Source organism: Burkholderia sp. CCA53, from assembly GCF_001685525.1.
Classification (GTDB): Bacteria; Pseudomonadota; Gammaproteobacteria; order Burkholderiales; family Burkholderiaceae; genus Burkholderia; species Burkholderia multivorans.
In genome coordinates, this window is record NZ_BDDJ01000001.1 from 2,941,626 (window position 1) to 3,166,318 (window position 224,693).

Consider the following 224,693-nt stretch of genomic DNA (forward strand, 5'->3'; position numbering starts at 1 on the left):
TCGAAGAGGGCGACGCATCGATGACCGATGACGGCATTCCAATCGCGCGTCACGGCCATCGCGCCACGTGTGGCTGTCAGCTGATATCGAGTCTCGTATGATCGGATCAAGACACTGTATTTGCTCGCATGTGGCTGGCACCGATTCCTCAACAACGGAAATCAGACGAAAGGGACGTAGCGTAGAGTAAAAGGCGTTTCGCGATTGTCATCTGCAATGTGGTAGGAATGAAAGTGCTGCAGTAGCGAAGTTGTGTCCCTTCGCGGTCGTCAGCATCAATGGGAGTAGGCGACCGATGTGGTGTGATACGCGACCGTACTCTTAATCCATGCGTTGTCGGCGCTGATGGGCAGTTAGGTCAGGAGATTCGGGTACGAATTCGATGACGCTCCCGTGTTCCACGTGATATACACGATCTGCGACATGCAATAGCGCCTCGCGGTGCGTGACTGCGATGATTGTACGTACGCGTCGACGTATTTGTTCGAACACTCTGATTTCACGAAGGGGATCAAGCGATGACGTGGGCTCATCAAGAACAATGATGGGGGTCCTGCGTGCAAGTGCGCGACCAAGTGCAACCCGCTGTTTTTCTCCCCCCGAAAGTTCTCTGCCTTGAACGCCGAGCGTGGCATCTAGTATGTTGCCCGTGCTGCTTTTGGTTAAGCTTCGCAGTTCAAGTGCGTCGACTAGGTCGAGCAACTGATCATCGCTCGGTGGTTCTTCGCAACCGAAGGCGAGATTATCCCTTAGCGTACCACTGACAATTAACGGGTTCTGCGGCGCCACAGCCACAATCTTAGATATTGCGGTGGGGGAGAGCGTAGAGATATCTACTCCATTCAGCCGGACATGTCCCTCGGACGGACGCAATAGTCCTAGCATCAAATTGATGACGGTCGACTTGCCATTTCCTGACGGGCCTATTAGGACTGTCACTTCACCGTTGTAAGCGTGGAGATTAACTTTGTGCAGAATCTCGCGACCTTCTATTGCCATGGTTACATCGCGGAACTCAAAAACAGGGCCTTTCCCCGTGCTTTCTGCTATTTCGGAGAGATCTGACTCTCGAGGAAGAGCGAGAATGTCGAAACCTTCGCAAAGGGCGAGATGATTCCGACGGAGATCGGAGAGTGAGGCGGCAAGATTGGTGAATGGTGCTGTCAGTGCAACAATATATCCGGTAACCATTACGAAATCACCGACGCTAAATTTGCCTCGAGTCACTGCTGCTGCTGCGATCACGGTAAAGACCGTGAGAGCGATACCGGTGAGTAGCGCTTGTAGAGCTAGCAACAACGAGAGCCGTGCGTTACCTTGCGACACCTGGTTAACATATCTCCCTAGGATGCGATCTAATGAACGCTCTTCACGGCCGTATGCGTCATTCACCTTAATATCCGTCATGAAGCCGAGTTTTTCGATCAAGTGACTGGACAGAAGATTGGACGCACCAAATATTTCGGCGTGAGCGCTTTTGGTTCTCGCGGCCAAGGTCCATGTGGCTACGAAGAGCACAAGCATTGAAATTACAAAAGCGAGTGCGAAGGACAGGCTTGTTAGTCGCCAAAGTACAGTCGTGGTAAGTACGAGCTGAAAAATGGTCGGTGCAATGATCCAAAACAGCGTGAAAGTGAGCGCGCTGAAGGCTGCGCGACTTCGAGATATTATTGACGCTATCGTGCCGGGGTCTAATTTTGATAATTGGGAATAATCTACGCGAATCAGGTGTGAGTAGTAAGACTTCTGAAATGCTACGTCACATCTGGCGAGCATGGCTGCCGAGAAAGCTGTTTTGATCCATTCAGCGATTCGTGCGACTGTCCAAGAAACTCCGTATGCGGCAGCGAAAATTAAGGCTGATTGTTCGGAAAGACCATAATCTTGATGAGATAGAGCATTGGTGCTCTCTCTCATGAAATATGGTATCGCAGTCCCGAGCGCGGAAATCGCTAGCATTCCGATTGTTGCAAAAATGAAGTGGATCGGCAGGGTCTTGTAACTGGAAGTTGCCACACGGTATGCCGAAATGTAATCTTTAGTTATTTCTCGCGCAAACGACATTTTGCCCTCTTGGGAAACGGTGATTCACTGATGCTCGCTTGTATCTCTACTGGAAGGACTGAGCGGTACGCGCTGTACTTCTGTGTGCAGCGTGGGTCAACTTCTGCCGACTAAACATTCCTCCGACAAACGTTTCTGTCGCGTAGATGCGCGTGATTTCGGCAAGACCGACGGGAAACCCATCGGCGGCACGTTTAAGTAGCTTCTCTAGACCATCGCGACGCAATATTCGTTCCGCTACACAAAATCCGTCCAGACAAACTTCTCGCACGTGGTCATAGTGCACGTAAAGACCTTGTAAGGCTGAGTGTGTTGTATCGCCTTTGTCGGTTCGCCATAGATTGGGCAAATTCGACGAATCGAAGGCCGCTTGTCGGACGGTTAGGCGGTTGTGATAACCCGTGAACAAGTCTTCCAAACTAGCGCCGAGGGCGAGTTCAACCATTGGCTGCGCGAGAAACGGCAAGATGGGGCGGCGTATGGTGGGGCGGACCTGGACCACAGTTTCGTCCAGGGTCGCCGCCAGTGCAGCCATTTGATATCTTCTTCCTGGTTGTACCAACAATCTCCAATTGTTTAGCAAATCGTCGTATAGACCCGCAGGCATCGCCCTCGGGCATCCATGCACGACACTCGGATCAGCGCTTTGTCCAAGCCCGCCGCGAAAATACTGTCGCGCGTCGTGCATTGACCGTTTGAGCGCGGTCCAAATCGGTATCCGATAGTAAATCGCGAGGTCCCGCAAGGCGGTGAACGCTCGTACAAATCGAAGTTTGGCCATAGCATCGACAGGTATTCCGAAGGGCGGGGGTGCCAAGAAGAGTGCATCTCCGCCGTGCCCGTTTATGAGTGTGTCGTTCCGCCCTGGAACACCAGCCTGAGCCAAATTTGCGGTCTGGGCGAGGAAGCATAGTTGTGTCGATGGTCGCGCAGTCAAGGGCACTTCGTGGACCGGTGCGAATGGTAGTTGGCTTAGTAGTGGGTAAGTTTCGTGTCGCAGCCGACATTTTTCTGCGACGGCGCGAGCAACCGACACTTCGTTTGATGAAGCCCGATCAGGATCGAAGTGGGTTACAGCTGTAATTTGCTCGGACAGTCCTGCGCGGTGTGCGGCGATCGCGAGGGCAGTCGACTCTAGACCGCCCGACAACTCGAGAACTGCAGGTCTGCTGGGCTCTATAAGCGAGCGCAGGACTGTCGACAATATCTCAATCGGATTACGATCGACTGATCGTCTCGGCCGTACATTTGGAGACCACATCCGGGAGAGGGAAATCTTTCCCTGTTGATAGGTAAGGAACATTCCCGGAGGTAAAAGGCAGACGTCCTCGATTCCCGTCTCGCCTACATTGCCATACCCGTGTGCGAGGTAACGGTGAAGGTACGAATTATTCGGCTTCGCGTGACCTCGTTCGATTGGAGGGAGGTCGTTTACGTCTGAAGCGATATGAAGATCACCAGATCGATCGAGTGAATAATAAATTGGAAATTGACCGCAAGAATCGCAAAGAACAATAGACGCCGAATTTCTCCGATCAAATACAACTGCAGCAAAAGGGCCCCAGAATTGGGCCGCTACCTCACTAACATCTCGTAGAAATGTCGCAATGAAATCGCCTTGCGGCGCTTCCTTGCCGCTGTCGCGAGACAATACGCGACCTGCGATACACCAGAGCGCAATGCTATTCTCGCCAAATATAAGGGCGGGATTGGTGGCTTGGGAGGAAAGCTTGAACCTTGCGAGATAGCGAGAGTCGGCTCGCCAAAATCTTTCCCGAGCGAGTTCGTTGGAATCGCATTGACTTGACTGATTGAAGATCGTCGCGTTAACCATTTTTCGGAAACTCGTAAATTACAGCGAGTTGTGTACGGCGATCGGGATGATCGCCAACGACAGATCCATCGGATTCAACCCATGCGTGTGCAAAGAAAGGACGGTTTTGAACTCCAATAACGAGACTGAAATCGAATCCGTAGCGATACCCGGCAATAATGAGGGTTGCCGCCCATTCCAGACATTTTGTCTTTCGGATATATGCCATGCAGGCTAGGTTGAGCGACCTGATAAGATCTTCTTTGCTCACACGTGTCTGGGACGGCCTGATTTTGGTTCTTTCGTTATTGATCGCTTCTATAAGACCTAACATCCGGTCTTCTCTTGAGATGCGGTGAACCCGGTGGAGTGTGGCGAGCAATTTTATCCAGTCAAAGGCCGGTATGCCTAGTCGCAACTGGCCCGGTGTGAGTTTCCAGCAGTTAACTGGAACGCCGGTGTGCTTAGGGGCTAGTTGGCTGCACCCGTTGTTTTTTAGATTGTATTTTGAAACTGTTTCTAGTTTTTTGGATTGTGCCGGCGATAGTACGGTATAGCGATCTGATTTGAGGTCGAGCGCGATTACCTGATCGTCAAACCACGTTATGTGAACCCGATTGTCTCGTGCATGCATGGTCGTTCCGCCCCGTTTTTTGCGGGGCGGTCATAAAGCTATCGATCGAGTCGCTTATTCCATGTAGACCCACGAAATTCCTTCGAGGATCGCGCCCCCGGCGGCGCCCATTGTGCTGTCGGTCGCATTCACCGACTCAGCGTCCGCAATTTCCAGAATGTCAGTCAGTTTGATTTCGAAACTCATCGGAATCTCCTTGATGTGCAGCGGAATTGCTGCCTGGTAAGGCTAGTAATTAAGGATTTAAAAATCAATATATTTAAATGAAACGAAATGTAAAAAAGGGGGTCGTTAGTAATATCGATAATTGTTTATTTGAATGAAATTATCGATTTATTGCTTCGCTGGATAATTGGGTGCGAGTCAATGGCGGCGAACTCTTTCTTGCTGGTTGGAATCAAGCAGTTACATGAGTCGGGATGGTGCTGGGGCGGCGCAATCAGGCTTACTCCGATGCTGATGACTGTGGTGCAGCAAGCTTTTATCGACTGGTGCATCGCATATAGCAAGTTCCAGATCGTCGACGACATGTCGATCGTGGTGGTAGCACACGACGTGAACAGCTACGACACCCTTGGCAAAGGCGTCGAGCTTGGCAGGTATGGGTATCTTGAGCCCCGGATGGTGGAAATTGGGCGGCACCACTTTCCCGATGCTCCCGGCCAACCTGAAAGTGCAGCGTTCGATGAAGTGTATGACGACATCATTTGCACTGCGCTGGACGAATGGCTGAGTGGGTCTATCCCGATCGAGCAGGTTTCGTTTCCCCCGCACGCGGAGCCGCCGGAAAATCCTGACGCGGTCTACTCGGATCGGTGATCCAGTCTTTTCGAGGCCTACGCAATGTGCAGAAACTACATAGCGCCGGGCGAGGATCCGGGCCTAAGCGAGCTGAAGATCAACAGCTTCATCGACCTGTACCGCTGGACGCCATGGAAGCCGGAGATCTATCAGGACTACGCCGCCCCGATCGTCGCGAGCGTCGAGGGAGAGTTCCGACCGGTGATCGCGAACTTCGGCTTCTGGCCCCGTGCGCTGCAGAAGGCGAACGTCGAAAAGGCAAAGGCGGCGGGGCGCAAGCCGCCGATCATGCGCAGCACGATGAACGTGCGCGACGACAACATCGGCAAGTCGCCACTGTACGCGCCGGCGTGGCGAGCCGGGCGGCGCTGCTTGATCCCGGCGAACTGGATCTATGAGCCGAATTGGGAGACGGGCAAGCACGTACGCTATCGGATCGGACTCGCCGGCTGGCGGCCGCTCTGCGTCGCCGGCATCTGGCGCACGCTGGTGTACGAGGACGGCACCGAGCAGCACGCGATGGCGATGATCACCGTGAACGCCGGCGAGCATCCAATTATGCGGCACATGCACCGGCCGGGTGAGGAAAAGCGCTCAGTCGTAATCCTCCGGCCGGATGACTGGGAGGAATGGCTGACAACGCCGAACATCGAGGCCGCGCGCGCGATGCTGCAGCTCTATCCGGCAGACGAAATGGTCGCGGAACCAAAGTAACTTGCTAGAGCGGAGCCGCTAGAGATTGTGACGGCCGACGAAGCTGACATATTCCCAAACCGGGCGATGATAGATCACGACCGGCGGCTGCCGGCCATCTACGGCCATCCGCTCGAAATTCGTGAGGGTCCGCTCGTACGCAGCAACGAGTCATAATCAGCTTCGCGTAAATCCCAGATCGAAACTTTGGGACTTATCTTTCCGATGCCAGTTTTTCGGATGTAAGCTCGGTATGGGCAACGTGCGGTTCTCGAATTCCGTACGCGCACATCACACTGCCGAGCAGCAGTAGCGCCGTCGCGCATGCAATGGATAGGTGCATACCCTGCATAAACGCGTCGGGGCTGGTATCCCGCACGAAGAACCCAAACACCGCCACCCCGAGCATTCCTCCGACCTGCCTTGCGGAGTTCAGCACGCCCGATGCAATACCGGACCGAGACGCGTCGACGGAAGACAGTGCGATGTTTGTCATGGTGGGAACCATCAAGGCAATGCCGCTTGCGGCAATGAGCATCGGCACGACCAGTAACCAGTACGAGCCAGCGATACGGACTGGAAACAGGAGCAGATAACCCGACGCGGCAATCACCATTCCACCGGTCATCAGTTTTCTTGCGCCGACCCGATTGAGCAGGCGGCCCGCCAGGATGTTCACCGCCATCAGTACGACGGTCATGGGCAGGAATGCAAGACCCGTTTGCTGGGGAGAAAATTTCTGTTCTATCTGGAAAAACAGGCTGAAAACAAAAATCAAACCGTAGTAGGCGAAGTTCACGACGACACCGGCCGTTGCTGCGGTGGAAAATGCGGCAGTCTGAAACAACGCCAGTGGAAGCATGGGTTCCGCACTGCGTGACTCCAGTGAGACAAATATCAATGTGGCAACCACGGACAGCAGCAGCGCGCCATAGACTACCGGGTGCTGCCAGCCGAGTCGGGCTGCCTCAGTGAGGCATACGGTCAAACCGACGAGCGCAACGATTGCCACCAACTGGCCGGGGAAATCGATGTTTCGACTGCGCGCTGACGGGGTGGAAGCAGCATGACGCAGAGCCAGTGCCACTCCCACAACACCGATAGGCAGATTGATGAGAAATATGCTGCGCCAACCCACATGAGTCACCAGCAGTCCACTCAGCACGGGGCCTGCAGCAAGCGCGATCCCCCCGGCAGCACCCCACCAGCCCACTGCACGACTTCTCTGCTCGGTGTCCGGGAACGTCTGGCGCAACATTGCGAGCGAGTTTGGCACGAGCAGCGCGGCGCCCACGCCCTGCACGACGCGCGAAGTCACCAGAAGCGGCAGTGAATTGGCCATCCCGCACATGATCGAGGCGACCGTAAAGACCGTAAGCCCCACGGTGAATACCCGCCTTGCACCAAAACGGTCGCCCATAACTCCGGTCGTCAGAAGGAGAGAAGCGAACGCCAGCGTGTACGCGTTGACGACCCATTGCAGGCCTGTCACGTCCGTCGCAAAGCGACCCCGCAGAGCGTCGAGCGCGACGTTGACCACACTGACATCCAGCAGAACGACGACGAAGCCCAGTCCTGCGGCAGCGAGAGTGCCGCGTTGATTGCGGCTCATGGAGATGCTCATCTGAAAATAACCCTTATCTACCTAACGAGTTTCGATGTTAGGCAGTTCGGCTTTGTGCGAATATTCCGTATAACCGCACACTCTCCTTGAGAAAATGCACAGATGTTCGATTGGGAAAATATCCGCCATTTCCTCGCCGTCGCTCGCATTGGCACGTTGTCGGGAGCCGCACGCAAACTGAAGGTCGACCATGCGACCGTAAGCCGTCGCTTGAGCGCACTTGAAGGTGAAGTCAAAACCCGGCTGGTCGAACGGCTTCCGAGGGCCTGCAAACTTACGTCGGCTGGGCAGCGTGTTTTCGAACTGGCACAGGGTATGGAAGAGAATGCTTACGCGATCCAGCGATTCCTGGACGCGAGCCTTTCCCCGCTGACCGGCAAAGTTACGCTGAGTGCGCCGCCAGTGCTCGTGGCAAGTTTTCTGGTGAAGCACCTGAGAGACTTCCGGCTTGCGCATCCAGGTGTGCAATTGTCCGTTTCTGGCGAGGCGCGACAGGTTTCGCTCAGTCGGCGCGAAGCGGATATTGCGCTGCGACTGGTTCGGCCTGAGGAGGCGACCAGTGTGGTGCGCAAGCTGGGGCGTATGTCGTTCGATCTCTATGCGAGCAAGGACTACCCGAACCTGCATGATCCTTCTGCCTGGGAGTTCATCGTCTACGACGCTGGATTCGCCGACATGCCCCAACAAAAGTGGCTAATGGGCGTTGCAGATGGGAGACCCATAGCCTGCGAAATCAGCGATATCACGGGTCACGTCGCTGCGGCGCGAACGGGTGCAGGCGTAGCTGGCCTGCCGTGTTTTCTGGCGGACCTCGATCCGAACCTGCAACGCGTCCCATACGACGGTCAACGGTTCGCGCGTGATATCTGGATGGCGGTGCATCGGGATCTGTGGCGGTCACCACAAGTGCGGGCAGTCATGGACTTTCTGCTGAAGATCGTTACGGAAAATGCTGCTTTTACGGCAAGCAGTTAGAAATTGGATGCTCTGGCTACGCTTGTGCTGAACGAGGCGCCCTAGCGGCGGTGGCACATACGGTGTGCGGCGACCGCTTTGGGCTATACACCGGACATCGCGCGATCACCGGCGAGGGGCAGTTCAGGGTCGGTAACGGACTCTCCCCAAACGGGTGAGCGTAAGTCTTGGCGTAGCTTTGTGCGCTGCGCCTTGTCAGATAAGGCGCAGGTACTGCTGCATCATCGGGCCTTGTGCAACCTCTCAGCTATGAGTGGTTTTAGGTGTGGCCGTTAGCGTCCGGGCGCCGTTTTTCCGCTTCATCATCAGTTTACGCGTCCGTCGCGGAAGTAACGAGATGGTCGAGACCTGCTTGCAGCAGCATCCACGACTCAATTTTATCGTGCCACATCCGCAGAAGATCGAGTGGCCGACGTCGATAGTGTTTCTCTGCCAACGCGGACGGTTTGTGTCCTTGGATCTGCGCGACGACGCCAACAGGGACTTCAACCCATTCCGAAAGCGTACCGAATGACCGTCGCAGTCCGTGCAATGTGAGGTGAGGCAAATCGGCGGCCTCGAGTGCACCGTTGTGGGCCTTTCTGGGCTCGGCGATCTTTCCGTCCTCCGATCTGTTGCTGGTGAACACCCATTCAGAGGGCGACCAAGATTTTCCCTTTTCGGTGAGGCTGGCCAGCTGCCGTCTGTTCGGAGGTATCTCGTTCATCTGCTTGAGATTCGTCAGCAGGCTTGCCAGATACGGTGTGAGTGGGATAGTGCGGCCGCCCGTGCCCTCGATCTTGTCGTTCATGGTCAGACTGCGCCAGCGGAAGTCCACGTCCTTCCAACGCAATGCGGCGAGTTCCTCGCGGCGAGCCCCAGTAAGCAGGAGCCCTTGCAGATACGTGCTGATAACCGGATTGTCTATTTGACGTACGGCGCTGAACCATGCAAGCAGCTGTTCTCTCTGGAGACAATCACTTTTTGCCTTGGTGCGTGGGACTGCTGCGCGCACGGCTCGAGCGGCATACGCATTTGGAGCAATAGATCCAGAGTATTCCGGCGTGTCATCGCACCAGCGAATGAATTGTGCGATTCACGGACATCGTTTCACTTCTTGGTGCGCCTTTTTCGTTCCGTGGTGGAGCTCGAGGCTCCGTTAGGAGACGCGAGCTCCACCACGCGCCGGTGATGTTCGGCGAGGGTCTTGTCGACGCGCCATTCACGGTGGCGAATTCGTTCTTTCGTTTCGTCGTAGGCACTTTCCACCTCCTCCGCGAGAGGCGTAATTTCGCTTAACTCCGCGATACGATCGATGGGCGTTTTGCCACCAAGTGAGCCGTGCGGGCGCCGCCAGTTATAGTCGAACTGCCACTCCTCAATTCGTTGGTCGATCGCATCCCCGGTCGGTGGATGATCCGACCAGAATTCGTTGAGGTCGGTGAGCTGCGAACGCTCGACCTTGCCGTTGAGGTGTGGCGAACGGGGCGGAATCGGTCGGAATTTGATGCACTCGCTCATCAAGCGCCGCTGCACTGACTCGGCGAAGAACTCACCGCCTCGGTCGGTCTGGATACGCTGAATCGGGAACGGCATCTCCTCAATGACGCGATTAAGAAAAAGCAGCGTATTTCGGGCATTTCTGCGTGGGTAGATCGCCAGTACCCGGAATCGCGAACAGTCGTCGATCGCCGTGTACTGGTACGCACCTCGAGCGATTTTCATCGTGTCCATCTAGACGCGGTCTCCAGGCACCGGCCGGCTATAGCGTTTCGGCTGCGTCGGTCGCCTGGATCGAACCAACGGTTTTACACCCGCCTCGCTCAAGATCTTGTGAATGGTCGCGAGGGATAGCTCTCGTTGCTCGTGCAGTCGCAGTTCATTCTGGATCCGCCGTGCGCCTTTGCGCTCAGCGCGCAATCGGAGGACCGTCGCCCGATCAGCCTCGGAGACCTTCCGGTTTGGGCTGCGCAGTGGACGACGGCTTTGAGACTGGAGACCTGCTTCGCCAGCTTCCTGATAGCGACGCAGCCATTTGCGAAGTGTCGGCCGAGATATGCCGCACCGTGCGCACACGAGGCCGGCATTGCCGGTCTCGTGATACATGCGTACCCAACGTAATCGCGCGGCGATCTCTCGGTCCATCGCTTCATTCTAGTTGAAACGATGTCTATGAATCACACACATCAAGGCGCGCGGTCACTTCCCGTCGGACGAGGCCGCGCTCAAACTGATCTGGCTGGCGCTGCGCAACGTCGTGGCCAAGTGGACCGGCTCTCGGCACGATTGGAAGAGCGCGATGACCCAGTTCGCGCTGCTTTACCCGGAACGATTCAACATTGGAATCTGAATCTCAACCCGCCTCACACACGGAATTCCGGATACCTCCCAATATCCGTTTGGAAAACGCCGGCAGTGCGATAGCAACAGCATCCCCCACGCGCAGCCGGATGCAAACCATGTCGCCGGCGACTATCTAAGAGGCCTTACGTCCCGGACGCAGTACATAGCCGCCAAAACACCAACGGCCCGTGCCGCTCGAAGCGGAACACGGGCCGTCGCGACGCGGGCCGGCAGATTACTCCGCAGCTGCGCGCATGCGGCTGTAGCGGTTCAGAATCGGAATCATCTGCGCATAGATCTTCGGATTCGCGGCGACGATTTCATGGCGATGCAGGAAGTCCGAGTCGCCGAGGTAGTTGCCGACGAGGCCGCCCGCTTCGGTGATCAGCAGGCTGCCCGCTGCCATGTCCCACACGTTGATGCCCTGTTCGAAGAACGCGTCGAGGCGGCCGGCTGCGACGTTCGCAAGATCGAGCGCGGCGGCGCCCGGGCGACGCAGGCCCGTGCACGCTTGCGTCATTTCCGTGAACAGGCGCGCGTACGCATCGAGACCGTCCTTTTCGCGGAACGGGAAGCCCGTGCCGACCAGCGCGTCCGACAGACGATCGCGGCGACCGACGCGGATGCGGCGATCGTTCAGATAGGCGCCCCGGCCGCGCGTGGCCGTGAACAGGTCGTTCTTGTTCGGATCGTAGACGACGGCCTGCGTGATCACGCCCTTGTGCTCGAGCGCGATCGACACGCAGTAGTACGGGAAACCGTGGATGAAGTTCGTGGTGCCGTCGAGCGGATCGATGATCCAGCGGAATTCGGATTCGTTCTCCGATTCGCCCGATTCCTCCGCGAGCACCGCGTGGTCGGGATAGGCGGTCTTCAGCGTCTCGATGATCGCGTCTTCGGCGGCCTTGTCCACTTCGGTGACGAAGTCGTTCTGCTGCTTCTTGCGGATCTCGATCAGATCGAGATCGAGGGACGCACGGTTGATGATCTGCCCGGCGCGGCGCGCAGCCTTGACAGCGATATTGAGCATGGGATGCATGAGCCTGGATCCTGTAGCGGGCGGCAGATGCCGCCGGAAGTGGAACAACCGCCCGGACGGCACGAGCGTGCCGGGCGACATGAGACGCGAATTGACAAAGAGCGGTACGACCCGCGCCGCATCGACGGCGGCGCGTAACGGCATGATTTTACCCGATTTTCGCCGGTTCTATGAGAGCGGAATACGGGCAAACCCCCACTGGCCGTTCGGCCACGTGGGTTTGCCGCGCCGATGGCGATACCATACGGCCATTCTGACGAATCGAGTCGTATGGTAGTGGAAACCTTGCAGAACACCGCTGTGCCGCCCGCGTCCGGTGCGGCGCCGTCCCGGTCGCCGTCCGGCGGCTTCACGTCGACACGCTTCGTGCTGGTCGAACCGAGTCATCCCGGCAACGTCGGCGCGGCCGCGCGCGCATTGAAGACGATGGGCTTTTCGCGCCTCGTGCTCGTCGCGCCGCGCGTGCCGCACGTGCAGAGCGACCCGGAGGCCATCGCGATGGCAAGCGGCGCCGACGACGTGCTCGCATCCGCGCATGTCGTGCCGACGCTCGGCGAGGCGCTGTCCGGCGTGCAGTGGTCGATCGCGCTGACCGCGCGCACGCGCGAATACGGGCCGCCGCGCCTCGCGCCGCGCGCTGCCGCCGCCCATGCACGCACGCAGGTCGAGAGCGGCGACATCGCGCTCGTGTTCGGCAACGAGCGCACCGGGCTCGCGAACGAGCATGTCGAGCAGTGCAGTGCACTCGCGCATATTCCGGCGAATCCCGCATATAGCTCGCTGAACCTCGCGCAGGCGGTGCAGGTGCTCGCTTACGAGTTGCGCGTCGCATTTCTCGAGCAGACGAGCGAGCCGGCGCAACAGCCGGCGGCCGATACGGGGGCGCTCGCGCAAAGCGACGAGATCGAACGGATGTATCTGCATCTCGAAAATGCGCTGATCGCGCTCGATTTCCTCGATCCGCGCAATCCCAAGAAGCTGATGCCGCGTCTGCGGCGCCTGTTTGCGCGCACGGGCCTCGAGCGCGAGGAAGTGAACATCCTGCGCGGCATCGCGAAGCACATCCTGCTGAAGTCGCGCACGCCGGACGGCGGCTCATAACCGCGTCGGCGCCGCCGGCGCAAATACCCGCGCCGCCGATGGGGAGAACGCGCGGCGTCGTGCGGGCGCGCGCGACTGGCCCTACAATCGCCGGACGTCATAAGCAAATGACCCGGCGCGATAACGGCCGGCCATCGCCGGCGTGGTGCGCCGGCATATTTCCGATCCGATCGATCATGTTCACGAAACTGCGCGAAGACGTTGCGACGATTCGCGAGCGGGATCCCGCCGCTCGCAGTGCCTGGGAAGTGCTGACCTGTTATCCGGGTCTGCATGCACTCGTGCTGCATCGTTTCGCGCATGCGTGTTGGCGCGCGAAGCGCTACTGGCTCGCACGCTTCGTCTCGCAGGTCGGGCGCTTCCTGACCGGCATCGAGATCCATCCGGGCGCGACGATCGGCCGCCGCGTGTTCATCGACCACGGCATGGGCGTCGTGATCGGCGAGACGGCGATCGTCGGCGACGACTGCACGATCTATCAGGGCGTGACGCTCGGCGGCACGTCGCTTACGCGCGGCGCGAAGCGTCATCCGACGCTCGAAGCAGGCGTGATCGTCGGTGCGGGCGCGAAGGTGCTCGGGGGCTTCACCGTCGGCGCGGGCGCGAAGATCGGTTCGAACGCGGTCGTCGTGAAGCCGGTGCCCGCGGGCGGCACCGCGGTCGGCAATCCGGCGCGCATCGTCATGCCGGCGCAACCGAAACCGCAGCCCGAGCGCGCCGCGTTCTGCGCCTACGGGATCACGCCGAATGCCGACGATCCGATGTCGCTCGCGATACACGGCCTCATCGATCATGCGGCGAAGGAGAGCCGGCGCGTCGACGAGATCGTCGCGGCGCTCGAGCGGCTCGGTACGCATCTGGAAACGTTGCAGGGTGCGGACGCCGCGCGCCTCGATCTGCGCCGCCTGTCGGCGGTGCTCGAAGGCAAGGCGGTCGAACGGCAGGCGTGACGCAGGCGGCGGGCGCCGGCCCGCCGATGCAATTTCAGTCGAGCGGCATCGGATGGATGCCGTCCGCGTCGACGCGCAGATAGCCGCCGCGCTGCGCGCCGTGATCGAGATCCCAGTCGGGCAGCACCCAGCGCACGCCGTCCGCTTCGACGTGGCGGGCAGGGCGGTGCGTATGGCCGTGAATCATCACCTTCGCGCGGCCCTTGCGGAACAGCGCGGCGACGCCTTCGCGCGTGACGTCGTAACGCGGCGACACGGGCCGCATGCGGCCGGCTTCGCTGTCCGCACGCATCCGCTGCGCGAGTGCGCGGCGCCAGCGAAACGGCCAGGCGAGGAACAGCCACTGCGCGACGCGATTGCGCGCGAAGCGGCGAAACAGCTGATAGCCGCGATCGGCGGTGCATTGCGCATCGCCGTGCGTCAGCACGATGCGCTGGCCGAATGCCATGATCAGCGAGGGGTCTGGCAGCAGCATCGCGCCGGCGGCCTTCATGAAGCGGCGCCCGAGCAGAAAGTCGCGGTTGCCGTGCATCACGTAGAGCGCGATGCCGCGCTCCGAAAACGTATGCATCAGCGCAGCCATGCGCGCGACGAACGGATCGTCGTCGAGCATGTCGTCGCCGATCCAGTATTCGAACAGATCGCCGAGGATGAATACCGAGTCGGCGCTGTCGGCGGTGTATTTCACGAAATGCTCGAACGCGGCGACCGTCTTCGGAATCGCGTCGCTCAAATGCAGATCGGACAGAAACAGGAACGGGCGTGCGGCGTGCGCGGTTTCGCGCTCGCCCGGCACGCCCGCGGAGACGCTTCGCGGCGGACTCTCCTGCAGCATCGAAGTGCCTCCGGTCCCGTGCGTCAGACGACGACGGCCTTCTCGATCACGACGTCGTCGGTCGGGACGTCCTGATGGAAGCCTGCGTTGCCGGTCTTCACGCCCTTGATCTTGTCGACGACGTCCTGGCCTTCGACGACCTTGCCGAACACGGCGTAGCCCCAGCCTTGCGGCGTCGGCGACGAGTGGTTCAGGAAGTCGTTGTCGTTCACGTTGATGAAGAACTGGGCGGTGGCCGAGTGCGGATCGTTGGTGCGCGCCATCGCGATCGTGTACTTGTCGTTCTTCAGGCCGTTGTTCGCCTCGTTGTCGATCGGCGCGTCGGTCGGCTTCTGCTTCATGCCCGGTTCGAAGCCGCCGCCCTGGATCATGAAGCCGTTGATCACGCGATGAAACACGGTGCCGTCGTAGTGGCCCTTCTTCACGTAGTTGAGGAAGTTCTCGACCGTCTTCGGTGCCTTCGCGGCGTCGAGCTCGAGCTTGATCACGCCGTGGTTCGTGTGCAGTTCAACCATGATGAATTCCTTCGATGAGGCGGTTTAAATGGCACGCGGCCGGTCGTGCGACGCGGCCGCGTGAGATGCCGGACGGACCGGCAGGGTTTTACTTCGAGACGATGCTCGCCGATTCGATCACGACGGGCTGCGCGGGCACGTCCTGCATCGGGCCGCGCGACGTCGTCGGTACGGCTTCGATCTTCTTCACGACGTCGAGACCCGACACGACCTTGCCGAACACCGCATAGCCGTTGCCGTCCGGATTCGGGTAGTCGAGGCCGCTGTTGTCGACCGTGTTGATGAAGAACTGCGCGGTCGCGGAATTGGGATCGCTCGTGCGGGCCATTGCAATCGTGCCGGTCAGGTTCTTCAGACCGTTGCGGCTTTCGAGCGGGATCGGCGCGCGCGTCGGCTTCTCGTCGAAGTTCGCCTTGTAGCCGCCGCCCTGGATCATGAAGCCCTTGATGACGCGATGAAAGATCGTGCCGTTGTACTGGCCGGCCTTCACGTAATCGAGGAAGTTCGCGACGGTCTTCGGCGCCTTCTCCGGATACAGTTCGACGCGGATGTCGCCCTGCGAGGTCTTCAGCTGCACGACGGGGTGCGCGGTGGCCGTTTGCGCGAACGCGGGCGCGGTCGCGAGAAGGGCGGCGCCGCCAAGCGCCAGCAACAGACGTTTCATTGCGATCCTCAGGTTGGAATGAAAGGAAGGGGCCGCGCCGCTTACTGCGACGGCGCGACGTACGGCGCCGCGAGTGCGCCCGACGGGCCGCTGAACTGGAACGTCGGCGACAGCGGCAGCGTCGTGGTGCTCACGTTCGCGGCGGCGCGATCGGTGTATTCGCGCGTGGACGGCACGACCGCGCGTGCGGCCGGCGCGGATTTCGGCGGCGATACGATTTTCTGGATGTCGGCGAGGCGCTGTGCCGTCGCGCCGCTCGTGCGGCCGAGCGATTGTGCGCGCTTGTACGATTCGGCTGCGAGGCGCAGGTACAGGTCGCCGAGATTCTCGTATGCGAGCGAATAGCCGGGGTTCGCTTGCGTCGCGGTGACGAGCGCGGCGCGCGCTTCGTCGTACCGGCCGTGCTTCGCATACAGCGCCGCGAGATTGTTGTACGGCTCCGGCAGTTCCGGATAGGCCTGCGTGATCGCGACGAACTGCTGGATCGCGTCGTCGTCGCGATTCAGGCGGGCGAGCACGGTGCCGCGCTTGAACTGCGCCTGCACGTCGTGCGGGTTCGCGGCGATCCGCGCATCGAGCTGCGCAAGCGCCTGCGTCCACTGCTTGCCGGCGATCGACGCGTCGATTTCGGGGGTGCCGTCGGCGGTCGCCGGGGCCTTTTGCGCGTGGGCGGCGGGCGCTGCGAACAGCGTCAGCGCGACGCCCATGACGGCGGTCGCAACGAGGGTCGCAGCGCTCGGCGCGCGGCCGCGATGAGGTTTCATAGGCGTAAATCGGAATGTTATACTCCGACCCATTCTAACAAAACGTCTGCGCGTTCCGGCGAGCCGCAGACAGTCTTTCTTTGCCTCTCGTGGCCGTCACCGCTGTGCTTGCAGCCTGACCGCCCCATGTGATATCGAGGATGCCCGGCGTCGCACCGCAGCAGGGCCCGTCCGTTTCGCATGCAGGGCGAGTTTTGCCAGGGCGGTTTCCTTCGGCTCACGGTTCATCTCTATGGAATCACTGCGCATCTACAACACGCTCGCGCGTGACAAGCAAGTTTTCGTGCCGCGCCAGCCTGGCGAAGTGCGGATGTACGTATGCGGAATCACCGTGTACGACTATTGTCACGTGGGCCACGCGCGCATGCTGGTCGTGTTCGACCTCGTCCAGCGCTGGCTGCGCGCGATCGGCTACCGCGTCACGTACGTGCGCAACATCACCGACATCGACGACAAGATCATCCGCCGCGCGATCGAGAACGGCGAGACGATCAAGTCGCTGACCGATCGCTTCATCGATGCGATGCACGAGGACGAAGACGCACTCGGCATCCAGCGGCCCGACATCGAGCCGCGCGCGACGCAGTTCATTCCGCAGATGCTCGGGATGATCGAGCGGCTGGAGGCGAACGGCTACGCCTATCAGGCGACCGACGGCGACGTCAATTATTCGGTGCGCAAGTTCGCGAACTACGGAAAGCTGTCGGGCAAGTCGCTCGACGATCTGCGCGCGGGCGAGCGTGTGGCCGCGAACGATGCCAAGGAAGACCCGCTCGACTTCGTGTTGTGGAAGCGCGCGAAGGCGGACGATCCGGAAGGCGCGTCGTGGGAATCGAAGTACGGAATGGGCCGGCCAGGCTGGCACATCGAGTGCTCTGCGATGGGCTGCACGTTGCTCGGCGAGCATTTCGACATTCACGGCGGCGGTCAGGATCTGCAGTTTCCGCACCACGAGAACGAGATCGCGCAGAGCGAAGGCGCGACCGGCCAGACGTTCGTCAACTACTGGCTGCACAACGGCTTCGTGCAGGTCGACAACGAGAAGATGTCGAAATCGCTCGGCAACTTCTTCACGATCCGCGAAGTGCTCGAGCGCTACGACGCCGAGGTGATGCGCTTTTTCATCGTGCGCACGCACTATCGTTCGCCGCTGAACTACAGCGACGTGCACCTCGACGATGCACGCGCGTCGCTCACGCGTTTGTATACGGCGTTGAAGGACGTCGAGCCCGATGCGCTCGCGCTCGACTGGAGTGAACCGCACGCGCAGCGTTTCGCGGCGGCGATGAACGACGACTTCAACACGCCGGTGGCGATCGCGACGCTGTTCGAGCTGGCGGGCGAAGTGAACCGCACGCGCGATGCGTCGCTCGCGCGGCAGTTGAAGCAGCTCGCGGGCCTGTTGGGCCTGCTCGGCCGCGAACCGCGCGCGTTCCTGCAGCAGGCGTCCGGCGCCGCGCAGGCGGGCGCGCTCTCGGCCGACGAGATCGAGGCGAAGATCGCCGCGCGTGCCGCGGCGAAACGCGCGAAGGACTATGCCGAAGCGGACCGGATTCGGGCGGAACTGCTCGACGCCGGCGTCGCACTTGAAGACAAACCGGGCGGATCGACCGAATGGCGTCGCGTATGAGCGCGGCGCGTTCCACTGACCGATCCGTCGGGTAGGAGGCAGGATGGCAACGGCCAGAAAAGCGCCGGTCAGGCGCGCGACTCCGGTCGCCGCGCGTCCGGCAGCCAGACGCGCGCCGGCAGCGAAGACCGACGCGGCGCGTGCCGTGCCGAACGGCGCGCTCAACGGTCATGTGCAGCCGGCGGCGAAGCACGCGCGTGCGAAGGGCGCGGAACCCGCGCAGCCGGATCACGCGATGCAGGCGGTCGACGCGACGCGCAAGGCGCGCGCGGCCGATGCGGCGGCCGACGGCGAGGATGACGTCGTCGTGCGTCCCGCATATTGGGACAAGGCGTGCGCCGATCTCGTCAAGCGCGACCGCATCCTGAAGAAGCTGATCCCGAAGTTCGGCCCCGCGCATCTGGTCAAGCGTGGCGATTCGTTCGTCACGCTCGCGCGCTCGGTCGTCGGGCAGCAGATCTCGGTGCCGTCGGCGCAGTCGCTGTGGGCGCGCATCCAGGCCGCGTGCCCGAAGCTCGCGCCGCAGCCGGTGATCCGGCTCGGGGCGGACAAGCTGATCGCCTGCGGGCTGTCGAAGCGCAAGACCGAATACATTCTGGATCTCGCGCAGCACTTCGTGTCGGGTGCGCTGCACGTCGACAAATGGACGTCGATGGAAGACGAGGCCGTGATCGCGGAACTCACGCAGATCCGCGGGATCAGCCGCTGGACGGCCGAGATGTTCCTGATCTTCAACCTGTCGCGGCCGGACGTGCTGCCGCTCGACGATCCGGGCCTGATCCGCGCGATCAGCGTCAATTACTTCAGCGGGGAGCCCGTCACGCGCAGCGAGGCGCGGGAAGTCGCGGCGAACTGGGAGCCGTGGCGCACCGTGGCCACCTGGTATATGTGGCGCAGCCTCGACGCGCTCGATGCCGGCGCGTGACGGCGGCTATCGAATTTTAAACATCAATAGTTGAGAGCCGGTTTTGCGTGTCGGCCGCGCGGGTAGAATACGCGCTGCCGCAAGACCCAAGGATTCGAACACATGAAGACCACGTTTCTGGATTTCGAACAGCCGATCGCCGAACTCGAGGCCAAGATCGAAGAGCTGCGATTCGTGCAGGACGACTCGGCTGTCGATATTTCGGAAGAAATCGAGCGGCTGTCGAAGAAAAGCCAGCAACTGACGAAGGACCTGTACGCGAACCTGACGCCGTGGCAGGTGTCGCAGATCGCGCGGCACCCGCAGCGCCCGTACACGCTCGATTACGTCGCGGAACTGTTTACCGATTTTCACGAGTTGCACGGCGACCGCGCGTTCGCGGACGATCTGTCGATCGTCGGTGGCCTGGCCCGCTTCGGCGGCCACCCCTGCATGGTGATCGGTCACCAGAAAGGGCGCGACACGAAGGAGCGCGCCGCGCGCAACTTCGGCATGCCGCGTCCGGAAGGCTATCGCAAGGCCGAGCGCCTGATGCGTCTGGCCGAGAAGTTCGGGCTGCCGATCTTCACGTTCGTCGATACGCCGGGTGCATATCCGGGCATCGGCGCGGAAGAGCGTGGCCAGTCGGAGGCGATCGGCCGCAATCTGTACGTGATGGCCGAATTGAAGACGCCGATCATTACGACGGTGATCGGCGAGGGCGGTTCGGGCGGCGCGCTCGCGATCGCGGTGGCCGATACCGTGATGATGCTGCAGTTCTCGACGTACTCGGTGATCTCGCCGGAAGGCTGCGCGTCGATTCTGTGGAAGAGTGCCGCCAAGGCGCCCGAAGCCGCGGAAGCGCTCGGGCTGACCGCGCATCGCCTGAAGGCGCTCGGCCTGATCGACAAGATCGTCAACGAGCCGCTCGGCGGCGCGCATCGCGATCCGAAGGGAATGGCCGCGCTGCTGCGCCGCGCGCTTGCCGATTCGCTGCGCCAGTTCCAGGGCATGAGCATCGACGCGCTGCGCGAGCGCCGCTTCGAACGCCTGATGGCGTACGGCAAGTTCAAGGAAACCACGCCGGGCGCATGACCGGCTGCGTACCCGCTGCGCGCGTCACGATGCGCGCATCCGCCTCGTGATCCCGCCGAACCAATACTCCGCCGACCGTGTCGTCCTCGATGCGGTCGGCGTTGCGCTTTCCGGTGTGCCGGACGGCGCGCGGATCGCGATCGCGTATAGCGGCGGTCTCGATTCGTCGGTACTGCTGGACGCGGCCGTGCGCGTGGCCGGCGCGTCGCGCTGCGTCGCACTGCACGTCCATCACGGCCTGAGCGCGAACGCCGACGCGTGGGCTGCACATGCGCGCGAGCAGGCCGCGCGGCTCGGTGTGGCGTTCGAGGCGATGCATGTCGACGTGCCGCGCGACAGCGGCGTCGGCATCGAGGCGAGTGCGCGCGAGCGTCGCTATGCGGCGCTCGACGCGATGTGCGCACGGCACGGCGCGGCTGCGCTCTGGCTTGCGCAGCATGCGGACGATCAGGCCGAAACCGTGCTGCTGCAGCTGCTGCGCGGTGCAGGCATTGCCGGGCTCGCCGCGATGGCGCCGCGCTATCGGCCCGACGGCGCGTCCGTCGAGCGTGTGCGGCCGCTGCTGCGATTGTTGCGTGCGCAACTGGAGCGTTATGCGGCGGAGCACGCGCTGTCGTGGATCGACGACGAATCGAACGCCGATACGCGCTATGCGCGCAACGCACTGCGCATCGACGTACTGCCGGCGCTGGCCGTGCATTTCCCCGGCTTTCGCGACGCGCTCGGCCGCGCCGCACAGCATGCGGCGGCGGCGCAGCGGCTGCTCGACGATCTGGCCGAGCTGGATTTCGTGGCGGCCGCGCGCGACGACGGACGTGCGTTGTCGCGCGATGCGCTGATCGCGTTCGACGACGTGCGCGGCGCGAACCTGCTGCGCTACTGGATGCGCCGGCTCGGCTTGCCGGGCGCGTCGGCCGCGCGGCTGGCCGACATGATGCGCCAGCTGCGCGACGCGCACGATGCGCATGCGCTGCGCGTCGATCATGCGGGGCAGTGCCTGCGCCTCTATCGCGATACCGTTTACTGGGAAGCCGGCGACAGCGCGCCGCCGTGCGACGACGGCACCGGCACGCCGCACGCGGACGCGTCGCTCGCGTGGGACGGCCAGGAGATCTGGCATCTGCCCGGCTGGCGCGGCACGTTCGTGTTCGCGCGCGCCGACGCCGGCAGCGACGACGCGCTGCCCGAGACGTTGCTGCGCAGCGCGCCGCTGATCGCGCGCGCACGCGCGGGCGGCGAGCGGATGCGCATGTGGCCGGACGGCCCGAGCCGGACGCTGAAGAACCTGTTTCAGGAGCGCGGCGTGCCCGCGTGGCAGCGCGACGTGCCGCTGCTGTTCGCGGGCGACCGGCTGATCTACGTGCCGCGGCTCGGCGTGAACCGCGATGGCGTGCCGCAGGGCGGCCACGCATGGCGGCGCATCGAATGGCGGCCCGACCTGCTGATCGCGTGACGGCGACCGGTCGACAACGGCACGCCGCGCGGCGCTGACGGCCGCACCGGTAAAGGGCGCCGGAACACGCGCGGACGCGGCCGGCGGCTTGTCAAGCGGGCGTCTATCGGGTACGCTCAGGCGTTTGCTCGGCTCGATTTTTGAGCGATTTGTGCAGGTTTTCCGCGTGACGTACCCGGTTTGCGCGGCCTGATCGGCCTTCCGGGCAAACTCCGTCACGCTTGCGTGTTGCGTCCCAGCCGTTCCCCTCGTCGTCCGTCCAGAGCCACAAGCCGCGTGACTGAACGGCAACGCGGTCTGTCCAGCGCGCCCGTGCGGTCTCTTCTCCAGTTCAGAACGACAATGGCACTCATCGTACACAAATACGGCGGCACTTCGATGGGCTCGGTCGAGCGCATCAAGAACGTCGCGAAACGCGTCGCAAAATGGCATCAGGCCGGGCACCAGATGGTGGTCGTGCCGTCTGCGATGTCCGGCGAAACCAACCGTCTGCTCGGTCTCGCGAAAGAGATTTCGAGCCAGCCGAGCCCGCGTGAGCTCGACATGATCGCGTCGACCGGCGAGCAGGTCAGCGTCGGTCTGCTGTCGATCGCGCTGCAGGAAATCGGCGTCGAAGCCGTGAGCTATGCCGGCTGGCAAGTGCCGATCAAGACCGACAGCGCGTTTACGAAGGCGCGCATCCACTCGATCGACGACGAGCGCGTGAAGGCCGATCTGAACGCCGGCAAGGTCGTGATCATCACGGGCTTCCAGGGCGTCGATCCGGACGGTCACATCACGACGCTGGGCCGCGGCGGCTCGGACACGTCGGCGGTGGCGGTCGCGGCCGCGCTCGGCGCGGAAGAGTGCCTGATCTATACGGACGTGGACGGCGTGTATACCACCGATCCGCGCGTCGTCGAAGAGGCGCGTCGCCTCGATCGCGTGACGTTCGAGGAGATGCTGGAGATGGCGAGTCTCGGCTCGAAGGTCCTGCAGATCCGCTCGGTCGAATTCGCCGGCAAATACCAGGTGAAGACGCGCGTGCTGTCGAGCCTGACCGATCCGCTGATTGCGCTCGACGAAGAAATGCGCTCGGGCACCCTGATTACTTTTGAAGAAGACGAGACCATGGAAAAGGCAGTCATTTCCGGCATCGCGTTCCAGCGCGACGAAGCACGCATTGCGGTGATGGGTGTGCCCGACAAGCCGGGCATCGCGTATCAGATTCTCGGCCCGGTCGCCGACGCGAACATCGACGTCGACATGATCATCCAGAACCAGAGCGTGCAGGGCAAGACGGACTTCACGTTCACGGTCGGCCGCGGCGACTACCAGAAGGCGATGGACATCCTCACGAACCAGGTGAAGGGCCACGTGAACGCCGAGCAGGTGCAGGGCGATCCGAAGGTGTCGAAGGTGTCGGTCGTCGGCGTCGGCATGCGTTCGCACGTCGGTGTCGCGAGCAAGATGTTCCGCACGCTGTCGGAAGAGGGCATCAACATCCAGATGATCTCGACGTCGGAAATCAAGATCTCGGTGCTGATCGACGAGAAGTACATGGAGCTCGCCGTCCGCGCGCTGCACAAGGCGTTCGAGCTCGAGCAGGCGTGATGAAATTTTCGTGATGCGTTGAAGAAAATGCATCACGGAAATTGACGTGCGGTTCGAAACCCTATATTATCTCGTTCTCGTCGCACTGCCTCCCTGGTGCGAGCGAAAGTTTGGGAGACGTGGCCGAGAGGTCGAAGGCACTCCCCTGCTAAGGGAGCATCTGGGCCAAAACCTGGATCGAGGGTTCGAATCCCTCCGTCTCCGCCAGCAATGGCGGAACAAGCCCCGCAAGTTTTCGGACTTGCGGGGCTTTTCTTTTTCAGGCCGCGCAATCGGTTCGGTGTCCGCAACGATCGGGTGATCGCATGGGTTCGATTCCGATGCAGCGCGCCCGGCCTTGCATCGCGAATGATGTCCGATGCCCGATTCAACGTCCGTGTGCGCGCGTCATCGTGCCGAGCAGTGTCCGACGCACGATGCCTGGTTGATTGAAATTGATTTGCAAGTTTTGATGTAAGCATCCGGGCACCGCATGACGCCGTGCAATCGCCGCGCCGCATCCCGCTTCCCGCGTCGCCTACACCCCACCCGATGGACAAAAATGCGGCATCGCACCGGTTCCATTGATCTGTACGTCGCAGAAATACAAAAAATTACACATAAAAATCAGCAGGTTGCCGAGACGGCCGCAGAACACCCACTGCTGCGCTGCAAAAAATAATCAGCCGTTTTATGCTGGTTAACCCGATAGCGCTTTGAGCGGCATCAAGCTTCCGCGAGATGTCGCTTTACATTTTGCCAACACTGGCGATTCACGAAATCTACCTGTCGTTTCGGTTTCGTTTCTTTCGTCGCGCCTGTCGTCCGGCGGCGCGCCATCCTCAAGGCCTTGTTGACATGCATGATTTTCCCTTTCTGAGCCTGGCGATCTGGGCTCCGATCCTGTTCGGTGCGTGCCTGCTGCGCGCCGGGTCCGACCAACATCTGCAGCGGACGCGCCTCATCGCGCTGATCGGTGCAATCGCGGGGCTCGCCGCGGTAGCGCCCATCGTGGCCGGTTTCGATCCGCACTCGGCGGCGATGCAGTTCGTCGAAAACCGCAACGGCTTGTCGGCGTTCGGTGCCGGCTGGCGCACCGGTGTCGACGGCGCGTCGCTGTGGCTCGTCGTGCTGACCGCCTTCACGACGCTCGTGGTCGTCGTCGCATCGTGGCAGGCCGTCACGGTGCGCGTCGCGCAGTATTACGCGTCGTTCCTGATCCTCTCGGGGCTGATGATCGGCGTCTTCGTCGCACAGGACGGGCTGCTGTTCTTCATCTTCTTCGAGGCGACGCTGATCCCGCTGTACCTGCTGATCGGCACGTGGGGCCGCGAGCATCGCGTGTACGCGGCCGTGAAGTTCTTCTTCATCTCGTTCGCCGGATCGCTGCTGCTGCTGATGGCGATGCTGTACCTGTACGCGAAATCGCACACGTTCGACATGGCCGCGTGGCGCACGCTGCAGCTCGGTTTCGCGCCGCAGCTGCTGGTGTTCCTCGGCTTTTTCGCGGCATTCGCGGTCAAGGTGCCGATGTGGCCGGTCCATACCTGGCTGCGCGACGTCTACACCGACGGCCCGACCGGCGCGGCGCTGATGCTCGCGATGCTGAAGCTCGGCGGCTACGGTTTCCTGCGCTTCGCGCTGCCGATCACGCCCGACGCGAGCCATTTCTTCGCGCCGGCCGTGATCGCGCTGTCGCTGTTCGCGATCGTCTATGCAAGCCTGCTCGCGCTCGCGCAAACCGATTTCGGCAAGCTGCTCGCGTATTCGACGGTTGCGCACATGGGCATCGTCACGCTCGGGCTGTTCCTGTTCAACCGGATCGGCGTCGAAGGCGCGATCGTGCAGCTCGTGTCGTACGGCTTCGTCGCGGGCGCGATGCTGCTGTGCGCGAGCGTGCTCGTCGATCGCACGAAGCAGCGCGAGATGACCGCATACGGCGGCGTCGCGAGCGCGATGCCGCGCTTCGCGATGTTTGCCGTGCTGTTCGCGATGGCGAACGTCGGCCTGCCGGGCACGTCGGGCTTCGTCGGCGAATTCATGGTGATCATGGGAGCGATCCGCGTGAACTTCTGGATCGGCGCGGCCGCCGCGCTGACGCTGATCTTCAGCGCGTCGTACACGCTCTGGATGCTCAAGCGCGTCGTGTGGGGCAGGGCGCCGAGCGCGAGCATCGCGAAGCTCGTCGATCTGAGCGGCCGCGAGATCGCGATGTTCGCGTCGCTCGCGCTGATCGTGCTCGCGGTCGGCATCGATCCGAAGCCGTTCACCGACGCGATCGATCCGACCGTCGGCCGCCTGCTCGCGGATGCGAGCCGCTCGAAACTGCCGGCCGGCGACGATACGGCGCCCGCGCAGCCGGCTTACATGGCGGCCGCTCACGACTGAACGAGCCCCGCGTGCGCCGCGTACGCGCGGCGCGTGAATACCGTTGCATGCACATCGATCTCGGTCCGGCGCGACGTGCGTCGGATCCGCCTGCGCACGTGCGCCATCGCCCCGCGACACTTTGACTCACGACAGATTCTGCAATGATGATTTGCCGCCGCCATCGGTTTTTCATCGTGCTCGCGCGACGTATGATGCGGCCACTTTCGTGGATCGAATGCGCATCGGGCAGACGCAACGATTCCAATGACTCTCGGGCGGTGTGATGAAAAGAAGAGCTTCAAGAGGCTGGGCAACGCTGATGTCGATCGGCGCGGTACTCAGCCTGTCAGGATGTAATTTAGATGTACTGAATCCGAAAGGAAGTGTGGGGGCGGCGGAAAAGGCGCTGATCGCGACGTCGACGTGGGCGATGCTGATCGTCGTCGTGCCGGTGATCCTGCTGACGCTGTGGTTTGCGTGGCGGTATCGCGCATCGAATCGCAACGCGACGTATGCGCCCGACTGGTCGCATTCGACTGCGATCGAAGTCGTGATCTGGACGGTCCCGACGCTGATCATCCTGTTCCTCGGCGTGCTCACGTGGAAGACCACGCACGAGCTCGATCCGTACAAGCCGCTCGAGTCGTCGGTGAAGCCGATCGACGTCGAGGTCGTCGCGCTCGACTGGAAATGGCTGTTCATCTATCCGGAGCTCGGCATCGCGTCGGTGAACCAGCTGGCGATTCCGGTCGGCACGCCGGTGAACTTCCGCATCACGTCCGATTCGGTGATGAACTCGTTCTTCATTCCGCAGCTGGGCGGCCAGGTGTACGCGATGGCGGGCATGCAAACGCGCCTGCACCTGATCGCCGACGAGCCGGGCAATTATGCCGGCACGTCCGCAAACTTCAGCGGCCGCGGCTTCTCGGACATGAAGTTCCGCACGCTCGCGGAGCCGCGCGAACAGTTCGACGCGTGGGTGCAGAAGGTGAAGGCCTCGCCGGACCGGCTCGATGCGACGGTGTACGGCCAGGTCGCGCAGCCGAGCGAGAAAGCGCCGGTGCGCTACTTCTCGTCCGTCGATCCGCGGCTCTTCCACAACATCATCGCGAAATACAACGACGGCCACGTCCTCGATCTGAAGGACGCCGCCTGCGGCACGAAGGGGTAACGCATGTTCGGCAAACTCACACTCTCGGCGATCCCGTTCGATCAGCCCATCATCATGGGGGCCGGCGCCTTCATGGGGCTGGTCGTGCTGGGCATTCTCGCCGCACTGACGATCACCGGCCGCTGGAAATGGCTGTGGACCGAATGGCTGACGACGGTCGACCACAAGAAGCTCGGCGTGATGTACATCATCGTCGCGCTGATCATGCTGCTGCGCGGCTTCGCGGACGCGATCATGATGCGCATGCAGCTCGCGCTCGCGTACAACGCGCCCGGCTATCTGCCGCCGCATCACTACGATCAGATCTTCACGGCGCACGGCGTGATCATGATCTTCTTCATGGCGATGGTGTTCATGGTTGGCCTGATGAATCTGATCGTGCCGCTGCAGATCGGCGCGCGCGACGTCGCGTTCCCGTTCATCAACTCGCTGAGCTTCTGGATGACGGCCGTCAGCGCGATCCTGATCAACATCTCGCTCGTGATCGGCGAATTCGCGCAGACGGGCTGGCTCGCGTATCCGCCGCTGTCCGAACTACAGTTCAGTCCGGGGGTAGGGGTCGACTACTATCTGTGGGCGCTGCAGATTTCCGGCGTCGGCACGCTGCTGACGGGCGTGAACTTCTTCGTGACGATCATCAAGATGCGCGCGCCCGGCATGACGCTGATGAAGATGCCGGTGTTCACGTGGACGGCGCTCTGCACGAACGTGCTGATCATGGCGTCGTTCCCGATCCTGACGGCCACGCTCGCGCTGCTCGGTCTCGACCGCTACCTCGGCATGCACTTCTTCACGAACGAAGCAGGCGGCAACGCGATGCTGTACCTGAACCTGATCTGGGCGTGGGGGCATCCGGAGGTGTACATCCTGATCCTGCCTGCGTTCGGCATCTTCTCGGAAGTCATTGCGACGTTCTCGAAGAAGCCGCTGTTCGGCTACAAGACGATGGTGTACGCGACCTGCGCGATCATGGTGCTGTCGTTCCTCGTCTGGCTGCACCACTTCTTCACGATGGGCTCGGGCGCGAACGTGAACGCGTTCTTCGGGATCATGACGATGATCATCGCGATTCCGACCGGCGTGAAGGTGTTCAACTGGCTGTTTACGATGTACCGCGGCCGGATTCGCTTCACGACGCCCGTGCTGTGGACGATCGGCTTCATGGTCACGTTCACGCTCGGCGGGATGACGGGCGTGATGATGGCGATTCCGGGCGCGGACTTCGTGCTGCACAACAGCCTGTTCCTGATCGCGCACTTCCATAACGTGATCATCGGCGGCGTGCTGTTCGGCTATCTCGCGGGCTTCAACTACTGGTTCCCGAAGGCGTTCGGCTTCAAGCTGAACGAGACGCTCGGCAAGGCCGCGTTCTGGTTCTGGCAGGTCGGCTTCTACGTCGCGTTCGTGCCGCTCTACGTGCTCGGCTTCATGGGCATGACGCGCCGGCTGAATCACTACGACAACCCGGCATGGCATCCGTGGCTGCTCGTCGCCGCGTTCGGCGCCGTGCTGATCGCGATCGGCATCGCGTGCCAGCTGCTGCAGCTCGTCGTCAGCATCCGCAACCGCAACCTGCCGGCGTACCGCGACACGACGGGCGATCCGTGGGGCGGCCGCACGCTCGAATGGGCGACGACGTCGCCGCCGGCCGAGTACAACTTCGCGGTGATTCCGCAGGTGCGCACGCTCGACGCCTATGCGGACATGAAGGCGCGCGGCGACACCCGCGCGAACCCGGCCGCAATCCGCGATATCCACATGCCGTCGAACACCTGCGCGGGTCTCGTGATCGGCGTATTCAGCCTCGTGCTCGGTTTCGCGCTCGTGTGGCACATCTGGTGGCTCGCGATCGCCGGGCTCGTCGGCATCGTCGCGACGCTCGTGATCTATAGCTCGCGCGACAACGACGGGTACTACATCCCGGCGTCGACCGTGCGCAAGACCGAAGACAAGCAATCGTCGAAGCGCGCGATCGCCCGCGTCGACGACGTCGAACTGGAGGCCAACTGATGTTGCAGAAAACCTTGAGCGCCACGCTGCTCGAGCACGACGACCATCCGCCGTCGCATTCGGTGTTCGGCTTCTGGCTGTATCTGATGACCGACTGCGTAATCTTCGCGGCGCTGTTCGCGACGTTCGCGGTGCTGGGCAACCAGTATGCGGGCGGCCCGACCGCGAAGGACCTGTTCGACATTCCGGGCGTCGCGATCGAAACGGCCGCGCTGCTGCTCTCGAGCATCACGTACGGCTTCGCGATGCTCGCCGCCTACAAGCAGCGCCGCGGCGCGCTGCTCGGCTGGCTCGCGGTGACGTTCGTGCTCGGCGCGGCGTTTCTTGCGATGGAACTGCGCGAGTTCTCGCACCTGATCGCGGAAGGGGCCGGCCCGCAGCGCAGCGCGTTCCTGTCCGCGTTCTTCACGCTGGTCGGCACGCACGGGCTGCACGTGACGGCCGGCCTGCTGTGGATGATCGTGCTGGCCGGGCAGATCGTCGCGCGCGGCGGCGACCTGACCGATCGCGATCTGCGGCGCCTGACGTGCCTGAGCCTTTTCTGGCACTTCCTCGATATCGTGTGGATCTGCGTGTTTACCTTTGTCTATCTTGCGAGCGTGATCTAAATGGCCCATTCGCATTCGTCTCAACTCGAAGAAGGGCACGGCAGCGTCGGCAGCTATGTTGCCGGCTTCATCCTGTCGGTGCTGCTGACGGCCGCGTCGTTCGGCCTCGTGATGGGCGGCGTGCTGTCGCCGCATGCGTCGCTCGTCGCGCTTGCCGTGCTCGCGTTCGTGCAGATCGTCGTGCACCTCGTGTATTTCCTGCACATGAACGGCTCGTCGGGCCAGCGCTGGAACGTGATGGCGTTCAGCTACACGGTGCTGACCGCGGCGATCCTGATCGTCGGCACGCTGTGGGTGATGCACAACGTCAGCATGAACATGATGTCGCGCTGAGCGTCAGCGCGACGCGCGGCTCGACCGCGCAACGAGAGGGCGGCACCTAGGTGCCGCCTTTTTTTCGTCCGGCATGCGGACGCGCGCCCGCAGTATGATTGCGCGCGGCGACGCGTGGCCGCGGCTGCGTCGATTGTTACAAGACGTTAGCGAGCGTTCGGTGTTGCGATTCCGCGCATCAGTTCTTACAAACTTGAAATATGCGTGGCCGGTGCTTCCCGTTATAGTCGAATCACACATGAAACAACCAGAAGAGGAACCCATGAAGACCTTGCGTGTTGCGTCGCTGCTGACCGGTATGACGGCCCTGCTGGTGTCGGGCGCAGCAATGGCGGGTGTCAATGTCGGGATCAACGTCGGCGTGCCGGCACCGGTCTACGTCGCGCCCGCGCCCGTGTATGCGCCGCCGCCTCCGCCGCCGGTGGTCTATCAGCCGGCGCCCGTGTATGCACCGCCGCCGGCGATCGTGATCGGCTGGCATGGCGATCGTTACTGGGACGGCCATCGCTACTGGCGTCGCGAGGAGTGGTACCGCCATCACGGCCGCGGCTGGGGCGATCACGATCGCGGCCGCCACAACGGCTGGCGATGATCGCCGTCCGCCGTCGCGCACGTCGCGTCGCATCCCGGAAAACCGCCCTCGTGGCGGTTTTTCTTTTGGGTGCGCCGCGTGCGCAACGGCCGGGCAGCGGCCCGCGGTGGCTTCATCGGCGATCGAATGGGTAGAATCGTCCCTCGTTACTTCCGTCAATCGAACGACAGGGCTTCTATGACGATGGGTTCGCGATGGACCGCCGCCACGCGCGTGCGCGGCCGCGCCGCACAGGCACTGCGCACGGCCGGCGCCGCCGCCGCGGCGTTCGCGTTGCACGCGGCGCTTGCGGCGACGGCCGCGCATGCCGCATACGCGATCGCGCAGTACGGCGAGCCGAAATATCCGCCGGGGTTCCGGCATTTCGACTACGTGAATCCGAATGCGCCGAAGGGCGGCACGCTCGTGCTCGCGAACCCGAACCGGCTCACGTCGTTCGACAAGTTCAATCCGTATACGCTGCGTGGCAACGTCGCGCCCGGCATCGACCTGCTGTTCGAAAGCCTCGCCACGGGCAGCCTCGACGAACCGGCGTCCGCGTACGGACTGCTCGCCGACGACATCGCGGTCGCGCCCGACCGCCGCTCGGTCACGTTCCACCTGAATCCACGCGCGCGCTTTTCGAACGGCGATCCGGTGACGGCCGACGACGTCAAGTACTCGTTCGATACGCTGAAGAGCAAGCAGGCGGCGCCGCAGTTTGCCGCGTACTTCGCCGAAATTTCACGCGCGGTCGTCGTCGATCCTGCGACGGTGCGCTTCGAGTTCCGCAGCGCCAATCGCGAACTGCCGCTGATCGCGGGCGGCGTGCCGATCTTCTCGCACAAATGGGGGCTGCGCGCGGACGGCTCGCGCATCCCGTTCGATCAGCTCGCGTTCGAGCAGCCGATCGGCAGCGGGCCGTACCTGATCGATCATTACGACAACGGCCGCACGATCACGTACCGGCGCAATCCCGCGTACTGGGGCGCCGACCTGCCGGTGCGCGTCGGCACGAACAACTTCGACCGGATCGTCTACAAGCTCTACGGCGACGGCATCGCGCGGCTCGAGGCGTTCAAGGCCGGCGAGTACGACGTGCTCGTCGAGTACATCGCGCGCAACTGGGTGCGGCGCGACGTCGGCAAGCGCTTCGACAGCGGCGAACTGGTGAAGCGCGAATTCCGCCAGCATAACGGCGCCGGCATGCAGGGCTTTTTCATGAACCTGCGGCGTCCGCTGTTTCGCGACGTGCGCGTGCGCAAGGCGCTCGACCTCGCCTTCGATTTCGAATGGCTGAATCGCCAGCTGTTCTTTGGCGGCTATACGCGTCTGGATAGCTACTTCGCCGATACCGACCTGCAGGCGACCGGCACACCGGGCGAAGGCGAGCTGAAGCTGCTCGAACCGCTGCGCGCGCAACTGGATCCGGCCGTGTTCGGCCCGATGGTGACGCAGCCGAGCACGAACCCGCCCGGTTCGCTGCGTGCGAACCTGCTGAAAGCACGCGCGCTGCTGGCCGAGGCCGGCTGGACCTACCGCGACGGCGCGCTGCGCAACGCGAACGGCGATCCGTTTACGTTCGAGATCCTCGACGATGCGGGGTCCGCGTTCGCGCCGGTCGTGACCGCGTATCAGCGCAATCTCGCGAAGCTCGGCATCGACGTGCGCTTTCGCACGGCCGATTTCGCGCTGCTGCAAAAGCGTCTCGACGCATTCGACTACGACATGACGACGGTCCGCTATCCGGGCGTGCAGGTGCCGGGCACCGAGCAGCTCGCGCGCTTCGGCAGCCAGTTCGCGGACACGCCGGGCTCGGACAACCTCATCGGCCTGAAGTCGCCGGCCGTCGACACGCTGCTGCGCGCGCTGACGGCCGCGCAGACGCGCGAGCAGCTGCTCGATGCGACGCACGCGCTCGATCGCGTGCTGATGCACGGCTACTACGCGATTCCGCAGTGGTACAGCACGACGCATCGGATCGCCTACAAGCGCACGCTTGCGTATCCGCAGACGCTGCCGCTGTACTGTTCGGCGGAGAGCTGGGTCGTATCGACGTGGTGGGCGAAGCCCGATCATTGAAGCCGCGCCCGCGGCCCGTCGTTCAACCGAACTTTCATCCAAGCCTATCGATCGCGAGTCGACGCCATGTGGAGCTACATCCTCAAACGCCTGCTGCTCATGATTCCGACGCTCGTCGGCGTGCTGACGCTCACGTTCGTCGTGATCCAGTTCGTGCCGGGCGGCCCCGTCGAGCAGGCGGTGCAGGAACTGCGCAAGGGCGCGACGGAGCAGGGCGCGACGCCGTTCGGCATGCGCGCGCATACGGGCGTCGATCCGCAGCAGATCGCACAGCTGAAGGCGCTGTACGGCTTCGACAAGCCGCCGCTCGAACGCTACTGGCTGATGCTCGAGCGCTTCGCGCGCTTCGATCTCGGCGACAGCTACTTCCGCCATCAGAGCGTGTGGTCGCTGATCGTCCAGAAGCTGCCGGTGTCGATCAGCATCGGCCTATGGACGTTCTTTCTGACGTACCTGATCTCGGTGCCGCTCGGCATCGCGAAGGCCGTGCGCAACGGTTCGCCGTTCGACGTCGCGACGAGCCTCGTCGTGCTCGTCGGCTACGCGATTCCGGGGTTCGTACTCGGCGTGCTGCTGCTCGTCCTGTTCGGCGGCGGCTCGTTCTGGCAACTGTTCCCGCTGCGCGGCCTCACGTCCGACAACTTCGCGCAGCTCTCGGTCGCCGGCAAGGTGCTCGATTATTTGTGGCACATCGCGCTGCCGATCACCGCGTCGGTCGTCGGCAGCTTCGCGGTCGTGACGATGCTGACGAAGAACGCGTTCCTCGACGAAATCCGCCGCCAGTACGTGCTGACCGCGCGGGCGAAAGGGCTCGGCGAGCGTACGGTGCTCTGGAAGCACGTATTCCGCAACGCGATGCTGCCGCTGATCGTCGGCTTTCCGGCCGCGTTCATCGGCGCCTTCTTTACCGGCAGCCTGCTGATCGAGACGCTGTTCTCGCTCGACGGCCTCGGCCTGCTGTCGTACGAGTCGGTCGTGCGCCGCGACTATCCGGTCGTGCTCGGCACGCTGTATCTGTTTACGCTGATCGGGCTCGCGACCAAGCTGATTTCGGACCTCTGCTACGTGTGGGTCGATCCGCGCATTCAATTCGAAAACCTGGAGCGCTGACTTGAAACCGTCCGTCCGCCTGCCGCGCCGCGGCCCGTTCGTCAGTCCGTGCGCCGCGTCGCGACGAGGTGCGCGATGAGCCGCGTCGCTGCGCCGTCCCGCGTCGAGGCCGCGCGGGCGCACGTGTCGCCGTCGCCCGCACGCCGCGTGTGGCAGCGTTTCCGGCAGCAGAAGCTCGGCTACTGGAGTTTCGTGATCTTCGTCGTCGCGTTCGCGGCCAGCATCGCCGCGCCGCTGTGGTCGAACGACAAGCCGCTCGTCGTCCGTTACGACGGTCATTACTATTTCCCGCTGTTCCACGCGTATCCGGAGACGACGTTCGGCGGCGATTTCCCGACGCCGGCCGACTATCTCGATCCGTACGTGCGCAAGCGGCTCGAGGCACCCGGCAACTTCGTCGTCTATCCGCCGAACCGCTATTACTACGACACGCTGAACTACTTCTCGAAGGAGCCGAATCCGGCGCCGCCGTCGCGCGAGAACTGGCTCGGTACCGACGCGCAGGGCCGCGACCTGTTCGCGCGGCTCGTGTACGGATTCCGCGTGTCGGTCGAGTTCGGGCTGATCCTGACCGCGATCGGCACGCTGCTCGGGATCGCCGCCGGCGCGGTGCAGGGCTTTTTCGGCGGCCGCATCGACATCGTCGGACAGCGGCTGATCGAGATCTGGAGCTCGCTGCCCGAGCTGTATCTGCTGATCATCTTCGCGTCGATCTTCGAGCCGAGCTTCCTGCTGCTGATCGTGCTGCTGTCGCTGTTCGGCTGGATCGGGCTGGCCGACTACGTGCGCGCCGAATTCCTGCGCAACCGCACGCAGGACTATGTGCGCGCGGCGCGCGCGATGGGGCTGACGAACTGGCAGATCATCTGGCGCCACGTGCTGCCGAACAGCCTGACGCCCGTGATCACGTTCCTGCCGTTCCGCATGAGCGGCGCGATTCTCGCGCTCACGAGCCTCGACTTCCTCGGGCTCGGCGTTCCGCCGCCGACGCCGAGCCTCGGCGAACTGCTCGCGCAGGGCAAGGGCAATCTCGATGCGTGGTGGATCTCGTTGTCGACGTTCGGCGTGCTGGTCGCGACGCTGCTGCTGCTGACCTTCATGGGCGACGCGCTGCGCAACGCGCTCGACACGCGCATCGCCGATTCGATGCGTGCGGCGGGAGGGCAGCGATGAACGGCGCGACCGTATCGACGCACGACGAGCCGTTGCTGGCGCTCGAGCATCTGAACGTGCGCTTCGGCGACACGGTCGCCGTCGACGACGTGACGTTCGCGATCGGCCGCGGCGAGCGCGTCGCGCTCGTCGGCGAATCGGGTTCGGGCAAGAGCGTGACGGCGCTGTCGATCCTGCGCCTGCTGCGCGACGCCGACGTGCGCGGCACGATCCGCTTCGCGGGGCAGGACCTCGGCGCGAAGAGCGAGCGCGAGATGCGCGCGCTGCGCGGCGCCGACATCGCGATGATCTTCCAGGAACCGATGACGGCGCTGAATCCGCTGTACACGATCGGCGCGCAGATCGCGGAGACGATCGTGCTGCACGACGGCGTGAGCGCCGCGGAGGCGCGCAAGCGCGCCATCGCGCTGCTCGCGCGCACCGGCATCGCGGAACCCGATCGGCGTGTCGACAGCTATGCGCACCAGTTGTCGGGCGGGCAGCGTCAGCGCGCGATGATCGCGATGGCGCTCGCCTGCCGGCCGCGTCTGCTGCTCGCCGACGAGCCGACCACCGCGCTCGACGTGACGATCCGCGCGCAGATCGTCGATCTGCTGCTGGAACTGCAGCGCGAAGAAGCGGAAAAGCGCGGGATGGCGATCCTGCTGATCACGCACGACCTGAATCTCGTGCGGCGTTTCGCTGAACGCGTGGCGGTGATGGAGCGTGGCCGGCTCGTCGAGAGCGGGCCCGTCGAGCGGATCTTCGCCGAGCCCCAGCATCCGTATACGCAGCGACTGCTGAACAGCCGGCCGCAGCGCGCGGTCGCGCCGGTGATGCCGATCGCGCCGGTGCTGCTCGACGCGCGTCACGTCAGCGTGCAGTTCGCGCGCAAGCGGCCCGGCCTCGCGGGCTGGTTCGGCACGACGCCGGTGACGGCGGTGTCCGACGTGTCGGTGTCGGTGCGGCAGGGCGAGACGCTCGGCATCGTCGGCGAATCGGGCTCCGGCAAATCGACGCTCGCGATGGCGCTGCTCGGGCTGCAGAAGACCGTACACGGGGACATCGAATTCCAGGGCCGCGCGCTGTCGACGTATCGCGGCCGCGAGCAGACCGCGCTGCGCGCGAACATGCAGGTCGTCTTTCAGGACCCCTTCAGCTCGCTGTCGCCGCGTCATACGATCGAGCGGATCGTCGGCGAGGGGCTCGAACTGCATCGGCCCGACCTGACGCCCGACGCGCGCCGCGCGAAATCGGTCGCGGTGCTGCGCGAGGTCGGGCTCGACCGCACCGTGCTGCATCGTTATCCGCATGAATTCTCCGGCGGCCAGCGCCAGCGGATCGCGATCGCGCGCGCGCTCGTGCTCGAGCCGCGCGTGCTGATCCTCGACGAACCGACGTCCGCGCTCGACGTTTCGATCCAGCAGCAAGTGCTGAAGCTGCTCGCGAATCTTCAGCAGAAATACAACCTCGGCTATGTCTTCATCAGCCACGACCTGGAGGTGATCGGTGCGATGGCGCACCGTGTCGCGGTGATGCAGGGCGGGATGATCGTGGAGTCGGGCGACGTCGAGCAGATCTTCGCGAGGCCGTCACATCCTTACACACAAAAACTGTTGAAAGCGGTCTGGAAAGCGTGATAGGGCTCAATGGTCAGACTATCTCGATTGAATTTTTTAATTTGTTTTGACAAACGATTACGCGCTGGCTAGTATCGACCGAAATTTTCCGCCAATCAGCTGATTTTTAAGCAAATTCCATCGACCAATGCAGCATCGATCCCTGACCCAGGCATGCGCGCGCACCCTCGCCGGGCTGTTCATCGGCGCCCTGTTCGCAGCAGCTCCCGGCGCTTTCGCCGACGAAGTCAGCAGTTTTAACCAAAATGTCACGAATTCGACGCAGATCGGGTCGGGTTCCTCCCTCCAGCAGCCCAATGCCCAGCCGTCGAGCGGCGGTGCGAAGTCGTTCCTGTCGGGCATGGCGGGCAAGGCGGGCGACGTCGTCGTCAGCGCGCTCAACATGATCGGCGTGCGCTACCGCTGGGGCGGCAACTCGCCGGATTCGGGCCTCGATTGCAGCGGCTTCGTGCGCTACGTGTTCCAGGACACGCTCGGCATGTCGCTGCCGCGTCGCGCCGAAGAGATGAGCCGAGTCGGCGAAAAGGTAAGCATGAGTAACCTGAAGCCGGGCGACCTCGTGTTCTTCAACACGATGCGCCGCACGTTCTCGCACGTCGGCATCTATATCGGCGACAACAAGTTCGTGCACTCGCCGTCGACGGGCAGCACCGTGCGTGTCGACGATCTCGACAGCAGCTACTGGGAAAAGCGTTTCACCGGCGCGCGCCGGATCGAGACGCAGTTTCCGATGAAGGCCGACGATCTGCGCCAGCGTGTGCGCGCAACGATCGGCAACGACGCGGACAACGCGAACAACTGACGCGCTTTCGTCCGGGTCGGACGGAATCGAACAAGCCCCTGTCGCCGGAAGGCGGCAGGGGCTTTTGTCTGTGCGGCGCGACGGCGGCGCCGTACGTTACGCGACGGGAACGCCGCGCGCCGCGGCGAGCTTGCGCTGCAGTTCCGGCATGATCCGCGCGACCGCTTCCTCGCCCGCGAGGATCGCCGCGTTGCGCTGGTTGAAGTCGCTGCCGCCCATCGCGGCGAGATTCGGCCGGATCACGACGTCCGCGTACTTGTCGAGTTCGTAGGTCTTGATCGTCTGTCCCATGATCGTGAACGTCTGCAGCAGCATCTCGATCGGGTTGTTCGTCGCCGCGCCGTCGGGGCGCGCCGAGATGTCGACCGCGATCACGAAGTTCGCGCCCATGCGGCGCGCGAACGACGCAGGCACCGGGCTGACGAGCCCGCCGTCGACGTATTCGCGGTTGCCGATCTTCACCGGCTCGAACACGGACGGCACGCTGCACGACGCGCGCACCGCGAGCCCCGTATTGCCCTGCTGGAACAGGATCGGCTGGCCGCTCTGCAGATCGGTGGCGACGATGCCGAGCGGCTTCGGCATTTTCTCGATCGGCCGATTGTTGAGCGCCTTGTTCAGGAAGTTCTGCAGCGCGACGCCCTGCAGCAGCCCGCGCGAGCGAAACGGCAGCGCCCAGTCGCTGATCGACGCCTGATCCATGTCGAGTGCGATCTTGTTGATCTGCAAGCCGTTCATTCCCGACGCATACAGCGCGCCGACCACCGAGCCCGCGCTCGTGCCGGCGACGAGGTCGATCGCGATGCCGCGCGCCTCGAGCGCCTTCAGCACGCCGATATGCGAAAAGCCGCGCGCGGCGCCGCCGCCGAGCGCGATGCCGATCTTGACCGGCTTGTCGTGCGGCTGCGTCGCACTCGATGCGCTGTCGGAGCGCGATTTGCCGCCGAACGAAGTGCAGGCGGCGAGGCTGGCGGACGCGCACGCGATCGTGAACTGGCGGCGCGACAGGCGAGGGGGCGACATCGAAGATTCTCCGGCGGCTGGGCGGCGGGCCATGGGGCCCGCGCGGCGATAGGTTCGCGAGCGGCGGCGCGGCAAGGTTCGCGCGACCGGCGCGGCGCCGGCAGGCGGCCGCGGCGCGCACATCATAAAGCAAGCGGCGCGCTTGGCGCGATGGGCGGCGCGAGTATAATTCCGGCTTCTTTCCCGTTCCGGGCGTCGCCGGCACGCAGCCGCTCGCATGGCCGCCGCCGATCCCGCGTCGAATCATTCATGCGCCCCAGGCGTTCGAGTTACCGTTTATGACCCGTCCTGTCCGTACCCGCTTCGCGCCGAGTCCCACCGGCTTCATCCACCTCGGCAACATCCGCTCCGCGCTTTATCCGTGGGCGTTCGCGCGCAAGATGAAAGGCACGTTCGTGCTGCGTATCGAGGATACCGACGTCGAACGCTCGTCGAAGGAGGCCGTCGACGCGATCCTCGAAGGGATGGAATGGCTCGGTCTCGATTTCGACGAAGGCCCGATCTACCAGATGCAGCGGATGGACCGCTATCGCGAGGTGCTCGCGCAGATGCTGGAGAAGGGGCTTGCCTACCCGTGCTACATGTCGGCCGAAGAACTCGACGCGCTGCGCGAACGCCAGCGCGCGGCCGGCCTGAAGCCGCGCTATGACGGCACGTGGCGTCCGGAGCCCGGCAAGGTGCTGCCGGAGCCGCCGCCGGGCGTGAAGCCGGTGCTGCGTTTCCGCAATCCGCTGACGGGCACCGTCGTGTGGGACGACGCGGTGAAGGGGCGCGTCGAGATCTCGAACGAGGAACTCGACGATCTCGTGATCGCGCGTCCGGACGGCACGCCGATCTACAACTTCTGCGTGGTCGTCGACGACATGGATATGGGCATCACGCACGTGATCCGCGGCGACGATCACGTGAACAACACGCCGCGCCAAATCAACATCCTGCGCGCGCTCGGCGGCGAGCCGCCCGTGTATGCGCACCTGCCGACCGTGCTGAACGAGCAGGGCGAGAAGATGAGCAAGCGTCACGGCGCGATGAGCGTGATGGCGTATCGCGACGCCGGTTATCTGCCGGAAGCGGTCGTCAACTATCTCGCGCGTCTGGGCTGGTCGCACGGCGATGCGGAAATCTTCTCGCGCGAGCAGTTCGTCGAATGGTTCGATCTCGAGCATCTCGGCAAGTCGCCCGCGCAGTACGACCACAACAAGCTGAACTGGCTGAACGCGCACTACATCAAGGAAGCCGACAACGCGCGCCTGGCCGCGCTCGCGAAACCGTTCCTCGCGGCGCTGGCGATCGACGACGCGGCGCTCGCGGCCGGCCCGGCGCTCGAGGCCGTGATCGCGCTGATGAAGGATCGCGCGACGACGGTCAAGGAAATCGCGGAAGGCGCGGCGATGTTCTACCGCGTGCCGGCGCCGGACGCCGATGCGCTCGCACAGCACCTGACCGACGCCGTGCGGCCGGCGCTTGCCGATCTCGCCGCCGCGCTGAAGGCGGCCGACTGGACGAAGGATGCGATCTCGGCCGCGCTGAAGGCGACGCTTGCCGCGCACAAGCTGAAGATGCCGCAGCTCGCGATGCCGGTGCGCCTGCTCGTGGCGGGCACCACGCATACGCCGTCGATCGACGCGGTGCTCGCGCTGTTCGATCGCGACGTCGTCGTGTCGCGCATCGAGACGGCGCTCGCGTAAGTGCGCGTCGACGCGAGGCCGCGCGTCGACGACGACGTGGCTTCGCAAAAAAATTCGCCCGATTCGCAAAAAGCTATTTACAACTGCAAAGTAGGTCCATATAATCTCATTTCTGTTCTGCAAGGGGGTATAGCTCAGCTGGGAGAGCGCTTGCATGGCATGCAAGAGGTCAGCGGTTCGATCCCGCTTACCTCCACCAACAGAACAAACGAATCGTTTCGCGAAGTCATGTAGTAATAAATGCTTCACAAAACGATTTAAAGCAGTTAAAATTTCGGGCTTCGCTGTTATCGAGTAGTTGATAGCGAAACCAGACAAATCTGAAAAGATTTTGTCCCCTTCGTCTAGAGGCCTAGGACATCACCCTTTCACGGTGAGTACAGGGGTTCGAATCCCCTAGGGGACGCCAGATTCAGCGGCGTTTCGTAGAAGCGCTGCGAAGCTTGCAGGAACGTAACCGACGTCCTGCAGGTGACGGTGCAGAAAAGCTGGAGCGGTAGTTCAGTCGGTTAGAATACCGGCCTGTCACGCCGGGGGTCGCGGGTTCGAGTCCCGTCCGCTCCGCCAGAACGAAGCCCGTTCAAGCCATTTTGAGCGGGCTTTTGTATTAAGGTGTAAGCAGTACGTTGTCCCCTTCGTCTAGAGGCCTAGGACATCACCCTTTCACGGTGAGTACAGGGGTTCGAATCCCCTAGGGGACGCCAGATTCAGCGGCGTTTCGTAGAAGTGTCGCAAAGCTTGCAGGAACGTGACCGACGTCCTGCAGGTGACGGTGCAGAAAAGCTGGAGCGGTAGTTCAGTCGGTTAGAATACCGGCCTGTCACGCCGGGGGTCGCGGGTTCGAGTCCCGTCCGCTCCGCCAGAACGAAGCCCGTTCAAGACGTTTTTGAGCGGGCTTTTGTATTAAGGATGTAAGCAGTACGTTGTCCCCTTCGTCTAGAGGCCTAGGACATCACCCTTTCACGGTGAGTACAGGGGTTCGAATCCCCTAGGGGACGCCAGATTTCGGCGTCGTTCGAACAAACGATGCGCCGGCAGGAAGCAACCGACGCCTGCCAGGCAAGCAGCAAGACTGGAGCGGTAGTTCAGTCGGTTAGAATACCGGCCTGTCACGCCGGGGGTCGCGGGTTCGAGTCCCGTCCGCTCCGCCAGAAAATGAAGAAGCCCGCCTTGCGCGGGCTTTTTCATTTGCTTTTCCGTTTGCGCCCGCTTGCGGGCGCGTGACTGCGGAGGGGAGGAAGCCGCCTGCGCGGCTTCCGGCGGGACTCGAAGGGATGCGCGTGCACGCGCATCCGCGGCCTGCAGAATGTAGGCGAGTCCCGTCCGCTCCGCCAGAAAATGAAGAAGCCCGCCTTGTGCGGGCTTCTTCTATTGCTGCGCCATCTTTGCCGCCGAATCGGCGCGCCGCCCCGCGCTACGAGAAATTCGCGATTGCATCCGCACGCGACTGCGCTATCGTGACGGCATGCCTTCCTGATCCCCGCGCGATGCTCGATCCGACCGACCTGCGACTCCTGTATCAGCTCCGGCCTGCGGAGCCCGGCGATTTTCCGTTCGCCGAGGCGCTGACGCACGGCAACATGGGCGGCTATTACAAGCGGCACGGGCTCGTATGGCGCAGCGACCTGTTCTACGCAAGCTGGCGCGAATCGGAGAATTTCATTCTCGAAGCCGACGGTCAGCGCATCGGCGTGCTGCGCGTGACGGAAGAGGGCGACTCGCTGCATATCCGCGACGTGCAGATCGCGGCCGGCCATCGCGGTCGCGGCGCGGGCACCTATCTACTCGACATGTCGCATCGCTGGGCGCGTGCGCGCGGGTTGCACGAGCTGCAACTGCGCGTGTTCGTCGACAATCCGGCCGCGCGTCTGTACCGCCGTATGGGTTATCACGTGACAGGGCCGCGCCTCGCGCAACTCGGCTCGATCCGTCACATGGTGCGGCCGGTCTGACGCGAGGCTCAGCGCACCGTATCGTGCGCGTCGTCGTCGCGCATGTCGTCGCTCGGTGCGACGCGCTCGGTGCCGCGGTGCTCGTATCCGCGCAGCATGAAGGCACGCGGGCTTTCGCCGAACGCGCGCCGGAACATCGCCGAGAACGCGCTCTGGCTCTGGTAGCCGAGCTCGCGCGCGATATGCGAGAGCGGGCGCCCCTGATTCAGCAACGGAATCGCGCGCGCCAGCAGCGCCTGCTGCCGCCATTGCGAGAAGCTCACTCCGAGTTCCTGCTTGAAGAGCCGCGAGATCGTGCGCGTGCTCGCCCCGACCTCGCTCGCCCAGTGTTCGAGCGATTCGGCGTTTGCCGGCTGCGCGAGCACCGATTCGCAGAGCGTCCGGAGCCGCTTTTCGTCTGGCATCGGCACCGCGAGCGGCAACGGCTCCGCGCGGCTCAGTTCATCGAGCACGAGCCCGCATAGCAGGCGCTCGCGTCCGTCGCTGAGGTCGCGCGCGTCCAGTGCGACGATCAGCTCGCGCAGCAATCCCGTCACTTCGACCACGCGGCACGCGGCGAGCCCGTCCGGAACGATCGATTCGTCGATATAGAGCGTGCGCAGGTACGCCTCTTCGACGATCGCGACTTCGTGCGTGACGTGCGGCGGCACCCAGATCGCGCGGGACGGCGGCACCATCCAGGTCGTGCCGGTCGTCGCGACACGCAGCACGCCGCGCGATGCATACGCGAGCTGCGCCCACGCATGCGTGTGCAGCGGAATGCGGCTGCCCGCGTCGACGTGGCGCGCGCGCACGCGCATCGGGTGCGCGCGCGTCGGCGCGAACTCGGGCGGAATGTCGATGACGTCGTACGGATTCGACGCGTCGGCCGGGACGATCGGATGCATGAGGTTCGGACTGGAGCGGCGGGCGATGCCGTTATTGTAGAAGGGGCCGTGCAAGCGCAGGCGGCGGCTTTTGGGTCGATAATGCAGCGTTTCAATGAACTTTGTATGGGCGGGACGGCCTTCGCGTTCACCGTGCCGCAGCGCGCCCCTCGATCGAAGGAGACGAACCGATGACGTTTGCAACAACCGATCTTTGCGACGCCCACGAAGACAAACTGGCCGCCGGCACGCTGCGCGTGCTGCAGCCGGCCTTACGGCCGTACGGCGGTGCGGCGCGCTTCGCCGGGCCCGCCGCGACGCTGAAGGTGTTCGAGGACAACACGCTCGTGCGTGCGGCGCTCGAGCAGGACGGCGGCGGCCGCGTGCTCGTCGTCGACGGCGGCGCGAGCCTGCGCTGCGCGCTCGTCGGCGGCAATCTCGGCGCGCTGGCCGAGAAGAACGGATGGGCCGGCATCGTCGTGCACGGATGCGTGCGCGATGCGGCCGAACTGCGCGAATGCAAGGTCGGCGTGCTGGCGCTCGCGACGCATCCGCGCAAGAGCGACAAGCGCGGCGCGGGCGAGCGCGACGTGCCGGTCACGGTGCTCGGCACGCGGATCGCGCCGGGCGAATGGATCTACGCGGACGACGACGGCGTGCTCGTGAGCGCGACGTCGCTGACCTGACCCGACGTGCGACTGCACGCGAATCGCTGAAGGAGAGATCGATGCGCTACGTATTCGTCTACGGCACGCTGAGGGCCGGCGAGATCAACGACATCGGCCTTGCGGCCGCGCGGCACGGCATTCCCGCGCCGACGCTGATCGGCGCGGCGGCGCTGCCGGGCGAACTGTACGATTTCGGCACGTATCCCGGCATGACGGCCGCGCACGTCGGCACGTCGATCGTATGGGGCGATGTGTACGAGATCGACGAGCGGCTGGTGCCCGTGCTCGACGAGATCGAGCGCGTCTATCCGGGCGTCGACACGCTGTTCCGTCAGGAGAGCGTGACCGTCGAACTCGGCGGCCGCCAGTATGCGTGCCTGTATTACCCGGTTGCCGCGCATGCGACGGCCGACCGTCCGCGGATCGCATCCGGCGACTGGGTCCGGCATCGGCGCGAGCGCGAAGCGGCGTGAGCGTCGGTGTCCGCGACGACGAGCCGGCTGTCGCAAAAAGAGAAAGCGCCCCGCAGGGCGCTTTTTGACGAACGGACCGGCCGGCACGCGGCGGTGCGCCGCGGCGGCCGGCCGTATCAGATTTCCTCGTACAGCGGCAGCGTCAGGAATTCGGTGAAGCCTTCCGACGTCGACATCTGTTCGAAGATCGCCGCCGCACGCTCGTAAGGCTGCGTGTTGCCGCCGACCGAGCGCTTCACGTTCTCGAGCTCGGCCTTCGCGAACTCGCGCACGAGCTCCGCGGTGACCTTGCGGCCGTCGTCGAGCACGCCCTTCGGCGAGCGGATCCACTGCCACACCTGCGAGCGCGAGATCTCGGCGGTGGCCGCATCTTCCATCAGGTTGTGAATCGGCACGCAGCCGTTGCCGTCGAGCCACGCGCCGAGATAGTGGATCCCGACGTTGATGTTGTTGCGCAGGCCGGCTTCGGTGATCGGCGCCTCGGGCTGGAAGTCGAGCAGGTTCTTGCCCTCGACCTGCACGTCGTCGCGCTGCTTGCCGATCTGGTTCGGCTTGTCGCCGAGCACCTTGACGAATTCCTCCATCGCGATCGGCACGAGGCCCGGGTGCGCCACCCAGCCGCCGTCGTAGCCGTCCGTGGCATCGCGCTGCTTGTCCGAACGCACGCCGGCCATCGCCTTCTCGTTCGCTTCCGGATCGTTCTTGATCGGAATCAGCGCGCTCATTCCGCCGATCGCGGGCGCGTTGCGCTTGTGGCAGGTCTTCAGCAGCAGCAGCGCGTAGGCGCGCATGAACGGCACCGTCATCGTGATCTTCGAGCGATCGGCGAGGCAGAAGTCGCGATCGTTCTTGAACTTCTTGATCGCCGAGAAGATGTAGTCCCAGCGGCCCGCGTTCAGGCCCGAGCTGTGTTCGCGCAGCTCGTAGAGGATCTCGTCCATTTCGAACGCGGCGAGGATCGTCTCGATCAGCACCGTCGCGCGGACCGTGCCGCGCGGAATGCCGATCGCTTCCTGCGCGGCGACGAAGATGTCGTTCCACAGGCGCGCCTCGAGATGGCTTTCCATCTTCGGCAGGTAGAAGTACGGGCCCGAGCCGCGCGCGATCAGCTCCTTCGCGTTATGGAACAGGAACAGCGCGAAATCGAAGATGCCGCCGGACACGCGCTGGCCGTCGACCGTCACGTGCTTCTCGTCGAGGTGCCAGCCGCGCGGACGCACGATCAGCGTCGCGACCTTGTCGTTCAGCTTGTACGACTTGCCGTTCTGCTCGAGCGAGATCGTGCGGCGCACCGCATCCTTCAGGTTGATCTGGCCGTCGATCTGGTTCGTCCAGCTCGGCGCGTTCGAATCCTCGAAGTCCGTCATGTACGAATCTGCGCCCGAGTTCAGCGCATTGATGATCATCTTGCGCTCGACGGGGCCGGTGATCTCGACGCGGCGGCACTGCAGGTCGGCAGGCAGCGGCGCGACCTTCCAGTCGCCTTCGCGGATGGCCTTCGTCTCGGGCAGAAAATCGGGGCGCTCGCCGGCGTCGAGACGCTTCGTGCGCTCGACGCGCGCCTGCAGCAGCGCCTGGCGGCGCGGTTCGAACGCGCGATGCAGCGAAGCGACGAGCTCGAGCGCGTCGGGCGTCAGGATAGCTTCGTAACCCGGCTTGATCTCGCCGGTGATCGCCATGCCTTGCGGCAGCGTGATCGGGGTGCTCATGGGTCTCATCTCCTTGGTCGGTCAGTTGCGGTTTCGGTGAAGGGGGAAGGCGGCAGCGATGCGAACGTCATGCGCCCGGGCCGGGGCGCGTGCGGTTCGCCGCTCTGCCGGACGGAGCCGGGGTGGCGAGGAATGCGAGCAGATCGGCCATGCCGGTGCCGGTGCCGTCGGGCGGCACGCCGAGTTCTTCGGCCGGTGCGCCCGTACGGTTCAGCCAGAACGTCGTGTAGCCGAACCAGCCGGCGCCTGCGACGTCCCACGCGTTCGACGACACGAACACGATGTCGCGCGGGTTCGCGCCGAACGCGGCGGTGCCGAGCGCATAGGCGGCCGGACTCGGCTTGTACGCGCGCACGGCGTCGGCCGACAGCACGCGATCGAACAGGCCGGTCATGCCGGCGCTCTTGATCGCGATGTCGAGCATCTGCGGATTGCCGTTCGACAGGATCGCGAGCGGCGGACGCGGCTCCAGCGCGCGCAGCCTCCGCAGCGCGGGCACCGTATCGGGATAGGTGGACAGACACGCGTATTCGTCCATCAGCCGCTTTTCGGCCGCGCTGTTCAGCGCGACGCCGAGCGAGCGTGCGGCAAAGCGCAGCGCGTCGAGCGTGATGTCGCGAAACGGGCGATAGTGCGCACCGGCCGGATCGGCGAGCGTGCGCAGCTGCGAGTATTCGATTTGTTTGCGTCGCCACAGCTGCGACAACCGTTCCCCGCGACCGGGGAACATCTGCTCAGCCGCAGCCACGACGGCATGCACGTCGAACAACGTGCCGAATGCGTCGAACAGGATGGCGTCGGGAGAGGAGAGTGTCGTTGTGGCCGACATAGCCTTGCGCTCCAGTTTCAGAGGTCGAGTCGATTCTATTCGTGATCGCTGGTATCAAAAAAGACGCTAATCATCACTTGATCTTTTACTTTCATATACCTAATCTTGAGCCGCTTCAGTCATCAGAGCGGCACGGCGTGCCGTCCCTTTCGATTCATGGACCGGTTCAAACAGATCGAAACGTTCGTCGCGGTCGCGGCGAAAGGCAGCCTGTCGGCGGCCGCGCACGCGGAGGGCGTCGCACCGGCGATCATCGGCCGCCGTCTCGACGCGCTCGAGGAGCGGCTCGGCGTCAAGCTGCTCGTGCGCACGACGCGCAAGCTCACGCTGACCTTCGAGGGCTCCGCCTTCCTCGAGGATTGCCAGCGCATCATCAACGACATGCAGAACGCGGAAGCGAGCGTGTCCGCCGGCGGCGTGAAGGCGAGCGGCCATTTGCGCATCACGGCGCCGGCCGGCTTCGGCCGCCGCCACGTCGCGCCGCTCGTGCCGGACTTCAGCGGCGCGCATCCGGACGTGTCGGTCACGCTCGATCTGTCGGACCGGATGGTCGACCTCGTCAACGAAGGCTTCGATTGCGCGGTGCGGCTCGGCGAGCTGCCCGATTCTTCGCTCGTGTCGCTGAAGCTCGGCGAGAACCGGCGCGTGTGCGTCGCGTCGCCCGCCTATCTCGCGCGGCGCGGCACGCCGACGACGCTCGCGGAACTCGCGCGCCACAACTGCCTCGCGCTCGCTGCGAACGCGAACCAGCAGCGCGGCTGGACTTTCCAGGAAGACGACAAGGTCGTGTCGATCCGCGTGAGCGGCACGATGGAGTGCTCCGACGGCGCGGTGCTGCACGAGTGGTGCCTGGCCGGCCACGGTCTGGCATGGCGATCGTGGTGGGAAGTCGGCGACGACATCGCGGCCGGCCGCCTCGTCAGCGTGCTCGACGCGTTCGCGGCGCCGCCGATCGGCATTCACGCCGTGTTTCCGCAGCGCCGGCACCTGCCGCTGCGCGTGCGGCTGTTTCTCGATTACCTGAAGCACACGTACGAGCGGCCCGGTTACTGGGGCGAATAGCGTCGCGCGGCAACATGCGGGCCAATCCGCTGCCGCCGCTGCCGCGTCGCGCACTACAATCGAAACAGGCAGGCGCGCGGCATCGCGACGAGCAGGGACGGCGCGGCGGCGCGCGGCGTGCCATTGACGCAGGAGGGCGCGATGTTCCGGCACATCCTCGTTCCAACCGACGGTTCCGAACTGTCGAAGAAGGCGATCGACGGCGCGATCGATCTGGCCCGCGCGGTCAATGCACGCGTGACCGCGTATGCGTGCCTGCCGCAGTATCCGTATTCGCCGTTTTCCGAAGTGATCATCGAGCCGCCCGCCGATTTCCGTGCGCGCAGCGAGCGCGAGGCGCGCGCGCATCTCGACGAAGTCGAAACGGCCGCGAAGGCGGCGGGTGTCGTCTGCGATACGTGGACGAGCGTGCATCCGTCGCCGTACCTCGGGATCATCGAGGCGGCCGAGCGCGGCGGCTGCGACGTGATTTTCATGGCGTCGCACGGACGTCGCGGGCTCGGCAGCCTGCTGATCGGCAGCGAGACGCAGCGCGTGCTGACTCATACGAAGATTCCGGTGATCGTCTATCGGTGATCGCGGTGCCGGCGCTGCGAGTAGCGCATGGCCGGCGCCGAAAAAAGGGCGCGCCGGACGGTGCCGGCGCGCGTCGTAGCAAACGGCCCGCAGGCCGCGCGGCCGGTCGCGTGGTGCGCGCCGGCCGTCTCCTCCCTGGTTCTCGCTCTGTCGTCGCCGCCGCGGTCGGCCCGGTCCGGGCGCGACAGCGGCGGCGCGTGGCGCGCGACGCTTACGCGACCTTCTTGCCGTCGAAGAACTGCTCGTCTTCGGTCGAGCCGTGCAGGGCGGTCGTCGACGCTTCGCGCTCGACCGTCTGCGTGACCGCGTCGAAGTAGCCGGTACCGACTTCGCGCTGGTGCTTGACCGCCGTGAAGCCCTTGTCGGCTGCCGCGAACTCGGCCTGCTGCAGTTCGACGAACGCGCTCATCTGCGTGCGTGCGTAGCCGTGCGCGAGGTTGAACATCGAGTAGTTCAGCGCGTGGAAGCCGGCGAGCGTGATGAACTGGAACTTGTAGCCCATGGCGCCGAGCTCCTTCTGGAACTTGGCGATCGTCGCGTCGTCGAGGTTCTTCTTCCAGTTGAACGACGGCGAGCAGTTGTACGACAGCAGCTTGCCCGGGAACTGCTTGTGGATCGCTTCCGCGAACTTCTTCGCGTATTCGAGATCCGGCTTGCCGGTTTCGCACCAGATCAGATCGGCGTACGGCGCATACGCGAGGCCGCGCGACACGGCCTGCTCGAGGCCCGGCTTCGTGCGGAAGAAGCCTTCGACCGTGCGCTCGCCGGTCAGGAACGGCTTGTCGTTGTCGTCGATGTCGGACGTGATCAGGTCAGCGGCTTCCGCGTCGGTACGTGCGACGAGCACGGTCGGCGTGCCCATCACGTCGGCGGCGAGACGCGCGGCCGAGAGCTTCGCGACCGCTTCGCGCGTCGGCACGAGCACCTTGCCGCCCATGTGGCCGCACTTCTTGACCGATGCGAGCTGGTCTTCGAAGTGCACGCCCGATGCGCCTGCCTCGATCATCGCCTTCATCAGCTCGAATGCGTTCAGCACGCCGCCGAAACCGGCTTCCGCGTCGGCGACGATCGGCGCGAAGAAGTCGACATAGCCTTCGTCGCCCGGGTTCTTGCCTTCGGACCACTGGATCTGGTCTGCGCGCGTCAGCGTGTTGTTGATGCGCTTCACGACGAGCGGCACCGAGTTCGCCGGATACAGCGACTGGTCCGGATACATCTCGCCGGCGACGTTCGCGTCGCCCGCGACCTGCCAGCCGGACAGGTAGATCGCCTTCAGGCCGGCCTTGACCTGCTGCATCGCCTGGTTGCCGGTCAGCGCGCCGAGTGCGTTGACGAACGGCTCGTTGTTGATCAGCTCCCACAGCTTTTCGGCGCCGCGCTTCGCGAGCGTGTGCTCGACCTGGATCGAGCCGCGCAGGCGCACCACGTCTTCAGCCGTGTAGCTGCGCTTGATGCCCTTCCAGCGCGGATCGGTTTCCCATTGCTTTTGCAGTTCCTGTGCCTGTTGCTGACGCGACATGATGAGCTCCTTGAAGTGGTGTGTTGCCTATCGGTTGAATCGGACGGTGATGATGCTGTTCGCGAAGCCGGTTGTGCTGCGTCCCGTTTCGTGAAGTCTTGTATAAGAGTCTAGGCAAATCGCGTCGCGCGAAACAGGGGCTATGTCGGGATGGTGTGAAATTTTTATTCTTTGAAAATCATGTGGTTATGATTGACGTTTCGCGATAAGAAACGTCTTTTTTTATTCTGCAATCGGTATGGTTGTGCCACGCAGCATGATTTTTTACGAGACAAAAGATTTTTTCGTATCGTGAAAAGCGGGGCGAGACGAAAAAAAACCGGCGCGGATGCGCCGGTCGATCGGATGCGTGGGCGGCTCGCAAGCCGCCCGTGCGCGCTTACGACGCGGAATTGCTGCGTCGCGGGCCGCTGCTGCGCTGACCGTCGCGACGGCCGCCGTCGCGGCTCGCGCCCGGCTTGCCGCTCCAGCCGCCGCCGTTGCCGCCGCCGTAGCTGCGGCCGTGACCGCCGTGGCCACCGCCGCCCGGCTTGCCGCCGAAACGTCGACCGCCGTTACCGCCGCCCGGGCGGCCGCGGCCGTTGCCGCGATCGTTGCGCGGCGGCGTCTTGCGCGGCTCGAAGCCTTCGATCACGTTGACCGGCAGCGGCGAACGCACGAAGCGCTCGATGCGCTTGAGCGCACCTTGCTCCGCGTGATGCACGAGGCTCACCGCGATACCCGAACGGCCCGCGCGGCCCGTGCGGCCGATCCGGTGCACGTAGTCTTCCGCGAACTTCGGCAGATCGTAGTTGAACACGTGCGTGATGCCCGGAATGTCGATGCCGCGGGCCGCGACGTCGGTCGCGACCAGCACGCGCACGCGGCGCTCGCGCAGCGCACGGATCGTGCGGTTACGTGCGCCCTGCGGCAGGTCGCCGTGCAGCGCGGCCGACTGGAAGCCGGCGTCGGCGAGGCGGCCGGCCAGCTGATCGGCGTCGATCTTGGTCGCCGTGAAGATGATCGCCTGGTCGAGCGCGGCGTCGCGCAGCAGGTGATCGAGCAGGCGATCCTTGTGGTCGCGATCGTCGACGTAGTGGACCGTCTGCGCGATGTTCGCGCGCGATTCGAGGCGCTGCTGGATCTCGATGCGCTCCGGATCCTTCAGCAGGCGGCTCGTCAGCGAACCGATCTTGCCGTCGAGCGTGGCCGAGAACAGCATCGTCTGGCGCGACTCGGGCGTTGCCTCGACGATCGTTTCGATGTCTTCGATGAAGCCCATGTCGAGCATGCGGTCGGCTTCGTCGAGCACGAGCATCTTCAGCTCGGACAGGTCGATGCGGCCGCGCTCGAGGTGGTCGAGCAGGCGGCCCGGCGTCGCGACCAGGATTTCCGGGTTCTTCGCGAGCAGCATCAGCTGCTGGCCGTAGGCGACGCCGCCGAGGATGCTGACCGTGCGCAGGCGCTTCAGGTGCTTGCCGTACGTCGATGCGGCGGTCGTCACCTGCATCGCGAGTTCGCGGGTCGGCGTCAGCACGAGCAGGCCCGGGCGCGCGACGGGTTGCGGACGGCGCGCGCGGCGCTCGCCCTGGTTCGCTTCGCGCGGCGCGCGCGGTTGCTGCGCCTGCGCTTTCTGGAGCTGCGCGAAACGCTCGATCGCAGGCAGCATGAAGGCGGCCGTCTTGCCCGAACCGGTTGGGCTCGACACCAGCAGGTCGCGGCCGGCGATGCCGGCCGGAATCGCGCGCTGCTGAACCGGTGTCGGCTTCACGTAGCCGGCGGCCTGCAGCGCGGAGACGATCTCCGGCGACAGCCCGAGCGACGCGAAGCTCGGTTCGTCGGCGGCCGGTGCGGCGGCGTCGAGACCGAGCGCCTGGTCGGCGATCGCGTTGAGCGGGCTGGAGTTGATGCTCGAAGTCATAACAATCCTTGAAACACAGTGGGTGAAACGTCGGCGCCAATCGCGCATACCCAAGTCGTCGGATTCAGCGAGCAAATCGGGAAACGGGTGCAATCCGCCGAATGGACGGCGGACGAGGCATTAGAAGCTGTTTTGGGTGCGGCGCGCTGCAGGAGCGGGACCGCCAGCCTGATAAGTGACGACCGCAAGGGCCGAAGCAGGAGGGGACAGGTTCTAAACCGGATTGGAGCTTAACGCTACGTGGCGTCCGGCCGGAGCGGCCTACAGGCCGAGCGCGGAAGTGACGCAGCCGGCATTGTAACGAATTTTGCTGCGCTGCGCCACCGGTTTGAAGGCCGAGGGCCGGCGGTCAGGAAGCGGTGCCGTTCTTCAGCGATTCGACGAGTTCGATGTACTGCTGCTTCGCGGTGTCCTGCGGTGTGCCTTTCAACGCTTCCCACGCGTCGTACTTGTATTTGCCGACGATGTCCGTGAAGCCCGGCTTGTCGCCGTGGACGTCGCCGTCGGTCGCCTGCTTGAACAGCGCGTACAGCCGCAGCAGCGTCAGATTGCCGGGCCGCTCGGTCAGTTGCTTCACGTCGATCTGGGCCTGATCGAATCGGGCGGTGAGGTCGCTCATCGGTGTCTCCGTAAGGGTTTCGAGTCGGCCGATCTTAACAAGCGGGCCGTCGCGCAGGGTCGAGCGATCCTTCCAAACCGCCGACGGCGCCGCGTGCGCGCGAAGATCGGCCGCGATCGCCCGTCAGGGCGGGGCGCCGCATTACAATGTCGGCCATGACGCAAACAGTGCTCCTCGCCATCGATACGTCGACCGAATACTGCTCGGTCGCGCTGCTGCGCTCGGCCCCGGCCGATGCGGCCGTTTCTTCCCCGCAAACCTGGTTCCGTCACGAGATGACGGGCGCCGTGTCGAGCACGCGCGTGCTGCCGGCGCTCCAGGAACTCTTCGCCGAATCCGGCCTTACGCTTGCCGACTGCGACGCGATCGCGTTCGGCGCCGGTCCCGGCTCGTTTACGGGCCTGCGCACCGCCACCGGCATTGCACAGGGCCTCGCGTTCGGTCGCGGGCTGCCCGTCGTGCCGATCGGCACGCTGCTCGCGTGCGCCGAGCACGCGCGGCTGCGCGCGCCCGGCACCACGCGCGTGCTGGCGGCGCTCGACGCGCGGATGGACGAAGCGTACTGGGCCGACTTCGCCTGGGACGACGAGGCGCACGACTGGCGCACACTGCATCCGGCGTCCCTCGACGCGCCGGCGGCGGTCGGCGTGCCCGATGCGCCGTTTACGCTCGCCGGCAACGCGGCCGCCGCATTCGGCGCGCAGCTGCCCGCGGCCGCGCGCGCGACGACGATCGACGGCGAAGCGCTGCCGCATGCGCTCGCAGTCGCGCATGCGGCGCTGCGTGCGTTCCGCGCAGGGCGTGTCGTGCCGGCCGATCAGGCTGCGCCGGAATACGTGCGCGACAAGGTCGCGCAGACGACGGCCGAGCGGATCGCGGCACGCGCAGCGCGCACGGACGGGGCGCAGGGATGACGGGCGTCCTGCTGAGCGACCGTTATCTGTCGCCGATGACGGATGCCGATCTCGACGAAGTCGTCGCGATCGAGCAGGCCGCGTACGAATTCCCGTGGAGCCGCGGCAACTTCGAGGATTCGCTGCGCAACGGCTATTTCGGCGTGTGCCTGCGTCACGTGACGGGCACGCTCGTCGGCTATTGCGTGCTGATGCCCGTCATCGACGAGATGCATCTGCTGAACCTCTGCGTCGCGCCCGCCGCGCAGCGCTCGGGCGCCGGTCTCGCGCTGCTGCGCGAAGCCGTGCGCATTGCACGCGCCGAACGGCTCGACGGCGTGCTGCTCGAAGTGCGGCCGTCGAATCCGCGCGCGATCCAGCTGTACGAGCGTTTCGGCTTCGTGACGATCGGCCGGCGCAAGAACTACTATCCGGCGCGGCATCGCAGCCGGGAGGACGCGATCGTGATGCGTCTGACGCTGAACAACGACGGAGGCGCGCATGGCGTGGGCTGAAGCGGCGCTCGAGGAGATGGGCCTCGCGCAGATCTGGGTACGGCGCGGCCAGCGCGCGAGCGGCTCGGCGGCCGGCGACGGTGCCGTCGCGGCGCAGTCGGAAGCCGCCGGCGCCGGCGCGGAGACCGTTGCGGCGGCATCGGACGCGGTGCGGTCGCGGCCCGCGGCGGCGCGCGAAGCACATGAGAAGGTTGCCGAACCGGTCGCGCGTCGGGCGGACGACGGTGCGTCGACAGGCGCGCCGATGTGCGCTGCTGCGCCCGTCGCCGATGGCGATCCTGTCGACACGCCGCGTGCACCGCAGCCGGCCGACGACGTGCTCGGCGCGCTCACGGCGATCGCGTCGGCCCAGGCCGCCTCGCCGTCCGCCGACATGCCGCCGGCCATCGACGACGATTTCGCGTGGTTCGACGCCGCGCCGCCCGGCGATTCGGCAACGGCGGACGAGCCGCGCGCGGCCGAAGCGCCGGTCGCCATGCTCGACTGGGACGCGCTCGCCGCGCGCGTGGCCGACTGCACGCGTTGCCGCCTGTGCGAGAAGCGGACGAACACGGTATTCGGCGTCGGCGACCGCGAAGCGGACTGGATGCTGATCGGCGAGGCACCGGGCGAAAACGAGGACAAGCAGGGCGAGCCGTTCGTCGGTCAGGCCGGCAAGCTGCTCGACAACATGCTGCGCTCGCTGTCGCTGCAGCGCGGCGAGAACGTGTACATCGCGAACGTGATCAAGTGCCGGCCGCCGGGCAACCGCAATCCCGAGCCGGACGAGGTCGCTCGCTGCGAGCCGTATCTGCAGCGCCAGGTCGCGCTGGTCAAGCCGAAGCTGATCGTCGCGCTCGGCCGCTTCGCCGCGCAGACGCTGCTGAAGACCGACGCGAGCATCGCATCGCTGCGCGGCCGCGTGCACGCTTACGAAGGCGTGCCGGTGATCGTCACGTACCACCCCGCGTATCTGCTGCGCAGCCTGCCGGACAAGGCGAAGGCATGGGCGGACCTGTGCCTGGCGCGCGACACGTTCGCGGCGTCGCCTGCTGCCGACGCGCCGCCGCCGGCCGCGCCATGACCGGGCGCGCGGCGTTCGCCTGCATCGATACGCTGCGCGACGTCGCGGTCCGCGACCTCGGCTGGCTGCTCGCCAGCCCGAGCCTGTTGACTGCCGCGCCCGGCGCGCCGCTGGCTCAGCCATGGTCGACTCCGGCAGAGCGGGGCGCCGCCGAAGCATGGCTCGCGGCGCTCGACGCGTCGCCCGCGCCACTGCATCGCGCGCTCGACGGGCTGCGCCCTGTGCGGCTCGGCCGCTATGCGGAGTGCCTGCTCGAATACTTCCTCGCGCACGGCCCGTCGCTGTCGCTCGTCGCGGCCAATCTGCCGCTGCGCACGCATGGCCACACGCTCGGCGAAGTCGATTTTCTCGTCGATGCACGGGACGGCCGACGCCTGCATTGGGAACTCGCGGTGAAGTGCTATCTATGCGCACCGGTGCGGGAGCGTGCGACGCTGGCCGATTTCGTCGGACCGAATCTCGTCGACCGGTTCGATCGCAAACGCAGCCGGCTGGTCGAGCACCAGCTGACGCTGAGTCGCCGCGACGGCTTCGCGCGGCTCGGCTACGGCCCCTTGTCCGATGCGCAGATGTTCGTGAAGGGCTGGCTGTTCTATCCGCATCGCGCGCCGTTGCCGCCCGTCTCGGCCGACATCGCGCCGGATCATCCGCGCGGCTTCTGGCTCACGCATGCGCAGTGGGCGGAATGGGCCGCCGCGCAGCCGGCGGACGCGGCCTGGAGCGTCCTGCCGCGGCTCGCCTGGCTCGCGCCGCGGCGGATCGCGGCGAACGTGGCAAACGCCGGCACGCCGCCCGTGCCGTTCGCCGACACGCGCGCGTTGCCGGCGGCGCTGTCCGAGCGCCCGGCGCCCGCGCTGATCGGTGTTTACAAAGCGGAACCGGACGGCACGTGGTACGAGACCGCGCGCGGCTTCATCGTGCCGGACGACTGGCCGGCGCGAGCGCAGGCCTTTGCCGCGCTGGCCGGCTGAGCGCGCCTCGGCGCGGGCTCACCACCAGCGATGGAAATGGTGGACGGGGCCGACGCCGTGGCCGACGTCGAGCTGCCCGCTCGCGGCGATCGCGCCGGTCAGATAGGCCTTCGCTTCGCGCACCGCGCTTTCGAGGTCCGGCAGCTGCGGCAGCAGCGCAGCGATCGCGGACGACAGCGTGCAGCCCGTACCGTGCGTATTGCTGACCGGCACGCGCGGGCCGTCGAGCCGCACGGCGCCCGCTTGCGCGACGAGCCAGTCGGGGCTCGCGGCCGCATCGGGCAAGTGGCCGCCTTTCATCAGCACCGCACGTGCGCCGGTCTGCAGCAGCGCGCGGCCTTGGCGCACCATGTCGTCCTCGGTCGTCGCGTGCGCGTCGCCGAGCAGCGCGGCCGCTTCCGGCAGATTCGGCGTGACGACCGTCGCGAGCGGCAGCAGCGCGTCGCGCAGTGCGTCGACCGCCTCGGGCGCGAGCAGCGCATGCGCGCTCTTCGAGATCATCACCGTGTCGAGCACGACGAAGCGCGGTGCGTAACGCCGCAGCGCGTCGGCGACGGCGTGCACGATCGGCGCGTTCGCGAGCATGCCGATCTTCACCGCATCGATGCGAATGTCGCCGAACACCGCGTCGAGCTGCGCGGTCACGAACGCGGGATCGGGCGCGTGCACACCCGTGACGCCGCGCGTGTTCTGCGCGGTCAGCGCGGTGATCGCGCTCGCGCCGTATGCGCCGAGTGCGGAGAACGTCTTCAGGTCGGCCTGGATGCCGGCGCCGCCGCCGGAATCGGAGCCGGCGATCGTCAGCACGTTGGGTATCGGATGCGTCATGATGGCAACGCGCCGGCTCGACGGCCGGCGCGAACGGACGGAAACGGGAAGTGTAGCCTCAGTGCCGCGATTCGCCGATCAGCGCGACCGAATCGAACTGGCGCTGGTTCGCCTGATGGCGGCGCATCACGAGCCACATCGTCAGGCACACGAACGTGCCGAACAGCACGATCACGACGCCGACCGGCACGTCGAGCCAGACGAGCACCGCATACAGGCACAGCATCACGAGCACCGACAGGTTCTCGTTGAAGTTCTGCACCGCGATCGAATGGCCGGCCGACAGCAGCACGTGGCCGCGATGCTGCAGCAGCGCATTCATCGGAACGACGAAGTAGCCCGACAGCGCGCCGACGCCGATCAGGAACACGTAGGCGACGATCAGATACACGGGCAGGCGCAGATGGCCGATGTGCAGCGCCCAGTGCGACGGAAACAGGTCGCGCGTGTAGAACGCCATCAGCATCACCGCGATGCCCATCATGATGCCGACGGGCAGCACCGTCAGCGACTTCTTCAGCGGAATCCGCCCCGCGGCGGCGATCGCGCCGGCCGCGACGCCGACCGCGACCACGGCCTGCAGGATCGCGCCTTCGGACAGCGTCATGCCGAGCGAGACCTCGGCCCATTTCAGCACGATGAACTGCAGCGTCGCGCCGGCGCCCCAGAACAGCGTCGTGACCGCGAGCGAGATCTGGCCGAGCTTGTCGCGCCAGAGCACCATGAAGCAGTCGGCGAAATCGGTGACGAGCTTGACGGGCCCGCGCTCCTGTTTCGGATAGCGCGCGCCGGTATCGGGAATGCGCAGGTTGAACAGCGCGGCGATCACGTACAGCGCCATGATGATGGCCATCGCCGCTTCGGCCGGCGTACCGATCCACGACGGCGTGTGCGCGATCACGTGCGATGCGATATGCGGGCTGATCAGCGCGCCGCCGAGCACGGTACCGAGGATGATCGAACTGACCGTCGTGCCTTCGATCCAGCCGTTCGCGGCGACGAGCCGGTCGGCCGGCAGCAGCTCGGTCAGAATGCCGTATTTGGCGGGCGAGTAGGCGGCCGCGCCGAAGCCGACGATGCCGTACGCGAGCAGCGGATGCGCGCCGAACAGCATGATGAGGCAGCCGATCACCTTGATCGAATTGGTGATGAACATCACGCGGCCCTTCGGACGGGAATCGGCGAACGCGCCGACGTACGCCGCGAGCACCACATAGGACAACACGAAGAACAGCTTGAGCAGCGGTGTCATCCAGTTCGGGGCGTGGAGGTCTTTCAGCAGGGCGATGGCGGCGATGAGAAGCGCATTGTCGGCCAACGACGAGAAAAACTGCGCGGCCATGATGGTGTAAAAACCTTTTTTCATCTGATGCGATGCTTTCGTCGCTGCGGCTTGGCCGCGTAGGCCGCCAGGTATGCGATCGGCTTATTCCGTTCGAAATGGGTTGTGCGCACGGCTTTATAACACGAAAATACGGCAGTTCGGACTAGCAAGATTCCCCGATCGTTCCGCAAATTGTCGGCTTCGGTGCTCAAAAGGCGCGGTAAGCTGATGATTCGCAAGCGTCTTTACGTAAATTTCCCATGCCGCGCCCGATCTCCGCCACCATCCACACCGCCGCTCTCGCGAACAATCTCTCCGTCGTCCGCCGCTATGCCGGCCCGTCCAAAGTCTGGGCGGTCGTCAAGGCCAATGCGTACGGCCACGGGCTCGCGCGCGTGTTCCCGGGCCTGCGCGGCACCGACGGCTTCGGCCTGCTCGATCTCGACGAGGCCGTGAAGCTGCGCGAGCTCGGCTGGGCGGGCCCGATCCTGCTGCTCGAAGGCTTCTTCCGCTCGACCGACATCGACGTCATCGACCGCTATAGCCTGACGACCACCGTGCACAACGACGAGCAGATGCGGATGCTGGAAACCGCGCGGCTGTCGAAGCCCGTCAACGTGCAGCTGAAGATGAACAGCGGCATGAATCGGCTCGGCTACGCCCCGGAGAAATACCGCGCCGCATGGGAGCGCGCCCGCGCGTGTCCGAGCATCGGGCAGATCACGTTGATGACCCATTTTTCGGATGCCGACAACGAGCGCGGCGTCGCCGAGCAGCTCGCGACTTTCGAGCGCGGCGCGGCGAACATCGCCGGCGCGCGCTGCCTCGCGAATTCCGCGGCCGTGCTATGGCATCCGGATACGCATTTCGACTGGGTGCGGCCCGGAATCGTGCTGTACGGCGCGTCGCCGTCGGGGCTGTCGTCCGATATCGCGGACACCGGACTGAAGCCGGCGATGACGCTGTCGTCCGAACTGATCGCGGTGCAGTCGATCGGCAAGGGGCAGGCGATCGGCTACGGCTCGACGTTCTCCGCGCCGGCGCCGATGCGGATCGGCGTCGTCGCATGCGGGTACGCGGACGGCTATCCGCGCGTCGCGCCCGAAGGCACGCCGGTGATCGTCGACGGCATCCGCACGCGCATTGTCGGGCGCGTCTCGATGGACATGATCACGGTCGACCTGACCCCGTGTCCGCAGGCCGGCGTCGGCGCGCGCGTCGAGCTGTGGGGCAATGCGCTGTCGATCGACGACGTCGCGCGCCATTGCGGGACGATCGGCTACGAGCTCATGTGCGCGGTCGCGGCCCGCGTGCCGGTGCGGGCGGAATAAGGGCGCGCGCGTGGCAAAACAGAAAACCGTCTATGTCTGCAGCGAGTGCGGCGGACAAACCCCGAAGTGGCAGGGGCAGTGCCCGTCGTGCCAGGCCTGGAATACGCTCGTCGAATCGGTCGCCGAATCGCCGACCGCCCATCGCTTCCAGTCGCTCGCGAAACGGGCGCCCGTCCAGCGCCTCGTCGACATCGAGGCGGCCGACGTGCCGCGCTTCTCGACCGGGATCGGCGAATTCGATCGCGTGCTCGGCGGCGGCCTCGTCGCGGGCGGCGTCGTGCTGATCGGCGGCGATCCGGGCATCGGCAAGTCGACGCTGCTGCTGCAGTCGCTCGCGGACATCGCGAGCGAGCGGCGCGCGCTCTATATCAGCGGCGAGGAATCGGCCGCGCAGATCGCGTTGCGCGCGCAACGGCTCGCGCTGCTCGAGGGCGCCGCGCCGGCCGCCGAGCTGAAGCTGCTGGCCGAGATCCAGCTCGAGAAGATCCAGGCCGCGATCGACGCGGAGCGGCCCGACGTCGCGGTGATCGACTCGATCCAGACCGTCTACTCGGAGGCGCTGACCTCCGCACCGGGCTCGGTCGCGCAGGTGCGCGAGTGCGCGGCGCAGCTCACGCGCATCGCGAAACAGTCGGGCACCGCGATCATCATGGTCGGTCACGTGACGAAGGAGGGCAACCTCGCGGGCCCGCGCGTGCTCGAGCACATCGTCGACACGGTGCTGTACTTCGAAGGCGATACGCACTCGTCGTTCCGGCTCGTGCGCGCGTTCAAGAACCGCTTCGGCGCCGTCAACGAACTCGGCGTGTTCGCGATGACCGAGCGCGGGCTGCGCGGCGTCGCGAACCCGTCCGCGCTGTTCCTGTCGCAGCACGAGCAAGTCGTGCCCGGCTCGTGCGTGCTCGTCACGCAGGAGGGCACGCGCCCGCTGCTCGTCGAAATCCAGGCGCTCGTCGATACCGCGCACGTGCCGAATCCGCGCCGGCTCGCGGTCGGCCTCGAGCAGAACCGGCTCGCGATGCTGCTCGCCGTGCTGCACCGGCATGCGGGCATCGCGTGCTTCGATCAGGACGTGTTCCTGAACGCGGTGGGCGGCGTGAAGATCGCCGAGCCCGCGGCCGATCTCGCGGTGCTGCTCGCGATTCACTCGTCAATGCGCAACAAGGCGTTGCCGAAGGGGCTGATCGTGTTCGGCGAAGTCGGCCTGGCCGGCGAGATCCGCCCCTCGCCGCGCGGGCAGGAGCGCTTGCGCGAGGCCGCGAAGCTCGGCTTCACGACCGCGCTGATTCCGAAGGCGAACGCGCCCAAGCAGGCGATCGAAGGGCTGAACGTGATGGCGGTCGAGCGGCTCGAGCAGGCGATCGACCGCGTGCGCGGCCTCGAATGAGCGCGCAGCCGAGCGGCAGGGCGCGCGATCTGTCGCGTAATTCACTGTAAAGAATATGTAGGCCGCGGTAACCTGCCGGACACGACTTTTTCCTATCCTTTGCCGGATTGTCGAACCGTGCAATGCGAAGGGAACCTATGTTGAAACGGTATGGGGATGCGCCCGGCGGACGTCTTTACAACCTGCGCGGCTGCCGCGTATCCGAACCGATTCGCCAGCCCTGGGGCGGCGGATGCCGGATCGTCGAATGGATCGACGACGAAGGGCGTCTCGCGCGCCGCGTCGTGTCGGAGGATGTGACCGAAGCGGAGGTCGTCGCGGCGATCCGCCGGCCGACCGAAGGGCGCCGGCATCTGATGGACGACGACGAGCAGCTGCCGCGCGATACGCTGCCGCGGCGCTGAATTGGCGCTGAATTGGCGCTGAATTGGCGCTGAATTGGCGCTACGTGGCCGCCGGCCGGCGTGCCGCGCTCAGCCGATCTGCTCGAGTTCTTCCTGCGCGGCGAGCCAGTCCGCCTCGATCGCTTCGAGCCGCGCATTGACGTCGCCGAGCTTGCGAATCGCATCGGTCAGTTCGGCCTTGCGCGCGGCCTCGTAGCTCGCCGGATCGGCGACGAACGCATCGAGGCGCGCCTTCTCCGCGTGCAGCGTCTCCATTTCCTTCTCGAGCTTCGTGATGCGCGTCTGCAGCGGCTTCTTCAGTTGCGACAGACGCTGCCGCTCCTCGGCCGCCTGACGCTTCTGGTCCTTGCGGTTCACGGCCGGCGCCGCGCCCGATGCGGCGGCACCTTCCGCCTTCGCGGCCGCGCGCTGCTCGGCCGCATGCTGGAGCAGCCAGTCGCGGTAATCGTCGAGATCGCCGTCGAACGGCTGCAGCCGGTGCTTCGCGACGAGCATGAACTGGTCGGTCGTCGCGCGCAGCAGGTGCCGATCGTGCGAGACGAGAATCAGCGTGCCTTCGAACTGCGCGAGCGCCATCGTCAGCGCATGACGCGTCTCGAGGTCGAGGTGGTTCGTCGGTTCGTCGAGCAGCAGCAGGTTCGGCTTCTGCCAGATGATCAGCGCGAGCGCAAGACGCGCCTTCTCGCCGCCCGAGAACGGGCCGACCGCGCTCGTCGCCATGTCGCCCGAGAAGTTGAAGCCGCCGAGGAAGTCGCGCAGTTCCTGCTCGCGCGTGTCGGGCGCGAGTCGCGCAAGATGCGCGAGCGGCGAATCGTCCTCGCGCAGCGTCTCGAGCTGGTGCTGCGCGAAATAGCCGATCGTCAGCCCCTTGCCTTCGCGCACGTGCCCGGACAGCGGCGTGAGCGTGCCGGCCAGCGTCTTGATCAGCGTCGACTTGCCCTGGCCGTTCGCGCCGAGCAGGCCGATGCGCTGCCCGTTCTGGATCGACAGCGTCACGCGCTCGACGATCGGAATCTCGGTGCCGTCGTCCGCACGGTAGCCGCAGCGCACGTCTTCCATCACCATCATCGGGTTCGGCGCCGCATCCGGCGTGCGGAACTCGAACGTGAACGGCGACGCGACGTGCGCGGGCGCGATCAGCTCCATCTTTTCGAGCGCCTTCATCCGGCTCTGCGCCTGGCGTGCCTTGGTCGCCTTCGCCTTGAAGCGGTCGATGAAGCTCTGCAGGTGCGCGACTGTCTTCTGCTGCTTCTCGTACGCGCTCTGCTGCAGCGCGAGCTGCTGCGCACGCAGCACTTCGAATTGCGAATAGTTGCCGCCGTAGCGCTTGATCTGCCGATTCTCGAGATGCAGCGTGACGTTGCAGATCGAGTCGAGAAATTCGCGGTCGTGCGAGATCACGACGAGCGTGCCGGGATAGCGGTGCAGCCAGTCTTCGAGCCAGACGATTGCGTCGAGATCGAGGTGGTTGGTCGGCTCGTCGAGCAGCAGCAGATCGGACCGGCACATCAGCGCCTGCGCGAGATTCAGCCGCATCCGCCAGCCGCCGGAGAAGCTCGCGACCGGCTCGCGCGTTTGCGCGAGCGTGAAGCCGAGGCCGAGCAGCAGCGCTTCCGCACGCGCGGGCGCGGTGTAGCCGTCGGCGTCCGCGAACGCCGCGTGCGCTTCGGCTTCGGCCGCGCCATCATGGGCGGCCGAGGCAGCGGCGATGCGTGCCTCGATCTCGCGCAACGCGGCGTCGCCGTCGAGCGTGTAGTCGAGCGCGGAGCGATCGACGGCGGGCGTTTCCTGCGACACGTGCGCGATCCGCCACGACGGCGGCATCGAGAAATCGCCGGCGTCGGCGTGCAGCTCGCCGCGCAGGACCGCGAACAGCGTCGACTTGCCGGCGCCGTTCGCGCCGATCAGGCCGGCTTTCTCGCCGGGATTGAGCACGAACGAGGCCGAGTCGAACAGCGGCTTGGTGCCGCGCGCAAGGCTGAACTGATTGAAACGGATCACGACGGAAATGACTGGCCAAAACCGCTATTCTAGACTGCGCACCGTTCGCGCACGCATCGGCCGTCCGGCCAATGTCGCGACGGCCCGATTTGCCGTAGCATTCACGTCGATCCGGTTTCGTCAAAGGAGTACCCGATGTCTTCCCTGTATACATTCAGCGCCGACACGCTGGCCGGTGTGCCGAGCACGCTCGATGTCTATCGCGGCAAGGTGCTCCTGATCGTCAATACCGCGAGCGAGTGCGGTTTCACGCCGCAGTACGCGGGGCTGCAGAAGCTGTACGAACACTACGCGGCGCGCGGCTTTTTCGTGCTCGGCTTTCCCTGCAACCAGTTCGGCAAGCAGGAGCCGGGCGACGCCGAGCAGATCGGCGCCTTCTGCGAGCGCAATTACGGCGTCACGTTTCCGATATTCGCGAAGATCGACGTGAAGGGTCCGAACGCGCATCCGCTGTATCGCTATCTGACCGACGAGTCGCCCGGCATCTTCGGCCTGAAGGCGATCAAGTGGAACTTCACGAAATTCCTGATCGACCGCGACGGGCGCATCGTGAAGCGCTACGCGCCTTCGACAAAGCCTGAGGACATCGCCGCGGATATCGAAAAGCTGCTCTGACACGCGGCGCGCCGGCATCGGGCACGCGGGCCGGCGGCTACAGGATCGGCGCGAACAGCCGCGCGACGTGCATCGCGATGCGCCGCCAAGCGGGCGACTGCCGGTACTCGCTCGTATCGACCTCGTAGGACTGCGCGAAGTCCGCGGCGAGCATTGCGGCCACTTCATCGGCGAACGCGCGGTCGATCGTCAGCACCATGATCTCGAAGTTCAGCCGGAACGAGCGGTTGTCGAGATTGGCGCTGCCGATCGCCGCGGCGACGCGGTCGATCAGCACGACCTTCTGATGCAGGAATCCCGGGCGGTAGCGGAACACCTTGACGCCTGCATCGACGAGGTCGCGCGCGTACAGCTTCGACGCCTCGAACACGACGTAGTGATCGCGGCGGCTCGGGATCAGGATGCGTACGTCGACGCCGCGCATCACCGCGAGCTTCAGCGCCGCGACGACGGCCTCGTCGGGTACGAGGTACGGCGTGGTGATCCAGACGCGCTCGCGCGCCGCGTTGATCGCCTCGACAAAGAACAGCGAGCCGGTTTCCTGCTTGTCGGCCGGGCCCATCGGCACCGCGAGGCAATGCATGTCGTCGTCCGGCAGCGCGGCCGGCGGCGCGGCGAGCGACGGCAGCGTCTGTGTCGCCCAGTGCCAGTCTTCGGCGAACACGTACTGGATGCTCGCGACGGCCGGCCCGCGTATCTCGATGTGCGTGTCGCGCCACGGCGACAGGCGCGGGTTGCCGCCGAGATACTCGACGCCGACGTTGTGTCCGCCGACGAACGCGCGAGTGCCGTCGACGACGACGATCTTGCGGTGATTGCGGAAGTTGAGCTGGAAGCGGTTGACGAACTTGCGATGCGTCGCGAACGGATGGACTTCGACGCCGCCGCGCCGCAGCGCGTCGACGTAGCTGCGCGGCAGGTCGAAGCTGCCGATGCTGTCGTACAGCAGATAGCAGCGCACGCCGGCCGCGGCGCGCGCGAGCAGTGCGTCGCGCAGCATCTGGCCGAGCGCATCGTCGCGCACGATGAAGAACTGGACGATCACGTAATCGCGCGCGGCGTCGATCGCCGAGAGAATCGCCGCGAAGGTTGCGTCGCCGTTCACCAGCGTGCGCACCGAATTGCCGCCGACGAACGGCATGCCGCCGAGCCGCCTGAGTGCGAGTACCGCAGCCTGGCCGAGCGCATCGGCCGCCGGCCGGTCGCCCGCGTTCGCGTCGAGCCACGGCGCGCGCGGTGTGTGCGTGCGCAACGCTTCGGTTTCGTGGCGGCGCGCGTCGACGTAGCCGGAGAACTTGCTGCGGCCGAGAAACAGATAGGGGATCAGCGTGAGGTACGGCATCGCGGCGAGCGAGACCGCCCATGCGATGGCGCCTTGCGACGTCCGCGTGTTCAGGATCGCGTGGAAGGCCGCGACGATCCCGAGCACGTGAACGGCCAGGATCAGTGTGCCGAGGTGTAGCCAGTCGAGGGTCATGGGCGCGTGACGGACTCCTGAAGTCGTGCGGCGCGGCGGCCGCGTACGCGCATCTTACCCAAGGGGGCGGCGCAGCGGGTTGCCGCGCCGCCTGCATCGCCGGTTCAGCCCTTGCGGGGGAGGTCGGCCGCCTGGATCAGGAACACGTTGTCGTCGCCCGCGCTGGTCGGCAGCCACGTGAGCTCGAGCCCGCCGAACGCCGCTTCGACATGCTCGCGTTCGTTGCCGATCTCGACGACCAGCACGCCGTCGTCGTGCAGCCAGTTGTGCGCCTCGGCGACGATACGCCGCACGATATCCATGCCGTCGTCGCCGCCCGCGAGCGCCATCTCGGGCTCATGGCGGTATTCGGGCGGCAGCTTCGCCATCGAGGCCGCGTTGACATACGGCGGGTTCGTCAGGATCACGTCGTAGCGCGCGTCGGGCTGCGCGCGGAATGCCGGCAGCGGCGCATACAGATCGCCACGGTGCAGCGTGATCCGGTCTTCGAGGCCGTAGTCGCGCACGTTGATCTGCGCGACTTCGAGCGCGTCGGCCGACAGATCGACCGCGTCGATTTCGGCGTTCGGGAACGCGCTCGCCGCGAGGATCGCGAGGCAGCCCGAGCCCGTGCAGAGCTCGAGTACCGCGCCGACCTGCTCGGGATCGGCGACGTACGGCTGCAGCCCGTCGTCGAGCAGCTCGCCGATGAACGAACGCGGCACGATCACGCGCTCGTCGACGTAGAAGCGGTGGCCGTGCATCCACGCTTCGCGTGTCAGATAGGCGGCCGGCACGCGCTCGGTCGCGCGTCGCTCGATCACCGCGAGCACGGCCGCGATTTCGTCGGGCAGCAGCCGCGCGTCGAGGAACGGTTCGAGCGTGTCGAGCGGCAGGTCGAGCGTATGCAGCACGAGATACGCGGCTTCGTCATACGCGTTGTCCGAGCCGTGGCCGAACGCGAGCTTGGCTTTCGAGAAGCGCGTGACCGCGTAGCGCAGCAGGTCGCGCACGGTGGCAAAAGGGGTCGTCATGCGAGGCTCCGTCAGGCGATCAGTTGTTCAAGCACGCGGCGGTACACGTTCTTCAGCGGCTCGACGAAGCGCACCTCGATATGCTCGTCGATCTTGTGGATGCTGCCGTTCGGCGGACCGAACTCGATCACCTGCGGGCAGATGCGCGCGATGAAGCGGCCGTCGGACGTGCCGCCCGTGGTCGACAGCTCGGTCGTGAGGCCCGTCTCCGCGCGGATCGCGTGCTCGAGCGCATTCGACAGCTCGCCGCGCGGCGTGAGAAACGGCAGGCCGCTCACCGTCCACTTCAGCGTGTAGTCGAGCCGGTGCTTGTCGAGGATCGCGTGCACGCGTGCCTGCAGGCCTTCGACGGTGCTCGCGGTCGAGAAGCGGAAGTTGAACAGCAGATCCGCGTGGCCGGGGATCACGTTCGTCGCGCCCGTGCCGGCACGCAGGTTCGACACCTGCCAGGTGGTCGGCGGGAAGTATTCGTTGCCTTCGTCCCACTGCTCGGCGGCGAGTTCGGCGAGCGCCGGCGCGAGCAGGTGGATCGGGTTCTTCGCGAGGTGCGGATACGCGATGTGGCCTTGCACGCCCTTGACGATCAGCTCGCCGGACATCGAGCCGCGGCGCCCGTTCTTCACGACGTCGCCGAGCTCGGCGGTCGACGTCGGCTCGCCGACGATGCAGTAGTCGAGGCGCTCGCCGCGCGACTCGAGCAGTTCGACGACCTTCACGGTGCCGTCGGTGGCCGGGCCTTCTTCGTCGCTCGTGATCAGGAACGCGATCGCGCCGCGGTGGTCGGGATGCGCGGCGACGAATTCCTCGGCGGCGACGACGAACGCCGCGAGCGAGGTCTTCATGTCGGCGGCGCCGCGGCCGTACAGCTTGCCGTCGCGATGGGCGGGGACGAACGGCGGCGACGTCCACTGCTCGAGCGGGCCGGTCGGCACGACGTCGGTGTGGCCCGCGAACGCGAGCAGCTTGCCGTCGCGGCCGTCGGTGCCGCGCTTGACGGCCCACAGGTTGGTCACGCCGTGCGATGCGACGGTCTCGCAATCGAAACCGAGCGCGGCGAGGCGCTCGGTCATGATCTGCTGGCAATGCTGGTCGTCGGGCGTGACGGAGGCGCGCGCGATCAGTTGTTCGGTAAGGGCTAGGGTGGCGGACATGGTTCGGACCACTTTCGATAAAAAATGCCGGCGCGGTGGCCGGCAGCGATGAGACGTCGCGCGCTGCGCCGGCGGCGCTATGCGGCGAACAGCGCCGCGTACTGATCGGCCGCGAAGCCGACCGATTTCACGCGGCCGTCGACGACCAGCACCGGCCGCTTGATGACCGACGGCTTGTGGATCATCAGCGCGACGGCGCCGGCCTGCGTGTCGGCGGCGGCCTTCATGGCGTCGTCGAGCGCGCGCCAGGTCGTGCCGCGCTTGTTGACGAGCGTGTCGAGCGGCACGTCCTTCAGCCAGTCCTCGATCAGCGGCGCGCTGACGCCGGCCTTCTTGAAGTCGTGGAATTCGAACGCGACGCCGTGTTCGTCGAGCCACACGCGGGCTTTCTTCACGGTGTCGCAGTTCGGAATGCCGTAGACGACCACGGTGCGCGGCCTGGCCATCAGTCGCCTCGCAGCAGCTCGTTCAGGCCGACCTTCGCGCGCGTCTTCGCGTCGACCTTCTTCACGATCACGGCGCAGTAGAGGCTGTGCGAGCCGTCCTTCGACGGCAGGTTGCCCGCGACGACGACCGAGCCGGCCGGAATGCGGCCGTAGCTGATTTCACCCGTCTCGCGATCGTAGATCTTGGTGCTCTGGCCGAGATACACGCCCATCGAGATCACCGAGTTTTCCTCGACGATCACGCCTTCGACGACTTCCGAACGTGCGCCGATGAAGCAGTTGTCCTCGATGATGACCGGGTTCGCCTGCAGCGGCTCGAGCACGCCGCCGATGCCGACGCCGCCCGACAGGTGCACGTTCTTGCCGATCTGCGCGCACGAGCCGACGGTCGCCCACGTGTCGACCATCGTGCCTTCGTCGACGTATGCGCCGATGTTCGTGTACGACGGCATCAGCACGACGTTCTTCGCGATGAACGAACCGCGGCGCGCGATGGCCGGCGGCACGACGCGGAAGCCGCCCGCGGCGAAATCCTCGGCCGTGTAGTTCGCGAACTTCGACGGCACCTTGTCGTAGAACTGCGAATAGCCGCCGGCCGGCATCGGCGCGTTGTCCTCCAGGCGGAACGACAGCAGCACGGCTTTCTTCAGCCATTGGTGCACGGTCCAGTTGCCGTCGATTTTCTCGGCGACGCGCAGCGCACCTTTGTCGAGTTGCTCGATCGCATGAGCGACGGCCTCGCGGACTTCGGCGGGCGCGGCCTTCGGCGACAGCTCCGCACGGTTTTCCCAGGCGTTATCGATGATTTGCTGAAGTTGTTGCGACATGTTCGTTTTCGCAGGAGATGGATGGAATTGATCGGGATGGACGTCTTACTGCGCGATGCCGCGGCAGAAATCGACGATGCGTTGCGCGCCCTCGACGCATTCGGGGGTGCCCGCGACGAGCGCGATCCGGATGAAATCGCGGCCCGGGTTCGTGCCGTGCGCGTCGCGCGCGAGGTACGAGCCGGGCAGAACCGTCACATTATAGTCGGCGTACAGGCGGCGGGCGAACTCGGTGTCGGACAGGCCGGTGCGCGCGACGTTCGCCCACAGATAGAACGCGGCGTCCGGCAGCTTCACGTCGAGCACGTCGGCGAGCATCGGCGTCACGGTGTTGAACTTCTGCAGGTACAGCGCGCGGTTCTCGCGCACGTGCGCCTCGTCGTTCCATGCGGCGATGCTCGCGTGCTGCCACACGGGCGACAGCGCGGCGCCGTGGTACGTGCGGTACAGCAGGAATTTCTTCAGCAGCGCCGCGTCGCCGGCGACGAAGCCCGAGCGCATGCCGGGCACGTTCGAGCGCTTCGACAGGCTCGACAGCATCACGAGCCGCTCGAAGCCGCGGCCGAGGCGGTTCGCGGCCTCGAGGCCGCCGAGCGGCGGCGTCGCTTCGTCGAAGTAGATTTCCGAATAGCACTCGTCGGACGCGATCACGAAGCCGTGGCGATCGGACAGCGCGAACAGCTCGCGCCAGTCGTCGAGCGTCAGCACGGCGCCGGTCGGGTTGCCCGGCGAGCAGACGTAGAGCAGCTGTGTGCGCGCCCAGACGTCGTCCGGCACGGCCGCGTAGTCGCAGGCGAAGTTGCGTGCCGGATCGCTGTTCGCGAAATAGGGCTCGGCGCCGGCCAGCAGCGCCGCCCCTTCGTAAATTTGATAGAACGGATTCGGACAGAGTACGATCGCTTTCTGCCCGCTTTCGGCCGGGCGGCTGTCGATCACCGTCTGCGCGAGCGAGAACAGCGCCTCGCGCGAGCCCGACACCGGCAGCACCTGCGTCGCCGCGTCGACGGCCGGTAGCCCGTAGCGGCGCTCGAGCCAGCGCGCGATCGACGTGCGCAGCGCGTCCGAGCCGGCCGTGGCCGGATAGGCGGCGAGGCCGTCGAGCGCGGCCACGGCCGCGTCGTGGATCAGCGCGGGCGTCGGGTGCTTGGGCTCGCCGATGCCGAAGCTGATCGGTTTGAGGCCGGCAGGGGGCGTCACGTCCTTGAACAGGGCGCGCAGCTTTTCGAAGGGATAGGGCTGGAGCGAGTCGAGTCGAGGGTTCACGGGCGAAGCGGCCATCGCGGCCGGTTGGAGCGAAAGGAGCGGCGGCGCGCCGCGACGGCGAACGGACGCCGGCGGCGCGCGTCGCAACGGACGATTATAGCGTGACGAAATCCGGTCACGGGCGGCCCGCGGGGCGGCCCGGCGGTACGAACGAAGGGTATCGAGACAATGAACAACGCGGTACGCGGCAGCCTGCCGACACTCGCGATCCTGATCGGCGCATCGGTGTGGGGCGTGATCTGGTATCCGCTGCGCATCCTCGCGTCGCTCGGCGTGACGGGCACGCTCGCGAGCGCGCTGACGAGCGTCGTCGCGTTCCTGTTCGTGATCGTCGCGCGGCGCAGCGCGATCGCGACGCTGCGCTGGCACTGGGTGCTGCCCGGCATCGCGCTGACGGCCGGCGTGACCAATCTCGGCTTCGTGTGGGGCACGATCCACGGCGAGGTGCTGCGCGTGATGCTGCTGTTCTACCTGACGCCGGCCTGGACCGCGATCTACGCGCACTTCCTGCTGCGCGAACGGCTGACCTGGGCCGGCGCGGGACTCGCCGCGCTGTCGATCGGCGGCGCGATGCTGATGCTGTGGTCGCCGCGGCTCGGCCTGCCGCTGCCGGCCAATCCGGCCGAATGGGCGGGCCTCGCGGCCGGCCTGAGCTTCGCGATGAGCAACGTGCTCGTCATCAAGGCGAGCCGCGAGCTGCCGTCGATGCGCGCGGAGATGCGTACCGCGACGCTGTTCGGCGGCGCGGCCGCGTTCGGTGCGATCGCGTCGCTGTTCGAGGGGCTGCCGCCGGTGCCGGCGAGCGGCGCGCTCGGGGGCGCGGCGCTGATCGTCGTCGCGATCGGCGTGACGATGGCCGCGAACAACCTGCTCGTGCAGTACGGCCTCGCGCGCGTGCCGGCCAACCGCGCATCGATCATCATGCTGTTCGAGATCGTGATCACCGCGCTGTCCGCGTGGGTGTTCGCGAACGAGCTGCCGACCGCGCGGGAGTGGGCCGGCGGCGCGTGCATCGTGCTCGCGACGCTGCTGTCGAGCCGCGTCCACCGTGCGGCGCCCGCGCAGGACAAACCCGGCGACGGGCAGAACGGCGCACGCGCGATGGTATGATTGAAGCCGTTTGCGGGGCCTGGCGCTTGAGTGCGCGGCCCCGTTTTTGAATTCCGGGGGTGCGTGCGCGCCAGGGCTGACAGCCCCCGCGCCGCGCGCCGCTGTTCGTTTCACCTCTTCTTCACATCCGATACCGCCGTGCGTCTGAGCTCGATCAAACTCGCTGGCTTCAAATCCTTCGTCGATCCCACGCATTTTCAGGTTCCGGGCCAGCTCGTCGGCGTGGTGGGCCCGAACGGATGCGGCAAATCCAACATCATCGACGCCGTGCGCTGGGTGCTCGGCGAGTCGCGCGCCTCCGAGCTGCGCGGCGAGTCGATGCAGGACGTGATCTTCAACGGCTCGACGACCCGCAAGCCCGGCAGCCGGGCGAGCGTCGAGCTGATCTTCGACAACTCCGACGGCCGCGCGGCAGGCCAGTGGGGCCAGTACGGCGAGATCGCCGTGAAGCGCGTGCTTACGCGCGACGGCACGTCGAGCTACTACATCAACAACCTGCCGGCGCGCCGCCGCGACATCCAGGACATCTTCCTCGGCACCGGCCTCGGCCCGCGCGCGTACGCGATCATCGGGCAGGGGATGATCGCGCGGATCATCGAGGCGAAGCCCGAAGAGCTGCGCGTGTTCCTCGAGGAAGCCGCGGGCGTGTCGAAGTACAAGGAGCGCCGCCGCGAGACCGAGAACCGGCTGCACGACACGCGCGAGAACCTGACGCGCGTCGAGGACATCATCCGCGAACTCGCGGCGAACCTCGAGAAGCTCGAGGCGCAGGCCGTCGTCGCGACGAAGTACAAGGAGCTCGTCGCCGAAGGCGAGGAGAAGCAGCGCCTGCTGTGGCTGCTGCGCAAGAACGAGGCCGCGGCCGAGCAGCAGAAGCAGCAGCGTGCGATCGAGCAGGCGCAGATCGACCTCGAAGCGCAGACCGCCAAGCTGCGCGAAGTCGAATCGCAGCTCGAGACGCTGCGCGTCGCGCACTATGCCGCGAGCGACGCGATGCAGGGCGCGCAGGGCGCGCTCTACGAGGCGAATGCCGAAGTGAGCCGCCTCGAGGCCGAGATCAAGTTCATCGTCGAATCGCGCAACCGCGTGCAGGCGCAGATCGCCGCGCTGAACGCGCAGCGCGAGCAATGGCGCGCGCAGGCCGAGAAGGCGCAGGACGAGCTCGAGGAAGCCGAAGAAGCGCGCGCGATCGCCGACGAGAAGGCCGCGCTCGCCGAGGACGAAGCCGCGGCGAAGCACGATGCGCTGCCGGCGCTCGAAGCGAAGTGGCGCGACGCGCAGGCGCAGCTCAACGACGAGCGCGCGCGGATCGCCCAGACCGAACAGTCGCTGAAACTCGAAGCCGCGCACCAGCGCAACGCCGATCAGCAGCTGCAGCAGCTGCAGCAGCGCCACGAGCGGCTGAAGGCCGAGGCTAGCGGGCTCGATGCGCCGGACGAGGCGCAGCTCGAGGAACTGCGCATGCAGCTCGCCGAGCAGGAGGAAATTCTGGCCGAAGCGCAGGCGCGGCTTGCCGATGCGCAGGAAACGGTGCCGCGTCTGGACGCCGAGCGCCGCGCCGCGCAGGAGCGCGTGCAGGCCGAAAGCGCGCAGATCCACCAGCTCGAGGCGCGGCTTGCCGCGCTGAAGCAGCTGCAGGAAAACGTGCAGACCGAAGGCAAGGTGCAGCCGTGGCTCGACAAGCACGAGCTCAGCGCGCTGCCGCGGCTCTGGAAGAAGCTGCATGTCGAACCCGGCTGGGAAGCGGCGCTCGAAGCGGTGCTGCGCGAGCGGCTCGCGGCACTCGAAGTGTCGAATCTCGACTGGGTGAAGGCGTTCGCGACCGACGCGCCGCCCGCCAAGCTCGCGTTCTACGCGCCGCCGCCCGCCGGCGAGCCGCCGGCTCCGGCAGCGGGGCTGAAGCCCGTGCTGTCGCTCGTGCGCATCGACGACGCCGGCATCCGCGCGGTGCTCAACGACTGGCTCGGCAACGTGTACGTCGCCGACGACGTCGCCCAGGCGCTCGCGGCGCGTGCGCAGCTGCCTGCCGGCGGCGCGTTCGTCGTGAAGGCCGGGCACATCGTCACGCGCGTCGGCGTGCAGTTGTACGCGGCCGACTCCGAGCAGGCCGGGATGCTCGCTCGCCAGCAGGAAATCGAGAACCTGACGCGCCAGGTGCGCGCACAGGCGCTGCTCGCCGACGAGGCGCGCACCGCGGCCGTGCGCGCGGAAGCCGCGCATACGCAGGCGACGCAGGCGCTCGGCGACGTGCGTGCGCAGGCCGAGCGCGCGACGCAGCGCGTGCATGCGCTGCAACTGGACGTGCTGAAGCTCGCGCAGGCGCACGAGCGTTATACGCAACGCAGCACGCAGATCCGCGAGGAACTCGAGGAGATCGGCGCGCAGATCGACGAGCAGCGCGCATTGCGTGCGGAGTCGGAAGCGAATTTCGAGCGCTTCGACGGCGAGCTCGCGGAGCTGCAGGCGCGCTTCGAGGACAACCAGCTCGCGTTCGAGGCGCTCGACGAGTCGCTGACGCACGCGCGTCAGGAGGCGCGCGATCTCGAGCGCGGCGCGAACGACGCGCGCTTCGCGGCCCGCAACGCGGTGACGCGGATCGACGAGCTCAAGCGCAGCATCCAGGTCGCGCACGAACAGAGCGAGCGCGTCGCCGCCTCGCTGGAGGACGCGCGCGCCGAGCTCGAGACGATCAACGAACAAACCGCGCACACCGGGCTGCAGGACGCGCTCGAAATCCGTGCGGTGAAGGAAGCCGCGCTGCAGGCGGCGCGCATCGAGCTCGACGATCTGACCGCGAAGCTGCGCGCGATGGACGAGCAGCGTCTCGTCGCCGAGCGTTCGCTGCAGCCGCTGCGCGACCGCATCACCGAGCTGCAGCTGAAGGAGCAGGCCGCGCGCCTGTCCGTCGAGCAGTTCGCGGAGCAGCTGGCGGCGGCCGAGGTCGACGAGGAAGCGCTGCGCGACAAGCTGACGCCGGATCTGAAGCCGTCGTATCTGCAGGGCGAAGTCACGCGGCTGAACAACGCGATCAATGCGCTCGGCCCCGTCAACATGGCGGCGCTCGACGAGCTGAAGGCAGCGAGCGAGCGCAAGGTGTTCCTCGATGCGCAATCGGCGGACCTGACCGACGCGATCACGACGCTCGAGGACGCGATCCACAAGATCGACCAGGAAACGCGCACGTTGCTGCAGGGAACCTTCGACGAGGTCAACCGTCATTTCAGCGATCTGTTCCCGCGCCTGTTCGGCGGCGGCCAGGCGAAGCTGATCATGACGGGCGACGAGATTCTCGACGCCGGCGTGCAGGTGATGGCGCAGCCGCCCGGCAAGAAGAACGCGACGATTCACCTGCTGTCGGGCGGCGAGAAGGCGCTGACGGCCACCGCGCTCGTGTTCGCGATGTTCCAGCTGAATCCGGCGCCGTTCTGTCTGCTCGACGAGGTCGACGCGCCGCTCGACGACGCGAACACCGAGCGTTTCGCGAATCTGGTGCGCGCGATGTCGGACAAGACGCAGTTCCTGTTCATCTCGCACAACAAGATCGCGATGGAAATGGCGCAGCAGCTGATCGGCGTGACGATGCAGGAGCAGGGCGTTTCGCGGATCGTCGCGGTGGACATGGAAACCGCCGCCGGTTTTGCCCAGAATTGACGTTTGACCAAACCGGACCGCGGGCGCGCGGCGCATGGGCGCCCGCTCGCGGTTCGACGTAAAAGAATTGCTGATGGAGCGTGCATGGACGAGTTGACACTCGGTTTGATCGGCGCGGGCGCCGTCGTGGTGGGCGGCGTCGTGGTCTACAACGCGTGGCAGGGGGCAAAGGTGCGGCGCAGGATGCCGCGTCCGATGCCGGAAGAGACGGCCGAGGCGATCGGCCGCCCCGAGCGCGACGACGAGCTGCCGTTCATCGAGCCGGTCCGGCAGCCCGTGCGGCGCGAGCCGGCCGCGGCCGCACCGGTCGCCGGCGGCGGCGCGTCGGCCGAAGCCGCGCGCGTCGAACCGACGTTCGGCGGCGTATCGGCCGCTGCTGCGCCCGCCGACACGCCGGCCGATCTGCAGGCCGAAGCGACCGGTGCCGAGACGCGCGTCGATACCGCCGCGCGCGACGAAGCGAGCGAGCCGGCCGACGCGAGCGCCGATGCGCACGAGGCGCCTGCCGCGCAAGCTGCGACGGCAGAGTCCGCCGAGCGCGCGGAACCGGTGCTGCCGGCCGCGACGACCATTTCGTCCGCGCCGCCGGCCGTCGTCGATCGCCGCATCGACTGCATCGTGCCGATCCGGCTCGGCGCGCCGCTGCCGGGCGACAAGCTCCTGCCGGCCGCGCAGCGGCTGCGTCGCGCGGGCAGCAAGCCCGTGCATATCGAGGGCAAGCCGGAAGGCGGCCAGTGGGAGCTGCTGCAAAACGGCGTGCGCTACGAGGAGCTGCGTGCGGCCGCGCAGCTCGCGAACCGCAGCGGCGCGCTCAACGAGCTCGAGTTCTCGGAGTTCGTGACGGGCGTCCAGCAGTTCGCGGACGCGATCGACGGCGCCCCCGAATTCCCGGACATGATGGAAACGGTCGCGATGGCGCGCGAGCTCGACGGCTTTGCCGCGCAGTGCGACGCGCAGCTGTCGATCAACGTGCTGTCGGACGGGGCGCCATGGTCGGCGAACTACGTGCAGGCCGTTGCGTCGCAGGACGGGCTGCTGCTGTCGCGCGACGGCACGCGGTTCGTGAAGCTCGACGCGAAGCAGAATCCGGTGTTCATGCTGCAGTTCGGCGACACCAACTTCCTGCGCGACGACCTCACGTACAAGGGCGGCGACATGATCACGCTCGTGCTCGACGTGCCGGTCGCCGAGGAAGACATCCTGCCGTTCCGGCTGATGTGCGATTACGCGAAGTCGCTGTCCGAGCGGATCGGTGCGCGCGTCGTCGACGACTCGCGCCGGCCGCTGCCGGAATCGACGCTGCTCGCGATCGAGCAGCAACTGATGAAGCTCTACGCGAAGCTCGAGGAAGCGGGCATTCCGGCCGGCTCGCCGGTCACGCGACGCCTGTTCAGCCAGTAACGCAGGCATTGGGGCGACCGCGCGCGGCGTGCGCCGGCCGGTCGCCGCGCGCGATCGCGATGCGGCGACGCAACATCGCGCACGTACGCGGGCCGCGCCCCCGGCACGGCGCCAAACTGAGATAATTCGGCATTCGATTTTTTCAGCAAGAATCTGCCGCCAGCATGGCCCGAACCCAAGCCGAACCGCCAGCCAGTCAACCCGATGCGCGCGCCGCCTGGCTGCGCGACCAGCTCGAACGCGCGAACCACGCGTACTACGTGCTCGACCAGCCCGATCTGCCCGATGCGGAATACGATCGGCTGTTCCGCGAGCTGCAGCAGCTCGAATCCGATCATCCCGACCTCGTGACGCCCGATTCGCCGACGCAGCGCGTCGGCGGCGCCGTCGCGAGCGGCTTCACGCCGGTCGTTCACGATGCGCCGATGCTGTCGCTGAACAACGGATTCGCCGACGACGACATCGTCGCGTTCGACAAGCGCGTCGCCGACGCGCTCGGCAAGACAACCGATCTCGCCGGCTCGGTGACGGATCCCGTCGAATACGCGTGCGAGCTGAAGTTCGACGGGCTCGCGATTTCGCTGCGCTACGAGCACGGCGTGTTCGTGCAGGCGTCGACGCGCGGCGACGGCACGACCGGCGAGGACGTGACCGAAAACGTCCGCACGATCCGCTCGATTCCGCTGAAGCTGAAGGGCGACCGCGTGCCGGCCGTGCTCGACGTGCGCGGCGAGGTGCTGATGTTCAAGCGCGATTTTGCGCGCCTGAACGAACGCCAGCGCGCGGCCGAGCAGCGCGAGTTCGCGAACCCGCGCAACGCGGCGGCCGGCAGCCTGCGCCAGCTCGATCCGAAGATCACCGCGCAGCGTCCGCTCTCGTTCTTCGCGTACGGCATCGGCGTGCTCGACGGGATGCCGATGCCCGATACGCACAGTGCGCTGCTCGACTGGTACGAAGCGCTCGGGTTGCCGGTGAACCGCGAGCGCGCGGTCGTGTACGGTGCGCAGGGGCTGCTCGACTTCTTCCGCAAGGTCGGCGAGAAGCGCGAGTCGCTGCCGTACGACATCGACGGCGTCGTGTACAAGGTGAACCGTCGCGACGAGCAGGATCGCCTCGGTTTCGTGTCGCGCGCGCCGCGCTTCGCGCTCGCGCACAAATTCCCCGCGCAGGAGGCGCTGACGAAGCTGGTTGCAATCGGCGTGCAGGTCGGCCGCACCGGGGCGATTACGCCGGTCGCGCGGCTCGAGCCCGTGTTCGTCGGCGGCGCGACCGTCACGAACGCGACGCTGCACAACGAGGACGAGGTGCGCCGCAAGGACATCCGGATCGGCGATACGGTGATCGTGCGGCGCGCCGGCGACGTGATTCCCGAGGTGGTGGGCGCCGTGCTCGACCGGCGTCCGGCCGATGCGGCCGAATTCGTGATGCCGACCGAGTGCCCGGTATGCGGCTCGAAGATCGAGCGGCTGCCCGACGAGGCGATCGCGCGCTGCACGGGCGGGCTGTTCTGCCCCGCGCAGCGCAAGCAGGCGCTGTGGCACTTCGCGCAGCGGCGCGCGCTCGACATCGACGGCCTCGGCGAGAAGATCATCGACCAGCTCGTCGAGCTGAACCTCGTACGCACGCCGGCCGATCTGTTCAACCTCGGCTTCGCGACGCTCGCGGAGCTCGACCGCTTCGCGGAGAAATCGGCGCAGAATCTGCTCGACTCGCTCGAGAAGGCGAAGCACACGACGCTCGCGCGCTTCATTTACGCGCTCGGCATTCGCCATGTCGGCGAATCGACCGCGAAGGATCTCGCCAAGCATTTCGGCTCGCTCGACCCGATCATGAACGCGACGATCGACGAGCTGCTCGAAGTGAACGACGTCGGGCCGATCGTCGCCGAATCGATCCACCAGTTCTTCGCGGAAGAGCACAACCGGACCGTGATCGAGCAACTGCGCGCGCCCGGCAAGGTCACCTGGCCGGAAGGGCCGCCCGCGCCGAAGGCGCCGCAGGGCGTGCTCGCCGGCAAAACGGTCGTGCTGACCGGCACGCTGCCGAACCTCACGCGCGACGACGCGAAGGAGATGCTCGAGGCGGCGGGCGCGAAGGTGGCCGGCTCGGTGTCGAAGAAGACCGATTACGTGATCGCGGGTATCGAAGCCGGCAGCAAGCTCGCGAAGGCCGAAGCGCTCGGCATCCCGGTGCTCGACGAAGACGGGCTGCATCAACTCCTGGAGGGCAACACGCGATGATTCGCGAAATCCTGAAGATGGGCGATCCGCGCCTGCTCGAAGTCGCGCGGCCGGTCGACCGGTTCGATACGCCGGAATTGCACGAGATCGTCGCGGACATGTTCGAGACGATGCATCACGCGAACGGCGCCGGGCTCGCGGCGCCGCAGATCGGCATCGGGTTGCAGATCATCATCTTCGGCTTCGGCAGCAACAACCGCTATCCGGACGCGCCGCCCGTCCCCGAGACGGTGCTGATCAATCCGAAGCTCGAATACATGCCGCCGGACATGGAAGAGGGCTGGGAAGGCTGTCTGTCGGTGCCCGGGATGCGCGGTGTCGTGAGCCGCTACGCGAAGGTGCGCTACAGCGGCTTCGACCAGTTCGGCGCGAAGATCGATCGCGTCGCCGAAGGCTTCCATGCGCGCGTGGTCCAGCACGAATACGACCACCTGATCGGCAAGCTGTATCCGATGCGGATCACCGACTTTACGCGTTTCGGCTTCACCGAAGTGCTGTTCCCGGGGCTCGATCCGGCCGCGGACGACCGACGGCCCATGTCGCAGGCGTGGCGACCTTGCCGCCGCGCGCGTCGTGATGAACGGAAAAAGAAAAAGCCCGCAGGCGATGGCGGGCTTTTCCGTTCTTGCGGCGCACGCGCGGTGCGGGCGCGCCGTGCGGTCAGAACTGCTCGTCGGCGGACAGGTAGCGCCATTGGCCCTGCGGCAGTGCGCCGAGCGTCACGCGGCCCATCCGCACGCGCTTGAGCCCGATCACCTCGAGACCAACGAGTTCGCACATCCGGCGGATCTGACGCTTGCGCCCTTCGCGCAGCACGAAGCGCAACTGCTCGCCGTTTTGCCAGCTCACCATCGCGGGCTTCAGTGCGACGCCGTCGAGCTCGAGGCCGTGCCGCAGCTGCGCAAGCCGTTCGGCCGGGAAGTGCTGGTCGATGTCGGTCAGCCGGTCGCCGAAGCGCACGCGCACCAGGTATTCCTTGTCGACGTCCGACTGTTCGCCGATCAACTGTTTGGCGATCCGGCCGTTCTGCGTCAGCACGAGCAGGCCCGTCGAGTCGATGTCGAGCCGGCCGGCCGGCGCAAGCGCGCGCAGATGCTGTGGCGAGAAGCGCAGCGGCGAACGGTCGCCGCTCCAGTGGTTTTCGCGCGTGATCAGGACGCTCGCGGGCTCGTAGCCGTCTTCTGCCTGGCCGGACACATAACCGACCGGCTTGTGCAGCAGGATCGTCACTTGCGCGGCCTGCGCGGCCTGCGCGCGCTCGTCGATCTCGATGCGCTGATCGGCGCGGACCTTCGTGCCGAGCGTGTCGATGCGCTCGCCGTCGACGAGCACCCAGCCTTTCTCGATCCATTCGTCGGCTTCGCGGCGCGAGCAGAGGCCGAGCTCCGACATCCGCTTCGACAGGCGCATCAGACCGGCTTCGTCGCCGCGATCGACGTCCGCGGCGCGGCGCTTCACCGGTTCGGCGGTTTTCAATCGCGCGTTGCCGGACGGGCGGCGCTCGGCGGTGCCGCGCTTCGCGCCTTCGCCGCCGGCCGCGCCGTCGCGATACGGTGCACGCTTGCCGCCTTCAGCAGCGCCCGCGCGACGCGGACGTGCATCGTCGTCGTTGCGGCGTGCGGGGCGGTCGGACGACGTGCGACGCTCGCCGAAACTGCTACGCTTCGCGCCTTCGCCGGCGGTCGCGGCGTCGCGATACGGTGCGCGCTTGCCGCCTTCGGCGGCGCCCGCGCGACGCGGACGTGCATCGTCGTCGTTGCGACGTGCCGGGCGGTCGGACGACGTGCGACGCTCGCCGAAACTGCTACGCTTCGCGCCTTCGCCGGCGGCCGCGGCGTCGCGATACGGTGCGCGCTTGCCGCCTTCAGCAGCGCCTGCGCGACGCGGACGTGCATCGTCGTCGTTGCGGCGTGCCGGACGCTCGGACGACGTGCGACGCTCGCCGAAACTGCCACGCTTCGGGCCTTCGCCACCGGCCGCGCCGTCGCGATACGGTGCACGCTTGCCGCCTTCAGTAGCGCCCGCGCGACGCGGACGCGCATCGTCGTCATTACGACGCACCGGACGCTCGGACGACGCACGACGCTCGCCGAAACTGCCACGCTTCGCGCCTTCGCCTCCGGCCGCGCCGTCGCGATACGGTGCACGCTTGCCGCCTTCAGTAGCGCCCGCGCGACGCGGACGCGCATCGTCGTCATTACGACGCGCCGGACGCTCGGACGACGCACGACGCTCGCCGAAACTGCCACGCTTCGCGCCTTCGCCTCCGGCCGCGCCGTCGCGATACGGTGCACGCTTGCCGCCTTCAGCGGCGCCCGTACGACGCGGACGTGCCTCGTCGTCATTACGACGCGCCGGGCGTTCCGACGACGCACGACGCTCGCCGAAGCCGCTGCGCTTCGCGCCTTCGCCAGCCGCGTCGCGATCGGGCCGCGGCGCATTCGCGCCCGCCGCTGCGCGCGGCTTGGCCGGCCGCGGGCCCGCGGCCGGCGTGCCGGCGGCCGGTTTCGGTCGCGCCGGCTTGGCTGCCGCGGCGGGCGGTGCGGCGCGCACCGGCTTGCGGGCGACGAGGCTGCCCGAACGGACAGGTGCGCGGCTCGGCGATGCCGGCCGCGGATTCTTGACGGTCAATTTGGTGCGCATAAACGCTGGAGTTCGTTCAGACTGCGATCGCGCGCAGCAATTCGGTTTCCACCTGGATCTGCAGCCGGTTGTCGGACAGGCCGGCACCGTCGAGCAGGAAGACGTCCTCGACGCGTTCGCCGAGCGTATTGATCCGCGCCGCATGGACGCCGACCCGGTGCTCGGCCAGCACGCGCGCGATCGAATAGAGAAGGCCCGGCCGGTCGTTGGCGGACACGGACAGGATGTAGTACTGGCCGCGCTCGTCGGCCCGCAGGTCGACGCGCGGCGTGATCGGGAACGTGCGCGAGAGCCGCGACAGCCGGCCCTTCGACGGTTCCGGCAGCGGCATGGCCTCGGTCAGCCGCGACGCGAGCTGCTGCTCGACGAGATTCGCGATGTCGCGATAGCGGACGTCGCCTTCGGGCCGCGTGACGATGAAGTTGTCGAGCGCGTAGCCGTGCCGCGTCGTGCTGACGCGCGCGTCGAGCACCGACAGCCCGTTGCGGTCGAAATACGCGCAGATGCCGGCGAACAGGTCGGGGCGGTCCTTCACGTAGACGAGCACCTGCAGCGCATCGCCGACCGGCGACGGCCGCGCGCGGACGATCGCCGTCTCGGCGTTCACGTGGCGGTACAGCACGCGCGTCTGCCACGCGATGTCGGCGGCGTCGTGGCGCAGGAAGAAGCCGACGTCGAGCTGATCCCACAGCGCGCGGTGCGCGTCGTCGGGCACGGTCTCGAGGCGCAGCAGTGCAAGCGCCTCTTCCTGGCGCGACTTCAGTTCCGAATGCGCGTCGGGTTTCGCGCCGCCGAGCACCGCGAGCGTGATCCGGTACAGATCCTCGAGCAGCTTGCCCTTCCACGCGTTCCACACTTTCGGGCTCGTGCCGCGGATGTCGGCGACGGTCAGCAGATACAGCGCCGTGAGCCGGCGCTCGTTGCCGACCAGCTCGGCGAAGCGCCGGATCACGTCGGGATCGCTCGTGTCCTGCTTCTGCGCGACCTGGCTCATGGTCAGATGGTGCTGGACGAGCCAGACGATCAGCGCCGCATCGTCGCCGGCAATGCCGTGCTCGCGGCAAAAGCGCCGCGCATCGGCCATCCCGAGCGTCGAATGGTCGCCGCCGCGGCCTTTCGCGATGTCGTGAAACAGCGCGGCGACGTACAGCACCCACGGACGTTCGAAATTGCCGATCAGCTGGCTGCAGAACGGATATTCGTGCGCATGCTCGGCCACCGCGAAGCGGCGGATGTTGCGCAGCACCATCAGGATGTGCTGATCGACCGTGTAGACGTGGTAGAGGTCGTGCTGCATCTGGCCGACGATGCGGCGGAAATTCAACAGATAGCGGCCGAGCACGCTCGTCTGGTTCATCAGCCGGAACGCGTGCGTGATGCCTTCGGGCTGCTGCAGGATCTGCAGGAACGTGCGGCGGTTCTGCGGGTCGCGCCGCCACGCGTTGTTCATGATCTCGCGCGAGTTGTACAGCGCGCGCAGCGTGCGTGCGGACAGCCCCTTCACGCCGCGCGTCGTCTCGTACAGCAGGAACGCTTCGAGGATCGCGTCGGGATGGCGCTCGAACACGCCGTCATCGACGATTTCGAGCATCCCCTGTTTCTCGACGAAACGATCGGGCGAGAGCACGCGCGTGATGCCGCTCGTCGCGGGGAACAACTGCGCCTCGATGTTCTGGATCAGGATCGTCGCAAGCTGCGTGACGGCTTTCGCGGCCCAGTAGTAGCGGCGCATCAGCTGCTCGCTCGCACGCTTGGCGGGCGTCGGCCGGTAGCCGAAGCTTTCGGCCGCCTGCGTCTGCAGGTCGAACACGAGCATGTCCTGGCGGCGGCCCGCGATCACGTGCAGCCGCGCGCGCAGCGTCTTCAGGAACGCTTCGTTGCGCCGCAGCTCGCGCGCCTCGCGATCGGTGATGAGCCCGCGCGTGTCGAGTTCGCGCCAGCTGCTGCCGAAGCCGGCCGCGCGCGCGATCCACAGGATCGTCTGCAGGTCGCGCAGCCCGCCGGGGCTTTCCTTCACGTTCGGCTCGAGGCTGTACGGCGTGTCCTGGAATTTCGCGTGGCGCTGCCGCATTTCGAGCACCTTCGCGGTGAAGAACGCGCGTGCGTCGAGCGCCTCGTGATAGCGGACCGTGAAGCGCTCGAACAGCGCGGTGCTGCCCACGATGCGGCGCGCCTCGAGCAGCGACGTCTGCACGGTCACGTCCTGCGACGCTTCCTCGATGCACTGCGCGACCGTACGCACGCTGCTGCCGATCTCGAGCCCGAGATCCCATGCCATGCCGATGAAGCGCTCGATGCGCGCGTCGAGCGCTTCGTCGTGCGTATCGGGCAGCAGCACGAGGATGTCGACGTCAGAATGCGGCGCGAGCTCGCCGCGGCCGTAGCCGCCGACGGCCACGAGCGCGAGCGTCGCGGGCAGCCCGCAGTCGTCCCAGACGCGCTTGAGCGCGTCGTCGGTGAGCTTCGACAGCGCGTACATCAGCGACGCGACGTTGGTCGCGCCGCGAAAGCGCTCGAGGAGCTCGGCCTTGGCGGCCTTGAATGCGGCGCGCTGCGACAGCGCTGCGGGGGCGGGGGCGGCGTGAGCGCTCATGAGCGGCCGTTCGGACGAGGGTGGGGCGGGGGACCGGGACGCGGCGCTCAGACCGCGGCGGCCGGCTGCGCGAACACCGGGCGCGCGGGCGTGCCGGCCGACACGGTCAGCACTTCGTAGCCGGTTTCGGTGACGAGCACCGTGTGCTCCCACTGTGCGGAGAGGCTGCGATCGCGCGTCTTGACCGTCCACTGGTCGGGCATCGTGCGAATGTCGCGCTTGCCGGCGTTGATCATCGGCTCGATCGTGAAGATCATGCCCGGCTTCAGCTCGATGCCGGTGCCCGGCCGGCCGTAGTGCACGACCTGCGGCTCCTCGTGGAACACCGTGCCGATGCCGTGCCCGCAGTATTCGCGCACGACGCTGTAGCCTTGCGCTTCCGCGTGCTTCTGAATCGCATGGCCGATGTCGCCGAGATGCGCGCCGGGCTTGACCTGGTCGATGCCGAGCCACATGCACTCGTAGGTAGTCTGCACGAGGCGCTTCGCGAGGATCGAGCCCTCGCCGACGATGAACATCCGGCTCGTGTCGCCGAAATAGCCGTTCTTGATCACGGTGATGTCGATGTTCAGCGCGTCGCCGTTCTTGAGCGCCTTCTCGCCGGGAATGCCGTGGCAGATCACGTCGTTGACCGAGATGCAGGTGGCCTTCGGGTACGGCGGATAGCCGGGCGGCTGATAGTTCAGCGGCGCGGGGATCGTGCCTTGCTCGTTGACCATGTATTCGTGGCAGAGGCGGTCGAGTTCGGCGGTCGTGATCCCTGCGACGACGTGCGGCGTGATGAAATCGAGCACTTCGCTCGCCAGACGGCAGGCGATGCGCATCTGGGCGATGTCGTGTTCGTTTTTGAGCGTAATAGCCATCGAGGTGAGCCTGGAATGCGGTGAATTGACGGATTATCGCACCTTATGGCGGCCGTCGCAGCCCCTTGCGGCCGCGCGGATGCGGGTTTTCGCGGATTGCCCGGCCGCGCGCCGCGCGGCAGCCGGAAGTGGTGCGCGACTTGAGAGCCGACAAATCGGCGTGCTATACTCTCTGGCTAAGTCGACATCCAAATGCCGGATTTCCCGATCATCGGGGAGCGGCATCGCGGTGGAAGGCTTGCGGCACGCGCGCCTTCGCACGTGCCGAATCGCAAGCCGGCGCAACCAGGGTGCCGGCCGCGCGGAGCAGGCGACCTTTCGGGGCGCGTTCGCGCGGCGGGTACGGCAGCCGGCTTAAGACCCAACCCTCGTGGAGAATTTACATGGCAGTCACGATGCGCCAAATGCTGGAAGCGGGTGTCCACTTCGGTCACCAGACGCGCTTCTGGAACCCGAAGATGGCTCCGTTCATTTTCGGTCACCGCAACAAGATTCACATCATCAACCTCGAAAAGACGCTGCCGATGTACAACGACGCACTGAAGTACGTGCGTCAGCTGGCAGCGAACCGCGGCACGATCCTGTTCGTCGGCACGAAGCGCCAGTCGCGCGACACGATCGCGCAGGAAGCGCAGCGCGCGGGCATGCCGTTCGTGAACGCACGCTGGCTCGGCGGCATGCTGACCAACTTCAAGACGCTGAAGGTGTCGATCAAGCGCCTGAAGGACATGGAAGCGGCAGTCGAGGCGGGCGAGCTCGAGAAGATGAGCAAGAAGGAAGCGCTGCTGTTCGAACGTGAAATCGCGAAGCTGCAGAAGTCGATCGGCGGCGTGAAGGACATGGGCGGCATTCCGGACGCGATCTTCGTCGTCGACGTCGGCTACCACAAGATCGCCGTCACCGAAGCGAACAAGCTCGGCGTGCCGGTCATCGCCGTGGTCGACACGAACCACTCGCCGGAAGGTGTGGACTACGTGATCCCGGGCAACGACGACTCGAGCAAGGCAGTCGCGCTGTACGCGCAAGGCGTGGCCGACGCGATCCTCGAAGGCCGTGCGAACGCGGTCAACGAAGTGGTCCAGGCGGTGCGCGGCGACGACGAATACGTCGAGGAGAACGCGTAACCGGCCCCGAGCCGGCGCAAAAAGGGGGCTCTCAACAGGCCCCCTTTTTTTAAGCTTGTGCGCCGGACCTGATCGCGCCGTCGCGGCGCGGGTCCGGAAACGAATCTCGGCCGTTCGCGTCCAAGCGGGCGGCGTTGTGAATACAGACTCAAGGAGCGAATGATGGCGGCAATTACCGCAAGCATGGTGGCAGAACTGCGCGCAAAGACCGACGCACCGATGATGGAGTGCAAGAAGGCGCTGACCGAAGCCGACGGCGACATGGCCAAGGCTGAAGAGCTGCTGCGCGTGAAGCTCGGCAACAAGGCGAGCAAGGCGGCATCGCGCGTGACGGCCGAAGGCGTCGTCGCATCGTTCGTCGGCGGCAATGCCGGCGCGCTCGTCGAGCTGAACTGCGAAACCGACTTCGTCGCGAAGAACGACGATTTCAACGCGTTCGCGAAGCAAGTCGCGGAACTCGTCGCGACGAAGAACCCCGCCGACGTCGCTGCGCTGTCGGCACTGCCGCTCGACGGCAAGACGGTCGATGAAGTGCGCCTCGCGCTCGTCGGCAAGATCGGCGAAAACATCTCGATCCGCCGCTTCGTCCGTTTCGAGACGGCGAACAAGCTGGCGACCTACCTGCACGGCAGCCGCATCGGCGTGATGGTCGAATACACGGGCGCGGACGAGCAGGTCGGCAAGGACGTCGCGATGCACGTCGCGGCGATGAAGCCGGTTTCGCTGTCGGCCGACGAAGTGCCGGCGGACCTGATCGAGAAGGAGCGTCGCGTCGCCGAGCAGAAGGCGGCCGAATCGGGCAAGCCGGCCGAGATCGTCGCGAAGATGGTCGACGGCAGCGTCCAGAAGTTCCTGAAGGAAGTGTCGCTGCTGAACCAGCCGTTCGTGAAGAACGACAAGCAGACGATCGAGCAGATGCTGAAGGCCGCGAATGCCGCAGTGCAGAAGTTCGCGCTGTTCGTCGTCGGCGAAGGCATCGAAAAGCGCCAGGACGATTTCGCCGCCGAAGTGGCCGCGCAAGTCGCAGCAGCAAAGCAGCAGTAAGCCATTGCAGTATCCGCGGCGGGCGTCCGTTCCGCCGCGGCCGGCGGCGCTGCCGGCGGCCGGGGAGCCCGGTCCGGCCGGCGGCGCTTGCCCGAATCAGTATTTCGCCCCTACAGTTCGTGGTTGTCATCCTCTCGTCGCTCGGAAGCCCCTATGTCCAATGCCTATAAACGCGTCCTCCTCAAACTCTCCGGCGAAGCGCTGATGGGCGACGATGCCTTCGGCATCAATCGCGCGACGATCGAACGGATGGTGGCCGATATCGCCGAAGTCGTGCGTCTGGGCACGCAGCTCGCGGTCGTGATCGGCGGCGGTAACATTTTCCGTGGCGTCGCGGGCGGCGCGGCGGGCATGGACCGCGCGACGGCCGACTACATGGGGATGCTCGCGACGATGATGAACGCGCTGGCGCTGCAGGATGCGATGCGTCACGCAGGCATCGAGGCGCGCGTGCAGTCGGCGCTGCGCATGGACCAGGTCGTCGAGCCGTACATCCGGCCGCGCGCGATCCGCCAGCTCGAGGAAGGCCGCGTCGTGATCTTCGCGGCCGGCACCGGCAACCCGTTCTTCACGACGGACACCGCCGCCGCGCTGCGCGGCTCGGAAGTGGGCGCCGAGGTCGTGCTGAAGGCGACCAAGGTCGATGGCGTATATTCTGCCGATCCGAAGAAGGATCCGTCGGCCACGCGCTATACGACGATCAGCTTCGACGAGGCGATCAGCCGCAACCTGCAGGTGATGGACGCGACCGCGTTTGCGCTGTGCCGCGACCAGAAGCTGCCGATTCGCGTGTTTTCGATCAACAAGCCGGGCGCGCTCAAGCGCATCGTGCTGGGCGAGGACGAGGGTACGCTCGTCCACGTGTAAACTCCCGCGGATGCGGGCAAGCGGCGTGGGCAACCGGCTGCGGCGCGCGCTGCGCGCGCCGGGCGGCCCGCGTTCTTTGAAGGTTTGAAGGTTCGGAGGTTGAAATGAGTGTCGCTGATATCAAGAAGGGCGTCGAGCAGAAGATGCAGCGCTCGATCGAAGCGTTCAAGAACGATCTGGCGAAGATCCGCACGGGCCGCGCGCACACCGGTCTGCTCGATCACGTGCAGGTCGACTACTACGGATCGATGGTGCCGATTTCGCAGGTCGCGAACCTGACGCTCGTCGATGCGCGTACGATCGGCGTGCAGCCGTGGGAAAAGAACATGGTCGCGAAGGTCGAGAAGGCGATCCGCGAAGCCGATCTGGGCCTGAACCCGGCGACGGCCGGCGACCTGATCCGCGTGCCGATGCCGCCGCTGACCGAAGAGCGCCGCCGCGAGCTGACCAAGGTCGTAAAGGGCGAAGGCGAGACCGCGAAGGTCGCGATCCGCAACCTGCGCCGCGACGCGAACGAAGCGCTGAAGAAGCTCGTGAAGGACAAGGAAATCTCGGAAGACGACGAGCGCCGTGCCGGCGACGACGTGCAGAAGCTCACCGACAAGCACGTCGCCGAAATCGACAAGCTCGTGCAGACCAAGGAAGCCGAGATCATGACGGTCTGACGACCGTCGTCGCGCGCCGCCTCCTTCCCGCATCCCTGTCTCAACGGCCATGACCTATACCAGCTCTACCGTTCGCGTGCCTGACGTCGGCGTCGTGCCGCGTCATATCGCGATCATCATGGACGGCAACGGCCGTTGGGCGACCGAACGCCGCTTGCCGCGCGTCGCCGGGCATACGCGCGGCGTCGACGCCGTGCGGGCCGTGGTCGAAGGCTGCGCGCGCGCGGGCGTCGAATATCTGACGCTGTTCGCGTTCAGCTCGGAAAACTGGCGGCGCCCGTCCGACGAAGTGTCGTTCCTGATGCGGCTGTTCATCACGGCGCTCGAGCGCGAGATCGGCAAGCTGCATGCGAACGGCATCCGGCTGCGCGTGGTCGGCGATCTCGAGCGCTTCGAGCCGCGCATCCGCGAACTGATCCGCCGCGCCGAGACCAAGACGGCGCGCAACACGCGTCTCACGCTGACGATCGCCGCGAACTACGGCGGCCGTTGGGACATCCTGCAGGCGACGAAGAAGCTCGTCGAGCAGGCCGCGCGCGAGGGCCGCGAGGTCGAAGTGACCGAAGAGTCCTTTGCGCCGCACCTGGCGATGGCGTACGCGCCGGAGCCCGATCTGTTCATCCGCACGGGCGGCGAGCAGCGCGTCAGCAACTTCCTGCTGTGGCAGCTCGCCTACGCCGAGTTCTATTTCACGAACAAATACTGGCCGGATTTCGACGGCGCGGCGCTTGCCGAAGCGCTCGCGTCGTATACCGAGCGCGAGCGCCGCTTCGGCCGCACCAGCGCGCAGCTCGAGCCGCAGTCGCAGAACGCCGACTCCCTTTCATGCTGAAAACCCGTGTGATCACGGCGATCGCGATGCTGGCAGTGCTGCTGCCGGTGACGCTGTACGCGCCGCTTGCCGCGTTCGGCGCGCTGATCGCCGTCGTGCTGGTGTTCGCCGCATGGGAATGGGCGCGCCTGCTGAAGCTGCCCGGTGCCGGGCCGGTCGTCTATGCGGTGGTCGCGGCGCTGGCGCTCGCGGCGACCGCGCCGCTCGGCATCGATGCCGACGCATCCCGTCCCCTTTTTGCCGCCGCCGGCGTGTTCTGGCTGCTGGCCGGTCCGTTCGCGCTGCGCCGCAAGCCCGAGCTCGCCGGCCGCGTGTGGCGGCCGTTTCTGCTTGCGGCCGGCCTCGTGATTTTCGCCGCGTGCTGGCATGCGCTCGTCGCGGCGCGTGCGCAGGGCGTGCCGTTCGTGCTCTCGCTGCTGCTGGTGGTGTGGCTCGCCGATATCGGCGCATATTTCGCGGGCAAGGCCTTCGGAAAGCGTAAACTGGCCGTCACGATCAGCCCCGGCAAGAGCTGGGAAGGGGCGGTGGGCGGCTGGCTCGCGGTGATGGTCGTATCGGGCATCGCGATGGCTGCGCACCGGTTCGAGCCGACCCTGTTTTCCGCGTATGCAATGCGCTACGGCATGGCCGGCGCGTGGGCCGCGCTGACGCTGCTGGTCGTGTACAGCGTGATCGGCGACCTGTTCGAATCGCTGCTCAAGCGTCAGGCCGGCGTCAAGGATTCGAGCGGACTGCTGCCGGGGCACGGCGGCGTGCTCGACCGCGTCGACGCGCTGCTGCCCGTGCTGCCGCTCGCGATGCTGCTGCTTGGTTAAACCATTATTTCTGTTATGCAAAAACGTCTGACACTGCTCGGTTCCACGGGCTCGATCGGAGACAGCACGCTCGACGTCGTCGCGCGCCACCCCGAGCGTTTCTCGGTCTACGCGCTGACTGCGCACCGCAACGGCGACAAGCTCGTCGAACAGTGCCTGCGCTTCGCGCCCGAAGTCGCGGTGGTCGGCGACGCGGCGACCGCCGCGCACGTCGAGGCGCGGCTGCGCGCGGCGGGCAGCCGGACGACCGTGCTGTACGGGCCGCAGGCGCTCGTCGACGTGTCGAAGAGCGACGGCTGCGACACGGTCGTCGCGGCGATCGTCGGCGCGGCCGGTCTCGCGCCGAGCCTCGCGGCCGCGCGCGCCGGCAAGCGGATCCTGCTCGCGAACAAGGAATCGCTGGTGATGTCGGGCGCGATCTTCATGGACGCGGTGCGCGATCACGGCGCGATCCTGCTGCCGGTCGACAGCGAGCACAACGCGATCTTCCAGTGCATGCCGCGCGACGCGGCCGAGCACGGCGGGATCGCGAAGATCATCCTGACCGCGTCGGGCGGCCCGTTCCGCACGCGCGAGCCGGCGACGCTCGTCGACGTGACGCCGGACGAGGCCTGCAAGCACCCGAACTGGGTGATGGGCCGCAAGATTTCGGTCGATTCGGCGACGATGATGAACAAGGGCCTCGAGGTGATCGAGGCGCACTGGATCTTCGGCCTGCCGGGCGACCGGATCGACGTGCTGATCCATCCGCAGAGCGTGATCCATTCGCTCGTGTCGTATCGCGACGGTTCGGTGCTCGCGCAACTGGGCAATCCCGACATGCGCACGCCGATCGCGCATGCGCTCGCGTTTCCGGAGCGCGTCGACGCCGGCGTCGAACAGCTGGACCTCGCGCAGATCGCGCAGCTGTCGTTCGAGAAGCCCGACTATGCGCGCTTCCCGTGTCTCGCGCTCGCGCTGAAGGCGCTCGCGGAAGGCGGTATCGCGAGCGCCGCGTTGAACGCGGCGAACGAAGTTGCGGTCGAAGCGTTTCTCGAGCGCCGGATCGGCTTCATGGCGATCGCGGCGACGGTCGAAGCGGTGCTCGACGCGCTGCCGAACCGCGCGCCCGACGGGCTCGACGACGTCCTCGCGGCCGATGCCGAAGCGCGCCGCCTCGCCGCCGAGATCATTGCGAAAGCGCCTGCGCGACGCGTGGAGCGCACTGTCTGAATGAGGTGCTCATGAACGTGCTGGTCGAACTGATCGCGTTTGCGGTGGCGATCGGGGTGCTGGTCGTCGTGCATGAGTACGGTCATTACCGCGTCGCGCGCTGGTGCGGCGTGAAGGTGCTGCGGTTCTCGATCGGCTTCGGCCAGCCCGTCGCACGCTGGGTCAGCCGCCGCACGGGCACCGAATGGACGCTGTCCGCGCTGCCGCTCGGCGGCTACGTGAAGATGCTCGACGAGCGCGAGCCGGGGCCCGGCGTGAAGCCGGAAGAGCTCGGCCAGGCGTTCAACCGGCAGTCGGTCGGCAAGCGCATCGCGATCGTCGCGGCCGGTCCCATTGCCAACTTCCTGTTGGCGATCGTCCTGTTCTCCGCGGTTTTCGCCACCGGCGTGACCGAGCCGGCCGCGATCCTCGCGCCGCCGGCCGCGGGCACCGTGGCCGCGCGCGCCGGCTTCGACGGCAACGAGACGATCGTGTCGATGCGCGATGTGCAGGGCGGCGAGCCGGAGCCCGTGCGCTCGTGGTCGGACCTGCGCTGGAAGCTGCTGTCGGCCGCGTTCGATCGCCGCGAGGTCGTGCTCGCCGCACGCGACGGCGACGCGACGTTCGATTTCCGCGTCGACCTGCGTCACGTTCCCGAAAGCGAGCTCGACGACGATTTCATGATGCATCTCGGCTTCGAGACCGGCGGCGGCACCTTGTCGATTGCGTCGGTGCAGCGCGGCAGTGCGGCGCAGCAGGCGGGGCTGAAGGCCGGCGACAAGCTGCTCGCGATCGACGGCGCGCCGATCGGCGGCGCCGCGCGGTTCATCGATGCAGTGAAGCACGATGCGGGCAAGACGGTCGCGCTGCAGATCGAGCGCAACGGCGCCGTGCAGACCGTGTCGATCGTGCCGCAGCCGCAGCGCGACGAAGAAACCGGGCAGCAGATCGGCCGCATCGGCGCGGCGCTGTCGATGCACACGCCGAGCGTCGACGTGCGCTACGGGCCGATCGAAAGCGTGCGGCTCGGCGCGCACCGCACGTGGGACATCGCCGTGTATTCGCTGCGCATGTTCGGGCGGATGATCGTCGGCGACGCGTCGCTGAAGAACCTGTCGGGCCCGGTGACGATCGCCGACTACGCGGGCAAGAGCGCGCGGCTCGGCCCGTCGGCGTTCCTGTCGTTCCTCGCCCTTGTCAGCATTAGCCTCGGGGTGCTGAACTTGTTGCCGATTCCCGTTTTGGACGGGGGGCATCTGTTATATTATCTGGTTGAAGCCGCGACCGGGAAAGCCGTTTCGGAGCGCTGGCAACTGATTCTACAAAGAGCCGGGCTGATCTGCATCGTCGCACTGTCGGCGATCGCGCTGTTCAACGACCTGGCTCGGTTAATCCATTTCTGAAGCATCAGGCGGCCGCCGCAACGCAGCCGCCTGATTTGATGCAGCTACATATTGGGGATGCATGTTGTTCAAACCTCATCGCTTTGTACCTAAGACAGTTGCAGCGGCCGCGCTCGCCGCGCACGGCTTCGCGGCCCACGCAGCGGCACCGTTCGTGGTGCAAGACATCAAGATCGAGGGGCTGCAGCGCGTCGAACCGGGTTCCGTATTCGCATATCTGCCGATCAAGCAAGGCGACACGTTCACCGACGACAAGGCATCCGAAGCAATCCGCGCGCTCTACGCGACGGGCTTTTTCAACGACGTTCGCATCGCCACGCAGGGCAACGTCGTGATCGTGCAGGTGCAGGAGCGTCCGGCCATCGCGTCGATCGACTTCACCGGCACGAAGGAATTCGACAAGGACAACCTCACCAAGGCGCTGCGCGCAGTCGGTCTCGCCGACGGCCGCTACTACGACAAGGCGCTCGTCGACAAGGCCGAGCAGGAGCTCAAGCGCCAGTATCTGACGCGCGGCTTCTACGCGGCCGAAGTGAAGACGACGGTCACGCCGGTCGACGCGAACCGCGTGTCGATCCTGTTCGCGGTCGCCGAAGGGCCGAGCGCGAAGATCCGCCAGATCAACTTCATCGGCAACAAGGCGTTCAGCACGAGCACGCTGCGCGACGAGATGCAGCTGTCGACGCCGAACTGGTTCTCGTGGTACACGAAGAACGACCTGTACTCGAAGGAAAAGCTCACCGGCGACCTCGAAGCCGTGCGCTCGTACTACCTGAACCGCGGCTATCTCGAGTTCAACATCGAGTCGACGCAGGTGTCGATCTCGCCGGACAAGAAGGACATGTACCTGACGGTCACGCTGCACGAAGGCGAGCCGTACACGGTGTCGGGCATCAAGCTGTCGGGCAACCTGCTCGATCGCGAAGCCGAACTGAACAAGCTGATCAAGATCAAGCCGGGCGATCGTTTCTCGGCCGAGAAGCTGCAGCAGACGACGAAGGCGATCGTCGACAAGCTCGGCGAATACGGCTATGCGTTCGCGACCGTCAACGCACAGCCGGACATCGATCAGGCGAACCACAAGGTGAACCTGAACCTCGTCGTCGATCCGAGCCGCCGCGTGTACGTGCGCCGCATCAACGTGGTCGGCAACACGCGCACGCGCGACGAAGTCGTGCGTCGCGAAATGCGTCAGCTCGAAAGCTCGTGGTTCGATTCGAATCGCCTCGCGCTGTCGAAGGATCGCGTGAACCGTCTCGGCTACTTCACGAACGTCGACGTGACGACCGTGCCGGTCGAAGGCACGAACGACCAGGTCGACGTGAACGTGAAGGTCGACGAAAAGCCGACCGGCGCGATCACGCTGGGTGCCGGCTTCTCGTCGACGGACAAGGTCGTGCTGTCGGCCGGCGTGTCGCAGGACAACGTGTTCGGCTCGGGCACGAGCCTCGCGGTCAACGTGAACACCGCGAAGAGCTACCGTACGCTGACGGTCACGCAGGTCGATCCGTACTTCACGGTCGACGGGATCAAGCGGATCACCGACGTCTACTACCGCACGTACCAGCCGCTCTACTATTCGACGAACTCGAGCTTCCGGATCATCAGCGCCGGCGGCAACCTGAAGTTCGGCATTCCGTTCTCGGAAGTCGATACCGTGTACTTCGGCGCGGGCTTCGAGCAGAACCGCCTCGACATCGATTCGAACACGCCGCAGAGCTACCAGGATTACGTGAACCAGTTCGGCCGCGTGTCGAACACGGTGCCGCTGACGGTCGCGTGGTCGCGCGACGCGCGCGACAGCGCGCTGATCCCGAGCCGCGGCTACTTCACGCAGGCGAACATCGAATACGGCGTGCCGGTCGGCAAGATCCAGTACTACAAGGCGGACTTGCAGGCGCAGTACTACTATTCGTTCTCGCGCGGCTTCATCCTCGGGCTGAACCTGCAGGGCGGCTACGGTAACGGTATCGGCAACCCGTACCCGATCTTCAAGAACTACTACGCGGGCGGTATCGGCTCCGTGCGCGGCTACGAGCCGAGCTCGCTGGGCCCGCGCGACTCGAAGACGAACGACCCGATCGGCGGCTCGAAGATGGTCGTCGGCAACATCGAGCTGACGTTCCCGCTGCCGGGCACCGGCTACGACCGCACGCTGCGCGTGTTCACGTTCCTCGACGGCGGTAACGTGTGGGGCAACGCGCCGGGCGGCACGAGTACCGGCGCGAACGGCCTGCGCTACGGCTACGGTATCGGTCTCGCGTGGATCTCGCCGATCGGCCCGCTGAAGCTGAGCCTCGGCTTCCCGCTGCAGAAACACGAAGGCGACCAGTACCAGAAATTCCAGTTCCAGATCGGGACGGCGTTCTGATGGAACGCATGACAACAGCAACGAGAGGGTAATTTTGCTAACCGGTAAGTTTTCGAAACGAGTGATGTGCGCGTTGACCGTTGCGCTGGCGCTGGGCGCCGCGACGGCGCACGCACAGGACGTCGCCCGCATTGCGGCGGTCAATTCGGATCGGATCCTGCGCGAGTCGGCGCCCGCCAAGGCGGCGCAGACGAAGCTCGAAGCCGAGTTCGCGAAGCGCGACAAGGATCTGCAGGACATGGCGGCACGTCTGAAGTCGCTGTCCGACTCGCTCGACAGGAACGGCGCGTCGCTGTCGGCGGCCGATCGCGCGCAGAAGCAGCGCGATCTCGCCCAGCTCGACACCGACTTCCAGCGCAAGCAGCGCGAGTTCCGCGAAGACCTGAACCAGCGTCGCAACGAGGAGCTGGCCGCGGTGCTGGACAAGGCGAACAAGGTGATCAAGCAGATCGCCGAGCAGCAGAATTACGATCTGATCGTGCAGGAAGCCGTGTACGTCAGCCCGCGCATCGACATCACCGACAAGGTGCTCAAGGCACTCGCGTCCGGCTCGACGAACTGACGGAGCAGACGACGAATGGCATTGACGCTTGAGGAACTCGTAAAGCGGTTCGGCGGCGAGATCGCCGGCGACGCGCAATGCAAGGTCGCCAGCCTCGCGCCGCTCGACCAGGCCGGCCCCGGGCAGCTCGCGTTCCTCGCGAATCCGAAATACCTGTCGCAGGTCGAGACGACCGGCGCCGGCGCGGTGCTGATCGCGCCGAAGGATCTGAAAAAGCTGGGCGCGGCCGCGAGCGGCCGCAATTTCATTGTGACGCCGAATCCGTACGCGTATTTCGCGCGCGTCGCGCAGATGTTCATCGATCTCGCCGCGCCGCCGCGCGCGGCCGGCGTGCATCCGAGCGCGACGATCGATCCGGCCGCGCGCGTCGCCGACAGCGCGGTGATCGGCCCGCACGTGACGATCGAGGCGGGCGCCGTGATCGAAGATGGCGTGCAGCTCGACGCGAACGTGTTCGTCGGCCGCGGCACGACGATCGGCGCAGGCTCGCATCTGTACCCGAACGTCGCCGTCTATCACGGCTGCAAGATCGGTCCGCGTGCGATCGTGCACGCGGGCGCGGTGATCGGCTCCGACGGTTTCGGCTTCGCGCCGGACTTCGTCGGCGAAGGCGAGGCGCGCACGGGCACCTGGGTCAAGATTCCGCAGGTCGGCGGCGTGTCGATCGGCCCGGACGTCGAGATCGGCGCGAACACGACGATCGATCGCGGCGCGATGGCGGATACCGTCATCGAGGAATGCGTGAAGATCGACAACCAGGTCCAGATCGGCCACAACTGCCGGATCGGCGCGTATACGGTGATCGCAGGCTGCGCGGGCATCGCGGGCAGCACGACGATCGGGCGCCACTGCATGATCGGCGGCGCGGTCGGGATTGCCGGCCACGTGACGCTCGGCGACTACGTGATCGTCACCGCGAAATCGGGCGTGTCGAAGTCGCTGCCGAAGGCCGGCATCTATACGAGCGCGTTCCCGGCCGTCGATCACGGCGAATGGAATCGCAGCGCGGCGCTCGTGCGCAACCTCGACAAACTGCGCGATCGCATCAAGGCGCTCGAAACCGCGCTCGCCGCGCAGCGCGGCGACACGGACGCCTGACGCGCGATGCGACCGATGAACCGGGCACGGCCAGCGCATCCGGCCCGGTTCGCCAGACAGGGCCGCGTCGCGGCCCGTTTCAGCTTTTGCTTCACCACCGCGCAGCCTCTGCGTGAGACGAACCATCATGAGCACTGAAAAAATCAATCTCGACATCCACAAGATCCTCACGCTGCTGCCGCATCGCTATCCGATTCTGCTCGTCGACCGCGTGCTCGAACTCGAACCGCACAAAGGCATCAAAGCGCTGAAGAACGTGTCGATCAACGAGCCGTTCTTCCAGGGCCATTTCCCGAAGCGGCCGGTGATGCCGGGCGTGCTGATCCTCGAGGCGCTCGCGCAGGCCGCCGCACTGCTGACGTTCTCCGAAGAGCAGCCGAAGGATCCGGAGAACACGCTGTACTACTTCGTCGGCATCGACGGCGCGCGCTTCAAGCGTGTCGTCGAACCGGGCGACCAGCTGATCCTGAACGTGATGTTCGAACGCTACATCCGCGGGATCTGGAAGTTCAAGGCAGTCGCCGAAGTGGACGGGAAGGTTGCGGCGGAAGCCGAGCTGATGTGCACGGTCAAGACGGCCGACGCGGCGCCCTGAGCGGCGCGGTACGCATCCGCAACGTAACGCGACACATCATTTCGAGAGGCAACGGCGCATGACCAGGATTCATCCCACCGCGATCGTCGAACCGGGCGCGCAGATCGACGAGTCGGTCGAAATCGGCCCGTACGCGATCATCGGCCCGCACGTCACGATCGGCGCGCGCACGACGATCGGTTCGCACAGCGTGATCGAAGGTCACACGACGATCGGCGAGGACAACCGCATCGGCCATTACGCGTCGGTCGGCGGCCGTCCGCAGGACATGAAGTACAAGGACGAGCCGACGAAGCTCGTGATCGGCAACCGCAACACGATCCGCGAATTCACGACGATCCACACGGGCACCGTGCAGGACGCCGGCGTGACGACGCTCGGCGACGACAACTGGATCATGGCCTATGTGCATATCGGCCATGACTGCCGCGTCGGCAACCACGTGATCCTGTCGAGCAACGCGCAGATGGCGGGCCACGTCGAAATCGGCGACTGGGCGATCATCGGCGGGATGTCGGGCGTGCACCAGTTCGTGCGCATCGGCGCGCACGCGATGCTCGGCGGCGCGTCGGCGCTCGTGCAGGACGTGCCGCCGTTCGTGATCGCGGCCGGCAACAAGGCCGAGCCGCACGGCATCAACATCGAAGGGCTGCGCCGGCGCGGTTTCTCGCCGGACGCGATTTCGGCGCTGCGCAGCGCGTACCGGCTGTTGTACAAGAACGGCCTGTCGCTCGAGGAGGCGAAGACGCAGCTGCGCGAGCTCGCGCAGGCGGGCGGCGACGGCGATGCACCGGTCAATGCGCTCGTCGCGTTCATCGACGCGTCGCAGCGCGGCATCATCCGCTAAGCGATGCCGCTGCCGACCACTCAGCTCCGGCTCGCGATGGTGGCGGGCGAACCGTCCGGCGATCTGCTCGCGGCGTCGCTGCTCGGCGGATTGCGCGAGCGGCTGCCCGCGTCGACCCACTATTACGGGATCGGCGGCGCGCGGATGATCGCGCAGGGCTTCGACTCGCACTGGCAGATGGACAAGCTGACGGTGCGCGGCTATGTCGAGGCGCTCGGCCAGATCCCGGAGATCCTGCGCATCCGCGGCGAGTTGAAGCGCCAGCTGCTCGCGGAGCGGCCCGACGCGTTCATCGGCGTCGACGCGCCCGACTTCAACTTCAACGTCGAACAGGCGGCGCGCGACGCGGGCATTCCGTCGATCCACTTCGTCTGTCCGTCGATCTGGGCGTGGCGCGGCGGGCGGATCAAGAAGATCGCGAAGTCCGTCGACCACATGCTCTGCCTGTTCCCGTTCGAGCCGGCGATTCTCGACAAGGCGGGCGTCGCATCGACGTACGTCGGCCATCCGCTCGCCGACGAGATTCCGCTCGAGCCCGACACGCACGGCGCGCGCATCGCGCTCGGCCTGCCGGCCGACGGCCCCGTGATCGCGGTGCTGCCCGGCAGCCGCCGCTCGGAGATCGCGCTGATCGGCCCGACCTTCTTCGCGGCGATGGCGCTGATGCAGCAGCGCGAGCCGGGCCTGCGCTTCGTGATGCCGGCGGCGACGCCCGCGCTGCGCGAGTTGCTGCAGCCGCTCGTCGACGCGCATCCGCAGCTTGCGCTGACGATCACCGACGGCCGCTCGCAGGTCGCGATGACGGCCGCCGACGCGATTCTCGTGAAGAGCGGCACCGTCACGCTCGAAGCGGCGCTGCTGAAAAAGCCGATGGTGATCTCGTACAAGGTGCCCTGGCTGACGGGGCAGATCATGCGCCGGCAGGGCTATCTGCCGTACGTGGGGCTGCCGAACATTCTCGCCGGCCGCTTCGTCGTGCCCGAGCTGCTGCAGCATTTCGCGACGCCCGAGGCGCTCGCCGACGCGACGCTTACGCAGCTGCGCGACGACGCGAACCGCCGCACGCTGACCGAAGTGTTCACCGAGATGCACGTGTCGCTGCGGCAGAACACCGCCGCGAAGGCGGCCGAAGCCGTCGCGCGCGTGCTCGACCAGCGCAAGAGGCGCGCATGACGGCGGGCCGCATCACGTTCGCCGATATGCAGGCGGGCTTCGATTTCAACCGCCCGGACGAGATCGTCTGCGGCGTCGACGAAGCGGGGCGCGGGCCGCTTGCCGGGCCCGTCGTCGCGGCCGCGGTGATTCTCGATCCCGCCCGGCCGATCGATGGGCTCGACGATTCGAAGGTGTTGTCCGCGAAGAAGCGCGATGCGCTGTACGAGTTGATCGTGTCGAATGCGCGCGCGTATTGCGTCGCATCGGCGAGCGTCGACGAAATCGACTCGCTGAACATCCTGCATGCGACGATGCTCGCGATGAAGCGTGCGGTCGAAGGGCTGTCGGTCCTGCCGACGCTCGCACAGATCGACGGCAACCGCTGCCCCACGCTGTCCGTGCGCGCGGAGGCGATCGTCAGCGGCGATGCGCTCGTGCCGAGCATCTCGGCCGCATCGATTCTCGCGAAGGTCACGCGCGACCGCATGCTCGTCGATCTGCACGAACGTTTTCCCGTCTACGGTTTCAACGTGCACGCAGGCTACGGCACCCCGCAACATCTTGCCGCGCTGCGCGAGCACGGCCCGTGCGAAGCGCATCGGCGTTCGTTCGCGCCCGTGCGCGAAGCGCTCGATCTGATTCGATGAAAGCCATTACGTCAAGGGACAACCCGCTCTACAAGCGCCTGAAGGCGCTCGCGGGTTCGACACCCCATCAGCGCCGCAGCGGGCAGGCGCTGCTCGAAGGATTCCACCTCGCGAGCGCCTATCTCGATACGGGCGCGATACCCGAGCTGTGCGTCGCGACCGAAGGCGCGCTCGGCCATGCGGAAGCGCAGGCGATCGTCGCACGCATCGACGCGCAGCGCATCGTGACGCTGCCCGATGCGCTGTTCGGACAGCTGTCGAGCGTCGTCAACGGCGTCGGCTTCCTGCTGCTCGTCGATCGCCCCTCGCAGCCGCTGCCGGCGCGCGTCGCCCATACGTCGGTCGTGCTCGACGGCGTGCAGGACGCCGGCAACGTCGGCTCGATCCTGCGCAGTGCGGCGGCAGCCGGCGTGCGGCACGTGTTCTGCGCGCCCGGCACCGCGTATGCGTGGTCGTCGAAGGTGCTGCGTGCCGGCATGGGCGCGCATTTCCTGCTGTCGATCCACGAGGATGTCGCGCCCGAGGCGCTCGCGGCGCGGCTCGACGTGCCGGTCGCGCTGACCGATTCGCACGGCGCGCAGGCGATCTACGACTGCGACCTGTCGCAACCGGTCGCGTGGGTGTTCGGCAACGAAGGCGCGGGCGTGTCGGCGTTCTGGCGCGACATCGCCGCTCATCGCGTGACGATTCCGCAGCCGGGCGGCATGGAGTCGCTGAACGTCGCGGCAGCTGCCGCGGTATGTCTGTTCGAGCAGGTCCGGCAGCAGCGTCGCGCGTGATCTCGCGCGCAGATCGCCGCGTCAGGGCGAGAACGAAAAAAGGCCGCGTCGAACGCGGCCTTTTTGCTTCCGGCGGGACGATCCGCCGCGACGATCAATACGACTGCCGCTCGAGGCGGATTTCCTGCAGGATCGTCGTCGCGATTTCCTCGATCGACTTGTGCGTCGACGACAGCCACTTGATGCCTTCGCGCCGCATCATCGCTTCGGCCTCGTTGATCTCGTAGCGGCAGTTTTCGGGCGCCGCGTACTTGCTGCCGGGACGCCGCTCGTTGCGGATCTCCGACAGACGCTGCGGATCGATCGACAGCCCGAACAGCTTGTCGCGGTGCGGCGCCAGCGCCGACGGCAGTTTGCCGCGCTCGAAATCTTCCGGGATCAGCGGATAGTTCGCGGCCTTCACGCCGTACTGCATCGCGAGATAGAGGCTCGTCGGCGTCTTGCCGCTGCGCGACACGCCGACCAGGATCACGTCCGCTTCCGACAGGTTGCGGTTCGACTGGCCGTCGTCGTGCGCGAGCGAGAAGTTGATCGCCTCGATGCGCGTCTTGTATTCCTCGGTGTCCGCGTTCTGGTGGCCGCGGCCCATCGCGTGGCTCGACTTCAGCTGCAGTTCCTGCTCGAGCGGTTCGACGAAGCGCTGGAACATGTCGAGCACGAGCGCGTTCGAGCGCTTGACGATCTCGTTGGACTCGCTGTCGACGAGCGTCGTGAACACGATCGAGCGGCGGCCGTCGTGCACGGCGGCTTCGTTGATCTTCTCGACGGTCGCGTATGCCTTGTCGAGCGAATCGACGAACGGCACGCGCACGAGGCGGAACTTCTGGTCGAACTGGGAGAGGATCGAATGCGCGAAGGTTTCGGCAGTAATCCCCGTGCCGTCGGAGACGATGAAAACGGTAGGCAGCATGAATCTGGACGTCGAACGTGAAGGGCGGTTGCGCGGGCGGCTCGAGGCCGCCCTCCAGACGCAGTGACAAGGTCGTGCCACATCCTGCAGCCGGCACGGTAGAATAGCGGCAACCTGTTGGATAAGCAATTGCGGGGGCGGGGCGCGTACGATGCCCGAGGCTTGCCGCGAGCGATTCGAAACTCCCGGCAAGTTCGGCGATTCATCTGCAAAATTCGCCTTTCTGCCGGGATTTTTGTAATCGGGTCGGAAGCCTTCGCGTCGGCGATTGTTTATCTAACAGGTTGCGCAAGACGCGCGGCGCCTTTTTGCAAGCGCCCGCGTTCAAGCCCACTTGCGCGATCGAGCATTTTTTTCACACTTAGGGGCTTGTATGACTAACGCAGCAAACGTCGCAAAGGACCAGGCGTATGTAATTCCGTTCGAGCAGTTGCGGATGACCGATGTGGAGATCGTGGGCGGCAAGAATGCGTCGCTCGGCGAGATGATCAGCCAGCTTGCCGAGGCAGGCGTGCGCGTTCCCACCGGTTTCGCCACGACCGCGCTCGCATTCCGCGATTTCCTCAAGCACAACGACCTCACCGACCGCATCGCGAAGCGTCTCGAGTCGCTCGACATCGACGACGTGAAGGCGCTCGCCGAAGCCGGCGCCGAAATCCGCAAGTGGATCGTCGACGCGCCGCTGCAGCCGCGCCTCGAGCAGGAAATCCGCGCGCAGTTCGAAGTGCTGCAAAGCGGCTCGCCGGGCGAGCTGTCGTTCGCCGTGCGCTCGTCCGCCACGGCCGAAGATCTGCCCGACGCCTCGTTCGCCGGTCAGCAGGAGTCGTATCTGAACGTCGTCGGCATCGAGGACGTGCTCGACCGCATGAAGCATGTGTTCGCGTCGCTGTACAACGACCGCGCGATCTCGTATCGCGTGCACAAGGGCTTCACGCATGCCGAAGTCGCGCTGTCGGCCGGCGTGCAGCGCATGGTCCGTTCGGACGTCGGCGCGGCCGGCGTGATGTTCACGATCGACACCGAGTCGGGCTTCAAGGACGCCGTGTTCATCACGTCGAGCTACGGTCTCGGCGAAACGGTCGTGCAGGGCGCGGTGAACCCGGACGAGTTCTACGTGTTCAAGACCACGCTCGCGCAGGACAAGTACCCGATCATCCGCCGCTCGATCGGCTCGAAGCTGATCAAGATGGAATTCACGCAGCCGGGCGAGCCGGGCCGCGTGAAGACGGTCGACGTGCCGCACGAGCAGCGCAACCGCTACTCGATCACCGACGACGACGTGATCGAGCTCGCGAAGTACGCGGTCATCATCGAGAAGCACTACCAGCGTCCGATGGACATCGAGTGGGGCAAGGACGGCCGCGACGGCAAGATCTTCATCCTGCAGGCGCGTCCGGAGACGGTGAAGAGCCAGGCGAGCGGCAAGGCCGAGCAGCGCTTCAAGCTGAAGGGCCAGTCGCAGGTGCTCGCGACCGGCCGTGCAATCGGCCAGAAGATCGGTGCGGGCCCCGTGCGCGTGATCCAGGATCCGTCGGAAATGGAACGCGTGCAGCCGGGCGACGTGCTCGTCGCCGACATGACCGATCCGAACTGGGAGCCGGTGATGAAGCGCGCGTCGGCGATCGTCACGAACCGTGGCGGGCGCACCTGCCACGCGGCGATCATCGCGCGTGAGCTCGGCGTGCCGGCCGTGGTCGGCTGCGGCGACGCGACCGACGTGCTGAAGGACGGCGCGCTCGTCACCGTGTCGTGCGCGGAAGGCGACGAAGGCAAGATCTACGACGGGCTGCTCGAGACGGAAGTCACCGAAGTGCAGCGCGGCGAACTGCCGGAAATTCCGGTGAAGATCATGATGAACGTCGGCAATCCGCAGCTCGCGTTCGACTTCTCGCAGCTGCCGAACGCCGGCGTCGGCCTCGCGCGTCTCGAGTTCATCATCAACAACAACATCGGCGTGCACCCGAAGGCGATCCTCGAGTATCCGAACGTCGATCAGGATCTGAAGAAGGCCGTCGAGAGCGTCGCGCGTGGTCATGCGTCGCCGCGTGCGTTCTACGTCGACAAGCTGACCGAAGGCGTCGCGACGATTGCCGCGGCGTTCTATCCGAAGCCCGTGATCGTGCGTCTGTCCGACTTCAAGTCGAACGAGTACAAGAAGCTGATCGGCGGTTCGCGCTACGAGCCGGACGAGGAAAACCCGATGCTGGGCTTCCGCGGCGCGTCGCGCTACATCGCCGACGACTTCGCGCAGGCGTTCGAGATGGAGTGCCGTGCGCTCAAGCGCGTGCGCGACGAGATGGGCCTGACCAACGTCGAGATCATGGTGCCGTTCGTGCGCACCGTGAAGCAGGCGGAACGCGTCGTCGGCCTGCTCGAGAAGTTCGGCCTGAAGCGCGGCGAGAACGGGCTGCGCCTCGTGATGATGTGCGAGGTGCCGACCAACGCGATTCTCGCGGAAGAGTTCCTGCAGTACTTCGACGGGTTCTCGATCGGCTCGAACGACCTCACGCAGCTCACGCTCGGCCTCGATCGCGATTCGGGCATGGAGCTGCTGGCCGTCGATTTCGACGAGCGCGATCCGGCGGTCAAGTTCCTGCTGAAGCGCGCGATCGACACGTGCCGCAAGATGGGCAAGTACGTTGGCATCTGCGGTCAGGGCCCGTCCGATCATCCGGATTTCGCGCAGTGGCTGACCGACGAAGGCATCGTGTCGATCTCGCTGAACCCGGACACGATCATCGATACCTGGCAGGCGCTCGCGAACCGGAAATAACGGTCGATCGCGTCGCTTCGACGAAAGGGCGGCTCGGCCGCACTTTCGTTGAAGGCAAAATGCAAGGTTCATGCTATAAACACCCCGGTAGATCCGGGGTGTTTTCGTTTGCAGGAGACCGCAATGATGTCGGCGCAGTTGTTCTGGTGGGTCGGAGTCGGCGTGCTCGTCGTGGCCGAGCTGCTGACGGGGACGTTCTATCTGCTGATGATCGCGCTCGGCTTCGTTGCCGGCGGACTGCTGCAGCTCGCCGGCTTCGCGCCGCACGTGCAGATCGGCGCGGCCGCCGCCATCGCGCTCGTCGCAATGATCGCGCTGCGCCGCTCGGGGCTCGGGCGCAAGCAGAAGCGCGATACGTCCACGAATCCCGACGTCAACCTCGATATCGGCGCGACCGTCACGGTCGGCGCGTGGCATGACGGCCGCGCGCGCGTCCAGTATCGCGGTGCCGAGTGGGACGTCGAGCTGGCGGCCGGCGAGCGCGACGATGCGCGCGTCTATCAGGTCAGCGCCGTGCGCGGCAACTGCCTCGTGGTCGTCGCGAAACCTGCGGGCTGATCGTCCGTGCCCGTGCATACAACAAGGAGGAAATGTCGATGGATTCGCTGATCATCTGGGTCGTACTGCTCGTCATCGCGATCGTGATCGTATCGAAGACGGTGAAGATCGTGCCGCAGCAGTACGCGTGGGTGCTCGAGCGCTTCGGCCGCTATCACGCGACGCTGTCGCCGGGGCTGAACATCGTGCTGCCGTTCGTCGACCGTATCGCGTACCGGCACGTGCTGAAGGAGATTCCGCTCGACGTGCCGAGCCAGGTCTGCATCACGCGCGACAACACGCAGCTGCAGGTCGACGGCGTGCTGTATTTCCAGGTCACCGATCCGATGAAGGCGTCGTACGGGTCGAGCAACTTCGTGCTCGCGATCACGCAGCTCGCGCAGACGACGCTGCGCTCGGTAGTCGGCAAGCTCGAGCTCGACAAGACGTTCGAGGAGCGCGACTTCATCAATCACAGTATCGTGTCCGCGCTCGACGAGGCCGCCGCGAACTGGGGCGTGAAGGTGCTGCGCTACGAGATCAAGGACCTGACGCCGCCGAAGGAAATTCTGCACGCGATGCAGGCGCAGATCACCGCGGAGCGCGAGAAGCGCGCGCTGATCGCCGCGTCCGAAGGGCGCAAGCAGGAGCAGATCAACCTCGCATCGGGTGCGCGCGAGGCGGCAATTCAGAAGTCCGAAGGCGAGCGGCAGGCCGCGATCAATCAGGCGCAGGGCGAAGCGGCCGCGATTCTCGCGGTCGCCGAAGCGAATGCGCAGGCGATTCAGAAGATCGCGAGCGCGATCCAGTCGCAAGGCGGGATGGATGCGGTGAATCTGAAGGTCGCCGAGCAGTACGTCGGCGCGTTCTCGAATCTCGCGAAGCAGGGCAATACGCTGATCGTGCCGTCCAATCTGTCCGATCTCGGCACGGCGATCGCGTCCGCACTGACGATCGTCAAGCGCGCGACGCCGGCCGCGGCCGACCTGCCGCGCGGCAACGGCTGACGCGCACGAATCGTCGAGTCGACCAAAACATACGGCCCGCTCGAAGCGGGCCGTATCGTTTCAGGCGATGTGCGCGCGCCGCGTCAGGCGCCGGCCCGCATGATGCGTGCCTTCTCGCGTTCCCAGTCGCGCTTCTTCTCGGTTTCGCGCTTGTCGTGCAACTTCTTGCCTTTCGCGAGCGCGATGTCGCACTTTACGCGGCCGCCCTTGTAGTGGAAGTTCAGCGGCACGAGCGTGTAGCCGCGCTGCTCGACCTTGCCGATCAGCTTCTTGATCTCGTCACGGTGCAGCAGCAGCTTGCGCGTGCGCACGGGATCGGGCTTGATGTGCGTCGAGGCTTCGGGCAGCGGGCTGATATGCGTGCCGATCAGGAAGATCTCGGCGTTCTTGATCACGACGTAGCCTTCCTTGATTTGCCCGCGCCCGGCGCGCAGCGCCTTGACTTCCCAGCCCTCGAGCACGAGCCCCGCCTCATAGCGTTCCTCGATGTGGTAATCGAAGTGCGCTTTCCTGTTGTCGATGATGCTCATGAAAGGATCGGGCCAACTCGTTTAAAATCACGATTTTAGCAAAGCGGGGCGCGGATCGCCCGGCTTGCTCTCCCACCTTCAGCGATGCCGCGCGATTTATGGCAGATGTCCAGAAAACCGTATTGATCCGTCATTCGGCGGAACAGATGTTCGACCTCGTCACCGACGTGGCCGACTACCCCAATTTCCTGCCCTGGTGCGGCGGTGTCGAGATTCGCCGTCAGGACGAGAGCGGGATGGAGGCGCGCATCGACATCAACTTCAAGGGCATCAAGCAGCACTTCGCGACGCGCAATACGCAGCAGCGTCCGACGCGGATCGACATGGACTTCGCGGACGGCCCGTTCAAGAAGTTCACGGGCTCGTGGCGCTTCACCGCGCTGCGCGCAGATGCGTGCAAGATCGAATTCTCGCTGCACTACGAGTTCTCGAGCATCCTGCTCGAAAAGATCATCGGTCCGGTGTTCAACCATATCGCGAACACGTTCGTCGATTCGTTCGTGAAGCGCGCGGACCAGCGCTACGGTAAAGGGTGAGGCGATGCTGTCGATCGAAGTCTGCTATGCGCTGCCCGACCGTCAGACGCTGATTCCGGTGTCGCTGCCCGAAGGCGCGACCGTGCGCGCGGCGATCGAGGCGAGCGGCGTGCTCGCGCTGCATCCCGAAATCGATCTCGCGCACGCGAAAACCGGCATCTACGGCAAGCTCGCGTTGCTCGACGCGCCGCTCGCCGATCACGATCGCGTCGAGATCTATCGGCCGCTGATCGTCGATCCGAAGATCGCGCGCCAACGGCGTGTCGACAAGGCGCGCCGCGACGGCTCCGTCGAAGGGCGCAAGTGGATGCACAAGGACGCGCGCTGAGCCGCGTGCGTTTGTTTCATTCGTCCGATCGAAGCGGCCGCGCTCAGTGCGCGGCGGCGTTCGGATCGATCGCGGCGCGCGTCGGCGTGTTGCCGTTACCGTCCGCATCGCCGTGCCGCCGCACCGACCCGTACACGCCCGCGAGCAGCAGCGCGAGCGCCGCGATTTCGAGCACGCGCGGCATGCGTTGATCGAAGATGAACGCATAGAGCATCGCGAACACCGTCTCGAACACGATCAACTGGCCCGACAGCGTGAGCGGCAGCCGCTTCGACGCCGCGTTCCAGAGCCCGTTGCCGAGCCACGACGCGCCGATCGCGAGGCCGAGGTTCAGCAGCCAGAACAGGTGCCAGCGCGACGCGGGCAGCGCGGCCTGCACGGTGCCGGCCGGCAGCGCGACGATCACGGCCCAGCCGAGCGCGCCGATCGCACCGGTCACGACGCCCCACAGCACCGACCATTCGTTGCCGTCGAAACGATGATGGCGCTGCAGATAGCGCGTGTTGGCGACCGCATACCAGGTCCAGCTCGCGAGCGCGCCGGCCGCGCAGGCGATGCCGGCGAGCTTTTGCGCGAGCGTCGTCGCGTGCGCCGCTTCCGACGTGAACAGATCGACGTTGATGCAGGCGATGCCGGCGACGACGAGCGCGAGCGGTGCGGCAAGCCGCCGCAGCGGCACCGCGCCGCGGTCGCCGAGCCCTGCGAGCGTGACGGTGACGGGCAGCACGCCGACGATCAGCGAGCTCGGCGCGATGCCGATCAGATGCACGGCTGCCGACAGCAGCATGTAGTACGCGACGTTGCCGACGAGCGCGAGCTTCGCGAGCGCGATCAGGTCGCCGCGCGTGAGCCGTGCGAGCAGCGAGCGCGCCGCCGGCAACGCGGCGGCCACCGACACGAGCCCGTACATCGCGTAGCGGCCGACACTCAGCAGCAGCGGCGAGAAGTCGGTCAGCAAACGCGGAACGAGAAAGACCATGCCCCACATGGCGCCCGCGAGGACGCCGTACACCACACCGCGCTGCATTCACTGCTCCCGACGAATTACTGACGAGCGCGCATGGTAGCCGCGCTCGTGCGGCCGCGTCTTGTCCATTCCTGCACTCGCGGCGCGGTGCGCGATTCGCGTCAGTCGTCGGTGGATTCGCGTTGCGCGTCGTCCGGCGGCGCTGTTCGCGCCGGGCGACGTACGACGCGCAGCTTGCCGCTGTTGCCGCCGCCGCAGAAAAAGCGCTCGCCGCCGTCCGATTCGAGCCCCGACACGCCGACGCCGTCGGGCAGGTCGAGTTGCTCGAGCACGCGGCCCGACTCAGGATCGATGCGTCGCAGCTCGCTGCGGTCGGCTTCCCAGGTACCGTGCCACAGCTCGCCGTCGACCCAGGTGACGCCGGTCACGAAGCGGTTCGACTCGATCGTGCGCAGCACGGCGCCCGACTGCGGATCGACCTGATGAATCTTGCGTTCGCGGTACTGGCCGACCCACAGCGTGCCTTCGGCCCACGCGAGACCCGAATCGCCGCCGCCGCCCGGCGCGGGCAGCGTCGCGAGCACGCGGCCCGATTCGGGGTCGATCTTCTCGATGCGGTCTTCGACGATCTGGAACAGATGACGGCCGTCGAACGCGGTGCCCGCATGCGCGGCGACGTCGATCGTGCGAACCGTCGTGCCGCGCTCCGGATCGAGCGCGTTGAGTTTGTCGCCGGACGCGAACCAGATCCGCTGTCCGTCGAACGTGACGCCGTGCACGCCGTCGACGCCCGGAAACGGGCCGTATTCGCGAAGAATGTCTGCTTTCGATCGTGTCATCGTGATCACCTTGTCGTTCGGTCGGCCGGTCGCCGGGGCGGTTCGTCATGCAAGTCGATCCTAGTCGCCCGCGACCGGCATCGGGAGTAACAACGTCGTCGCGAATCCCGGCAGCGGCGGCGTGGTCCAGCGGCGCGCGCGGCCGCGCCCGAACGCGTGCGCCTTGCCTGCTTCCGCGAGTGCGTCGAGCGCGCGCTGCACGGTGCGCTGGCTCGCGCCGAGCGCGAGCGCGAGGGCGGAGCTCGACCATGCTTCGCCGTCGGCGAGCAGCGCGAGCACGTCGGCATGGCGGTCGTCGACCGGGCGCGCGAGCACGGCGACGTCGCGCGTGCCGAGCGGTTCGAGCGCGAATCCGCGCGGCGTCGCGGTGACGTTCGCAAGCGGGCGCAGCAGCGCGCGCAGCCGGCCGATTTCGACGCGCAGCCGCGCGCGATGCGTGTCGTCAGAATGCCGTGTGCGAAACGCGGCGGCGATCAGCGCGTCGCGCGGCACGTCGGCCGGCCACGCTTCGCCGAGCACACGCGCGAGCACGAACAGCACCGGGCGGCGCGCGAGCGGCACCGTCGTGCGCGGATCGCGCACCGTGTATCGGCACGCGTCGACGACGAGCGCGTTGGACGCGAACAGCGCCTCGACGTCATCGAGTCCCACGGCGCGCGACGTGTGCTGCGCGACGAGCCGCGCGGCAGGCGCGGCCAGCATTCGGCCGGCGGCGTCGATCTCGGCGGTCAGTGCGGCGATGCCGGCAGCCAGCGCAGCCTCGCGTGCGCGTGCGAGCGCCGCGCGTGCCGCGTGGGCGCGCACGCGGCGCATCGCGATGCCGGCCGCGATCAGTTCGTGCGCCGCGCGCGACGCGGCCGGCAGCGGCGTCGGATCGAGCGTCGCGAGCCGGCGTTCGGCTTCGTCGACGCGGCCGATCAGCAGCAGGCGCCGCACGCCGACATGGCGCGCGAGTGCGGCATTGGCGCGATCGCCGTGCGCGTCGAGCGTCGTGCACGCGGCGTCGAGCGCGCGCGACGGCCAACCGAGGTCGCGCGCCGCGAGCGCGATTTCCGCTTCCGCGACGACGCAACGCGCACGCGCGACGACTTCCCGGGCGCCGAATGCGCGGGTCGCCGCGCGCACCAGCGCACGCGCACGCTCGAAGTCGCCGAGCTGCGCGAGCGCGATGCCGCGCAATGCGAGCGCCGGCGCATCGTCGCGCAGCGCGACGCGGTTCAGCGCGCCGAGCGCGTCACCGCCCGCGAGCGCGCGTGCGGCCGCGGTAATCAGCGAATCCATCGGAATCCCGACACACTTGTCACTCCCTCCGGCGATGCGACGGCTCCTAATCTAGCACCACGCACACGGCCGCCGGCCGTGCCCGATACCGATCGACAGGAGGAAGCTACGATGACGACCCATCTCACCGGAACGCGCGACGAATGGCTGGCCGCGCGCCGTGCGCTGCTCGACGCCGAAAAGGCGCTGACGCGGCAAAGCGACGAACTCGCGCGGCGGCGTGCGGCGCTGCCGTGGGTGCGCGTCGACAAGACCTACCGGTTCGACACCGAGGACGGCCCGGCGACGCTTGCGGACCTGTTTCGCGGCCGCTCGCAACTGCTCGTCTACCACTTCATGTTCGGCCCCGACTACAAGGCAGGCTGTCCGTCGTGCTCGGCGCTCGCCGACGGTTTCGACGGATTCGTCGTCCACCTCGCGCATCACGACGTGACGCTGACGGCCGTCTCGCGTGCGCCGCTCGAGAAGCTGCTCGGCTATCGGCGGCGAATGGGATGGACGTTTCCGTGGGCGTCGTCGGCGGACAGCGATTTCAACTTCGACTTCAACGTGTCGTTCACCGAGGCGCAGCAGCGCGCGGGCGACGTCGACTACAACTATGCGCGCGGCAAGCACGCGATGGACATGGATCCGCCGCCTGCGCCGGTCGCGCAGTTCGCGGCAACCTGCGGTACCGATGCGCGGACCTACGCGCGCGACCGGCCGGGGATGAGCGCGTTCGTGCGCGAGGACGATGCGATTTATCACACGTATTCGACGTACGCGCGCGGGCTCGACGCGCTGTGGGGCATGTACGCGTGGCTCGATCGTGCGCCGCTCGGACGCAACGAAACCGGCATATGGTGGCGCCGGCACGACGAGTATGCGCAGCGCTGAGCGCGCGGCGTCGCCGACCGACGACGAGCCCGCGATGAACGCGCGCGCGACAGGCCGCGAGCGGCAAGCATTCGGCGCGGTGCTGGCTGCCGTATCGGCAACGGCCGTGGCCGTGCTGCTGAACCGGCACGCGTCGATGGACGCGATGGGCGGCGGCATCGCGGCAGGCGGCTGGCTTGCGCCGGCCGCGTGGGGCCATCCGTGCGGATGGCGCGCGGACCGTGCGCTCGCCGCGTTCGCCGGAATGTGGGGCACGATGGTCGTCGCGATGATGCTGCCGGTGCTCGCGCCTGCGCTGTGGCATTACCGGCAGCTGATCGGCGCGCACGTGCCCGGGCCTGCGCATCGGACGGCGCGCGTCGCGATCGCGGGCGGTGCGTATTTCTCGGTATGGATGGCGATCGGCGTGCTCGTCTGGATGGCGGGCGACGTGCTTGCAGCGGCGGCGCTGCGGCTGTCGGCGCTCGCGTATGCGCTGCCGTTTGCGAGCGGCGCGACGGTCTTCGCGGCGGGCACGCTGCAGTTGACCGGCTGGAAGCGCCATCGCCTCGATTGTTGCCGCAATGAGCCGGTCGGCGCGTCGGCACCGCGTGCCGACGCCGCCGATGCGTGGCGGCACGGCATGCGTATCGCGCTGCACTGCGCCGCCTGCTGCGGCAATCTGATGACCGCGGCGCTGGCGGCCGGCGCGATGGACCTGCGCGTGATGGCGGTCGCGACTGCGGCGATCGCGGCCGAGCGGCTGCTGCCGCACGGGCATCGCGTGGCACGGATCGTCGGCGCGGCGATGCTCGTGGGCGGGGTCGCGATGCTCGCGAGTGCAGCCGGCGCGATATAGAGGGGGAGGACATTGGCACGCGTCGGGACGCGACTCGACCGGCGCGCGGCCGGCACGCCGGTCCGCCGATGCGGACCGGGCCGTCCGATTGCGCGAACGGGGCGATGCGGGGCCGAAACGAAAGGCGATCGAAAACGAAGCGAACGGCGATTCGAACGATTCGGCCCCGGAACGGCGGAAAACGGCTAAGCCGTTGTTCGTGTTGTGAAAATTCGCCGCGCTTCGCGTATAATTCGCTTTTGCGCCCATAGGATTTGCCATGCGTCTGATCCAAAAAGCACTCACGTTCGATGACGTGCTCCTCGTCCCGGCCTTCTCCGACGTTCTGCCGCGCGACACCAGCCTCAAGACCAAGCTGACCCGCAACATCTCCCTGAACATGCCGCTCGTGTCCGCCGCGATGGACACGGTCACCGAAGGTCGCCTCGCGATCGCGATGGCGCAGCAGGGTGGCGTCGGCATCATTCACAAGAACCTCACGCCGGCCGAACAGGCGCGCGAGGTCGCGAAGGTCAAGCGCTTCGAGTCGGGCGTGGTCCGCGATCCGATCACGGTGCCGCCGCAAATGAAGGTGCGCGACGTGATCGCGCTGTCGCGCCAGCATGGCATCTCGGGCTTCCCGGTCGTCGAAGGTCCGCAACTCGTCGGCATCGTCACGAACCGCGACCTGCGCTTCGAAACGCGCCTCGACGAACCGGTCAAGTCGATCATGACGCCGCGCGAGCGTCTCGTCACCGTCAAGGAAGGCACGCCGCTCGCGGAAGCGAAGGCGCTGATGCACAGCCACCGCCTCGAGCGCGTGCTGGTCGTCAACGACGCGTTCGAGCTGCGCGGCCTGATGACCGTCAAGGACATCACGAAGCAGACCGAGCACCCCGACGCGTGCAAGGACGAGCACGGCAAGCTGCGCGCAGGCGCGGCGGTCGGCGTCGGTCCGGACAACGAAGAGCGCGTCGAGCTGCTCGTGCAGGCGGGCGTCGACGTGATCGTCGTCGATACCGCGCACGGCCACAGCAAGGGCGTGCTTGAGCGCGTGCGCTGGGTCAAGCAGAAGTTCCCGCACGTCGAGGTGATCGGCGGCAACATCGCGACGGCCGCCGCCGCGAAGGCGCTCGTCGAATACGGCGCGGACGCGGTCAAGGTCGGTATCGGCCCCGGCTCGATCTGCACGACGCGCATCGTCGCGGGCGTCGGCGTGCCGCAGATCAGCGCGATCGCGAACGTCTCGGAAGCGCTGAAGGGCACGGGCGTGCCGTGCATCGCCGACGGCGGCGTGCGTTTCTCGGGCGACGTCGCGAAGGCGCTGGCCGCCGGCGCGAACGCCGTGATGATGGGCAGCATGTTCGCCGGCACCGAAGAAGCGCCGGGCGACGTGTTCCTGTATCAGGGCCGCCAGTACAAGTCGTACCGCGGCATGGGCTCGGTCGGTGCGATGAAGGACGGTGCGGCCGACCGCTACTTCCAGGACAACTCGGCGAACATCGACAAGCTCGTGCCGGAAGGCATCGAAGGCCGCGTCGCCTACAAGGGCTCGGTCAACGCGATCCTGTTCCAGCTGGTCGGCGGCGTGCGCGCGAGCATGGGCTACTGCGGCTGCCGCACGATCGAGGAACTGCACGAGAAGGCCGAATTCGTGCAGATCACCGCGGCGGGCATGCGCGAGTCGCACGTGCACGACGTGCAGATCACCAAGGAAGCGCCGAACTATCACGTGGACTGATCGCCGATGAAACCGCTGCTGCGAGCCGTGCTGGTCGTCGATGCCGTGCTGCTGCTGGCGTTCGGGCTGCTGTTCGTGCTGACGCCGTGGCATGCGCTGTTCAACGCGCTGCAACTGGCGAACGTCGAACCGGCGATGCTCGGCCAGGCCTTCGGCATTGCGCTGCTCGGCCTCGCGTGGCTCGCGTTTCATGCGGCGGTCAACGGCGATCTGACGGCGCCCGTCGCCCGCGCGGTCGGCCATGTGAACTGGCTGACCGGCGTGTTGACGGTCGTCTGGTCGATCGGCACGGGCAGCGGTCCCGCGCTCGCCGCGGCCGGCAGGGTGCTGTCGGCGATCGCCGGCGTCGTGCTGATCGTGCTCGGCCTCGGCGGTGTGCGACTCGCGTCGGCCGTGCGGCGGCGCGAGCGCGCGCAGGCGCTCGACGCGCGTGCGCCGCAGCGCACCGCGGAGCCCGTCGTCGAGCGCGCGCCGCAGCGGGCCGAGCCCGTCGTCGTCCGGCCGTCCGCGCCGGTGCCGCCGTCGTCGGCTGTTCCGCCCGTCGCGCCGTCCAGGCCCGGCTCGTCGTCCGGCACCGTCGCGCTCGACGAGCGCCCGCCGACGCAGGATTGACCGGCGATGCGTCGCGCGTGCCGTCCGCCGCCCGACGTCGCCGTCCATGCTATTGACGCAGCGCAGGTTCGATCGAACGCGCTGCTTTTCTTATTCTCATCATCCCGTCCGCAGCCATGCACGACAAAATCCTGATTCTCGACTTCGGTTCGCAAGTCACCCAACTGATCGCGCGCCGCGTGCGCGAAGCGCACGTCTACTGCGAAATCCATCCGAACGACGTGTCCGACGAATTCGTCCGCGAATTCGCGCCGAAGGCCGTGATCCTGTCGGGCAGCCACGCGAGCACGTATGAGGACCATCAGCTGCGCGCGCCGCAGGCCGTGTGGGATCTCGGCGTGCCGGTGCTCGGCATCTGCTACGGGATGCAGACGATGGCCGTGCAGCTCGGCGGCAAGGTCGAGTGGAGCGACCATCGCGAATTCGGCTACGCGGAAGTGCGTGCGCACGGCCATACGCGCCTGCTCGACGGCATCGAGGATTTCACGACGGCCGAGGGCCACGGCATGCTGAAGGTCTGGATGAGCCACGGCGACAAGGTCGCCGAGCTGCCGCCGGGCTTCAAGCTGATGGCGTCGACGCCGAGCTGCCCGATCGCCGGGATGGCCGACGAGGCGCGCGGCTACTACGCGGTGCAGTTCCATCCGGAAGTCACGCATACGGTGAAGGGCCGCCAGATGCTCGAGCGCTTCGTGCTGCAGATCGCCGGCGCGAAGCCCGACTGGATCATGCGCGACCACATCGAGGAAGCGGTCGCGAAGATCCGCGAGCAGGTCGGTGACGAGGAAGTGATTCTGGGCCTGTCGGGCGGCGTCGATTCGAGCGTGGCGGCCGCGCTGATCCATCGCGCGATCGGCGATCAGCTGACCTGCGTGTTCGTCGACCACGGGCTGCTGCGTCTGAACGAAGGCAAGATGGTGCTCGACATGTTCGAAGGCCGTCTGCATGCGAAGGTCGTGCACATCGACGCGTCCGAGCAGTTCCTCGGCCATCTGGCCGGCGTGACCGATCCGGAAGCGAAGCGCAAGATCATCGGCCGCGAGTTCGTCGAGGTGTTCCAGGCCGAGGCGAAGAAGCTGTCGAACGCGAAGTGGCTCGCGCAGGGCACGATCTATCCGGACGTGATCGAGTCGGGCGGCGCGAAGACGAAGAAGGCGACGACGATCAAGAGCCACCACAACGTCGGCGGCTTGCCCGAGACGCTCGGCCTGAAGCTGCTCGAGCCGCTGCGCGACCTGTTCAAGGACGAAGTGCGCGAGCTCGGCGTCGCGCTCGGCCTGCCGCCGGAGATGGTGTACCGCCATCCGTTCCCGGGCCCGGGCCTCGGCGTGCGGATCCTCGGCGAGGTGAAGCGCGAGTACGCGGACCTGCTGCGCCGCGCGGACGCGATCTTCATCGAGGAGCTGCGCAACACGGTCGCGACCGCGCAGGATGCGGCTGCCGGCCTGTGCGGCGAAGCGGACGTCGGCAAGAGCTGGTACGACCTGACGAGCCAGGCGTTCGCGGTGTTCCTGCCGGTGAAGTCGGTCGGCGTGATGGGCGACGGGCGCACGTACGACTACGTGACGGCGCTGCGCGCCGTGCAGACGACGGACTTCATGACGGCGCACTGGGCGCATCTGCCGTACTCGCTGCTCGGGCGTGTGTCGAACCGGATCATCAACGAAGTGCGCGGGATCAATCGCGCGGTGTACGACATTTCGGGGAAGCCGCCGGCGACGATTGAGTGGGAGTGAAGTCACGCCCCTCGAGGACGCTCGCAAAACGCTCGTGACGTGCTGATTCAATGAAAGGCACGTCACGGCTGCTATCGGCAACGATCAGCCGCTATCGCCGGCCGGCAGAACAGGCCGGCTGTAGCGAAGTCGACGAGAACCGAAAGCCGGATCGTCAAGATCGTCCGGTTCACTATCGCCTTAAATCCGTCTTCGACGACGGTACAGGTCTCCTCTGAGAACCTGTCTCGTGCAATCTCAAGCCCAAGCCCGCGATTGCCCCGGCTTAAGAGGGCAGCGGAACACTCGACGGTCTCACCGACCATTACCTTCCACGTTCGCGATGGCCCCTCCGTTCACCGGCGGCGAGCGGTGTGCCACCAACCCGATCTGCGATGCGATCTTCTCTAGATCCGCCCGCGTCGCCGGGTTGTAGACGCACATGCTGAGATCGGTCCGGCCGTCGACCGAGAACGTCGAGTATTCAAACGCAAGCGGCCCGAGCACCGGATGGCGAATGCGCTTGACGCGCTCGCCGTGGATTTCGCGGACATCGTTGTCACGCCACATCGCCCTGAATTCGGGACTCAGCCGCGACAGCTCGTCGACGAGCGGTTCCACCTCCGTCGCCGCACCCGCACGCGCCGCGTCCACGCGGAATGCACCGATGACGTGGCGCGCGACACTCTCCCAGTCATATTGCACGGCGCGCGCACGCGGGTCGAGGAAGATCGTGCGCAGTACATTGCGCTGATGCGGCGGCAGCGATCCATAGTCGCCCAGCATGACAGTCGCCGCCCGATTCCAGGCAAGGACGTTCCAGGTCGCCGTCCGAATCAGGGCGGGGCTCGGATCCAGTGCGTCGAGGACGCGCTGCAGACGCGGCGTGACGCCGTCCGTCTCGCGATAGCGCGCCACCGGAGGCCGCCCAAGGCCGAGCAGGAAAAGATGCTCGCGCTCGACGTCCGTCAGCATCAGGGCCTGCGAAATGCGGTCGAGCACGTCGGCCGATGGCGCGCCGCCGCGACCCTGTTCCAGCCAGGTGTACCAGGTGGGACTGATATTCGCGCGCTGCGCCACTTCCTCGCGGCGCAGCCCCGGCGTGCGCCGGCGCCCCGCGGGAAAGCCGAGCGCGACGGGGTCGAGCTTCATGCGCCGGTCCCGCAGATACGTCCCGAGCAGGTTTTCGTTCGCCTGTTCCACGTCGATCCTGTTAATCAATTTAATATGATAACGTCACTACTTTACCAGGATAGTCTCTGCGCCTAGATTTGTCTCCCTGGCAAACCTGGAGAGCAAATCATGCGTGTTTTCGTTACCGGCGCCACCGGATTTGTTGGCATTCCCACCGTCAAGGAATTGATCGCGGCCGGACATCGCGTCCTCGGTCTGGCGCGTTCGGACGAGGGGGAGAAATCGCTGGCCGCCATTGGCGCGGACGTCCATCGCGGTTCGCTCGAAGATACCGAGAGCCTGCGGGCGGGCGCAGCGGCGGCCGACGCCGTCATTCATCTCGGCTTCGTTCACGACTGGTCGAACTTTGCGCAGTCCTGCGAGATCGATCGCCGCGCCATCGAAACGCTGGGTGCGGTCCTCGCCGGTTCGGACAAGCTTCTGATCGTGACGGCAGGCACGGCGGGATTGGCCGCCCCGGGCCGGCTCGCGACCGAGGACGACGATGTGCCGCCTGATTTCCCGTTTCCGCGCGTGTCGGAGCAGACGGCGCGCTCGCTGAAGGGTGTGCGCGCCGCGGTCGTGAGGCTTCCGCAGGTCCACGACACGGTGCGGCAAGGGCTTCTGACCTACGCCGTCGCCGTCGCGCGGGAGAAGGGGGTGTCCGCGTACGTCGGCGAAGGACGCAATCGATGGGCTGCAGCGCACATCTCGGATGTCGCGCGTCTTTACCGGCTGGCGCTGGAAAAGAACGAGGCCGGCGCGAAATATCATGCCGTGGCGGAAGAAGGTGTACCGATGCGGGATATTGCAGAAGCGATCGGCCGTGCGCTGAAAGTGCCTGTCGCCTCCCTGTCCGCGGAAGAGGCGCCTGCGCATTTCGGTTGGTTGGCGGCATTCGCGGGCCACGATCTCGTGGCCTCGAGCGAAAAGACGCGCAAGGTGCTCGGCTGGAATCCGACGGGGCCTGGGTTGATCGCCGATCTCGAGCGAATCGAGGCGTCCTGAGCAGCGCAGGCGTACAAGAGACGCGCAACTGGCTCCGAGTTCGTCCCGCGGCAAAGACGCCACCGGGCGCCGCAGCGTGATGCCGATGGCGCGCGATTTGCCGATGATCGATTGGCGATAAACCACCGACCATAAATGCGCATCGCTTCCCGATCGCATGTTGCGCCGACACCGACGCCCGGCAACTCGATCTGCCGGGCGTCGCTTTTTCCGCCGCAAGCGGCGCGTCGTTCGATTGACGATAATGGACGCTTGTCCATCGGCATATCGCTAATCGCGCCGTGACCCAACTGACTCTGCCGGGCATCGAAGCGCCGCGGCTGCATCATCGGCTGTTTTTTGCGGTGCAGCCCGATCCGCATACCGCTGCGCGGATTGCCGATGCGGCGCGTCGTCTGGGGCCGGACGCCGCCCGCACCGGGCACTGGGTCGATACGGCGCGCCTGCATGTGACGCTGCATTCGCTCGGCGAGTACATGCACATACCGCCGGACGTGATTGCCCGTGCCCGCGACGCGGCACAGCGCGTCCGCGCGCGTCCGCGCGCGGCCGTTCGACGTGTCGTTCGACCGGATCGTCAGCTTCAGCGGCCGCACCGACGATCGGCCCTGGGTGCTGACCGTGTCCGACGTTTCGCATGAACTGATCGACCTGCAGCGGCAACTCGTCGAGGCACTGAAAAGGACGGGCCTTCGACCGTCGCGCGCGAGCTTTACGCCGCATGTCACGCTGCGCTACGACCGCAGCCGGCGCGCGCCGCACACGATCGAGCCGATCGCGTGGACGGTCAGCGAGTTCGTGTTGATCGACAGTTGGCTCGGCAAGACGCGCCATGACGCGATCGGTCGCTGGCCGCTCGACTTGACCACGCCGATCTGACGGCATCACGCAACGGTGCCGATACCGGTTCAGCGGCGAGGCCGTTCGGCGAGCGCCGATGCCCGCTCGACGGCCCGCCGCGCGACGTCGACGACGCCCGCGCTCATCGGCAGATCGTCTCGACGCTCCAGTTCGTCCACACCGAACCAGCGCGCATCGAGCGCATCGTCACCGGCCGCCGGCGTGCCGCGCAACCATCGGCACAGCACCGCCACCATCACGAAGTGCTGGCGCAGCGTGCCGTCGTCGTCGCGACCGAATGCGTCGAGTGCAGTGAAGACGTCGACTGCCTCGACTTTCACCGCCGTTTCTTCCGCCAGTTCGCGCACGACGGCATCGCGGATCGGCTCGCCCGCTTCGATCTTGCCGCCGGGAAAGCCCCAGCGGCCCGCGTCGGGCGGATTCGCGCGGCGTACGAGCAGCACGTCGCGGCCGCGGAGAACGACGCCGATCACGGCGGGAACGACGCGCACGTTGTCCGTGGCGTCGGCAGCGGAAGAGGACGATGTCGGCATGATCTGAACCCGATACGAACGCGCAAACGGCCTGCGTGCATTCATCGCGCGCTATCAGCGATCGCACGCGGGGCGCGGCGACCGCCACGGGCTCGCGTGTCCGTGTGCCGCGCGCGATGAATGGCCAAGGCCTGCACTCGCCAGTATCGCAGCGTTCGCGCCCGCATGTCGCCGCGCGGCGGCGCCGTATGCATCGGCAGATCCGCGCAGCGAACGGGTCAGACGTCCGCGCACGACGCATCGATCGTCGCGTTCTCTCCGGCATCCCGCAGTTCAGCCAGATACGCCCACGGATAAATGCCGCGCGCATGCCCGTCGCCGAACGCGACGCAGATGCCGTAGCCGACCGGCTCCACGCCGGCCAGCGTCAGATCGGCCGGCGCGACGACGACCATGCCGCGACGGCGCAGCGCGCGGCATGCCGCGCACGGACAGGCACGGCGCAGCCGCGCATAGTCGATGCGCTGCGTGCCGCCGTCGGCCCAGCGCAACGTCAGCGCGCGCGCCGCATGATCGAGCACGACTTCGGTGGGCGCGATCATTGCGTGTCCTCGATCTGCCGGATCGCGATGCGCACGGCTTTGCGCACTTCCGGATCGCGATCGTCGAGCGTCGCATGCAGCGCGGGCAGCGACGCCGGATCGCGCAGTTCGCCCAATGCGAGCGCGGCTTCCTTGCGCAGATTGCTGATCGAGTGCGCGAGCAGCGCCGCGACGGCCGGTGCCGCAGCGGCGTCGCGCAACTGCCCGAGCGCGCGTGCGGCGCGCAGGCGCACCTGCCAGTAATCGTCGTCGAGCGCGGCGACGAGCGGCGCGCGCGCGGCTGCGATCCGCAGCTTGCCGAGCGTCGCGGCCGCTTCCTCGCGTACCTGCCATTCGCGGTCGCGCAGCGCGGCAAGCAGCGCGTCGGCAACGGCGGCGTCGCCGGACGCCGCGAAGCCGAGTGCACCGACCGCGATCCGTCGCACGGCGGCGTCGGCATCGGCGGTCGCGATACGTGCGAGCGGCGCGAGTGCGCGCGCATCCTTGAGCCAGCCCAGCACCGCGACGGCCTCCGCGCGCACGGCCGCGGTGCCGTCCTCGAGCGCGCGCAGGGCGGGCGCATACGCGTCGGGATCGCGCAATTCGCGCAGGCCGCGCAGGACGGCGGCGCGCACGGACGGCTCGGCCCGATCGGCCCAGCGGCACAGCACGGCGCCGGACGCGAGTTCCTTCAGTTCGGACAGGCTCTGCGCCGCACTCGCGCGCACGTCGTCGTCGCGATCGAGCAGCGCCGCGCACAGTGCGTCGACGACGTCGGGCCGCTCCCATGCGCCGAGCACGCGCGCGGCTTCGCAGCGCACGTCGGCGGACGGATCGTCGCGCAGCACGGCGACGAACGTGGGCACGAGCGTCGCATCTTCGAGATCGGCGAGTTCAAGCAGTGCGACGCGACGCACCGATGCGTCGGCTGCGGCGAGCCGCGCGAGTAGCGCGGCGTGGTCGGCGTCATAGGCATCGTAGGCACCGGACGGCGGAAAGGCAGAAGCGGAAAAGGTCATGGATGAAAACCGGATCGGTAAAGGGGCCGGCGCCGCGCAGTCAGCCCGCATCGCGCAGCAAGGCGAGACAGCGGCGCTTGATGTCGACGAAGGCAGGTTCGGTCGTGCTGTCGTCGGTGCGCGGTCGCGCGAGCGGCACGCGAATGTCGGCGACGATGCGCGCGGGCCGCGGCGACAGCATTACGATGCGATCGCCGAGAAACAGCGCTTCCTCGATGTCGTGCGTGACGAACAGCACGGTCGTGCCGATGCGCGACCAGATGTCGAGCAGCAGCGTCTGCATCATCCGGCGCGTCTGCGCGTCGAGCGCGCCGAACGGCTCGTCCATCAGCAGGACGCGCGGCCGGTTGATCAGCACGCGGGCGATTTCGACGCGCTGTTGCATGCCGCCGGACAGTTGCGCCGGATAGTGCGCGCCGAACGCGCCGAGTCCGACGAGTTCGAGCAGTTCGGCGGCCTCGCGGCGGCGCTCGCGCGCGGGCACGCCCTTCATCTTCAGGCCGAACGCGACGTTGTCGATCACGCGCTTCCATGGAAACAGCGTGTGCTGCTGGAACACGAGCCCGCGATCGGGGTGTGGGCGATCGACGCGTTGGCCGTCGACGACGATCTCGCCGCGTGTCGCCGCGACGTGCCCGGCCAGTGCGCCGAGCAACGTCGATTTCCCGCAACCGGACGGTCCGAGCACGCAGACGAATTCGCCGGGTGCGACGTCGAGCTCGAGCGAATCGAGCGCCGCGAAACGCGCGTGCGGCGGACCGAGTTCGATCGTCAGCGCGCGCACGCCGACGCGGCCGGGCGCGGCCGATGCCGATGCGGCGGCGCTCATCGCCGGCCTCCGCGCGGTGCGTACCACGGCGTGAGCGCGCTGCCGATCCGCTTGACGAGCAGGCTGCTGCCCATGCCGAGCAGCCCGATCAACGCCATGCCGACGACGATGTCGGGATAGTTCTGCAGCGTGTACGACGCCCAGGTGAAATAGCCGATGCCGTACTGGCCGGCGATCATCTCGGCCGTGACGAGGCAGAACCACGCGGTGCCCATGCCGATCGACAGCCCCGTGAAGATCGCCGGTGCCGCGCCGGGCAGGATCACTTCCGCGTAGAGCGCGAAGCCGCGTGTGCCGAGGCTGCGCGCAGTCGCGACGAGGCGAGGGTCGACGGCTTCCGCGCCGTGCACGGTGTTCAGCAGGATCGGGAACAGCGCGCCGACGAACGTGATGAACATCATGCTGAGCTCGGACGACGGAAACATCAGGATCGCGAGCGGAATCCACGCGACGGCCGGAATCGGCCGCAGCACCTCGAGCGGCGGCAGCAGCGCGTCTTCGAGCGCGCGATAGCGGCCGATCGCGAGACCGAGTCCGACGCCCGTCACCGCCGCCGCGGCGAAGCCGGCGAGCACGCGCGTAAGGCTTGCAAACAGGTGCATCGGCAGCTTCGGCGAATGCAGTAGCGCCCACAGCGCGGGGCCGACATCGGCCGGGGCGGGGACGTTCGCGAACGTGACGACGCCGAGCGACAGTCGCCAATGGACGGCGGCCTGCCACAGCGCGATGCACGCGACGAGCGACGCGAGCCGCGCGGCACGACGGCGCAGCAGCGGCGGCGCACCGCGTGCGGCGGCATGGGCGGCGCGCGCGTCGCCGGCGCGGGACGGTTCGGAGAGACGGCGTTTGGCAAGCTCGAAGGTCGCGGCCATGCGGATATCCGTATCGATGAGGGGAGAGGCGCGCCGTTCAGCGCGCGGCGAGCGCCGCGGCGGAGCCGGTCCGCGCGGCCGCATAGTCGACGACCGAACCGGACACGCGCTGCGCGTAAGCGTCGGCGCCCGACTTGAGCAGGAACGCGGTGAGGGCGCCGTGCGCGTCCTTCACGTACCAGGCCTGATCGGCGAACAGCTTGAGCCCGCTTGCATGGTCGTGCACGAAGACCGCACGCACCTTCGCAGACGCGCCGAGCTTCGCGAGCGCCGCAAACGCCGACGCCGGATTCGCGTAATGACGCACGGCTTCGTCGCCGGCCGGCCAGACTTGCGCGACGTCGTTGAAATCGCGGATCGGCTTGCCGGTCGACGCATCGTTCGCGACGAGCGGCTGCCGGCCGTAGCGCTTCAGCGCCGCGTCGTAGTCGAGCCCGGACGCTGCGAACGCCGCGCGGATGTAGCGGTCGTCGATGAACGTCGCGGGGTCGGGCGCGGTGTCGGTCTTCTTCAGCAGTTTCAGCGTGTCGATCGCGGTCGCGACGGCCTGCCGGTATTCGGGCTTCCACGTGAGGTCGCGCGTCTGGATGCCGAGCGGACCGTGATACAGATAGTCGACCGGCGCCTCGATCCCGGTGACTTTCTCGATCAGCACGCTGTACTTCTCCGGGTTCTGCGCGAGCAGCCGGTTCGCTTCGATCGCCGCGCGCAGGTACGCGACGACGATTTCCGGATAGCGCTGCGCATACGCGGCATCGACGAGCGCGCCGTGGAAGGTCGGTGCGTGAGTCTGCGCGCCGTCGTAGATCTTGCGCGCGATGCCGCGATACGGGAACAGGTCGGCGAACGGCACGAAATCGGCGTGCGCGTCGATCTTGCCGGCCTTCAGCGCGCTGCCGGCGACTTCGGGCGCCTGCGTGACGATGTTCACGTCGGTGTCGGGATTCCAGCCCTGCGCACGGACCGCGCGCAGCAGCATGCCGTGCGCGGTCGATGCGAACGGCACCGAGATCGTCTTGCCCTTGAGGTCCGCGAACGCGCGCACCGGCGAATTCGTCGGCACGACGATGCCGTTGCCGCTGCCGTCGATGCTGCCGTCGAGCACCGCGATGAACACGCTTGCACGGCCGGCCTTGCGGAACGCGGCGCCGTTCAGCGCGCCGGGGAAGTCCGCCATCGCGCCGAAGTCGAGCTTGCCGGCCACCATTTCGTTGGTGAGCGGCGCGCCTGACGTGAAGTCCTTCCACTGCACGTCGTATTTGACGTCGCGATACTTGCCGGTGCGCGGCAGATACTTGTCGAGCAGGTGCAGTTCGCGGATCAGCAGGCCGCCGGTCGCGCAATTGATCGTCGTGTCCTGCGTGCCGATCGCGACGCGGATCGTTTCGGCGTGCGCGGCGCCTGCGGCCGCGAGCAGGAGCGACGCGGCAAGCAGGCGCAAGGTCCGTAGCGTGGTGTTCATCTGTCGTGAGTCCGGTAGAGGGGAATCGATGGGCAACCGATGCGCGCTCAGCGCAGCAGATACGGGATGTCGACCTTCACGGCGCCGGTCGGGCAGTCGCGTTCGCACGGCATGCAGTACCAGCACTCGTCGAACTGCATGTATGCCTTGCCTTTGCTGACGTCGATCGCGAGCAGATCGAGCGGACAGACGTCGACGCAGACGGTGCAGCCCTTGTCGGCGATGCAGCGTTCCTCGTCGATCGTGACCGGTGCGCTGCTGCGCAGGAAGATCTCGTGCGGGGTATGGGACACGGGCGGGCTCCTCAGAGGGCGGCCGCGACGGCGGCCGGTTCGCGGATGCGCAATTGCGCGTAGGCGGTGCGCTCGTCGTCGGCGAGCGGCACGATGTACGGTTCGACTGGCCGCTTCTCGCTGCGCATCGTGCCGTCCGCGTGCTTGCGCAGCCACGTATGGCAGAACCATTCGGCATCGTTGCGATGCGGATAGTCGACGCGATGGTGATACAGCCCCCAGCGGCTCTCGGTGCGAAACAGCGACGCGCGCGCAGCCATTTCCGCGCAGTCGCGGATCGCGCGCACTTCGGCGGCGCGCATCAGCTCGTGCGGATGCGTGGCCTTGATCGCTTCGATATCCTCAGCGATGTCGGCAAAACGCTGCAGCCCGATTTCCATCTTGCGCGTCACCTTCGGCGGCTGCAGATAGTCGTTCACCATCCGGCGCAGCTTGTATTCGACCTGAGCGGGCGCGAGGCCGTGCTCGCGCGCGAGCGGCGCGAACACGCGCGCGCGTTCGGTCTCGACCTGCGCGGCATCGACGGGCGTGAGTTCGCGGCCGGCGACGTAGTCGGCCGCGTTCTGTCCGGCGAACCAGCCGTACGTGAATGCGCCGAGCATGTAGTTGTGCGGGACCGCCGCCATGTCGCCGGCCGCGTAGAGGCCCGGCACGGTCGTCTCGGCGCGCGCGTTCACGTACACGCCGGAGGCGCTGTGGCCGCTGCAGAAGCCGATCTCCGAGATGTGCATCTCGACCATCTGCCGCCGATAGTCGGTGCCGCGCCCCGCGTGAAAGCGTCCGCGGCTCGGCCGTTCGTTCGTATGCAGGATCTGCTCGATCGTCCGGATCGTTTCTTCGGCGAGATGGTCGAGCTTCAGGAACACGGGGCCGTTGCCGCTTTGCAGTTCCTGATAGAACTCCCACATCATCTGGCCGCTCCAGTAATCGCACTCGATGAAGCGTTCGCCCTTGCCGTTCGCGGTGAAGCCGCCGAGCGGGCCCGTCACGTACGCGCAGGCGGGACCGTTGTAGTCCTTGATCAGCGGATTGATCTGGAAGCATTCGAGATTCGCGAGCGCGGCGCCCGCGTGATACGCCATCGCATAGCCGTCGCCGGCGTTCGTCGGGTTCTCGTAGGTGCCCATCAGATAGCCGGACGCAGGCAGCCCGAGCCGGCCGGCCGCACCGCAGCACAGAATCACGGCCTTTGCACGGATCACGTGGAACTCGGCCGTGCGGCAGTCGAAGCCGAGCACGCCGCTCGCGTTGCCGTGCGCGTCGGTCAGCACGCGCGTCGCGACGATGCGGTTCGTGATCGCGATGCGCGCGCGCTTCAGCTGCCGATACAGCACCTTCTTGATGTCGTGACCTTCCGGCATCGGCAGCACGTACGACCCCATGTGGTGAACCTTCTTCACCGCATAGTCGCCGGTGCCGTCCTTCTCGAACTTCACGCCCCAGCGGTCGAGTTGCTCGATCGTCGCGAAGCTGTGCGTCGCATACGCATGGACCGCTTCCTGATCGACGATGCCGTCGTTCGCGATCGTGATCTCGCGCGTGTACTGTTCGGGCGTCGCGTGGCCCGGAATCACGGCGTTGTTCAGTCCGTCCATCCCCATCGAGATCGCGCCGCTGCGCTTCACGTTTGCCTTCTCGAGCAGCAGCACGCGCAGCGACGGGTCGCGTTCCTTCGCCTTGATCGCGGCCATCGGGCCGGCCGTACCGCCGCCGACCACGACGATGTCGTATTCGAGTACATGGGTGTTCATCGCGGATTCCTTGCAGGTTTGCGCGCCTTGTGCCGCTGCCGGTCGATGCGCAGCCGGTACTGGAAGGCGTCGCCTCGGAAGTAGAGGTGTTCGTAATCGATCGGCGCGCCCGACGCGTCGTGCGTGAGACGCTCGATGCGCAGCACGGGGCTGCCTTCCTCGACGCGCAGTGCATCGACGATCTCGTCGTCCGCGAGAATCGCGTCGATCGCCACGTCGGCATGGCCGAGCGGCACGCCGCAGTCGTTCTCGAGGATCAGGAAGATGTCGCGCGTCGCGAGATCGGCGCTTGCGATGCGCTTGCCGAGCGCTTCGGGCAGCCACGTGCGCTCGAGCGACACGGGTTCGCGGTTCAGCAGCCGCACGCGATGAATCTCGACGAGCGGCGCATGCTCGGGCACGTTCAGCTTCGCGGCGAGGTGACGGTCGGCCTTGACGATGCGCAGGCTGCGCAACTGGTTCACGATCTCGTAGCCCATCGACGACATCGCTTCGGCGAAGCCCTGCAGCGACGTCACGTTCTGGAACGCCTTCGGTTTCGACACGAACGTGCCCTTGCCATGCAGCTTGAACAGCAGGCCTTCCTTCTGCAGATCGCCGAGCGCCTGGCGTACGGTGATGCGGCTCACGTCGAACATCGCGCAGAGTTCGTGTTCGGACGGCATCCGGCTGTGCGGCGCATAGGTGCCGTCGAGAATCCGCGCGCGCAGCGTGTCCTTGATCTGCACGTAGAGCGGGGCGGGCGACAGCGGTACGACGTTCGGTGCGGGCATCGGCTGACTTGTTATGACAAGAAGGCTCGAGTGTAGTCAGCGCGATCGCCCGGCCCAACGAAGCATTTCTGCTTTTCACTTTCCGATTTCGGAAAAGCGCATGCGTTCCGGCCATGCGGCGCGATGCGGTCGACGAAAAAAATCGCCGGCCGTGTCGCTGCGGATGTCGATTTCGCACGGCGCCGTTCGTCGTGTTCAGGTCGGCCGGTGCGCGGCCGCAGCGCCCGATCGCTGCGCCGCGCTGCGCGGCGCGGCTTTTGCTTTCGATCCGATACGACAAGGAGACGTGACATGCCGGAATCCCGATACCGCTGGGTGATCGTCGCCGCGGGTGCGCTGATGGGCTGCATCGCGGTCGGCGCGATGTTTTCGCTGCCCGTGTTTCTTCGTCCGATCGCGCGCGACACGGGCTGGTCGATGACCGGCATTTCCGCCGCGATGACGATCGGTTTTCTCGCGATGGCGTTCGCGAGCATCGCGTGGGGCAGCCTGTCGGACCGCATCGGCACGCGCGCGGTGGTCGTCGCGGGCGCGATCCTGTTGCCCGCGAGCCTCGCGCTCGCGAGCCGCGCGCCTTCGCTCGTCGCGTTTCAGGCGATCTTCGGGCTGGCGGTCGGCGGCACGACGGCCGCGATGTTCGCGCCGATGATGGCGTGCGTAACGGGCTGGTTCGACACGCACCGCAGCCTCGCGGTGTCGCTGGTGTCGGCCGGCATGGGCATGGCGCCGATGACGATGTCGCCGCTCGCCGCCTGGCTCGTGTCGACGCACGACTGGCGGACGTCGATGCTGACGATCGCGGCGGTTGCGGCCGCGACGATGATCCCCGCGTCGCTGCTCGTGCGTCGCGCACCGGCGCTGGCCGGTACGGACGGCACGCACGGTGCACCGGCCGCCGCGGGCGGCGCGGAAGCGCCGATGACGGTCGCGCACGCGCTGCGCTCGCCGCAGTTCGCACTGCTGCTGCTGACCAACTTTTTCTGCTGCGCGACGCACTCGGGGCCGATCTTTCATACGGTCAGCTATGCGGTGACCTGCGGAATCCCGCTGATCGTCGCGGTGTCGATCTACAGCGTCGAAGGGCTCGCGGGGATGGGCGGCCGGATCGTGTTCGGCGTGCTCGGCGATCGCGTCGGCGCGAAGCGGATGCTGGTCGCCGGGCTGCTGGTCCAGGCGCTCGGCGCGCTGGCTTACGCGTTCGTGCGCACGCTCGACGGCTTCTACGCGGTCGCGACGCTGTTCGGCTTCGTCTATGCGGGCGTGATGCCGCTTTATGCGGTGCTCGCGCGCGAAAACTTCCCGCTGCGGATGATGGGCACCGTGATCGGCGGCAGCGCGATGGCCGGCAGCCTCGGGATGGCGGCAGGGCCGGTCGCCGGCGGGCTGATCGTCGATACGTTCGGCAGCTATGGCTGGCTTTATGTCGGCTCGTTCGCGATCGGCGTCGGCGCCTGTCTGATTGCGACGATGTTCCGTCCGTTTCCTGCCGCGCGGCCCGACGCGGTGACCGCGTGATCGCGCGCGCGGCGGCATCGCGCGGCGGGCATGCCGGCGGCTGGCGTCCCGCGCGGCGGGCGCCACACGCCACACGCGTAGCAGCCGCATGCCTGCGCGGAACGCGTGCCGATCGGCCGGCATGCGCGGCGATTCCGGCCCTAAAAACCACAATATCGAGCATATGCTCGAAGGGGCCTGTCATACGGGCGTCACCCTGCTAGAATTCGGCTGCCGCATTGTTCCGATTGACTGATGAGACTGCTTGACGCTCTGGTCGAACAGCGTATTGCCGCCGCCGCCGCGCGGGGCGAGTTCGACGATTTGCCGGGTACCGGCGCGCCGCAGGCGCTCGACGACGACCTGCTCGTGCCCGAGGAGGTGCGGGTGGCCAACCGTATCCTGAAGAACGCGGGGTTCGTGCCGCCGGCCGTCGAACAGCTGCGCGCATTGCGCAATCTGCAGGACGAACTGCAGGCTGTCAGCGACCGCACCGCGCGGTGCCGGCTGCAGGCGAAGATCCTCGCGCTCGACATGGCGCTCGAATCGTTGCGCGGCGGCCCGATGGTAATGCCGCGCGAATACTGCCGGCGCATCGCGGAACGTCTGTGCGAGCGCGGGCTCGACGAGGTGTCCGCCGAAGCGGGGCCGATGTGAGCTCCGACACGCTGCACGACGCAGCGGCCGATTTCCCTTCGACAGCAGCCGCGCCGGCCTCGGCGCGCGACGTGCATTTCATGCGCCTTGCGCTCGCCGCGGCCGAAGAGGCGCGCGCGGCCGGCGAAGTGCCGGTCGGGGCAGTGCTCGTGCGCGGCGATGAAGTGCTCGCGCGCGGCTTCAACCATCCGATCGGCGGCCACGATCCGTCCGCACACGCCGAAATGGCCGCGCTGCGCATGGCCGCGCAGCATCTGCAGAACTACCGCATGCCGGGCTGCGAACTGTACGTCACGCTGGAGCCGTGCCTCATGTGCGCGGGCGCGATCATGCATGCGCGCATCGCGCGCGTCGTATTCGGCGCCGCCGATCCGAAAACCGGCGTATGCGGCAGCGTGATGGATGCGTTCGCGAATCCGCAGCTGAACCACCATACGGAAGTCGTCGGCGGCGTACTCGCGAACGAGTGCGGCGCCGCGCTGAAGTCGTTTTTTGCCGAACGCCGGCGCGCGCTGCGCGACGCGCGGCTCGCGCGCGACGCGGCCGCCGGCGAATCGTAGCCGGCACGGCGCGCGGCTGCCTCCGTGAACCGGCGCCGGTTCGGTCCCTCTAAGCAGTTCCACGATCCCGACACCTTTCGCCATGTCCTTTCAGCCCGCCGCGTCCTACACCATCCGCCTGCTTGCACCGTCCGGCTATCCGCACGATCCGGACGCGATCAATCGCGCGCTCGAGCGGCTCAGCGTCGCGCAACAGCGCATCGAGAACATCGAGGCGACGCAGCGCCGCTTCCAGCGCTTCGGCGGCACCGACGGCGAGCGCGCGAGCGACCTGAACCGGCTGGCGGATCCGGCGCGGCCGCTGCCCGACATCGCGCTTGCGGTGCGCGGCGGCTACGGCGCCGCACGAATCCTGCACGGCCTCGACTATCGCGGGCTCGAACGCCGGCTGCGCGACCAGCCGATCGCGCTCGTCGGCCACAGCGATTTCACCGCGATCCAGCTCGCGCTGTACGCCAAGGCGCGGATCAAGAGCTTCGGCGGGCCGATGCTGTCCGCGGACTTCGGCGCGGAAACGCCGAGCGATTTCACGATGCAGCACTTCTGGCAGACGCTGACGCAGCCGACCACAACGATCGTCGCCGACGCGCCGCAGGTGCAGTCCGTCAACGTGACGGGCACGCTGTGGGGCGGCAACCTCGCGATCCTCGCATCGCTGGTCGGCACGCCGTACATGCCGGACATCGAGGGCGGGATCCTGTTCATCGAAGACGTCAACGAGCAGCCGTTCCGGATCGAACGGATGATCTACCAGCTGCATTTGTCCGGCGTGCTCGCGCGCCAGCAGGCGCTCGTGCTCGGCCAGTTCACCGGCGCGCGGCCGTTCGAGTACGACAACGGCTACGACATGCAGGCGATGATCGACCAGGTGCGCGCGGTGATCGGCATTCCCGTCGTCACGGGGCTGCAGTTCGGCCACGTGCCCGATCTGTTGACGCTGCCGTTCGGCGCACGTGCGCAGCTCGTCGCGAACGCGCACGGGTTCCGGCTGACGCTGTCGGATTATCCGCATCTCGGCTGAGCGGCGGCGCGGATCGGACAAGGCGGGGCGTCCCGCCTTTTTCTTCGAGCAATTGCGCAACTAACGGCCGTCTTTTTCTACCGCCCGAAACGGGAAGGCGAATGGGCCGTGCACCAATTTTGTCGACAAAATGGCGGGCAGGGTATACGACGAGAGCCGCCTCAAACGGGTGTGAACGCCTTGCTGCGCCTGATTTTGATGCACGATGCACCGGTTTCGCGCGGCGCGATGCGCTCGAAGTGTGCACAATACGGGAAAAGAATTGTTGACAATCTTTATGTCCGTTCTACGATAAGGACCATCACACGATGCAGATCATGAACGAGCCCGAATCCACCCCGTCCGCGGCCGCCGGCCACGAAGCGATCGCCGAACGGATCCGCACCGCGATCCTCGAGCATCGGCTCGCGCCCGGCGCGAAGCTGACGGAGGCGCAGCTGTGCGAGGTGTTCGGCGTGAAGCGCGGGACGATCCGGCAGGCGCTCGCACAGCTCGCGACCGACAAGCTCGTCGATCTCGAGCCGAACCGCGGCGCGTTCGTCGCGAGCCCGACGCTGCAGGACGTGCACGAAGTGTTCGAGATGCGCCGCATCATCGAGCTGGCAGTCGTCGAGCGGATCGCCACAGGCCCGAGCGCGAAGCGGCTCAAGGGCATCGCGGCGCTGATCGACAAGGAGCGCAAGGCGTTCGAGCGGCACGACTTCGCCGCGTGGATCCGGCTGTCGGGCGAGTTTCATACGGCGCTCGCCGCACTGACCGGCAATGCGACGCTCGGCGAGTGCCTCGAAGGGCTCGTCGCGCGCTCGACGCTGATGTCCGCGCTGTACGAGTCGCATGGACGCAGCCCGTGCTCGTTCGACGATCACGGCGAGATTCTGGCGGCGCTCGAGACGGGCGACGCGAAGCGGGCGGCCGCGCTGATGGCGCAGCACCTGCAACATGTCGAATTGAAGATGCTCGACCGGCCCGCGCAGGGCCAGGTCGATTTGCGCGAAGTGTTCGGCGGCGCCTGAACGGCGACCCGGGCTCGACGACGCGCCACACCACAGAGCAATGCAGGTCCGCGGCTCGCGCCGCGGGCCGCGGGTCCGACTCCGGACGACGATCCGGGGCGTTATCGATGACGGTGGAGCGGCCATCCGGCCGCGTCAAGGAGAAGTCATGGCTCAGTTCAGTGTGGCGCACGACAGCGCCTATCCGGCGCAAGAAGGCGGCGAGGGCGGCGGCCCCGCGTTGCCGGGCGGTTACAGCGAGCGTCTGTACAACGAAGATTTGGCACCCCTGAAGAATCAGACGTGGGGATCGTACAACATCTTTGCGTTCTGGATGTCCGACGTGCACAGCGTCGGCGGCTACGTGTTCGCGGGCAGCCTGTTCGCGCTCGGGCTCACGAGCTGGCAGGTGCTGATCGCGCTGATCGTCGGCATCAGTCTCGTCAACGTGCTCTGCAACCTGATCGCGCGGCCGAGCCAGCAGATCGGCGTGCCGTATCCCGTCGCGTGCCGCGCGACGTTCGGTGTGCTCGGCGCGAACGTGCCGGCCGTGATTCGCGGGCTGATCGCGATCGCGTGGTACGGGATCCAGACGTATCTCGCATCGAGCGCGCTCGTGATCGTCGTGCTGAAGTTCTTCCCGCAGTGGCTGCCGTATGCGGACGTTCATCGCTACGGCTTCCTCGGCCTGTCGGCCGTCGGCTGGGCCGGCTTCATGCTGCTGTGGGTGCTGCAGGCGCTGGTGTTCTGGAACGGGATGGAGACGATCAAGAAGTTCATCGACTTCGCGGGTCCGGCCGTCTACGTCGTGATGTTCATCCTCGCCGGCTACATGGTGTGGCGCGCGGGCTGGCGCAACATCGGGATCAACCTCGGCGGCGTCAAGTATCACGGCGCAGAAGTGATCCCGGTGATGATCACGGCCATCTCGCTCGTCGTGTCGTACTTCTCCGGACCGATGCTGAATTTCGGCGACTTCTCGCGGTACTGCCGGTCGTTCGGCGAAGTGAAGCGCGGCAACTTCTGGGGGCTGCCCGTGAACTTCCTCGCGTTCTCGCTCGTCACCGTCATCACGACGGCCGCAACGCTGCCGGTGTTCGGCGAGCTGATCACCGATCCGGTCGAGACGGTCGGCCGCATCGATCATCCGACCGCAGTGATTCTCGGCGCGCTGACCTTCACGATCGCGACGATCGGCATCAACATCGTCGCAAACTTCGTGTCGCCCGCATTCGACTTCTCGAACGTCGCGCCGCGGCTGATCAGCTGGCGCGCGGGCGGGATGCTCGCGGCCGTCGCGTCGGTGTTCATCACGCCGTGGAATCTCTTCAACAACCCGGCCGTGATCCACTACACGCTCGACGTGCTCGGCGCATTCATCGGCCCGCTGTACGGCGTGCTGATCGCCGACTTCTATCTCGTCAAGCGCGGCCGGCTCGTGCGCGACGATCTCTACACGATGTCGGAGAGCGGCACTTACTGGTACACGGGCGGCGTGAACCGCCGCGCGCTCGCCGCACTGCTGCCGGCCGCGGTGATCGCGATCGTCTGCGTGATGATGCCGGGCTGGCAAGGCGTCGCGAACTTCTCGTGGTTCATCGGCGCGGCACTCGGCTTCGTGTTCTACCGCGTGCTCGCCGGCACGCAGCGTTGAGGAGCGCGCCATGCAGATCAAGCTGATCAATCCGAATACGACGCAGCGGATGACCGACGCGATGGGCCGCTGCGCGCGCCAAGTCGTGGCGCCCGGCACGCAGATCGTCGCGGTGAGCCCGACGATGGGTCCGCCGTCGATCGAAGGTTATTACGACGAGGCGCTCGCGACGCCCGGGCTGCTTGCCGAGATCGCGCAGGGCGAACGCGACGGTGTCGACGCGTACGTGATCGCCTGTTTCGGCGATCCGGGCCTGTACGCGGCGCGCGAACTCGCGCGCGGCCCCGTGATCGGGATCGCCGAAGCCGCGATGCATGCGGCGAGCGTGCTCGCACCGGGCTTTTCGGTCGTCACGACGCTCGCGCGCACGTGCGGCATGGCGTGGCACCTCGCGGAGCGCTACGGGATGAAGCGGTTCTGCCGCAACGTGCGCGCGACCGACGTCGCGGTGCTCGAGCTCGACCGGCCCGGCTCGGCCGCGCGCGCGATCATCGTCGACGAATGCCGGCGCGCGCTCGAGGAGGACGGTGCGGACGCGATCGTGCTCGGCTGCGCGGGCATGGCCGAGTTCGCGCACGAGATCGAACAGCAGATCGGTGCACCGGTCGTCGAGGGCGTGACCGCGGCCGTCAAGTGGGCGGAGGCGCTCGTCGCGCTGCGCCTCGCGACGGCCAAGCGCGGCGATTACGCGCGCCCGCTGCCGAAGCGCTACGACGGCGAGTTCGCGCGTTTCAGTCCGCCGAACGACGCACTCGCGGCGTCGCCGGCCGGCGCCGGCGCGCGAAGCGGGGCGGCCGCAGCGGAGCCGGCGCCCGATTTGCCGCAACCGCACATACACGCCGTCTGACATGCACTATCTGCGCCGCTGTATGGGCGCGTATGGGCGTTTTCGCTACACTGGGCCGTCGTCGCATCGGCCCGTGCAGCCGGCTTCCGGCGTTGCGCGGGCGGTGCGAACCCATTATTTCAGCAAGCTTTCGTCGCACTTCGAACCATGGCATACGATTCCAACTATCCTCGCGACCTGATCGGCTACGGTCGTCATCCCGTGCAGGCGAACTGGCCGGGGCGCGCCCGTGTCGCCGTGCAGTTCGTGCTGAACTACGAGGAAGGCGGCGAGAACTGCGTGCTGCACGGCGATCCGGGCTCCGAGCAGTTCCTGTCCGAAATCGTCGGCGCGGCCGCGTATCCGGATCGTCACATGAGCATGGAGTCGATCTACGAATACGGTTCGCGGGTCGGCGTATGGCGAATCCTGCGCGAGTTCGAGAAGCGCGGGCTGCCGCTGACGGTGTTCGGCGTCGGGATGGCGATCGAGCGTCATCCGGAAGTCGCGCGCGCATTCGTCGAGCTCGGCCATGAAATCGCGTGCCACGGCTGGCGCTGGATCCATTATCAGAACGCGACGCCGGAGCTCGAGGCCGAGCACATGCGGCTCGGCATGGAAGCGATCGAACGCGTGACGGGCGTGCGCCCGCTCGGCTGGTACACGGGCCGCGACAGCCCGAACACGCATCGCCTCGTCGCCGAATACGGCGGCTTCCTGTACGACTCCGACTACTACGGCGACGATCTGCCGTTCTGGATGGACGTCGCGGTGTCGAACGGCGGCACGACGCCGCAGCTGATCGTCCCGTACACGCTCGACACGAACGACATGCGTTTCGCGACGCCGCAAGGCTTCAACACGGCCGACCACTTCTTCCACTATCTGCGCGACGCGTTCGACGTGCTGTACGAAGAGGGCGACGAAGCGTCGAAGATGATGTCGATCGGCATGCACTGCCGCCTGCTCGGCCGGCCGGGCCGGTTCCGTGCGCTGCAGCGCTTCCTCGATCACATCGAAAAGCACGACCGCGTATGGGTGACGCGCCGTGTCGATATCGCGCGTCACTGGCGTGAACATCATCCGTATCAGCCCAATCATCAAAACGAAGGGAAAGCATGAAGGCGATGCGTTACACGTTGGAACAACTGAACACGATGGCGCCGGGCGCATTCGTCGCGGCGCTGTCGGGGATCTTCGAGCATTCGCCGTGGGTCGCCGAAGCGGTCGCGGCCGACCGTCCGTTCGAGAGCGTCGACGCGCTGCACAAGGCGATGTCGGGCGCGGTCGAGGCGGGCGGCGACGCACGCCAGCTCGCGCTGATCAACGCGCACCCGGAGCTCGCCGGCAAGGCGGCGGTGCGCGGCGAACTGACGGCCGAGTCGACGCGCGAGCAAAGCGGCGCGGGCCTCGACCAGTGCACGCAGGAAGAATTCGACAAGCTGCAGACGCTGAACCGCACGTATCGCGAGAAGTTCGGCTTCCCGTTCATCCTCGCCGTGCGCGGCTACGATCGGCACGGGATCATCGCGAATTTCGAAAAGCGCGTGAATCATTCGCGCGACGAGGAACTGCGCACGAGTCTCGACCAGATCTACCGGATCGCGCGCTTCCGCCTCGACGACCTGATCGACGCCTGACACCGCAACACGGCCTGCTGCGTGGCAGCGGCCTCCACGCATCACTGGCATCACTGACAAGGAAACATCATGGCCCTCCCGCTTCTCGATCCCGATGCACCCGATTTCACGCGGCGCTACGTGAATCTCGCCGATCCGCGTCTCGGTGCGCAGGCGCTCGAGGCCAGCGACGATTTCTTCGCGCCGAAGGAGCGCATGCTGAACCCCGAGCCGGCGGTGTTCATCCCCGGCAAGTACGACGATCACGGCAAGTGGATGGACGGCTGGGAAACGCGCCGCAAGCGCACGACCGGCTACGACTGGTGCATCGTCAAGCTCGCGCGGCCCGGCGTAATCAAGGGTGTCGACATCGACACGAGCCATTTCACGGGCAACTTCCCGCCGGCCGCGTCGATCGAGGCCGCGTACGTGGCCGACGGCGCGCCGACGCATGCGACCGAATGGGTCGAGATCGTCGCGTCGACGGCACTGCAGGGCAACAGCCACCACTACGTCGAAACCACCGACGTGCGCGCGTTCACGCATCTGCGCGTGAACATCTATCCGGACGGCGGCATCGCACGGCTGCGCGTCTACGGCCAGCCGCAGCTCGACTGGGCCGGCGCGAGCGCGACCGAGCAGTTCGATCTCGCGGCGATGGAAAACGGCGGCTACGTGGTGGCCGCGAACAACCAGCACTTCGGCGCCGCATCGAACATGCTGCTGCCCGGCCGCGGCGTGAACATGGGCGACGGCTGGGAAACGCGTCGCCGCCGCGAGCCCGGCAACGACTGGGCGATCATCGCGCTCGCGCAGCCGGGCGTGATTCGCCGCATCGAAGTCGATACGGCGTTCTTCAAGGGCAACTATCCGGACCGCTGCTCGATTCAGGCCGCGTACGTGTCGGGCGGCACCGACAGTTCGCTGATCACGCAGTCGATGTTCTGGCCGGTGCTGCTCGGCGAGCAGAAGCTGCAGATGGACAAGCAGCACTACTTCGAACAGGAAATCGCGTCGCTCGGGCCGATCACGCACGTGCGGCTCAACATCATTCCGGACGGCGGCGTGTCGCGCCTGCGCCTGTGGGGGACGCTCGACAAATGAAGACGCTGACCATCGAACCGCTGACCAAGGAAGCGTTCGCGCCGTTCGGCGACGTGATCGAGACGGAAGGCGCCAAGCAGATCCCGATCAATCTCGGCACGACGATCCGCTTTCACGATCTCGCGAAAGTCGACGTCGAGGACGAAGGCGGGCGCACGCTGATCAACCTGTTCCGCGGTCAGCCGCGCACGCTGCCGTTCGAAGTGAAGATGCTCGAGCGGCATCCGCTCGGCAGCCAGGCCTTCGTGCCGCTGAACGACCGGCCGTATCTGGTCGTCGTCGCGCCCGCGGGCGATCTCGACGAGTCGAAGATTCGTGCGTTCGTGACGAGCGGATGGCAGGGCGTGAACTATGCGAAAGGCGTCTGGCATCATCCACTCATCGCGCTCGGCGAAGTCAGCGATTTCATCGTCGTCGATCGTGGCGGTGACGGGCTGAATCTGAACGAGCAGGATCTGCGCGAATCGCTGTGGCTGACCGAGGAGGCGCTCGACGCAGTGATGGCCTGAGTGGTTGGTCGATCGTAGTGCGATACATGGACCCGCGCGATTCGCGCGGGTTTTTTTATGCGTGCTGTGTGGCGTTATGGTGCGACGGACGATTCCTCGTTCGTATGGGCGTATCTCATGGTCGCGATCGTGCGGCACGATGGCGAGGCGCGTGAGCTGCTGCATCGCGCGCCAATGTGAATTGCGATGTCGGCGGCGTAATGTGATCGCATCGGTTGTCGTGAATCGCTGCAGCGGGCGTGGCCCCTTTCGATGCGGGCCACTGCATCGCGTTGCCGGATTCGAGTCACATCGTGCAGGCGGCGACGGAGGATGCAGCGGCTGCCTCGGGCCGCTGCGAATGATCGCGCGTGCATCGCGGACAGCCGGCTCGTGTGCCGGTTCGACTTAAGTATGGCGGTGGCGCCGGCGTCGCGTATCGCGTCGTGTATCCGAAGCGCTCGTGTGGCGATCGGCGCATCGTCGCGTGGCGCGACTGGCTTGCGAATGAAGTCTCGCGGTCGCGGATGCGAGCGTCGCGCCGCGTGCACACGGCGTGTTGCCGCGTACGATCACGCCGAGACACGATGCGACGCGTCGACAACCGGCCGCAGCACATTTGCCACAAACGCCGCAGGCAAAAAAACGGGCCCGTTTCCGGGCCCCGAGAACGGAGAGAATCGCGCCGGACTTCCTTCGTCGCCCGGCGCGCGGCGGCTTACTTCACCGCGCCACCCTCGAACCACGCGGCGAGCTTGGTCCGCTCGTCGTCCGTCATGTGCGTGACGTTGCCGATCGGCATCGTCTTCAGGCGCACGGCCTGCTCGTAGATGCGCTGCGCGTTCTTCGACACTTCGTCCGGCGTGTCGAACATCACGCCGGCAGGCGCACTGCCCATCAGCGTCGGCTTCGACGAGTGGCACTCGACGCAGCGCTGCTGCAGGATCGGCATGATGTCCTTGACGGCGATCTTCGGTGCGTTTGCCGCCTGCGCTTCGGGCGCGACCGGCTTCGGCATCGTCCACACGAGCGCGCCGGCCATCAGCGCGACGCCGCCGAGCGGCAGATACCACAGCTGCTGGCCGCGGTGACGCATCACGAAGAACTGGCGGATCAGCGCGCCGGCCAGCATGATCAGCACGAGCACGACCCAGTTGTACTTGTTCGCGTACGTCATCGCGTAGTGGTTCGACAGCATCGCGAACACGACCGGCAGCGTGAAGTAGGTGTTGTGCACCGAGCGCTGCTTGCCGCGCTTGCCGTAGATCGGGTTCGGCTCTTCGCCCTTGAGCATCTTGTCGACCATCTTGCGCTGGCCGGGAATGATCACGAAGAACACGTTCGCCGACATGATCGTCGCGAGCATCGCGCCGACGATCAGATACGCGGCACGGCCGGCGAAGATATGGCACGCGAGGTAGGCCGCGACGACGACGTAGATGCCCACACAGATGCCGAGCACGCGATCGTTGGTGCCGAGCAGGCGGCACAGCGAGTCGTAGACGATCCAGCCGGCCATCAGGAAGCCGAGCGCGGAGGCGACGGCGACGACCGGGCCCATGTCGAGCACGCTCTTGTCGATCAGATAGGTATTCGGCGCGAGCAGGTACAGCACGAAGAACAGCGAGAAGCCCGACATCCACGTCGTGTACGACGGCCACTTCGACCAGTGCAGGTCTTCGGGCATTTCCGGCGGCGCGACCGTGTACTTCTGCATGTTGTAGAAGCCGCCGCCGTGCACGTGCCACAGCTCGCCGAACACGCCGCGCTTGCGCTGGTTCGCGTCGGTCGGCGGTTTCAGGCTGTTGTCGAGGGCGACGAAGTAGAAGGACTCGCCGATCCACGCGATCGCTGCAATGACGTGCAGCCATCGCAGCGCGAGGTTCAGCCAGTCGGTGATGAAGCCTTCCATGAAACTCCTCCAGACTCAGATCGTTGTCTTGATGCGGGCAGCCGATGCGTGTGTCAGCTGCCGCGATAGGTGCTGTACGACCACGGCGATACGAGCAGCGGCACGTGATAGTGCGCGCCCGGATCGGCGATGCCGAAACGCAGCACGACGCGGTCGACGAAACGGGGTTCGGGCACCTTCACGCCGAGCGACGCGAAGTAGTCGCCGGCATGGAACACGAGCTCGTATTCGCCGGCGGTGAGCGCGGCGCCTTCGAGCAGCGGTTCGTCGCAGCGGCCGTCGCTATTGGTCAGCACGGTCTTGATCGCGCGGCGCGAGTCGCCGTCCAGCGCGTAGAGGTCCACCTTGAGTGCGGCGCCCGGACGACCGTTCGCCGTATCGAGTACGTGGGTAGTGAGCTTTCCCATTCGCAATTGTCCTTGTGTGAATGCGATGTTCGGCGGCGGCTCGATCCAATGACAGTGCGGCGGATCGAGGCTCCACGTCACGTGGCTACATACCCGTCGGCGAAGTTGAAGCGAGCGCCGTGCAGGCATTGTAAGAAGGTTCCTGCGGCAAATACGCGCGCGATAGCAAAGATAATGCGCCGCGCATGACCGGCTGTCGACGCCTTGCCGGCGCGGCCCGCCGCGCGCGGGTGCGGCCCGCCGCGGGGCCGCTGCGCGGCGTACCATATCGCGACCGTGAAGCCCGGTATTCGTCGTCGCGCATTGTGCGCGGCGCGCGCATCGGCGATCCTCCCGCCGTGCGCGTCGGCCGACGGCCGGCGCCGCACCCCGAAGACGGCGAGCACGCCGGGTAACCGGGCCAGGGCGTTCGAACGGACGCAGGCACCGGAGCGTGCCGCGACGCAGCGTTCGAACGGCTTTGTGAGCGCCCCCGCAAGCGGTCGGGGGTACACCGACGCGGAGAACGCATGAACCTCGAGCAGCACGCCGGCGCACGCGCGCCGCAATCCTCCCCATCCCGCCCGACCACCTTGCTGGTCAAGCACGCCGACGTGCTCGTGACCATGGACGACACGCGGCGCGAACTGCGCGACGCGGGGCTCTACATCGAAGACAACCGGATCGTCGCGGTCGGCCCGAGCGCCGAGTTGCCCGATACCGCGGACGAGGTGCTCGATCTGCGCGGCCATCTCGTGATTCCGGGGCTCGTGAACACGCACCATCACATGTATCAGAGCCTCACGCGCGCGGTGCCGGCCGCGCAGAACGCCGAGCTGTTCGGCTGGCTCACGAACCTGTACCGGATCTGGGCGAACCTGACGCCCGAGATGATCGAAGTCTCGACGCTGACCGCGATGGCCGAGCTGCTGCAGTCAGGCTGCACGACGTCGAGCGACCATCTGTATATCTATCCGAACGGCAGCCGGCTCGACGACAGCATCGCGGCCGCACAGCGAATCGGAATGCGCTTTCACGCGAGCCGCGGCGCGATGAGCGTCGGCCAGCGCGACGGCGGGCTGCCGCCGGATTCGGTCGTCGAGCGCGAGCCCGACATCCTGCGCGACGCGCAGCGGTTGATCGAGACCTATCACGACGAAGGCCGCTACGCGATGCTGCGCGTCGTGGTCGCGCCGTGTTCGCCGTTTTCGGTGAGCCGCGGCCTGATGCGCGACGCCGCCTTGCTCGCGCGCGAGTACGGCGTGTCGCTGCACACGCACCTCGCCGAGAACGTCAACGACATCGCGTACAGCCGCGAGAAGTTCGGGATGACGCCGGCCGAATACGCGGAAGATCTCGGCTGGGTCGGCCACGACGTCTGGCATGCGCACTGCGTGCAGCTGGACGACGCGGGCATCGGCCTGTTCGCGCGCACGGGCACCGGCGTCGCGCACTGTCCGTGCTCGAACATGCGGCTCGCGTCCGGCATTGCGCCGGTGAAGAAGATGCGGCTCGCGGGTGTGCCGGTCGGGCTCGGCGTCGACGGCTCGGCATCGAACGACGGCGCGCAGATGGTCGCCGAAGTGCGGCAGGCGCTGCTGCTGCAGCGGGTCGGCTTCGGCCCCGATGCGATGACCGCGCGCGAAGCGCTCGAGATCGCGACGCTCGGCGGCGCGAAGGTGCTGAACCGCGACGACATCGGCGCGCTGAAGCCGGGCATGGCCGCCGACTTCGTGGCGTTCGACCTGCGTCAGCCGCTGTTCGCGGGCGCGCTGCACGATCCGGTCGCGGCGCTCGTGTTCTGTGCGCCGTCGCAGACCGCCTATACGGTCGTGAACGGAAAGGTGGTCGTGCGTGAAGGGCGGCTCGCGACGCTCGATCTGCCGCCCGTGATCGAACGTCACAACGCGCTCGCGAAGATGCTCGTCGAAGCGTCGCGCTAGCCGGTGTGGCGGCGGTCTTGACCACCGCCGCGACCGCAGCACGACGCACGACGCGCGGCGCGTGCACGCGCGCGCTGCACGGCGTTTGGCGCGCGGCCGCTTACGGTTCGATCAGCGTGCGCGTCGCTTCGGCGACGAGGCCGCGCAGCCAGCGCACCTCGTCCGAGTAGTGGCAGCGCTCGTGCCAGAGCTGGTAGTACTGCATCGGCGGGAAATCGAGCGGCGCCGGCACGACCGACAGCGGCAGGAATTTCGCGTAGTGATCGGCGAACAGCCGCGTCGTCGTGAAGATCAGGTCCGACTTCACGAGCACGTACGGCGCGAGATTGAAGTAGGGCAGCGTGACGACGACGTGGCGCTTGAGCCGCTCGCGCGCGAGATGCACGTCGATCGCGCCGCGCTGACCGACCGAGTACGGCGTCGGCGCGAGATGCGGCGCGTTCAGGTACTGGTCGAGCGTCAGCCCGCCGCGTTTCGCGAACGGGTGCGTGTTGCTCATCAGGCAGACGATCTCGTCGACGAACAGGTTCGACAGGTGAAGCTGCTCGGGCGGCTCCGGCCAGTTGCCGACGACGATGTCGAGCTTGCCGTCCTCGAGCGCGAGTTCGTAGTCGAACGCGGGGCCGAGCGAATGGAACTCGAGCGTCGCGTTCGGCGCGGCCTGGCGGAAGCGTTCGACGACGGTCGGCACGAACAGCACGTTCAGATAGTCGGGGCAGCCGATCCGGTAGCAGCGGATCGACGTGGCCGGATCGAAGTTGTGCTGCTGGAACTTGATCCGTTCGATTTCGCGCAATGCGTTCTGGACGGGCTCGAGCAGGCGCAGCCCGTATTCGGTCGGCACCATGCCGGACTTGCCGCGCACCAGCAGCGGATCGCCGGTGATGTCGCGCAGGCGTCGCAGCGCGGCGCTGATCGCCGGCTGCGACTGATTCAGTTTGACGGCCGCGCGCGTGACGCTGCGTTCCATCAACAGGGTGTGCAAGACGCGCAAGAGGTACGTGTCGATCGCCTCGCGTTGCTGACTCATGATTTCTCCGGTTTATATGTCTGGGCTGATCGAGGGGCGTTGGGGGTATATGGCTTTTAATATGAACGAAAACCAGCGTCAAGAGATGGATACCCGCAGACGGGCGCCGTTCGGGCCGCGGCGACGGCCGGAACGGAGAGAGAAGACGAACGCGGCGCGCGCCGCCGCGCGCATGCGGCGGTGCGCGTCCATCGGTGCGGCGAAGCGCGTGTAGCGGTGTGGCGCGGCGTAGCGCGGTGTGTCGAGGGGCTCCGGTCAGTCGTCGAGACGCATGCCGACTTTCAGCGTCACCTGCCAGTGGATCACCTGATCGCCTTCGATGTGGCCGCGCGTGTCGGTCACCTCGAACCAGTGGAGGTTGTGCAGCGTCTTGCCGGCCTTCGAGATCGCGTTGCGGATCGCGTCGTCGCACGATTGCCGCGAGGAACCGGTCAGCTCGATCAGCTTGTAGACGTGGTCGCTCATGATGCACTCCCTGGAATGTCGGTGACAGCGCCGGCGCAAGCCGCGCGCCCGAAGCGGCGTCGCGCGTGTCCGGCTTCTTGAGTGATAGGTATGATGGGCGGCAAGTGCAACCCTTATCGGAGACGAGGACAATCGTGGAAGTCGGATTTTGCGGACCGGGATTGATGGGCGCGCCGATGATTCGGCATCTGCTGGCGGCCGGGCATCGCGTCAGCGTGTGGAACCGGACGCGTGCGAAGGCGGAGGCGCTCGCGGCGGAAGGCGCGCAGGTCGTCGATACGCCGCGTGAACTCGCGCAGCGTGTCGAGACGGTATTCGTCTGCGTGCTCGACACGCGCGCGGTCGGCGACGTCGTATTCGGCGCCGATGGCCTGCTCGCGGGCGACGCGTCGGCCCGGCGGCTGCAGCGCATCGTCGATCATTCGAGCATTGCGCCGGCCGCGACGCGCGACTATGCGGCGCGCGCGGCTGCGCTCGGCGTCGGCTGGGTCGACGCGCCGGTGTCGGGCGGCGTGCCGGGCGCGCAGGCCGGCACGCTCGCCGTGATGGCGGGCGGCCGCGCAGCCGATCTCGATGCGGTGCGGCCGTTGATCGACACGTACGCGTCGCGCATCACGCACATGGGCGATGCCGGCGCCGGGCAGACCGCGAAGCTCTGCAATCAGGCGATCGTGACGGCCACGGTCACGGCAATCGCCGAGGCGGTCGGCCTCGCGCAGGCAAGCGGCATCGATGCGGCGCGCCTCGCCGAAGCGCTCGCCGGCGGCTGGGCCGACTCGGTGCTGCTGCAGACCTTCGTGCCGCGCATGACGTCGGGCGCGCACGCGCCGATCGGCGCGCTCGGCACGTTCCAGAAGGATGTGGATGCAATCGCCGACGCCGCGCGCGACACGGGCGCGGTGATGCCCGTATCGGCGACGGTCCAGCAGGTGTTGCGGCTCGGCGCCGCACAGGGGCTCGCCAGCGCGGACTTCGCGGCGTTCATCGACATCGTGCGCCCGCAGAACGGACGCCACGCGCGCTGACGCAGGCCGCACGCCGCGCGTTGCGCGCGCGGCGTGTGCAGACGGCCGATGGGCCGCGCGGAGGCGGCCCATCGAATCGTTGGCGGTTCAGCCGAGGGAGCGAGGTGTCGTGTCGCCGGCGTTCTGCCGGCCGAGACCGCCGCGCAGGCTCGCTTTCGTGCCTGCACCAAATTCGGGCAGGATACGTGCGCGGGCGCGGCTCGCGAAGACGAGGAAGCCGAAGCCGTTCGCTTCGTACCAGTATCCGCCGTTTTCGAGGCCGTCGAGCGGTTGCTCGAGCGCATTGGCAATCGACTCGATGCAGCGCTTGCGCAAATCGGCGATCGCCGGATACGGCGGTTGCGCGCCGCGCACGCTGCATAGCAGGACGTCGAGGCCGGGCAGCACGTGCGCGTAGAGGACGGGCTCGTCCTGCGCGCGGGCGCGGGCAATCTTGGTGTCGAGCTGCGCGAACGGCTTCGAATGGCGCAATACCGCGAGGAACGATTCCTGGCCGTCCTGTTGCGCACGTCGACGTTTTTTCGGGAAGGACATAAACACTCGCCTCAAAAACAATTGCAAGAAATGCGGCACTTTCATGCGACCCACTCCCGGCTATGTACGCCGCATGCCGATCCGTTATAGCACACGAAAATGCAGCATTCGTGCGGTACGACGATCGATGCCTCCCGTCGACCCGCTTGCCACGATCGACACAGCCAGCGTCTCGGCGCCTGTACTGTCGTTAGTCTCCATCATAGACCTGCTTTCCGCGCGCGTGCGTTCGCCTGTCACAAAAAAGTGCGATGCACCGCACGCGGTCGCCGTCGCAGGTGCGCAAGAAAAAGGCCCGCACGAGAGCGGGCCTTTCGGGTGAGCGCGACGGGCGCGATCAGCGCTGCTTCAGCGAATCGCGGATCTCGCGCAGCAGCACGATGTCTTCCGGCGTTGCGGCCGGTGCGGCTTCCGCGGGCTTGCGCAGCTTGTTGATGAATTTCACCATCAGGAAAATGATGAAGGCCAGGATGATGAAATTGATCAGCACGGTGATGAACGAACCGTAGCCGAACACCGCGACGCCCGCGGCCTGCAAATCCTTGAACGAATCCGGATTGCCCTTGAACGATGCGGGGACGGTGCCGAGCAGAACGAACTTGTTCGAGAAATCCAGACCGCCGGTCAGCACGCCGATGACCGGCATGATCAGATCCTTCACGACCGAGTCGACGATCTTCGAGAACGCGCCGCCGATGATCACGCCGACGGCGAGATCCATCACGTTGCCCTTGACGGCGAACTCCTTGAATTCCTTGATTATGCTCATGAGCGGCTTTCTCCTGGTTGGGGCGGGGGAAGGCGTGCCGGGACGCACGTCGGGGCGGGGCGTCGAATAAAGGGTCGGTGGCACACCGATGGTCGCATGATAGCGAACGCGTCGGCTTGCCGGTAGTCCATCTTGAAATGATTGACAAATCGACGGGCGGTGCGCGCGCCATCAAGAGAACGGGGCGCCATGCATGGCATGGACGCCCCGTTTGTGCAACGCCGAGCCGATCGGCCGCGGCGCTCAGGTGTTGTCGTCGCTCCAGCCGTCGTCGTTGCTGCCGAGATCGACACCGCCGCCATTGCCGTCGCTCCAGTTCGAATCGTCGCCGCGGCCGAGATCGAAGCCCGGGTCCGCATTCTGCTGACGGCGACGCTCGTCGTCGACGATCACGTCGCGTTCGATCACGCGATCGCGGCCGCCCGACATCGCTTCGCCGAGCAGCACGCCGGTCAGCAGGCCGCCCATGCCGCCGCCGAAACCGCCGCCTTGCTGGATCACGACGGGCGGCTGCTGTTGCGGATACGGCTGCGGCGGATACGGTTGCTGAGGGTAGGGCTGTTGCTGATACGGCTGGCCTTGCGCGCCGGTCACGCGATCGGCTTCCTGCGCGTACACGGACCCGCTGCCGTTGCCCGGTGCGGCCGGCTGCGCGGCCGGATCGGGGCGGCCTTCGACGCGCGCCTTCACGCTTGCATGACGCTGCTCGAGCTCGTCGATCCGGTACGGCGGCACCGGATTCTTGCCGTTCGACAGCGATTCGACGAGCGTGCGCGCGTCGGCCTCGATCGCGTCGAGTTCGCCCGCGAGGGCGGCGGCGCCCGGCAGCGTCGAGAGCTTCGCGTCGAGCTTCAGCGGCCGGATGTCGTTCAGCACGTCGGTTGCGCGCTTGAGCTGCGCGCGCCGTTCGTCGTCGGCGCGCGTGTCGCCGGCCGAGCGCGCGCGCCGCAGCGTCCAGCGCAGTACCAGCGCGATCACCGCGACGAGCAGGCCGAGACCGATCCACATCGTGGTCGACGGCCCGTGCTTGACGGCCGGTGCGGACGACGGCGCGAGCGACGATTGCAGCGAACCGGACGGCGTAGCCGACGGCACGTTGCCGGCCGTGCGCGACGCATCGGCACGAATCCGCGCTTCGGTTTGCGCGAAGCGCGACGCGTCGGTGAAGCGCAATTGCGGATCGAGCGTCTTCGCGCGCTGCAACTGCACGAGCGCGTCGGCCGCGCGGCCTTCGCGATCGAGCACCTGCGCATACAGATAGCGCGCGTGCGCGTTGTTCGGATGCGCGTCGACGACTTGCGACAACTGCGCGTCCGCGCGCTGCCAGTCGCGCTGCGCGATCGATTGCTCGACTTGCTGCAGCGACGGAACCGCGAATGCGGCGGACGACAGCAGCATCAGCGAGAGGCCGAGAGCGGCGAGAGATTTCTTCATGGTCGAACCGGGCGCGATAGGCCCGTCTCCTGACGATCGGTTCGCTGCGCGGCGCACGACACGCGCCGCGCGGCGCGCCGGTTTACTGCGCGGGCGTGTCGATCTGCTTTTTCAGCGCCGCGAGGCGATCCTCGACCGACGGGCCCTTGTTCAGGGCGGCGAGCTTGTCGTCGAGCGCCTTGCCGCTCGACGTGTCGGCCGAATTCAGCCGTGCGTCCGAGCGTGCGTTCTGCAGCGCGACCTTGTCTTCGAGCTTGCGGAAGTCTTCGGACAGGTTCTTGCCGCCGATGCCGCCGAGCGCGCTCGCGGCGACGTCCTTCGCCTGCGCGATTTCCTGCTTCGCCTGCAGGATGTTCGAGCGCGCGTTCAGATCGTTGCGGCGCTGGCGCATGTCGGCGATCTGCCCCTTCAGCTTTTCGACCGACGGTTCGAGCGTCGCGAGCTCGGCCGCGAGCGCATCGCGCTCGGCTTCCGCGTTCACCTGCGCGGCGAGCGCCTCGCGCGCGAGCGCTTCGTCGCCGGCCTGCAGTGCGCGCTTCGCGCCGTCTTCGTACTTCTTCACCTTGTCGTCGGCCGCGTCGCGCTTGCTGCGCTGCGTGGCGACCTGCGCTTCGATCTCGATCAGCGAATTCTCGGCACGGCCGATGCTGTCGTCGAGCTCCCGCACGATCTGCCGTGCGTCGCGCGACGGATCCTGTACCGAATCGGCCGCGTCGTTCAGCAGGCCCTTGATCGTGCGCGAAATAGAGTCGAAAAGCGACATGAAATCCTCCCTGGTTGAAAGGCGCCGCGCGTCGCGGCATCGCTCGCCGCGTGCCGCTGGCGACCCGTGCGAGCCGGCGGATATTACACCACCGGTTCACTTAAATACGGCTTAAACGCGCGGCTTCAAGCGCATCGTGCGCACCTGCGCCAAACCTTTCGCGACTGAAAGAAACGCGCGCGTGCAGGCGCGTTTGCGTGTCCATGATAGGCCGAGGATCGCGCCGATACGCGCGGCGCGATACCGATGTGCGGGAATTTTTACAAAAAATCGCGAAGGCACGCGGGCGATTTCATTAAAATGCGCTGTCACGTCGCGGGAACGGATCGACGCATGGCGCGGTCTGTCGACGTGACTGTAGCCACGACATACCACTCCGACTCATCCGCCTGCATTTTCCGCATGCGTCCGAGGGCACCACGCAGCCCGCCATTCCGACATGCCAATCATCAAACGACCGCCTTCCTCGTCCGACCGGACCGAACCTCACTACTCGCTGCGCCGTGCGCCGTCCGGCGCCTATTACACCGATGACGACGATCGCGGCGACGACCGCCACGCCGCACGCAGTGCAGGCGGAGGCGGCCGTTCGTTCGGCGGACGCATCGCGCTGTGGTTCGTCGGACTGTTCGCGACGATCGCGATCGTCGGTGCGCTGATCGTCGGCTACGCGCTCGTCGTGATGGCGCCGCAGCTGCCGTCGCTCGACGCGCTGACGAACTATCAGCCGAAGGTGCCGCTGCGCGTCTTCACGGCCGACCACGTGCTGATCGGCGAGTTCGGCGAGGAGCGCCGCAGCCTCGTGCGCTTCCAGGACATTCCCGACGTGATGAAGAAGGCGGTGCTCGCGATCGAGGACTACCGCTTCTACGAGCACGGCGGCGTCGACTTCGTCGGCATCCTGCGTGCGGGCGTGGCCGACCTGATGCACGGCGGTGCGCGGCAGGGCGCGAGCACGATCACGATGCAGGTCGCGCGCAACTTCTTCCTGTCGAGCGAGAAGACGTACACGCGCAAGATCTACGAGATGCTGCTCGCGTACAAGATCGAGAAGGCGCTGACGAAGGACCAGATTCTCGAGCTGTACATGAACCAGATCTATCTGGGCCAGCGCGCCTACGGCTTCGCGGCCGCCGCGCGCGTGTACTTCGGCAAGGACCTGAAGGACATCACGCTCGCGGAAGCCGCGATGCTGGCGGGGCTGCCGAAGGCGCCGTCCGCGTACAACCCGGTCGTCAATCCGAAGCGCGCGAAGGTGCGTCAGGAATACATCCTGAAGCGGATGCTCGAGATCGGCTACATCACGCAGCCGCAGTACGAGCAGGCCGTGAAGGAAGAGATCCATGTGCGCACGCCGGGCAACCAGTACGCCGTGCACGGCGAATATGTCGCCGAAATGGTGCGGCAGATGATGTACCAGCAGTACAAGGATGAGACCTACACGCGTGGGCTGACCGTCACGACGACGATCAACTCGGCCGACCAGGAGGCCGCGTATCAGGCCGTGCGTCGCGGCATTCTCGACTACGAGCGCCGGCACGGCTATCGCGGGCCGGAAGGCACGATCAATCTGCCGCCGGCCGGCGACGAGCGCGACGAAGCGATCGACGACGCACTCGCCGATCACCCGGACAACGGCGACCTGCAATCGGCGGTCGTGCTGTCGGCCGCACCGAACGCGGTCGACGTGCAGTTCGTCGGCGGCGCGACGACGCGCATCGGCGCGGCCGGGCTGCGCTTCGTGTCGGGCGCGCTGAGCGCGCGCGCGAACAACACGCTGCGCATCCGGCCCGGTTCGATCGTGCGTGTGCTGAAGGACGCGAAGACCGGCTGGCAGATCGTGCAGCTGCCGCAGGTCGAAGGCGCGCTCGTCGCGATCGCGCCGCAGGACGGTGCGATCCGTTCGCTCGTCGGCGGCTTCGACTTCAACAAGAGCAAGTTCAACCACGTGACGCAGGCGTGGCGCCAGCCGGGCTCGTCGTTCAAGCCGTTCATCTATTCGGCGTCGCTCGACAAGGGGCTCGGGCCGGCGACGATCATCAACGACGCGCCGCTGTACTTCCCGCCGAGCGTGCCGGGCGGCACCGCGTGGGAACCGAAGGACGACGATCAGCCCGACGGCCCGATGACGATGCGCACCGGTCTGCAGCGCTCGAAGAACCTCGTGTCGATCCGGATTCTCGCGTCGATCGGCACACAGTACGCGCAGGAGTACGTGACGCAGCGCTTCGGGTTCGATCCGAAGAAGACGCCGCCGTATCTGCCGATGGCGCTCGGCGCCGGCCTCGTGACGCCGCTGCAGCTCGCGACCGGCTATGCGGTGTTTGCGAACGGCGGCTACAAGGTCGATCCGTATCTGATCGCCGAAGTCGACGACGCGCGCGGCCAGCCGCTGCAGAAGTCGCAGCCTGTGATCGCGGGCAGCACGGCGCCGCGCACGATCGAAGGTCGCAACGCGTACGTGATGAACAGCCTGCTGCATACGGTCGCGACGGCCGGCACGGGCGCGGGCACCAACGCGCTGGGCCGCAACGACCTGCAGGGCAAGACCGGTACGACGAACGACGCGAAGGACGGCTGGTTCGCCGGCTATCAGCAATCGCTCGTCGCGGTCGCGTGGATGGGCTTCGATCAGCCGAAGAGCCTCGGCAGCCGCGAATTCGGCGCGCAGCTCGCGCTGCCGATCTGGGTGAACTACATGCGTACCGCGCTGAACGGCGTGCCCGAGCAGCAGATGCCGATGCCGGACGGCCTGACGACGATCGACGGCGAGCTGTATTACGCGGATCGCACGCCGGGCAACGGGTTCGTCGCGAGCGTCGACATCAACCCGGCGGCGAATGCGATCAGCGCGAACGATGCGCTCGGCTCGGCCGGGGCGGAAGGGCTCACGCCGCCGCCAGTCACGCCGCAGGAGAAGCAGCAGATTATGGACATGTTCGAGAGCAAGTAAGCGGTGCGCTGTTCTTGATGCATGCGACGGGCGCCTTCGGGTGCCCGTTTTTTTTGCTGATCGCAGGATTCCTGCGGAGCGGTGGGGCAAGGTCGGTTTTCGGCCACAAACGGCCATTCAGCGAGCGGGGAAACTGCCGTCGGAACGGCTCCAATCGCGTTCGGTCATCAATATCCGGACCGCTTCGCGCTTGGCCTGCGGGCTTGCTACTTTCGAGCCAGCAGGTCCTTCAACGCGGCGTTGTCGAGCATGGATTCGGCCAGCAGACGCTTGAGCTTGCTGTTCTCCTGCTCCAGTTCCTTCAGGCGCTGCGCTTCGGAGACCGTCATCCCGCCGAACTTCGCTTTTCAGTTGTAGTAGGTCGCTTCCGAGACGCCGAACTTGCGGCACAGCTCCGCCGGCTTCAGGCCAGCCTCGGCTTCCTTCAAGGTGCCGATGATTTGCGCTTCGGTGAATCGCTTTTTCATTGCCGTTCCTCTCTGGAACGGACTCTACACCGTCACCGTACTAAACGCGGGGAGCAGGTCACTCGGTGCCAACTTGATGGAATGTGCTGGACTGGCTCTTCATTGAGTCGATGCCGCTGTCTGGGCATCGCGGGAAATACAAGGCGTTACTTGTTCGGCTGACAGGGGGCCACTGGTTGCCACGCTTGGCCAGTCCAGAAGAGCAACGGTTGTGTGATTCGGATAGGCGACTCGGTGATGAGTTCGCGGTATGGATGCTGCGCTTCTGTCGACCAGTAAGCTCTGGCGCGTTCACAGATTTGCGGATACGAGAGTCCTTCGAAGTTTCTGAACAGATCTGCATCGCCGATATGCGTCGGCGCGTCGGCGTTCGAGATCACCGCTTTCCATATCAAGAGCGGCTGCTTTCCCCAATAATGCGGGCTTGCCGTCTGCATAGCATCGTCGATCGACGTGAAGAGGAAGCTAGCTCTCAAGCGGCTCGGGAGCCTCGGGTCGATCTTCAAGCGCTCAAGTTCGATGGCCTGCTCGATGACGATCCACCATGGGTCGCCACCGTTCATTCGGCTCACTCTGTAGGCGGAGTAGCCTCGAGCCCATCCCCCGGGCTGAATCTCAGTCGGCACCTGGAGGTGCGTTTGCCTGGAAACGAAGAATAGATTCTGCATGGCCCCATGTATTGTTTTATCGGAAGTGCTATTGTCCCACAGCACGCGAGCATTGCTTATCGGCCAATGCAGCCCTCTAACACGGGTTGCAATCGTTCTATGTCACTCGAATGCTGACGGTCGATGAGGCGCAGCGTAGGCGTGGACATGCTCTGGGTGATTCGGGGAAGGCGTGTGGCACCGATTGTCGACTACCGAAGTGTCGATGTCGAATGACCGCTACGACACGACAAGCGACACCCCGGATTTCCACGAAGAACCTTTTTGCGCATCGAAACGATAGGGCAGCCCGGCACGCGTCGCCGGCGCGCGTTCTTGACAACCGGAGCGGCCAATCAGAACGACACACACGCCGGCACGAGCGTAATACCCACCGATTCCTGCTGAAACCGTTGCGCATACGCATCGCGGATCGCATCGAGCCGCGTGCGCGTGTCCGGCGTATCGTCGGCGACGATACGCACGACGAAGCTTGCCTCCTGCGTGATCCGCCCGCTCGCGTGATCGCGCCACTGTCCGTGCGTGTCCCAATACGTAAAGCCGTCGGGAAATCGCGGTGTGATGACATCCGCGAGGAACGCCGCGCGCTCCGCATCGGTGACGGGCGCGCGTCCCGCGATGTCGCGACCGAACAGCAGATCGGCCTGCAGCGCTGCGTGCTGGCCGGGCTGCGTACATGCGCCCGCTATGCCTGCGACAGGCGAGGGCGTGCCCGCGCAACCGGCGACGAGCGCGATTGCCGCGGCGCCGATCGCGAGCCGCGCGCGTCGTCGCCACGCGGCAGCGCGCATGCGCAGCCGCGCACACCGCATCTGCCCATTTCGCGCCCAGCGCGTTTCTCGCGCGTAAAACACTGCCCGTTCAACCACTTGCGGGTTTGTTCGGCGAGTTATCAACAGGGCTGTCAACACAAACTGGGGATAACCCTAGGTCGCTCGCGCGCGCGTCAGCGCTGCAGCTTCGCGTGCGCGAGATGCATGCCGAGCGTCGCCGGATCGGTATTCGTGCCCGACAGCAGCACGCCGACGCGCTTGCCTTGCAGCGGTTCGCGCAGCGGCCCGAGCAGCGCCGCGAGTGCAGCCGCACACGCCGGCTCGACCGCGAGCTTCAGGTTCGCGAACAGGAACAGCATCGCCGCGCGCAGCGCGTCGTCGGACACCGTGACGATCCGGTCGATATGACGACGGCACAGCTGGTAGCTGTATTCCTCCGTGTGCGGCGCCATCAGCGAGTCGGCGATCGTCTGCATCGCGCTCATCTTGATCGTGTGATTGGCCGCGAAGCTGCGGCTCATCGCGTCGGCGCCTTCGGGCTCGACGCCGTACACGTGCACGTGTGGATTCGCCAGACGCAGTGCGGTCGCGGCGCCCGCCGCAAGCCCGCCGCCGCCGATCGGCACGATCACCGCGTCGAGGTCGGGTGCCTGCGTCGCCCATTCGTAGCCGAGCGTCGCGGTGCCGAGAATCGTGTGATAGCCGTTGAACGGATGGATAAAGAAGCGGCCTTCCTCGGCCTCGATCCGCCGCACGATCTCGAATGCCTGCGATGCGCTGCCCGCGAGCACGACTTCGGCGCGGTACTGCTTGCATTGCGCGATGCGCGTCGGGCTCGCGGTATGGAACATCACGACCTTCGCGCCGTGGCCGAGCCGCATCGCCGCATACGCGACGGCCGCCGCATGGTTGCCCGCCGATACGCAGGTGACGCCCGCGTTCTTGCGCGCGTCGTCGAGCGCGAGCAGGTGCGTGAACGCGCCGCGCGCCTTGAAGCTGCCGCTCACCTGCAGCAGTTCGAACTTGAAGTTCACGTGCGTGCCCTCGAGCGACGGCAGATCGGCGCGCTCGAACACGGGCGTGCGCGCGACCCACGGCGTCAGCGCGAAATGCTGCGCGGCGATTTCGTCGAGCGTCGGAATCGGCTCGCCGTCGATCGTCGTATGAACGAGGCCCTGCGGTTCAGTCGACATGGCGTGGCGTGTGGCGGAGATGAACCGGCCCGCGCACACGGGCCGGCGGGCGAGAGAGCGGTCAGTGTGCGTCGACCGACATGCTGCGGATGAACTTGCGCAGGAACTGCTCGCAGGCGGCGAGCTGCGCGAGTTCGACATATTCGTTCGGCTTGTGAGCCTGCTCGATGTTGCCGGGTCCGCACACGACGCTCGGAATGCCCGCGCGTTCGAACAGGCCCGCTTCGGTGCCGTACGCAACCTTGCGCTTGTCCTGGTCGGCCGTCAGCGCCCGTACGAGCTGCGTGATCGCGGCCTGCTCGGTCGCATCGAGCCCCGGCGCGGCCGCGATCTTCGAGAACTCGATCGCCGCGTTCGGATGCTCGCGACGCATCTGCGGCAGCAGCGTCTCGTTCGCATACGCTTCGATGCGCGCGAAGATCTGCTCGGGGTCGAGCGTCGGCAGGTTGCGGAACTCGAAGTCGAATCGGCATTCGGCCGGCACCGTGTTGATCGCGTTGCCGCCCTGGATCGTGCTCGTCTGCGCGGTCGTGAACGGCACGTCGTACAGCGTATCGAACGGGCCTTCCGCGCGGAACCGATCGGCGATGTCGCGGATATGGCAGATCAGGCGCGCCGCGTACTCGATCGCGTTCAGCCCTTTGGGCGTGAGCGACGAATGCGCCGCATGGCCGCGCACGCAGCAGCGGTATGCGTTGATGCCCTTGTGCGCAATGATCGGACGCATGCTCGTGGGCTCGCCGACGATGCAGCCCGACGGCTGCACGCCGCGCTTCACGAGATCGGCGATCATCAGCGGCGCGCCGGCGCAGCCGATCTCTTCGTCGTAGGACAGCGCGAAGTGAATCGGCTTCGCGAGCTTGGTCGCCTGCATCTCGGGCAGCAGCGCGAGCGCCGTGCCGATGAAGCCCTTCATGTCGCAGGTGCCGCGGCCGTACAGGCGATCGTCGCGCACGTCCGGCGCGAACGGATCGCTGTCCCATTGCTGGCCGTCGACGGGCACGACGTCGGTGTGCCCGGACAGCACGATGCCGCCGTTCGTCGAGCCGTCGTGCGCGGGCACGGTCGCGAACAGGTTCGCCCAGCCTTCGCGCGCATCGCGCGTGATCGTCGACGCGATGCCTTTCGCGGCGAGCGCGTCACGCACGGTCTCGATCAGCCCGAGGTTCGGCACGCGGCTCGTCGTGTCCATCGACACCAGCTGCTTGACCCAGGGCAGGCCCACGAGTGCGTGATCGCGTGAATCGGCGGCCGGTTGGGTCGTCGCGTCGAGAGTGGACATGGCAGAACTCCGTCAGATGAATGGGAAAATCATACTCAAAAACGCCCCGGCCCGCCTTCGTCGCACGCAGTGCGGTGCAGCATCGCCGCGCCGTATCGCCGCCCGCAAACGGGCCTCCGATGCGCGGACCATGCCGCACACCGTCGCCCGTCGCGCGCGGGCCGCGCGTTGCGCGTCAACGTGCGGCGCTTGCCGCGTCCTGCCGATGCCCGAGCGCGCGCAGCGTCTCCTTGATCGTCGACACGCGGATCGCGAGATCGGGCGAGCGCGTTTCGATGCGCAGCTTGTCCTGGCCCGCGAGCTTGATGTGCCGATGCTTCTGCACCATCTCGATGATCCGCATCGGATCGATCGGCGGATTCGGCACGAACTGCAGCCCGATCGCGGCTTCGCTCGCGTCGATCTTCACGATGCCGAGCGGTTTCGCGGCGAGCCGCAGCCGATGCGTTTCGACGAGCGCCTGCGCCTGCGGCGGCAGCTTGCCGAAGCGGTCGATCAGCTCTTCCTGAATGCCGTCGATCGCATCGGCGTGCTCGCAGTTCGCGAGCCGCTTGTAGAGCGACAGCCGCTCCTGCACGTCCGCGCAGTAGTCGGCCGGCAGGATCGCGGGCGCATGCAGGTTGATCTCGGTCGTCGCGGCGAGCGGCGCGGTGAGGTCGGGCTCCTTGCCGTTCTTCAGCGCCTTCACCGCATCGTTGAGCATCTCCGTATAGAGCTGGAAGCCGATCTCGTGGATCTCGCCCGACTGCTTGTCGCCGAGCACCTCGCCGGTGCCGCGGATCTCGAGATCGTGCATCGCCAGATAGAAGCCCGAACCGAGTTCCTCCATCTGCTGGATCGCCTCGAGCCGGCGCTGCGCCTGTTTGGTGAGCGCCTGCGGATCGTGGACGAGCAGGTACGCATACGCCTGGTGGTGCGAGCGGCCGACGCGGCCGCGCAGCTGGTGCAGCTGCGCGAGACCGAACTTGTCCGCGCGGTGCATGATGATCGTGTTCGCGCTCGGCACGTCGATGCCGGTTTCGATGATCGTCGTACACAGCAGCACGTTCGCACGCTGCGCGACGAAATCGCGCATCACGCGCTCGAGCTCGCGCTCGTGCATCTGGCCGTGCGCGATCACGATGCGCGCCTCGGGCACGAGTTCCTCGAGCATCGCCTTGCGGTTCTCGATCGTCTCGACCTCGTTGTGCAGGAAGTACACCTGGCCGCCGCGCTTGAGCTCGCGCAGCATCGCCTCGCGGATCACGCTTTCTTCCTCGCGGCGAACGAAGGTCTTGATCGCGAGCCGCTTCTGCGGCGCGGTCGCGATCACCGAGAAATCGCGCAGCCCTTCGAGCGCCATCCCGAGCGTGCGCGGAATCGGCGTGGCGGTCAGCGTCAGCACGTCCACTTCCGCGCGCAGCGCCTTCAGCGCTTCCTTCTGGCGCACGCCGAAGCGGTGTTCCTCGTCGATGATCACGAGGCCGAGCCGCTTGAACTGCACGTCCGACGACAGCAGCTTGTGCGTGCCGATCACGATGTCGACGCTGCCTTCGTTGATCTGCGCGATCGCCGCGTTCACTTCCTTGGTCGTCTTGAAGCGCGACAGCTCGACGATGCGCACCGGCCAGTCCGCGAAGCGATCGGCGAAGGTCTGCGTATGCTGCTCGGCGAGCAGCGTGGTCGGCGACAGCAGCGCGACCTGCTTGCCGCCCATCACCGCGATGAACGCCGCACGCAGCGCGACCTCGGTCTTGCCGAAGCCGACGTCGCCGCACACGAGGCGGTCCATCGGCTTGCCGCTCGTCATGTCGCCGATCACGGCCGCGATCGCCGCGGCCTGGTCGGGCGTCTCCTCGAAGCCGAAGCTTTCCGCGAACTTCACGTAGTCGCGCGGATCGAGCGCGAACGCATGGCCTTCGCGCGCCGCGCGGCGCGCGTAGAGGTTCAGCAGCTCGGCCGCCGTATCGCGGATCTGCTGCGCAGCCTTGCGCTTCGCGCGCTCCCACTGGCCGGAGCCGAGCGCATGCAGCGGCGCGCTGTCGGGATCGGCGCCGCTGTAGCGCGAGATCACGTGCAGTTGCGCGACGGGCACGTACAGCTTGCTTTCGCCCGCGTATTCGAGATGCAGGAATTCGGTTTCGCCTTCGCCGAGATCCATCGACACGAGGCCCATGTAGCGGCCGATCCCGTGCTGCGCATGGACGACCGGGTCGCCGACCTTCAGCTCGGACAGGTCGCGCACCATCGCGTCGACGTTGCTCGCCTGTTCCTGCCGGCGGCGGCCCGCGCGACGGCCGAGCGCGCCGTACAGCTCGGTCTCGGTGACGATCGCATAGCCTTCGCCCGGCACCGCGAAGCCGTTCGCGAGCGGCGCGACGCCGAGCGCGAAGCGCGCGTCGCTCTCGAGCCAGCCGGCGAAATGATCGTTCGACGCGGGGCGCAGACGATGTTCGGCGAGCAGCTGCAGGATCGTCTCGCGGCGGCCTGCCGACTCGACGGTCAGCAGCACGCGTTTGCCGGAAGTCTCGACGAAGGTGCGCAGCGCGGCGAGCGGATCGTCGGCATGACGGTCGACGGTCAGTTCGGGCAGCGCGGTCGCCCAGCCGCCGGCCGGCTGCGCGGGCAGCACGAGACGCGCGAACGGCTTGGCGAGCGTGAAGAAATCGTCGTCCGACAGGAACAGCCGCTGCGGCTCGAGAATTGGCCGCTCGCGGTCGTGCGACAGGAACGCATAGCGCTGCCTGGTATCGGCCGTGAAGCGGCGGATCGCCGCGTCGAGATCGCCGGCAAACACGAGATGCGCGTTCTGCGGCAGATAGTGGAACAGTGTCGCGGTTTCGTCGAAGAACAGCGGCAGGTAATACTCGATGCCGGCCGACGGCACGCCGTTGCCGATGTCCTTGTAGATCGGCGCGCGGCTCGGGTCGCCTTCGAACGTTTCGCGCCAGCGGCTGCGAAACGCGGTGCGTGCGGCTTCGTCGAACGGGAATTCGCGGCCCGGCAGCAGCCGCACGTCGCGCACCGGGTAGAGACTGCGCTGCGTGTCGGGATCGAACGCGCGGATCGAGTCGACCTGATCGTCGAACAGGTCGATCCGGTACGGCAGCGGCGAGCCCATCGGGAACAGGTCGATCAGCGAGCCGCGCACGCAGTATTCGCCGGGCCGCACGACCTGGCTCACGTGCTCGTAGCCGGCGAGCGTGAGCTGCGATTTCAGCTTCGCTTCGTCGAGACGCTCGCCCTGCGCGAACGCGAACGTATAGGCGGCCATGAACGACGCGGGCGGCATCCGGTACAGCGCGGTCGTCGCCGGCACGAGCAGGATGTCGCAGCGGCCTTCGCCGAGATCGTGCAGCGTCGCGAGACGCTCCGACACGAGATCCTGGTGCGGCGAGAACGTGTCGTACGGCAGCGTTTCCCAGTCCGGCAGCAAGCGCACGCGCGCGTCCGGCGCGAAATAGCCGATTTCCTGCGAAAGACGCTGCGCGTCGACCGCGTTCGCGCAGATCACGGCGAGCAGCGGCACGTGTTCACGGTTGTCGGCGAGGTAGCGGGCGATGGCGAGCGCATCGGCGGAGCCGTGCGTGCCGTCGAAGGCGAACCGCTGGCCGGGCTTGACGCGGGCAACGGGCGAAGCGAACGGGGTGGAAGCGTTGTCTGGCATAGGGACGGCAGGGTGGCGGACGCGCGCGCATGGCAAGGCGGCGGCCGAGACGAAAGACCTATTATAAAATCCGCTTCTCGATTTCACCTTTCCGGCGTTCTCCTTCGTGACTCCCCGACTTTTCGCCCTGATTCCCTGCGCCGGCACGGGCAGCCGTTCCGGCTCGGCCGTGCCGAAGCAATACCGGACGCTCGCCGGCCGCGCGCTGCTGCACTACACGCTGGCCGCGTTCGACGCGTGCAGCGAATTCGCGCAGACGCTCGTCGTGCTCGCCCCCGACGACACGCACTTCGATGCGCGCCGCTTCGCGGGGCTGCGCTTCGCGGTGCGCCGCTGCGGGGGCGCGTCGCGGCAGGCCTCGGTGCTCAACGGGCTGCTCGGCCTTGCCGAATTCGGCGCGGCCGATCACGACTGGGTGCTCGTGCACGACGCCGCGCGCCCGGGCATCACGCCGGAACTGATCCGCACGCTGGTCGCGACGTTGAAGGACGATCCGGTCGGCGGCATCGTCGCGCTGCCCGTCGCCGATACGCTCAAGCGCGTGCCGGCCGGCGGCGACGCGATCGCGCGCACCGAGCCGCGCGACGCACTGTGGCAGGCGCAGACGCCGCAGATGTTTCGCATCGGCATGCTGCGCGACGCGATCCAGCGCGCGCAGCGCGAAGGGCACGACCTGACCGACGAGGCGAGCGCGATCGAATGGTCCGGCCATACGCCACGCGTCGTGCAGGGCAGCCTGCGCAACTTCAAGGTCACGTATCCGGAAGATTTCGCGCTGGCGGAGGCAATTCTCGCGCGCGCCGCGAACGCTTCGTGATTGTCAATTTCTCCTCAATCGGAACACGCATGGATTTCAGAATCGGACAAGGCTACGACGTGCACCAGCTCGTCGCGGGGCGCCCGCTCATCATCGGCGGCGTGTCGATTCCGTACGAGCGCGGCCTGCTCGGCCACTCGGACGCGGACGTACTGCTGCACGCGATCACCGACGCGCTGTTCGGCGCGGCTGCGCTCGGCGACATCGGCCGTCATTTCTCCGACACCGACGCCGCGTTCAAGGGCGCCGACAGCCGCGTGCTGCTGCGCGAATGCGTCGCGCGCGTGAAGGCGGCCGGCTTCGCGATCCAGAACGTCGACAGCACGGTCATCGCGCAGGCGCCGAAGCTCGCGCCGCACATCGAAGCGATGCGCGCGAACATCGCGGCCGATCTCGGGTTGCCGCTCGAACGCGTGAACGTGAAGGCGAAGACCAACGAGAAGCTCGGCTATCTCGGTCGCGGCGAAGGAATCGAGGCGCAGGCGGCGGCGTTGCTCGTGAAGCAGGGCGCGTGACAACGGCGTGCCGCGCAGCGCGGCAGCCGGCGCTGCACGGCGCCCGGAAAAGCGAAATGCCACGCGGATGCGTGGCATTTTCGTTTGCGGCGCACGTCCGGCGAGGCCGGACGCTGCGGTATCGCTTATTCGCCTTCGGCGGCGATGACCTGCGCGGCGGCGTTGATCACCGACGCGATGCGGCCGACGTCGCGCAGTTGCGTGACGGTCATGCCTTGCTCGTTCTTCAGCAGCGCATAGTGCGACTTCACGCAGAAGTGGCACTTGCCGACGATCGATGCGGCGAGCGCGTACATCTCGAACTTGCGCTTGTCGACACCGCCGTGCGACGCATAGGCGCCCATGCGCAGTTCGGCGCGCTGCGTCTTCAGATCGGCGTCGTCGGCCATCTCGACGTACGGATACCAGGTGTTGTTCATCCCCATCAGCGCGGCCGCGGTCAGCGCGGCATGCGTTTCTTCGGGCGACAGCACGTTCGCTTCGCGGATCGTCTTCACGAGCACCGTGCTCTTCGCGGCGACCGCCGCGGCCAGCGCGACGCCGACCGCATCGTTGCCTTCGAGCGACGAGCGCGAGATCGTGCCGTCGAGGTTCAGACGGATGTCCTTCGCGTAGTCGGGAATACGTGCCTTAATCGAATCGATGAATTCCATTGATATCTCCTATGAGTTGGCCGTGAAAAAAGCCCGCAGGCAGGACGCGCGCCGCGGGCTTTCGTGCATCGATGCGCTTACAGCGTTGCGCCGCCGATTGCGCGGTTGCACGGGCAGAGTTCGTCCGTTTGCAGGCCGTCCAGAATGCGCAGGATTTCTTCCGGGCTGCGGCCGACGTTCAGGTTGTTCACCGAAACGTGCTGGATCGTGTTGTCCGGATCGACGATGAACGTTGCGCGCAGTGCGACGCCGGCTTCCTTGTCGCGCACGCCGAGCTGGTCGATCAGTTCGCCCTTGACGTCGCCGAACGAGTAGTGGTTCAGCTTGTCGAGGTCCTTGTGCTCACGACGCCATGCGAGCTTGACGAATTCGTTGTCCGAGCTGCCGCCGAGCAGAACGGCGTCGCGCTCTTCGAACTGCTTCGCGAGCTTTGCGAATTCGACGATTTCCGTCGGGCACACGAACGTGAAGTCCTTCGGATAGAAGTAGATGATCTTCCACTTGCCCGGGAACGACGCTTCGGTGACGGTCTCGAACGCCGACTGGCCGTTTTCCTCGTGATTGTTGAAGCCCGGCTTCGCGGCTACGACGGTGAAAGCTTCGAGTTTATCGCCCACGGTTTTCATGCGGATACTCCTGTATGAGTTGGGAAGAAGACTGAGTCAAGCTACCTCGGTGCTGCAACGATCATGTGACAGCATGGGGAGACTATAACACTATTAGTGAAGCGATTCAATAGATTTTGACTAACACTCCCCATAGATTTTCTCAACCGCGGCGATAGTGTGACGCGCAATAAACGTGCGCGCCCGCGTCATGCGGTCGCGCGCAATTTGCCGGTGCCGGGGAATTCGAGCGTGACTTCCAGCCCCGCTTCCGGGCTGCGGTTGCGCAGGCGCAGCGTGCCGCGATAGCGGCCGACGAGGCGCAGCACGATCGCCATCCCGAGGCCGGTGCCGTCGGCCTTCGAGCGTGCGGCGTCGACGCGGTAGAACGGCCGCATCACGAGCGGCAGCTGATCTTCGGGAATGCCGGGGCCTTCGTCGCTGACCGACAGTTCGACGCGCGCATGCGACACGCGCGTCTCGAGCGTGATCCGCGAGATGCCGTCGTGCTTGCTTTGCCCGTATTTGCGCGCGTTCTCGACGAGGTTGCCGACCACGCGGCGCATGTCGGTTTCGTCGGCCTCGATGATTGCGGCCGGTGCGAGCCGCAGGCGGATCTCGACGCCGTCCTCGCTCGACACGCGCGCGGCCACGTCCTGCGCGACCGTCGACAGATCGACCGGCTCGGGCTTGCGCTGCGTCGGCCGCGCGTAGTCGATGAAGGCGGCGATGATGCGGTCCATCTGCTCGATGTCGTCGACCATCGCGTCCTTGGTCGCCTGATCGGACGGACTCATTTCGGTTTCGAGACGCAGCCGCGCGAGCGGCGTGCGCAGGTCGTGCGAAATGCCGGCGAGCATCAGCGCGCGGTCGGCCTCGAGCTGCTCGAGGTCGCGCACCATCTGGTTGAAGCTGCGGTTGGTTTCGGCCGCGACGCCCATCCCGCGCTCGGGCAGCGGCTCGGGCGCCTGGCCCGAACCGACCTGGCGCGCGGCGAGCGCGAGCCGCGAGAACGGCCGGTTGACGAGGCTCGTGATGAACGCGGAGCCGAACAGCGACAGCGCGAGCGCGAACAGCCCCCAGCCGGCCCACTGCAGGCCCGTGACCGTATCGAGCTGATCGCGGTCGAGCGCGACCCAGTAGTCGTCGTCGTCGATCTTGAAGCTGATCCACACGCCCGGAATGTCGTTGACCGACTGTGCGATCACGGTATCGTCGCCGAGGCGGCTGCGGATGTCGTGTTCGATCAGCCGGTTCAGCGATTCGTCGGGCTGCAGCCGGAACTTGTCGGTCTTCTCGCGCGGGTACACGCGCACGCCTTCGTTGCTCTCGAGATCCTGCAGCAGCGCGCGGCGCAGATCGGGATCGGAGTAGAGCAGCGCGGTGCGCGTGAGCTTCACGATCGCGACGAGCTGCAGCGCGACGCGCTGCGCGCGCGGCTCGCGCTCGATCACGCGAAAGCTCTGAAACCACGCGGCGAGACTGACCGAGATCAGCAGCGCGATCAGCAGGAAGGTGCGCCAGAACAGCCCGCCGAACGCGAGCTGCAGAAGGCGCCGGTCGATACGCATGGGACGGGCCGTGAGCGGGCGAAACCGGAAAGAAGGACGATCAGGCGGCGCCGTCCGGGATGAACACGTAGCCGAGACCCCAGACGGTCTGGATGAAGCGCGGGCTGCCCGGATCGGGCTCGATCAGTTTGCGCAGACGCGAGATCTGCACGTCGAGGCTGCGGTCGAACACTTCGTATTCGCGCCCGCGTGCGAGCTCCATCAGCTTCTCGCGCGACAGCGGCTGGCGCGGATGACGCGCGAACACTTTCAGCACCGAGAATTCGCCGGTGGTCAGCGGAATTTCCTGGCCGGATTTCGTCAGCGTGCGCGTCGCGAGGTTCAGCGAGAACTCGCCGAACTCGAACACCTCGGTGGTTTCCGACGGCGCGCCCGGCAGCTCGGCCGGCGCCTGGCGGCGCAGCACCGCGTGAATGCGCGCGACGAGCTCGCGCGGGTTGAACGGCTTCGGCAGGTAGTCGTCGGCGCCCATCTCGAGGCCGACGATGCGATCGACGTCTTCACCTTTCGCCGTCAGCATGATGATCGGCGTGCGGTCGTTGCTGCCGCGCAGACGGCGGCAGATCGACAGGCCGTCTTCGCCGGGCAGCATCAGGTCGAGCACGAGCAGGTCGAAGCGCTCGCGCACCCAGAGCTTGTTCATGGCGGTCGCGTTCTCCGCGACGTAGACGTTGAAGCCTTGCTCGCCGAGATAGCGGCGCAGCAGATCGCGCAGGCGCGGGTCGTCGTCGACGACGAGAATCTTGGAGGGGTTTTTCGTTTCCATGAGCGGCATCTTATCGCGAATGAGAAATGGCGCGCCGTCGAGGATTTTGGCGCGTTACAGTCAGTTACAAAATTTACCCGTGGTGTCGCGCGGAGTAAAGGCAGGCTATAGAGATTCCTTTACTCGAAGCCGAAATTCGGTAGATACTCGCTGCACTCCATCTTTCATCTTTGCACACCCGAATTCCGCAGGGTTTTTCTAGTACCAGAGGTAGCCGGTTGCCGCGTGACGAAGGGAACAAATCGACCAAAGAAGCGAGGACGGTCATGCGATCTGCCCGGATTGCACTGATGCTGACGATCGCGCTCGCCGGTCCGTATGCGTCGAACTTCGCGTATGCGCAACGCCCCGAGCACGGCGCATGGTCGCGCAAGGCGCCGCGCGGCAAGGCGCCGCAGCCCGATCGCGCCGCCGATCCGTCCGTCCGTTCCGCCGTGCCCCCCGATCTCGAGCAGCGCCGCCGCGACGGCCACATGACGCCGGAAGAGCGTCATCTGCTGCGTCAGCACATCGAGGACGCCGTGCGCGAGCTCTACAAGCGCTGAGCGCGCCGTCGTCTGCGCCGCGCTGCGGAAATACACCGTAGCAATTTCTCCGTCAACGCCGCGGCGACGCGTGCCGTTGAACCGGCATTCGCACGCTGCGTGCGTTCCCGGAGCCGATCACGATGGAAGCGAATACAGCCGGCGCGGCATCGTCGCCCGCGATGCAGACGCCGCTCGATGCCGACGACGCGTTGTTCTTCCTCACGCGCACCGGCTTCTCGCCGGCGCCGGCAGACGTCGCGCGGGCGGTCGGCATGACGCGCGCGCAGCTCGTCGCCGACACGCTCGGCAACATCCGGCGCACGCCGGTCACCGCATGGCCCGACTGGATCGACGAGCCGCCGCCGCCGCGCGCGCTGCGCCGTGCGCTCACGCCCGACATGCGGCGCGAAGCGCGTCGGCTGCGCGATCGGCGTTACGACGCATTACGGGCCGCGTGGGTCGGCGAGATGGTCGCGACGCCGTCGCCGCTCACCGAGCGCATGACGCTGTTCTGGCATGGTCACTTCACGTCGGGACAGGACAAGGTGCCGTACCCGCAGACGATGGCCGCGCAGAACGCGCTGTTTCGCCGCGAGGCGCTCGGCAATTTCGGCACGCTGCTGCATGCGGTCGCGAAGGATCCGGCGATGCTGCAGTACCTCGACGGCGCGAGCAATCGCAACGGGCGACCGAACGAGAATTTCGCGCGCGAGGTGATGGAGCTGTTCACGCTGGGCGAGGGGCACTATACGCAGCGTGACGTGACCGAAGCGGCGCGCGCGATGACCGGCTGGACCGTCGATCCCGACACGCTGCGCTTCGTCGTGCGCACCGACTGGCACGATGCCGGCGACAAGACGATACTCGGCGAGACCGGCCCGTTCGACGGCGACGTGTTTCTCGACATCCTGCTGAAGCAGCGCGGGACCGCCCGCTTCGTCGCTGCGAAGCTGTGGCGCGAGTTCGTGTCCGACGCGCCCGATGCGCGCGAGCTCGAGATCGTCGCCGACCGCTTTCGCGCGAGCGGCTACGACATCCGCGCAGCGCTCGCCGCGCTGTGGTCGACCGACGCGTTCTGGGATCCGCGCAACCGCGGCGTGCTGGTCAAGTCGCCGGCCGAATTCGTCGTCGGGTCGGTGCGGATGTTCGACGTCGCGTACGGCGATCCGCAGATGCTCGCGAACACCGTGCGCACGCTCGGCCAGAACCTGTTCTATCCGCCGAACGTGAAGGGCTGGCCCGGCGGCGCAATGTGGATCAACAGCACGACGTTGCTCGCGCGCAAGCAGTTCGTCGAGCAGCTGTTCCGCGCGACCGAGACGGCCGGCATGCGCGCGGGCGTCGCGGCGAATGCGCCATCACGCGCCGGGCCGTCCGTCGCCGCCGCGATGACGAGCGGTGTGGCGGCGTGGCCGGCGTCGCCCGCGCGCGGCGGCCTGCGCTTCGATCTCGAGCGCTGGCTTGCGCAGTACCGTGCGCGCCCGCAGGCGGTCGTCGGGCTGTCGACCGAGCTGCAACTGCAGCATGCGGTGTTGCCGGTGCCGCCGGTCGCCGCGATCGACACGGCGTCGACAGGCAGCGCGTATCTGCAGGCGCTGCTGATGGACCCGGCCTATCAATTGAAATGACGACGACACGGGCCGTTGCCGCTGCGGCGCGCAAGCCGCGCGGCAGGCCGAAGGATGCATGATGAACCGACGAAATTTTCTGACGCTGACCGGAGCCGCAGCCGCGGCGGGCGTGTCGCTATGGCCCTCGGTGTCGCGCGCGGCGGCTGCCGGGCAATCGTTCGCGGCCCGCTATGAGAACGTGCTGATCCTCGTCGAGCTGAAGGGCGGCAACGACGGGCTCAACACCGTGGTGCCGTACGCCGATCCGCTCTATTACCAGTATCGGCGCAGCATCGGCGTCAAGCGCGACCAGGTGCTGCAGCTCGACGCGCAGACCGGCCTGCATCCGTCGCTGGCGCCGTTGATGCCGCTGTGGCGCGACGGGCAGCTCGCGATCGTACAGGGCGTCGGTTATCCGCAGCCGAACCTGTCGCATTTCCGTTCGATCGAGATCTGGGACACCGCGTCGCGCGCCGACCAGTATCTGCACGAAGGCTGGCTCACGCGCACGTTCGCGCAGGCGCCCGTGCCGCTCGGCTTCGCGGCCGACGGCGTGGTGCTCGGCAGCGCCGAGATGGGGCCGCTCGCGAACGGCGCGCGTGCGATCGCGCTCGTCAATCCCGCGCAGTTCGTGCGCGCGGCGCGGCTCGCCGAACCGTCGTCGCTGCGCGAACGCAATCCGGCGCTCGCGCACGTGATCGATGTCGAGAACGATATCGTGAAGGCCGCCGACCGGCTGCGTCCGCGCGGCGGCATGCGCGCGTTCGCGACGGCGTTTCCGGGCGGCGCGTTCGGCACGTCGGTGAAGACTGCGATGCAGGTACTGGCCGCGTGCGATGCGAACGGGCGCGGCACGCAGGACGGCGTCGCGGTGCTGCGGCTGACGCTCAACGGCTTCGACACGCACCAGAATCAGCCGGGCCAGCATGCGGCGCTGCTCAAGCAGTTCGCGGAAGGGATGACGGCGCTGCGCGGCGCGTTGATCGAGCTCGGGCGCTGGGATACGACGCTCGTGATGACCTACGCGGAGTTCGGGCGGCGCGTGCGTGAGAACCAGAGCAACGGCACCGATCACGGCACGGCCGCGCCGCACTTCGTGATGGGCGGTCGCGTGATCGGCGGCCTGTATGGCGCGCCGCCGGCGCTGGCGCGACTGGACGGCAACGGCAATCTGCCGGTCGCCGTCGATTTTCGTCAGCTTTATGCGACCGTGCTCGGCCCGTGGTGGGGCCTGGATGCGACGAGCGTGCTGCAGCAGCGCTTCGATACGCTGCCGCTGCTGAAGGCGTGATGCCGGTCGCGCCGCGTCAGCGACGGCGCGCGGCGCGCCAGGCGATCCACAGCTTGCGGATCGGCGTCAGCGCGATGCGCTGATGCAGCACCTGATAGCCGTCGCGCTCGATTTCGTCGAGCAGCGCGCGCGCGAGCGCGATCTGCGCACGCAACGTGCGTTGCGCGCGGCGTTCGGCGGCCGGAATCGCAGCGTCGGCTGCGTCGAGCGCTTCGCGCGCGCGGGCCGTCTGGAACTGCATCAATTCGGTGAACGCGGGGCTGTAGCGCCGGTTCAGCAGGTCGGCCGCCGTCACGTTGTAGCGCTGCAGTTCGTCGATCGGCAGATAGATGCGGCCGTGGCGCGCATCGTTGCCGAGCTCCTGCACGAACTGCGCGAGCATCAGTGCGCGGCCGACGTCGGCCGCCCAGGGCTGCGGGGCGCCCGGTTGCGCGGCGGCCGCACGCGCGACGAGCGCGGCGAACGTGCCGCCCACCTGCGCGACGTAGCGCTGCAGATTCGCAAAGTCGAGATAGCGCGCCTGCTCGAGATCCATCCCGTAGCCGTTCACGAGCGTGCGCAGCGCGTCGGCTTCGGCGGCGATCGACGGATGGTGCCGCGCGAGCGCCTGCGTGACCGGATGCGACGGCTGGCCGTTCGCGAGCGCCGCGAGTTCCTTGTGCCACCACGCGAGCTTCGTGTGTCCGACGGTCGGGTCGCTGATTTCCTTGACGGTTTCCTCGAGTTCGCGGCGCAGCGCGAACAGCGCGGTCAGGCGCGGCTCGACCGCGGCCGGCGCCTGACGCAATGCGTAGTAGACGCTGGAGCCCGCGGGGGCGGCCTTTTGCTGGCAGTAATCGTCGAAGTTCACGGGGCAGATTCGGGTCGGGGCAGGGACGGACGCGCACCGCCGGTGCCGCCGTCACGTCGAGCGCGGCATTCTAGCACCGCCGACCGCGCGGTGCCGGCGAGCGAGACAACGCCGCGCAGATCGGGTAGAATCTCGCGCTCGCCTGATCGGGGCGCCGGTGTCGCCGGCCGAAAACCCCGACGTGCGGGGCGCAGACGATGTGCCCGCGCGCTCTGGCGACGCAAGGATCCGCGTGAGTGGCGAAATTGGTAGACGCACCAGGTTTAGGTCCTGACGCCCGCAAGGGTGTGCCGGTTCGAGTCCGGCCTCACGCACCATCAAGCATCAACACACAACGCCAAGCGGCACCGCAAATCGCGTGTTTTCAATGAGTTACGCCAATATCTGGCGTAGCGTTTAACCCATCAAATACCACACGAAAACACGTTAAACTACGCCCCACTACGCAGAAATTACGCAAGGGGTTACGCATGGCATCGTTCCGCAAGATGGCCAGTGGCGGCTGGCGTGCAGAAGTCTACGTTAAAGGCGTGCGCGATTCCGCGGTTCGAGACACGAAGGCTGAAGCGCAGGCATGGGCGCTCAAGCGCGAAACGGAGTTGCGGTCAATCGCGACCGGGCAGGGCAGTAAAACCCATACAGTCGGCGACGTGCTCTCGGAATACCGTGACAAGGTCAGTCCGATGAAACGTGGTGAACGTTGGGAGCGCCTTCGCCTCGATCTGATCGGGCGGAAGCGGATCGACGGTCGACCATTCTCCGAGATTCGCCTTGCAGATCTGAGACCGGCACATATTGCCGCTTGGCGCGACGCGCGATTGAAGGAAGTATCGCCAGCGAGCGTCAACCGTGAAATGACGCTACTTTCTCACGCGCTAGATACCGCGCGCAGGGAATGGGGCTGGCTCGCTTCAACGCCCATGAAGGACGTGAAACGCCCGTCACCGGGTCCCGGCCGCGAGCGTCTGATTTCCGCCGCCGAGATCGAGGCAATTACTCTCGCATTGGGCTATCAGGAGGGCATGCCAGTGCAATACGCCTCGCAGCGCGTAGCAGTGGCGTTTCTATTCGCCATTGAGACGGCTATGCGATCTGGTGAGATTCTTGGGCTTACAGGCCATACAGTCGACCTCAAGCGTCGCGTGGCTCGCTTGCCGCTGACAAAGAACGGTAGCGCGCGCAGCGTTGCGCTGTCGACGCGTGCAATCGAGTTGATCGAGATGCTGCCGAAGGTCGAGGATGGGATGCCGCTGTTCGGGCTGACGGACAAAACCCGTGATGCACTCTTTCGCAAGGCACGGGACAAGGCATTCCCAAAGGTGCCCCCGGAAGAGCGACTGACATTCCACGATACCCGCCATGAAGCGATTACGCGGTTGGCAAAGAAGCTCCAACCGCTGGATCTCGCTCGCATGACGGGCCATACGAATTTGAATGAACTGCTGACCTATTACAACGAGACGGCCGCAGACATCGCGGCGCGGATCGGTTAATCCGACTTGCGCGGCCGCCCTCCGCGCGAACGGACACCCCCTTGATGCGATTCGACCCAAGCGATTACCTCTGCAGCCTTCCAGCGGGGAAAGCTGCGGCCGCCGGCCCCGTTCGGTAGGCGTATTGCTTCCGGAAAGCCGGGGAGGGTAACAATTCGCTCACGCACAACCTGCGCAGGCCGCTGGAGATATTCGCCGATCTCCTTTGTCGACCACAGGGCGATTTGGATCGGGATCGCTGGCTTAATGTGCTTGTCGAGTTCATGAGCCAAGCGCTCAATCAGGCTTTCTTCAGTCATTTTCACTCTCTCCACACCAATCACAATCCCACTTCGGCATGCCGTGCGGGCATCGGGCATAGCCGTCGTCGATCTCTTTCTCGGGCTCAGTCCAGTCGTCGTCTGTATCGCTCATTTCTGTTCTCCCTCACTAGCAGGGGCGCGGCGGTTCCAACGTTCGATAGCTGCTTCCGGCGATGCACTAGGGCGCTGCTCGATAGCGCATGTGCCGCCGAGATTGATTGTGTTCCGGCAAACTACGCCCCACCATTGACGCGTCCCGTGGATAAAGTCTGTGGTGCTACGCGCGCGCTCAAGAGATACAGAGCCGCCGCAAAACGGACAAGGCTTCAGTTCGCTCACGATTTTCTCCTGTCCGGTAAAGGCGCGACCCTATCCGCATACGAAAGTGGGCTGTCGTTTTCCGGGGCAAACATGCAGATCGGGTAAGCACGACGAACCTGTTCAAGATCGAACGTTTGGCGCGAGTTCCCGACCCATTCGAACGTCGCTTTTTGAAGCCGATTCCGATGAATGCGGACAAGGCCAGAATGTATCCAATCGATTATCTGCTCGCCCCACACTGGATCAGTGTAGGACTGGCAGAAAATCACGTAGCTGAAGCTCATGATCCTTCTCCGATGCCATTCTGTTTTCGTGCATAGTCGGCGATCTTCTTCGCCAGTTCTTCGTCGGCCATGCCAAGCGCAAGCGCTATCGCTTGCCGTGCTTGGCTGGCTTCGCTACGCGAAATCGTCGGAACTCGGATGCCGAGTCGCTCATCGAAGTCCGTCACGCGGTCACGGATAAAGTCGCACGCTTCGGTGTATGGGTATCTGCTCACGATCATTCTCCCTGTCGTTGCGCGAGGGCGGCGTCGATGGCTGCGTCCAGTTCATCCGCGCGCAGCGTGTCGCCAATGCCATTGAGCACACTCCAGTGCTGGCCGCGTCGCAGCGCCCGATACCGCTCCGCATCTTTCTCCGCTGCTTCTAGCTTGGTGCGCAGTTCAGTGACCGTTTGGCCGACGAATGCCGGAACGTCATCGGGACTTCCTACTGCTGCCGAGAGAAAGTTCTCTGCATAACCTTCGACATAGGCCACGTTAGTGGAAGCGGTAGTCAGGCAACCGCCTTTTCCTGCTGCCATGGCGCTGTCCCAAGGCACATGCGCTTGAACATTTCATCCTGCGCCTCACGTGCGGCGGCCCATGCGGCGGCCCGTGCGGCGGCCCGTGCGGCGTACCATGCGGCTTCCCCTGCGGCGGCCCCTGCGGCGGCCCCTGCGGCGGCCCGTGCGGCGTCCCATGCGGCGGCCCGTGCGGCGGCCCGTGCGGCGTACCATGCTGCGTCCCATGCGGCGGCCCATGCGGCGGCCCGTGCGGCGTACCGTGCGGCGGCCCATGCGGCTTCCCCTGCGGCGGCCCCTGCGGCGTACCATGCTGCGTCCCGTGCGGCGTACCATGCGGCTTCCGCGCCCTTCTTGGCGGCATCCAGCTTCGGATGCGCCGCCTGCAAGTCGGCAACGCAGGTGATCGGCGGCAAGGCTTTCAGCGCGTCGGCATGGTGCGCGAGCCGCGGATTCAGCGCGAGCCATGCGGCGCAGTAGGTGCGCACGATCCAATCCATCGCCATCCAGCCGCGTTTTTGGGAAAGCTCGGGGCCCTTGTTGGTACCTGGCAGACGCGTGATGTAGATCTTCAACTGCGCGCGTTCTTCATCGGATCGCATGCCGTCGTTCCACGATCTGCCGAACTGAGCGAGGATCGGATCGACGCACTTGGGTGAGTCGCTGAACTGCTCGCCGGCAAACATGCTGACGACCTCGAGCAGACAATGCCCCTCGTCAGGCGATTTATGGCCGCCGTGATGGATGGTGAGCGTTTCGAGATCTTCGATGGTCAGTTTCATAGCGTTCTCGTATGGTTGGTCGTCCATGGCTGTCGCTTCATGGTCGCTTCCTCTACAGATAAAGCCTCAATGGCGCGCGACGGGTGCCGCGCGGTGCCCCGTTACGCATTGAGCAGCACTTCGCGGCGATCCTGATACGCCTGCTCAAGCTTCACGTACTCGGTCTGCGGGAGATCACGAGCGCTGTCCAGCACGAGGGCGAGCACTTCCTCGTCCTTCGCGTTTCGGATCTGGCTGAGCAGGTCGTCATAGGACGGCAGGGTCATGTCGCGTTGCTGCTGGCGCTGATCTGTCAGGCCGGACGGCGGATCGATCTCGCCGTCGTCGTCCGGCTCGTCGTCGGTCGGCGTGATGTAGTCGCCATCGAGCACGGTGTCGAGAGCTTGCGAGCGGCCGGATGCGCCGACATCATCGAGTGCAGCCGCGCTCGCAAGCTCGATGCTCACCGGGAGGTACTTGAACAGGCGGCGCAGCACGGTCTTGCGGCCCATTTCCTCGTAGTGCTGGCCCCATACGGTCTTTTCCTTGTCGCGCGCGAACTTGTAGTTTTGGCTGGCATCGCGAATCTCGTTGACCTGCTCGGCGCTCATCACTTCGAACGCATGGCCGCCGCCGACCAGCTTTGCGACGGCATAGAAAGCGATCACGCGGCCGCGCGCGGACATGGCCGGCTTGTGCTCCAGCTTTTCGTCCAGGCCGAACGCGTAGTCGAAGTGGTCGTGCTCGTACACTGCATGCGCGGCGATACTGACGACCTGGCCGGAACGGCGCGCGAGATCGATGAGGCCCTTGTAGCCGATGACGATCTGCGTCTCGACCTTCTCCGTCACCCATTCACCGCCTACCTTCTTTTTCTTTTCGAACGGGATCAGGTAGGCGTGGCCGAGCGGCGTATTCGGTTCGAGGCCGAGCTGCGAGCACTGCACGACAGCGCCCATCAGTGATTCGACCGTGCACTCCATCAGCTTCGGCGTCGTGCGCAGCGCGCCTAGCGCGATCTTCAGCATGCGATCCGGGCTGACGTGGCGCGGCAGCACCGCGGCGAGCGTTGCCTTTTGCGACTCGAAGAAGGTCTTGACGCTGCCGATATTCGTGTCGGTTGTCATCGTCGTATCCTGTAGCGGGTGGGGTTGGTCAGCCTTCCCATTTCCGATTGCGCGACACATCGCGTGCCGCAATCATCAGAAGGGCGGCGGCGAAAATCCCGAGCACGAAACCAATAATCGCGGTCGTCATGTCAGTACCCCTTGCGTTTCGCAATACCTTCGGCTGCCGCAGCGAACGCATCGTCGAACAGCAGCTCGAGCAGGTAGACGAAATGCTTGCGGTCCGATTTGTCGAGGTATGCCGTGAAAACCCTGTTGCGGAAGGACTCCGGCAGGTCGTAAATCGCTTCGATCACGTCGTCGAACTCGACTTCTTCCGATGCGCGCAGGAAGGCAGCTTCTTCGGCTTCGGCAGCATCGTCATATTCGCGTTTCTGCCGATCGGTCCAGAACTCGGCGGCACGCTCTGTTACGTGAGGATTGAGCATATGCACTCCTAACAGGTTTGCCGGGAGACATGGCCGGCGGTACTGACTGCACTGATGGGCGGATACGCGGGATGCATATCCGCTCATCAGGGCAGTGGTGTTGCTCTCGCGCGCCCGGCTACTCCCGGTCGTGCCGGCTCCGGGCCGCGCGAGGTTGCGACGAGTTACCACGCCACTCATCGCTGGGCGCCGCAATGCGGTAGCAGCTCATCTGGCCGCCATTTCCCGCGCTTTTACATTCAGCCGCGCGAGGCCAAGGGCTGGGTGCTGAGCACCTATTCATCTTCCGTCAGGGTTAGAGAGCGGTCCGCCGGGGCGGTGGCGCAGCGCCGTGTGGGCTGCGTTGATGGGAATTCTACTTTAAGTAGTCAGGATGTCAACAACTAAAAGTAGAAATGTTGTGGGGGGAAAGTAGAAGTCCGGGCGCGCGGACGCAAAAAAGCCCGTGGGAGGGCGGCTGGTGGATGGCGAAGCCCCTGGCTGGCGGGAAGGGAAACGACTTGCTTTCTGTACCAACTTTGGTACGATTGAGGCATTCCCCAATCCTATTCCCCTATGGTCGAGCCGGTCAGTCGCGTGCTCTCTGTCCATTTCTTTCGGACCGAGAGCGGTAACGAGCCCGTCCGCGAATGGCTTCGCGGGCTGGATGTTCAGGACCGCAAGGCCATTGGCGACGACATCAAGACGGTAGAGATTGGCTGGCCGCTCGGGATGCCGTTGGTTCGGAAGATGGAAGCGGATCTGTGGGAAGTCCGGGTCGACCTATATCAGCGGATTGCCCGGGTACTGTTTACGGTCGTCGGGGACAAGATGGTCTTGCTTCACGGCTTCATCAAGAAGTCTCAGGAAACGCCCCAGACCGACCTGAAACTGGCCCGGACAAGACTGCGCCAGTTGCGCGACTCGGCTGGTACTGAGCAACTGAAGGAGTCACATCATGGCAAACAAGCACATCGGAAGTAGCTTTGACGATTTCCTTGCCGAGGAAGGTAGGCTCGAAGAAGCTACGGCGACTGCCATGAAGCGGCTAATCGCGTGGCAGATCGAGCAGGAAATGAAGGCCCAGAAGCTGTCCAAGACCGCTATGGCCGCTCGTATGCACACGAGCCGCGCTGCGCTCAATCGACTTCTGGATGAAGAGGATGCGAGTCTCACGCTGACGACGTTGGCGAGTGCGTTGACGGCCTTGGGGAAACGGATGGAATTCAAGCTGACGGCTTGACGGCGCATAAGCCGCGCCAGGCGGGCTGAGGGGGGGGGGATTCGGGCGGAGTCAGAAATGACAAGCCCCGCGCTTGGCGGGCTTGGGTGAGGGCTTGAGCGGATTCCTACTTAGGATGGCTCCAAGGCCTCCTTGATCTTGCGGACAAGCGCCTCTGCCTCGGAGAGCGACGGAACTTGGTCATTGGCAACCGATGTCAGTCGTGACACATCCGTTCTGGAAATGGACGCCATATCGGAGTACACGACCATGCTGCGAAACTTGAAGTGATGCATCTGTAGATGCTGCATCACAATAGTGGCCAATCGGGCCTTTGCTTGGCTGGGAACACCAAAAATTAAGAGCGGAGCGCGAGGCGTAACAATGCCGAAATCCGCCAAATAGCGATCCGCATCAGGAACCCCGGGTGCCGCATAGTCCCGCTGGACGCGGTCGGCCCCGGCAACCTCGGCAATTCGTTCATACAGATCATCGTAGAACGTGCTCTCGACCTGCACCCGATTTAGGAATGTAAGGTCGTGAACGCGCGTGAGCGCTTGCCCGAAGCGAAATACGCCGGCGCCCAACTGATCGCCGGGGACTTCGATGACAAGCTCGCCATCCTCGTCGACTAGCCCCATTTCCGCTAGCACCTGGGAAAAGATCCGGCTGCGCGTGCCTTCTCTGAGCTTGTCGATATCCTGCTCGTAGCTCAGATGCATCAGCGTGCCGCCCATGTCGCTGATACGAAAGCCCCCGCTAGGCAGCCTTCGCAAATACATCGAGAACGAATCGCCATCAGGGAAATGGAATGGCGTACGCACATGGACGAGCCCATCTGAGCGCTCCTGAAGGCTCACTTCAGAGCAGAGCGCTTTGCAAAGTTCGGCCTGGAGGAGTTGAGTCGTGGCTTCCATTACAACAATGATAGCTGGCGCTCGTTGCCAGTGTCACGCCCTCGAGGATATCCACTGATGTTGCAATCGATCAAGAGACATTCAATCGCATCAGGCAATGTGCTGTAGCGCTCCGTCGCTTCAGCATACATTTCAGCCTTGCGCCCAGCCTGGATGTATCGCTGGGTTGCCCGATGAATGTGGCAGCTGAACTGAAACTTGGTCCCTTCGATGGGGTTCCCATGCTCGTGGTCGTAGCCGTTATATCGAGTAAGGATTACGCGTTGGCCCGGTGCTGCATGCCAAATTAGCCCGCACGAAAAATTCTCCGGAATCAGTGTGCTTTGACGCGTTATCAGCGTGAAATGGTCATCACCCTCAATCGACTTGACGTCGAAATTCCTCTCGAGGTGTTTGGCCTTTGGGACCTCGCGCGCCCGCGGGTTGACAACCTGCTTGGATTTCCTCAGCAGGTGTTCGATCACATCGTCGGTAAGGCTGCTCGGATCCATTTTTCTACATTTTTCTATCTTGTGAGGCGGAACGTCGCGATCAGTTGCCACCGGCCCAGCCGGATCCCGAGCGATAGATCACCTCGCCCATTATCGAGACCGAACCAAGATGTTCGGGTGCGATGGTCTTGTCCGGATACTTCCCCGAATTGATTGAGTGGAGAGTGATCGCGCCGCCGGCCTGCTTGAAGATCTGCTTCACCAGCGGTTCGCCTTCGAAGTAAATCGCGTACACCTTGCCGTCCCGTATATGTGTCTTCGCCGTATCGACCATGATCATGTCGCGATCGAACAGGTATGGTTCCATGCTGTCGCCATGCACGCGCACGAGCTTGCAATCCTTGGGCTTCGACCCTAGAGCCCGGAAAAAGCCGATGTCGAACGGCAAAGCCTTCTTCTGCCGTACTTCCCACTGAATCAAACCGGTCCCCGCACTGAATCTGTAGTCGTACCTGTCCAGCCAGACGCGGTTTTCGTCAGGCGGCAGGTCGTCCGGGTGCTCCCACACCAGGACGTTCCCCTGATCTTCGGGAAGCGCGTACTTCCCTGACGGTTTCTCGCTGGTGCCGTACACCAGCTCGGATGCGCTGCGTCCGACCGCTTCGGCGATCAGGTTCAGTTTCTCCTGGCGCGGCATGGCCTGTCCGAGCGTGTAGCGGCGGACCATCTCGTAGGTGATCTTCTCGCCGCGCGCCTTGAAGAAGTCGACGATCCCCTGAACCTCGATCGGGACGGCTGCCATTGCCTGCGACAGCCGGGCCGCGAATTCGGGGTATCGGATCGGGAGTTGTTTGCTTTCTACCATTGGTAGAAGTCTATCAATCGTAGGGATCGGCGTCATTTCTACTTTTCATCCTTGCGGAAATCTACTTTAAGTAGTACTCTGCGGCGCATGGACACGTTCAATCAAACCCCCAATCCGAACGTTGCCGAGGCGCTTGATCTGCTCGGCGGAGATAGCGCAGTCGCGCGCCTTCTCAACGTTCGCCCATGGGCGATCAGCAAGTGGCGGCGCAGCATTCCGCCGGGCCGGGTTTTGTGGTTGGCCGAGCAAACCGGCTGGCGCAAGACACCGCACCAGCTCTGTCCGGAAATCTACCCGAACGAGCTCGACGGCTTGCCGCCCGCTATCCAACTTGCTCAGGTGGCCGCATGAAACGCCTCCTGGCATTCATCGAGCGCATTCTCGGCCCAGCAAGCGGGCATCCAATTTTTTCTGAGTTGCTCGCCGTTCTGTTGATACTGCATGTCTTCGTGCTGGGCTTCTGCGTCCTCTTATGGTTGATCCATTGGCTGCCTTGGCCTGGAGATACGAAATGACCACCTGGCTCGAAAGAAACATGAGAACCCTCGCCGTCCTTACCGGGGCCGAATCGCGCGAAACACTTCCGACGCCTCGTCGGGTTCTCCCCGTGCGAGGGCAGCAAAAGAAGAGAGTGTCGCGGCCAGGCGCACCATGGATTCGTCCTTCAGCTCGTTCAGCCGCTCGCCTTGAACTCTCAACTCTTCGGCGACGACTAGCCTTTGCTCCTGCGTCATTGCAGAGCAAACGGCCCGAAGAACCGCCGCAGTCAACGTGAATGCGTCGTGACAGTACTCCATAGGAGCCTCCTTTCATGAAATGGATTGACGTAGGGGTACGCGATTCTGACATGGCTGGAGGTTCCTCCCGAAAGGCGCGGTTGACGTTTACCGCATCGTATTTGTGCCCCGCAGCAACGGCACTCAACAGTTTTTGCTAGAGGTTGCCAGTCATGGCTAAACCGAATATCGAAAAGGCTCTCCGGGATGTCTTGAACGGACCGGACCGGAAGCGCGCGGCCGAAGCACTCGGCTGGGATCCGTCGGAAGTCAGTCGTTTTCTGAATGGCCAGCGCGGCGTAATGATCGGCGAAATCGACAGGGCGATCGACGTCGCCGGCTACGCGCTGGTGAGCCGGCCGTATCTCGACGCCATCGCGACGCTCTGCAAGGTCGGCGCTGCGTGCGAGTGCGCACGGCAGGGCGCCGGCGAGTGCGGCCTTCGCTGACCGGAGGTCATCGTGATCGACTTCTTCATCGACATGTGGGTGCGCACGCTGATCGCGTTCGCCTTTGGCGTGTATGGGGGTGGGGTATGAACTGCAAACCGGGTGATATCGCGATCGTGACTCGTACGCGGTGCGGGAAAGGTGTCGGCAAGATCGTGGAAGTAGTCCGACTCGCAGTGAATGGGGAAATCTTCGTCACCCGAGAAGGCAAGCGAATCGCGGCCGACTTGGAGGGATGGGGAGTTTGCTGGGTCATTCGGGGGGATCGATTGAAATGGGGTGACGACCAGATAGCAGAGCGCGCATTCCCAGACGCATATCTTCGCCCTGTGTCAGGCCTCCCCATCACCGACGACATCGAAGACGAGGTGACGGCATGAGCACGCTCCTGTATGCCCTTAGCGCCTGGATCGCGCTTTCCGTGATCCTCGCTGGGCTGTTCGTGAGCTCCGATTGGTCACGTCTAAAGTAACGACGCTGCCACCAAAAGCAAATCAGGCTGATCCTTCCGCAACGTCCGAAGTGCAGGACATGGGAACAAAGCGTCTCATAGCAGGCAATCCGTCACCGGGTGGTGCGGTGCCCTCGGGGAGCTGGTGATGCAGATCTATGAGATGCCGCTTTCGGCCGATGTACAGACATTCAACATCTCGCTGAGCGGCACAATCTATCGGTTGACGCTCGTCTATCGCGGGCCGGCCGGATGGGTGCTCGACATTGCCGACGCGTCGGACAACCCGCTGGTGTCCGGCATCCCGCTGGTGACTGGCGTCGACCTGCTCGCCCAGTACAAGTATCTGGGCTTCCAGGGGCGTCTGTGGGTTCAGGGCGCCGAGAATCCGGACGACGTTCCGACGTTCGAGGACCTCGGGATAGGCAGTAAGGTATATTGGGTCACCGATTGAGGTAGAACCTGAATGAGCGACGAAACCAACATGAAGGACCGGCTCGACTGGATCGAAAAGGCCGGCATCGAGAACATGAAGACGCAGCATGCTTGCGCCGATTACCTCATCAAGGAAGCGTCGACAACCTTGACGATTACCTTGGCTGGAATGGGCGGGGGACTCGCCTATGCCGCCAAAGCGATCGAGGCGCACCACTGGTCGTGGCTATCCGTGGGAGCGGGTGCTTTTACCGCGTGGCTGCTGTTCACGAGCTGGTACATCACGACGAAGTGCCTGATGGTGTCCACGATCGATCAAGTCTATAACGATCCGAAAAATCTGGATGCTCCTGAGGACACGTTCGAATACCTGCGACAGTGCGAACTGCTCAGCTTACAGGAGCGAATCTCGCGGACGGCAAAAAGAAATGCCCAATACGCCGAGCGGCTGAATCGGGCACGAAAGTTCGCGATCTTCAGTCCGGCAATTTTTATCGCGGCTTCGATGGTGTGGAAGGTGTGGGAATGTTTCTCGGTGGCTGCTTGATTGCACCGTCTCTGGTCGGATGCGGGCCTTTGTAAATCGGCTCCGGTTGCGGCCGAGGTACGGGCTGCTTGTTGTTGGATGTAACCATGGCCTCTGGTGTGGTTCGGGTGTAGGAGCCAGTAAACATACCAGAGTCTCAGTGAACCCCGCTTCGGCGGGGTTTTTTGTTTTCTGGGTGACGATGCAGTAGCCCTCGGCAAGTCCGAGGGCATTCATTCGAGACGAGAATGACAACCCAATACCTTCGGAAGGCCTCGCTAATCATCGGCGACGACAGCGACGCGCTCGACTTCTCGGATCTCCGATTCAGCTTCGAGATTCGACGCGGCGACATACAGACGCCGAACAGCGCGCGCATCCGGATTTTCAACGTTGCTGACGCTACGGCGCAGCGGATTCAGGGCGAGTTCACGCGCGTCGTGCTGCAAGCCGGCTATGAGAACGGCCCGTATGGCGTGATCTTCGACGGCACCGTGAAGCAGGTCCGTCGTGGCCGATACAGCCCGACAGAGACGGTGGTCGATGTGACGGCTGCGAGCGGCGACATGTGGTACAACCACGCTGTCGTGAACACGACGCTCGCGGCCGGCTCTACGTACATGGACCACGTTCAAGCCGCGATCGCAACGATGAAGCCGTACGGGCTGACCGTCGGCTATCTTCCCGAGTTCGACGTCAAGCCGCTGCCGCGCGGGAGGGTCATCTTCGGGATGGCGCGTGACGTTCTGCGGAACGCGGCGCTGAACCTCAATGCCGACTGGTCGATTCAGGACACGCAGTTCCAGATGGTCCCGCAGAACAGCTACATCCCCGGCGAGGCGCTGGTCCTGACGGCAGAAACCGGAATGATCGGCCTGCCGACGCAGGACCAGAACGGCATCACGGTCAAGTGCCTGCTGAACCCGAACGCGCGGATTTCCGGACTGGTCAAGATCGACAACAAGAGCATTCAGCGCGCGGAGTATTCGTTGACCGTGAGCGATGCAGCCGCAAAATCGAATGCCTATCTGAAGTACTTTAGCCGACTGAATAACGATGGCGTGTACAAGATTCTTGTCGCTGAACATGAGGGTGATACTCGTGACAATCCTTGGTACACGACCCTAACGTGTATCGATGTGGATCTCTCCATGAATCCCGCTCAGTTTAAAAAAGCAACTGTTGCTGGGCCGGGTCCGGTCAAGCCTTGGGGTTAATGGCAGAGGCGTTGAGCTTTCTCGGCTATCGTCCCGGTAAGCGGGGATTTCGTGACGACCGCAGTGCCATCCGGTAAGGCATCGGCTTTGGTGAAAATATCGACAAGCTCGGTTGTCTGGTCCCCACCTGATCCGATGAGGATAACCTTGCTGCCGAGAGCGAGGCCCCAGCAACCATAAAACCTTTCGCCGCCGATGTTCTGCTCAAAATGCCGAAGATCCTTTTGATTGGTGACGGGTAGTTTGCATGCCCTCTTCGGGTAGAGAACTTCGTATTCATCGGCGAGTTTGATCTTGTCTCCGACGCATTTTTGAGTCAGAACATAGACCGGTTCGGCATGCACCGATAGTGCTGCGCAAGTAATTGCGAGTGCAACAAGCTTTTTCATTCTTCCCCCGATGGACAAACTGCAAAAGTACGGCGACCCGATGGCGGCGCTAGGAACGGCTATGCGCGCGTCACGAGGCGACTTGTGGACGGCTTTGCCGGGCATTGTAGTCGCGTTCGATCCTGCGGCTATGACGTGTCAGGTTCAGCCCGCCATCAAGGCGCAGGTCCGCGGCATCGACGGCACGATCCAGAGCGTCGCGCTGCCGATGCTGGTCGACTGCCCGGTTCAGTTCCCTGCTGGCGGGAATTGTACGCTGACGTTTCCGGTCAAGCAGGGAGACGAATGCCTGGTCGTGTTTGCCTCGCGCTGCATCGACGCGTGGTGGCAGTCGGGCGGCGTGCAAGAACAGGCCGAGCTGCGCATGCACGACCTGTCGGATGGATTCGCGCTGCTCGGCTTTCGGTCGCGACCGCGGGCGCTGGCCGGCGTTAGCGGCAGCTCGACGCAGCTTCGAAGCGACGACGGCACGACGTACATCGACCTGAACCCGACGCTGCAGAAGGTGAAGATCGTCGCGCCGGGCGGCTTCGATGTCGTCGCGCCGCTGTCGACGTTCTCGGCGGCCGTGACGATCACCGGGCTGCTGACGTTCGTCGGAGGGATGGTCGGTAGCGCGGCGAGCGGTGCCGCCGCGGTGTTCAACGGCATCCTCAACGTGATCGGCCAGATCACGGCGAACGGCAAGCGCGTCGACGACACGCACACGCACCCGGATGCGCAGGGCGGCAACACCGGCCCGGTCAACTGAGATTCCCATGCGATACCGAAAACTCGACGCTGACGGCGACTACTCGTTCGGCGGTGGCGCGGCCGACTTCCTCGTGAACGCGCCAGAAACGGTCGCGCAGGCCGTGCTGACGCGCCTGCGCCTGCTGCGCGGTGAATGGTTCCTCGATACGACGGCCGGCATGCCGTGGGCAACGGACGTGCTCGGGAAGTACACGAGCGGCAAGTACGACGCAGCAATCCGGCAGTGCATTCTCGGCACGCAGGGCGTGAACGAGCTGACGAGCTACTCAAGCACGGCTGATCCGGAGACGCGCGTGCTCACGGTCACCGCGACGATCAACACCATCTACGGCACCACCACGGTACAGGCGACATTGTGACTCTCACGACCATCGCACCCACTATCGACGCGAACGGCATCACCGCGCCGACGTATGCGGACGTGCTTGCGTATCTGCAGGACCAGTACCGATCGATCTACGGTGCCGATACGTACCTCGAGCCGGACAGCCAGGACGGGCAGCTACTCGGGGTGTTCGCGAAGGCGATCAGCGACGTCAACTCGGTCGCGATCGCCATCTACCGGTCGTTCAGCCCGGCGACCGCGCAGGATGATGCCCTGTCGAGCAACGTCAAGATCAACGGCATCGCGCGCAAGGTCGCGTCGTACTCGAGCGCCGACTTGGTTCTCGTTGGCCAGGCGGGCGCGACGATCACGAACGGCGCGGCGAAGGACACGAACGGCGTGCAATGGCTACTGCCGGCCACCGTGACGATCCCGCCGAGCGGCACGATCACCGTCACCGCCACGTGCGCGACGATCGGCGACGTATCCGCGCGAGCCGGCACGATCAACCAGATCGCGACGCCGGCGCTCGGCTGGCAGTCGGTGACGAACCCGGCGGATGCCGCCGAGGGCGCGCCGGTCGAGAACGATGCCGTGCTGCGGCAGCGCCAGACGGTGTCGACCGCGCTGCCTTCGCTCACGGTGCTCGACGGCATCATCGGCGCGGTGGCGAACGTTCCGGGCGTCACGCGGTACGTCGCCTACGAGAACGACACCAGTGCGACAGACGCCAACGGGATCCCGTCGCACTCGATCTCGCTCGTCGTCGAGGGGGGCGACGCCACGGCGGTCGCAAACGCGATCGCAGCGAAGAAAACGCCTGGATCCGGCACGTATGGCACGACTGCGGTCATCGTCACCGACATCTACGGTCGGCCGATCACGATCAGGTTCTTCCGGCCGGTGGGCGCGCCGGTCGGTGCCACGGTGACGATCAAGGCGCTCACCGGCTATACCAGCCAGACGGGCCAGCAGATCCAGCAGGCCGTGTCGGATTACATCAACGGCGTGCAGATCGGCGGCGGCCTGTCCGGTAGCGTCGAATGGGGTGATGCCCTGACCGCGGCGAACAGCGTGGGTGGCGGCATCACGTTCAAGCTGTCCGGCCTCACGCTGAGCGGCCCGCGCGGCGCAGGGGCGCCCGACGTCGCGCTGCTGTTCAATGAAGCCGCGTCCTGTACGCCGGCGGATGTGACTCTGGTGGTGAACTGATGGCCGCGTCTCTTTCCGACTACACCGCACTGATCACGTCCGAGCATCGTGACAAGCCGCGGTTCACGGCCACCCTCGGCGCGCTCGTGCAGCCGATCGTCGACCAGATGAACATGCTGCAGAGCATGCCCGGCAAGTTCGACCTCGACAACGCGGTCGGCGTGCAGCTGGACGACGTCGGCCTCTGGGTCGGCGTGTCGCGGAAGATCCGCACGCCGCTGACCGGAATCTACTTCTCGTTCGACATCAACGGCCTCGGCTTCGATCAGGGGACGTGGAAAGGGCCGTTCGATCCGGATACGGGCCTGACCGTACTGGACGACGACACGTACCGGCTCGTCATCCGCGCGAAGATCGGCGCGAATCACTGGGACGGGACGCTGGAGCCGAGCGCGGCGATCCTGAACAGCATCTTCGGCGCGGACACGCACGTGTTCATCGAAGACCATCAGGACATGTCGATGACGATCGGGATAGCGGGCAAGGTGCCTTCGGCCGTGTTCCTAGCGCTGCTCGCGGGTGGTTACATCCCGCTTAAACCCGAGGGCGTACGTGTTGATTACACCATCGTGACCAGTGTTGATGGTGCCCCGCTGTTCGGATTCGACATGGATAACCATCTGATCGCCGGGTTTGACACGGGAGTGTGGGGGACATCCCTGTAAGCGCCCGGATTTCAAGCCTATCGCGAGCCGCGTTCACGCGGCTTTTTTTATTTTTGGAGCAACGATGGCTTCGAACGATTTCAAAGTATTTGCGAGCGGCCCGAACGCAAATGTTATGACGCAAGCCGATTACGCGGCTCTTGCAGCACTCGTCAGCGGTTTTCAATCGGGTACCGCAAAATCGGAACAGGTCAATAAGGTTCTGCGGCAAGCCAGTATCATCGCCGCAATGATCGGCCAGTTCATCGTTGACAAGAGCGGCCAAAGCGCCGTCGACGACGGTACGATCGCGACGTTGGAATCGAATTTCTCGGCGTCGATCCAGGCGATGGGAGATGCGAGATATGCCCAACTGGCAGGTCTCGCAACGCAGGTTTTCAGCGTGGCGAACGCGACGGCCAGCACGCACGCGCTCAATCGACAAACAGCCGATTCTCGTTATGCTGCGCTCGCGGGCAGCGGCACCCAGACGTTTGACGTTGCGAACCCGACCTCCATTGGCACTCAGGCGATCAATGGCCAGTATGCTGATGCTCGCTACGCACAGATCGCAGGAAACACTGGTCAGGTGTTTTCCGCTGAGTGGTCGAGCCCCGGAACTCAACAGGTAGTTCCCCGCAATCAGGCCGATGCGCTGTATGCCGCTCTCGCAGGGAATGCTTCACAAGCGTTCAACGTTGCGCAGGGGCTTCTGAACAATCAGGCGGTTCGTCTTGACCAGTTTCAAGGTGCTCTTACGACCAACGGATGGGTTAGTTTTCCCAATACGTCTGGCATATACCGAACCATCGTTATTCAGTGGGGTGTCATCACAGCACCGGCGAATTCGAACAACTCGTACAGCCTTTCGACCAGTTTCATCAATGGTGCCTTCTCCTGTGTCGCGAGCCGGTTCGCCGGAGGATCGAACGCTTCGGTCAATGCGAATCCCGTCGGGAAATCGCAAATTCAAATTCAAAATTACGGCAGTTCGTCTGAGTCGGTCGGGTATTTGATCATTGGGAATTGATGATGCGAAATTATTTTTCTTCCACACCTGTTCCAGCGTTCTATAGCGAAGCGCTGCACGGCTGCCGTACGATCTTGGTCCCCGATCCAGCGCAATCGGCGGACGACGTCGAGAAGAACGGCGTCCGTATGATCGAGGTTCCGAATCCGGACTGCGCGATTCCTGCAGATGCAGTATTGCTGACCGATGAGAAGTACGAGTCGCTGATGCGCGGCGTTCAGGCGGGAAAAGCCGTCGCGCTCGACGAGCACGGAGTGCCGCAGAACGTCGACCAGCCGCCGCCGACTCCGGAGGATGCAAAGAACTTCAACGCCGAGGTGCAGCGCCGCAAACTCGCGGACGCCGCAGACCACATTGCACCGTTGCAGGATGCCGTCGACCTTGGCATCGCAACGGACGGCGAGAAGTCGCTCCTGACCGGCTGGAAGCAGTACCGAGTCGCTCTCAATCGAGTTGACCTCGTCAACCCGGTGTGGCCGACTGAGCCGGCAAGCTCGTAGTGCGATCGGCGTATCGCTCTACCATAACGAGAGTTCGTAGTCTCGCTGGGCTTTGTGTCCTTTTTCCCAAGACCAATGCAGGACCGATCCTTTCGTATAAGGATTAATGCATCTGCCAAGTTCTCCATCTGCATATCCTCGACGGTAAGCGAATTCGTCTATTTTGCGGTGCTCTTTCGATCGCCCCAGTCCGAGCCAGCGTTGAATTGCGGACCATATGGTCGCGCTCATTTGTGCGCCTCCATGCGGGATGGTGCGTTTGTCCTATCGGCTCGTGTTGCCGCCCGGAATACCTTTCCAAACCGCTGAGCCAGCCTTACCGACGGCGCGTCAACAAAGCGCGCGAAGATAGACGAAAACGCCATACTCGCAACCGCGACGGAGGCTGTCGCAGCCCATGCTCGCAGCTGATGAGACTGCCCACTCGTCCACAGATAAACGTATATTCCGAGAGAGGATAGGACGAAGGTATGTGTCAAATATAGCGAAAACGATTTGTCGCCCAGCCATACAGCGGGGCGTGTAGACAGAAGTTCCGAGATCGTGTTTTTGCCGAGCACGGCGTAGACGAGTAGCACCGATCCGATGGCCGGTATCGCAATCGGCCACTCGATATGTACGCCTGTTGATGCGATCCATTCCGCCACTGCGACAATAGGTTGATAAGGAACGCTGTACCAGTGGTATCCGCCGAGATAAAGACCGATCATGACACACGTGGCCACCGACCACGGTGATTCGGGCGCGCGCCACGTATGCATAAAAGCACCAACGAAAAACAGGGCGTATAGAATTCCATTAGTCGGACTCGCTATCATGAGCAAAATGCTAATGGCGACAGCTACCCAAGATCGGAAGCGCGAGCGGCCGAATAGAGCTAGGTAAGCGAAGAGCATGAGGGATCCCAAAAACTCAACGCCAATTGTCCATAGAACGTAGTTGTAGCGAGACTGTCCGAATACCAGCGACCCATATATTGCATCGCGCAAGGCAGTATTTATACTCGGATCGAACTGGTAAAACGATCGAATAAATGGGCCGAGATCTGCGAAGTTTGACGGGAATACGCCTAGAGACATGATACCGTAGCAAAGCATCACAGATGCCGCCACTGGAATTCCGAGTCTGAGGTAGCGTTTAGACGCGCCATCCTGCAAGCTTCCGAGATCACCGCTTTCGAAAAACTTACGTGTTAAAACGTATCCGCTCATCACGAAGAAAACTGTAACGGCGAACGTTCCGTTATAGAAAAATCGTAATGGACTATTAAGAAGCCAATATTCCCATGCGTAATGCAAGTCGGTGGCTTCACCCGTCTGCAAAAACGGGAAGAACGTATAAAAGCAATGCGAGAACACGACTGCGAGAGCCGCTACACCACGCAATCCCTCCAGAGGCAAAGCTTTGCCGGGCCCTCTAGTTACCTCGGAGATCTGACGATCGGTAATTTGTTCGCGCATAAGTGGCTGTTGTAACGCGTATGTAATCGAGGCGCAAGTCTACATCATCATGGCGAGCGCGAAAATATATGCAGCCGCCATCAATCCATAGCCGCCGCCAGGCGGCTTTTTCGTTTACGGGGAATCGATGAAAAGCGATCTCGCGACGAGCGCTGCGAAGGTGGCGCCTGCGGTGGGGAGCAATTTCTGGCTGTGGCTGACCAGCCACGACATCAATTGGTGGGTAGCCGTCGCGACGATCGCGTACATCGGGCTGCAGGCGTACTACCTGGTCAAGAACAAGGGGAAGAGGGCGCTGCTCGATGGCTAACGTACCGAAGAAAACACTCGCTGGTGTTGTGGGGGCTGCTGCGGCAGCCCTTCTTTTTTCCATCGTCCCGAAGTTCGAGGGGCTCGAGCTGGTTGCGCGTGCGGACCCGATCGGGATCATCACGGCGTGCTACGGCGATACGAAGGACGTGCGCGCCGGCCAGCGCTTCACGCCGGACGAGTGCCGCGCGCGCCTCGAGCAACGTCTGATCGAGCACGCGGAGCCAGTGCTGAAGTGCACGCCGAGCCTGAAGGGCCACACGTACCAGCTCGCGGCCGCCGTGAGCTTCGCATACAACGTCGGCAGCGGTGCGTACTGCAGCAGCACAACGGCGAAGCGGTTCAACGCCGGCGACTGGAAGGGCGCGTGCCGTGCGCTCAACGAGGCCGACAACGGCCGGCCGCAGTGGGTCACGGCCGGCGGCCGCGTGCTGCCGGGTTTGGTGAAACGGCGCGCGGAAGAGCGTGCCCTCTGCGAGCGTGACCTATGACGACGAATACTCACGAAACGCGGCGCACGCTCGCCGAAGACGTCTTCTACCCGGACCACGAGCCGCGCACGGAATCGCCGACGTTCCGCGCGAGCAAGCGCGCGATGAAGGCGGCCGGCGGCTACGTCTGCGCGGTGTGCGGCGACGACCAGGCGGTCGAGTCGCACCATCGGTTCTTCGAGTGGGCGTTCTCGCACGCGATCGACTGGAAGTGGATCCGCGGCGTCGCGCTGAACCAGATCGACACGATGTTCAGCCACAAGCTGCAGCGCGTCGTGCCGATCCCGCGCCAGCACCCCGTCTGGGATGTGATCAGGCTGACGCAGGGGTTCGACTGGGAGGCGTTCGATCCGGCCCGGCCGGAGACGTTCGTCGACTCGACATACAACCAACTGCTGCTGTGCGCGCTCCATCACCGGGGCAAGGACCACGGCCGGCATGAGGAAAGCGATCCGGTCTGGAGCGTGCAGGCGTTCCTGCTGCCCGGCTTCATCTACTCGCCGGACGAGCTGAAGCAGCTGCATGCGAAGGAGCGGAAATGACCCTTTTGAAGCTCGTATTGCCGTACGTGCTCGCGTTGCTGCTCGGCGTCGCTGCCGGCGTCTACGGTGAGCACCTGATCAGCGCGCGCGAGATCGCCGACATGAAGGCCGACGCCGCGAAGGCTCAAGCGAAGGCTGTCGAGGCCGCGCGCGCCGAGGAACAACGCCGCACCGCGGCTCAATCGGAGATTGCGAAAGATGCAAACCAACAACGAACAGCCGCGCTCGCGGATGCTTTTGCTGCTCGTGCTGCCGCTGGCAGCCTGCAGCAGCGTGTCGACCAGCTCGTCGCAGCCGCCCGCCATCCCGCCACTTCCGCCGGAAGCCCGGCAGCCGGCGACGCCCTCGATCTGCTTGCCGACGTGCTCGGCCGCGCTGACCAGCGCGCGGGAGAGCTGGCGGAATATGCTGACCGCGCCCGCATCGCCGGCCAGCAGTGCGAGCGCGACTACGATGCGCTGACGGTAGCGAAATAGATTAACCGTAGCCGTGCAAAATGGCGCGCGGTCTCGAGTTCAGCGGCGCCGACGCCGCCCACGGGCGAACTGTTAAAAATCAATGGGTTATTGATTTTTTCAAGCAACTCGCCGCCCAGGTATGGACGGATGGTTTTCCCGTTCGCAAAATCTGGGAAAGCCCGTCCGCTCGCGCCCTTTAGGCCGATTGCCAACCCCATGCCGCGTTGGCAAGTGTCCGCGGGTTGCCGCTGGAACGGCAATGTGTCGGTGCGGAACAACACGACTGGTGGCGTTATCGTGCTGCCTTGGAACGGCAGCCTGTGGAGCGTTGCGTCGGGCGACGGCAGTCTGATCCGTACCAGTACAACCGACAATTTCAGCATTGTCCCCGCCTGATCTGGCACTCGGATTCCGCGACTTACGCATTTTCTACGCAATATCGCATGCAGGCCTTTGTTTTGAAGGAAAGCGGAGTCCGGCCTCACGCACCATCGAATACGTGCCGCACGGCCCGATTCCGAAAAAAAGCGCTGCCGGTCCCCGACCGCAGCGCTTTTTCGTTTCCGCGCATCTTGCTCGCGATCGCCGCCGCCGCTAATCCCAGAAACTCCGGATCGCGACGGCGACGATCACGGGCACCGAGAACACCAGCGGAATCGCGAAATACTGCACTTCGCGGTCGACGAGCCAGCTATAAATCACCCATCCCGCGCCCACGGCGAACGTGACGAGGCCGACCAGCACGGCGGCAATATTGAGAACCAGTTTCGACGGTTGGCGGCGCGCATTGCGTTGGGCATCGTTATCGCGCGGGGAGGATTTCATCGGAAGAAGACGGCCTCGGGCCTGTTTGATCAAACGCACAGGAGACCGCATCCGCGCCGATCGCGCAAGGGCCGGCCGCGAACCGACGCCGGCCCGCTGCCGTCATCGCGCGGCCGGCAGCCCGAACGATGCCGCCAGTTCGTCGATCAGCGTGCGCTGAAACGCGAGGAACCGCTCGCCGGGCTGTTGCGCAACCGCGAGCTCGAGCATCGGATCGGCGACCGCGGTGCGGACGCCGGCCAGTTCCTCGACGATCGCGAGTCCGCAAAACGGCACGTACGCTTCCGAATAGCCGCCTTCGTGCACGATCACGAGCCGGCCGCCGCAATGGCGCTGCGCGGCTTCCTTGACGGCGCGCGTCATGAACCGGTAGCTGTCGGTATGCAGCAGCATCCGGGCGAGCGGATCGACCGCGCTCGCATCGAGCCCGCTCGCGACGACGATCAGTTCGGGCCGGAAGCGTTCGAGCGCCGGCAGCACGATCCGCTCGAACGCATGGCGGTACGCATCGTCACCGCTGCCGGCGAGCAGCGGCACGTTCAGGTTCGCGCCGATGCCGGCACCGGCGCCGCGATCCTCGGCGCCGCCGTAGCCGGGCGGGAAGCAGCGGTCTTGATGCAGCGAGATCGTCAGCGTGTCCGCATCGTCGTAATAGATCGATTGCGTGCCGTTGCCGTGATGCACGTCCCAGTCGATTACGGCCACGCGGCCGATGCCGTGCTTCGCGCGCGCGGCCTCGATCGCGATCGGGATGTTCGCGAGCAGACAGAAGCCCATCGGCCGGTCGCGCAGGCAATGATGGCCGGGCGGCCGCGACAGCGAGAACGCATTCGCTGCGCGCTCGTCGACCACCGCGTCGACCGCTGCGATCGCGAGCCCTGCCGATAGCGCGGCGATTTCATAGCTGCCCTTGCCGAACGGCGCGAGATCGCCGAGGTCGCCGCCGTTCGCGTCGCTGAGCGCCCGAAATGCATCGAGGTAGCCGGCAGGGTGGATGCGCAGCAGATCCTCGCGCGCGGCGGGCGCGGCGCCCCGCATGTCGAGCTGCGCGGCGAGCCCCGACGCGTGCACGAGCGACAGCAGCCGGCGCTTCGAGTCGGGCGATTCGGCATAGCCGGCACCCGACGGCGGCTGGACCCAGCCGCCGACCGGAAAGAACAGCGCGTGCGTGCCGCCTGTGTGCCAGAAGGTGCGTTCGTCGGTGAAGAATGCGGTGCGTTTCATGGGTATGACCTGTCAAGGTTGGGAAGAAGCGGAGCGGCGTGCCGTGCGTTCGATGCCGCGCAGCGCGGCGAACGACACGGCGGCGACCGCGGTCGCGGCGACGAACAGGGCGCGCATCGTGCCGCCGGCATCGAGCATCAGCCCGGCGAGCAGCGGCCCGACGGCGAGGCCCGCGCCGATCACGAAGTTGAGCGTCGCGACGAGGCGGCCCGACGTATCGATCTGCGCGACAGTCGCAAGGATGAACGGCAGTACGAACGTCCACGCGAACTTGAACGTGAAGATCGCGGCGCTGTAGCCGGTCGCGCGCGGCTGCGCGGCCAGCGCGACGAGCGACGCGGCGAGCAGGGCGTAGCCGGTCCAAAGCATCGTGCGGCGCGCGACGCGGCCGCCCGCGCACGACGCGAGCGCCGCACCGGCGATCCCCATCACGCTCGCGATCGCCAATACGGTGCCGGCCGCTCGCGAATCGAGCCCGGCGTCGGCCGCGGCGCGGCTCGCGAAGGTCCACACGCTGCCGATCGCGAGATAGAACGCGAGCACCGCGCCGATCGCGAGCGCGCCGCAGCCGGCCGGCATCCCGAGCGCGGCGCCGCGTGCGTGTCGCGCGACGTGCATGCCGGTCGAGCGCGCAAAGCCGCGCGACAGCGGCGCCGCGGCCAGCGCCAGTGCCGCGAGCGCGAAGTAGAGCGCACGCAAGCCGAACGCGACGAACACGTGCGGCAGCACGAACAGTCCGATCGCGCCGGCGATCAGCTGGCCGACGACCCACAGCCCGTACACGCGATCGCTGTTCTCGCTCGTCGCGGCGCTCGTCATGCAGAGCACCATCAGCGTGCCGCCGCCGAGTGCGGTCGCGGCGCGCAGTGCGAGCAGCGTCGCGAAGTCGGGCATCCACAGCGCGGTGAGCAGATTGCCCGCGCCGAACAGCGCGATCGCGCACGCCGCGACACGCCGCGCATCGACGCGGCCGAGCCACAGATACGACGGCACGGTCGCCGCGCTGAACGCGCCGAGTTCGACGAAGAAGTACGTGCCGATCTGGGACGCGGACAAGCGAAGCTGCACGGCGAGTTGAGCGGCGACGGCCGGCGCGACGAGCAGCAGCAGCGGCGTGATCGCGGCGAACACGACGAGTGCGACGAGCGTCGCGCGGGCGAACGGTGCGGCGTGCGCATCGGATGCGCGCACGGTATCGGAGGCAAGGGGCTTCATCGCGGCGTCTCGCAGTGGGTTCAGAACAGGTGGTACATGCCGACCATCGCGCCGAACTGCGATGCGCCGGCGAGCGGTGTCGGGTCGTATTCGTAGACGGTTTGCGAACTCCGGTTGCCGTTGCGCGCGTAGCCGAGGTTCACGTACGCGACCGTGCGTTTGGACAGCGCGTACGTCGTGCTCGCGATGAACAGCGTCGGATGACCGATCGCCGGCGTGCGCGAATCGGTGTGATAGATGCCCGCATTGAGGCCGATGCCGCCCGTCGTCAGATAGCGCGCGCCGCCCCAGACGATCGTGCGCGCCGCATCGAGGTCGCCGGTCCGGCGCTCGACGCCCGCATAAACGGTCAGCGGCAGCGCGGCGAACGCATAGCGCGCGGCGAGCGTGCCGAGTTCGCGTCGTCGGCCCGATGCGTCGTCCGTCGCCGATATGTCGCCGTGCGACTGATGCAGCACCGCGCCGACCGACAGTCCGTTGCTCGCGTACTGGCCGCCGAGCTCGAGTACGCGACCGGCGCGCGTATTGCCCGCGATGCCGGCCGTCGCGATGAGCGCCTCGACATCGAAGCCGGCGAACGTCGGCGACTGATACTTCACCGAGCGGTCGATGAAGTTCGCGGACATCGGCACGATGACGCCTTGTCCGCTGTACGACGCATACCAGAGCGGGTCGTAGAACAGCGTCTTGTCGAACAGCACGCTGAACTGCCGACCGAGCGTGACGGTGCCGATGGGCCCCGCGATGCCGACGTACGCGCCGCGAAAGAACGCGAGGCCGGGCACGGTCGCCGTGCCGTCGTTCACGTTGATGCCCTGTTCGAGCTTGAACAGCGCGCGCCAGCCGCCGCCGAGCGGCTCGCTGCCTTTGATGCCGATCTGCGACGGCACGATTCCGTAGTTCTGCAACTGCACGGCCGAGCGATGGGCGTCGGCATGCGTCATGTACTGCACGCCGACGTCGAGCGCGCCGTACAGCGTGAGCGTCGACTGCGCGTGTGCGGCCGCGCCGCATGCGGCGACGGTCGCGGCGGCTGCCGTGCGGATGAAGCGCGATGTAATCACGTCGGGTTCTCCATGCGGGCGCATCGTGGTCGTGGGGAATCGCGACGCAGTGTCGGCGGCCGCAAAGGCGCCGAACAGCCGTTCAGATGGAGGTTGCGGAAAACCCGCGGTGCGCCGCGCCGTAGCGTCGCGGTGCCGCGGGCGCGCGTGCTGCGCGGCAGCAATGCGTCGCGCCCCGTTCAAATGGATGGGATTGCGCCGCGTGGCGGCGCGCCGGCCCGTCAAAAATGACGCTCGCTATAATCGGCCGGTCTGCGTTGCGCACATCGGCGGCCCGCACGGGCAGGAGAGCGGAAGGTGAGGATCACGACGGGTACCGGGCAGGATCTCGATGCGCTGCGCGACGTGCCGGCGGCGATCGTGCTCGACGAGGCCGCGTGGCCGCCGCCGTCGCCGCGGCGCGCGGACTTCGACGGCGTCGCGCACGGCGACACCGCGCAGCGCGAACTCGGCCTGATGCTGCTCGACCTCTATGCGCTCGCCGCACAGTCGGCCATCGGCGAATTCGAATGCCGCTTCTTTTCGCTGCTGCAGGCGCTGATTTCGTTCGATGCCGCGTGGACGGGCGTCGCGACGCACATGGCGACCGGCCCCGTGATGCACAACAGCTTCCTGTACCGTCTTCCGGACGCGTTCTTCGGCGACTGGAAACGCGTGCGCGACTGCGATCCGCTCGCGCACCGCACGCTGCGCGGCGCGCATGGCCGCGCGGTACGGCTGTCGGTCGTCGAGCCGGGGCTCGATCCGCGCTTTCGCGACTGGTGCGTGAAATACGGGCTCGCGCAGCTGATGTGCGTGTGCACGCTCGATCGGCGCTTCGGGCTGACGACTTTCATGTCGATCTACCGTCAGGGGCTGAATCGTCCGTTCGGCGACGCCGATGCGCAACGTTTCGAAGAAGTGATTCCGCACCTGGCCGCCGCGCTGACGATCAACCGTGCCGCACAGCTCACGCGCGAGCGCGGCGATGCCGGCGCGCCGGCGTCGCGTGCGCTGTGCGACAACTTCGGCGTGCTGCACCATGCCGATCACGGCTTCGACGACGTGCTGCGCGCCGAATGGCCGGCATGGTCGGGCACGCGCGTGCCGGAACCGCTCGTCGCGCATCTGCGGCGTCACGCAACACAGCCTTTCGTCGGCACGGCGCTGCGGATAGGCTGCGTGCCGGTCGCCGGACTGTTCCAGCTCGAAGCGCGGCCGCGCTCGCTGCTCGACCGGCTGAGCCCGCGCGAGCTCGCTGCCATTCGCTATTACGGCGCGGGGCGGTCGCACAAGGAGGTCGCGCAGCAGATGGCGATCTCGCCGACGACGGTGCGCCACTATCTACGCTGCGCGTACCGCAAGCTCGGCATGCACGACAAGAGCCAGATCGCGGGCGTACTCGGCGCGAGCGCCGACGTGCCGGACGAGCGGCCGGCCGCGGCACCGCGCGACCTGCGCTGAAGGCGATCGAACGCACCGGAGGTCGTTGTATCCGCAACGATTGGGCGTTATGCTCCAGAACTCCCGGCATACGGACATTCCATCATGAACGACACGAATTCAGGCGCGGTGCGCGCGGCGGTGGTCGGCGTCGGCGCGATCGGCGGGCTGCTCGCGGCGGCGCTGTCGCGCGCCGGCGTCGCGGTAAGCGCGTATGCGCGCGGGGCGACGCTCGACGCGCTGAACGCGCACGGCGTGCGCGTGATCGACGACGCGGGCGCAACCTCGACGGTCGCCGTGCACGCGAGCGACGACGCGGCCGCGCTCGGCGTGCAGGACTACGTGGTGATCGCGCTGAAGGCGCAGGCGCTGCCGGCGCTGGCCGCGCGGATCGCGCCGCTCGTCGGTCCGGACACGGTGATCGTCGCGGCGATGAACGGTTTGCCGTGGTGGTTCACGCACGGGCTCGCCGGCCCGCTCGACGGCGTACCGCTCGAAGCAGTGGATCCGGCCGGCGCCGTGTCGGCCGCGCTGCCGCCCGCGCAGGCGATCGGCTGCGTCGTGCATCTGTCGTCGAGCACCGACGCGCCCGGCGTCGTCCGGCGCGGACGCGGCAACCGGCTGATCGTCGGCGCGCCGGACGGCCGGCTCGAGGCGGCCGCCGCGCGCTTCGCGGCGTTGCTCTCGGCTGGCGGATTCGACGTCGAATCGACGCCCGCGATCCGCACCGAGATCTGGGCGAAGCTGTGGGGCAACATGAACATGAATCCGCTGAGCGCGCTGACGGGCTCGACGGCCGAACAGCTGCTCGACGATCCGTTCACGCACGATCTCGCGCTGCGGATGATGGAGGAGGCCGCGCAGATCGGCGCGAAGCTCGGGCTGTCGACCGGCATGAGCGGCCCCGAGCGCATCGCGGTCACGCGCAAGCTCGGCGCGTTCAAGACGTCGATGCTGCAGGATTTCGAGGCAGGGCGGCCGCTGGAGATCGGGCCGATTCTCGGCGTGTTCCCGGAGCTGGGGCGCAGGCTGAACGTGCCGACGCCGTACTGCGACGCGGTGCTCGGGCTGCTGCGTCAGCGCGCCGCGAACAGCGGGCTATAGCCGGCTATCGCGCGGTGCGCGAGCGGCGCCGCGCGCGCCGCCGGCATCGGCTTCATTGATCTGAACAAAGCGTATGCGTCCTGCCGACCGGCACCGTCGGTGCGGACGATTTGACGCGCTTGTCGCGCGACGGCGTCAGTTGTCGCGTTCGAGCGCGTGCGCGACGACCTTGTCGAGCAGCCGCTCGAACGTGTTCCGTTCGCTCTCGGACAGGCACGCGACCAGCCCGTCGTTCCACTTGCGCACGATCGGCATGATTTTCCGGTACAGCGCGCGGCCGTCGGCGGTCAGCGCGATCAGCACGATGCGGCCGTCCTCGTCGCTCGCGCTGCGCTCGAGCAGGCCCTGGCGCAGCAGCGCTTCGGCCGCGCGGCTCGCCTGGCTCTTGTCGAGATTCGTGTGGCGCGCGAGATCCATGATCGAGAACGGACCGAACGCACCGACGGCCGCGATCACGCGCGCCTCGGGCAGCGAGATGCCGAGCTTGTGCCGGTACACCTCGCCGATGCCGCGGTCGGATCGCTTGGTCAGCGCGTGAAGGCGATAGGTCAGAAACTGATCGAGCCCGGCTTGTCGGCCTTTCATGTCGCATCCTGAAGAAAAATGGCGGGCCCGATTGTTCCTGTATCGCGCGCTCGGGTCAACGGTCAGTGTGCGCCGTATTTCAGGCGCGTCAACTGTTCGGCTTCGTTCGCGAGCAGCGTCGCCGCGTCGCGGATCGCGACGTCGAGCGAAATCGGGCCCGGCGCCGGCGAAAAACAGCCGGAAAAGTATTCGGACAGCCGCGGCAGCGCGGCCGGATCGATCGCGCCGGACAGCAGCGACGCCGGCACGCCGGCCGCCTGCGCGTGACGGCACGCGATGAAAGGCGCCTTGCCGTGCAGCGTCTGCACGTCCGAGCGCCCTTCGCCGGTGATCAGCCAGTCGGCGCCCTCGAGCGCCGCGTCGAGCCCGATCTGCCGCGCGACGACCTCCGCGCCTGCCTCGAACTGCGCGCCGAGCATCCGCAGCGCGAAGCCGAGGCCGCCCGCGGCACCGGCGCCGGGCAGGTCGCGCGCGCGGCGGTCGAGCGCGGCCTCGAGCAGATCGGCGAAGCGGCCGAGCGCCGCGTCGAGCGTCGCGACCTGCTCGGGCGTCACGCCTTTTTGCGGCCCGAACACCGCGGTCGCGCCATGCGCGCCGGTCAGCGGGTTGTCGACGTCGGACATCCCGACGAATTCCGCTTCCGCGAGCCGCGGATCGAGTGCCGACGCATCGATTCGCGCGATGTCGGCGAGCCGCGCGGGTACCGGCTCCACGGGCTGGCCGGCCGCGTCGAAACAGCGCAGCCCGAGCCCGGCCAACAGGCCCGCGCCGGCATCGTTCGTGCTGCTGCCGCCGAGCGCGACGAAGAAGCGGCGCACGCCTTCGTCGAGCAGCGCGCGGATCGCCTCGCCCATGCCGCGCGTGCTGCGTGCGTCGACCGGCACGCTCATCCCGACCGGATCGGTGATGCCGACGACCTCGGCCGTCTCGACGATCGCAGTGCGCGCATCGATCACGCCGACCGCCGCGTCGCGCGCCGCAAGCGACGCGCCCGCCACGCGCAGCGTGCGCCGCGTGCCGCCGCGGGCGAGCATCGCGTCGAGCGTGCCTTCGCCGCCGTCGGCCATCGGGCAGCAGCGCACGACGGCGTCGGCGCGCGCACGGCGGATGCCGGTCGCGATCGCGTCCGCGACCTGCTCGGCGGAAAGCGAGCCTTTGAACGAATCGGGCGCGATGACGACGACAGGCGCGGACGGGTGTTGCGGCATGGTGTCTCCGGAAAGCGTGATTGGTGTGAGGAATCGGGGTGCGATGACGGCGCACCTTCATTCGGAGCTTACAGGATGGCGGCGCGCGATGGATATGGCGCACGGCATAACGGTAATCCATCGCGCCGAGCGCGCGGCGCGGCACGCAACGTGCGCCGGATCGCGTGCGGCAAGCCGGGGAGCCGGAGCGTCGCGCGCACGAAGCGGCGAACGACTGCCGCGACGCGCCGATCTGGCGGTATGACGAAAATTGTTTGCTAGAATAGTCGATTCTTCCGGCCAAAGCCGTGCTCCGAGCCGCTTGCGCTAGCCATCCGGCGCGTGCAGGGATGGCGTGGCGCTCCGGCGCGGCGTGTGCGCGCGCCAGGCAGGCACGGCAAGGAAAAACCGATTCGCTCGAATAATTTTAGGACGATTGAAGCCATGGCTAACGTTGTTGAGAACCTCGGCAAGCTTGAACGCCGCGTGACGATTTCTTTGCCGAAAGAGACGGTGCAGAAGGAAATCGACGCCCGTATCCAGAAACTCGCGAAGAACGTGCGCATGCCGGGTTTCCGCCCGGGCAAGGTGCCGCTGAAGATGGTCGCGCAGCAGTACGCGGGTCAGGTCGAGGCGGAAGTGCTGAGCGACAAGATCGGCCAGGAATTCTTCACGATCAGCCGCGCGGAAAACCTGCGCGTCGCCGGTCAGCCGAGCTTCGCGCCGAAGCAGGAGCAGTCGGACGACGCCTACGCGTTCGACGCGACGTTCGAGGTTTACCCGGAAGTGAAGATCGGCGATCTGTCGACCGCTGAAGTCGAGCGCTCGACGACGACGATCGGCGACGCCGAAATCGACCGCACGCTCGACATCCTGCGCAAGCAGCGCGTGCACTTCCACGCACGCGGCGAAGCGGGCGAGCACGGCGACGGCGGCGCGGACACCGCGGCGCAGAACGGCGACCGCGTGACGGTCGACTTCGTCGGCAAGATCGACGACGTCGCGTTCCCGGGCGGCACGGCCGAAGACTTCCCGTTCGTGCTGGGCGAAGGCCGCATGCTGCCGGAATTCGAACAGGCGGCGCTCGGCCTGAAGGCCGGCGAATCGCGCACGTTCGACCTGAAGTTCCCGGACGACTATCACGGCAAGGACGTCGCGGGCAAGACCGCGCAGTTCACGGTCACGATGAAGAAGGTCGAATGGCCGCACCTGCCGGAAATCGATGGCGAATTCGCGAAGTCGCTCGGCATCGAAGACGGCGATCTCGCGAAGATGCGCAACGAGATCAAGGAAAACCTCGAGCGCGAGGCGAAGCGTCGCACGCAGGCGATCGTGAAGAACCAGGTGATGGACGCGCTGCTGAAGATCTCCGAACTCGACGTGCCGAAGGCGCTGATCGAGCAGGATCAGCAGCGTCTCGTCGAGATGGCGCGTCAGGATCTCGCGCAGCGCGGCGTGCCGAACGCGAAGGACGCGCCGATTCCGGCCGAAATGTTCGCCGAGCAGGCCGAGCGCCGCGTGAAGCTGGGCCTCGTGCTCGCCGAGCTGGTCAAGGCGAACGGCCTGGAAGCGAAGCCGGAGCAGATCCGCGCGGAAGTCGACGAGTTCGCGAAGAGCTACGAAGACCCGAAGGAAGTGGTCCGCTGGTATTATTCCAACCAGCAGCGCCTCGCCGAGATGGAAGCGTTCGTCGTTGAAAGCAACGTCGTCGACTTCGTGCTGGGCAAGGCAAAGGTGACGGACAAGGAAGTGAGCTTCGAGGCACTCGCAAGCGCATCGGCGCAAGCGTAACTGTCGCAGCAGCGGCGTGCCGGCTGTCGGAGCGACGGCCTGCACGCCGTTTTTACGTCGGGCGCACGGTTGCCATTAATATGGCGATTGAGCGGGCGGCTTCCCTCCGTTCAATTTTCCATTCGAACAAGGTTCATTGAATGATCACTCGCGCTGAATTGCTGGACATGCTTGCTTCGAACGCGCCGCAGGGTTTCGAGGCGCAAGCGCTGGGGCTCGTGCCGATCGTCGTCGAAACGAGCGGCCGCGGCGAGCGTTCGTACGACATCTATTCGCGTCTCCTGAAGGAGCGCCTGGTATTCATGGTCGGCGAAGTGAACGACCAGACGGCCAACCTGGTGGTCGCGCAACTGCTGTTCCTCGAGAGCGAGAATCCCGACAAGGACATCAGCCTGTACATCAACAGCCCGGGCGGCTCGGTGTCGGCCGGCATGGCGATCTACGACACGATGCAGTTCATCAAGCCGGACGTGTCGACGCTTTGCATGGGGCTCGCGGCCAGCATGGGCGCGTTCCTGCTCGCGTCGGGCGCGAAGGGCAAGCGTTTTGCGCTGCCGAACTCGCGCGTGATGATTCACCAGCCGCTCGGCGGCGCGCGCGGCCAGGCGTCCGATATCGAGATCCAGGCGCGCGAGATCCTGTACCTCAAGGAGCGGCTCAACCACCTGCTCGCGCAGCATACGGGCCAGGACGTCGAGCGCATCGCGCGCGACACCGACCGTGATAACTTCATGTCGAGCGAGGACGCGAAGGCGTACGGGTTGATCGACCAGGTGCTGCTGAAGCGTCCCTGAACTTAAGTGGGGTGCCGCCCCGTTTCGTGCGGCGCCCCGGCAGTGTCCCGAAATGCCCTGAGCATCTGCGGCAAGCGCATCAGCCGGCTTCGGCCGCGTCCCGCGCGCGGTGTCCGGAGTAATCGGCGTATCATGTCATTTACCTGTCCGGAGGCTCTACATTCATGGCGGACAAAAAAGGTTCGAACAGCGAGAAGCTGTTGTATTGCTCGTTTTGCGGGAAGAGTCAGCATGAGGTGAAAAAACTCATCGCGGGCCCGTCGGTGTTCATCTGCGATGAGTGCATCGACCTCTGCAACGAGATCATTCGCGACGAGGCGGCCGCCGCCGGCGTCGAGGCCAGCCTGTCCCGCTCGGATCTGCCGAGCCCGCAGGAGATTCGCGACATCCTCGATCAATACGTGATCGGGCAGGAGCGCGCGAAGAAGATCCTCGCGGTCGCCGTGTACAACCACTACAAGCGTCTGAAGCATCTCGACAAGAAGGACGACGTCGAGCTGTCGAAGAGCAACATCCTGCTGATCGGGCCGACCGGCTCCGGCAAGACGCTGCTCGCGCAGACGCTCGCGCGGTTGCTCAACGTGCCGTTCGTGATCGCCGATGCGACGACGCTGACCGAAGCCGGCTACGTCGGCGAGGACGTCGAGAACATCATCCAGAAGCTGTTGCAGAACTGCAACTACGAGGTCGACAAGGCCCAGCGCGGCATCGTCTACATCGACGAGATCGACAAGATCAGCCGCAAGTCGGACAACCCGTCGATCACGCGCGACGTGTCGGGCGAAGGCGTGCAGCAGGCGCTGCTGAAGCTCGTCGAGGGCACGATGGCGTCGGTGCCGCCGCAGGGCGGCCGCAAGCACCCGAACCAGGATTTCATCCAGGTCGACACGACGAACATCCTGTTCATCTGCGGCGGCGCGTTCGACGGCCTCGAAAAGGTGATCACCGATCGCACCGAAAAGACGGGCATCGGCTTCGGCGCGACGGTCAAGAGCAAGCAGGATCGCGACGCGGGCGAAGTGCTGCGCGACGTCGAGCCGGAAGACCTGATCAAATTCGGTCTGATCCCCGAATTGATCGGCCGTCTGCCTGTGGTCGCGACGCTCGGCAAGCTGGACGAAGCCGCGCTGATGAAGATCCTCGTCGAGCCGAAGAACGCGCTCGTCAAGCAGTATCACAAGCTGTTCGCGATGGAGCGCGTCGAGCTGGAGATTCGCCCGGCCGCGCTGCAGGCGGTCGCCCGCAAGGCGATCCGTCGTAAGACCGGCGCGCGCGGCTTGCGCTCGATCATCGAACAGGCGTTGCTCGACGTGATGTACGAGCTGCCCACGATGAAAGGGGTCAGCAAGGTCATCATCGATGAGAACGTGATCGATGGCGACGGCAAGCCGTTGCTGATCTACGAGGACACGCCGAAGGTGGCGGGTTCGAACTGACCGGCTTGCCGACGATGTTCTGCGAAAAAGGGCCGTTCATGAAAACGTGGGCGGCTTTTTTTCGTTTATCTTGTGGGTAACTCTGACTCGACACGCGGTGGTTACTTTCTTACCGAATATTTCCCGCACTTGAAGGCTTGCAATCCGATGTGCCGGCCTCAATTACCGAACAATTGATTCCACTCATGGGGAAATGAAATGTCAGGCACCCAACTTCTCCCGCCGGAACGCATCACGCTCCCGCTGCTGCCGCTGCGGGACGTCGTCGTTTTCCCGCACATGGTGATTCCGCTCTTCGTGGGCCGGCCGAAATCGATCAAGGCCCTCGAAGCAGCAATGGAAGGCGGCAAGCACATCATGCTCGTCGCCCAGAAGACCGCGGCGAAGGACGAACCGACCGACAAGGACATGTACGAAGTCGGTTGTATTGCCAACATCCTGCAGATGCTGAAGCTGCCGGACGGTACCGTGAAGGTGCTCGTCGAGGGGCTGCAGCGCGCGAAGGCATTGTCGATCGAGGAACAGGAGACGCAGTTCTCCTGCGAAGTGATGCCGCTCGAGCCCGATCATGCGGACAGCGCCGAAACGGAAGCGCTGCGCCGTGCGATCGTGTCGCAGTTCGATCAGTACGTGAAGCTGAACAAGAAGATCCCGCCGGAGATCCTCACGTCGCTGTCGGGCATCGACGAAGCAGGCCGTCTCGCCGACATGATCGCCGAGCGTCTGCCGCTGAAGCTCGACCAGAAGCAGCACATCCTCGAGATGTTCCCGGTCATCGAGCGTCTCGAGCACCTGCTCGCGCAGCTCGAAGCCGAGATCGACATCCTGCAGGTCGAAAAGCGCATCCGCGGGCGCGTGAAGCGCCAGATGGAAAAGAGCCAGCGCGAGTACTACCTGAACGAACAGGTGAAGGCGATCCAGAAGGAGCTGGGCGAAGGCGAAGAGGGTGCGGATCTCGAGGAGCTCGAGAAGCGCATCAACGCCGCGCGCATGCCGAAGGAAGCCAAGAAGAAGGCCGACGCCGAGCTGAAGAAGCTGAAGCTGATGTCGCCGATGTCGGCCGAAGCGACCGTCGTGCGCAACTACATCGACACGCTGATCGGCCTGCCGTGGCGCAAGAAGAGCAAGGTCAACAACGACCTGTCGAACGCCGAGCAGGTGCTCGACGAGGATCACTACGGCCTCGAGAAGGTCAAGGAACGGATCCTCGAGTATCTCGCGGTGCAGCAGCGCGTCGACAAGGTGAAGGCGCCGATCCTCTGCCTCGTCGGGCCGCCGGGCGTCGGCAAGACCTCGCTCGGCCAGTCGATCGCCCGTGCGACGAACCGCAAGTTCGTCCGGATGGCGCTCGGCGGCGTGCGTGACGAAGCCGAGATCCGCGGTCACCGCCGCACGTATATCGGCTCGATGCCGGGCAAGATCCTGCAAAGCCTCGCGAAGGTCGGCGTGCGCAATCCGCTCTTCCTGCTCGACGAAGTCGACAAGATGGGCATGGATTTCCGCGGCGATCCGTCGTCGGCGCTGCTCGAAGTGCTCGATCCGGAACAGAACCACACGTTCGCCGACCACTACATCGAAGTCGACTTCGATCTGTCGGACGTGATGTTCGTCGCGACGTCGAACTCGCTGAACATCCCGCCGCCGCTGCTCGACCGGATGGAAGTGATTCGTCTGTCCGGCTACACGGAAGACGAGAAGGTCAGCATCGCGCAGCGTTACCTGCTGCCGAAGCAGAAGAAGAACAACGGTCTGAAGGACGGCGAGATCGAGGTCACCGAGCAGGCGATCCGCGACATCATCCGCTACTACACGCGCGAAGCCGGTGTGCGTTCGCTCGAGCGCGAAGTGTCGAAGATCTGCCGCAAGGTCGTGAAGATGCTGCTGCTGAAGAAGGCATCGGGCGCGATCAAGGTCGACGGCGACAACCTCGACACGTTCCTCGGCGTGCGCAAGTACGACTTCGGCCTCGCGGCGAAGGAAAACCAGGTCGGTCAGGTGACGGGCCTCGCGTGGACGGAAGTCGGCGGCGATCTGCTGACGATCGAAGCCGCGGTGATGCCGGGCAAGGGCAACGTGATTCGCACCGGTTCGCTCGGCGACGTGATGAAGGAGTCGGTCGAGGCAGCGCGTTCGGTCGTGCGGTCGCGTTCCCGGCGTCTGGGCATCAAGGACGAAGCGTTCGAGAAGCAGGATATCCACATCCACGTGCCGGAAGGTGCGACGCCGAAGGACGGTCCGTCCGCCGGCGGAGCGATGACGACGGCGCTGGTGTCGGTGCTGACCGGTATCCCGGTGCGTGCCGATGTCGCGATGACGGGTGAAATCACGCTGCGCGGCGAAGTGCTGCCGATCGGCGGGCTGAAGGAGAAGCTGCTCGCGGCGCATCGCGGCGGCATCAAGCTCGTGCTGATCCCGGAAGAGAACGTGAAGGATCTCGCCGAGATTCCGGACAACGTGAAGAACGCGATCGAGATCGTGCCGGTCCGCTGGATCGACAAGGTGCTGGAACTCGCGCTCGAACGTCTGCCGACACCGCTGCCGCCGGAAGAGGAAGCGAAGGCTTCGTCGGCGCCGGTAGCCGATGCGTCGAAGGATGCCGGCTCGACCGAGGTCGTCAAGCACTGACCGGAACACCGTCCTGACGGTTGTTCACGAAACCCGCGGCGTGTCCGCGGGTTTTTTTATGTGCGTCGTCGGGAGCGTGTGCGTCGGCTGACGAAAAAATCGTGCTCGGGGCTAGCAAAGTATTCGGGGATGAATTAGAATCGCAGGCTCGCTGGTTGTTGATGCTGAAACGCAGATCGCAGCCAGATCGAATCGGAAACGGGTGCTTAGCTCAGCTGGTAGAGCGGCGCCCTTACAAGGCGTAGGTCGGGGGTTCGATCCCCTCAGCACCCACCAGTTTCCCGGTTCGGCAAGACCAAGGAGCGGTAGTTCAGTCGGTTAGAATACCGGCCTGTCACGCCGGGGGTCGCGGGTTCGAGTCCCGTCCGCTCCGCCAAACAAATGAAGAAGCCCGCCTTGCGCGGGCTTTTTCATTTGTGCTGTCGGGTTGCGCCCGCTTGCGGGCGCGCGACTGGGGAGCGGAGGAAGCCGCCTGCGCGGCTTCCGGCGGGGCTCGAAGGGATGCGCGTGCACGCGCATCCGCGGCCTGCAGGATGTAGGCGAGTCCCGTCCGCTCCGCCAAACAAATGAAGAAGCCCGCCTTGCGCGGGCTTTTTCATTTGTGCTGTCGGGTTGCGCCCGCTTGCGGGCGCGCGACTGGGGAGCGGAGGAAGCCGCCTGCGCGGCTTCCGGCGGGGCTCGAAGGGATGCGCGTGCACGCGCATCCGCGGCCTGCAGGATGTAGGCGAGTCCCGTCCGCTTTGCCAAACAAACGAAGAAGCCCGCCTCGTGCGGGCTTCTTCGTTTGTGCTTCCGGTTGCCGATGCGCAACGCGAGTCGACGAACGTAATCGCAGTACGCATTGCCGCGGTATTTATATTCGGTACGCCGAAGTAATCATCGAGAGCATCCGCGATGCGGTTCCAGCCTCACGACAGGCTGCCGACGAAGGACGTTGACCCAAAGCTGCGTGCCGCAATCACCATCCGGGTATACGACAATCGGCCCGTACACCGATGCCTGCCAGGTATGAATGCAGATCGCGTCGGTATTGGACGCTTGCTCCGCTTTACTTTAACTTTCGATGGGTCGTGCGCGGGCGAGGCTGTTCGGCCGTGCATGACATCCCGCATTGCGTCGTCGTGCCGGAAAACCGGCCGAACGAAACAAGTCCAGACGCAATCATGCGGACAATGATTAGGCATGCTTTTTATATATAAGCGATGTCCGAAGAATCAGAATAATTCAACATGGAGTGGAGACCGATGAAGCTTGCGAAGTGGGTGGTCGGTGGACTGGGCGTGCTGAGCATGCCCGCGTTCGCGCAAAGCAGTGTGACGTTATACGGCGTCATCGATACGGGCATCGAGTATGTCACGCATGCGAATGCGGCAGGCGACAGACTGGTCCGCATGCCGGGCATCACCGGCGAGCTGCCGTCGCGGTGGGGGCTGCGCGGCAGCGAGGAACTCGGCGGCGGATTGAAGACGGTGTTTCAGCTCGAAAGCGGCTTCAATCCGCGCGGCGGCGATCTCGGTCAGGGTGGCAGACTGTTCGGCCGTCAGGCGTGGGTCGGGCTGCAAGGGCCGTGGGGCAAGCTGTCTTTCGGACGTCAGTACTCGATGACGTTCTGGGGGCTGACGGACTCGGACATCCTCGGCCCGGACATCTACGGCAGCGCGTCGCTCGACGCGTATATTCCGAACGCCCGCAGCGACAACGCGATCGCGTACATGGGCACGTTTCGAGGCTTGACGCTCGGCGCGATGTACTCGTTCGGCCGGGATTCCGCCGGCACCGGCAATTCGCCGGGGCAGGGCACCTGCGCGGGTTCGGTGGCGGGGCATTTCACGCAGTGCCGCCAGTGGAGCGCGATGATCAAGTACGACACGCAGACGTTCGGCGTGTCGGCTGCCTACGACGAACAGCGCGGCGGCGCGGGCGCGGCCGCGAACTTTTTCAACGGCGCGGCGCCGCTGGCACTGACCAGCGAGGGCGACAAGGACATCCGCATGCAGGTCAGCGGATACGGAAATATCGGCCCGGTAAAACTCGGCGCCGGCTGGGTCGGACGTCACGTCGAGACCGTGTCGCCGTCGGTGCCCGATGTGTGCTCGGACCTGTTCTTCGTCGGCGCCGCGTATCAGGTGACGCCTGCGGCGGTGCTCGACGGCGAAGCGTTCCGCATCGTCAATCGCGAGCAGAACACGCGAGCGACGATGACGACGCTGCGCGGAACGTATTTCCTGTCGAAGGCCACGGCCGCCTATCTGCAGGGTTCATATCTGTGGAATAGCGCCCACGCGCGTTACAGCCTGAGTTCCGGCGGCGGCGGCACGACGCCCGCCGCAGGTGTCGGTCAACTCGGCGTGATGGCGGGCATCCGGCACATGTTTTGAACGCGGCGCAGAACGTGCGCAGGCTCGCGTTCTGCCGGGCAGCCCGTGTGTATCGACAGCAGCGACACAGCAATCCGGCAAAGCCGGCACAGCCCCACGCGAGCGCGACGGGGCCACACAAAAACAAGCAATACAACTGGACGCGTGCCGGATCGCCGCATTCGGCACGAGAACCTCAGGTTTAAATGGAGACCCGAATGCGAAATATCGACGTATGCCAATTGTCCGACGGCGCGCGGTTTGGCCGGTTTCATGCCGGCATCCTGTTCTGGTGCGCGCTGATCATCATTTTCGACGGCTATGACCTCGCGGTGGTCGGCATCGCGCTGCCGTCGATCATGGCCGAGATGAAGGTCGGTCCGACCGGCGCCGGCTTGATGGTCAGCTCGGCGCTGTTCGGCATGATGCTGGGCGCCGTGTTTCTCGGCACGATCGCCGATCGCATCGGCCGCGTGCGTGCGATCGTCATCTGCATTCTGCTGTTCAGTATTTTTACCGCGGCGGCGGGCGTCGCTCACGAGCCGGTCACGTTCTGCATCGCGCGTTTTCTCGCCGGCCTCGGCATCGGCGGCGTGATGCCCAACGTCGTCGCGCAGATGACCGAATTCTCGCCGCGCCGCATCCGCAGCACGCTGGTCACGCTGATGTTCAGCGGCTACTCGGTGGGCGGCATGCTGGCCGCGCTGGTCGGCAAGGCGATGATCGCCCGTTACGGCTGGCAGTCGGTGTTCATCGCGGCGGGTTTGCCGGTGCTGCTCGTGCCCGCGATTCTCGCGTACATGCCCGAATCGATGAGTTTTCTGATCCGCAAGGGGCGCACCGAGACCGTCGGGCGCGTGCTGTCGCGCATCGAGCCTGGGTATCGGCCGCAACAGGGCGACAGCTTTTCGATCTCGGGCCAGGAGAAGGGCGACGCGCCGGGCATTCGCAGCCTGTTTGCCGATGGACGCGGCTTCAGCACCGTGATGCTGTGGGTCGCCTTTTTCATGTGCCTGTTCATGGTCTATGCGCTGAGTTCGTGGCTGACGAAGCTGATGGCCGGCGCGGGCTACAGCCTCGGCTCGGCATTGACGTTCGTGCTCGTGCTGAATTTCGGCGCGATGATCGGCGCGATCGGCGGCGGCTGGCTGGCCGACCGCTTCAACATGAAGCACGTGCTGGTCGCGATGTATGGGCTCGCGGCCGTGTCAATCGGCCTGCTCGGCGTGAAGGTGCCCGAGCCCGTGCTGTTCGTGCTGGTCGGCCTCGCCGGCGCATCGACGATCGGCACGCAGATCGTCACCTATGCGTTCGCCGGGCAGTTCTACCCGATGGCCGCCAAATCGACCGGGATCGGCTGGGCGTCCGGCGTCGGGCGCAGCGGCGCCATTCTCGCGCCGATCGTGATCGGCTTGCTGGTCAGTCAGGCGCTGCCGCTTCAGCAGAACTTCCTGGCCATCGCCGTGCCGGGGCTGATCGCGATGGTCGCCGTCGGCCTGATGCGCCCGCTCGAGCCGGTGCATGCGCAACGAAGCGTCGAAGCGGCGCAGGCCGACGTCGCGTAAGGCGGTGGTCGGGCGGGGCCGCGCGGCGATGCGTCGCGGCGGCGGCCCGCCCGCGCGGCGTTTTCGCCGTACTTGGGACAAGGGACATATCGCGGCGAGCCTGCCCGCAGCGGGCAGATTGCGGCGCGCGGACCGTGCGCCGCGACGAGCCGGCGGCGCCCCGCGGCGGCGCGCTGTCCTGCCGGTTCGCCTTTTTTCCCGCCCACTGTTGTAATATCGGGCGTTTTGTCCAATACACCCCGTCACGCATGCTCGATTTCTTCCGTAATCACCAGCGCCTGATGATGGCGCTCCTGCTCCTGATCGTATTGCCGGGGCTGGGTTTCGTCGGGATCCAAGGTTTCCGCGGCTTCTTCGACGAAAGCGCGAACGTCGCGGCGGTCAACGGGCACAAGATCACGCGCGTCGAATTCGACGGCGCGTTTCGTCAGCAGATCGATCAGGCGCGTCAGGCGCTCGGCGCTCAGTTCGACATCAAGGCGTTCGATACGCCGGAACACCGCAAGCAGGTGCTCGACGGCCTGATCCAGCAGCGCGTGCTCGCCGATGAAACGCAGCGTCTGCATCTGACGGCCTCGGATAACGCCGTGCGCGAAGCGCTGCTGAGCGACCCGATGATCGCGTCGCTGAAGAAGCCCGACGGCTCGATCGACGTCGAGCGCTATGCGCAGCTGATGTCGTTCCAGGGCATGACGCCCGAGCAGTATCAGGAGCGCGTGCGCTACAGCCTCGCGCTGCAGCAGATTCCGGCGAGCATCGTGTCGAGCGCGTTTACGCCGAAGAGCCTCGCGCAGCGGCTGTCGGAGCTCGCCGCGCAGCAGCGCGAAGTGCAGGCGCTCGTGCTGAAGACGAGCGACTATGCGTCGAAGGTCCAGCCGACCGACGCACAGCTCGCCGCGTACTACGACGCGCACAAGCAGCAGTTCGCGACGCCCGAGACGGCGACGATCGAGTATCTCGTCTATTCGCCGGCCGCGGCCGCCGCGAGCGCGCAGCCGACCGACGCGGACATCAAGAAGTTCTACGACGACAACCCGACGCACTTCCGCACCGAAGCGCAGGTTCGCGTGAGCCACATCTTCATCGCGGCGGCGAGCGACGCGAGCGCCGCGGACAAGGCGGCCGCGAAGGCGAAGGCCGAGCAACTGCTCGCCGACGTGAAGGCGCACCCGGACCAGTTCGCGCAGATCGCCGAGAAGAACTCGCAGGACGCGCCGTCGGCGGCGAAGGGCGGCGATCTCGGCTTCATCACGCGCGGCTCGACCGCGGGCGGCAAGGCATTCGACGACGCGGCGTTCGCGCTGAAGCAAGGCGAGATCAGCGGCGTCGTGCAGTCCGATCTCGGCTTCCACATCCTGAAGGCGACCGACGTGAAGCCGTCGATCGTCAAGCCGTTCGCGGAAGTGAAGGACGAAATCGCCGCGACCCTGAAGCAGCAATACGCGGCGAAGGCATTCTCGGACAACGCGGAAGGCTTCACGTCGACCGTCTACGAGAAGGCGAAGAGCCTGCAGCCGGCCGCCGACAAGTACAAGCTGACGATCCAGACGGCGACCGTCACGCCGACGCCGAATCCGCAACTGCCGGCCACGAGCCCGCTGAACAACGCGAAGTTCCTCGCGGCGGTGTTCGCGAACGACTCGGTGAAGGCGCACAACAACACGCAGGCGATCGATGTCGGCAACAACACGCTGATCTCGGCGCGCGTGACCGACTACAAGCCGGCCGCCGTGCCCGCACTCGACGCGATCAAGGACGCCGTGCGCCAGAAGGTCGTCGCCGAGCAGGCTGCCGAACTCGCGAAGAAGGACGGCGCGGCGAAGCTCGCGGAACTGCAGAAGTCGAAGTCGACCGAAGGCTTCGCGGCCGCGCAGAAGATCTCGCGCACGCAATCGCAGGGCCTGAGCCCGGCCGCGCTGAGTGCCGTCTACAAAGTCGATCCGAAGACACTGCCCGCCTATGTCGGCGTCGATCTCGGTGCGGAGGGCTATGCGATCTATCGCGTGAACGCGGTGATCCCCGGTTCGGCCGTCGATCCGCAGCAGCTGGCGGCCGCGCAGCAGCAGATGGCGCAGGTCGAGGCGCAGAGCGAAGGCGAAGCGTATCTCACCGCGCTGCGCGATCGCTCGAAGGTCAAGCTGTACGGTTCGACCGCGAGCCAGTCGCAGGGCAACGACGACTGAGCGCCGACTGAGCGTCGTTTCGCGCGCAACCCGATGTGCGTCGTGCGCCGCCCGGCGGCAGCGCGGCGCGAGCTGCATTCCGATCCCTGTCCGGCATCGCGCCGGCAGGGATTTTTCATTGGGGCGAACGCTTCAGCCGCGCGGCTTGCCGAGCAGCGGCTTCAGCGTCGGCCACACGTTGTCGAGCAGCACGCGCTGCGCCTGCTGCGTCGGATGGATCTGGTCGGACTGGAACATGTCGGGCTTGTTCTCGATGCCGGCAAGCAGGAACGGGACGAGCGGCACGTCGAGTTCCTTCGACAGCCGCGTATAGACCGCATGGAACTTCTGCGTGTAGTCGGGGCCGTAATTCGACGGCACGTACATGCCGACCAGCACGACTTTGGCGTGCGCGCGCCGCGCATCGGCGACGATGTCGCGCAGATTGCGCTCGGTCGTCGCGAGCGGCACGCCGCGCAGTGCGTCGTTCGCGCCGAGCTCGACGACGACGATCGAGGGCTTGAGCCGCTGCAGCACGGCCGGCAGCCGTGCACGGCCGCCGCTCGTGGTGTCGCCGCTGACGCTCGCATTCGCGACGCTATAATCGATTCGCTCCGTCGCGAGCCGTTGCCGCAGCAGCGCGACCCAGCCCGTGTCGCGCGGCAGCCCGTATTCGGCCGAGAGGCTGTCGCCGAGTACGGCGATCACCGGCTGTCCCGTGGTCGAGGTCGCGGCCGGCGTTGCGGCGGCGCGAGCGAATCCCGTCGCGGCCAGCGTGCCGCCCAGCAGCGCGACGAGCGCCGCGCGTCTTTTCCAGCGAAGTGTCCTGTCCATGTTCAAGATTACCGATCCGATCATCGAAGTGCATGACGTGTGCAAGCGGGTCGCCGACGCGACGGGCGAGCTGACGATCCTCGACGGCATTTCGCTCGCCGTGCGGCCCGGCAGCAGCCTCGCGATCGTCGGTGCGTCGGGGTCGGGCAAATCGACGCTGCTCGGCCTGCTTGCGGGATTGGACAGCGCAACGAGCGGCACGGTTCGGCTGCTCGGCCGCGCACTCGACCAACTCGACGAGGACGCGCGCGCCGCATTGCGCAACGGCTCGGTCGGCTTCGTGTTCCAGTCGTTCCAGCTGATGCCGCATCTGACTGCGCTCGAAAACGTGATGCTGCCGCTCGAACTGCAAGGCGGGATCGGCACGCGCGACGCGGCGGAGCGCGCACGGGCGCTGCTCGCGCAGGTCGGCCTCGCCGAGCGGACCGCGCATTATCCGAAACTGCTGTCGGGCGGCGAGCAGCAGCGCGTCGCGCTCGCGCGCGCCTTCGTCACGCGCCCGGCCATCCTGTTCGCGGACGAGCCGACCGGCAGTCTCGACGCGGCGACCGGCCACGCAGTGATCGACCTCATGTTCGAACTGAACCGCACGCACGGCGCGACGCTCGTGCTCGTCACGCACGATCCCGAGCTGGCGCGCCGCTGTGCGACGACAGTCACGCTCGATGCCGGGCGCATCGTCGCGTCGCACGCGGCATAAGGCGCCATAACGCCGCATGGCGCCGCATGACGCGGCGCAGCGCGCGACGGCTCGGTCGCCGGGCCGCGTGCGACAGCGTCCGCACGCGGCCGCGGCGGCGCGCGTCAGCGCTTGAGCGCCGCGCGTGCGCGCGCGATCAGCGCGGTCGTCGACGAGTCGTGCTTCGCGGTATCGACCGCGTCGGCCGCCAGATCGGCCTCGACGACCTTGCCGAGAATCTTGCCGAGCTCGACGCCCCACTGATCGAACGGATTGATGTCCCACACGGTCGCCTGCACGAGCACCTTGTGCTCGTAGAGCGCGATCAGCGCGCCGAGCGCGCGCGGCGTCAGCGCGTCGACGAGCAGCGTCGTCGTCGGGCGGTTGCCGGGGAAGGTCAGGTGCGGCGCGAGATCTTCCTTGCCGGGGCCGGCGACCTTGCGCGCTTCCTCGAGCGTGCGGCCGAGCATCAGCGCCTCGCTCTGCGCGAAGCAGTTCGCGAGCAGCTTCGGATGGTGACTTGCAAGCGGATGCTCGGGCGTCAGCACCGCGATGAAGTCGATCGGTACGATCGTCGGCCCCTGATGCAGCATCTGGAAGAACGCGTGCTGACCGTTCGTGCCCGGTTCGCCCCACGTGACGGCGGCGGTCGGATAGTCGACGAAGCGGCCGTCGAGGCGCGCCGACTTGCCGTTGCTTTCCATCTCGAGCTGCTGCAGATACGACGGCAGATAGTGCAGCGCTTCCGAATACGGCGCGACGAGATAGCTCTGCGAGCCGAAGAAGTTCCGATACCAGATGCCGATCAAGCCGAGCAGCACCGGCAGGTTGCGTTCGAGCGGCGCTTCGCGGAAATGGCGGTCCATGTCGTTCGCGCCGGCGAGCAGTTCGTCGAACTGCTCGGGGCCGATCGCGATCATGATCGACAGGCCGACCGCCGACCACAGCGAGTAGCGGCCGCCGACCCAGTCCCACATTTCGAACACGTTGTCGGCGGCGATCCCGAATTTCACGACCTCGCCCGGATTCGCCGAAACGCCGACGAAGTGCTTCGCGAGCGCATCCTCGGGGCAGCCCTTCGCGACGAACCAGTCGCGCAGCGAGCGCGCGTTCGTCATCGTCTCGAGCGTCGTGAACGTCTTCGACACGACGATCGCGAGCGTTTCTTCCGGATCGACCTGCTCGAGCACGCGCGCGAGATCGGCGCCGTCGACGTTCGACACGAAATGCATCGAGATGTCGCGCGTCGCGACGTGGCGCAGCGCGTGCGTGACCATTTTCGGCCCGAGGTCGGAACCGCCGATGCCGATGTTGATCACGTGGCGGATCCGCTTGCCCGTGTGGCCCGTCCACGTGCCGCTGCGCACCGCGCGCGCGAACGTCGCCATCTTCGCGCGCTCCGCGCTCACCTGCGCATGGAAGGGCGCGTGCGGATCGGTCGCGCGCAGCGCGGTGTGCAGCGCCGCGCGGCCTTCGGTCGGGTTCACGATCTCGCCGGCGAACATCGCGTCGCGACGCGCTTCGACGCGCGCTTCGCGCGCGAGCTGCACGAGCAGGCGCAGCGTTTCGTCGGTGATGCGGTTCTTCGAGAAGTCGGCCGTGAGACCGCCGCCCGAGAACGTGAAGCGCTCGGCGCGCGTCGGCGCGGGGTCGTTCTGCGGCGCAAACCAGTCGCGCAGACGCGCGTGACGGATCTGTTCGAAGTGGGATTGAAGGGCAGTCCAGGCGGGGAGCGAATTCAGCGTCATGGCGGTTCGTGTGAAGCGTGAATCGGGAGGAATGCCGCGCCGGCGCGTCGGGATCGGACGGCCGGCGGACGAGGGCCCGCCGTGCGGCGGGGCAGTCAGTATAGCGGCGTTATGCGTCGGCGCGCGGCGACGAACGAAAAAGGCGATTGATCAGCGTGCGCACCGTCGGCGCCAGCTCGCCGGCAGTCAGCCCCACCGGCCCGGTGCCGGCCGCGGTCAGCGTGTCGGCGGCGAGCCCGTGCAGATAGACGCCGGCGAGCGCCGCTTCGTACGGCGCGACGCGCTGCGCCAGCAGCGCGCCGATCAGGCCGCCGAGCACGTCGCCCGTGCCGCCCGTCGCGAGCGCCGCATTGCCGGTCGGATTCACCGCGAGCCGGCCGTCGGGCGCGGCGATGACCGTGCCCGCGCCTTTCAGCACGACGATGCTCGCGTAGCGCGCGGCAAGCGCCTGTGCGGCCGCGAGGCGGTCGCGCTGCACCGCGCGCGTGTCGCTGCCGAGCAGCCGCGCCGCTTCGAGCGGATGCGGCGTCAGCACGCACGCGCGGCCGCGGGCGCCGCGCGCGGCGACGGCCGCGGCGAGATCCGCGTGCGCGGCGACGAGGTTCAGCGCATCGGCGTCGAGCAGCGCGGCGGCATCGTGTGCGAGCGCGTCGCGTACGAGCGTGGCCGCGGCGTCGCGCGTGCCGAGCCCGCACCCGGCTGCGATCGCGGTCATCGCGCCGAGTTCGAGCGTGTCGGCAGGATGCAGCATCAGCTCCGGGAACGGCGGATCGTAAGGCGGCGCGCCGGCGCCGAGCAAGCCGACATGCACCTTGCCCGCGCCCGCGAACAGCGCGGCGCGCGCGGCGAGGATCGGCGCGCCGCACATGCCGGTGTCGCCGCCGAGCACGGCGAGGCTGCCGAACGTGCCCTTGTGCGACGCGAATGCGCGCGCGGGCAGCGCGTGTGCAAACCGTGCGGGCGCGTTCAGCACGATCGCCGGCGAGGCGGGCGGCGCGAGGTCGAGCGACGCGATGTCGATTTCGCCGGCCAGATCGCGACCCTCGACCATGTACAGGCCCGGCTTCGCGCCGATGAAGGTGAGCGTGTGCGTCGCGACGACGGCCGCACCGCCGCCGACGATCTGCCCCGTATCGCTGTCGAGCCCGCTCGGCACGTCGAGCGCGAGCACCGCGCCGCCGCGTCGCGCATGCTCGGCGATGCGTGCGGCCTGCGCAGCGAAGACGCCGTCGAGCGCGCGGCCGAGCCCGATGCCGAACAGCCCGTCGACGACCCACGCATAGCCGTCCAGCGACGCGGGCGGCTCGGCCGCCATCGGCACGCCGGCCGCGCGTGCGACGCCGAGTGCCCATTGCGCGTCGTCGGGCTTGACGGGCACCGGCATCCACGCGTGCACGGCGACGCCGAGCTGCTGCAGCCGCGCAGCCGCGACGAGTGCGTCGCCGCCGTTGTTGCCCGGGCCGACGGCGAACCAGACCGGACGGCCGCTGCCGCCGGTGCGCGCGGCGAGCCAGTGCGCGGCGGCGGTGCCGGCGCGGTCCATCAGCGTATGCGCGGGCAGGGCGGCGGCCGCGGCCGTTTCGGCGGCGCGCAGATCGGCGACGCGCAGCAGCGCGATCGGGTCGGAATCGGGGAACGGGTGGGCGAGCGGCATGGCGACGGATCGGGAACCCGCCGCGAAGCGTCGCGCGGCGGTCAGGTCGTGAAGCGCTCGGCGCGCAGCGCGGCGAGCGTGTCGGCGGGCCAGTGCTGCACGTTGCCGCCGAGATAGTCGGTCACCACTTTAGCAGACCCGCAGGCGAGCGCCCAACCGGCCGGCCCGTGGCCCATATTGACGAATACGCGCGGATGCGGGGTCGGACCGACGACCGGCAGCCCGTCCGGCGACAGCAGCTGCGCACCCTGCCACGACAACGCGGCCGAAATCTTCGCGGCGCCCGGCACCCAGTCGTGCGCGGCCTGGCCGAGCAGCGCGAGCGCGGCTTCGGCGAGCGGTTCGGCGAGCGGCTTTGCGAGATCGGCGGCGCGCTGCAGCACCGCGCCGCCGCCGATTCGCAGCCGCTGCTGGATCCGCGTGATCGCGATCCGCTTGACCGAATCGACGATGCTCAGATGCGGCGCGTACTCTTCGTACGCGATCGGCGCGCTCAGCGTGTGCATGCGGATCGGATGCAGCGGCAGCCGCCAGCCGAGCCGCTCGAGCAGCGCGATGCTGCCGGTGCCGGCGGCGACCACGACCGCGTCGGCCGAAATCACGTCGACTTCGCGCGCGTGCGCGGCGCGCCGGTCGCCGCGCGGCGGCGCGAGTTCGACCGCCGCGCGGCCCGCGTCGACGCGAATCGCCGCGACGTCGGCGCCGAAGCGGAACTGCACGCCGTGCTCGTCGAGCGTCTGCTTGACGAGCTTCGCGAACAGCGGGCAGTTGCCGGTGCGCTCGGTTTCGAGCAGCACGCCGCCGGCGAAATCCGGCTCGGCGCGCACCGACGGTTCGAGTGCGGCGCAGGCGTCGGCGCTCAGCGTCCGGTGCGGCTGATCGAGCGTGGGCAGCAGCGCCAGCGCCGGCTGCAGTGCGTCCCAGTCGCGCGCGTCGCGCACGACGTGCAGGATGCCCGTCTTCTGCTCGAACTCGAGCCGGAAGCGGTTCTCGATGTCGGCGACCGCCTCGCGCGCCGCGTCGATCAGCGGGCGCAGCCGCGCATACTGCGCGACGAACGCGTCGGGCTCGCGCAACGCGGCGAGCCGCTTCGCGAAGCGGCGCACGGCGCCGTCGAAACCGGGCTTGTACACGATGCCGCTGTCGCGCGGCTGGCGCGCGTGCATGAAGGTCGGCCCGAACCAGACGTCGAGCGGGCTCGGCAGTAGCGCGCCGCCGTCGCCGTAGGTCGCGCCCTGCGCGACGGTCGCGTGGCGTTCGACCACGCAGACGCGATGATCGGCCGCCCGGAGCTGGTAGGCGGTGGCGACGCCGGTGAGTCCGCCGCCGATGACGATGACATCCATGGATTGCTTCGATGACGGGCGGCGCGCGGCCACCCGGTGAGAATTCGCGTGACGGGCCCGCGGCCCGGGGAACCGCGAATGATAGCGCCAAAATCGCGCCGGACGGCGCCGCGCGGCCGCACGCGCACCGCGGCGGTGCACGCGGCGCACCCGACGGGCGGTCTTGGGCGACCGACTTACGGGTATAATTACGGCCTTCCTTTCGCCCCATGTCGCCCTCTAGCGCGACTCATCGACGTCAGTCCAGCCCATGGCTCACTTCTCGTGTTTTCCCGGCGCTTCGGCCCTCTCCGATTTCCGTCAAACCCGTCTGCTCGACACGCTCAGGCAAATCGACGCCAACATCGTCGCGGTGCGCGGCCAGTACCTGCATTTCGTCAACGCGGCCGAACCGCTGTCGGCCGACGACAGCGCGCGCATCGATGCGCTGATGCACTACGGCGCGCCGTTCGAGCCGGCGGCCGAGAAAGGGACGCTCGAGACCTTCGTCGTGCTGCCGCGCTTCGGCACGGTGTCGCCGTGGGCCAGCAAGGCGACCGACATCGCGCAGCACTGCGGCCTCACGCACGTGCGCCGCATCGAGCGCGGCATCGAGTTCACGGTCACGCTGAAGTCGGGCCTGCTCGGCGGCAAGAAGGCGCTGTCCGACGACGCGCGCGCCGCGGTCGCGGCCGCGCTGCATGACCGGATGACCGAAAGCGTGGTGGCCGCGCGCGACGATGCGAAACACCTGTTCGACGAACTGCCGGCCAAGCCGCTGACGACGGTCGACGTGCTCGGCGCCGGCCGCGGCGCGCTCGAGCGCGCGAACGTCGAGCTGGGCCTCGCGCTCGCCGAAGACGAAATCGACTACCTCGTCGATGCGTTCCGCAAGCTCGAGCGCAATCCGACCGACGTCGAGCTGATGATGTTCGCGCAGGCGAACAGCGAGCACTGCCGTCACAAGATCTTCAACGCGCAGTGGACGATCGACGGCGAAGCGCAGGACATGTCGCTGTTCGCGATGATCCGCAACACCGAGAAGCTGAGCCCGCAAGGCACGATCGTCGCGTATTCGGACAACTCGTCGATCATGATGGGCGCCGAAGCCGAGCGCTGGTTCCCGCGCGGCGCGGGCGCGGCCGGCGAGCCGGGCGAGCGCTACGGCCGCCACACGGAGCTTACGCACACGCTGATGAAGGTCGAGACGCACAACCACCCGACGGCGATCTCGCCGTTCCCGGGCGCGGCGACCGGCGCGGGCGGCGAGATCCGCGACGAAGGCGCGACGGGCCGCGGTGCGCGGCCGAAGGCGGGCCTGACGGGCTTCACGGTATCGAACCTCGATCTGCCGGGCGCGCGCCAGGTGTGGGAAAACGCGCGCGACGCCGCGCAGCCGCTCGCGCAGCGCAATCCGAACGAGCAGCACGGCCCGTACGGCCGTCCGGACCGCATCGCGTCGCCGCTGCAGATCATGATCGACGGCCCGCTCGGCGGCGCCGCGTTCAACAACGAATTCGGCCGCCCGAACCTCGGCGGCTATTTCCGCGTGTACGAACAGAACGTCGGCGGCACCGTGCGCGGCTATCACAAGCCGATCATGATCGCGGGCGGCCTCGGCAACATCGCCGATCAGCACACGCACAAGCACGACGTGCCGGCCGGTTCGCTGCTGATCCAGATCGGCGGCCCCGGCATGCGGATCGGGATGGGCGGCGGCGCCGCGAGCTCGATGGCGACCGGCGCGAACACGGCCGAACTCGACTTCGACTCGGTCCAGCGCGGCAATCCGGAAATCGAGCGGCGCGCGCAGGAAGTGATCAACGGCTGCTGGCAGCTCGGCGCGGAAAACCCGATCCTCAGCATCCACGACGTGGGTGCGGGCGGCCTGTCGAACGCGTTCCCCGAGATCGTCGACGGCGCGGGCAAGGGCGCGCGCTTCGAGTTGCGCAAGATCGCACTGGAGGAGTCGGGCCTGTCGCCGCGCGAGATCTGGTCGAACGAAGCGCAGGAGCGCTACGTGCTCGCGATCGCGCCGGCCGACCTGCCGCGCTTCGAGGCGATCTGCGCGCGCGAGCGCTGCCCGTTCTCGGTGGTCGGCGTCGCGACCGACGAACTCCAGCTGCAACTCTTCGACGAGCAGGCGACCGGCGCGGATGCGTACCCGGTCGACATGCCGATGGAGGTCCTGCTCGGCAAGCCGCCGCGCATGCACCGCGACGTCACGCGCGTGCATACCGAGCGCGCACCGGTCGACGTGACGGGCATCGCGCTGTCCGCGGTCGCGGTCGACGTGCTCAAGCATCCGACGGTTGCGAGCAAGTCGTTCCTGATCACGATCGGCGACCGTACGGTCGGCGGCACGTCGGTGCGCGACCAGATGGTCGGCCCGTGGCAGGTGCCGGTCGCCGACTGCGCGATCACCGCGCTCGACTACGCGGGCTTCCGCGGCGAGGCGATGACGATGGCCGAGCGCACGCCGCTCGCCGTGATCGATGCGCCCGCGTCGGGCCGCATGGCGGTCGGCGAGGCGATCACGAACATCGCGAGCGCGCCGATCGCGTCGCTCGACAAGCTCAAGCTGTCGGCGAACTGGATGGCCGCATGCGGCACGCCGGGCGAGGACGCCGCGCTGTTCGACACGGTGAAGGCGATCGGCATGGAGCTGTGCCCGGCGCTCGGCATCGGCATCCCGGTCGGCAAGGACTCGCTGTCGATGAAGACGAAGTGGGAGGAGCAGGGCGTCGCGAAGGAAGTCGTCGCGCCGGTGTCGCTGATCATCTCCGCGTTCGCGCCGGTCGAGGACGTGCGCCGTCATCTGACGCCGCAGCTGCGCCGCGTCGCCGACGCCGGCGACAGCGTGCTGATCGCGATCGACCTCGGTCGCGGCAAGAACCGCATGGGCGGCAGCATCTTCGCGCAGGTCACGCAGCAGGTCGGCGACACGACGCCGGACGTCGACGATCCGCAGGACCTGAAGCGCTTCTTCGACGCGATCCAGTCGCTGAACGCGCAGGGCAAGCTGCTCGCGTACCACGACCGCTCGGACGGCGGGCTGTGGGCGACGGTCTGCGAAATGGCGTTCGCGGGGCGCGCCGGCGTGTCGCTGAACGTCGACATGCTGACGCTCGACGCGAACCACGAATCGGACTACGGCGACGCGAAGGACTGGGCGAAGCAGACGAGCGGACGTCGCGACGACCGCACGCTGCGCGCACTGTTCAACGAGGAACTGGGCGCCGTCGTGCAGGTGCGTGCGGCCGACCGCGACGCGGTGCTCGGCGCGCTGCGCGAATTCGGGCTGTCGACGTGCTCGCACGTGATCGGCACGGCCAACGACCGCGACGTGATCGAGGTGTACCGCGACGCGAAGAAGATTTTCGATGCGCCGCGCACCGAGCTGCATCGCGCATGGGGCGAAGTCAGCTGGCGCATCGCGCGCCTGCGCGACAACCCGGCGTGTGCGGATGCCGAATACGACGCGCTGCTCGATGCGGCCGATCCGGGCATCTCGCCGGTGCTCGGCTTCGATCCGGAAGAAGACGTCGCCGCGCCGTTCATCGCGACGGGCGCGCGCCCGCGCGTCGCGATCCTGCGCGAGCAGGGCGTGAACTCGCATCTCGAAACCGCCTACGCGTTCGATCGCGCGGGCTTCGATGCGCACGACGTCCACATGAGCGATCTGCTCGCCGGCCGCGCGACGCTTGCCGATTTCGCGGGCGCGGTCGCGTGCGGCGGCTTCTCGTACGGCGACGTGCTTGGCGCCGGCGAAGGCTGGGCCAAGACGATCCGCTTCAACGCGAAGCTGGCCGACATGTTCTCCGCGTTCTTTGCACGTCCCGACACGTTCGCGCTCGGGATCTGCAACGGCTGCCAGATGCTGTCGAGCCTCTCGTCGATGATTCCGGGCGCCGACGCATGGCCGAAGTTCACGCGCAACAAGTCCGAGCAGTTCGAAGCGCGCTTCTCGTTCGTCGAAGTCGAGAAGTCGCCGTCGATCTTCTTCACGGGGATGGAAGGGTCGCGGATTCCGGTCGCGGTCGCGCACGGCGAAGGCTATGCGGACTTCTCGCAGCAGGGCGACATCGAGCGCGTCGCGGTCGCGATGCGCTACGTCGATCATCGCGGCGAGGCGACCGAACGCTATCCGTTCAACCCGAACGGGTCGCCGGCCGGCATCACGTCGGTCACGACGGCCGACGGCCGCTTCACGGTGCTGATGCCGCACATGGAACGCGTGCATCGCACGGTCACGATGAGCTGGCATCCGGAAGGCTGGGGCGAAGCGAGCCCGTGGATGCGCGTGTTCCGCAACGCGCGCCGCTGGATCGGCTGACGCCGTGTCGTTCGATCCGTACGCACCCGTCGAAGTCGTCACGCTGCGCGACGAGCGCGCGTCCGACGTCGACGCGATCGCGGACGTGATCGTGTCCGCGTTCGCGGGCGAACCGGAGCACGGGCAGTTCGAACGGCGGATCGTCGACGCGCTGCGCGCGGATCGCGCGCTCGCCGTGTCGCTCGTTGCGGAGCGCGACGGCCGCGTGATCGGGCATGTCGCCTGTTCGCCGGTATCGATCGGCGGCGCAGCGGCCGGCGATTCGCGCTGGTACGGGCTCGCACCGCTCGCGGTACGGGCCGATTGCCGGCGGCGCAGCGTCGGCGCCGGCCTCGTGCGCACGGCGCTCGACGCATTGCGCCGTCGCGGCGCGCAGGGCTGTGTCGTGCTCGGCGATCCCGCCTACTATGCGCGCTTCGGCTTCGCGCCGTGCGCCGAACTCGTGTTTCCCGACGCGCCGGCCACGCATTTTCTGGCGCTGACGCTCGACGATGCCGCGCCGCACCGCGCGGGCATCGTCCGCTATCACGACGCGTTCTATCCGGAGCAGGCGCAGCACTGAGCAGCGCCGCCGTGCTGCGATCTGCCGCGCGCCGCGTTCGCGCTTCGCGCGCACTGTCAAGTCCTAGAATAGGTTGACAGTATCCGTACGCTAGAACGCCCGATGCACCGCATCGGGCGTTTTGTATTTCAGGGCAGCATGTGGCCGCTCGTGGTTGTAGGTGCGCACGGACTGTTCGACCATCTTGGTGGCCTGCTCGAGGTCAGCAGGACGCTGCAGCAAGAACTCACCCTTGAGGATGCCGTTGACCCGCTCGGCCAGCGCATTTTGATAGCAGTCGTAGCCGTCCGTCATCGAACAGCGCAAGCCGTGACGCCGATGGATGTCCTGATAGTAGGTCGAGCAGTACTGGATCCCACGATCGGAATGATGGATCAAGGGCTGGCTGGTCTGGCGCGTGCGCAACGCCTTCTTCAGCGCCTGACTGACCTGTTCGGTCTGTAGGCTGTCGTGAACGTGATGACCGACGATCTTGCGCGAGAACGCATCGGTAATCAGGCTCAGGTACACGAACGGGCCAGCCGTGGGCAGATAGGTGATGTCGGCCACCCACACTTGTTCGGGCCCAGTCGGCACGACCTGATCCGGCCCGGGTTTAAGCAGATTCGGATGTCGCCGGAAGCGATGATGGCTCTGCGTCGTCTTGTGGTACGCCCGGTGTGGCACGACCAACAGGCGCGCGGCGCGCAGCACATCGAACAATCGATCTCGCCCGAGCTTGATGCCGCGCTCACCCAAGACAGGCCCGAGCAGATGGTGCAGCTTTCGTGCCCCGAGTCTCGGTTGGCGCAGCCGTATATCGCGCACCAGCGTCGTCACGACTTCGGCTTGCGTGCTGCGGCGTTCCTCGCTGCGACATCGCTTGTAATACGCTTGCCGGCTGATGCCCATGTAGCGGCAGGCTCGTTCGACGCTCAGCTTTTTGATCCGCTTTTGCGCGACGACCTGCCCGAAGGCTTTTTTACGGTGATCCCGTAGTCCTTGCGCATCACGTCGAGCACGGCCTCGAACAACGCAGCTTTCTCCTGTGCCTCTCGCAGCTGCGTTTCCAATTCCTTGATGCGCTGCTCCGGCGTGAGCGGCTTGGCGTCTTGCTTTGACATAGTAGAACCCGATCGCGCACGGCCGGATGGATCGGCCCAATCCTGCAAGCCGTGCTTACGTAACCATACCAGCACGGTCGAGCGTCCTTGGATGCCGTAGCGCCGCTGCGCCTCTTTATACGTCAGCTCGCCTTTTTCGACTTGGGCCACCACCGATAGCTTAAAAGCCAAGCTGTAGTCCCGCTGCGTCCGCTTGATCCCTTGTTCCACTTGCCACCTCTTCGTCTCGGCGAAAAAGTGTCAACCTATTTCAGGACGGGTCACACGCAACAAAAAAGGCCGCTCGAAGCGGCCTTTCTCTTTGGTGCAGCGTCGGCGACGTTACTGGATCTTCGCCTGCTGACGCAGCGTTTCCTCGAACGTCTGCAGCTTCTGCTGCACGAGCTGCTGCGCGATCTGCGCCTTCACCTGCGCGAACGGCGGCGGTGCGACATCGCGGATGTCGTCGACGCGGATGATGTGCCAGCCGAACTGCGTCTTCACGGGCTCGTCCGTCATCTGGCCTTTCTGCAGCTTCTGCGCGGCTGCCGCGAATTCCGGCACGTACGCCTTCGGGTCCGACCAGTCGAGGTCGCCGCCATTCTTGCCCGAGCCCGGATCCTTCGAATACTGCTTCGCGAGATCCTCGAACTTCGCGCCGCCCTTGATCTTCGCGATCAGGTCCTTCGCCTGCTGCTCGCTGTCGACGAGGATGTGGTGCAGGTGATATTCGCGGTTGCCGCCGGCCGTCTTCACGAGCTCGTCGTAGCGCGCTTTCACTTCGGCGTCGGTCGGCTGGTTCTTCTTCAGGAAGTTCTCGATCATCGCGCGCAGCACGACCGTCTGCTGCGCGACCGCGACCTGTGCCTTCACGTCCGGGCGATTCGGGATGCCTTCGCGAATCGCTTCCTGCATCAGGATTTCGCGGTTCACGAGTTCCTGGCGCACGGCCTGCTGCAGCTGCGGGCTATCGGTCTGGCCTTGCTGCACGAGTTGCGCGACCATCGCGTCGGCGCGCGACTTCGGAATCGGCGTGCCGTTGACGACGGCGATGTTCTGGGCAAAGGCCGGCGCCGCTGCGAAAGCAGCCGCCGCGAACCACAGGCGGGGGGATTTCAGGATCATCGGGAATTCCTAATGCTGGATTGAAGATTCGTCGAATTCTTCGGGCGTGTAAGCCACGATCGCGAGCGCATGAATGCCGCGCTGCATCGCATCGGCGAGCGCATCATACACCAGCCGGTGCCGCGCGACGCGCGACTTGCCGGCGAACGCGGCCGATACGATCGTGACCGTATAGTGGCCGCCCGCCGCCGCGCCGGCGTGGCCCGCATGCTGCGCGCTGTCGTCGCGTACGGCCAGCGACACGGGCGCGAGCGCCGCGGTGAGGCGCGCCTCGATCAGCGCGATGCGCGCGTCGGGCGACGCATGGAGAAACGCGTCGGTCATGTCACTCGTCCTTCAGGTACTTCGTGAGCCACAGGCTCTGCAGAATGATGAACACGACCATGGCGCCGGTCGTGCCGAACAGCTTGAAGTTCACCCATTGCGATTCGGTGAAGTTGTGCACCACGTACAGGTTCGCGACGCCGAGCACCGCGAAGAACAGCGCCCACGCGACGTTCAGCTTGTCCCACACCGGGTGCGGCAGCGTGAGCTGCTTGCCCATCATCTTCTCGATCAGGTTGTTGCCGAACGCATAGCGCGCGGCGAGCAGCCCGATCGCAAACAGCCAGTACAGCACAGTCGGTTTCCATTGAATGAATTTCTCGTCGTGCAGGACGAGGGTGGCGCCGCCGAAGACGACGATCACGCCGAGGCTGACCCACAGCATCGTGTCGACCTTGCGATGGCGGAAGGCGACCCAGGCGACCTGGGCCAGCGTCGCGGCGATCGCGACGGCGGTGGCGGTGAAGATGCCCCAGACCTTGAAGGCGGCGAAAAACAGGATGATCGGAAACAGATCGAACAGGAATTTCATGGCGCTCGCGGCTGCGTGAAAAGGCCGCATGCGCGGCCTTTCACCGTTGTAGGGACCCGCCAGGCGCCGCCGTCGCGAACTGCGGCAGCGTCGTGGCTGCCGGCCGGTTCGCCCGGCGCCGCTCAGTCGTTTTCGGGTCGGGACTCGAAGTTTAACGCAGCCGAATTGATGCAGTAGCGCAAACCGGTCTTGTCGCGCGGGCCGTCCTCGAACACGTGGCCGAGGTGGGCGCCGCAATGATTGCAGCGCACTTCGACGCGCACCATTCCGTGCGAGTAATCGATCTTCTCGTCGATCACCTCGCCGTTGAGCGGCTTGAAGTAGCTGGGCCAGCCGCAGCCCGAATGGAATTTCGCGCCGGACTCGAACAGCGGCGTGTCGCAGACGACGCACTTGTAGATGCCGTCGTCTTCCTTGTCGGTGTATTCGCCGGTGAACGCGCGCTCGGTGGCCGCGTGCTGCGTGACCTCGTACTGCAGCGGCGTGAGGCGGCGCCGCAGTTCCGCGTCGTCCTTCCGGTACGGATAGGTCTTGTCGTCGGAATCTTGGGACATGTGGGGGTTCTCCTGATCGGTCGGTCGATACGCACGGGTTACGACGAGCAGCTCACTTCGAGCGACCCGGCCCAGTCGGGCGGCAACGCCGCGTACGATTCATGTTCCGGCTGTTCGTCGAACGGGCGGCGCAGCACCTGCGCGAGCCGTTCGACTTCGGAAAAGTCCTTCTCCTTCGCGCGCCGGATCGCGAGTTCGGCCAGATGGTTGCGCAGCACGTATTTCGGGTTCACGCGGTTCATCGCGGCCGCGCGCGCTGCATCGTCGCGCGTTTCCTCCGACAGCCGCGCACGGTAGAGGTTCGCCCATGCGTCGAATGCCTCGCGGTCGATGAACAGGTCGCGCACGGGCGCGTCGCGGCTCGCGTCGTGTT

Annotated in this window: 212 protein-coding genes, 11 tRNA genes and 8 pseudogenes (2 of these 231 cut by a window edge); 131 read left to right on the plus strand and 100 right to left on the minus strand. The window is 65.9% G+C overall.

The genetic code is table 11. The annotated features are described in order from the left end of the window. Positions 1–101 carry the final stretch of a PAAR domain-containing protein gene (locus BCR55_RS13595; RefSeq protein WP_059991260.1) on the plus strand. Its footprint begins 151 nt before the window's first position, so only the last 101 of its 252 coding nucleotides appear in the window; the start codon falls outside the window, past its left edge; the stop codon is at positions 99–101. A 220-nt stretch (positions 102–321) separates the two neighbouring features. Here BCR55_RS13595 and BCR55_RS13600 read toward each other — a convergent pair whose 3' ends face one another. The 5 genes and pseudogenes from BCR55_RS13600 to BCR55_RS33785 all read right to left on the minus strand — a co-directional run bounded on the left by BCR55_RS13600 (position 322) and on the right by BCR55_RS33785 (position 4,697). After that, the gene (locus tag BCR55_RS13600; protein WP_059991262.1) at positions 322–2,064 is read right to left on the minus strand and encodes an ABC transporter ATP-binding protein; all 1,743 of its coding nucleotides are present in this window, start codon (positions 2,062–2,064) and stop codon (positions 322–324) included. 46 nt (positions 2,065–2,110) lie between these two features. Then, positions 2,111–2,599, minus strand: a complete 489-nt coding sequence (locus BCR55_RS33410) for a hypothetical protein (RefSeq protein ID WP_254661827.1) — start codon at positions 2,597–2,599, stop codon at positions 2,111–2,113. A 282-nt stretch (positions 2,600–2,881) separates the two neighbouring features. Beyond that, positions 2,882–3,898 (minus strand): annotated as a pseudogene (locus BCR55_RS33900) (asparagine synthase-related protein); the annotation flags it as partial. Then, positions 3,891–4,511: a lasso peptide biosynthesis B2 protein gene (locus BCR55_RS30835; protein ID WP_081059997.1), complete on the minus strand. Its 621-nt coding sequence runs from the start codon at positions 4,509–4,511 to the stop codon at positions 3,891–3,893. The pseudogene BCR55_RS33900 and the gene BCR55_RS30835, both read right to left, overlap by 8 nt. Positions 4,512–4,565: 54 nt before the next feature. Further along, positions 4,566–4,697 carry a hypothetical protein gene (locus BCR55_RS33785; protein ID WP_258173644.1) on the minus strand — a complete coding sequence of 44 codons (132 nt, stop codon included), beginning with the start codon at positions 4,695–4,697 and terminating at the stop codon, positions 4,566–4,568. Positions 4,698–4,826: 129 nt separating this feature from the next. On the opposite strand from BCR55_RS33785, the gene BCR55_RS13605 reads away from it, so the two are divergent. Both BCR55_RS13605 and BCR55_RS13610 read left to right on the plus strand, forming a co-directional pair. Then, positions 4,827–5,330: a hypothetical protein gene (locus tag BCR55_RS13605; RefSeq protein WP_139094035.1), complete on the plus strand. Its 504-nt coding sequence runs from the start codon at positions 4,827–4,829 to the stop codon at positions 5,328–5,330. A 24-nt stretch (positions 5,331–5,354) separates the two neighbouring features. Continuing rightward, positions 5,355–6,026 carry an SOS response-associated peptidase family protein gene (locus tag BCR55_RS13610; protein WP_065494664.1) on the plus strand — a complete coding sequence of 224 codons (672 nt, stop codon included), beginning with the start codon at positions 5,355–5,357 and terminating at the stop codon, positions 6,024–6,026. Between the two features lie 193 nt (positions 6,027–6,219). Here BCR55_RS13610 and BCR55_RS13615 read toward each other — a convergent pair whose 3' ends face one another. Beyond that, complete coding sequence (locus BCR55_RS13615) at positions 6,220–7,617, minus strand: MFS transporter (protein WP_254209247.1); 1,398 nt, start codon at positions 7,615–7,617, stop codon at positions 6,220–6,222. 114 nt (positions 7,618–7,731) lie between these two features. Between BCR55_RS13615 and BCR55_RS13620 the strand changes: the two genes are divergently transcribed. Next, positions 7,732–8,604, plus strand: coding sequence for a LysR family transcriptional regulator (locus BCR55_RS13620; RefSeq protein ID WP_065494666.1), 873 nt, complete (start codon positions 7,732–7,734; stop codon positions 8,602–8,604). 310 nt (positions 8,605–8,914) lie between these two features. On the opposite strand, the pseudogene BCR55_RS13625 reads toward BCR55_RS13620, so the two are convergent. Next, positions 8,915–9,670: pseudogene (locus BCR55_RS13625) on the minus strand (tyrosine-type recombinase/integrase); the annotation flags it as partial. A 23-nt stretch (positions 9,671–9,693) separates the two neighbouring features. Then, positions 9,694–10,728 (minus strand): annotated as a pseudogene (locus BCR55_RS30840) (IS481 family transposase). A gap of 40 nt (positions 10,729–10,768) precedes the next feature. Here BCR55_RS30840 and BCR55_RS30845 point away from each other — a divergent pair. Next, positions 10,769–10,933 (plus strand): annotated as a pseudogene (locus BCR55_RS30845) (IS256 family transposase); the annotation flags it as partial. A gap of 228 nt (positions 10,934–11,161) precedes the next feature. On the opposite strand, the gene BCR55_RS13635 reads toward BCR55_RS30845, so the two are convergent. After that, on the minus strand, positions 11,162–11,965 hold the full coding sequence (locus BCR55_RS13635; protein WP_006408202.1) for an inositol monophosphatase family protein: 804 nt from the start codon (positions 11,963–11,965) through the stop codon (positions 11,162–11,164). Between the two features lie 276 nt (positions 11,966–12,241). Between BCR55_RS13635 and BCR55_RS13640 the strand changes: the two genes are divergently transcribed. Both BCR55_RS13640 and cysE read left to right on the plus strand, forming a co-directional pair. Further along, positions 12,242–13,066: an RNA methyltransferase gene (locus tag BCR55_RS13640; protein WP_006408203.1), complete on the plus strand. Its 825-nt coding sequence runs from the start codon at positions 12,242–12,244 to the stop codon at positions 13,064–13,066. Positions 13,067–13,242: 176 nt separating this feature from the next. Further along, positions 13,243–14,016 (plus strand): serine O-acetyltransferase, encoded by a 774-nt coding sequence (gene cysE, locus BCR55_RS13645; RefSeq protein WP_006408204.1) that lies wholly within the window; start codon positions 13,243–13,245, stop codon positions 14,014–14,016. A gap of 34 nt (positions 14,017–14,050) precedes the next feature. Here cysE and BCR55_RS13650 read toward each other — a convergent pair whose 3' ends face one another. The 4 genes from BCR55_RS13650 to BCR55_RS13665 form a co-directional block, all read right to left on the minus strand. After that, complete coding sequence (locus BCR55_RS13650) at positions 14,051–14,851, minus strand: UDP-2,3-diacylglucosamine diphosphatase (RefSeq protein WP_053297106.1); 801 nt, start codon at positions 14,849–14,851, stop codon at positions 14,051–14,053. Between the two features lie 23 nt (positions 14,852–14,874). Then, the gene (locus tag BCR55_RS13655) at positions 14,875–15,366 is read right to left on the minus strand and encodes a peptidylprolyl isomerase (RefSeq protein WP_006401897.1); all 492 of its coding nucleotides are present in this window, start codon (positions 15,364–15,366) and stop codon (positions 14,875–14,877) included. An 88-nt stretch (positions 15,367–15,454) separates the two neighbouring features. Next, positions 15,455–16,030: a peptidylprolyl isomerase gene (locus BCR55_RS13660; RefSeq protein ID WP_006408206.1), complete on the minus strand. Its 576-nt coding sequence runs from the start codon at positions 16,028–16,030 to the stop codon at positions 15,455–15,457. A 41-nt stretch (positions 16,031–16,071) separates the two neighbouring features. Beyond that, positions 16,072–16,794: a tetratricopeptide repeat protein gene (locus tag BCR55_RS13665; RefSeq protein WP_006408207.1), complete on the minus strand. Its 723-nt coding sequence runs from the start codon at positions 16,792–16,794 to the stop codon at positions 16,072–16,074. Positions 16,795–17,026: 232 nt separating this feature from the next. Between BCR55_RS13665 and cysS the strand changes: the two genes are divergently transcribed. The 4 genes from cysS (at position 17,027) to tilS (ending at position 21,876) form a co-directional block, all read left to right on the plus strand. Further along, entirely contained in the window at positions 17,027–18,424 is a 1,398-nt protein-coding gene (cysS, locus tag BCR55_RS13670; RefSeq protein ID WP_065494668.1) for a cysteine--tRNA ligase, read from the plus strand. 43 nt (positions 18,425–18,467) lie between these two features. After that, positions 18,468–19,349, plus strand: a complete 882-nt coding sequence (locus tag BCR55_RS13675) for a DNA-3-methyladenine glycosylase (protein WP_006408928.1) — start codon at positions 18,468–18,470, stop codon at positions 19,347–19,349. A gap of 102 nt (positions 19,350–19,451) precedes the next feature. Then, the gene (locus BCR55_RS13680; protein WP_006408210.1) at positions 19,452–20,423 is read left to right on the plus strand and encodes an acetyl-CoA carboxylase carboxyltransferase subunit alpha; all 972 of its coding nucleotides are present in this window, start codon (positions 19,452–19,454) and stop codon (positions 20,421–20,423) included. 46 nt (positions 20,424–20,469) lie between these two features. Then, complete coding sequence (gene tilS / locus BCR55_RS13685; protein WP_065494669.1) at positions 20,470–21,876, plus strand: tRNA lysidine(34) synthetase TilS; 1,407 nt, start codon at positions 20,470–20,472, stop codon at positions 21,874–21,876. A 116-nt stretch (positions 21,877–21,992) separates the two neighbouring features. On the opposite strand, the pseudogene BCR55_RS33905 reads toward tilS, so the two are convergent. Then, positions 21,993–22,236 (minus strand): annotated as a pseudogene (locus tag BCR55_RS33905) (hypothetical protein). Here BCR55_RS33905 and BCR55_RS13690 point away from each other — a divergent pair. From BCR55_RS13690 to BCR55_RS13750, 13 genes are all read left to right on the plus strand, one after another. Then, on the plus strand, positions 22,219–23,469 hold the full coding sequence (locus tag BCR55_RS13690; RefSeq protein ID WP_006408212.1) for an aspartate kinase: 1,251 nt from the start codon (positions 22,219–22,221) through the stop codon (positions 23,467–23,469). The pseudogene BCR55_RS33905 and the gene BCR55_RS13690 sit on opposite strands and share 18 nt — an antisense overlap. A 113-nt stretch (positions 23,470–23,582) precedes the next feature. Then, positions 23,583–23,676: transfer RNA gene (locus tag BCR55_RS13695), tRNA-Ser, on the plus strand. Positions 23,677–24,306: 630 nt separating this feature from the next. Then, a complete protein-coding gene (locus BCR55_RS13700) occupies positions 24,307–25,836 on the plus strand; it encodes a NuoM family protein (RefSeq protein ID WP_059939427.1) in 1,530 nt (509 codons plus the stop codon). Between the two features lie 265 nt (positions 25,837–26,101). Then, positions 26,102–26,989 (plus strand): ubiquinol oxidase subunit II, encoded by an 888-nt coding sequence (gene cyoA, locus BCR55_RS13705; protein WP_059939430.1) that lies wholly within the window; start codon positions 26,102–26,104, stop codon positions 26,987–26,989. Positions 26,990–26,992: 3 nt separating this feature from the next. Next, positions 26,993–28,999: a cytochrome o ubiquinol oxidase subunit I gene (cyoB, locus tag BCR55_RS13710; protein ID WP_006408218.1), complete on the plus strand. Its 2,007-nt coding sequence runs from the start codon at positions 26,993–26,995 to the stop codon at positions 28,997–28,999. Continuing rightward, positions 28,999–29,607, plus strand: a complete 609-nt coding sequence (gene cyoC, locus BCR55_RS13715; protein ID WP_006402938.1) for a cytochrome o ubiquinol oxidase subunit III — start codon at positions 28,999–29,001, stop codon at positions 29,605–29,607. Before cyoB ends, cyoC begins: the two co-directional genes overlap by 1 nt. Beyond that, positions 29,608–29,940, plus strand: coding sequence for a cytochrome o ubiquinol oxidase subunit IV (cyoD, locus tag BCR55_RS13720; RefSeq protein ID WP_006402937.1), 333 nt, complete (start codon positions 29,608–29,610; stop codon positions 29,938–29,940). It begins immediately after the preceding gene. A gap of 262 nt (positions 29,941–30,202) precedes the next feature. Further along, complete coding sequence (locus BCR55_RS13725) at positions 30,203–30,532, plus strand: hypothetical protein (protein WP_006408220.1); 330 nt, start codon at positions 30,203–30,205, stop codon at positions 30,530–30,532. Between the two features lie 177 nt (positions 30,533–30,709). Next, complete coding sequence (locus BCR55_RS13730; protein WP_065494670.1) at positions 30,710–32,593, plus strand: extracellular solute-binding protein; 1,884 nt, start codon at positions 30,710–30,712, stop codon at positions 32,591–32,593. A 66-nt stretch (positions 32,594–32,659) separates the two neighbouring features. Next, a complete protein-coding gene (locus tag BCR55_RS13735) occupies positions 32,660–33,703 on the plus strand; it encodes a microcin C ABC transporter permease YejB (protein ID WP_006409818.1) in 1,044 nt (347 codons plus the stop codon). Between the two features lie 75 nt (positions 33,704–33,778). Further along, positions 33,779–34,876, plus strand: coding sequence for an ABC transporter permease (locus BCR55_RS13740; protein WP_006409817.1), 1,098 nt, complete (start codon positions 33,779–33,781; stop codon positions 34,874–34,876). Continuing rightward, positions 34,873–36,495 (plus strand): ABC transporter ATP-binding protein, encoded by a 1,623-nt coding sequence (locus BCR55_RS13745; protein WP_006408224.1) that lies wholly within the window; start codon positions 34,873–34,875, stop codon positions 36,493–36,495. The genes BCR55_RS13740 and BCR55_RS13745 overlap by 4 nt, the downstream gene beginning before the upstream one ends. Positions 36,496–36,622: 127 nt before the next feature. Continuing rightward, positions 36,623–37,297: a C40 family peptidase gene (locus BCR55_RS13750; protein WP_006409815.1), complete on the plus strand. Its 675-nt coding sequence runs from the start codon at positions 36,623–36,625 to the stop codon at positions 37,295–37,297. A gap of 96 nt (positions 37,298–37,393) precedes the next feature. Here the strand turns inward: BCR55_RS13750 and BCR55_RS13755 are convergent, their stop codons facing one another. After that, complete coding sequence (locus BCR55_RS13755) at positions 37,394–38,320, minus strand: patatin-like phospholipase family protein (RefSeq protein WP_065494671.1); 927 nt, start codon at positions 38,318–38,320, stop codon at positions 37,394–37,396. Between the two features lie 278 nt (positions 38,321–38,598). Here BCR55_RS13755 and gltX point away from each other — a divergent pair, with 278 nt between their 5' ends. The 9 genes from gltX (at position 38,599) to BCR55_RS13800 (ending at position 41,960) form a co-directional block, all read left to right on the plus strand. Next, entirely contained in the window at positions 38,599–40,008 is a 1,410-nt protein-coding gene (gene gltX, locus BCR55_RS13760) for a glutamate--tRNA ligase (protein ID WP_065494672.1), read from the plus strand. A 123-nt stretch (positions 40,009–40,131) separates the two neighbouring features. Next, positions 40,132–40,207: transfer RNA gene (locus BCR55_RS13765), tRNA-Ala, on the plus strand. 134 nt (positions 40,208–40,341) lie between these two features. Next, positions 40,342–40,417, plus strand: a tRNA-Glu gene (locus tag BCR55_RS13770). A gap of 81 nt (positions 40,418–40,498) precedes the next feature. Beyond that, positions 40,499–40,575: transfer RNA gene (locus BCR55_RS13775), tRNA-Asp, on the plus strand. Between the two features lie 61 nt (positions 40,576–40,636). Further along, positions 40,637–40,712: transfer RNA gene (locus tag BCR55_RS13780), tRNA-Glu, on the plus strand. 81 nt (positions 40,713–40,793) lie between these two features. Then, positions 40,794–40,870 (plus strand) — tRNA-Asp (locus BCR55_RS13785). A 63-nt stretch (positions 40,871–40,933) separates the two neighbouring features. Beyond that, positions 40,934–41,009 (plus strand) — tRNA-Glu (locus BCR55_RS13790). 73 nt (positions 41,010–41,082) lie between these two features. Beyond that, positions 41,083–41,159, plus strand: a tRNA-Asp gene (locus BCR55_RS13795). Positions 41,160–41,495: 336 nt separating this feature from the next. Beyond that, the gene (locus BCR55_RS13800) at positions 41,496–41,960 is read left to right on the plus strand and encodes a GNAT family N-acetyltransferase (RefSeq protein WP_035488286.1); all 465 of its coding nucleotides are present in this window, start codon (positions 41,496–41,498) and stop codon (positions 41,958–41,960) included. 8 nt (positions 41,961–41,968) lie between these two features. Here BCR55_RS13800 and BCR55_RS13805 read toward each other — a convergent pair whose 3' ends face one another. Further along, on the minus strand, positions 41,969–42,847 hold the full coding sequence (locus BCR55_RS13805) for a helix-turn-helix domain-containing protein (protein WP_053297120.1): 879 nt from the start codon (positions 42,845–42,847) through the stop codon (positions 41,969–41,971). Positions 42,848–43,017: 170 nt separating this feature from the next. On the opposite strand from BCR55_RS13805, the gene rraA reads away from it, so the two are divergent. Together rraA and BCR55_RS13820 are read left to right on the plus strand one after the other, a co-directional pair. Further along, positions 43,018–43,512 carry a ribonuclease E activity regulator RraA gene (rraA, locus tag BCR55_RS13815; RefSeq protein WP_006402610.1) on the plus strand — a complete coding sequence of 165 codons (495 nt, stop codon included), beginning with the start codon at positions 43,018–43,020 and terminating at the stop codon, positions 43,510–43,512. Between the two features lie 41 nt (positions 43,513–43,553). Then, a complete protein-coding gene (locus BCR55_RS13820) occupies positions 43,554–43,967 on the plus strand; it encodes a gamma-glutamylcyclotransferase (RefSeq protein ID WP_006407733.1) in 414 nt (137 codons plus the stop codon). Between the two features lie 116 nt (positions 43,968–44,083). On the opposite strand, the gene aceB is transcribed toward BCR55_RS13820, so the two are convergent. Both aceB and BCR55_RS13830 read right to left on the minus strand, forming a co-directional pair. Beyond that, positions 44,084–45,676, minus strand: a complete 1,593-nt coding sequence (gene aceB, locus BCR55_RS13825) for a malate synthase A (protein WP_053297121.1) — start codon at positions 45,674–45,676, stop codon at positions 44,084–44,086. A gap of 67 nt (positions 45,677–45,743) precedes the next feature. Continuing rightward, on the minus strand, positions 45,744–46,505 hold the full coding sequence (locus BCR55_RS13830; protein WP_053297122.1) for a haloacid dehalogenase type II: 762 nt from the start codon (positions 46,503–46,505) through the stop codon (positions 45,744–45,746). 156 nt (positions 46,506–46,661) lie between these two features. Here BCR55_RS13830 and BCR55_RS13835 point away from each other — a divergent pair, with 156 nt between their 5' ends. Further along, positions 46,662–47,567, plus strand: a complete 906-nt coding sequence (locus BCR55_RS13835) for a LysR family transcriptional regulator (RefSeq protein ID WP_006402614.1) — start codon at positions 46,662–46,664, stop codon at positions 47,565–47,567. Positions 47,568–47,708: 141 nt separating this feature from the next. After that, positions 47,709–48,143 carry a universal stress protein gene (locus tag BCR55_RS13840; protein ID WP_006402615.1) on the plus strand — a complete coding sequence of 145 codons (435 nt, stop codon included), beginning with the start codon at positions 47,709–47,711 and terminating at the stop codon, positions 48,141–48,143. A 211-nt stretch (positions 48,144–48,354) separates the two neighbouring features. Here BCR55_RS13840 and aceA read toward each other — a convergent pair whose 3' ends face one another. The 3 genes from aceA to BCR55_RS13855 all read right to left on the minus strand — a co-directional run bounded on the left by aceA (position 48,355) and on the right by BCR55_RS13855 (position 52,181). Next, positions 48,355–49,662 (minus strand): isocitrate lyase, encoded by a 1,308-nt coding sequence (gene aceA, locus BCR55_RS13845; RefSeq protein ID WP_006402616.1) that lies wholly within the window; start codon positions 49,660–49,662, stop codon positions 48,355–48,357. 379 nt (positions 49,663–50,041) lie between these two features. Beyond that, positions 50,042–51,562: a DEAD/DEAH box helicase gene (locus tag BCR55_RS13850; protein WP_006407730.1), complete on the minus strand. Its 1,521-nt coding sequence runs from the start codon at positions 51,560–51,562 to the stop codon at positions 50,042–50,044. Between the two features lie 349 nt (positions 51,563–51,911). Beyond that, on the minus strand, positions 51,912–52,181 hold the full coding sequence (locus tag BCR55_RS13855; protein WP_006402618.1) for an acyl-CoA-binding protein: 270 nt from the start codon (positions 52,179–52,181) through the stop codon (positions 51,912–51,914). Positions 52,182–52,327: 146 nt separating this feature from the next. On the opposite strand from BCR55_RS13855, the gene tsaB reads away from it, so the two are divergent. From tsaB to BCR55_RS13875, 4 genes are read left to right on the plus strand one after another with little or no spacing between them, the layout of a single operon-like run. Continuing rightward, positions 52,328–53,095 carry a tRNA (adenosine(37)-N6)-threonylcarbamoyltransferase complex dimerization subunit type 1 TsaB gene (tsaB, locus tag BCR55_RS13860; RefSeq protein ID WP_035488280.1) on the plus strand — a complete coding sequence of 256 codons (768 nt, stop codon included), beginning with the start codon at positions 52,328–52,330 and terminating at the stop codon, positions 53,093–53,095. Further along, entirely contained in the window at positions 53,092–53,589 is a 498-nt protein-coding gene (rimI, locus tag BCR55_RS13865) for a ribosomal protein S18-alanine N-acetyltransferase (RefSeq protein WP_006407728.1), read from the plus strand. Before tsaB ends, rimI begins: the two co-directional genes overlap by 4 nt. Beyond that, positions 53,576–54,652, plus strand: coding sequence for a uracil-DNA glycosylase (locus BCR55_RS13870; protein ID WP_065494673.1), 1,077 nt, complete (start codon positions 53,576–53,578; stop codon positions 54,650–54,652). Before rimI ends, BCR55_RS13870 begins: the two co-directional genes overlap by 14 nt. Next, positions 54,649–55,623 carry a DUF1853 family protein gene (locus tag BCR55_RS13875; protein WP_065494674.1) on the plus strand — a complete coding sequence of 325 codons (975 nt, stop codon included), beginning with the start codon at positions 54,649–54,651 and terminating at the stop codon, positions 55,621–55,623. The genes BCR55_RS13870 and BCR55_RS13875 overlap by 4 nt, the downstream gene beginning before the upstream one ends. An 18-nt stretch (positions 55,624–55,641) precedes the next feature. Here BCR55_RS13875 and thiD read toward each other — a convergent pair whose 3' ends face one another. Both thiD and lplT read right to left on the minus strand, forming a co-directional pair. Next, positions 55,642–56,451 (minus strand): bifunctional hydroxymethylpyrimidine kinase/phosphomethylpyrimidine kinase, encoded by an 810-nt coding sequence (thiD, locus tag BCR55_RS13880; protein ID WP_006407725.1) that lies wholly within the window; start codon positions 56,449–56,451, stop codon positions 55,642–55,644. Between the two features lie 58 nt (positions 56,452–56,509). Beyond that, entirely contained in the window at positions 56,510–57,817 is a 1,308-nt protein-coding gene (lplT, locus tag BCR55_RS13885; protein WP_065494675.1) for a lysophospholipid transporter LplT, read from the minus strand. A 218-nt stretch (positions 57,818–58,035) separates the two neighbouring features. On the opposite strand from lplT, the gene alr reads away from it, so the two are divergent. The 3 genes from alr (at position 58,036) to BCR55_RS13900 (ending at position 60,897) form a co-directional block, all read left to right on the plus strand. Further along, positions 58,036–59,106 carry an alanine racemase gene (gene alr / locus BCR55_RS13890; protein WP_006402626.1) on the plus strand — a complete coding sequence of 357 codons (1,071 nt, stop codon included), beginning with the start codon at positions 58,036–58,038 and terminating at the stop codon, positions 59,104–59,106. 10 nt (positions 59,107–59,116) lie between these two features. After that, complete coding sequence (gene radA / locus BCR55_RS13895) at positions 59,117–60,493, plus strand: DNA repair protein RadA (protein ID WP_006402627.1); 1,377 nt, start codon at positions 59,117–59,119, stop codon at positions 60,491–60,493. 137 nt (positions 60,494–60,630) lie between these two features. Beyond that, complete coding sequence (locus BCR55_RS13900) at positions 60,631–60,897, plus strand: DUF2866 domain-containing protein (RefSeq protein WP_006402628.1); 267 nt, start codon at positions 60,631–60,633, stop codon at positions 60,895–60,897. A gap of 69 nt (positions 60,898–60,966) precedes the next feature. Here the strand turns inward: BCR55_RS13900 and BCR55_RS13905 are convergent, their stop codons facing one another. Then, positions 60,967–62,898 (minus strand): ATP-binding cassette domain-containing protein, encoded by a 1,932-nt coding sequence (locus BCR55_RS13905; protein WP_006411689.1) that lies wholly within the window; start codon positions 62,896–62,898, stop codon positions 60,967–60,969. Between the two features lie 135 nt (positions 62,899–63,033). Here BCR55_RS13905 and BCR55_RS13910 point away from each other — a divergent pair, with 135 nt between their 5' ends. Beyond that, the gene (locus BCR55_RS13910; RefSeq protein WP_065494676.1) at positions 63,034–63,513 is read left to right on the plus strand and encodes a glutathione peroxidase; all 480 of its coding nucleotides are present in this window, start codon (positions 63,034–63,036) and stop codon (positions 63,511–63,513) included. Between the two features lie 37 nt (positions 63,514–63,550). Here the strand turns inward: BCR55_RS13910 and cls are convergent, their stop codons facing one another. The 6 genes from cls to dapC form a co-directional block, all read right to left on the minus strand. Next, on the minus strand, positions 63,551–64,990 hold the full coding sequence (gene cls, locus BCR55_RS13915) for a cardiolipin synthase (protein WP_065494677.1): 1,440 nt from the start codon (positions 64,988–64,990) through the stop codon (positions 63,551–63,553). Positions 64,991–65,094: 104 nt separating this feature from the next. Further along, positions 65,095–66,003, minus strand: coding sequence for a 50S ribosomal protein L3 N(5)-glutamine methyltransferase (prmB, locus tag BCR55_RS13920; protein WP_006402632.1), 909 nt, complete (start codon positions 66,001–66,003; stop codon positions 65,095–65,097). 11 nt (positions 66,004–66,014) lie between these two features. Then, a complete protein-coding gene (gene dapE / locus BCR55_RS13925; protein ID WP_006407719.1) occupies positions 66,015–67,154 on the minus strand; it encodes a succinyl-diaminopimelate desuccinylase in 1,140 nt (379 codons plus the stop codon). Between the two features lie 77 nt (positions 67,155–67,231). Beyond that, positions 67,232–67,600 (minus strand): ArsC family reductase, encoded by a 369-nt coding sequence (locus BCR55_RS13930; RefSeq protein WP_006402634.1) that lies wholly within the window; start codon positions 67,598–67,600, stop codon positions 67,232–67,234. Then, positions 67,600–68,427, minus strand: a complete 828-nt coding sequence (dapD, locus tag BCR55_RS13935; protein WP_006402635.1) for a 2,3,4,5-tetrahydropyridine-2,6-dicarboxylate N-succinyltransferase — start codon at positions 68,425–68,427, stop codon at positions 67,600–67,602. The genes BCR55_RS13930 and dapD overlap by 1 nt, the downstream gene beginning before the upstream one ends. A 45-nt stretch (positions 68,428–68,472) precedes the next feature. Beyond that, entirely contained in the window at positions 68,473–69,705 is a 1,233-nt protein-coding gene (dapC, locus tag BCR55_RS13940; RefSeq protein ID WP_065494678.1) for a succinyldiaminopimelate transaminase, read from the minus strand. 153 nt (positions 69,706–69,858) lie between these two features. On the opposite strand from dapC, the gene BCR55_RS13945 reads away from it, so the two are divergent. The 5 genes and pseudogenes from BCR55_RS13945 to def form a co-directional block, all read left to right on the plus strand. Then, the gene (locus tag BCR55_RS13945) at positions 69,859–70,800 is read left to right on the plus strand and encodes a DMT family transporter (protein WP_065494679.1); all 942 of its coding nucleotides are present in this window, start codon (positions 69,859–69,861) and stop codon (positions 70,798–70,800) included. Between the two features lie 138 nt (positions 70,801–70,938). Next, positions 70,939–74,451 (plus strand): chromosome segregation protein SMC, encoded by a 3,513-nt coding sequence (smc, locus tag BCR55_RS13950; protein WP_065494680.1) that lies wholly within the window; start codon positions 70,939–70,941, stop codon positions 74,449–74,451. 84 nt (positions 74,452–74,535) lie between these two features. Continuing rightward, positions 74,536–75,852, plus strand: coding sequence for a cell division protein ZipA C-terminal FtsZ-binding domain-containing protein (locus BCR55_RS13955; RefSeq protein WP_006407714.1), 1,317 nt, complete (start codon positions 74,536–74,538; stop codon positions 75,850–75,852). A gap of 164 nt (positions 75,853–76,016) precedes the next feature. Continuing rightward, a complete protein-coding gene (ligA, locus tag BCR55_RS13960) occupies positions 76,017–78,092 on the plus strand; it encodes an NAD-dependent DNA ligase LigA (RefSeq protein WP_065494681.1) in 2,076 nt (691 codons plus the stop codon). Continuing rightward, positions 78,089–78,619 (plus strand): annotated as a pseudogene (def, locus tag BCR55_RS13965) (peptide deformylase); the annotation flags it as partial. The gene ligA and the pseudogene def, both read left to right, overlap by 4 nt. Positions 78,620–78,752: 133 nt before the next feature. Here the strand turns inward: def and BCR55_RS30870 are convergent. Genes BCR55_RS30870 through map form a run of 3 tightly spaced genes read right to left on the minus strand, consistent with a single transcriptional unit; the run spans position 78,753 to position 84,191 of the window. Further along, positions 78,753–80,735 carry a pseudouridine synthase gene (locus BCR55_RS30870; RefSeq protein ID WP_083211795.1) on the minus strand — a complete coding sequence of 661 codons (1,983 nt, stop codon included), beginning with the start codon at positions 80,733–80,735 and terminating at the stop codon, positions 78,753–78,755. Between the two features lie 16 nt (positions 80,736–80,751). Further along, complete coding sequence (locus BCR55_RS13975; protein WP_065494682.1) at positions 80,752–83,328, minus strand: [protein-PII] uridylyltransferase; 2,577 nt, start codon at positions 83,326–83,328, stop codon at positions 80,752–80,754. Between the two features lie 47 nt (positions 83,329–83,375). Beyond that, positions 83,376–84,191 carry a type I methionyl aminopeptidase gene (map, locus tag BCR55_RS13980; RefSeq protein ID WP_065494683.1) on the minus strand — a complete coding sequence of 272 codons (816 nt, stop codon included), beginning with the start codon at positions 84,189–84,191 and terminating at the stop codon, positions 83,376–83,378. Positions 84,192–84,574: 383 nt separating this feature from the next. On the opposite strand from map, the gene rpsB reads away from it, so the two are divergent. The 16 genes from rpsB (at position 84,575) to BCR55_RS14060 (ending at position 100,186) form a co-directional block, all read left to right on the plus strand. Continuing rightward, positions 84,575–85,315: a 30S ribosomal protein S2 gene (gene rpsB, locus BCR55_RS13985; protein WP_006402646.1), complete on the plus strand. Its 741-nt coding sequence runs from the start codon at positions 84,575–84,577 to the stop codon at positions 85,313–85,315. 162 nt (positions 85,316–85,477) lie between these two features. Then, positions 85,478–86,359, plus strand: a complete 882-nt coding sequence (gene tsf / locus BCR55_RS13990; RefSeq protein ID WP_006402647.1) for a translation elongation factor Ts — start codon at positions 85,478–85,480, stop codon at positions 86,357–86,359. A 153-nt stretch (positions 86,360–86,512) separates the two neighbouring features. Continuing rightward, on the plus strand, positions 86,513–87,226 hold the full coding sequence (pyrH, locus tag BCR55_RS13995; RefSeq protein ID WP_006402648.1) for a UMP kinase: 714 nt from the start codon (positions 86,513–86,515) through the stop codon (positions 87,224–87,226). 104 nt (positions 87,227–87,330) lie between these two features. After that, entirely contained in the window at positions 87,331–87,891 is a 561-nt protein-coding gene (gene frr, locus BCR55_RS14000; protein WP_006402649.1) for a ribosome recycling factor, read from the plus strand. A 49-nt stretch (positions 87,892–87,940) separates the two neighbouring features. Then, entirely contained in the window at positions 87,941–88,723 is a 783-nt protein-coding gene (uppS, locus tag BCR55_RS14005; protein ID WP_006410014.1) for a polyprenyl diphosphate synthase, read from the plus strand. After that, positions 88,717–89,538: a phosphatidate cytidylyltransferase gene (locus BCR55_RS14010; RefSeq protein ID WP_065494684.1), complete on the plus strand. Its 822-nt coding sequence runs from the start codon at positions 88,717–88,719 to the stop codon at positions 89,536–89,538. The genes uppS and BCR55_RS14010 overlap by 7 nt, the downstream gene beginning before the upstream one ends. A gap of 15 nt (positions 89,539–89,553) precedes the next feature. Then, complete coding sequence (locus tag BCR55_RS14015; RefSeq protein WP_006407705.1) at positions 89,554–90,750, plus strand: 1-deoxy-D-xylulose-5-phosphate reductoisomerase; 1,197 nt, start codon at positions 89,554–89,556, stop codon at positions 90,748–90,750. An 11-nt stretch (positions 90,751–90,761) separates the two neighbouring features. Next, positions 90,762–92,132 carry an RIP metalloprotease RseP gene (rseP, locus tag BCR55_RS14020; RefSeq protein ID WP_065494685.1) on the plus strand — a complete coding sequence of 457 codons (1,371 nt, stop codon included), beginning with the start codon at positions 90,762–90,764 and terminating at the stop codon, positions 92,130–92,132. A 61-nt stretch (positions 92,133–92,193) separates the two neighbouring features. Then, complete coding sequence (gene bamA / locus BCR55_RS14025) at positions 92,194–94,503, plus strand: outer membrane protein assembly factor BamA (protein WP_006402654.1); 2,310 nt, start codon at positions 92,194–92,196, stop codon at positions 94,501–94,503. Positions 94,504–94,567: 64 nt separating this feature from the next. Continuing rightward, positions 94,568–95,065: an OmpH family outer membrane protein gene (locus BCR55_RS14030; protein ID WP_006407703.1), complete on the plus strand. Its 498-nt coding sequence runs from the start codon at positions 94,568–94,570 to the stop codon at positions 95,063–95,065. 15 nt (positions 95,066–95,080) lie between these two features. Then, entirely contained in the window at positions 95,081–96,163 is a 1,083-nt protein-coding gene (gene lpxD / locus BCR55_RS14035) for a UDP-3-O-(3-hydroxymyristoyl)glucosamine N-acyltransferase (protein WP_065494686.1), read from the plus strand. Between the two features lie 127 nt (positions 96,164–96,290). Continuing rightward, on the plus strand, positions 96,291–96,758 hold the full coding sequence (gene fabZ, locus BCR55_RS14040) for a 3-hydroxyacyl-ACP dehydratase FabZ (protein WP_065494687.1): 468 nt from the start codon (positions 96,291–96,293) through the stop codon (positions 96,756–96,758). Positions 96,759–96,816: 58 nt separating this feature from the next. After that, positions 96,817–97,605, plus strand: a complete 789-nt coding sequence (gene lpxA, locus BCR55_RS14045; protein WP_006407701.1) for an acyl-ACP--UDP-N-acetylglucosamine O-acyltransferase — start codon at positions 96,817–96,819, stop codon at positions 97,603–97,605. A 3-nt stretch (positions 97,606–97,608) separates the two neighbouring features. Further along, positions 97,609–98,778: a lipid-A-disaccharide synthase gene (lpxB, locus tag BCR55_RS14050; protein WP_035951116.1), complete on the plus strand. Its 1,170-nt coding sequence runs from the start codon at positions 97,609–97,611 to the stop codon at positions 98,776–98,778. Continuing rightward, entirely contained in the window at positions 98,775–99,407 is a 633-nt protein-coding gene (rnhB, locus tag BCR55_RS14055) for a ribonuclease HII (protein ID WP_006402660.1), read from the plus strand. Before lpxB ends, rnhB begins: the two co-directional genes overlap by 4 nt. Next, positions 99,404–100,186, plus strand: coding sequence for an RNA methyltransferase (locus tag BCR55_RS14060; protein WP_053297135.1), 783 nt, complete (start codon positions 99,404–99,406; stop codon positions 100,184–100,186). The genes rnhB and BCR55_RS14060 overlap by 4 nt, the downstream gene beginning before the upstream one ends. Positions 100,187–100,280: 94 nt before the next feature. On the opposite strand, the gene BCR55_RS14065 is transcribed toward BCR55_RS14060, so the two are convergent. Continuing rightward, a complete protein-coding gene (locus BCR55_RS14065; protein WP_006402662.1) occupies positions 100,281–101,096 on the minus strand; it encodes a pyruvate, water dikinase regulatory protein in 816 nt (271 codons plus the stop codon). Between the two features lie 373 nt (positions 101,097–101,469). Between BCR55_RS14065 and ppsA the strand changes: the two genes are divergently transcribed. The 3 genes from ppsA to BCR55_RS14080 all read left to right on the plus strand — a co-directional run bounded on the left by ppsA (position 101,470) and on the right by BCR55_RS14080 (position 105,413). Next, positions 101,470–103,869, plus strand: coding sequence for a phosphoenolpyruvate synthase (ppsA, locus tag BCR55_RS14070; protein ID WP_006402663.1), 2,400 nt, complete (start codon positions 101,470–101,472; stop codon positions 103,867–103,869). Between the two features lie 123 nt (positions 103,870–103,992). Then, a complete protein-coding gene (locus BCR55_RS14075) occupies positions 103,993–104,427 on the plus strand; it encodes an NfeD family protein (protein ID WP_006407698.1) in 435 nt (144 codons plus the stop codon). 38 nt (positions 104,428–104,465) lie between these two features. Then, entirely contained in the window at positions 104,466–105,413 is a 948-nt protein-coding gene (locus BCR55_RS14080; RefSeq protein ID WP_065494977.1) for an SPFH domain-containing protein, read from the plus strand. An 83-nt stretch (positions 105,414–105,496) separates the two neighbouring features. On the opposite strand, the gene smpB is transcribed toward BCR55_RS14080, so the two are convergent. After that, a complete protein-coding gene (smpB, locus tag BCR55_RS14085; protein ID WP_006402666.1) occupies positions 105,497–105,943 on the minus strand; it encodes an SsrA-binding protein SmpB in 447 nt (148 codons plus the stop codon). 98 nt (positions 105,944–106,041) lie between these two features. Here smpB and BCR55_RS14090 point away from each other — a divergent pair, with 98 nt between their 5' ends. Together BCR55_RS14090 and BCR55_RS14095 are read left to right on the plus strand one after the other, a co-directional pair. Next, positions 106,042–106,479 (plus strand): type II toxin-antitoxin system RatA family toxin, encoded by a 438-nt coding sequence (locus tag BCR55_RS14090; RefSeq protein WP_006402667.1) that lies wholly within the window; start codon positions 106,042–106,044, stop codon positions 106,477–106,479. 4 nt (positions 106,480–106,483) lie between these two features. After that, positions 106,484–106,807 (plus strand): RnfH family protein, encoded by a 324-nt coding sequence (locus BCR55_RS14095; protein WP_065494688.1) that lies wholly within the window; start codon positions 106,484–106,486, stop codon positions 106,805–106,807. A 43-nt stretch (positions 106,808–106,850) separates the two neighbouring features. Here BCR55_RS14095 and BCR55_RS14100 read toward each other — a convergent pair whose 3' ends face one another. The 3 genes from BCR55_RS14100 to BCR55_RS14110 form a co-directional block, all read right to left on the minus strand. Continuing rightward, positions 106,851–107,834, minus strand: a complete 984-nt coding sequence (locus BCR55_RS14100; RefSeq protein WP_006411595.1) for a DMT family transporter — start codon at positions 107,832–107,834, stop codon at positions 106,851–106,853. A gap of 101 nt (positions 107,835–107,935) precedes the next feature. Beyond that, the gene (locus tag BCR55_RS14105; RefSeq protein WP_035488272.1) at positions 107,936–108,613 is read right to left on the minus strand and encodes a glutamine cyclotransferase; all 678 of its coding nucleotides are present in this window, start codon (positions 108,611–108,613) and stop codon (positions 107,936–107,938) included. A 60-nt stretch (positions 108,614–108,673) separates the two neighbouring features. Continuing rightward, entirely contained in the window at positions 108,674–109,894 is a 1,221-nt protein-coding gene (locus BCR55_RS14110; RefSeq protein WP_065494689.1) for a DNA-binding protein, read from the minus strand. Positions 109,895–110,005: 111 nt separating this feature from the next. On the opposite strand from BCR55_RS14110, the gene BCR55_RS14115 reads away from it, so the two are divergent. The 5 genes from BCR55_RS14115 to guaA all read left to right on the plus strand — a co-directional run bounded on the left by BCR55_RS14115 (position 110,006) and on the right by guaA (position 115,676). After that, complete coding sequence (locus BCR55_RS14115) at positions 110,006–110,770, plus strand: DUF899 domain-containing protein (RefSeq protein ID WP_065494690.1); 765 nt, start codon at positions 110,006–110,008, stop codon at positions 110,768–110,770. After that, the gene (locus BCR55_RS14120) at positions 110,757–111,608 is read left to right on the plus strand and encodes a DUF2182 domain-containing protein (RefSeq protein WP_065494691.1); all 852 of its coding nucleotides are present in this window, start codon (positions 110,757–110,759) and stop codon (positions 111,606–111,608) included. The genes BCR55_RS14115 and BCR55_RS14120 overlap by 14 nt, the downstream gene beginning before the upstream one ends. 259 nt (positions 111,609–111,867) lie before the next feature. Then, complete coding sequence (guaB, locus tag BCR55_RS14125) at positions 111,868–113,328, plus strand: IMP dehydrogenase (RefSeq protein WP_006402674.1); 1,461 nt, start codon at positions 111,868–111,870, stop codon at positions 113,326–113,328. Between the two features lie 6 nt (positions 113,329–113,334). Next, positions 113,335–113,940, plus strand: a complete 606-nt coding sequence (locus BCR55_RS14130) for a hypothetical protein (protein ID WP_065494692.1) — start codon at positions 113,335–113,337, stop codon at positions 113,938–113,940. 116 nt (positions 113,941–114,056) lie between these two features. Beyond that, positions 114,057–115,676, plus strand: coding sequence for a glutamine-hydrolyzing GMP synthase (gene guaA / locus BCR55_RS14135; protein WP_006402676.1), 1,620 nt, complete (start codon positions 114,057–114,059; stop codon positions 115,674–115,676). Positions 115,677–115,970: 294 nt separating this feature from the next. Here guaA and BCR55_RS14145 read toward each other — a convergent pair whose 3' ends face one another. Next, positions 115,971–116,858, minus strand: coding sequence for a helix-turn-helix transcriptional regulator (locus tag BCR55_RS14145; RefSeq protein ID WP_006402677.1), 888 nt, complete (start codon positions 116,856–116,858; stop codon positions 115,971–115,973). 99 nt (positions 116,859–116,957) lie between these two features. Between BCR55_RS14145 and BCR55_RS14150 the strand changes: the two genes are divergently transcribed. Both BCR55_RS14150 and thpR read left to right on the plus strand, forming a co-directional pair. Next, positions 116,958–117,836: an SDR family oxidoreductase gene (locus tag BCR55_RS14150; protein ID WP_006407687.1), complete on the plus strand. Its 879-nt coding sequence runs from the start codon at positions 116,958–116,960 to the stop codon at positions 117,834–117,836. A gap of 281 nt (positions 117,837–118,117) precedes the next feature. Then, a pseudogene (thpR, locus tag BCR55_RS14155) lies at positions 118,118–118,715 on the plus strand (RNA 2',3'-cyclic phosphodiesterase). A gap of 29 nt (positions 118,716–118,744) precedes the next feature. Here the strand turns inward: thpR and BCR55_RS14160 are convergent. From BCR55_RS14160 to BCR55_RS14200, 9 genes are all read right to left on the minus strand, one after another. Further along, positions 118,745–119,230 (minus strand): NUDIX hydrolase, encoded by a 486-nt coding sequence (locus tag BCR55_RS14160; RefSeq protein WP_175403819.1) that lies wholly within the window; start codon positions 119,228–119,230, stop codon positions 118,745–118,747. A 218-nt stretch (positions 119,231–119,448) separates the two neighbouring features. Further along, entirely contained in the window at positions 119,449–119,772 is a 324-nt protein-coding gene (locus BCR55_RS14165; RefSeq protein WP_059938433.1) for a DUF971 domain-containing protein, read from the minus strand. Continuing rightward, positions 119,769–120,770 (minus strand): HEAT repeat domain-containing protein, encoded by a 1,002-nt coding sequence (locus tag BCR55_RS14170; protein WP_006407683.1) that lies wholly within the window; start codon positions 120,768–120,770, stop codon positions 119,769–119,771. The genes BCR55_RS14165 and BCR55_RS14170 overlap by 4 nt, the downstream gene beginning before the upstream one ends. Positions 120,771–120,810: 40 nt before the next feature. After that, complete coding sequence (locus BCR55_RS14175) at positions 120,811–121,599, minus strand: ABC transporter ATP-binding protein (protein ID WP_006407682.1); 789 nt, start codon at positions 121,597–121,599, stop codon at positions 120,811–120,813. Continuing rightward, on the minus strand, positions 121,596–122,471 hold the full coding sequence (locus BCR55_RS14180; RefSeq protein WP_045594157.1) for an ABC transporter permease: 876 nt from the start codon (positions 122,469–122,471) through the stop codon (positions 121,596–121,598). Before BCR55_RS14180 ends, BCR55_RS14175 begins: the two co-directional genes overlap by 4 nt. A gap of 37 nt (positions 122,472–122,508) precedes the next feature. Next, a complete protein-coding gene (locus BCR55_RS14185; protein ID WP_065494694.1) occupies positions 122,509–123,933 on the minus strand; it encodes an ABC transporter substrate-binding protein in 1,425 nt (474 codons plus the stop codon). A gap of 47 nt (positions 123,934–123,980) precedes the next feature. After that, on the minus strand, positions 123,981–124,226 hold the full coding sequence (locus BCR55_RS14190; RefSeq protein ID WP_006402687.1) for a ferredoxin family protein: 246 nt from the start codon (positions 124,224–124,226) through the stop codon (positions 123,981–123,983). A gap of 11 nt (positions 124,227–124,237) precedes the next feature. Beyond that, positions 124,238–125,977 (minus strand): fumarate reductase/succinate dehydrogenase flavoprotein subunit, encoded by a 1,740-nt coding sequence (locus BCR55_RS14195; RefSeq protein WP_065494695.1) that lies wholly within the window; start codon positions 125,975–125,977, stop codon positions 124,238–124,240. Continuing rightward, positions 125,974–126,750 (minus strand): GntR family transcriptional regulator, encoded by a 777-nt coding sequence (locus BCR55_RS14200; protein WP_006402689.1) that lies wholly within the window; start codon positions 126,748–126,750, stop codon positions 125,974–125,976. Before BCR55_RS14200 ends, BCR55_RS14195 begins: the two co-directional genes overlap by 4 nt. 291 nt (positions 126,751–127,041) lie before the next feature. Here BCR55_RS14200 and BCR55_RS14205 point away from each other — a divergent pair, with 291 nt between their 5' ends. From BCR55_RS14205 to BCR55_RS14255, 11 genes are all read left to right on the plus strand, one after another. Next, the gene (locus tag BCR55_RS14205; protein WP_065494696.1) at positions 127,042–128,265 is read left to right on the plus strand and encodes an MFS transporter; all 1,224 of its coding nucleotides are present in this window, start codon (positions 127,042–127,044) and stop codon (positions 128,263–128,265) included. Positions 128,266–128,499: 234 nt separating this feature from the next. Continuing rightward, on the plus strand, positions 128,500–128,901 hold the full coding sequence (locus tag BCR55_RS14210; protein ID WP_006402693.1) for a DnaJ family domain-containing protein: 402 nt from the start codon (positions 128,500–128,502) through the stop codon (positions 128,899–128,901). After that, entirely contained in the window at positions 128,898–129,461 is a 564-nt protein-coding gene (tadA, locus tag BCR55_RS14215) for a tRNA adenosine(34) deaminase TadA (RefSeq protein WP_006411166.1), read from the plus strand. Before BCR55_RS14210 ends, tadA begins: the two co-directional genes overlap by 4 nt. Before the next feature lie 82 nt (positions 129,462–129,543). Further along, positions 129,544–130,482 carry a muramoyltetrapeptide carboxypeptidase gene (ldcA, locus tag BCR55_RS14220; RefSeq protein ID WP_059938411.1) on the plus strand — a complete coding sequence of 313 codons (939 nt, stop codon included), beginning with the start codon at positions 129,544–129,546 and terminating at the stop codon, positions 130,480–130,482. 308 nt (positions 130,483–130,790) lie between these two features. Continuing rightward, positions 130,791–131,495 carry a GntR family transcriptional regulator gene (locus tag BCR55_RS14225; protein WP_006407673.1) on the plus strand — a complete coding sequence of 235 codons (705 nt, stop codon included), beginning with the start codon at positions 130,791–130,793 and terminating at the stop codon, positions 131,493–131,495. A gap of 148 nt (positions 131,496–131,643) precedes the next feature. Then, on the plus strand, positions 131,644–133,128 hold the full coding sequence (locus tag BCR55_RS14230) for an NCS1 family nucleobase:cation symporter-1 (protein WP_006407672.1): 1,485 nt from the start codon (positions 131,644–131,646) through the stop codon (positions 133,126–133,128). A 10-nt stretch (positions 133,129–133,138) separates the two neighbouring features. Next, the gene (locus tag BCR55_RS14235; RefSeq protein ID WP_065494697.1) at positions 133,139–133,975 is read left to right on the plus strand and encodes an aspartate/glutamate racemase family protein; all 837 of its coding nucleotides are present in this window, start codon (positions 133,139–133,141) and stop codon (positions 133,973–133,975) included. A gap of 147 nt (positions 133,976–134,122) precedes the next feature. Next, entirely contained in the window at positions 134,123–135,076 is a 954-nt protein-coding gene (gene puuE / locus BCR55_RS14240; protein ID WP_065494698.1) for an allantoinase PuuE, read from the plus strand. After that, positions 135,073–135,594: a 2-oxo-4-hydroxy-4-carboxy-5-ureidoimidazoline decarboxylase gene (uraD, locus tag BCR55_RS14245; RefSeq protein WP_006407669.1), complete on the plus strand. Its 522-nt coding sequence runs from the start codon at positions 135,073–135,075 to the stop codon at positions 135,592–135,594. The genes puuE and uraD overlap by 4 nt, the downstream gene beginning before the upstream one ends. 69 nt (positions 135,595–135,663) lie before the next feature. After that, positions 135,664–136,677: an allantoicase gene (alc, locus tag BCR55_RS14250; RefSeq protein ID WP_006402701.1), complete on the plus strand. Its 1,014-nt coding sequence runs from the start codon at positions 135,664–135,666 to the stop codon at positions 136,675–136,677. Further along, positions 136,674–137,186: an ureidoglycolate lyase gene (locus BCR55_RS14255; RefSeq protein ID WP_039221241.1), complete on the plus strand. Its 513-nt coding sequence runs from the start codon at positions 136,674–136,676 to the stop codon at positions 137,184–137,186. The genes alc and BCR55_RS14255 overlap by 4 nt, the downstream gene beginning before the upstream one ends. Before the next feature lie 697 nt (positions 137,187–137,883). Here the strand turns inward: BCR55_RS14255 and BCR55_RS14260 are convergent. From BCR55_RS14260 to BCR55_RS30895, 3 genes are all read right to left on the minus strand, one after another. Next, entirely contained in the window at positions 137,884–139,077 is a 1,194-nt protein-coding gene (locus BCR55_RS14260) for a urate hydroxylase PuuD (RefSeq protein ID WP_006402704.1), read from the minus strand. 53 nt (positions 139,078–139,130) lie between these two features. Next, the gene (uraH, locus tag BCR55_RS14265; protein ID WP_006407665.1) at positions 139,131–139,484 is read right to left on the minus strand and encodes a hydroxyisourate hydrolase; all 354 of its coding nucleotides are present in this window, start codon (positions 139,482–139,484) and stop codon (positions 139,131–139,133) included. Between the two features lie 77 nt (positions 139,485–139,561). Continuing rightward, positions 139,562–140,011, minus strand: coding sequence for a hypothetical protein (locus BCR55_RS30895; RefSeq protein ID WP_172488705.1), 450 nt, complete (start codon positions 140,009–140,011; stop codon positions 139,562–139,564). On the opposite strand from BCR55_RS30895, the gene BCR55_RS14270 reads away from it, so the two are divergent. Further along, positions 139,994–141,406, plus strand: a complete 1,413-nt coding sequence (locus tag BCR55_RS14270; protein ID WP_065494699.1) for an 8-oxoguanine deaminase — start codon at positions 139,994–139,996, stop codon at positions 141,404–141,406. The genes BCR55_RS30895 and BCR55_RS14270 overlap by 18 nt on opposite strands. Before the next feature lie 100 nt (positions 141,407–141,506). Here BCR55_RS14270 and BCR55_RS14275 read toward each other — a convergent pair whose 3' ends face one another. Together BCR55_RS14275 and BCR55_RS14280 are read right to left on the minus strand one after the other, a co-directional pair. Then, on the minus strand, positions 141,507–142,436 hold the full coding sequence (locus BCR55_RS14275) for a LysR substrate-binding domain-containing protein (RefSeq protein ID WP_006402708.1): 930 nt from the start codon (positions 142,434–142,436) through the stop codon (positions 141,507–141,509). Between the two features lie 255 nt (positions 142,437–142,691). Then, positions 142,692–142,901: a dodecin gene (locus BCR55_RS14280; protein WP_006402709.1), complete on the minus strand. Its 210-nt coding sequence runs from the start codon at positions 142,899–142,901 to the stop codon at positions 142,692–142,694. Between the two features lie 134 nt (positions 142,902–143,035). Between BCR55_RS14280 and BCR55_RS14285 the strand changes: the two genes are divergently transcribed. Continuing rightward, positions 143,036–143,926 (plus strand): NAD(P)-dependent oxidoreductase, encoded by an 891-nt coding sequence (locus tag BCR55_RS14285; RefSeq protein ID WP_006407661.1) that lies wholly within the window; start codon positions 143,036–143,038, stop codon positions 143,924–143,926. 87 nt (positions 143,927–144,013) lie between these two features. On the opposite strand, the gene BCR55_RS14290 is transcribed toward BCR55_RS14285, so the two are convergent. The 4 genes from BCR55_RS14290 to BCR55_RS14305 form a co-directional block, all read right to left on the minus strand. Next, on the minus strand, positions 144,014–144,460 hold the full coding sequence (locus tag BCR55_RS14290; protein ID WP_006402711.1) for a hypothetical protein: 447 nt from the start codon (positions 144,458–144,460) through the stop codon (positions 144,014–144,016). Positions 144,461–144,797: 337 nt separating this feature from the next. Next, entirely contained in the window at positions 144,798–145,229 is a 432-nt protein-coding gene (gene mscL / locus BCR55_RS14295; protein WP_006402712.1) for a large conductance mechanosensitive channel protein MscL, read from the minus strand. 243 nt (positions 145,230–145,472) lie between these two features. Further along, positions 145,473–146,663 carry a M48 family metallopeptidase gene (locus BCR55_RS14300; RefSeq protein ID WP_059938404.1) on the minus strand — a complete coding sequence of 397 codons (1,191 nt, stop codon included), beginning with the start codon at positions 146,661–146,663 and terminating at the stop codon, positions 145,473–145,475. An 82-nt stretch (positions 146,664–146,745) separates the two neighbouring features. Beyond that, positions 146,746–147,426 (minus strand): PspA/IM30 family protein, encoded by a 681-nt coding sequence (locus BCR55_RS14305; RefSeq protein ID WP_006402210.1) that lies wholly within the window; start codon positions 147,424–147,426, stop codon positions 146,746–146,748. A 439-nt stretch (positions 147,427–147,865) separates the two neighbouring features. On the opposite strand from BCR55_RS14305, the gene BCR55_RS14310 reads away from it, so the two are divergent. Beyond that, positions 147,866–150,379: a penicillin-binding protein 1A gene (locus BCR55_RS14310; RefSeq protein ID WP_006407655.1), complete on the plus strand. Its 2,514-nt coding sequence runs from the start codon at positions 147,866–147,868 to the stop codon at positions 150,377–150,379. Positions 150,380–150,553: 174 nt separating this feature from the next. Here the strand turns inward: BCR55_RS14310 and BCR55_RS33415 are convergent. The 6 genes and pseudogenes from BCR55_RS33415 to mfd all read right to left on the minus strand — a co-directional run. After that, positions 150,554–150,846, minus strand: a pseudogene (locus BCR55_RS33415) (transposase); the annotation flags it as partial. Positions 150,847–150,992: 146 nt separating this feature from the next. Next, entirely contained in the window at positions 150,993–151,409 is a 417-nt protein-coding gene (locus BCR55_RS14320; RefSeq protein WP_139094037.1) for a hypothetical protein, read from the minus strand. A gap of 440 nt (positions 151,410–151,849) precedes the next feature. Beyond that, on the minus strand, positions 151,850–152,326 hold the full coding sequence (locus BCR55_RS14325) for a DUF3574 domain-containing protein (RefSeq protein WP_006407653.1): 477 nt from the start codon (positions 152,324–152,326) through the stop codon (positions 151,850–151,852). A gap of 134 nt (positions 152,327–152,460) precedes the next feature. Then, positions 152,461–153,480, minus strand: coding sequence for a threonine/serine dehydratase (locus BCR55_RS14330; protein WP_006402214.1), 1,020 nt, complete (start codon positions 153,478–153,480; stop codon positions 152,461–152,463). 61 nt (positions 153,481–153,541) lie between these two features. After that, positions 153,542–154,762: an acetylornithine deacetylase gene (gene argE / locus BCR55_RS14335; protein WP_006408374.1), complete on the minus strand. Its 1,221-nt coding sequence runs from the start codon at positions 154,760–154,762 to the stop codon at positions 153,542–153,544. Positions 154,763–154,937: 175 nt separating this feature from the next. After that, positions 154,938–158,495 carry a transcription-repair coupling factor gene (gene mfd / locus BCR55_RS14340; protein ID WP_105810594.1) on the minus strand — a complete coding sequence of 1,186 codons (3,558 nt, stop codon included), beginning with the start codon at positions 158,493–158,495 and terminating at the stop codon, positions 154,938–154,940. A 19-nt stretch (positions 158,496–158,514) separates the two neighbouring features. On the opposite strand from mfd, the gene ispD reads away from it, so the two are divergent. Next, positions 158,515–159,225, plus strand: coding sequence for a 2-C-methyl-D-erythritol 4-phosphate cytidylyltransferase (ispD, locus tag BCR55_RS14345; protein ID WP_006402218.1), 711 nt, complete (start codon positions 158,515–158,517; stop codon positions 159,223–159,225). 29 nt (positions 159,226–159,254) lie between these two features. Next, positions 159,255–159,740: a 2-C-methyl-D-erythritol 2,4-cyclodiphosphate synthase gene (gene ispF, locus BCR55_RS14350; protein WP_006408377.1), complete on the plus strand. Its 486-nt coding sequence runs from the start codon at positions 159,255–159,257 to the stop codon at positions 159,738–159,740. Positions 159,741–159,865: 125 nt separating this feature from the next. Here the strand turns inward: ispF and BCR55_RS14355 are convergent, their stop codons facing one another. The 4 genes from BCR55_RS14355 to ompR form a co-directional block, all read right to left on the minus strand. Further along, positions 159,866–160,393, minus strand: a complete 528-nt coding sequence (locus tag BCR55_RS14355) for a carboxymuconolactone decarboxylase family protein (RefSeq protein WP_006402220.1) — start codon at positions 160,391–160,393, stop codon at positions 159,866–159,868. 77 nt (positions 160,394–160,470) lie between these two features. After that, entirely contained in the window at positions 160,471–161,019 is a 549-nt protein-coding gene (locus BCR55_RS14360; RefSeq protein WP_004192241.1) for a peroxiredoxin, read from the minus strand. A 188-nt stretch (positions 161,020–161,207) separates the two neighbouring features. After that, positions 161,208–162,569 carry an ATP-binding protein gene (locus tag BCR55_RS14365; protein WP_006408378.1) on the minus strand — a complete coding sequence of 454 codons (1,362 nt, stop codon included), beginning with the start codon at positions 162,567–162,569 and terminating at the stop codon, positions 161,208–161,210. Positions 162,570–162,609: 40 nt separating this feature from the next. Continuing rightward, the gene (gene ompR, locus BCR55_RS14370; RefSeq protein ID WP_004192636.1) at positions 162,610–163,344 is read right to left on the minus strand and encodes a two-component system response regulator OmpR; all 735 of its coding nucleotides are present in this window, start codon (positions 163,342–163,344) and stop codon (positions 162,610–162,612) included. A gap of 257 nt (positions 163,345–163,601) precedes the next feature. On the opposite strand from ompR, the gene BCR55_RS14375 reads away from it, so the two are divergent. From BCR55_RS14375 to BCR55_RS14385, 3 genes are all read left to right on the plus strand, one after another. Further along, positions 163,602–163,880: a hypothetical protein gene (locus tag BCR55_RS14375; RefSeq protein ID WP_006408379.1), complete on the plus strand. Its 279-nt coding sequence runs from the start codon at positions 163,602–163,604 to the stop codon at positions 163,878–163,880. Between the two features lie 122 nt (positions 163,881–164,002). Continuing rightward, the gene (locus BCR55_RS14380) at positions 164,003–165,490 is read left to right on the plus strand and encodes a DUF1800 family protein (RefSeq protein WP_053297152.1); all 1,488 of its coding nucleotides are present in this window, start codon (positions 164,003–164,005) and stop codon (positions 165,488–165,490) included. Between the two features lie 61 nt (positions 165,491–165,551). Continuing rightward, positions 165,552–166,763, plus strand: a complete 1,212-nt coding sequence (locus BCR55_RS14385) for a DUF1501 domain-containing protein (RefSeq protein ID WP_065494701.1) — start codon at positions 165,552–165,554, stop codon at positions 166,761–166,763. Between the two features lie 16 nt (positions 166,764–166,779). On the opposite strand, the gene hpnD is transcribed toward BCR55_RS14385, so the two are convergent. Further along, on the minus strand, positions 166,780–167,613 hold the full coding sequence (gene hpnD / locus BCR55_RS14390) for a presqualene diphosphate synthase HpnD (RefSeq protein WP_065494702.1): 834 nt from the start codon (positions 167,611–167,613) through the stop codon (positions 166,780–166,782). A gap of 230 nt (positions 167,614–167,843) precedes the next feature. Here hpnD and BCR55_RS14395 point away from each other — a divergent pair. Both BCR55_RS14395 and BCR55_RS14400 read left to right on the plus strand, forming a co-directional pair. After that, positions 167,844–167,930 (plus strand) — tRNA-Leu (locus tag BCR55_RS14395). A 153-nt stretch (positions 167,931–168,083) separates the two neighbouring features. Next, entirely contained in the window at positions 168,084–169,106 is a 1,023-nt protein-coding gene (locus BCR55_RS14400) for a site-specific integrase (RefSeq protein WP_065494703.1), read from the plus strand. On the opposite strand, the gene BCR55_RS30915 is transcribed toward BCR55_RS14400, so the two are convergent. From BCR55_RS30915 to BCR55_RS14420, 9 genes are all read right to left on the minus strand, one after another. Continuing rightward, positions 169,103–169,405: a hypothetical protein gene (locus BCR55_RS30915; RefSeq protein ID WP_083211797.1), complete on the minus strand. Its 303-nt coding sequence runs from the start codon at positions 169,403–169,405 to the stop codon at positions 169,103–169,105. The genes BCR55_RS14400 and BCR55_RS30915 overlap by 4 nt on opposite strands. Then, on the minus strand, positions 169,398–169,520 hold the full coding sequence (locus tag BCR55_RS33790) for a hypothetical protein (RefSeq protein ID WP_289718047.1): 123 nt from the start codon (positions 169,518–169,520) through the stop codon (positions 169,398–169,400). The genes BCR55_RS30915 and BCR55_RS33790 overlap by 8 nt, the downstream gene beginning before the upstream one ends. Then, a complete protein-coding gene (locus tag BCR55_RS33910; protein ID WP_175403806.1) occupies positions 169,517–169,747 on the minus strand; it encodes a Lar family restriction alleviation protein in 231 nt (76 codons plus the stop codon). The genes BCR55_RS33790 and BCR55_RS33910 overlap by 4 nt, the downstream gene beginning before the upstream one ends. Next, a complete protein-coding gene (locus tag BCR55_RS32465) occupies positions 169,744–170,013 on the minus strand; it encodes a hypothetical protein (protein ID WP_139094038.1) in 270 nt (89 codons plus the stop codon). Before BCR55_RS32465 ends, BCR55_RS33910 begins: the two co-directional genes overlap by 4 nt. Continuing rightward, complete coding sequence (locus BCR55_RS14405) at positions 170,010–170,234, minus strand: hypothetical protein (RefSeq protein WP_065494704.1); 225 nt, start codon at positions 170,232–170,234, stop codon at positions 170,010–170,012. The genes BCR55_RS32465 and BCR55_RS14405 overlap by 4 nt, the downstream gene beginning before the upstream one ends. After that, on the minus strand, positions 170,231–170,533 hold the full coding sequence (locus BCR55_RS32470; RefSeq protein ID WP_139094039.1) for a hypothetical protein: 303 nt from the start codon (positions 170,531–170,533) through the stop codon (positions 170,231–170,233). Before BCR55_RS32470 ends, BCR55_RS14405 begins: the two co-directional genes overlap by 4 nt. Next, positions 170,506–171,294 (minus strand): hypothetical protein, encoded by a 789-nt coding sequence (locus tag BCR55_RS14410; RefSeq protein ID WP_083211822.1) that lies wholly within the window; start codon positions 171,292–171,294, stop codon positions 170,506–170,508. Before BCR55_RS14410 ends, BCR55_RS32470 begins: the two co-directional genes overlap by 28 nt. Before the next feature lie 101 nt (positions 171,295–171,395). Then, complete coding sequence (locus BCR55_RS14415) at positions 171,396–172,400, minus strand: recombinase RecT (RefSeq protein WP_065494705.1); 1,005 nt, start codon at positions 172,398–172,400, stop codon at positions 171,396–171,398. A 131-nt stretch (positions 172,401–172,531) separates the two neighbouring features. Continuing rightward, positions 172,532–172,828: a hypothetical protein gene (locus tag BCR55_RS14420; RefSeq protein ID WP_012213540.1), complete on the minus strand. Its 297-nt coding sequence runs from the start codon at positions 172,826–172,828 to the stop codon at positions 172,532–172,534. Between the two features lie 555 nt (positions 172,829–173,383). On the opposite strand from BCR55_RS14420, the gene BCR55_RS14425 reads away from it, so the two are divergent. After that, a complete protein-coding gene (locus BCR55_RS14425) occupies positions 173,384–173,791 on the plus strand; it encodes a type II toxin-antitoxin system RelE/ParE family toxin (RefSeq protein WP_048995630.1) in 408 nt (135 codons plus the stop codon). Further along, positions 173,766–174,050 carry an XRE family transcriptional regulator gene (locus BCR55_RS14430; protein ID WP_048995628.1) on the plus strand — a complete coding sequence of 95 codons (285 nt, stop codon included), beginning with the start codon at positions 173,766–173,768 and terminating at the stop codon, positions 174,048–174,050. Before BCR55_RS14425 ends, BCR55_RS14430 begins: the two co-directional genes overlap by 26 nt. A 110-nt stretch (positions 174,051–174,160) precedes the next feature. Here the strand turns inward: BCR55_RS14430 and BCR55_RS14435 are convergent, their stop codons facing one another. From BCR55_RS14435 to BCR55_RS14445, 3 genes are read right to left on the minus strand one after another with little or no spacing between them, the layout of a single operon-like run. Next, positions 174,161–174,946 (minus strand): DUF1828 domain-containing protein, encoded by a 786-nt coding sequence (locus tag BCR55_RS14435; protein WP_065494706.1) that lies wholly within the window; start codon positions 174,944–174,946, stop codon positions 174,161–174,163. Continuing rightward, on the minus strand, positions 174,946–175,437 hold the full coding sequence (locus tag BCR55_RS14440; protein WP_065494707.1) for a hypothetical protein: 492 nt from the start codon (positions 175,435–175,437) through the stop codon (positions 174,946–174,948). Before BCR55_RS14440 ends, BCR55_RS14435 begins: the two co-directional genes overlap by 1 nt. A 40-nt stretch (positions 175,438–175,477) precedes the next feature. After that, positions 175,478–176,278, minus strand: a complete 801-nt coding sequence (locus tag BCR55_RS14445) for a helix-turn-helix transcriptional regulator (RefSeq protein WP_254661828.1) — start codon at positions 176,276–176,278, stop codon at positions 175,478–175,480. A 51-nt stretch (positions 176,279–176,329) separates the two neighbouring features. Between BCR55_RS14445 and BCR55_RS14450 the strand changes: the two genes are divergently transcribed. Together BCR55_RS14450 and BCR55_RS33045 are read left to right on the plus strand one after the other, a co-directional pair. Further along, positions 176,330–176,593, plus strand: a complete 264-nt coding sequence (locus BCR55_RS14450) for a YdaS family helix-turn-helix protein (RefSeq protein ID WP_065494708.1) — start codon at positions 176,330–176,332, stop codon at positions 176,591–176,593. Further along, positions 176,590–176,757: a hypothetical protein gene (locus BCR55_RS33045; protein WP_175403820.1), complete on the plus strand. Its 168-nt coding sequence runs from the start codon at positions 176,590–176,592 to the stop codon at positions 176,755–176,757. The genes BCR55_RS14450 and BCR55_RS33045 overlap by 4 nt, the downstream gene beginning before the upstream one ends. A gap of 39 nt (positions 176,758–176,796) precedes the next feature. Here BCR55_RS33045 and BCR55_RS14455 read toward each other — a convergent pair whose 3' ends face one another. After that, positions 176,797–177,039 carry a hypothetical protein gene (locus BCR55_RS14455; RefSeq protein WP_006492900.1) on the minus strand — a complete coding sequence of 81 codons (243 nt, stop codon included), beginning with the start codon at positions 177,037–177,039 and terminating at the stop codon, positions 176,797–176,799. Positions 177,040–177,191: 152 nt separating this feature from the next. Here BCR55_RS14455 and BCR55_RS14460 point away from each other — a divergent pair, with 152 nt between their 5' ends. The 4 genes from BCR55_RS14460 to BCR55_RS14475 all read left to right on the plus strand — a co-directional run bounded on the left by BCR55_RS14460 (position 177,192) and on the right by BCR55_RS14475 (position 180,096). Then, the gene (locus BCR55_RS14460; protein WP_006488823.1) at positions 177,192–177,467 is read left to right on the plus strand and encodes a hypothetical protein; all 276 of its coding nucleotides are present in this window, start codon (positions 177,192–177,194) and stop codon (positions 177,465–177,467) included. A gap of 599 nt (positions 177,468–178,066) precedes the next feature. Further along, on the plus strand, positions 178,067–178,372 hold the full coding sequence (locus BCR55_RS14465) for a hypothetical protein (protein WP_065494709.1): 306 nt from the start codon (positions 178,067–178,069) through the stop codon (positions 178,370–178,372). A gap of 12 nt (positions 178,373–178,384) precedes the next feature. Further along, positions 178,385–178,900, plus strand: a complete 516-nt coding sequence (locus BCR55_RS14470) for a hypothetical protein (RefSeq protein WP_011881844.1) — start codon at positions 178,385–178,387, stop codon at positions 178,898–178,900. Between the two features lie 227 nt (positions 178,901–179,127). Then, entirely contained in the window at positions 179,128–180,096 is a 969-nt protein-coding gene (locus BCR55_RS14475; protein ID WP_065494710.1) for a hypothetical protein, read from the plus strand. On the opposite strand, the gene BCR55_RS32475 is transcribed toward BCR55_RS14475, so the two are convergent. Continuing rightward, positions 180,093–180,485 carry a hypothetical protein gene (locus tag BCR55_RS32475; protein ID WP_139094040.1) on the minus strand — a complete coding sequence of 131 codons (393 nt, stop codon included), beginning with the start codon at positions 180,483–180,485 and terminating at the stop codon, positions 180,093–180,095. The two genes, BCR55_RS14475 and BCR55_RS32475, sit on opposite strands and share 4 nt — an antisense overlap. A 10-nt stretch (positions 180,486–180,495) precedes the next feature. On the opposite strand from BCR55_RS32475, the gene BCR55_RS14480 reads away from it, so the two are divergent. From BCR55_RS14480 to BCR55_RS33795, 6 genes are all read left to right on the plus strand, one after another. Continuing rightward, a complete protein-coding gene (locus BCR55_RS14480; RefSeq protein WP_065494711.1) occupies positions 180,496–181,236 on the plus strand; it encodes a Gp138 family membrane-puncturing spike protein in 741 nt (246 codons plus the stop codon). 7 nt (positions 181,237–181,243) lie between these two features. Then, positions 181,244–181,597 carry a hypothetical protein gene (locus BCR55_RS14485; RefSeq protein ID WP_065494712.1) on the plus strand — a complete coding sequence of 118 codons (354 nt, stop codon included), beginning with the start codon at positions 181,244–181,246 and terminating at the stop codon, positions 181,595–181,597. Further along, positions 181,594–182,775, plus strand: a complete 1,182-nt coding sequence (locus BCR55_RS14490) for a baseplate J/gp47 family protein (RefSeq protein ID WP_065494713.1) — start codon at positions 181,594–181,596, stop codon at positions 182,773–182,775. Before BCR55_RS14485 ends, BCR55_RS14490 begins: the two co-directional genes overlap by 4 nt. Further along, positions 182,775–183,440, plus strand: coding sequence for a DUF2612 domain-containing protein (locus BCR55_RS14495; RefSeq protein WP_065494714.1), 666 nt, complete (start codon positions 182,775–182,777; stop codon positions 183,438–183,440). Before BCR55_RS14490 ends, BCR55_RS14495 begins: the two co-directional genes overlap by 1 nt. Before the next feature lie 64 nt (positions 183,441–183,504). After that, positions 183,505–184,449 carry a hypothetical protein gene (locus tag BCR55_RS14500; protein WP_139094041.1) on the plus strand — a complete coding sequence of 315 codons (945 nt, stop codon included), beginning with the start codon at positions 183,505–183,507 and terminating at the stop codon, positions 184,447–184,449. 2 nt (positions 184,450–184,451) lie between these two features. Continuing rightward, positions 184,452–184,949: a tail fiber assembly protein gene (locus tag BCR55_RS33795; protein ID WP_175403821.1), complete on the plus strand. Its 498-nt coding sequence runs from the start codon at positions 184,452–184,454 to the stop codon at positions 184,947–184,949. Between the two features lie 227 nt (positions 184,950–185,176). Here the strand turns inward: BCR55_RS33795 and BCR55_RS30925 are convergent, their stop codons facing one another. Beyond that, the gene (locus BCR55_RS30925) at positions 185,177–186,409 is read right to left on the minus strand and encodes an acyltransferase (RefSeq protein ID WP_083211800.1); all 1,233 of its coding nucleotides are present in this window, start codon (positions 186,407–186,409) and stop codon (positions 185,177–185,179) included. 127 nt (positions 186,410–186,536) lie between these two features. Between BCR55_RS30925 and BCR55_RS14510 the strand changes: the two genes are divergently transcribed. Genes BCR55_RS14510 through BCR55_RS14525 form a run of 4 tightly spaced genes read left to right on the plus strand, consistent with a single transcriptional unit; the run spans position 186,537 to position 188,227 of the window. Next, positions 186,537–186,719, plus strand: a complete 183-nt coding sequence (locus tag BCR55_RS14510) for a hypothetical protein (RefSeq protein WP_059638696.1) — start codon at positions 186,537–186,539, stop codon at positions 186,717–186,719. Beyond that, positions 186,712–187,209, plus strand: a complete 498-nt coding sequence (locus BCR55_RS14515) for a lysozyme (RefSeq protein ID WP_065494717.1) — start codon at positions 186,712–186,714, stop codon at positions 187,207–187,209. Before BCR55_RS14510 ends, BCR55_RS14515 begins: the two co-directional genes overlap by 8 nt. After that, on the plus strand, positions 187,206–187,751 hold the full coding sequence (locus BCR55_RS14520; protein WP_065494718.1) for a hypothetical protein: 546 nt from the start codon (positions 187,206–187,208) through the stop codon (positions 187,749–187,751). Before BCR55_RS14515 ends, BCR55_RS14520 begins: the two co-directional genes overlap by 4 nt. After that, the gene (locus BCR55_RS14525) at positions 187,748–188,227 is read left to right on the plus strand and encodes a DUF2514 family protein (RefSeq protein ID WP_065494719.1); all 480 of its coding nucleotides are present in this window, start codon (positions 187,748–187,750) and stop codon (positions 188,225–188,227) included. The genes BCR55_RS14520 and BCR55_RS14525 overlap by 4 nt, the downstream gene beginning before the upstream one ends. On the opposite strand, the gene BCR55_RS32480 is transcribed toward BCR55_RS14525, so the two are convergent. The 5 genes from BCR55_RS32480 to BCR55_RS14545 all read right to left on the minus strand — a co-directional run bounded on the left by BCR55_RS32480 (position 188,200) and on the right by BCR55_RS14545 (position 192,561). Next, positions 188,200–188,592 carry a hypothetical protein gene (locus tag BCR55_RS32480; RefSeq protein ID WP_139094042.1) on the minus strand — a complete coding sequence of 131 codons (393 nt, stop codon included), beginning with the start codon at positions 188,590–188,592 and terminating at the stop codon, positions 188,200–188,202. The two genes, BCR55_RS14525 and BCR55_RS32480, sit on opposite strands and share 28 nt — an antisense overlap. 211 nt (positions 188,593–188,803) lie before the next feature. After that, on the minus strand, positions 188,804–189,034 hold the full coding sequence (locus BCR55_RS14530; RefSeq protein WP_006402226.1) for a hypothetical protein: 231 nt from the start codon (positions 189,032–189,034) through the stop codon (positions 188,804–188,806). A 102-nt stretch (positions 189,035–189,136) separates the two neighbouring features. Further along, positions 189,137–190,258 carry a class II histone deacetylase gene (locus BCR55_RS14535; protein WP_065494720.1) on the minus strand — a complete coding sequence of 374 codons (1,122 nt, stop codon included), beginning with the start codon at positions 190,256–190,258 and terminating at the stop codon, positions 189,137–189,139. A gap of 12 nt (positions 190,259–190,270) precedes the next feature. Beyond that, on the minus strand, positions 190,271–191,473 hold the full coding sequence (locus BCR55_RS14540; RefSeq protein ID WP_065494721.1) for an MFS transporter: 1,203 nt from the start codon (positions 191,471–191,473) through the stop codon (positions 190,271–190,273). A gap of 20 nt (positions 191,474–191,493) precedes the next feature. Continuing rightward, positions 191,494–192,561, minus strand: a complete 1,068-nt coding sequence (locus tag BCR55_RS14545; RefSeq protein ID WP_233632898.1) for a porin — start codon at positions 192,559–192,561, stop codon at positions 191,494–191,496. A 273-nt stretch (positions 192,562–192,834) separates the two neighbouring features. Between BCR55_RS14545 and BCR55_RS14550 the strand changes: the two genes are divergently transcribed. Both BCR55_RS14550 and BCR55_RS14555 read left to right on the plus strand, forming a co-directional pair. Beyond that, a complete protein-coding gene (locus BCR55_RS14550; protein ID WP_053297157.1) occupies positions 192,835–193,980 on the plus strand; it encodes a helix-turn-helix transcriptional regulator in 1,146 nt (381 codons plus the stop codon). A gap of 84 nt (positions 193,981–194,064) precedes the next feature. Continuing rightward, entirely contained in the window at positions 194,065–195,063 is a 999-nt protein-coding gene (locus tag BCR55_RS14555) for a 2-dehydropantoate 2-reductase (RefSeq protein ID WP_039221321.1), read from the plus strand. 135 nt (positions 195,064–195,198) lie between these two features. Here the strand turns inward: BCR55_RS14555 and BCR55_RS14560 are convergent, their stop codons facing one another. Both BCR55_RS14560 and BCR55_RS14565 read right to left on the minus strand, forming a co-directional pair. Beyond that, positions 195,199–195,648 (minus strand): MarR family winged helix-turn-helix transcriptional regulator, encoded by a 450-nt coding sequence (locus BCR55_RS14560; RefSeq protein WP_006408388.1) that lies wholly within the window; start codon positions 195,646–195,648, stop codon positions 195,199–195,201. Between the two features lie 62 nt (positions 195,649–195,710). Further along, positions 195,711–196,856, minus strand: coding sequence for a glycerate kinase (locus tag BCR55_RS14565; RefSeq protein WP_053297159.1), 1,146 nt, complete (start codon positions 196,854–196,856; stop codon positions 195,711–195,713). A gap of 423 nt (positions 196,857–197,279) precedes the next feature. On the opposite strand from BCR55_RS14565, the gene tig reads away from it, so the two are divergent. The 9 genes from tig (at position 197,280) to BCR55_RS14610 (ending at position 209,586) form a co-directional block, all read left to right on the plus strand. Next, positions 197,280–198,626, plus strand: a complete 1,347-nt coding sequence (gene tig, locus BCR55_RS14570; protein ID WP_053297160.1) for a trigger factor — start codon at positions 197,280–197,282, stop codon at positions 198,624–198,626. Positions 198,627–198,766: 140 nt separating this feature from the next. After that, on the plus strand, positions 198,767–199,420 hold the full coding sequence (gene clpP, locus BCR55_RS14575; protein ID WP_006408392.1) for an ATP-dependent Clp endopeptidase proteolytic subunit ClpP: 654 nt from the start codon (positions 198,767–198,769) through the stop codon (positions 199,418–199,420). 164 nt (positions 199,421–199,584) lie between these two features. Next, positions 199,585–200,856, plus strand: coding sequence for an ATP-dependent Clp protease ATP-binding subunit ClpX (gene clpX / locus BCR55_RS14580; protein WP_006402239.1), 1,272 nt, complete (start codon positions 199,585–199,587; stop codon positions 200,854–200,856). A 198-nt stretch (positions 200,857–201,054) separates the two neighbouring features. Next, complete coding sequence (gene lon / locus BCR55_RS14585; protein WP_006402240.1) at positions 201,055–203,481, plus strand: endopeptidase La; 2,427 nt, start codon at positions 201,055–201,057, stop codon at positions 203,479–203,481. A 200-nt stretch (positions 203,482–203,681) separates the two neighbouring features. Then, positions 203,682–203,757 (plus strand) — tRNA-Val (locus tag BCR55_RS14590). 23 nt (positions 203,758–203,780) lie between these two features. Next, positions 203,781–203,857 (plus strand) — tRNA-Asp (locus BCR55_RS14595). A gap of 868 nt (positions 203,858–204,725) precedes the next feature. Further along, positions 204,726–205,859, plus strand: a complete 1,134-nt coding sequence (locus BCR55_RS14600) for a porin (protein WP_053297161.1) — start codon at positions 204,726–204,728, stop codon at positions 205,857–205,859. 197 nt (positions 205,860–206,056) lie between these two features. After that, the gene (locus BCR55_RS14605) at positions 206,057–207,403 is read left to right on the plus strand and encodes an MFS transporter (protein WP_053297162.1); all 1,347 of its coding nucleotides are present in this window, start codon (positions 206,057–206,059) and stop codon (positions 207,401–207,403) included. 248 nt (positions 207,404–207,651) lie between these two features. After that, a complete protein-coding gene (locus BCR55_RS14610; protein ID WP_053297163.1) occupies positions 207,652–209,586 on the plus strand; it encodes a SurA N-terminal domain-containing protein in 1,935 nt (644 codons plus the stop codon). A 132-nt stretch (positions 209,587–209,718) separates the two neighbouring features. Here BCR55_RS14610 and BCR55_RS14615 read toward each other — a convergent pair whose 3' ends face one another. Next, entirely contained in the window at positions 209,719–210,399 is a 681-nt protein-coding gene (locus tag BCR55_RS14615) for an arylesterase (protein WP_006408397.1), read from the minus strand. On the opposite strand from BCR55_RS14615, the gene BCR55_RS14620 reads away from it, so the two are divergent. Continuing rightward, positions 210,398–211,099 (plus strand): ABC transporter ATP-binding protein, encoded by a 702-nt coding sequence (locus BCR55_RS14620; RefSeq protein ID WP_006408398.1) that lies wholly within the window; start codon positions 210,398–210,400, stop codon positions 211,097–211,099. The genes BCR55_RS14615 and BCR55_RS14620 overlap by 2 nt on opposite strands. A gap of 104 nt (positions 211,100–211,203) precedes the next feature. On the opposite strand, the gene pgi is transcribed toward BCR55_RS14620, so the two are convergent. From pgi to BCR55_RS14635, 3 genes are all read right to left on the minus strand, one after another. Continuing rightward, the gene (gene pgi, locus BCR55_RS14625) at positions 211,204–212,826 is read right to left on the minus strand and encodes a glucose-6-phosphate isomerase (protein WP_059938364.1); all 1,623 of its coding nucleotides are present in this window, start codon (positions 212,824–212,826) and stop codon (positions 211,204–211,206) included. A gap of 109 nt (positions 212,827–212,935) precedes the next feature. Next, positions 212,936–214,480 (minus strand): NAD(P)H-hydrate dehydratase, encoded by a 1,545-nt coding sequence (locus tag BCR55_RS14630; protein WP_059938361.1) that lies wholly within the window; start codon positions 214,478–214,480, stop codon positions 212,936–212,938. 41 nt (positions 214,481–214,521) lie between these two features. Beyond that, the gene (locus BCR55_RS14635; protein ID WP_065494722.1) at positions 214,522–215,826 is read right to left on the minus strand and encodes an FAD-dependent oxidoreductase; all 1,305 of its coding nucleotides are present in this window, start codon (positions 215,824–215,826) and stop codon (positions 214,522–214,524) included. Between the two features lie 250 nt (positions 215,827–216,076). On the opposite strand from BCR55_RS14635, the gene purL reads away from it, so the two are divergent. Together purL and BCR55_RS14645 are read left to right on the plus strand one after the other, a co-directional pair. Continuing rightward, positions 216,077–220,141, plus strand: a complete 4,065-nt coding sequence (gene purL / locus BCR55_RS14640) for a phosphoribosylformylglycinamidine synthase (RefSeq protein ID WP_065494723.1) — start codon at positions 216,077–216,079, stop codon at positions 220,139–220,141. Between the two features lie 4 nt (positions 220,142–220,145). Further along, positions 220,146–220,703, plus strand: a complete 558-nt coding sequence (locus BCR55_RS14645) for a GNAT family N-acetyltransferase (RefSeq protein ID WP_053297167.1) — start codon at positions 220,146–220,148, stop codon at positions 220,701–220,703. A gap of 90 nt (positions 220,704–220,793) precedes the next feature. On the opposite strand, the gene BCR55_RS14650 is transcribed toward BCR55_RS14645, so the two are convergent. The 6 genes from BCR55_RS14650 to BCR55_RS14680 all read right to left on the minus strand — a co-directional run. After that, positions 220,794–222,016 (minus strand): IS3 family transposase gene (locus BCR55_RS14650; RefSeq protein ID WP_105775252.1). Its coding sequence is split into 2 segments (ribosomal slippage): positions 220,794–221,648 and positions 221,651–222,016, totalling 1,221 coding nucleotides; the frame shifts between segments, so codons are not numbered across the junction. A 111-nt stretch (positions 222,017–222,127) separates the two neighbouring features. Further along, positions 222,128–222,910, minus strand: a complete 783-nt coding sequence (locus BCR55_RS14660) for a peptidylprolyl isomerase (protein ID WP_006407741.1) — start codon at positions 222,908–222,910, stop codon at positions 222,128–222,130. Positions 222,911–222,919: 9 nt separating this feature from the next. Continuing rightward, a complete protein-coding gene (locus BCR55_RS14665) occupies positions 222,920–223,234 on the minus strand; it encodes a BolA family transcriptional regulator (RefSeq protein ID WP_006402252.1) in 315 nt (104 codons plus the stop codon). Between the two features lies 1 nt (position 223,235). Then, positions 223,236–223,766 (minus strand): septation protein A, encoded by a 531-nt coding sequence (locus BCR55_RS14670; RefSeq protein ID WP_006402253.1) that lies wholly within the window; start codon positions 223,764–223,766, stop codon positions 223,236–223,238. A 122-nt stretch (positions 223,767–223,888) separates the two neighbouring features. Continuing rightward, positions 223,889–224,320, minus strand: coding sequence for a peptide-methionine (R)-S-oxide reductase MsrB (gene msrB / locus BCR55_RS14675; RefSeq protein ID WP_006407742.1), 432 nt, complete (start codon positions 224,318–224,320; stop codon positions 223,889–223,891). 38 nt (positions 224,321–224,358) lie between these two features. Continuing rightward, positions 224,359–224,693, minus strand: partial view of a YdiU family protein gene (locus BCR55_RS14680; protein WP_059938350.1) — the end only. Its footprint extends 1,234 nt past the window's final position; the window shows 335 of its 1,569 coding nt (coding positions 1,235–1,569); its start codon lies off the right edge, out of view — the gene reads right to left on this strand; the stop codon is at positions 224,359–224,361.

What these genes read in the sequence shown, in the direction of transcription:
- ispF (WP_006408377.1), top strand. Translation starts at nt 159,255, where the DNA reads ATGGATTTCAGAATCGGACAAGGCTACGACGTGCACCAGCTCGTCGCG.
- BCR55_RS32480 (WP_139094042.1), bottom strand. Translation starts at nt 188,592, where the DNA reads ATGCTGAAATTGTCGGTTGTACTGGTACGGATCAGACTGCCGTCGCCC.
- dapE (WP_006407719.1), bottom strand. Translation starts at nt 67,154, where the DNA reads ATGTCCGCCACCCTAGCCCTTACCGAACAACTGATCGCGCGCGCCTCC.
- BCR55_RS13665 (WP_006408207.1), bottom strand. Translation starts at nt 16,794, where the DNA reads ATGAAACCTCATCGCGGCCGCGCGCCGAGCGCTGCGACCCTCGTTGCG.
- BCR55_RS14120 (WP_065494691.1), top strand. Translation starts at nt 110,757, where the DNA reads ATGCGCAGCGCTGAGCGCGCGGCGTCGCCGACCGACGACGAGCCCGCG.
- BCR55_RS14080 (WP_065494977.1), top strand. Translation starts at nt 104,466, where the DNA reads ATGGATTCGCTGATCATCTGGGTCGTACTGCTCGTCATCGCGATCGTG.
- BCR55_RS14665 (WP_006402252.1), bottom strand. Translation starts at nt 223,234, where the DNA reads ATGACCGACGCGTTTCTCCATGCGTCGCCCGACGCGCGCATCGCGCTG.
- BCR55_RS14290 (WP_006402711.1), bottom strand. Translation starts at nt 144,460, where the DNA reads ATGTCCTTCCCGAAAAAACGTCGACGTGCGCAACAGGACGGCCAGGAA.
- BCR55_RS13730 (WP_065494670.1), top strand. Translation starts at nt 30,710, where the DNA reads ATGACGATGGGTTCGCGATGGACCGCCGCCACGCGCGTGCGCGGCCGC.
- BCR55_RS14165 (WP_059938433.1), bottom strand. Translation starts at nt 119,772, where the DNA reads ATGATCGCGCCCACCGAAGTCGTGCTCGATCATGCGGCGCGCGCGCTG.
- BCR55_RS14230 (WP_006407672.1), top strand. Translation starts at nt 131,644, where the DNA reads ATGGCTCAGTTCAGTGTGGCGCACGACAGCGCCTATCCGGCGCAAGAA.
- BCR55_RS13725 (WP_006408220.1), top strand. Translation starts at nt 30,203, where the DNA reads ATGAAGACCTTGCGTGTTGCGTCGCTGCTGACCGGTATGACGGCCCTG.
- BCR55_RS14010 (WP_065494684.1), top strand. Translation starts at nt 88,717, where the DNA reads ATGCTGAAAACCCGTGTGATCACGGCGATCGCGATGCTGGCAGTGCTG.
- BCR55_RS13930 (WP_006402634.1), bottom strand. Translation starts at nt 67,600, where the DNA reads ATGGCCAGGCCGCGCACCGTGGTCGTCTACGGCATTCCGAACTGCGAC.
- BCR55_RS14160 (WP_175403819.1), bottom strand. Translation starts at nt 119,230, where the DNA reads ATGCCGACATCGTCCTCTTCCGCTGCCGACGCCACGGACAACGTGCGC.
- BCR55_RS14355 (WP_006402220.1), bottom strand. Translation starts at nt 160,393, where the DNA reads ATGGAATTCATCGATTCGATTAAGGCACGTATTCCCGACTACGCGAAG.
- BCR55_RS13745 (WP_006408224.1), top strand. Translation starts at nt 34,873, where the DNA reads ATGAACGGCGCGACCGTATCGACGCACGACGAGCCGTTGCTGGCGCTC.
- BCR55_RS14105 (WP_035488272.1), bottom strand. Translation starts at nt 108,613, where the DNA reads ATGACACGATCGAAAGCAGACATTCTTCGCGAATACGGCCCGTTTCCG.
- lon (WP_006402240.1), top strand. Translation starts at nt 201,055, where the DNA reads ATGTCAGGCACCCAACTTCTCCCGCCGGAACGCATCACGCTCCCGCTG.
- BCR55_RS13620 (WP_065494666.1), top strand. Translation starts at nt 7,732, where the DNA reads ATGTTCGATTGGGAAAATATCCGCCATTTCCTCGCCGTCGCTCGCATT.
- lplT (WP_065494675.1), bottom strand. Translation starts at nt 57,817, where the DNA reads ATGAAAAAAGGTTTTTACACCATCATGGCCGCGCAGTTTTTCTCGTCG.
- BCR55_RS13675 (WP_006408928.1), top strand. Translation starts at nt 18,468, where the DNA reads ATGGCAACGGCCAGAAAAGCGCCGGTCAGGCGCGCGACTCCGGTCGCC.
- BCR55_RS14100 (WP_006411595.1), bottom strand. Translation starts at nt 107,834, where the DNA reads ATGCAGCGCGGTGTGGTGTACGGCGTCCTCGCGGGCGCCATGTGGGGC.
- BCR55_RS14200 (WP_006402689.1), bottom strand. Translation starts at nt 126,750, where the DNA reads ATGCCCGCACCGAACGTCGTACCGCTGTCGCCCGCCCCGCTCTACGTG.
- BCR55_RS14475 (WP_065494710.1), top strand. Translation starts at nt 179,128, where the DNA reads ATGACAACCCAATACCTTCGGAAGGCCTCGCTAATCATCGGCGACGAC.
- BCR55_RS14535 (WP_065494720.1), bottom strand. Translation starts at nt 190,258, where the DNA reads ATGAAACGCACCGCATTCTTCACCGACGAACGCACCTTCTGGCACACA.
- BCR55_RS13840 (WP_006402615.1), top strand. Translation starts at nt 47,709, where the DNA reads ATGTTCCGGCACATCCTCGTTCCAACCGACGGTTCCGAACTGTCGAAG.
- BCR55_RS14485 (WP_065494712.1), top strand. Translation starts at nt 181,244, where the DNA reads ATGCGATACCGAAAACTCGACGCTGACGGCGACTACTCGTTCGGCGGT.
- BCR55_RS14210 (WP_006402693.1), top strand. Translation starts at nt 128,500, where the DNA reads ATGAGACTGCTTGACGCTCTGGTCGAACAGCGTATTGCCGCCGCCGCC.
- BCR55_RS14465 (WP_065494709.1), top strand. Translation starts at nt 178,067, where the DNA reads ATGCAGATCTATGAGATGCCGCTTTCGGCCGATGTACAGACATTCAAC.
- BCR55_RS14130 (WP_065494692.1), top strand. Translation starts at nt 113,335, where the DNA reads ATGAAACCGCTGCTGCGAGCCGTGCTGGTCGTCGATGCCGTGCTGCTG.
- dapD (WP_006402635.1), bottom strand. Translation starts at nt 68,427, where the DNA reads ATGTCGCAACAACTTCAGCAAATCATCGATAACGCCTGGGAAAACCGT.
- BCR55_RS13945 (WP_065494679.1), top strand. Translation starts at nt 69,859, where the DNA reads ATGAACAACGCGGTACGCGGCAGCCTGCCGACACTCGCGATCCTGATC.
- BCR55_RS13820 (WP_006407733.1), top strand. Translation starts at nt 43,554, where the DNA reads ATGCGCTACGTATTCGTCTACGGCACGCTGAGGGCCGGCGAGATCAAC.
- BCR55_RS14115 (WP_065494690.1), top strand. Translation starts at nt 110,006, where the DNA reads ATGACGACCCATCTCACCGGAACGCGCGACGAATGGCTGGCCGCGCGC.
- prmB (WP_006402632.1), bottom strand. Translation starts at nt 66,003, where the DNA reads ATGACGACCCCTTTTGCCACCGTGCGCGACCTGCTGCGCTACGCGGTC.
- purL (WP_065494723.1), top strand. Translation starts at nt 216,077, where the DNA reads ATGGCTCACTTCTCGTGTTTTCCCGGCGCTTCGGCCCTCTCCGATTTC.
- tsf (WP_006402647.1), top strand. Translation starts at nt 85,478, where the DNA reads ATGGCGGCAATTACCGCAAGCATGGTGGCAGAACTGCGCGCAAAGACC.
- guaB (WP_006402674.1), top strand. Translation starts at nt 111,868, where the DNA reads ATGCGTCTGATCCAAAAAGCACTCACGTTCGATGACGTGCTCCTCGTC.
- clpX (WP_006402239.1), top strand. Translation starts at nt 199,585, where the DNA reads ATGGCGGACAAAAAAGGTTCGAACAGCGAGAAGCTGTTGTATTGCTCG.
- ligA (WP_065494681.1), top strand. Translation starts at nt 76,017, where the DNA reads ATGGCCCGAACCCAAGCCGAACCGCCAGCCAGTCAACCCGATGCGCGC.
- BCR55_RS14660 (WP_006407741.1), bottom strand. Translation starts at nt 222,910, where the DNA reads ATGATCCTGAAATCCCCCCGCCTGTGGTTCGCGGCGGCTGCTTTCGCA.
- BCR55_RS14610 (WP_053297163.1), top strand. Translation starts at nt 207,652, where the DNA reads ATGCTCGATTTCTTCCGTAATCACCAGCGCCTGATGATGGCGCTCCTG.
- BCR55_RS14365 (WP_006408378.1), bottom strand. Translation starts at nt 162,569, where the DNA reads ATGCGTATCGACCGGCGCCTTCTGCAGCTCGCGTTCGGCGGGCTGTTC.
- gltX (WP_065494672.1), top strand. Translation starts at nt 38,599, where the DNA reads ATGACCCGTCCTGTCCGTACCCGCTTCGCGCCGAGTCCCACCGGCTTC.
- cyoB (WP_006408218.1), top strand. Translation starts at nt 26,993, where the DNA reads ATGTTCGGCAAACTCACACTCTCGGCGATCCCGTTCGATCAGCCCATC.
- BCR55_RS13850 (WP_006407730.1), bottom strand. Translation starts at nt 51,562, where the DNA reads ATGACTTCGAGCATCAACTCCAGCCCGCTCAACGCGATCGCCGACCAG.
- ppsA (WP_006402663.1), top strand. Translation starts at nt 101,470, where the DNA reads ATGACTAACGCAGCAAACGTCGCAAAGGACCAGGCGTATGTAATTCCG.
- tsaB (WP_035488280.1), top strand. Translation starts at nt 52,328, where the DNA reads ATGTCGGCCATGACGCAAACAGTGCTCCTCGCCATCGATACGTCGACC.
- BCR55_RS14480 (WP_065494711.1), top strand. Translation starts at nt 180,496, where the DNA reads ATGGACAAACTGCAAAAGTACGGCGACCCGATGGCGGCGCTAGGAACG.
- BCR55_RS30925 (WP_083211800.1), bottom strand. Translation starts at nt 186,409, where the DNA reads ATGCGCGAACAAATTACCGATCGTCAGATCTCCGAGGTAACTAGAGGG.
- BCR55_RS13875 (WP_065494674.1), top strand. Translation starts at nt 54,649, where the DNA reads ATGACCGGGCGCGCGGCGTTCGCCTGCATCGATACGCTGCGCGACGTC.
- BCR55_RS13740 (WP_006409817.1), top strand. Translation starts at nt 33,779, where the DNA reads ATGAGCCGCGTCGCTGCGCCGTCCCGCGTCGAGGCCGCGCGGGCGCAC.
- frr (WP_006402649.1), top strand. Translation starts at nt 87,331, where the DNA reads ATGAGTGTCGCTGATATCAAGAAGGGCGTCGAGCAGAAGATGCAGCGC.
- BCR55_RS14235 (WP_065494697.1), top strand. Translation starts at nt 133,139, where the DNA reads ATGCAGATCAAGCTGATCAATCCGAATACGACGCAGCGGATGACCGAC.
- BCR55_RS13910 (WP_065494676.1), top strand. Translation starts at nt 63,034, where the DNA reads ATGTCTTCCCTGTATACATTCAGCGCCGACACGCTGGCCGGTGTGCCG.
- BCR55_RS33790 (WP_289718047.1), bottom strand. Translation starts at nt 169,520, where the DNA reads ATGAGCGATACAGACGACGACTGGACTGAGCCCGAGAAAGAGATCGAC.
- aceB (WP_053297121.1), bottom strand. Translation starts at nt 45,676, where the DNA reads ATGAGCACCCCGATCACGCTGCCGCAAGGCATGGCGATCACCGGCGAG.
- BCR55_RS13830 (WP_053297122.1), bottom strand. Translation starts at nt 46,505, where the DNA reads ATGTCGGCCACAACGACACTCTCCTCTCCCGACGCCATCCTGTTCGAC.
- BCR55_RS14600 (WP_053297161.1), top strand. Translation starts at nt 204,726, where the DNA reads ATGAAGCTTGCGAAGTGGGTGGTCGGTGGACTGGGCGTGCTGAGCATG.
- BCR55_RS14620 (WP_006408398.1), top strand. Translation starts at nt 210,398, where the DNA reads ATGTTCAAGATTACCGATCCGATCATCGAAGTGCATGACGTGTGCAAG.
- BCR55_RS14255 (WP_039221241.1), top strand. Translation starts at nt 136,674, where the DNA reads ATGAAGACGCTGACCATCGAACCGCTGACCAAGGAAGCGTTCGCGCCG.
- msrB (WP_006407742.1), bottom strand. Translation starts at nt 224,320, where the DNA reads ATGTCCCAAGATTCCGACGACAAGACCTATCCGTACCGGAAGGACGAC.
- BCR55_RS14310 (WP_006407655.1), top strand. Translation starts at nt 147,866, where the DNA reads ATGCCAATCATCAAACGACCGCCTTCCTCGTCCGACCGGACCGAACCT.
- BCR55_RS14670 (WP_006402253.1), bottom strand. Translation starts at nt 223,766, where the DNA reads ATGAAATTCCTGTTCGATCTGTTTCCGATCATCCTGTTTTTCGCCGCC.
- BCR55_RS14530 (WP_006402226.1), bottom strand. Translation starts at nt 189,034, where the DNA reads ATGAAATCCTCCCCGCGCGATAACGATGCCCAACGCAATGCGCGCCGC.
- BCR55_RS14060 (WP_053297135.1), top strand. Translation starts at nt 99,404, where the DNA reads ATGAAAGCCATTACGTCAAGGGACAACCCGCTCTACAAGCGCCTGAAG.
- BCR55_RS14520 (WP_065494718.1), top strand. Translation starts at nt 187,206, where the DNA reads ATGACGACGAATACTCACGAAACGCGGCGCACGCTCGCCGAAGACGTC.
- BCR55_RS14170 (WP_006407683.1), bottom strand. Translation starts at nt 120,770, where the DNA reads ATGACCTTTTCCGCTTCTGCCTTTCCGCCGTCCGGTGCCTACGATGCC.
- BCR55_RS14180 (WP_045594157.1), bottom strand. Translation starts at nt 122,471, where the DNA reads ATGGCCGCGACCTTCGAGCTTGCCAAACGCCGTCTCTCCGAACCGTCC.
- BCR55_RS13610 (WP_065494664.1), top strand. Translation starts at nt 5,355, where the DNA reads ATGTGCAGAAACTACATAGCGCCGGGCGAGGATCCGGGCCTAAGCGAG.
- tig (WP_053297160.1), top strand. Translation starts at nt 197,280, where the DNA reads ATGGCTAACGTTGTTGAGAACCTCGGCAAGCTTGAACGCCGCGTGACG.
- BCR55_RS13690 (WP_006408212.1), top strand. Translation starts at nt 22,219, where the DNA reads ATGGCACTCATCGTACACAAATACGGCGGCACTTCGATGGGCTCGGTC.
- fabZ (WP_065494687.1), top strand. Translation starts at nt 96,291, where the DNA reads ATGAGCACTGAAAAAATCAATCTCGACATCCACAAGATCCTCACGCTG.
- BCR55_RS14270 (WP_065494699.1), top strand. Translation starts at nt 139,994, where the DNA reads ATGAACCTCGAGCAGCACGCCGGCGCACGCGCGCCGCAATCCTCCCCA.
- BCR55_RS14605 (WP_053297162.1), top strand. Translation starts at nt 206,057, where the DNA reads ATGCGAAATATCGACGTATGCCAATTGTCCGACGGCGCGCGGTTTGGC.
- BCR55_RS14565 (WP_053297159.1), bottom strand. Translation starts at nt 196,856, where the DNA reads ATGCCGCAACACCCGTCCGCGCCTGTCGTCGTCATCGCGCCCGATTCG.
- guaA (WP_006402676.1), top strand. Translation starts at nt 114,057, where the DNA reads ATGCACGACAAAATCCTGATTCTCGACTTCGGTTCGCAAGTCACCCAA.
- BCR55_RS14560 (WP_006408388.1), bottom strand. Translation starts at nt 195,648, where the DNA reads ATGAAAGGCCGACAAGCCGGGCTCGATCAGTTTCTGACCTATCGCCTT.
- lpxA (WP_006407701.1), top strand. Translation starts at nt 96,817, where the DNA reads ATGACCAGGATTCATCCCACCGCGATCGTCGAACCGGGCGCGCAGATC.
- BCR55_RS13660 (WP_006408206.1), bottom strand. Translation starts at nt 16,030, where the DNA reads ATGAAACGTCTGTTGCTGGCGCTTGGCGGCGCCGCCCTTCTCGCGACC.
- ompR (WP_004192636.1), bottom strand. Translation starts at nt 163,344, where the DNA reads ATGCCGCTCATGGAAACGAAAAACCCCTCCAAGATTCTCGTCGTCGAC.
- BCR55_RS13835 (WP_006402614.1), top strand. Translation starts at nt 46,662, where the DNA reads ATGGACCGGTTCAAACAGATCGAAACGTTCGTCGCGGTCGCGGCGAAA.
- BCR55_RS14415 (WP_065494705.1), bottom strand. Translation starts at nt 172,400, where the DNA reads ATGACAACCGACACGAATATCGGCAGCGTCAAGACCTTCTTCGAGTCG.
- BCR55_RS14195 (WP_065494695.1), bottom strand. Translation starts at nt 125,977, where the DNA reads ATGAACACCCATGTACTCGAATACGACATCGTCGTGGTCGGCGGCGGT.
- BCR55_RS13735 (WP_006409818.1), top strand. Translation starts at nt 32,660, where the DNA reads ATGTGGAGCTACATCCTCAAACGCCTGCTGCTCATGATTCCGACGCTC.
- BCR55_RS14635 (WP_065494722.1), bottom strand. Translation starts at nt 215,826, where the DNA reads ATGGATGTCATCGTCATCGGCGGCGGACTCACCGGCGTCGCCACCGCC.
- BCR55_RS14280 (WP_006402709.1), bottom strand. Translation starts at nt 142,901, where the DNA reads ATGAGCGACCACGTCTACAAGCTGATCGAGCTGACCGGTTCCTCGCGG.
- rseP (WP_065494685.1), top strand. Translation starts at nt 90,762, where the DNA reads ATGAACGTGCTGGTCGAACTGATCGCGTTTGCGGTGGCGATCGGGGTG.
- BCR55_RS33410 (WP_254661827.1), bottom strand. Translation starts at nt 2,599, where the DNA reads ATGGCTGCACTGGCGGCGACCCTGGACGAAACTGTGGTCCAGGTCCGC.
- BCR55_RS14185 (WP_065494694.1), bottom strand. Translation starts at nt 123,933, where the DNA reads ATGAACACCACGCTACGGACCTTGCGCCTGCTTGCCGCGTCGCTCCTG.
- BCR55_RS13755 (WP_065494671.1), bottom strand. Translation starts at nt 38,320, where the DNA reads ATGTCGCCCCCTCGCCTGTCGCGCCGCCAGTTCACGATCGCGTGCGCG.
- BCR55_RS14110 (WP_065494689.1), bottom strand. Translation starts at nt 109,894, where the DNA reads ATGGATTCGCTGATTACCGCGGCCGCACGCGCGCTCGCGGGCGGTGAC.
- BCR55_RS14470 (WP_011881844.1), top strand. Translation starts at nt 178,385, where the DNA reads ATGAGCGACGAAACCAACATGAAGGACCGGCTCGACTGGATCGAAAAG.
- rimI (WP_006407728.1), top strand. Translation starts at nt 53,092, where the DNA reads ATGACGGGCGTCCTGCTGAGCGACCGTTATCTGTCGCCGATGACGGAT.
- smpB (WP_006402666.1), bottom strand. Translation starts at nt 105,943, where the DNA reads ATGAGCATCATCGACAACAGGAAAGCGCACTTCGATTACCACATCGAG.
- bamA (WP_006402654.1), top strand. Translation starts at nt 92,194, where the DNA reads ATGTTGTTCAAACCTCATCGCTTTGTACCTAAGACAGTTGCAGCGGCC.
- BCR55_RS13955 (WP_006407714.1), top strand. Translation starts at nt 74,536, where the DNA reads ATGGACGAGTTGACACTCGGTTTGATCGGCGCGGGCGCCGTCGTGGTG.
- BCR55_RS14525 (WP_065494719.1), top strand. Translation starts at nt 187,748, where the DNA reads ATGACCCTTTTGAAGCTCGTATTGCCGTACGTGCTCGCGTTGCTGCTC.
- ldcA (WP_059938411.1), top strand. Translation starts at nt 129,544, where the DNA reads ATGTCCTTTCAGCCCGCCGCGTCCTACACCATCCGCCTGCTTGCACCG.
- BCR55_RS13870 (WP_065494673.1), top strand. Translation starts at nt 53,576, where the DNA reads ATGGCGTGGGCTGAAGCGGCGCTCGAGGAGATGGGCCTCGCGCAGATC.
- BCR55_RS14540 (WP_065494721.1), bottom strand. Translation starts at nt 191,473, where the DNA reads ATGAAGCCCCTTGCCTCCGATACCGTGCGCGCATCCGATGCGCACGCC.
- BCR55_RS14330 (WP_006402214.1), bottom strand. Translation starts at nt 153,480, where the DNA reads ATGTCGACTGAACCGCAGGGCCTCGTTCATACGACGATCGACGGCGAG.
- uraD (WP_006407669.1), top strand. Translation starts at nt 135,073, where the DNA reads ATGAAGGCGATGCGTTACACGTTGGAACAACTGAACACGATGGCGCCG.
- BCR55_RS14065 (WP_006402662.1), bottom strand. Translation starts at nt 101,096, where the DNA reads ATGCTGCCTACCGTTTTCATCGTCTCCGACGGCACGGGGATTACTGCC.
- BCR55_RS14305 (WP_006402210.1), bottom strand. Translation starts at nt 147,426, where the DNA reads ATGTCGCTTTTCGACTCTATTTCGCGCACGATCAAGGGCCTGCTGAAC.
- BCR55_RS14440 (WP_065494707.1), bottom strand. Translation starts at nt 175,437, where the DNA reads ATGGATCCGAGCAGCCTTACCGACGATGTGATCGAACACCTGCTGAGG.
- mscL (WP_006402712.1), bottom strand. Translation starts at nt 145,229, where the DNA reads ATGAGCATAATCAAGGAATTCAAGGAGTTCGCCGTCAAGGGCAACGTG.
- BCR55_RS14405 (WP_065494704.1), bottom strand. Translation starts at nt 170,234, where the DNA reads ATGATCGTGAGCAGATACCCATACACCGAAGCGTGCGACTTTATCCGT.
- BCR55_RS32470 (WP_139094039.1), bottom strand. Translation starts at nt 170,533, where the DNA reads ATGGCAGCAGGAAAAGGCGGTTGCCTGACTACCGCTTCCACTAACGTG.
- BCR55_RS14450 (WP_065494708.1), top strand. Translation starts at nt 176,330, where the DNA reads ATGGACACGTTCAATCAAACCCCCAATCCGAACGTTGCCGAGGCGCTT.
- cyoC (WP_006402938.1), top strand. Translation starts at nt 28,999, where the DNA reads ATGTTGCAGAAAACCTTGAGCGCCACGCTGCTCGAGCACGACGACCAT.
- cyoD (WP_006402937.1), top strand. Translation starts at nt 29,608, where the DNA reads ATGGCCCATTCGCATTCGTCTCAACTCGAAGAAGGGCACGGCAGCGTC.
- puuE (WP_065494698.1), top strand. Translation starts at nt 134,123, where the DNA reads ATGGCATACGATTCCAACTATCCTCGCGACCTGATCGGCTACGGTCGT.
- argE (WP_006408374.1), bottom strand. Translation starts at nt 154,762, where the DNA reads ATGTCCACTCTCGACGCGACGACCCAACCGGCCGCCGATTCACGCGAT.
- BCR55_RS13655 (WP_006401897.1), bottom strand. Translation starts at nt 15,366, where the DNA reads ATGGTTGAACTGCACACGAACCACGGCGTGATCAAGCTCGAGCTCGAC.
- aceA (WP_006402616.1), bottom strand. Translation starts at nt 49,662, where the DNA reads ATGTCGCGTCAGCAACAGGCACAGGAACTGCAAAAGCAATGGGAAACC.
- lpxB (WP_035951116.1), top strand. Translation starts at nt 97,609, where the DNA reads ATGCCGCTGCCGACCACTCAGCTCCGGCTCGCGATGGTGGCGGGCGAA.
- BCR55_RS14150 (WP_006407687.1), top strand. Translation starts at nt 116,958, where the DNA reads ATGCGTGTTTTCGTTACCGGCGCCACCGGATTTGTTGGCATTCCCACC.
- BCR55_RS14225 (WP_006407673.1), top strand. Translation starts at nt 130,791, where the DNA reads ATGCAGATCATGAACGAGCCCGAATCCACCCCGTCCGCGGCCGCCGGC.
- BCR55_RS14015 (WP_006407705.1), top strand. Translation starts at nt 89,554, where the DNA reads ATGCAAAAACGTCTGACACTGCTCGGTTCCACGGGCTCGATCGGAGAC.
- BCR55_RS13975 (WP_065494682.1), bottom strand. Translation starts at nt 83,328, where the DNA reads ATGAGCGCTCACGCCGCCCCCGCCCCCGCAGCGCTGTCGCAGCGCGCC.
- BCR55_RS14420 (WP_012213540.1), bottom strand. Translation starts at nt 172,828, where the DNA reads ATGCTCAATCCTCACGTAACAGAGCGTGCCGCCGAGTTCTGGACCGAT.
- uraH (WP_006407665.1), bottom strand. Translation starts at nt 139,484, where the DNA reads ATGGGAAAGCTCACTACCCACGTACTCGATACGGCGAACGGTCGTCCG.
- thiD (WP_006407725.1), bottom strand. Translation starts at nt 56,451, where the DNA reads ATGACGCATCCGATACCCAACGTGCTGACGATCGCCGGCTCCGATTCC.
- BCR55_RS14500 (WP_139094041.1), top strand. Translation starts at nt 183,505, where the DNA reads ATGGCTTCGAACGATTTCAAAGTATTTGCGAGCGGCCCGAACGCAAAT.
- BCR55_RS14545 (WP_233632898.1), bottom strand. Translation starts at nt 192,561, where the DNA reads ATGCGCCCGCATGGAGAACCCGACGTGATTACATCGCGCTTCATCCGC.
- BCR55_RS14030 (WP_006407703.1), top strand. Translation starts at nt 94,568, where the DNA reads ATGTGCGCGTTGACCGTTGCGCTGGCGCTGGGCGCCGCGACGGCGCAC.
- BCR55_RS13900 (WP_006402628.1), top strand. Translation starts at nt 60,631, where the DNA reads ATGTTGAAACGGTATGGGGATGCGCCCGGCGGACGTCTTTACAACCTG.
- BCR55_RS14430 (WP_048995628.1), top strand. Translation starts at nt 173,766, where the DNA reads ATGGCAAACAAGCACATCGGAAGTAGCTTTGACGATTTCCTTGCCGAG.
- BCR55_RS14360 (WP_004192241.1), bottom strand. Translation starts at nt 161,019, where the DNA reads ATGAAAACCGTGGGCGATAAACTCGAAGCTTTCACCGTCGTAGCCGCG.
- rpsB (WP_006402646.1), top strand. Translation starts at nt 84,575, where the DNA reads ATGGCAGTCACGATGCGCCAAATGCTGGAAGCGGGTGTCCACTTCGGT.
- pyrH (WP_006402648.1), top strand. Translation starts at nt 86,513, where the DNA reads ATGTCCAATGCCTATAAACGCGTCCTCCTCAAACTCTCCGGCGAAGCG.
- BCR55_RS13615 (WP_254209247.1), bottom strand. Translation starts at nt 7,617, where the DNA reads ATGAGCCGCAATCAACGCGGCACTCTCGCTGCCGCAGGACTGGGCTTC.
- map (WP_065494683.1), bottom strand. Translation starts at nt 84,191, where the DNA reads ATGGCTATTACGCTCAAAAACGAACACGACATCGCCCAGATGCGCATC.
- BCR55_RS14555 (WP_039221321.1), top strand. Translation starts at nt 194,065, where the DNA reads ATGAACGACACGAATTCAGGCGCGGTGCGCGCGGCGGTGGTCGGCGTC.
- BCR55_RS14300 (WP_059938404.1), bottom strand. Translation starts at nt 146,663, where the DNA reads ATGAAGAAATCTCTCGCCGCTCTCGGCCTCTCGCTGATGCTGCTGTCG.
- BCR55_RS13800 (WP_035488286.1), top strand. Translation starts at nt 41,496, where the DNA reads ATGCTCGATCCGACCGACCTGCGACTCCTGTATCAGCTCCGGCCTGCG.
- BCR55_RS32465 (WP_139094038.1), bottom strand. Translation starts at nt 170,013, where the DNA reads ATGAGCTTCAGCTACGTGATTTTCTGCCAGTCCTACACTGATCCAGTG.
- cysE (WP_006408204.1), top strand. Translation starts at nt 13,243, where the DNA reads ATGTTCACGAAACTGCGCGAAGACGTTGCGACGATTCGCGAGCGGGAT.
- BCR55_RS30835 (WP_081059997.1), bottom strand. Translation starts at nt 4,511, where the DNA reads ATGCATGCACGAGACAATCGGGTTCACATAACGTGGTTTGACGATCAG.
- BCR55_RS14460 (WP_006488823.1), top strand. Translation starts at nt 177,192, where the DNA reads ATGGCTAAACCGAATATCGAAAAGGCTCTCCGGGATGTCTTGAACGGA.
- BCR55_RS14260 (WP_006402704.1), bottom strand. Translation starts at nt 139,077, where the DNA reads ATGGAAGGCTTCATCACCGACTGGCTGAACCTCGCGCTGCGATGGCTG.
- BCR55_RS14495 (WP_065494714.1), top strand. Translation starts at nt 182,775, where the DNA reads ATGGCCGCGTCTCTTTCCGACTACACCGCACTGATCACGTCCGAGCAT.
- alc (WP_006402701.1), top strand. Translation starts at nt 135,664, where the DNA reads ATGGCCCTCCCGCTTCTCGATCCCGATGCACCCGATTTCACGCGGCGC.
- dapC (WP_065494678.1), bottom strand. Translation starts at nt 69,705, where the DNA reads ATGGCCGCTTCGCCCGTGAACCCTCGACTCGACTCGCTCCAGCCCTAT.
- BCR55_RS14175 (WP_006407682.1), bottom strand. Translation starts at nt 121,599, where the DNA reads ATGAGCGCCGCCGCATCGGCATCGGCCGCGCCCGGCCGCGTCGGCGTG.
- BCR55_RS13650 (WP_053297106.1), bottom strand. Translation starts at nt 14,851, where the DNA reads ATGCTGCAGGAGAGTCCGCCGCGAAGCGTCTCCGCGGGCGTGCCGGGC.
- BCR55_RS13635 (WP_006408202.1), bottom strand. Translation starts at nt 11,965, where the DNA reads ATGCATCCCATGCTCAATATCGCTGTCAAGGCTGCGCGCCGCGCCGGG.
- BCR55_RS13600 (WP_059991262.1), bottom strand. Translation starts at nt 2,064, where the DNA reads ATGTCGTTTGCGCGAGAAATAACTAAAGATTACATTTCGGCATACCGT.
- rraA (WP_006402610.1), top strand. Translation starts at nt 43,018, where the DNA reads ATGACGTTTGCAACAACCGATCTTTGCGACGCCCACGAAGACAAACTG.
- BCR55_RS30915 (WP_083211797.1), bottom strand. Translation starts at nt 169,405, where the DNA reads ATGACTGAAGAAAGCCTGATTGAGCGCTTGGCTCATGAACTCGACAAG.
- BCR55_RS14275 (WP_006402708.1), bottom strand. Translation starts at nt 142,436, where the DNA reads ATGAGTCAGCAACGCGAGGCGATCGACACGTACCTCTTGCGCGTCTTG.
- BCR55_RS14445 (WP_254661828.1), bottom strand. Translation starts at nt 176,278, where the DNA reads ATGACGCCGATCCCTACGATTGATAGACTTCTACCAATGGTAGAAAGC.
- BCR55_RS13855 (WP_006402618.1), bottom strand. Translation starts at nt 52,181, where the DNA reads ATGAGCGACCTCACCGCCCGATTCGATCAGGCCCAGATCGACGTGAAG.
- cls (WP_065494677.1), bottom strand. Translation starts at nt 64,990, where the DNA reads ATGACCCTCGACTGGCTACACCTCGGCACACTGATCCTGGCCGTTCAC.
- BCR55_RS14455 (WP_006492900.1), bottom strand. Translation starts at nt 177,039, where the DNA reads ATGGAGTACTGTCACGACGCATTCACGTTGACTGCGGCGGTTCTTCGG.
- BCR55_RS13805 (WP_053297120.1), bottom strand. Translation starts at nt 42,847, where the DNA reads ATGCATCCGATCGTCCCGGCCGACGCGTCGAATCCGTACGACGTCATC.
- BCR55_RS14630 (WP_059938361.1), bottom strand. Translation starts at nt 214,480, where the DNA reads ATGCCGCTCGCCCACCCGTTCCCCGATTCCGACCCGATCGCGCTGCTG.
- cysS (WP_065494668.1), top strand. Translation starts at nt 17,027, where the DNA reads ATGGAATCACTGCGCATCTACAACACGCTCGCGCGTGACAAGCAAGTT.
- alr (WP_006402626.1), top strand. Translation starts at nt 58,036, where the DNA reads ATGCCGCGCCCGATCTCCGCCACCATCCACACCGCCGCTCTCGCGAAC.
- lpxD (WP_065494686.1), top strand. Translation starts at nt 95,081, where the DNA reads ATGGCATTGACGCTTGAGGAACTCGTAAAGCGGTTCGGCGGCGAGATC.
- pgi (WP_059938364.1), bottom strand. Translation starts at nt 212,826, where the DNA reads ATGACGCTGAATTCGCTCCCCGCCTGGACTGCCCTTCAATCCCACTTC.
- BCR55_RS14515 (WP_065494717.1), top strand. Translation starts at nt 186,712, where the DNA reads ATGGCTAACGTACCGAAGAAAACACTCGCTGGTGTTGTGGGGGCTGCT.
- BCR55_RS14410 (WP_083211822.1), bottom strand. Translation starts at nt 171,294, where the DNA reads ATGAAACTGACCATCGAAGATCTCGAAACGCTCACCATCCATCACGGC.
- BCR55_RS13700 (WP_059939427.1), top strand. Translation starts at nt 24,307, where the DNA reads ATGCATGATTTTCCCTTTCTGAGCCTGGCGATCTGGGCTCCGATCCTG.
- BCR55_RS13750 (WP_006409815.1), top strand. Translation starts at nt 36,623, where the DNA reads ATGCAGCATCGATCCCTGACCCAGGCATGCGCGCGCACCCTCGCCGGG.
- cyoA (WP_059939430.1), top strand. Translation starts at nt 26,102, where the DNA reads ATGAAAAGAAGAGCTTCAAGAGGCTGGGCAACGCTGATGTCGATCGGC.
- BCR55_RS32475 (WP_139094040.1), bottom strand. Translation starts at nt 180,485, where the DNA reads ATGAAAAAGCTTGTTGCACTCGCAATTACTTGCGCAGCACTATCGGTG.
- BCR55_RS14385 (WP_065494701.1), top strand. Translation starts at nt 165,552, where the DNA reads ATGAACCGACGAAATTTTCTGACGCTGACCGGAGCCGCAGCCGCGGCG.
- BCR55_RS13680 (WP_006408210.1), top strand. Translation starts at nt 19,452, where the DNA reads ATGAAGACCACGTTTCTGGATTTCGAACAGCCGATCGCCGAACTCGAG.
- BCR55_RS14615 (WP_006408397.1), bottom strand. Translation starts at nt 210,399, where the DNA reads ATGGACAGGACACTTCGCTGGAAAAGACGCGCGGCGCTCGTCGCGCTG.
- BCR55_RS33045 (WP_175403820.1), top strand. Translation starts at nt 176,590, where the DNA reads ATGAAACGCCTCCTGGCATTCATCGAGCGCATTCTCGGCCCAGCAAGC.
- BCR55_RS14095 (WP_065494688.1), top strand. Translation starts at nt 106,484, where the DNA reads ATGCTGTCGATCGAAGTCTGCTATGCGCTGCCCGACCGTCAGACGCTG.
- uppS (WP_006410014.1), top strand. Translation starts at nt 87,941, where the DNA reads ATGACCTATACCAGCTCTACCGTTCGCGTGCCTGACGTCGGCGTCGTG.
- BCR55_RS14435 (WP_065494706.1), bottom strand. Translation starts at nt 174,946, where the DNA reads ATGGAAGCCACGACTCAACTCCTCCAGGCCGAACTTTGCAAAGCGCTC.
- rnhB (WP_006402660.1), top strand. Translation starts at nt 98,775, where the DNA reads ATGACGGCGGGCCGCATCACGTTCGCCGATATGCAGGCGGGCTTCGAT.
- BCR55_RS14090 (WP_006402667.1), top strand. Translation starts at nt 106,042, where the DNA reads ATGGCAGATGTCCAGAAAACCGTATTGATCCGTCATTCGGCGGAACAG.
- BCR55_RS14380 (WP_053297152.1), top strand. Translation starts at nt 164,003, where the DNA reads ATGGAAGCGAATACAGCCGGCGCGGCATCGTCGCCCGCGATGCAGACG.
- clpP (WP_006408392.1), top strand. Translation starts at nt 198,767, where the DNA reads ATGATCACTCGCGCTGAATTGCTGGACATGCTTGCTTCGAACGCGCCG.
- BCR55_RS33795 (WP_175403821.1), top strand. Translation starts at nt 184,452, where the DNA reads ATGCGAAATTATTTTTCTTCCACACCTGTTCCAGCGTTCTATAGCGAA.
- BCR55_RS33785 (WP_258173644.1), bottom strand. Translation starts at nt 4,697, where the DNA reads ATGAGTTTCGAAATCAAACTGACTGACATTCTGGAAATTGCGGACGCT.
- BCR55_RS14375 (WP_006408379.1), top strand. Translation starts at nt 163,602, where the DNA reads ATGCGATCTGCCCGGATTGCACTGATGCTGACGATCGCGCTCGCCGGT.
- BCR55_RS30870 (WP_083211795.1), bottom strand. Translation starts at nt 80,735, where the DNA reads ATGCGCACCAAATTGACCGTCAAGAATCCGCGGCCGGCATCGCCGAGC.
- BCR55_RS14325 (WP_006407653.1), bottom strand. Translation starts at nt 152,326, where the DNA reads ATGCGGTGTGCGCGGCTGCGCATGCGCGCTGCCGCGTGGCGACGACGC.
- BCR55_RS14400 (WP_065494703.1), top strand. Translation starts at nt 168,084, where the DNA reads ATGGCATCGTTCCGCAAGATGGCCAGTGGCGGCTGGCGTGCAGAAGTC.
- BCR55_RS14075 (WP_006407698.1), top strand. Translation starts at nt 103,993, where the DNA reads ATGATGTCGGCGCAGTTGTTCTGGTGGGTCGGAGTCGGCGTGCTCGTC.
- BCR55_RS14510 (WP_059638696.1), top strand. Translation starts at nt 186,537, where the DNA reads ATGAAAAGCGATCTCGCGACGAGCGCTGCGAAGGTGGCGCCTGCGGTG.
- BCR55_RS14320 (WP_139094037.1), bottom strand. Translation starts at nt 151,409, where the DNA reads ATGAACGGTGGCGACCCATGGTGGATCGTCATCGAGCAGGCCATCGAA.
- BCR55_RS14205 (WP_065494696.1), top strand. Translation starts at nt 127,042, where the DNA reads ATGCCGGAATCCCGATACCGCTGGGTGATCGTCGCCGCGGGTGCGCTG.
- BCR55_RS14425 (WP_048995630.1), top strand. Translation starts at nt 173,384, where the DNA reads ATGGTCGAGCCGGTCAGTCGCGTGCTCTCTGTCCATTTCTTTCGGACC.